Origin of the sequence: Allocatenococcus thiocycli (genome assembly GCF_921292965.1) — a bacterium.
Classification (GTDB): domain Bacteria; phylum Pseudomonadota; class Gammaproteobacteria; order Enterobacterales; family Vibrionaceae; genus Vibrio; species Vibrio natriegens.
This window is the reverse complement of the sequence record NZ_CAKLCK010000045.1, coordinates 1-196,277: the sequence shown is the minus strand read 5'-3', so window position 1 is coordinate 196,277 and position 196,277 is coordinate 1. Positions and strand designations below refer to the sequence as shown.

Here is a 196,277-nt window from a genome sequence, read left to right as displayed (position 1 = left end):
GAAACCAATGCGTATGCGGCAGAGTGCGATTTGTTAAAGCCGTAGCCAGCGAACTTTTCTACCAAGTCGAAGATTTTCATCGCCAACTCGCCGTCGACGCCATTCTTCACCGCGCCTTCCTCGAAGGTAGCACGCTGCTTGGCCATCTCTTCCGGCTTCTTCTTACCCATCGCACGACGAAGCATGTCCGCGCCACCAAGCGTGTAGCCAGACAGTACCTGCGCGATCTGCATTACCTGTTCCTGATACAGGATAATGCCGTAAGTCGGATCGAGAATTTCTTTTAATGACTCGTGTTGCCACTTTTCATCAGGGTAAGAGATCGCTTCCCGACCGTGTTTACGGTCAATAAAGTTATCTACCATGCCTGATTGCAATGGACCCGGACGGAAAAGTGCCACCAGTGCGATAATGTCTTCAAAACAGTCGGGCTGAAGTCGCTTGATAAGCTCTTTCATCCCACGCGATTCCAACTGGAATACGGCGGTGGTTTCTGAGTTTTGTAACAAGCGGAACGACGCCTGATCATCAAGCGGGATAGATTCTATACGAACCGGCGCTTTACCTTCACGTTCTAAACGCGGGTTAATCAACCCAAGCGCCCAGTCAATAATGGTCAGTGTACGAAGACCAAGGAAGTCAAACTTAACCAAACCCGCAGTTTCAACGTCGTTCTTATCAAACTGTGTTACCGGGAAATGACCTTCTGAATCCGCATAAATTGGCGCGAAATCCGTAATCGTGGTTGGTGAAATAACCACACCACCCGCGTGCTTACCTGCGTTTCGCGTACAACCTTCCAAGATGTGGCACATGTCGATGAGTTCTTTAACTTCTTCATCTGCCTCATAGAGCTCAGGAAGTGCTGGCTCGGCTTTGAATGCTTTATCCAGCGTCATACCAGGATCTGGCGGGATAAGCTTCGAGATTCGGTCGACAAAACCAAACGGATGACCAAGCACGCGGCCCACATCACGAATTACCGCTTTGGCAGCCATAGTACCAAAGGTAATGATCTGAGATACCGCATCGCGCCCGTACATTTCTGCTACGTGATCAATCACCTGGTCTCGTTTATCCATACAGAAGTCGACATCGAAATCGGGCATGGATACACGTTCTGGGTTCAAGAAACGTTCGAAGAGAAGATCATATTCTAGTGGGTCAAGGTCTGTGATTTTCAGTGCGTATGCCACCAGAGAGCCCGCACCCGAACCACGCCCTGGACCTACAGGAATATCATTGTCTTTCGACCACTGGATGAACTCCATTACGATCAGGAAGTATCCCGGGAAGCCCATCTGGTTGATAACGTCCAGCTCGATTTGCAAACGTTCATCATATTCAGGACGACGCTTTTTACGTTCTTCTTCATCCGGAAACAGGAACTCCAGACGCTCTTCCAGACCTTCGCGAGACTTCATGACCAAGAATTCAGTCTCTTTCATTCCCTCCGTTGGGAACGCAGGCAGGAAGTACTCACCCAAACGAACGGTGACGTTACAACGCTTGGCTATCTCAACACTGTTTTCCAGTGCTTCAGGAATATCCGCAAACAGCTCACACATTTCCTCCTCACTGCGGAGGTATTGCTGTGGGCTGTAATTTTTTGGTCTGCGAGGATCTTCTAATGTGTAGCCATCATGGATCGCTACGCGAATCTCATGGGCATCAAACAAATCAGAACTAAGGAAGACCACTTCGTTTGTTGCAACAACAGGCAGATCCACTTGCTCTGCCAGTTCAACGGCGAAGTGCAAGTAGGTTTCTTCATCCGGACGGCCAGTACGGAGTAATTCTAGGTAATAACGATCTGGAAAGTGCTGTTTGTAAAATTCTACACAGCTCTGGACTAAGTTACGGTTACCTTTGAGCAACGCTTTGCCGATATCACCATTTTTACCGCCAGAAAGGACGATTAACCCTTCTGACATCTCGGCTAACCAAGACTTATCAATCACTGGCTGATGCTGGATATGACCACGTAAATACGCTTTGGAGATAAGCAGCGTCAGATTTTTGTAACCGATATTATCGGCTGCCAGTACTGTTAGCTGTGTCAGCTCCTCGCCGAACTCGTCAGATTGCATTTTGAAATCTGCACCGATGATCGGTTTTACACCGCAGCCATGTGCTGTGCCGTAAAACTTCACCAAACCACACAGGTTAGTGAAATCGGTCAATGCCATTGCAGGCATGCCAAGCTCGGCGACTTTCTTAACTATCGGTGGAACTTTGCTGATACCATCCACCATCGAAAAATCACTGTGAACTCGAAGGTGAATGAACTTGGGATCTGACATTAACAGGTACCGTGTAACTCTATTTTGTTTGGGATTCTAACCTAAAGGGAGTCGGGTTTATAACACCCATCCAATTAATTTAGCATTCTATGCCGAGTGCTCTCTTTACCGGCTTGAAGCTCTTGCGATGTTCATCAATCACACCATGTTGCTCTATTGCATCAAAGTGCGCTTTAGTTGGATACCCTTTGTGCTTTGCAAAGCCAAATTGAGGGTATTGTTTGTCGAGCTCTTCCATTTCTGTATCACGTACGACTTTAGCAATGATAGACGCAGCGCTAATCTCAGCGACTCGCAGGTCACCTTTGACCACCGCTTGTGCATCCATTGGCAACTCAGGACAACGGTTGCCATCAATAAGCACAAGATCTGGCTGAACATTTAAGCCAGCAATCGCACGTTGCATTGCCACCATGGTCGCTTGAAGAATATTTAACTCATCAATTTCTTGTGGCGAACAACGACCCACCGCCCAAGCGAGCGCTTTTTCTTTGATTTCCGGAAGCAAAGCTAAGCGCTTTTTCTCGCTAAGCTTTTTGGAGTCATTTAACCCTTCGATCGGGTTACTCGGATCTAAAATAACCGCGGCGGTCACGACATCCCCGACTAAAGGGCCACGCCCTACTTCGTCGACACCAGCGATAAGCTGATAGCCTTGTGGCGTTTCAAACGGTGGCAATTCGACCTTTGTTTTTGTCGTCTTGGTTTTGGTAGACTTAGCTTTCGCAACCATGTGGTTCTCTATTTCTTAATCAGTTCTAATACCGCGCTTGCGGCTTGTTGATCAGCATCTTTGCGGATCCAGTGATGCATTTCAGTAAACTTGTCGATCATTTCTCTATTATCGCTTTCCAATAGACGAGAGACTTCTTCGAACAGGTTCTCTGGCGTGCATTCATCCTGTAAATATTCTTTTACCAGTTCGTCATCAGCAAGTATGTTAGGTAATGACACATACTTGGTCTTCAGCAGACGTTTAGCTAAAAACGCCGTTAACGCATTAACACGATAACCAACCACCATAGGACGTTTTAGAAGCATGCACTCCAATGCAACGGTGCCTGATGCCAACATGACCGCATCTGAAGCAGTTATCACGTTACGTGCAGTATCATCCACCAGCGTAAAATTCAGCTCAGGCGCATGCTCTTTCCAAGCTTGCTCAAACTGCTCACGACGTTTTTGGTTGACCAGAGCCACGACAAATCTCAAGTCCGGGTATTTCTGATGCAGCAATTTACAGGTTTCAATAAACGGCTGTGATAGCATTTTTAATTCACTACCACGGCTACCAGGCAGTACGGCTAACCATTTTTTATCTTGCTCTAAACCCAGCAGCTCTCTTGCCGGTGCTTGCTCTGAGCGCAGTGGAATAGCGTCGGCAAGCGTGTGACCAATGAATTCACATGGCACATTAAACTTATCGTAAAACGCTTTTTCGAACGGAAGAAAGGCCAAAACCAGATTCGTCGCAGCTTCAATCTTAAAGATACGCTTTTGACGCCAGGCCCAAACGGAAGGGCTGACATAATGAACCGTTTTAATGCCCGCTTGTTTCAGATCCAACTCAAGTCGTAAGTTGAAATCCGGTGCATCAATACCGATAAAGACGTCTGGTGGATTTTCAGTGAAGTACTTCACTAATTCTGCTTTCACTTTTAGTAAGCGAGGCAAGCGACCTAGGACTTCAACCAAACCCATTACAGCCAACTCTTCCATATCGAAGAGGGATTCACAGCCTTGGACAATCATTTTAGGACCACCAATACCGACAAACTCGGCGTTTGGATACTGCGCTTTCACAGCTTTAATAAAGCCTTCGCCCAGAGTGTCACCAGAAAGTTCTCCGGCAATGATGCCAATACGTAATGGTTTTTCCATATCGTTCCCGCTCTATGTACTATGGATAAGGTAATTCCCTATCCATAAAACACAAAAAGATCGCAGCCCAATTAGGGGCGCGATCTTTTCAATTTATTTGAACATCCGTGAATTAACGAATGATACCACGTTCCGTGGTTTCCAGAATGTCAGAGAAACGCTTCACTGCAGGAAACTCTTGCGCCATTTCAGCCAAAACTGGCTTCACTTCTTCCAGCGTTTTACCTGAACGGTAAATTTCTTTGTACGCCTTTTGAAGAGCACGAATTTCTGGCTTCTCGAAACCGTTACGCTTTAGCCCAACTAAGTTCAAGCCAAATGGCGTAGCGTGGTTACCTTGCGCAAGCACATACGCAGGAACGTCCTGAACAACCGCAGAACAACCTCCAACATAAGCATAAGCGCCGACTGTACAGAATGGGTGAATCGCAGAAAGCGCCATTACGCCAGCGTAGTCATCTACCGTCACGTGGCCACCCAGAATCGAGTTGTTACCGATGTGAGTGTGATTTCCTACAACAACGTCGTGCGCAATATGAGCATTCACACACAGAAGGTTATCGTCGCCGATCACTGTGGTTGCTTTATCTTGAACAGTACCACGATGAACCTGAACCGCTTCGCGAATCACATTTCGGTCACCGATAACCACTGTTGTCTCTTCGCCGCCGTATTTCTTGTCCTGGTTTTCTTCACCAATGACAGCGTGCGGGAAAATACGGTTATCTTTACCAATTTTGGTATGACCTTTGATTACAACGTGAGACATGACTTCTGTGCCATCACCAATTTCTACCGTTGAGGTAATGTAGGTGAATGGCCCGACGGTCACATTAGCGCCAATTTTGGCACCTTCTTCTACCACCGCTGCCGGGTGGATTTTAGCGGTTTCATGAATCATATTAAAACTCTCGACGAGCACACTTCAGCTCAGCTGAACATACTACTTCGCCGTCTACTTTCGCTACACCACGAAATGCAGCAATACCACGGCGCTCTTTCAGAAATTCAACTTCAATCACCAACTGGTCACCTGGAACGACTGGTTTGCGGAATTTCGCGCCATCTACACTAGCAAAGTAGTACAGTTCATTCTCTGTTGGTGCACCAAATGATTTAAATGCCAATAGACCCGTAGCCTGAGCCATCGCTTCAAGAATCAAAACACCTGGGAATACGGGTAGTTGAGGAAAGTGACCTGTGAACTGAGGTTCGTTAACCGACACATTTTTAAGCGCGTGAAGGTATTTCTCTTCTTGGAAGTCAGTCACACGGTCGATCAATAAGAATGGGTAGCGATGAGGTAAAAGCTCTTGAATCTCAGAGATGTTCATCGTTTTCTTTTCAGTAGTCAAAGTCGTATTCCTATATAAATTCTCTATAACCAAGATGGCACGGCAGCGGCAATAGCCGCAAAAAATTAAAATGCCTGCAAAGTGTATACCAGCTTGATGTTATATCAATCGTAGTAAACAGCTGTTCATTCTAGCTTGTTAATACGCTATTTCTGACCACTTACTTACTGTGATTGATATTCAATATACTAATAGCGCGTCATTATAGAAGAAAAAGACTCGCATTTCGCGAGTCTTTGCTCAGAATATGGAACTAAGATTCTTCTTTTGGCTCTAGCAGTTTCTCAACGGCTTTCAAGCGTTTATTCATTTCATCAATACGGTGAACTCGAGTTGCGGTTTTACGCCATTCTTTGTTCGTCTGTAGTGGAATACCCGATGAATAAAGGCCTTTTTCTTCGATACTGCGCATGACCATGCTCATACCGGTGATAGCGACACCATCTGCAATGGTGATGTGGCCATTAAGAACCGACGCGCCGCCGATCTGACAGTACTTACCAATTGTAGTACTGCCCGCCACAATAGTACCACCAGGCATCACGGTACCATATCCGATGTGAACGTTGTGCGCGATTTGAAGCTGGTTATCAAGAATCACGTTGTCTTCAATAACCGTATCTTCTAATGCACCACGATCAATTGTCGTACATGCGCCGATCTCAACACGGTTTCCGATACGCACAGATCCAAGTTGAGGGATTTTAATCCACTCGCCTTTGTCATTCGCATAACCAAAACCGTCAGAGCCGATCACTGTGCCTGATTGAACCAAACAATTATCGCCCAGAGAAACTTCATGATAGATAGTCACATTAGCCCAAAGCTTGGTGTTATTACCCAGCTTGGCATTTTTACCGATAAAGCAACCTGCACCAACAATCACGTTGTCGCCAAGTTCTACACCCGTTTCAATGACAGCGTTTGCCCCAATTGCAACGTTATCACCCATCTTGACGTCAGATGCGATCACGGCACTTGGCGCAATATCTTGTGCAGGTTGTGGGGTTGTGTCCATTGCCTGAACAACGTGCGCAAAAGCAACGTAAGGATCCGCAACAACAAGTGCATTACCTGAACATTTGTCTTTATGCTCTGCTTTTACCATCACAACCGTTGCTTGGCACTCAGATAAGTGCTTTGCATACTTTGGGTTAGACAAAAAGGTCACATCACCTTCTTGTGCTTTATCCATTGGAGCGACACGGCTAACAACAAGCGTGTCATCACCAAATAATTCGCCACCAGTAATTGTTGCCAACTCGGCTAATGTTAATGTCTTCATAACTTCTTATTTTAGAGCTTTAATTACGTCTTCAGAGATGTTGTATTCTGGCTTACCGTATTGAAGTGCAGAGATATCAATAACGAGATCGTAACCTTTGTTCTTCGCAACTTTTGTCACGGCATCTTGAATCGTTTTAAACAGCTTCGCTTTTTCTTCCGCTTCACGACGAGCACTTGCTTTATCTAGTGCTTGCGCTTTAACTTTGTACTCACTGTCTAGTTTTGCGATATCGATACGTAGCTTTTCAATCTCGTCCTGACCTAGAAGCTCGCCATCACGCTGTAGCTTTTCAATCTTCGTTTTTGCTTGAGATTGAATTTTCTTAAGTTCGTCGGCTTTACCTTTAAAGTCTTTCTGCATTTTTTGCAAAACAACTTCACGCTGAGGAAGTGCTTGAAAAACTTGAGCGGTATTCACGTATGCAATTTTTTGTGCCGCTTCTGCCGCGTTTGCAAACATTGATGAGCTAAGTACAAGAAGGCCAATCCCAGCCGCTTTGATCATTTTATTCAAAATATTTTCCTCTTTAGAAGGTTCGACCGATAGTGAAGGTGAAGAATTCTTCATCATCGCCATCATATTTCTTAATTGGTTTCGCTAGTGAGAATACTAGAGGCCCCATTGGAGACATCCATTGCAACGCCGCACCATAAGATGAGCGGTAATTGGTTGGATCTGAGTAGTCGTAATAGTATTTATCACCATACTCCGCACCTGAGTCGCGGTAGTCAAATTCCGTATCCCAGACACTTGCCATATCGAAGAAGATACTGGTACGAATTTGATTACGAACTTCATCCGATGCGAACGGCGTTGGAACAATAAGTTCCAGGCTTGCCAATGCGACGGCGTTACCACCTACAGCATCGTCTGTTGCCGTATCAGCACCATTGTTTGAGCCCGAGTAATCACGGTATACCGCTTTAGGACCAACCGAGTTGGAGCCGAAACCACGTAGCGATGTAAAGCCACCTGCGTAGTAGTTTTCGTAGAATGGGAACAAATTATCGTTACCATTCGTTTCACCGTAGCCATTACCATAACCTAGGCGACCACGGAACAAGAGCGTGAACTCGTGTTTTTCGGTCAAAGGCATGTATTGACGAACATCGTACTGCATTTTGAAGTACTGAACATCAGAGCCAGGTACCGTCATTTTGTAAAACGCGCGTTGGTGATTACCTGCCGTCGGGAAGTAACCACGGTTCAGGTTATTGCGTGTCCAGGAGATATTGATGTCAAAATCGTTAGTGTTCAATGAACCATCTGAATCAATATTGTCCGCTTGCGCACGCAAGAACTGCTCTACCTGTAAGTAAGGTGATAAGTTACCGATCTTGTTGTGCGTGTAGCCAACACCAAACTCAAAGCGGTTTAGCTCATCGAATGGGAAACCCCATGTCAGGCTACCACCGTAACTTTGGTTGGTGTAGTCAACGATACCCGCTTCAGAGGCTTCAAACTCATCGTAGAAGATCTTACCACCCAAACTTACCCCATCGAGGTTCCAGTATGGGTCGCGGTAATCTAAGCTGATGTTCTTTTGGTAATCGTTCATCATGGCATTAATACCAACGCGATTACCACTGCCTAAGAAGTTGTCCTGCTGTAGACCAACCTGGAAGCTGACACCAGATTCAGTACCGTAGCCAACACCAAAGTTGACACTACCTGAGTTCGCTTCTTTCACTGAGTAAACAAGATCTACCTGATCATCACTTCCTGGAACACGAACGGTTTGTACTTCAACATTTTCAAAGTAGCCAAGACGGTTAAGACGAGTTTTACCCGTTTCAATCGACTTAGAATTTAACCAGCTGCCTTCCATCTGACGCATTTCACGACGAAGCACTTCATCTTTTGTCGCGTTGTTACCCGTAAAGCGAATATCACGAACATAAATTCGGTTACCCGGGTCAACGTTTACAACCAATGAAACTTCTTTGTTTTCATCGTCAAATTCAGGAATGGTATTTACCTGCGGATACGCATAACCAGACTCACCTAGAACGCGCTTAACGCCTTCTTCCATCGAAGTGACAAGTGAACCATTGTAAGTTTCGTTGCTTTCAAATGGCACCATGCTTTCGAACGCATCTTGTTCACCTACAAGGTCACCGCGGAATTTTACGTCCTTAACGGTGTAAACCTCTCCCTCTTCCAAGCCAAGAGTAATGTATACCCCTTTCTTGTCAGGAGAGATTGCTACCTGTGTTGAATCAACGTTAAATTTCAGGTAACCACGATCAAGATAGAAAGACTTCAGCGCTTCGATATCACCAGCAAGTACCTGCTTTTGGTATTTTTCATCAGCTAGGAAATTCCACCAAGGCACGTCAACATTCAAGTTGAAACGGGACAATAGTTCTTCGTCAGAAAAGACTTCATTACCAATAAAGTTGATTTGCTGAATTTTTGCCGATACACCTTCGGTGAAGACAAACTTCAGATCGGAACGGTTACGAGGCAATGGAGTAACGACCGCTTTTACTGTCGCGTTATATTTACCCACGCTGTAGTAAAAATCTTCCAAGCCTTTTTCGATATTGCTTAGCGTTGTACGGTCAAGCGCTTCACCTTCACGAATACCTGATGCGTTCAGGTTTTCTTGTAGCTGCTCGTCCTTGATTGCTTTGTTACCTGAAAATGAGATGCTAGCAATGGTCGGACGCTCTTTTACTTGAACAACAAGCACCTCACCATCACGCAGTACTCTCACATCTTCAAAGTTACCAGATGCGTACAGTGCGCGGATAATTTCTGCAACATCGCCTTGGCCAATGGTATCACCGACGCGGACAGGCATTTTCAGCAACGCAGCACCTAGTGCAACACGCTGCAATCCATCGATTTCAATATCTTGAACTACGAAGTTCTCTGCTCCATTTGCAGACACACTGGTCGCCAGTAAACTTGCAAATAGAATTCGCTTAATCGCCATACTTGTTCTAATTATTCCTTGCTACTGCTTTGTCTCTGAACTCTCACAGACGAGTAAAATCATTAAATAGCGCTAACGCCATGAGCGAGAAGATGATCGCACCACCAATTCGGTATCCCATTTCCTGTATTCTTTCTGGAACTGGGCGTCGAATAACCGCTTCAATTGCAAAAAACAACAAGTGACCGCCATCCAACATTGGTAAAGGTACGAGGTTAATAATACCTAGGTTAACACTAATTAGAGCGAGAAAACCTAAAAAATAGACCAGACCATAGTCTGCCGTCGCCCCGGCCCCTTTCGCAATTGAAATAGGGCCACTCAGATTATTCAGGCCAACGTCGCCGACAATCAGTTTTTTAAGCATACTGACAGTCAGCCCGACAACTTGACCCGTTTTATCAATCGCTTTGCCAATTGATTCGAATACACCAAACTGTAAATCGAAGCGATAACTTTCGGGCCATTCTGCGACTTCAGGGGCAATGCCCGCGAAGCCAATGACGTCTTTGTTAGCCAGCTCACGACTGCCCGGGGTCAACGTTAATGTCTGATGATAACCGTCACGTAGAACGGTCAACTCGATTGGTGTGTTTGGGTTAGAGCGAACTGCTTCTACCACATCATCCCAAACGGCCACCGTCTTACCAGCAATCGAAACAATTTCGTCTCCTGGCATTACTCCGGCTAGCTCCGCAGCACCACCTTCTGTAACTTGCTGGATCGTCGTATAAATCTCCGGTGTATACGGTTCAAAACCTAGAGAGTGCATCGCAGACTCTGTTTCCGGATCAAATTGCCAATCACGAAGGTCGAGCGTCTTTGTCACCTCAGAGCCGATTTCATCATTTGCTTCCACGGTAACTGTCATCAAATCATCACCAATATGAGAAATCAATCCCATATTTACTGATTCCCAGTCCGGAGTTTTGATACCAGAGATTGCTTTTAGTTCCATCCCAGATTCAATTCCTGCCTCAGCAACAATCGAATTGGGCGTAACATCACCCACTACAGGCTTAACTGCGGGTACACCAATGAGGAAAACCAGCCAATAAGCAAAGATAGCAAATAAGAAGTTAAAGATGGGGCCAGCAGCCACAATCGAGGTGCGCTTCCAAAGCGGCTTTTGATCAAAAGCTAAGTGCTTTTCATGTTGGGGAACGTCATCAACACGGCTATCCACCATTTTGACATAGCCGCCAAGAGGGATCATAGAGATGCTGTATTCGGTTCCGTCTTTGCCCATCTTTTTCCAGATTGACTTACCAAAACCGATTGAAAACTTTTCAACTTTAACGCCGCAACGACGCGCAACCCAAAAGTGACCAAACTCGTGCACAGCCACAAGAATGCCAAGTGCAACGATAAAAGAAACGAGATTCCACAAAATACCAGTCATTAGCCACGCTCGCGTATCAATTCAAGGGCGATAGTTCTAGCCATTCTATCTAGCTCTAACAAGCTTTCCAAGCTATTCACATTCTCAGCTTTGCAGCTTGCACTGATTTTATTCAACACAGACCCATTGATGCGAGCTATGTCAGTAAAACCAAGGCGATTATTTAGAAATGCATCAACAGCGACTTCATTCGCTGCATTAAGTGCCGTCGTCGCATGTTGACCTTCGTAACACGCATCAATCGCCAGTTTCAAACATGGGTATCGCGCAAAGTCAGGCTGCAAGAAAGTCAGCTCACCCACCTGAGTGAAATCCAGCGGTTTAACCCCTGCATGAACGCGAGACGGGTAAGACATGGTCAGCGCAATTGGCGTTGCCATATCTGGCTCACCCATTTGAGCCAAAACAGAGCCATCGCGATACTGCACCATAGAATGAATCACTGACTGCGGATGAATAATTACTTTTAACTGCTCGCGTGATGCGTTAAATAGCCATTTCGCTTCGATGTACTCTAAGCCTTTGTTCATCATTGTCGCAGAGTCAACCGAGATTTTTGGCCCCATTGACCAATTAGGGTGTGCAATAGCCTGTGCTGGCGTGACTTTTTCTAACTCAGCAATGTCAGTATAACGGAATGGCCCACCAGAGCCTGTCAGTAAAATATGAGAAATTCCATGCTCATCTAGATGACATCGACCTAAACTGGTTTGAACTTGCTCTGGAAGACACTGGAAAATAGCATTGTGCTCGCTATCGACAGGCAGCAACTCTGCACCATACTGCTCAACCGCATCAATGAATAGCTGCCCTGACATGACCAATGCTTCTTTGTTCGCCAGTAATACTCGTTTACCTGCTTTTACCGCGGCCATCGTAGGCAATAAACCAGCAGCACCGACAATCGCCGCCATTACGCTATCGACTTCATCTAATGAAGCAACATGACAAAGAGCGTCAACACCACCAAGTACCTCTGTACCCGGAGCTAAAGAATCGAGTTCAGACTTCAGCGCAGTGGCCGCAGACTTATCCGCCATAACAGCGTATTTAGGCTGCCATATACGACAAAGTGCCACCATCTTTTCAACGTTAGTACCGGCTGCAAGTGCTACGACAGAAAATAGCTCTGGATTCTGTTCGACCACTTTAAGTGTGCTTGCACCTATAGAACCTGTTGCACCAAGAATCGTTAACTTTTGCATGTTGTAAGACCGTTATAAAAACTCAGGAGCGTAAAGCCGCTCCCGATAAATTAGAATACGTAGTAAAGAAGAGCAAAGACGGGAAATGCAGCGGTTAGGCTATCGATGCGATCAAGCACGCCGCCGTGTCCTGGAATTATATTACTGCTGTCTTTAATGCCTGAGACGCGTTTGAACATACTTTCAACCAAGTCGCCAAGCACGGAAATGACAACCGTGATAAGCGTGATGATCACCATATGAACTGAACTCGTGAAATGAATATCAAACCAGTCAGCGAATAACCAACCAACGAGCAGAGCAGCAATGATGCCTCCAATTAAGCCCTCGATGGTCTTATTTGGACTAACATTTGGCGCCATTTTGCGCTTACCCATACTTTTACCAGCAAAGTAAGCTCCGCTGTCTGCAGCCCATACCAAGAAACAAACGAAAAGAACCAGCTTTGCGCCGTGGTATGGATCTACCGTGATATCGGAAGCTCTCAGGATAATGACGCTCCAAAGAAAAGGAATTAACGTCAGGAAGCCAAAAATGTGCCTTAGAACAAGGCTACTCTGCCAAGTTTTAGTGGTTTTTGGGTAGGTGATCGCCATTAAGCTGGCAATAATCCACCATACGAAACCAAGTCCAAGCATAACATAGTGCGGCGTTGATAAGTGATTGAGACTATTTGCCTCAGGTGAGATGTAAAAAAAACTGAGTCCGGTAACAATTGCAGCCGGAATAAGCGCTGCAATTCTAGAACGACTGCCTGTAAACTGGGTCCACTCCCAAAATCCTAACAAGGTTATCGCTGTCAATGCGATGATAAAACCCATCAGGGGTAACTTAAAAATGCCTAAAATAACCAGGGGAGCTAAAATTAGTGCCGTTATTATTCTCTGTTTCAAACTAATTAGTCCTTATTGAGCTGCCATCAATGCCTTTACTTGTTCACCAGTGCAGCCAAAACGGCGCTCTCGGTTAATAAACCAGGTTACTGCTTCGACCAGACTGTCTTCATCGAATTCTGGCCAGTATTCTGGTGTAAAGTACATCTCAGCATATGCCATTTGCCACAACATGAAGTTGCTAATGCGGCACTCACCACTGGTGCGGATAAGAAGATCCACCTCAGGTAAGTCTGCCATGGTCAAATGCTCGGTGATTAATTGCTCATTTATATCCTCTACACGTATTTCACCATTACGTGCTTTTTGTGCTAACGCTTTGGTTGCCTGTGTGATATCCCATTTGCCGCCATAATTGGCTGCAATGTTGATCACCATACCAGTGTTTTCTGCCGTTAGCTTTTCTGCTTCGATAATCTTCTTTTGCAGGCGCTCGCTAAACCGGCTGGTATCACCGATCACTCGCAACTGTAAGTTGTTTTTATGTAATTTTTTTACTTCACTGGACAGAACTGAGATAAACAGCTCCATCAATAGGCCAACTTCTTCCTCGGGACGACGCCAGTTTTCGCTGCTGAAAGCAAATAACGTCATGGATTTTATACCAAGCCGAGAAGCCGCTGCGACCGTCTTACGAACCGCACTTACGCCTTTTTTGTGGCCGAATACACGAGGTTTTCCTTTGGACTTAGCCCAACGACCATTACCGTCCATTATGATGGCAATATGTTTAGGAAGGGAGTCAGAGAAGGCTTGAGAATTTTGCATAAGGAGTTAATTGAGTTCCATCAGTTGGACAGACTAACATAAAAAAACGCTGAGCTGTGAGCACAGCGTTTTCCAACAGTGATGTAAGTGGGAGTATTAAACTTCCATCAACTCTTTTTCTTTTGCAGCAAGAACTTCGTCGATCTTCTTAACTGCTACGTCAGTCAGTTTTTGGATCTCGTCTTGTGCTTTACGATCTTCGTCTTCAGAGATTTCTTTGTCTTTTAGAAGCGCTTTAAGATCGTTGTTTGCGTCACGACGGATGTTACGTACTGCAACACGACCACCTTCAGCTTCACCACGAACGATCTTAACAAGGTCTTTACGACGCTCTTCTGTTAGCGGTGGAAGTGGAACGCGAATGATAGTACCAGCAGACATTGGGTTTAGACCAAGGTCAGACATCATGATCGCTTTTTCAACTTTTTGAGTTAGCTCTTTGTCGAAAACTGTGATTGCTAGAGTACGTGCGTCTTCAGCTACAACGTTCGCAATTTGGTTAAGAGGAGTAGCAGCACCGTAGTACTCAACAGAGATACCAGATAGTAGGCTTGGGTGTGCACGACCAGTACGAACTTTAGAAAGGTTGTTCTTTAGCGCTTCAACGCTTTTGTCCATGCGCTCTTGAGCGTCTTTTTTGATTTCGTTAATCACGGTTTCACCTTAAAAATATCATCTTTCCTGAAGAAAGCTTAAAAGGGTTGAGCAAAGCGATACGCCATCCAACACTTCTTGGATGGCGTCTAGAATTATGCGTCAGAGTTGATCAGCGTGCCTTCTTCTTCACCCATCACCACGCGACGTAGTGCGCCTGGCTTGTTCATGTTAAATACGCGGATAGGCATTTTGTGGTCACGAGCAAGTGTGAACGCAGCCAAATCCATTACTTTAAGCTCTTTATCCAGAACTTCTGCGTAAGATAGCTTATCATACAGCTCTGCGTCTGGGTTTGCTACTGGGTCAGCAGTAAATACACCATCAACTTTTGTCGCTTTTAGAACTACGTCTGCTTCAATTTCGATACCACGTAGACACGCTGCTGAATCCGTTGTAAAGAATGGGTTACCTGTACCTGCAGAGAAGATAACAACGCGGCCTTGACGAAGTTCACGAATCGCATCAGCCCAATTATAGTCGTCACATACGCCTTTAAGAGGAATTGCAGACATTACACGCGCGTTTACGTATGCACGGTGCAGAGCGTCACGCATTGCAAGGCCGTTCATTACTGTAGCAAGCATACCCATGTGGTCGCCCACTACACGGTTCATGCCAGCTTCTGCAAGACCAGCACCACGGAACAGGTTACCGCCACCGATAACTACACCAACCTGAACACCTAGTTCAACAAGTTCTTTAACTTCTTGCGCCATACGATCAAGGATCGCTGGATCAATACCAAAACCGTCTTCACCTTGAAGAGCTTCACCACTCAGTTTTAATAGAATACGTTGATACGCTGGTTTAGGGTTCGTAGTCATGGAGTTTACCTTCCAAAGAGAGTTGTTGATTAACAGTCATGGATAGCCACAAGCTTGCTTATAGCTATTCATCACGGCAAATCGTCTACTGCTCATAAAAAGACCGCAGCCAAGGCTACGGTCTAATTTTTATGCAGTCTCTAAGGATTAACCTTTTTGAGCCGCAGCAACTTCTTCAGCAAAGCTCATTTCTGCTGCTTTCTCGATACCTTCACCTACTTCTAGGCGAACGAATGTAGCAACTGAAGCGCCTTTTTCTTTCAGAATTTCACCTACAGTTTTCTTAGGTTCCATAATGAATGCTTGACCAGTTAGAGAGATTTCGCCAGTGAATTTCTTCATGCGGCCAACAACCATCTTCTCTGCGATCTCAGCAGGCTTGCCTTCGTTCATAGCGATTTCAACTTGAACTTCTTTCTCTTTAGCTACTACGTCAGCTGGTACGTCTTCTGGGTTAACGTACTCTGGCTTAGAAGCTGCAACGTGCATTGCAACGTGCTTAAGAGTTTCTGCGTCGCCTTCACCAGCAACAACAACACCGATTTTCTCACCGTGACGGTAAGAAGCGATTGCAGCACCTTCAACGTACTGTACGCGACGGATGTTGATGTTCTCACCGATTTTAGCTACTAGAGCTACGCGAGTTTCTTCGAATTGAGCTTGTAGTTCTTCAACTGAAGCTTTTGAAGCTAGAGCTGCAGCTGCAACTTCGTCTGCGAATGCAGTGAAGTTACCGTCTTTAGCAACGAAGTCAGTTTGGCAGTTAACTTCAAGAAGAACAGCAACGCCGTTTTCTTCTTTGATGATGATTGCGCCTTCAGCAGCAACGTTACCAGCTTTCTTAGCTGCTTTCGCTGCGCCTGATTTACGCATGTTTTCAATTGCTAGTTCGATGTCTGCGTTTGCTTCTACAAGCGCTTTCTTACATTCCATCATGCCAGCGCCTGTGCGCTCGCGAAGTTCTTTAACTAGAGCAGCAGTTACAGTTGCCATTCTGTATTCCTCGTTTGATTCGAAATAAGGTAAAAAACAGGGGCCTAACATTGTTGGCCCCCATTACTAACTATAACTTAGTTTATGCTACACAAAGGTTTCACATAGACCAAGTGTGGCTAGAGCCGCTATTATTCAGCTTCTACGAAACCGTCTTTTTCAGCAACTACAGCAACGTCTTTGTTACGACCTTCAGTTACTGCTGAAGCAGCAGCGTTTAGGTATAGCTGTACTGCGCGGATCGCGTCGTCGTTACCTGGGATAACGTAGTCAACGCCGTCTGGGTTAGAGTTAGTATCTACCACAGCGTATACTGGAATACCTAGGTTGTTAGCTTCTTTAATTGCAATGTGCTCGTGATCAGCGTCGATTACGAATAGAGCGTCTGGTAGGCCGCCCATATCTTTGATACCACCAAGAGATTTCTCTAGCTTCTCCATTTCACGAGTGCGCATTAGAGCTTCTTTCTTAGTTAGCTTGTCGAAAGTACCGTCTTGAGACTGAGTCTCTAGGTCTTTTAGACGCTTGATAGACTGACGAACAGTTTTGTAGTTAGTTAGCATACCGCCCAACCAACGGTTGTTCACGTAGTACTGGTTGCTTGCGATAGCAGCTTCTTTAACAGCTTCAGATGCAGCGCGCTTAGTACCTACGAAAAGAACTTTACCTTTTTTCTCGCCAACTTTAGCAATTTCAGCTAGAGCGTCGTTGAACATTGGTACAGTTTTTTCTAGGTTGATGATGTGAACGCGGTTACGAGCGCCAAAGATGAATGGCTTCATTTTTGGGTTCCAGTAACGAGTTTGGTGACCGAAGTGAACACCAGCTTTCAGCATATCGCGCATTGATACAGTTGCCATTTTAAAATCCTCTATGGGGTTAGGCCTCCACATCCCCCATAACTCCGACCAAGCTTCTGCTCAGCACCCCGGAATATGTGACGGAATGTGTGTGATTTAAAGATAAAAGTTTGTCGGATGAAACCAGCTTCGTTGCTTTAGCTTTGACTAAGCAAAGAGAACAGACCTCTATTCCGGCGCGCTTTATATCATATTTTAGCTCAAGATGGCTAGTAAAAATTGTTTCTTATACTTTTCACTTTAGGCACGATACCTCCCTACTCAGCCTTAATTCTCTTACTACACTTCAAGTAAGAATGACTCATATTCTTAACTGGCTTGGGTTCATCGCCCGATGTCTGTTAGAATGCGGCCATTCGCACGTTTACGTGCTTACGAATAAGTAGAGAAAGCCAATGTCAATCAAGATTAAAACTGCTGAAGAAATCGAACGCATGCGCATTGCGGGCAAGCTTGCCGCTGACGTTCTAGAGATGATCGAACCGCACATTAAGGTCGGCGTGACGACAGAAGAACTCAACAAAATTTGTCATGAATACGCACTAGAAAAAGGCGCGTACTCGGCACCACTTGATTACCATGGATTCCCTAAATCGATTTGTACGTCTATCAACCACATCGTCTGTCACGGCATTCCAGCCGAGCAAGATGAGGTTGGCAGCAACGGGCAACTTAAACCTGCAGTACTAAAAGATGGCGACATTATTAACGTCGACATTACGGTTATCGTTCCTAACGATGAAAACGCAGACCTGAGCGTTCGCCCTCAAGGTTACCACGGTGACACGTCGAAGATGTTCCTGGTTGGTGAAGTATCGCCTGCTAATAAACGTCTGTGCATGGTAACGCAAGAAGCGCTTTACGTGGGCATGCGTCAGGTTAAGCCAGGTGCTACGGTTGGTGATATCGGTACGGCCATCGAAAAGTACATTAAAGAAAACAATAAGAACAACCCTCGCAACAAGTTCTCTATTGTGAAGGATTTCTGTGGTCACGGCATTGGTGATGAGTTCCATGAAGAGCCACAAGTGGTTCACTACAAGAACAAAGATCGTCGTGTCCTAAAAGAAGGCATGTGTTTCACTATCGAGCCGATGATTAACGCCGGTAAGTTTGGTTGTAGTGTCGATGCACAAGATGACTGGACGGTATACACAGGTGATGGCAAAAACTCAGCGCAATACGAGCACACGATTGTGGTAACGAAAGAAGGTTGTGAAGTCCTGACACTTCGCAGCGACGATACCATTCCTCGCCTGATGAAAAACGCGTAATAATTTCACTCAATCATATCCCCGCCCTCGCGGGGATATTTTTTATCTGCATCAAATTTGTTAGATTGCTAATAGTTTTAGCTTGCACGGATAGCAAATATGTCACTTCAGTCCCCTCTTACGTTTACCGATGAACAAATCAATATCGGGGAACTAAAACAAGAGCTAGAGAGATTTGGCTCAGAACAAAAACAAGAATTTCTTAATCACCATCCAGTTACGAGCTTGGTTCTCGCCCGAGCGGAGTACATGGATTTGCTTCTAAAGCGATTGTGGCAACACTTTGGCTTCAACGATATTTACAATATCTCTTTGGTCGCCGTAGGTGGTTATGGTCGCGGAGAGCTTCATCCATTATCTGACATTGATATCCTGATTCTTTCAAATAAAAAATTACCGACTTCACTAGAAGCAAAAATCAGCGAGTTCATTACGCTTTTATGGGACCTCAAACTGGAAGTGGGTCACTCCGTTCGAACTGTTAGTGACTGTGCGGAAATTGGTCGACATGACCTTACTGTCGCCACCAACCTTCAGGAAGCTAGGCTGCTGTGCGGCAGCGAAGACACCTTCCAGGCGCTAAAAAAAGTCGTGTTATCCGACTCATTTTGGCCAAGTGAAACCTTTTATCGTGCCAAAATACAAGAACAGAGAGAGCGTCACGCTCGTTATCACGACACCACTTACAACCTAGAGCCTGATATCAAGTCAACACCTGGTGGCCTGCGCGATATTCATACGCTTAGCTGGGTTGCTCGCCGACACTTTGGTGCTACCTCTTTGCTCGAGATGAGTCGTTACGGCTTTTTAACCGATGCTGAGTACCGCGAGCTGGTCGAGTGTCAGGATTTCTTGTGGCGTGTTCGTTTCGCTTTGCACTTAGAATTACGCCGCTACGACAACCGTCTGACTTTCGCTCATCAAGCTCAAGTTGCAGAGAGCCTTGGCTACGTTGGCGAGGGCAATCGTGGGGTCGAAATGATGATGAAGGAGTTTTATCGTACCCTTCGTCGTGTTGCAGAGCTGAACAAAATGTTGCTCAAGCTGTTTGACCAAGCGATCATCAATGGTGGCATCACTGAAAATGCTGAAATATTAGATGGCGATTTTCAGCGACGCGGCTCATTGATTGAAGCCCGCAAGCCAGCTTTGTTTCAGGCTCGACCAGAAACCATACTCGATATGTTCTTGCACATCGCGAATGACTCCACTATTGAAGGGGTCAGCCCCCCTACTTTACGTCAGTTGCGAACCGCTCGCCGCCGCTTGAATAAGTTCCTGCATACCATCCCCGCTGCGCGTGAAAAGTTCATCGCGTTGTGCCGCCACCCAAATGCATTGCACAAAGCATTTAGTTTGATGCACCGACTTGGCGTCATGGCCGCTTATCTGCCGCAGTGGAGCCAAATTGTTGGCCAGATGCAGTTTGACCTTTTCCACGCTTATACCGTTGACGAGCACAGCATCCGTTTATTGAAGCACATTCATACGTTTAACGACCCAGCGAATCACGAGAAGCATCCAATTTGTTGCGATATCTACCCTCGCATGCAAAAGAAAGAGCTGCTGATCATTGCAGCAATTTTCCATGACATTGGTAAAGGAAGAGGTGGCGATCACTCGGTGATTGGTGAGGGAGAAGCGTATGATTTCTGTATAGAGCATGGGCTTTCTAAACCAGAAGCGAAACTCGTCAGCTGGCTGGTAAGACACCACTTGCTAATGTCCGTTACCGCTCAACGACGCGACATCTACGATCCGGACGTGATTACTGAATTCGCCAAAAAGGTTCGTGATGAAGAGTCACTGGAATATTTGGTTTGTCTGACAGTCGCGGATATCAGTGCGACCAATCCAGAACTCTGGAACGCCTGGAAACGTACCCTACTTGCGGAGCTATTTTACTCTACACAGCGTGCTCTGCGTCGAGGCCTGGAAAACCCGGTTGATGTGCGTGAACGCATTCGCCACAATCAACAAATGGCATCAGCGATGTTACGCAAGGAAGGGTTCTCAGCGCGTGAGATAGAAGTGTTGTGGCAACGCTTCAAGGCCGATTACTTCCTGCGTCACACCCATACTCAGATTGCGTGGCACTGTGCGCACTTACTGCGTATGGACGATCTAACCAAACCATTAGTGCTGATCAGTAAAAAAGCCACTCGTGGTGGTACTGAAGTTTTCGTTTACAGCAAAGACCAACCAGCGTTATTTGCGACCGTCGTAGCTGAGCTGGACAGACGTAACTTCAACGTGCATGACGCGCAGATCATGACGAGTAAAGACGGACATGTCATCGATACCTTCATTGTTCTAGACCAACACGGTGAAGCAATCGATGAGTCTCGCCATGCGGCGGTGATCAAACACTTAACTCATGTGTTAGAAGACGGCAGGCCAACAAAGATTAAGACCCGTCGCACCCCGCATAAACTCCAACACTTTAATGTCAAAACCAAAGTGGATTTCTTACCAACCAGAGGTAAGAAACACACCTTAATGGAATTTGTTGCGTTAGATACCCCGGGCTTACTAGCCAAAGTCGGGCGTACTTTTGCGGATTTGAATATTAATATTCACGGCGCAAAAATTACGACTATCGGAGAACGAGCGGAAGACTTATTCATTCTCACCAGCGGTACAGGCGGAAGACTCAGTGAAGAGCAACAAAATGCGTTGCGAGAGCAGCTCATTGAGACACTTTCTGAGGCGGTCACCGATTAAGTAAAGGAACTCGAATAACGTGGGCAAGAGTGATAGCGATCTTGCCCACAAGTTGAGCAATTTAACTAATTATCAGCTATCTAGCACGTACATAGGCTGCTAAAGTAAAACTGGTATCATTTCCGTATATAGAGGTAGCCTATGTTTCCACACCTCACTGGTTTGGGCATTCAAGACCCAAAACAGATTGAACGTTATTCCCTTCGTCAAGAGGCACATAAAGATGTGCTGAAAATCTACTTCCAAAAACAAAAAGGCGAGCTCTTCGCCAAAAGTGTCAAATTTAAATACCCACGCCAAATCAAAAATGTACTTGTAGACAGTGGCAGTCATCAATACAAAGAAGTCACCGAAATCAATCGCAACCTTACTTTAGTTATTGACGAACTGAATAAAATCACTAAACCAACCAAAGTGGCTGAAGTCGACGTCAAAGAGAAAATCTTGTCTGATCTTCGCCATTTAGAAAAAGTCGTATCAAGCAAGATCGCAGAGATCGAAGCGGATCTAGAAAAACTCAAGTAACGATTGAAATACATAAAAATAATAAAGGGGTTGGTAAGTTCACCAACCCCTTTTTCTTTCGTTTTTTAAGAATGAACGAGTCCGTTAGCTCTTTGGACTAACAAGCCCTTCATCCCATTCAAATCGAGCAAATAACTGCTGCCATGTCTCATCGATATTCGCTTTCATCACGATCTCTTCATTGGTAAACGGATGAACAAAACGAAGCTCTGATGCATGCAATAACAAACGGTGAGAATCAAATTCAGTTCGATACAGTTTGTTGTGCTTACCATCACCATGAGAAGTGTCACCCACTATCGGATGACGTAAGTGGGCCATATGACGACGAAGCTGGTGCTTACGTCCCGTTTTGGGTTTCATTTCCACTAGACAATAGCGCGTGGTTGGAAACTTCCCGGTAGAGTACGGCACTTCAACTTTTGCCAGAGGTTTATAAGCTGTGACAGCTTCTTGCGCTTCTTTTTCCTGAGAAGCGAACTTGTCCGCAATTTTATCCAATTCGACTTTAAGCGCATAATCTAAAACGCCCTCTTCCTCAATCCAGCCGCGCACGATGGCATGATAGGTTTTTTCCATTTTATGCTCAGCAAACATCGGCATCACTTGAGATGCGATCTCACTGGAAAGTGCGAACACTAGTACTCCAGACGTTGGTCGATCTAAACGGTGCAGAGGAAAAACGTGCTGGCCAATTTGATCACGCAACGTTTGCATGACGAACTGGGTTTCGTGTTTGTCTAACCAACTACGATGTACCAGCATACCGGCAGGCTTGTTCACCGCTACAAAGTATTCATCTTGAAAAACAATCTCCAATTCTACTGGAGAAACGGCTTGTGATGTTTCTTGTTCTGACATTGAGGTTACTTACATAGTTCGTCGATAGTTCGGATGGTGACCAATAGCTCAGCGTATTGCGGCTCTTGTTTCCACACCTCTGAAAAATAGGGTTCAATTGAAAAACCACGTGGCAAAGGCTGGTTACTTTCAACCAAAACGCGCATTCGGGCAATAAATATCCACTGTAACCATTCATGTGGATGAAGGGTATCTATCGCAAACGGCTCTACACTTTGTAATGCTTGTGGCGATGGCATCGTTTGTTGCCAAAGTTGGTGCTTGTGCAGTTGCCCTTCAAGTTGGTGAAGTAATTCCGCCAATTTTGTGCTTGTAGTCATTAACTTTTACATATCGAACCTTGAATTAGCCGAGAATGATACCATCTCTTGTGAAAAGAACGTTAGGACGTCGTATTTAATGGAAAACATTCAGACCCTCACTCAATTGCTGCACAACAGCAACTGTGATTATCAAATCTTCGACCTTGGTCGTCGCATCAAGGCCATTGAGCCACAAGTCTTTGCCGATGTGGAAAAAGGACAGTGCCCGTACCCTTTCCCGATGCAGCGCAAAGCACATCTGGCCATCGCTTACTGGAATGAGCAAAAGCAACCTTGGATTTGGTTTCTTAAGTTCGAGCTCGATGAACGCGGCCTATTGAAGCAGTCTGATATTGGTAACTTCATAAAATACGTGGTTGAAGCGATGGGGACGCGTCTGAGTGACGATATGTCTGAAGATCAGCAACAAAAGCTGTCCAATAACCCATACACCTTCAAGCCTTCTGAAGACAAAATGGCGGTATTCCATAGCTTAATTCGCTCTAGTTTGGATCTGCCAACCAGCCAGTATTACGAACATACACAGCACTATTTCTCTGGTGGTCTTGGCTGGGAAAACTGGCAAACTGTCGGCCTGCAAGGTATTACCGACATGGCTGCTCGCTTAGGCAAAGAACAAAATGCCGTAGCCCTGCGCAAAGCCATTCACCATCTACCAAACGAGCCTTTGTATGCACTGTTAGGGGCACTAGAACACGTAGACCTTCAAGAGCGTCTTGCAGAGCGTATCGCTGAAAAAGCACACAAAGAAATAGAGAGCAACGAACCCGATCTATTCTTGCTGTCTGCACTCATTCGAGCATTAGCAGGAGCACCTACAAACATAGCTCTTCCTGTATTAAAAGCGATTCTGCAAAGCCCTCGTCTCAGCCACCAAGAAGTACTGATTGGTATTGCAGGACGTACTTGGCATTTGCTAGCCGACGCAGAAATCGCAGAACAATTCTTACTACGTCTTGCTCAAACTGGCAATCAAACCCTTTTTAATCAACTGTTTGCTGATTTAGTTATGCTGCCAGAACTGAGAATGGTATTTCTGCCATTGCTGCATTCCAGTCCATCCGAAGAGTTGACGCGTGCGCTCGTCAATTTACAGCAAGCGACAAAGGGTTAATAAAGGATTAGGGATGATAGGAGATCTACTGGCAATATTAGGACTGTGCTTTTTCTGTTTTCTATTTTGGCAACAGCGCCGTCAATCTGAACTGGCAAAAGCAGCAATAACACGGAAATGTGATCAGTTGGATCTCCAATTGGTGAGCATCGCTTTTGGTGCGCATAAACTAAAAACGCCAGGTGGACTCTGGCGTTGGCATACTGTGTATCAATTTGAGTTTTCATCCCTTGGCGATGACTGCTACCAAGGGGAATTGACTATGGTTGGTTTCAGGCCGCAGAGCTTTCACCTACCGCCTCATCGCTTGTAAAGGTCATTTCAAAGTAAGGACCGTATAAGTCCTTACTTTCGCGGGTGACAACAAAACCAAGTTTTTCCAAAACAGCCAATGAAGCGTGATGGCCACTATTAACATTTGCGGTAACTTTGTGCAGGCCTAACTCTCGACAAGCTTTCGGGAAGAAAGCCTTCAGCGCTTCTGTCGCTAACCCTTTCCCCCAGTAAGCTTTATCAAAGATAAATCCTAGCTCTGGCTCAGAGTCGAGCTGAGAAATAAAGATATGCCCCATATAATCACGGCTGGAACTTTCGAGTACAGCCAGACTATAAATATTTCTATCATCCAGTATTTTTTCAAATAGTTGTTTAGCAGACGCTACAGTATGCGGACCGTTCATTTCGGCGCGGTTTTTTGCGCAGCAGTTAAGCATTACAAACTCGAGTTGTAACGACTCATCGTAGGGTAGAAGAAGCATTCTTCTGGTCACTATGGCCACATCATTTCCTTGATTGCAACAAACCAAAAATACCCGCATATCGCGTATTCTAAAGATACGATTCATCACCTGCGGGGCATAAAACTTTGTAGAAAAGCCAAAAGTAAACCAACTGATTGGAATGGGCACTATTCGATAATTGCTTAATTAACAACATGTTGAATTGCAATTTATTATTATATTGTTCTTATCTTATGATAATAATTTTATTAAAGTCACTAAATGCCATGTAGGAATCGTCTGACAATGTTGTCAGTTCTTAACGACTTCCTTATTTTTGGTTGTATCAGCCATTCGAGCGCAATTAATCGCCTCTTCTCACCAATGACGTCAAACTGACCAAATTTAAAGCATTTACTTTAAACAAGAAAAACCCCGACACAAAAGTATCGGGGTCATGATCTTACTCGCAGCAGTCCGGCTACTAAATAATGCTCCATGCATCATCCATAATAGTGACTGAATCCATCAGTCCTGTCCTTCGTCGCCGTCCTAGCGGTGTCCTTATCAATCCTGATAGCCAACATTCCCCGTTAGCGCACTTCACTTGTTCCTTGAGCGGTGTCCATTGCATCGTCCTGATGCTGTCCTGCCTCAATCCTATGAGGGGTCCATTGTCTATCCTTAGTCATCAACATCCTATTGATGATTGTGTCCGTACAATGTCCAGTGCTCCGTGCTTGTTCACTCATCCCAAGTGACCAAAACGTCTTCCTGACGACAACCAATCCGTGTTGCTTTCCTGTTCCGTGTCTGCATCCTGCTGACAAGGTTTAATTTACTCTTTTCTTTTGCAATCACAATCATGCCCACTAACATTTTTTCAGAACTCAATTGTTAAATAAAAGTTAAAATCAAATATATCAATGCATTACAACAAGGTCTTTCTGTTTATCTGCTAAAGAAATCGTTTTCTCTCACACCGCTTGTAAGAGATCTCTCACAAGATGCGATCCAAATTGCCATTCGCTAAATGTAGCCGCTCGACGTATGATGATAACAATATCGTTGTTAAGGATTGAAAATGTTAACCCAAGACGTCACTAAAGAACTGGAAACGGTAATGGAACAGCTCCAACAAGAGGGCAAAGAACCGAGTGTGGCTCTAGTTAAAGCACGCATGAAAACGCCAGTCCCTATGCCTGCACTCATCACTGCGCTTAAGAGCTGGAAGAGCGCTAATCGTGTTCCAAAAATTGAAATCGCCGCACAAAAAACATCGGAAGAAGAACGTCTGACTACGCTTGAAAATACAATCGCACAATTGACGGCACGTATTGAAGCGCTAGAAAACAAACTAGGCGAGAAAAAATCATGAAGCTTTGGGTAGACGCAGATGCTTGCCCAAAGGTCATTCGAGAGACCATTGTTCGCGCAGCAGAACGCACTGGTGTTGAATGCACTTTTGTCGCTAACCACATTGTTCCGGTTCCGAAAAGAGCAAATATTCATTCGCTTCAAGTACCGGCAGGCTTTGATATTGCCGACAACGAAATTGTGAGACGAGTGGAAGCCAATGATTTGGTGATCACCTCCGATATCCCACTCGCCGATGAAGTGATAACCAAGGGCGCACTGGCATTGAGTTCTCGTGGAGAGCTTTACACCAAAGACACCATTAAAGCACGCCTCAACATTCGTGATTTTATGGACACCATGCGTTCTAGTGGTATCCAAACCGGTGGTCCCGCTTCACTGTCACAAACTGAACGCCGAGAATTTGCCAATCACTTAGATAGAATTCTCGCCAAGCGTTAACCAAACGTCCAAAACGAAGAAAGCCTGCGAAGTTCGCAGGCTTTTTTTGGAGCTGTGTGAGGTGCTTTTTATTACGGCGTGTAGTAAGTTGCCGCGCCTGGACCTACTGGTAGACCAAATACGAATACCCATAGGTAGAACAGCACACTCCAACCTACGATAAAGCAGATTGAGTAAGGTAGCATGGTCGCGATTAACGTACCGATACCTAGATTCTTCATGTAGCGAGTTGCAACCGCTAGAATCAAACCAAAGTAACTCATCATTGGTGTGATGATGTTGGTTGTCGAGTCACCGATACGGTAAGCAGCCTGAATAGTTTCAGGTGCGTAACCCACTAGCATAAGCATTGGTACGAAGATTGGCGCTGTTACAGCCCACTGTGCCGATGCAGAACCGATCATCAGGTTGATGAAGCCACACATTAGAATGAATGCGAAGAACAACATTGGACCAGTCAGACCGATGCTTTGCAGGAAGTCTGCACCCGCAACTGCGAATACCTGACCAAAGTTCGTCCATTTAAAGAAAGCAACAAACTGCGCTGCAAAGAATACCAGTACGATGTACATGCCCATAGAAGACATAGATTTAGACATCGCATCGATAACATCGCGGTCAGTTTTCATCGTGCCTACAACTTTACCGTATACAAAGCCAGGGATAGCAAAGAATACAAAGATGAAAGCAACGATACTTTTCAGGAATGGTGAACCAGCAATAGTACCTGCGTCAGAGCGTAGAACGCCGTCTTCTGGAACGATTGTCCAAGCCAATAGTGCTGATACTGCCAGAATTGCAATACCTGCCAGTTTCAGACCTTTCTTTTCTAGGTCTGTCAGGCCACCCATTTTGTCTTTAGACAGATCTTCTGAGGCTTCTTCTTCGTTGTATTTGCCAAGTTTTGGCTCAACGATTTTCTCAGTAACAAATGCACCCATGCCTGCAATAAAGAAAGTAGAGACAAACATGAAGTACCAGTTTACTTCTGGGCCTACTGTGTAGTTTGGATCGATCATTTGAGCTGCAGTTTCAGTGATACCTGAAAGCAGTGGATCGACCGTACCGATAAGTAGGTTTGCAGAGTAACCACCGGATACACCAGCAAATGCAGCAGCAAGACCAGCAAGAGGATGACGACCTAATGAGTGGAAAAGCATTGCAGCCAGTGGAATCAGTACCACGTAGCCAAGCTCTGATGCTGTGTTAGAAATGATACCAGCAAAAACGACCGTTACTGTAACCATGCGCTGAGAAGCGCCCATTACAAGACCACGCATCGCTGCTGAAAGTAGGCCTGAGTATTCTGCAATTGCAACGCCAAGCATTGCTACAAGTACTGTACCTAACGGTGCGAAACCAACAAAGTTTTTCACTAGGTTAGTAACGATAAGTTGTAGACCATCAGCGTTAAGTAAGCTGACAACGTGAATCATACCGTCTGCGGAACGACCACTTGCACCCTCTGGACGAGGGTCCATAACTGAAACTTCGAAGTAACCAGCTATGCCCGACATCACCAAAATGGCTAAACAGAAAATGGCAAATAGTGTAATCGGGTGGGGTAAAAGGTTCCCCAAATATTCGACAGTATCCAAAAAGCGCGTAAACAGCGGCTTTTTAGGCGTGTTTTGTTTAATTGAAGCAGATGAACTCATCTGTTCCCTCCTTGTTTTTATTCCTATGCAAATGTGACAAAGTTGTCAAAAAGCGAGCGAAGGGTACTTGAGTAAAGAGTCAATTCAAAGTCAAAAACGTTACAAAGTGTAACTAATAGACAAACATTTGACCACTTAATATTAAAAATGCAGATATTTCATCCATATAAAACAGATAACTCAACACTATCAATTAAACAAAACCATAATCAACCGAGATAATATATTGCTACTTCTGTACGGCCTTGAATCTAGGGTTCGTTTTACAAATAACGTACAGACGCCCTCTTCGTTTCACTATTTGGCAATCTGGATGACGGCTTTTCGCACTCTTTAATGATTTAACCACTTTCATGTTTTTCTCCTTATTCTTTAGTAAATTGCCCAAAACGACGATTGAAGTTAGCAATACGTCCTTCAGCCTGAACCACACGCTGTTTGCCCGTGTAATACGGATGAGATGCTGACGACACATCCAAAGTCATGTACGGGTACGTTTTACCGTCTTCCCATTCGATGGTTCGGTCAGTTTTAAGGGTTGAACCAACAACAAAATATTTATCTACGCTGGTGTCGTGGAATACCACTGGGCGATATTCAGGGTGGATACCTGGTTTCATCGTGTTTTCCTTTTGAGATTTAATGTTATGTTATAACATTTTAATTAATAACTATTCTCAAAAAGAAATGCAAGAGAAATTTGTGGTACTTTCTGCATTAATAGTTTTTGCGTGAAGATACTTAAAGATGTCCACTATGTATTCCATTGAGCCAATCGGCATCATTGAAACTCCATATAAAGAAAAATTCGCGGTTCCTCGCCAGCCACGTTTGGTTCCCGCCGCAAAAGCAAGAGTAAAACTATTAGGCGACGCAAATAGCCCAGAAGCGGTCAGAGGATTGGAGCAGTTTTCTCATGTGTGGTTGCTGTTTCTCTTCGATCAAAATTTAGAGGCAGGCTGGAAACCGACAGTCAGACCACCACGTCTAGGCGGCAACGAAAGAGTGGGCGTGTTTGCTTCTCGATCGACTTTTCGACCAAATGGCATCGGTATGTCAGCCGTGGAAGTAAAAGGCGTGATCAAGCAAGGTGACCAAATCTACCTGGAGCTAGGCAGTGTTGATTTAGTTGATGGCACACCGATTATCGACATTAAGCCCTATATCCCCTACTCGGATTCAATTCCAGATGCGCAAGGTGGTTATGCGGGAGAAGAACCAGAAAAATTGCCTGTTACTTTTTCTTCGCAAGCTCTCTCATCACAAGCGTTAGCAATGGTGAAAAAGCAATCCAATAGCGATAATGTACTGTCAGTGATCGAACAAGTCTTAGCGCAGGATCCTCGTCCGGCGTACAAGAAAAACAAGCCAGACAGCAAAGAATATGCGGTAAATTTGTTCGATTTAAACGTCAAGTTTACGGTTAAGGACAACTTAATAACGGTTACCGCGATCGAAAGCTTTTGACAAAGCCAATTGGCTGATATTATAGGGGGCTAACAAATTTCCCATTGTGGGACTTCCATACTCTCGTCAGCACTGACATGAGTAATTAACTTAAATAAACGGATAAATTTAATGCGTACCAGTAATTATCTTCTTTCTACTCTGAAGGAGACTCCAAACGACGCAGAAGTAGTGAGCCACCAGCTCATGCTACGTGCAGGTATGATCCGTAAGCTGGCTTCAGGTCTATACACCTGGCTACCTACTGGTCTACGTGTAATGCGTAAAGTCGAAAACATCGTTCGTCAAGAAATCGACAATGCAGGTGCAATCGAAACTTTGATGCCCGTTGTTCAGCCGTTTGAACTTTGGGAAGAGACAGGCCGCAGCGAGAAAATGGGTCCTGAACTGCTTCGCTTTACTGACCGCCATGAACGTCCGTTTGTTCTTAGCCCGACCGCTGAAGAAGTGATCACCAGCTTGGTACGTAACGAAGTAAGCTCATACAAGCAGCTTCCTTTGAACCTGTACCAAATCCAGACTAAATTCCGTGATGAACGACGCCCACGCTTTGGCGTAATGCGTTCTCGTGAATTCTCTATGATGGATGCCTACAGCTTCGACATCGACAAAGAAGGTCTGCAAAAGTCATACGACGCAATGCACGATGCTTACTGTAAAGCCTTTGACCGTATGGGTCTGGATTACCGTCCTGTACTTGCAGATAGCGGTGCAATTGGTGGTAGCGGCTCTCAAGAGTTCCACGTACTGGCTGAAAGTGGTGAAGACCTTATCGCCTTCTCTACTGAGTCAGACTACGCAGCGAACCTTGAAAAAGCAGAAGCTTTGGCACCTGCGGACTCAGCGCCAGCGCCAACTCAAGAAATGACACTGGTAGACACACCAGATGCGAAAACCATCGCACAGCTGGTAGAACAACACGGTCTTGCGATCGAAAAAACCATCAAGACACTATTCGTTAAAGCGTCTGATGAAGTTGATGCACCGATCATTGCCCTACTCGTACGTGGTGACCACGAACTTAACGAGGTAAAAGCAGAAAACCTTCCACAAGTTGCTGCTCCATTAGAAATGGCAACAGAAGAAGAGATTCGTGCTCTTGTTGGCGCAGGTCCAGGTTCACTTGGTCCGGTTGGCCTTAAACTGCCATTCATCGTTGATCGCAGCGTAGCGGTAATGAGTGACTTCGCTGGCGGTGCTAACATCGACGATAAACACTACTTCGGTATTAACTGGGGTCGTGACGTTGAGCTTGGCCAAGTTGAAGATCTACGTAACGTGGTTGAAGGTGACCCAAGCCCATGTGGTAAAGGTACTCTACAGCTTAAACGTGGTATCGAAGTTGGCCACATCTTCCAGCTAGGCAAGAACTACTCTGAGAAGATGAACTGTGGCGTGCTTGGTCCAGACGGTAAAAACGTTATTCTGGAGATGGGCTGTTACGGCATTGGTGTTACTCGCGTAGTTGCTGCTGCTATTGAACAGAACCACGATAAGTACGGTATCATCTGGCCAGACGCGCTTGCGCCGTTCCAGGTAGCAATCGTACCAATGAACATGCACAAGTCAGAAGAAGTGAAAGAAGCGGCTGAGAAGCTGTACGCAGAACTGACCGCTATGGGTGTTGAAGTACTGTTTGATGACCGTAAAGAGCGTCCGGGCGTAATGTTCTCTGATATGGAGCTACTAGGCGTACCGCACACGATCATCATTGGCGATCGTTCAATGAAAGAAGGCAACTTCGAGTACAAGAATCGTCGTAGTGGTGAGAAAATAGCCGTAGCAATGGCTGATATTGTTGAGCACATTAAAGCTCAACTACAATAAGTTCTAAACAAATCTTGTTGTTAGAAAGGGTTGGCTTCGGTCTGCCCTTTTTTATACCTATAGCCCCCCATGAACCACCTTTGATTAATCCATGCTCAATGCGAACAACTAATTGAGGCAAGACAAGTCTCTGCTTTGAGTTTCAAATCGGCTATGTGTATATTTGAGAGCAGTTATCACTTTTAAGGATTATGTAATGCAAGTATACGGCTGTTGTGAACTAGTTCGTGAGCTTTACGCTCAAATCGGCAGTGGCGATCAAGCTTATGTGCCACAAGCAATTTCTTGTGCAGTAAAAGCGTTGAATGACGTTGCTGCAAACGAGTCATTACCGCAAGAAACTCGTGAAGCTGCAGCATTTGCCGCGGCAAACTTACTGATTTCTGATTTTGAGGATAAGTAATGAATCTAGCGAATTTTGAGTCTATGGATCCTGTGATGCTGATGAGCATCGTCAACATGAAGCTACGTGATGACTTTGGCGGCGATTTGGATAAGCTAGTGGCTTTCTTTGATATAGACCGTACAGCGCTGGAAGCAAAGCTGGCAACTGCAGGTTTTGATTTCCTTCCGGAAGCTGGTCAGTTCCGTTAATACGTTAGCTAACCGAAAGAATACAAAAAGGGCTTGATGAACAATCATCAAGCCCTTTTCTTTTATCTCTGAATCAGTCGATTATCCGAATGAAGCCCAGATAACGGTAGCCACAAGCACTGGACAAACAAACTTCACGTAAGCTGGCCATACTTTACCAAACCAGCCTATAGTAAACTCTGGGAAGCCTTGTTCAAGCTCTTTAATCTTCGAGTTACGGCTCCATACCCAGCCACCAAACAGACAGAACAGTAACGCCGCCGTTGGTTGTAAGTACTGAGTCGCCACGGTTGCTACCAAGCCAAACATAGCGCCGAAGTTATAAACAATCACGACACTGAAAAGAGCAATCAAGCCGCCAAGAACCCAGCTGGTTCCGCTGCGTTTGGTATTAAAGCGTTCACTGACCAGCGCTACCGGACACTCAAGCATAGAAATAGATGATGTCAGCGCAGCAATTGTCAGCAATAAGAAGAACACGATTGAGAACAACTGGCCAAGGAGGCCCAAGCTATCAAACATCAATGGTAATACCGTAAATACCAAGGTATCCGAGCTAAGCAACGAGCCATCATCCGCGTAAATCTGAACACCTTTCTGCATCGCTACGAACATCGCAGGCATAACGACCAGACCAGCGATAAATGCTACGGCGGTATCTACTAGAGTCACGTTCATCGCCATTTTAGGCAGGTTCTCTTTTTTGCTTAAGTAAGAACCGTAAATCAGCATCGAACAGCCACCAATGGTCAGTGAGAAGAAACCCTGCCCCATTGCAGCCAAGATAAGCTTTCTGTCCCAAACTTTTTCAAAGTCCGGTACCAGGTAATGCTTAAGGCCTTCCATTGCACCGTTTTGTGTCATGATGTACACAAACAGCAAGCCAAACAGCACAAACAGTGCAGGCATCAAACGCGTTGACCATTTTTCGATACCTTCTTTAACGCCACCCTGTACGATCAAAACGGTGAGAACATAAAAAGTAATCGTACCGAACAGGTTGCGCTCTACACTGAATCCTTTGAACCAAGCAGTCACTTCTACCAAGCCCATGATGTCAGTGATCGCACCAAGTAAAAAGCAGATCAACCAACCGCCAACAATGGAGTAAAACGCTAATACCGCGCTTGGTACACTCAGACCGATCCAACCAACCAGACCACCAAATTTCTTAGCGACAGGGTTATGAGTCAACGCACGCATGCTATCGACTGGGTTTGCCTGACCATGACGACCAATCGCCATTTCAACCACAAGCATCGGGAAAGCGACGATTAGAATCATCACCAAGTAAACTAACAAGAATGCACCACCACCATTGCTGGCAGCCTGCGTTGGAAAGCCCCAAATATTGCCCAGACCCACGGCCGCACCTGCTGCAGCTAAAATGAATCCGAGACGAGAGCCAAAATGCTCACGAGGCTGAGAAGAATTTTGTTGTGTCATACCACTCACACAATACATCAATGAACTAGTTGGCTAGTACATTATAGAAATATCAACTAATCAGCAAGAGCAAGTAGGTTAAATACTCGACAACAAGAACGATCAGAAGAAATTCAGTTTGTAAAATATTACGTACATCCCAAAGTTTGTCGTAGTGAGGCATTTGATGCTCAGAGATCACCTAGCAGAACGTTCAATAAAACGTCAGCTATGTGATGGTTTAAATGCCCATATAGCAAAAGAGCGCACAATGTCGCTCTCTTTGGTTATGTTCAGAGGCTAAATCGTAAAGACTCGGTAATCTTTCAGCTCTGGGATTTTCTTCAGGACGTTATCCTCCTGAGCGGCCATATCATCGAGTGAGTCACACAACTCTTCCGCTTTCTGCTCTATACCTTGCGAGTGCTCATTGATACGTTGTTCAACTTTTGCACTTAACTCCGTCATACTTTCTGACAGCGCCGTCAGATTAAGCCCGTCTTCTTCTTGCATCTTTTTCGACAACGCTTCAAACGCACTTCCCAAAAACTCTTTGTTGAAGATTTCCTGAGCTTTAGCAAAATCGTCCGTCCAGCTTTGAGTCATCGATTCAAAACTTTCAGCAGGCAAAATAAAGTCACCGTCTTTGTAGTAGCGCGATTCTACGTCTTCAAAAAATGTTTTGACCGATGCTTTTACGTTGTCAAAAGCGTCAGGTGCATCCAGACTCGCCGCGACATCATCGATGATGGCATTCGCCAGCTCTAAACCATCACTCGCCAATTGTTTAGCCTGAGGGATGTAAGCGTTCATTTTCTCTCGATAACCTTCAAGCGCGGCTTTCTGGTCAGAATCAAGTTCGACTTGCTCCCCTTTAATAAACAGGTTGTTATCTTCATCGACAACTGCACTATCACCAGTAGTCTGATGAATTTCCAAACTCTGTCCATCCAGGCGAACTTCATTATTGATGTCCACACGACACTGCGCTGAGTAGCCAGAAGCACTCACTACCAGCAATGAAAGTGTAAGCAGTTTCTTCATGTCTTTCTCTTTTATCCAACTTTACTACTGTTAAACATAACACTGGGTTATAGATTTGATGTCAGAAAACCGTCACCACAGCATAACTAATTGTTTTGTCGGCAATTTTAATATTGACATCATCGCCCTCTTCTTTCCCCATGAGTGCTCGACCTAGCGGGGACTTCGCCGTTAAGACAAAAACTTGTTTACCTTGCCACTCAACGGTTAACCCACCTGAGCAAGGGCCGATGAAAAAGCACTTTTCAGTCAAGTCATCGTCTTCCAGTAAGACGACAGCTCCGACGCCAATCGGTGCGTCTGTAAAGTCTTTAACCACTAGCGAACGGTACTGGCGCAATTCTTCTTCACTCTCCTGAACTCGCATTGCCTGACCATGAGCAAGATAGGAAGCCTCCAACGCCAAAGTGTCGTACTTGTGTTCTGGTACCGTTTCTTCATCCGTCGCGGCATCAATAGCTCTCTGAGTAGAAGCGTGTGCAACCTGAAGTTTTTCTTCCAGCTTTTGAATGATTATTTGGACTAACTCTGCTTTGTTCATACTTTTAAGACGCACTTTTAGCACAAAGATTATGGTATTGTGCCCTAGTTTATCATCAAAGGAAGGTTTACCTATTATGCAAAGTATTCCGTTGCAGCAAACACTTCAATCTGTGTTTGGTTTTGACTCATTACGCTCAGGCCAACAACCTGTCATTGAAGCCGTGATGAATGGTAACTCAGCAGCGGCAATCTTTCCGACAGGTTCCGGTAAATCACTTTGTTATCAGCTACCCGCAACTCAGCTGCCAAACCTTACTTTGGTGATCTCTCCCCTACTTGCCCTAATGAAAGACCAACTTAGCTTTTTACAAAGTAGAGGCATTTCGGCAGCATCCATTGATAGTAGCCAAAGTCGGGAAGAGTCTCAGCAAGTCATGGCCGGCGTGAAAAACGGCCAGATAAAAATTCTGATGATTTCAGTGGAGCGACTCAAGAATGAACGCTTCCGTGAGTTTATCCGTCAGATCCCAATATCATTAATGGTGGTAGACGAAGCACACTGTATTTCCGAATGGGGGCATAACTTTCGCCCTGATTACCTGAAATTGCCGCAATATCAGCGAGAACTGAACATTTCCCAATCCTTGCTGCTTACCGCTACAGCAACACCCGCCGTTATTGACGATATGCAGCAGAAATTCAATATCGCCAGTGAACATATTACCGTTACGGGCTTCTATCGTCCCAACTTAGATATTTCAGTGGTGCCATGCCATGAATCAGAAAAACAGACTCAGCTAAATACTATCGTGGCCACCCAGCCTACCTTGCCAACCATTGTCTATGTGACTCAACAACAAACAGCTGAGCAGGTGGCAAAATCGCTAATTCACATAGGCATTAACGCCCATGCTTATCATGCTGGAATGAAGAGTGACGTCCGGGAAAAAATTCAGCAGCAGTTTATGGATAGCCAAATCGACTGTATTGTCGCAACGATTGCCTTTGGTATGGGCGTGGACAAATCGGATATCCGCCGTGTGATTCACTTCGACCTGCCGAAATCAATCGAGAACTACGCACAGGAAATTGGTCGAGCCGGACGTGATGGTCAACGCTCTGAATGTATTTTACTTGGTAATACATCTGGTCTGACGGTACTGGAGAACTTTGTCTATGGTGACACCCCTGAACGTACCTCCATCAGCTATGTATTAGAGCAAGCGCGTGAACACACTCCTCAGTGGGAAGTCGTGCCACTGCGCCTGTCTCGCGACAGCAATATACGCCAGTTACCGCTAAAAACACTCTTGGTGTATCTGGAATTAGAAAAAGTTATCGAGGCCAAATACAGCTACTTTGCTGAATATCGCTTCAAGTTTCTCCAAAATCAGCAATTTATTCTTAATCAGTTTCAAGGGGAACGACGCCAGTTTGTAGAAGCCATTTTCACTTGCTCAACAAAAGCCAAAGTATGGTGTCAGGTAGATTTAGACGCACTCTGGATGCACTATCAATCAGAACGAAGCCGTGTGGTCGCGGCACTGGATTATTTCCATCAAAACGGATGGATTGAACTGGAGAGCAAACAGTTAACCGATGTGTACGCGGTTCTTCCGACTCAACAAAGCTCAGAGACGCTGGAACAACATCTTTACGAGCTGTTTCAATCTAAAGAGCGCAAAGATATCGAGCGTATTCATACGATGTTGGGCTTATTTCAATCATCAGAGTGCTTAAGCTATCAGTTGGCACACTATTTTGCTGATCACAACGCGCCTACAGAGTGCGGTCATTGCTCTGTTTGCCGTGGTCAAGTCGCGGTGTTTCCGGCTCAGTCAAATGAACCACCAGAACATGAACAGGTCGTATCCTGGGTGAAGGAGTTTGTACAATTGTCTCCGACCACCATCAGCAATGAGGCAGTTGCCCGGTTCCTATGTGGGATTAGCACACCGCTTATCAGCCAACTTAAAGCGACAAAAAAATCCGGATATGGCGCGATGGCCAATGTATCCTTCGATAAAGTCATCGAGCTCGTGAATGACGCCCGCGCTTAAAGGAAACAGTTAGTTAATAAAAGCCGCGCTTAGAAGAAGCTGAGCTGGCGAGCTTGCGTTTCCGGCTTGAGCATCACACTCAGGCCTAAAAGGCGGATTTCTCGTCCCTGCTGACGCTTGAGAATATCTTTAAGCAGAGTTTTGAAGTCATTTAACTCAAGCTGTGGATGGATGTGCTCAATCGTCGTGAGCTGAAAATCGGCGAACTTCACTTTTATGCCTTGCTTGATGATCGACTTATCAGGGCTAGCGCGCTCTAATCGTTTCTCAAGCTCAGGATAAAGCTTGCTTTCTATTACCTGCCAACATTCGTCGTAAGTGGAGATATTCTGGCTAAACGTGCGCTCCACACCGACAGACTTTCTCTCTCGTTCAACGACCACTTCTCTGTCATCAATTCCCTGACTCCGTTTCCATAACGACGCACCTTGGCGGCCAAACTGACGCAGCAACTCTCGGTAATCACTGTTTTTAATGTCTTCACAAAGGTAGAAACCCGCTTGATGCAGTTTTTCCAAACTGACTTTGCCCACACCCGGAATTTTCTCCAATGGTAATTTGTCCACGACTTGCTGAACTTTGTCTGGAGTAATCACAAACTGACCGTTGGGCTTGTTCATATCTGACGCGACTTTGGCGAGAAACTTGATTGGTGCGACCCCTGCAGAAGCCGTCAAACTAAGCTCATTCCAGATATCTTTTCGAATGGCTTCAGCGATAAGTGTCGCGGAACCGTGGCATGCTGTGGCATCAGTCACGTCCAAATAGGCTTCATCTAAAGATAGGGGTTCAATAATGGGGGTATAACGTTCAAAAATCGCTCTAATCTGCTGAGAAACCTGTTTGTAAATATGCATACGGCCCGGTACAACCACAAGGTTAGGGCACAGCTGTAACGCCCTTGCAGTCGGCATCGCACTGCGCACGCCATACTTGCGGGCTTCATAATTACAGGTACTAATCACCCCACGCTGTTTCTCATGTCCGCCCACAGCAAGTGCAATGTTTCGGTAGTTTGGGTTATCTCTCATCTCTACGGCAGCGACGGTTAACTCGTAGGTGAAAAATGTAAGTTTGACTGAGTGAGTGAGTGAGTGAGTGAGTGAGTGAGTGAGAACGCTTTTATAACTTAGGTTTAGATACAAGTTTTAACTTACAAAAACCCCTTACAAAAAAATCCGAGAAATTTATGTAAAAAATGGGCATTTCGTTAAAAATTCACTTACAAAAATCACAAAGGGAGGTTTAACTGGTCTGTAGATACTTTGGGCTCAACACCAACATTTAAACCAATCAAACGAACCCTTCTCCCCTGTCTTCTGTTAAATGCTTCTTCACATAACCTAATAAAAAACTGCTTATCAAAAGCATCATGCCTATGTTCAACTGTTGTTTGCTGAAAGTCATTAAACTTAATCTTCACGCCAAGCTTTGAAATAAACTTTCCTTCAAGCGCTTTCTCCAATCTTTTTTCCAATTCTAAAAACAAGGGATCAATTGCTAAAAGGCATTGCTCTAAGTTATCAATATCACTGAAGTAAGTTCTTTCGACCCCTACTGATTTTCTTACCCTCTCAACAACAACAGGTCTATCATCTATTCCGTGACACCTATCCCAGAGAGTGTTACCGAATTTACCAAATTGACTAATCAGAATATTCCTATCGGCCTCTTTGACATCTTTACCTTTAAACAAACCAAGCTTATTAAGTTTTTCTAAAGTAACCCTGCCCACACCATTGATCTGACCTAAGTCCAAATTATCAATAAATGATTGAATTTCATCAGGCGTAACAACGCAAATACCATTTGGTTTATTCACATCTGAAGCGACTTTAGAAACAAACTTTAATGGGGAAACTCCTGCCGAAGCCGTTAAATTCAATTCAGTTTGAATAGATTTACGTATGTCTTCTGCAATTAAAGTTGCTGAACCTTGAAACAGCTTAGAACCTGTAACATCTAAATACGCCTCGTCTAACGATAGTGGCTCTATTACATCCGTATACCGTCTAAATATTTCATGGATTTGCCTAGATACCGCCTTATACTTTTCCATATTTCCAGACACTACCGTTAAGCTTGGGCAAAGTTGTAACGCTTTTGCTGTAGACATAGCCGAACGCACACCAAAAGCTCTCGCCTCATAGCTACAAGTTGCAATAACGCCGCGACCATCTTTCCCTCCAACAGCTAGAGGGATTCCACGTAAAGAGGGGTTGTCCCTTGCTTCTACAGAGACATAGTAACTGTCGAGATCTATATGGATTATCTTTTTCATTAGTGAAAGTTCACTATACCCCTGAAATGTTTAGTAAGGCGATGCCATCACTGACAGATTTAATTGCTCAAAAAACCACCGTCGAACATGTGTATTTATACAGTATACTATCATAGCGTACCCATCACAAAGGAGGATTTGTATGCAAGAAGAATTGCTCTATTTTATCAATGCGAAAGCGAAGATTTTGGGCGTGTCGCCAAGTGCGATAAAGGTGGCTTTAGCCATGAAGTGCTTACTGGATGAAGAAGCTGCCGATGACCCAATTTCATTGATCAGAGACATCGGCATAAACGATATACATTAATGCATAACGTTGGTAGCAGCGTATCTTTGGTCGGAGAGCTGACACCAATCTTATTCTAACAAAAATCAGCTTCATCAAAACTAGTATCGGAAGACAATAAAGTTTGATCGGAAAAGTGCCTTTCAAACACCTCTTAGGCGATTAAAAGGTAAAGTTTGAGCATTTTTGGGGCGCATTGCTAACCGAAACACTGTAGAAGTGCCAATAAAGCTTGATCACAAAGCTTGATCAATCTCTCTAGGAAGCTTTTGGACAATTCTGAGTCAGCGAGATTTCTAATTTAGCTATCCCTGAATAACTTTTCGTATCCCAAATTGAAGAACAGCGCCTCAGTTTGATAGACCTAATCGGAAAGACGTTGGATAGAAGCAACCATCGCCTTTATTAATTAAGGGCTATTTAGGCTTATTAAGGTGTGTGTTGTCCTTTGCCTTTATATATTCTAACTGCCGCTTGAACGCTGAGGCTCGTTTATCAATAAACTGCCGTAGTCGTAATCTAGATATTCCGTAAGCGGGTTTGGTTTCAAGTTATGGTGCAAGTCCAATTTCATTGATTTTAGTTCGACAAACTCTTTGACTTTACCTATGCAAAAGGAATCATTGCTAAAATCCCCAAAAATATAAGTAAATACGTTAAACGTAATACAGTTTTAACTTTTCTATATAGATAAATTGACTTATCCGTTTTGAACTCAATCACCGAATTACCTGATAAAATTTCATTTTGCACTATATATACAATCTGCAACGTTGTAATTTTAAGACCCAGTTCGCCTCTCAGTTTAGAAGATATGAAGTAGGCGTATGTTGACATTGAAAAAACCAAAACAAATAGAATAAAAAAAGCCACCTCTACCACTTTTTCAACTCTCCTTTCATTGATGTAGCCAGAGTCGGTAAAAGCCCATATGAAGCACTAGAGCCAATCAATAGGATGACATTGTTCTGCCAAATATCATTAATGTTAATTTCTTCTATAGATTCCATGCTTTGTATTTAATGAATTATGATTTCAGCTATTGTACAGATTAAGTAGTAAACGGTCAGTGATTGAAGCTACAAATCAATATGTTAAGTGCATGAACGCTAAGAGTACGTTGTGAAATTAGAGATACTTACCTCCTATTGCTTAGAAAAAGTAAGCCAAATTATCCAGCTTGATGAGTTACTAAAAATATTCTAACTCGTCTTGGGGCAATACTGAGTTACAGTCCATAAAGCACCCAATCTCTTCAGATCAAAGAGTTATTGCTATTATCATATACTAAAAACAACGCCAACAAGCCCTATCCATATGTTATTTAAGGAAAATAATGAGTTCAAAAATAACCATGAGAACTTATAACAAGTACTCGAAAGGACATTCTCACAAATATCATCAAATCGTGCTCCCTACCAAAGGGTACATTGATTTAATCTTAGATGGAGAAGTTTGCACTATCGCTTATGGTGACTGCATAATCATTAGATCCGGTTGCTACCATGAATTTAAAGCACGAGAAGATTTCCGATTTCTAGTCATCGATATTTATGAACTTCCCGACTTTCTAAGTCACATTCAAAGTACCGTTATCCGGCTTGATGAGTCAGCCAATACGTTTGTTCGATATGTTGAAAAGCAACTTGAGGTGGATTCTATCGAAGAATTAGAAGAATCTATTTTGTCACTACTATTCGCGATCCTCGCTAAACAAGATCTCGGGAATAAAATCGATTATCGGATCAAAAAAGTCATCCAGTATATCAATCAAGATTTATCCAAGAACTACTCTATTGAAGACTTGTCGGCAGTAGCATGCTTAAGCCACACACAATTCAAAGTGGTTTTTCGAAAAAATATGGGGCAGACGCCTTTCAAGTATCTTACGAAATTACGCATGGAGAATGCTAGAGTATTGCTCAACAATACTGACCTGCCAATATCAATAATTTCAGAGAAAGTGGGCTTCACTTGTCAGTCTTCATTCACCCGTTGCTTCAGTAATCATTTTTCTCAATCACCGAAACATTATCGTGCCAAGCGTTGAACTTTTTCAGCAGGAAAACGACGATAGAAGACAATGGCCAACGCAACAACAAACATCCCGACTATAGTGAGCAGACTGATTTGAGTGCCAAATAGCGCATAATCAAAAAAATATGCCAATAACGGTATCGCATAAAATAACACGCTAACTGATGATGCCCCATCTTGCTTGGTCATGTGCATCAGCAACAACAATGCCCCTACTGAAACCCCCACAGACATCCAAACAAGTGATATCAAAAATTCTGGCGTCCAAATAATACTCCCCCCAACCAGAACGTTGATCCCCATAAGAATGGGGGTAGCTAGTACACTCTGGCACATTGCACTCAATAACACATGACTGACAATACTCGCTTGCAACACCGTACCAAACGTTATAGAAAAAAGAGCAGCAATGCCAAATACCACTCCATATGCCGCTAATTGCGTGAGGTCTTTCGCGCCATAAATCGAAATCACTAACCCGAGAAAACCCAACAGCAAAAGTGCCAACTGACGACGACTGACTTGTTGCTTACATAAAAATGGGGTTAGCAGCGGTTGTAAGCCCAGAATTAGTGTCACCAACCCCGGAGAAATTCCGGTATCAATCGCCAAAAAATAAAATGACAGATAACAAACTTGAAGAAGTGCCCCTACCACCAAAATTCTTCGTAGCTCAGTTTTTGAAGGGCTACGAATCAATGATGGTTTACGGTAAGAGTAAAACCAAAACAACATTATTAAGCAACACATGGAAACCAAAGATCGGGCTGCTAGGAAGCTCCAAACTGATGCGTATTGAAGCCCGAACTTAACCACCACCGCACCACTACTCCAGATAAAAAGAAATAGGAAAGGAGCTAACTTATTCATAATCAAACTCATCAGCTTAAACGTTAAGATTAAAGCTTATCGGGTAGTCTGGATGCGCTTTTAAAGAATCATAAGGAAATGAGACGTGCCCCTCCAATGCTGGTTTCCGAGTGAAAAAAATCAACATATCTCTTGTTGCATCTTTAGCAGGATTGGATGCTTCTACTGCCGTCAAGCTATGTTTTCTCTCATTATCGCAAATCAACAAAGTATCAAGGAAGTTCAAATGTTGTTTCTCATCCAATATAAATGTCGGATCAGCTTCGTGCCATTTTAATGCGTTTTTTTCTTTCATATGATGAATAAAGGTTTTGGCGCTATGGTCTGTCATATTTTTGTGCCCCAATAATGTTGTCATTGTGTGGTCAACACCATCAGTATGTACTCCCTCTAGAGCAGGCTCACCGACCAAGCTTGGAGAAGTAACTGTACGCAGATGGAAAACTGTCGACACCCAATTTGGAGAATCGTAGTTCAAATACTTTCGTGGAGCCGTTGCGACATCATGGCAAACAAGGTGCTTAAATAAGAGTAAAGATTGGAAGATAGAATTATGTTGTAGTCGGTCATTTAAGCCTCGAAAATGTCTAATATCCCCCGAATCATGGCGAACAAAGTCCTCATCAAAAGATAGAACAAATGGTTGAAACTCTGTTCGATAACAACATTGCTTTTCCAAGTTATAGCAAAACCTTCCATTTCTTGAACGTCTAAATGCCAACGTTGGATCATTAAATAGCTGCTCACTAATTACTTTCATTTCCTCCACATGAGCTGGATTTGCCCCAAGCTCTACCAAAATATTTAATAATTGTGTTCCTGGAATAAATACACTCCGATAGTTGATATAACTTTCCTTTATTTTCTGTATAGTTTCTTGAGTCGATTTTTTCATTTACTAGCCGTAACGTCTTATTATTTGTTAGTGAATTAATTAAAGCCCATAACAATCTCTTACATAAAAAAATAAGTTAGAGCAATTTCCAGTCACAATATAAACAATCTATTACTTATAATTTATACTTAAAGGACGGTAATCTTTTGAGAAAAGGCGGAAGTGATAACGCAATATTTAACGTCAAAGACATGAATAACGACTAGAAAATTTAAAGTGAGCCATCTATCTGGGCCTGTTTTAATATTCAATTTAGCTTGGAGATACAGAAAATCAGAACAATTTTTTGCAATGACGGACTTTTTGTTAGCAGGAAGTTAATTAGTATGTTTCGTCCACTTAGATTTTGGTCGCAACTCACTTTGGGGCATTTTTGATTCAGGCTAATTTGTGCAGAAGTAATTTGTGCAATAGGCTGTTGCACAATTTGGCCAGATGGAAGTTATTGCAACAGTCCAACTGCCGAGAAATCCGTATTGCTAGTTAGTGCTATGAGAGCGATCTACACCAAAGTTTTCATCTGGAAGGTCTTGCTCATCATCGAACATTACAATGCTTCGACGATGCTCCTTTAGAGCAGATAACGCAACTTGAAAACAACTTTCACACATATCAAGGTGGTGAGTAATGCCGTCCATTTTTGACCCAAAACCCCAGTTGGCAGTCAGTTCACCAACCTCTTCTAACTGAACGCCATTTGAATCGACCATCACGCTAACACCACAAATATCACAATGTCGATCAACAACGACCTCTATCGTTTTTTGTCCATAAACTTTCATTGTGAACTCCTGTCGCTGATAAGATTAATCATTACTTGGATGTTAGCCAGTACCAAATAACGACCAAGTAGTAGCTGAAAATTATAGCTGTCCTAAAGGCAACTGAACAACAATTACCAAAGTCACTGAATAATCATCGTGACTCAACGAAGTAGCCGCTTATGTAGCCACGTTAAACGTATTAGCAAAAACTAAGTCATATGACAGAGCATCAGGGAACAGGCTCAATTGACGCTGGCACACAATGGGGCAGAAGCAAGTTTGCCAGCCCAGTACTTACTTCTTGCAGACACCGAAAACGAAAGGGCAAAGATGAGTTGACCTAAAAATTAAGCTCCTGAGTGCTAGACTGACAATAAAAATAAACAACTAAATCAGGAGAATACCATGATGATAATATATCAGCGTGATAACGTAATAACTGTTACTGATAATTTACTCGTTTATATCGAAACCCCATTTACTGACCGCACTTTAGATTTAAAAAATAGTGATGTTATAAAAGATCTCAAAGAAACGCTGCATGATTGTAATGAGAGCTTGGATTGGCTCGCCGATTTCTTGAAAGAAAAATACCCTGAATGGTTCATCTAAAACCGAATATAACTATAGAAATAAGGGGAAAAATGCCACCAATGATATCGGCAGCACGCCTCTCGACAAAAATTTGTCAACGCCTTTACTAAATGAGCAATTCATAAATAAATACAAGTATGAAAAGTCGTTTAACTCAGTGTCCAGTTTTGATGGTGCCGCTCAGTTTTTGATAACGTTAAAAAATGAGCATGGCATATCAGGACTAAGAAACGTTAAAGGGTTTCTAGGGCCTACGACATACTCTGGCCATTCTTCAGATAATTTCTGTACAGTTTGATCATCAACGTTGATCGTTCGATGAAGTGTCATTGAATTTTCAGTTATCTGAATCAAACAATCAATTAGCTTACAAACTTTTTCACTACCAATTAGAGCAGGAATGGTCACTCGAATACTACTTGAAAATGTATCTAAGCAGATATGAATTATGTCTGCTTTAAATTGACTTGTTTCCGCTAAAAACTTTGAATATTCAAACTGCTTGTTCTCTCGCAAATGGATAGAAACGTCATAGATATAGCCAGATGTACCGTCAATTACCTCAGATTTTTCAGCCCAGCGCCGCCGAAGATAATTAATAGATACTATATATCTCAGGCCAGTGGGAGCGGTTCCTATTTTCGCCCATTTATTTGGCGCAATTTCTTTAAACGAAAATGGGTCGAGATGAATATACTTTTTAGAAACTGGATCCCTTTCTGGAGGTAATATTGGCTGGGGATTATTATAATCCGTACAAAATTTCCAGAACCCTTTGTCAATATCCCTCATAAGTTGCAGTAGTCGTTCGATATCATCGGAATGCCCAGCTCTGAAATGAGCTACTCTATTCCTTATATGTATAATTTCATCTAGCTTGACTTGCCATATATGCTTCGGAGGTAAATACTCCGAAAATAGATCCCAGTTATTTTGAATTAGTTTAACTAGCTCTGGAAATGTACTGAAGCTTAAAGGATTATCATCGGCTGTTGGTATATGGGTAACAGCTTTATCTGTTTCATAGGTGTTTTTAGTTATCCGGAAATTAAACCAGTTTCTACCTTTCTTAGATTTTAATTCAACATACACCATCTCCCTCAACCATCTCTCAAGTTGCCAAAGACGAGCGTATAAAACAAGTGAACTCTTATTCAATTCAGATATTTTTTCCAATTCTGAAAACATAGTACCTCATTTTAATTGACAGAATAGCCGCCAAATCAGTAGACACGCCTCAATTGGCAATTGGGGAGTCCAAACTAATAGAATAGGCACATATTGATTCATTATGAAAACTAGGTCAAACACAGACTTATGAAGCTGTGATGAACAGTAGATCCAAATGATAAAGGGCAGGTTTGAGTTGCGCTGCCCTACTAGTTGTGTGCCCTACTAGTTGTGTGGCAGCTTACAGGCTCCGTATCCAAAGGTTTAGGTTCAGCATCCGTTCTAGAGCCTCGGTTTGTCATGAAATCACCTGAAACACTTTCAACATCAGCAAAGGACAACCAATTGAAACTGCTGGTAGCGGTGCAAGAAAAACCTACACAGACCTAAAAATTTTTTGATCTTATTCAACTACGTTGATGAAAATGCTGAAATCACTCTCTGCTTAAACGCTCCAAGTCGCAGCTCATCAAACGCCGCTAAAGCCGCGTATTGATTGCTTATACCGCCTGTGCCACTTCCCCAAGATACATTTGTACTTTGGGTGCTTTGCGATTCAAGCAACAACCTCTCATCATTCAAATGATTTCGTTGATATGATAGCTCAGACTCTATTGGTTTCCCCATATGCGCGTACAGACAAGACTCAGGAATATCATCCTCAATTCTCTCTGCAAACTGGATGAGGCTTTGCTCTGCAAACGTAAATAGCCAAGCTTGCTGAGGCGTTGAAGAGTTGATCCGAAGAATACGTCCTAACACCTGCCGGAAGTACAGCTCAGTTTTGACCGAACTCATGTGGCAACATACTTGAAAGCGCGGAATATCAGTCCCTTCGCTGATCATACCAACACTTACAATCCATTGGGCATCACTTTGTCGATAACGTTCTATTTCAGCTAAAGGCTCTTCATGTCGATAGGTAACAATTGAAACGGTTTGGCCGAATTTTTGAGAGAGAATTTCTTTAATTGCTTGCGCGTGTTGAACTGAAGCTGCAACAACTAATCCACCGGCACTAGATGAGTCAAGTCGTATTTGGGCTAACCGTTCACCCCCTAAACCAAGTAGATACTCCATGGCCTCTTGGTTATGTATAACACTCTGGTAAGACACTTTCGTTTGCTTCAGCATCTCTAAGATTGATGAAAAGGATTCCATCTTCTCACTGCTACTAACAGACAAGTGTTCATTATCGATCAATACGATTTTAGGTGCTCTACAAACACCATCATCGATAGCTTGTTTTAGAGTGTATTGATAGTCAACAAGGAGTTGCCCGTCTGGATCGCTGTATTCACCCAATACAATCGGTAAAGAGTCTGAGCGCCACGGTGTTCCTGAAAGCGCGAGTGTAAAAGTAGCAAGCCCTTGTATCTTTGTGAGAACTTGTTGACCCCAGATGTTCGCATTTTCAACCTCAGAACCAGAGCAGTGATGAATCTCATCAAATACGACAAAGACCCTATGGCTTCTCAATGTTTGCCAAAACTCTACATTAAGGAACTGGATAGACTGGTAAGTTAGGGATTGCCCAATTGATCCCATACCACCGTTAAACGTACAACCAAGGATTGAAGAAAATGTTTTTTTAATACCATCAGACACCGTCAAAGATGGCGAGAAACATAATATAAGATCTACCATATCGTTTTGCAGTAGCCTTGATGCGATATTCGCGGCAAGAACTGTTTTACCAGCGCCAGGAGTGGCTTGGCAAAAGAAGTGGGAGTGATTCATTGTGTATTTTTCTAAAGCTTTGTCTGAGCATTCACTTTGCCATTTTCTTAGCATGGCCCACTACCTGTACTCAGAGTATTCAGAACGGTTGTCAAAGCATTTATTTTACCGAGCAATAAAGCAGCCCGTTCCTTAGCTTGCTGATGAATCGGAGCGAGTCTTTTTTCTAGGTTAGGGAATCGAGATACTATCGACTGGTACTCATCCATCTCTCCAAGTACGATTTCAAGTTCGCCTTTATACTCATTACGCTCGTTGAGCAGAATGGAATAATCTTGGTCAGTAGTTTCGTGGTTTATTCCTGATTGATGATTTAACACTCTATAGTCAGATTGTTCTTTAAATTGTTCCGTTTGAAAGTAACGTTTGTTTCGCCCTGTGCCCTCATATCGTAACCAGTTTTTCTGTTCAAAGTTAAAAATTGCTCGATACACCTTTTTTCGAGCTTCAGTAGAGTCAGAACCACTATCTTCGAGTGATAACCACAGATCTCTAGCTTCTAGCACGGTGAACCCATCTAACCCATGTTCAATCAATAACTTGTGCATGATCGCACTGATTCTTCGAGAACGTCTCATTTTCTAAAATCATACTCACCAAAAACTAAGGATTGCTTAGTATACAGAAATTGGTAAAACTAAGAAAATCTTAGTTACCTTGAGATCGTATGTATGAATAGTCAGTGTCGTTCATTAGCCCAATCCCAGAGCGCCTCAAAGAAGCGCGTAAAAAAGCAAAGCTCTCCCAAAAAGCCTTGGGAGTGCGTATAGGTATGGATGAGAGCTCTGCAAGCCCAAGAATGAATCAGTACGAAAAGGGCAAGCATACACCCGATATAGGGACACTTAAGGCATTAGCAGATGAACTGGGTGTGCCTTTGAGCTACTTTTTTTGTGAAGATGAGATTTCTGCTGAACTAGCTATGAACCTGAATAAGCTATCTGAAACGGATAAGCAGAAGGTTCTTGAGATGACAGCTCGATTGATTGATGAATCGAGTGAAGATAGCAGTTCGAAAGCTCGTTAAGCGGTTCCAATGGTAACACCGGCTCTGTTTGCAGATTAAGAGTTATTTGCTGTTTAGGTAATCTAGCAGTAATCACAAATCTAGCAGTGATCGTTCTGGCACGTCTCTGGACAGAAGTTCGTTAGAGTTTCTACTTAATTTAGCAAAATACGGATTAAGTCAGGTATGGGAAAGTTAACCTGATGTTAGCTGTTAGTTATTGAAGAATGAACTCTGTTCGTCTTTTGATGTTCAGGATATCTTCTCACCTAAAAATTCTGATACTTCAGAAGTAATCGTTAGGTTTGTATACGTATAACCATACATTAAAAGTGACGTGGCAAAATGGTCAAGTTAACCAGCTAATTATCAATGTAGCATTTGATAATTAGCTGGTTAAACGCTTCATGCGAAAGCAATTTAGAGTTCAAAAACATTCCGTCATCGTCATACATAACAAGAGAAAAACGGCTAAACTATTTTGTGTACCCTGCAAGCAGCCACTCAGCCAGTATGTTTGATTGCAGATCTTTGTACGAACCCAACTCTATTTTATAGTTATCCATCGTGTTAAAGATTACCTTTAACTCCCAATCATCCATCACTAACTTGCCTTACTGAGTTACACTGCTTACTTAGATGCTTGTAATACTTTTTCGAGCTCTTTATTTTCGATAACGTACAGCCTCTGTCCACGGAAAGGGGTCGTGTATATCGCGTTTTCTTCTAGCGCTTTCGATTCATGACGTTGAATCCAGACAGTATAACCAGGCTCTGTTCTCAAAAATGCATCACGCTCTGCTTGGTTGGATGGTACTAGATGTAGCGGTATCTCCAATTTTCCCGCGTATCCAAAAGTATTGTGGTATTTCCCTATAAATGAGACTTGATTCCCTTCAGATTGCAGTTGATGGATACGTTGACCTGGCTCAGTTACGTCGTAAACATTCTTGAGTACAGGAGACAAACTGGCGAATAGCGCAGATAAACTTAATAGTAGAGCTCCAATGTTCAATGCCAAACGATCGATAGGAAGTGTTTTTTTCCACAAAAGTAAACCGATAAGTAGTAGAGGAAGAATTCCCCAACTTTGATACAAATCAGTAATCTCTGCGCTTCGAAACGCTTTTGAAACCCAAAATTGTGAACCAAAAATTACAATAACAATCAGGCTGAGAATACCAACAACAGCGAACTCTGTTTTGAATTTTCTTAAATCAACTTGCTTAGCAATCCAAACAGCGACAAAAGGAAAAGTGGGGAATAAGTAATGAATCTGTTTACCGCTAAAACAGCTAAAAATTACAAGTATAATCGCGAATAAGGCAAGACATAAGGTATCTCCGCGTTCAGTTACCACCCATGGGTGGCTACGCCAGAAACCACTTAAGAACAACCAGGGAAATAAAAGAGCAGGTAGTAGAAGCACGTACCAATAAAATGGTCTTGCATGAGCAAAAGAATTTTGCATTCGATCAACAGATTGCCCCCAAAATATTGCTCTAGCGTATTCTTCACCTCCGGATATGGCGGCAGGGATTGCCCACATTAAGATAATAGCGACAGAGATAAGAACAGCCCAAAGTACTGCTTTGAAAAAGGCTTTATTAATATTGGACGGCGAAGGGTGCCAAATACGAACTAACATTACAAATGGCAAAAAATGCACAAAAATAACAGGACCTTTAGTAAGCAGCGCAAACCCGATTGCAGTTCCGGTTAACCAAATCCATACTGGTCGGTTCGACTCCGAGTATTTCCACAGACTCAATATTGCCAGCAAATAGAATACCGTGAGTATTAAATCAAACATTATCATGCCCGAATACAAAAACCACCCTAAGAAGCTAAACAAAATGAGTGGGGACAAGACTTGTGCCTGTTTTGAATCGGGGTAAACTTTCCGAGCCAGTAGATTAACGAGAAAAAGATTTAACAAAGAAAAAACTGGCACCACCAAACGCGACACTGTTTCTGAAGTTCCGAATGCAGACCAAACGATGTTAAACAACCAGAACATAAATGGTGGTTTATGGTCATAGGGGCTTCCGTTTATGTGTGGTACTAACCAGTTTTTATCTAGCCACATTTCCCACGCGACAGATATATAACGGGTTTCATCTATAGGTAAGATAGGCCTAAAACTAACATTTACCGCTATAAAGACCAGCGCAGTGATAAATGTTAGCAGCCAATATTGCTTACTAGAGACACTAATAGGGTTAGGGTTAGGGTTATTTGTTAACATAGAATTGTTACTCACATCATAATAAAGATAATAAATCCATTTAATTTCTTATTTGATAGTCTTACTGGGATTAAAGAATTAGCCCATCGTCCCGTGTCTTCGCAGATCCACGCTTTCTAGTTCTGACCTAGCAAGTATCTGAACAAGCTAACCTAGACTTTGTGAAAACGGGTTTCATAATTCCTCTTCCATTTTTAATAGTTCAACACGGCTCTTAATATGATCTCTGTAAAGAAACCCTGTGAGGATAGCGCTCATGACACCAAAGAAAATGCTAAGGTATATCATTGTGTTACTTGAAGACTGAATTCCTGCCCCCACAAGTGCAAAGATAATAATTTGCGGGAGATAACCGAGTATACTTGCAGTAAGAAATGCGAAAAAAGGTACTCGGACACTACCTGATAAGACGTTAGTCACAACGTTGTTCCCAATAGGAAATAGCCGTAACAGCAATATTTTGTAAAACGGCTTACGACTGGCAAAGGAATTGAACTTAATCATTTTGTTCGGGAAGCGTCGATATAACCAGTTTGCGAATATAAACCGAGCGCAGTAATAATTTAGTGCCGCTGCAAAAATACAAGCGAACAATGTTAATGTAACGCCTAAGTTGATACTGAATAAATACCCAAACACCAATGCAATTGCTTGCTTTGGCCCGCTAAAAGATAAAAAGATGACACTGAAAAGGAATACCACCATTTTCCCTGTCGTACCATTTTGTTGGATGTAACCGACAAGCCAGTTCTTATCTGTCAAATGAACCATAACAGGATTATCAAGCTGATTGGCAATCAGTACCCCAACAACAATGAGAAATAAAAGCTTAATCCACTTCATTATTTGCTATTCACACTACTTACAGCTTTGACCATTGGATTTTTAGTACGTCGTTGTAACCAAATGACACCAAGTAAATCTACGATGCCGACCCAAGCCCTATTCCAAGCGTTGTAATTTGAAGTGCCGGCTTCTCTGTCTCTATGTGCCACTTGATGAACCACAATTTCACCATCTAAGGATTTGATCAACGCGGGTAAAAAACGGTGCATATGGTCAAAGAATGGCAATCGAAGATAGGTAGCTTTAGGAATGACTTTTAAGCCACAACCGGAGTCTGGTACGCCATCACCTAACAGAGCATGTCGTATTGTATTGGCGACTTTAGATTGGAAACGAATCCAAGCAGTATCTAAGCGTTTAGCCCTGTAGCCTGCAATACAGAAATGTGTTTTTTTCACTTGAGCGGCGAGCTCTAACATACTTGGCATGTCTGACGGATCATTCTGACCATCGGCATCTGATGTAATGATCCACTCACCTTTCGCATGTTTAACTGCGGTTAAAACAGCGGTACTTTGTCCGCAACTTTTCTCATGACTCACAATCTGCAAGTCGCAACCACACTCTTGTGCAGCATCAAGCGCTTCCTGCACGGTATTATCGGTACTGCCATCATCAGTGATGACAATTTCAAATTGAGGATAAACCTTCAAGCTGTCATGAATTTCTTTAACTAACTTCCCTATATTCCCTTGTTCATTTTTAGCTGGAATAACGACTGATATACTCGGCAACATGAGCTCTAACCTTGTTTAAGCTATCTGTAAATAAAAACCTACAGAAAATCATTTTTCTTATTTGTTATAAAATTCTCGGTACCATGACACAAACTCAGCGATACCTTCTTGTATAGATACCTTTGGCTTGTACCCGGTTACCTGTAAAAGATCTTCAGTATCGGCGTATGTACGGTAGACATCGCCCGGTTGCATCTCTCTGAAGTTCTTTTTCGCCTCAATACCTAGTTGGTTTTCTATCCCCTTTATAAAATCCATAAGATTTATAGGAGAACCATGTCCGATATTGTAAACCGCAAAAGGAGCAGAGCTACTCGCGGGTGAGCCGTCCTCAACCTTCCAATGCTTATTTGGGCTAGGAATGACATCTGCAATCCGTACGATACCCTCAACAATGTCGTTAATATGTGTAAAGTCCCTCCACATATCCCCATTGTTGTTAATATCGATGGTATCTCCTTCTAGTATCTTCTTAGTAAAGAGAAAAGGCGCCATATCGGGACGTCCCCATGAGCCATAAACGGTAAAGAAGCGTAGTCCAGTGGTAGGAATTTGATAGAGATGCGAATAGCAATGCGCCATTAACTCATTAGATTTTTTTGTCGCTGCATAAAGGGAAACAGGATGATCAACGCGATCTGACGTAGAGAACGGGACTTTACTACTTAGCCCATAAACGGAACTGGAAGAAGCATAAACTAAGTGTTGAATTCTATTCTGGCGGCAAGCTTCTAATATATTTAAATAACCGGTCAAATTAGATTCAACGTAACAATGGGGGTTATCTATTGAGTATCGTACACCTGCTTGCGCAGCAAGATGAATAACCCGCTCAAACTTCTCTTTCTTAAACAACGTATCAATTGCTTCTTTACTCGAAATATCAAAAGGATAAAATCGAAATAATGGGTGTGCGGAGAAATGCAATCTTGCATGTTTGAGCGCTACATCGTAGTAATCGTTAAGATTATCCACACCAACCACTTCATGTCCCTGAGCATTGAGCTTTCTAACCGTTGCACTTCCTATAAAACCAGCAGCTCCAGTCACTAAGTACTTCATAATTAATCACTAAAATTTTTCTCATATAATGTGTATTTTTGTTAAAAATGTAAACCTCATTAACATGATTTCATGAAGTTGACAGCGATTAAAAAAGGTTGATTTTTTACCAAAAAATGGGCTTACCACCCAGTTAGATACAAATTTTCATTACAGCTTTCGATAGACTCATTAAGGAGAGTCCGGAAAACCGCTTTTGAAGCACTCCTACTTTAAGCTGACACTTGCTGAGTTTTAATCTGACCACTTTTCTTAAGCGTGTCTTAAGTAATCAGCACTAACATCGGATTGCATATATCTGATTTAATAGGGGATGTCGAAAAGCTAGGGAATAAATAGAGAAGCTACAGAGATAAAATTAAAAAATGGCGCGGAACATTAAAAACTTCAGCGGCTTCGATGGTACGCCAACACAAACCTATGACTGCTCAGCAGTCATATCAATAGTTTATGAGAATAATGAAGACTAAATCAACGCATTGGGATCCCGTAGTAAAAGTGACTCACTGGGCAGTAGCAAGTCTATTTCCGTTGAACTTTTTCTTAACTAAGGCAGGTAGTGACGTCCATCAGTACATTGGTTATAGCTTAGTCGGCATCATTGTTATCCGACTGGCTTGGGGTTGTATAGCACCACCTCCTGCAAGACTTACATCATTTTTGCCTTCTATACCTAACGCAGTTAGCCACCTTAAAGAGGTAATAGAGACAAGCACCGATGATTATCAAGGCCATAACCCGGCAGGAGCTGTTATGATTTGGAGTATGTGGGGAAGTGTTCTTGTCGCCGGTACATCAGGCTTCATGATGGAAACTGATCAATATTGGGGAGAAGATTGGATAAAACTGGTTCATCATGGGGCGGTGAATGTATCCTTTCTTTGTGTCTGCCTCCATATATGCGCCGTTATTATCATGAGCCGCATAACAGGACGGTCATACTTACGGAATATGCTTCCTAAACGCAAAAATACTAAGACTTAAACTCTCGCTCACTGAAACGTTATTAATGCTTCACATCCAATAGTAGGTCGGTTCTTAATAGAAAAACTCCAATGATATCTGCGACATAAATCATCAACGATTAGCAAGCCCAAACCATGTCCATCCTGATTAGGAGACTGACTTAAGCCCGGCCCATTATCCCTAATAGCTAATGAGTCTGTGGATACTTCTAAAGTTACGACGCCTTGAGAAGTCGCTGCAATCGCGTTTCTCAATAAGTTTCCTATCACCATATTCAGCACTGCTGGCGCGGCTTTAACCGATGGTCTCTGATGAAAAATTAGTTCAACGTCGATATTTTTGTCTTTTGCCTGAGCACTATTGAGTTCAATGATGTTCTCAAATTCGTCTTTGCTTACCATTCTTTCAACAGTGTCATCTTCACTGCGTTCATAACGCACAAGCCCTAGTAATGCATCAACCATCGTGGTCATCTGTAATGTAGCTTCATTTATACGGACGACCTGTCTTTTTTGAAAATCGTCAGATACCTTTCGTTCTAAAAGTTTACTTGCGCCTTTCACAATGGTTAACGGTGTTCTTAGTTCATGGCTAGCATAACGGGCGAATGCCTGTTCACGCTTTAACAAATTGTGAATATCATGACGGTATTGATTGAGCTGATCCGCTAAAATCTGAAATTCACTGGCACCACCTGGTGGAATATCAAACACATGGGTGCTATTACCGCTTTGTTCGGTTAATTGCTCTATCAAATGATTAATGGGAGTTATCAGGCGTTGTGTTAAACGATTCAACAGTAGTCCAAAGACAAGCAATAGCCCCGCAATACTAGTGATCACTATTAGACTGGCATACACTATTTCATATTCACCAAATTCAATTTGATTGATATCAGATAGCAATATAACGGGGTTCCTTTCTCCATTGTTTGTGTAGTAACCAAAGTAGAGCATCAATGATTCATTCCCGTAGCCAACTTCACCGACATAAGAGTCTCTGCCTTTGAAGTACTTATGATACTTTAATGGGACCAAGCTGATATCGTTATATGCATGAGTGAGAACATCTATGGATATTTCACCATTTTCTCCATCAATAAACCTCTGTATTGCTTCATTTTTATCTATTTCTATACGGCGTTCCCCGACTTTATCTTCAGACCAGTGTAAGGCTGCAAAAAAAATCATATAGCTGACTAAACCCATCACGAGGGCGACTATCGTAAAAAATATCGCTAGTTGGCTTGTTAAGGTACGAGTGCTGGCAAAGTTAGTTTTTTTCATTCACGTTCTCCAATCGAAAACCAACCTTAGGAACCGTAATCAACATAGATGAAGCGAACGGTTTATCTAACTGGGTTCGCAGTTGATAGATATGACTGCGCAATACGTCATTACTAGGTTCATTGTCTTGCCAAAGCATATTGATGATATCAGTGCGCGTTACAATTTCAGGTGCGCGTTGGCAGAGTAACTCTAGAATTGAATAAGTTGTGGGGTTCAGAAGGAGCCGAACTCCATTACGATAAGCCTGATGTGTTTTTTGATCGATGAGTAAGCTACCAAACTCCAGGGACGAATCTGTAACCGCTCGTCGATAACGTTTTATCAGTGCGCGTAAACGTGCATCTAAAATTTCAAGGTCTACTGGCTTAGTTAAATAATCGTCAGCCCCATAGTTGAAACCATTTAACATATCATTTCGGCTGTCCAATGCGGTTAACATCAGCACGGGAGTTCCGTTCCCAGCCTCTCTAAGCTTCTCACAAACCGTCAAGCCATCCATACGTGGTAGCATAAGATCAAGAATGATGGCGTCAAAACCTGATTCTAACGCAAGTTTTAGAGCTAATTCTCCATTGTCGGCATAATCAAGCTCAACCTCTTCACTCGCAAAGTAGTCAAACAAGATCCCGGCAATTTCCTTGTTATCCTCAACTATTAATATTCTTTTCATATAAAATCTTTCTTTTTCTTATACTTACAATGGTGGGCACATTCATTGGCTTTAGCCGCTTGTTTACTCCAGCTAACATATTGTATTAAATAACCAAACCACTCTTGAACAGGGTAGCCATACAAGAACGAACATCGGGAAGAACGTCTTATTGCTCCTCCCGAAACTATTCTCATAAAATGGTCTGGTCAAAAGATTGAGTTTGTCAGGTTGTACAAGTTACAACCTTATAGAGCCCCTCCCTTTTCAAATAAACAAACAATCACGTTTATTTATCGACATGGGAATACCATCCTTTTTGATAAGCCATACTACCAAAATTAGCATAGGCATGCGCTTCCTTGGTCAGGGCTTGATCAAGCTGAGTCTCGATAAGTTGTTTGCCATCTACCAAGAAAGTTTTTGGTGTTTTATCGGGTTGAAAAATTACCGCCTTGCCATTTTTAATATACGCAAAGTTCTTATCATATTGCAGCATTGCCCTCAATTGAGAATCATCTAATGGCTTAGTGAAGTCGTTACCAAGCATTGGGTGCTCACCGGAAGCGCCTATCAGTGACAGAAGTGTTGGGGCAAGATCAATCTGGCTTGCTAGCCGAGCATCCTCTCTATGCCCCACATCGTTGCCAAAAATAACAGCAGGGATATGGAAGTGCCCAACAGGGACTAAACTCGCGCCAGACACACGGGAATCATGATCAGCAACGACCACGAATATCGTATCTTTCCAGTATTCCGATTGTTTTGCTTTTTCAACAAATTGTCCCAAAGCATAATCAGAATATTTAGCGGCATTATTACGAGTTTGTTTTTGACTGTCGTACTGTGAAATTTTGCCATCTGGATAATCGTACGGAGAGTGATTCGACGAAGTAAATACAAGGCTAAAGAATGGCTTACCTTGTTTATGTAGCTCGGCGAACTCTTTATCCGCTTGATCATATAAATCTTCGTCAGATGCGCCCCAAGAACCGTTAAAATCTATTTTCTCGAAATCACTGCCTTGAACAATATCTTGAAAACCATTACCTAAGAAGAATGTCTTCATATTATCGAAATGCGCTTCACCACCGTAAATGAACTGTGTGTGATATCCCTGCTCACCAAGAAAACTGGCTAAAGTAAAAAAGTTTTGCTGAGATTTACCCAACTTAACAACAGAGCGTGCTGGGGTTGGGGTAAAACCAGTCACAACAGCTTCAATCCCTCTGACAGAACGCGTACCGGTCGCGTATAAGCGGGTAAAGTTCCATCCCTCATCCATGATTTTGTCGAGATTAGGAGTCAGTGGCAATCCTCCCAATTTTCCTACGTATCTCGCCCCCAAGCTCTCTTGCAGCAAAATAACTAAATTCTTCTTACGACTAGGAAAACTAGAGGTATGCATCGTTTTTGTTGGAATAAGAGGATCAGAGAATTCAGCATGTGGATTTTGTAAAGTACTGCGAACTTGAGCAAGCAGAGCATCTTGCTCCAGAGCGCCATAAAATTCAGCACTCGACATTTCATTCTTTGCTTGTTTCCACGCAAATGCGACTGAATAAGCAGAATTTAAGCTGAGATCATTTAACAAGTGATCCGTTGAAAATGCCACTAATGCCGGGTTTATCGGTCGATGCTCTAACGTACCACGAGCACCCAGAATAAGAAGGCAAACAACAGCAAGTTGCATTGCTACTTGCTGTAAGAGCGCCCCTTTGGTTTTTTTAGGCCAAACAATATCGAACACTTTACTCAACAATCTGGCTGCGATGAATAGCCCTGCTACGGTGACTAAAATTTCGATTTTGTAACCCGAAATCAGCATCGAAAAGACTTCTTTTGGATAGACCAGATAATCGATAAACAATCGGTTTGGACGCAAGTCATATTCAATAATGAACGTGGGAGTAATCAGTTCAAAGAACAAAAACAACATGCTGCCACCCACTAAGTAAACTTTTAGAGGTAGGCGAAGGTAGTGATTCGCTTTTAGCAATGTTGCCAGCATTATCAGCAACAATGCTGGTACTAGCAAATAACACACTGCCGAAATATCAATGCGAAAACCACCGAGAAAAATTTGGCCATAGTCAACAGAGGCAAACGCACGCTCACTCTGCCATAACGAAAGCATTAATCGCGAAGCACTCAATAATATTAAATCAATCAAAGCAAAGCACAGCACCGGCAGTAAAGTGCCCATTTTTACTCTTGAATCGTCATTGCTCTGCGTTGAAATTAGCGCAACCACAGAACCGTTCCCCAAATAGCCAGAGAACAAATCATGCTCAATAGTACTAGAGCGGAGCCGATATTCTTAGCTACGCCAGATAACGTGTGATACTCCAATCCTACTCGGTCAACCACAGCCTCAATTGCGGTATTCACCATTTCGGCAAACAGCACTGACACCATGCCCAACATAACTAATAAGGTATGCATAGCCGGTAAATCCAGCCAAAATGCAAAAGCGGATAGCGGTACAAATAGCATTAGTTCTTGTTGGAAGGCAGCTTCGTTTTTACAGAGCCATTTGAAGCCGTTATAGCTATGGACAAAGGTATACATAATACGATGAATACCTTCACGTTTAATGATGATCTCTTGTTGCATGTTTACGGTACTTTATAAAATGGTTATGCATCTAAGCGGCAGCTGTATGTGATATCCAGTTCTGAATCTTGAACCTCTGAGTGAACACCATACACTCCAAGCAAGCTATGAAATAAGTTATCGTGTGATAATGTGTGTTTCTGTGCTTTTTCTTTAAGACATTGAGTACTTAGCCCTTTTTGCTGAGCATACTCTTCTGGCATCCACATTAACCAAGGCACTTGTGTTTGCTCCTTCGGTGCTATCGCATAAGGTGTACCGTGCAAGTACAGCCCACCTTCACCCAGTGATTCACCATGATCAGAGATATAGGTCATCATGACGTTATAGTCGTTCGACACGCTTTTCAGTTCATCAATCACTTGGGATAATACATAGTCGGTATACACCAGTGTATTGTCGTAAACATTAACGATTTGCTTGTCGTTACAGTTTTCAATGTCGCTACGATTACATGCAGGTTGGAACGGCGCTTGAGCATCAGGGTAACGCTGCCAGTAAGTCGGGCCATGGCTACCTATCGTATGCAAAACCAACAACTTGTTACGAGAGCCATCATCGATAAACTGTTTGGCATCTTTAAGCATCGCAACATCAAAACAAGTTGAACCGTTGCAATCGTCATTTTTAAGCGATGCATCGATGGAAATGTAAGTTAGATTTTGAGCGACACCTTTATCGCCTCCGTCATTATCAATCCACATGACATCAACTCCTGCGTGTTGAAGTACATTGAGTACATTGTCCTGAGCAGCTGCGCGGGGTTTGCTGTAAGAATTGCGAGTCATATTGGAGAACATACACGGAACGGACAAAGCTGTGTAAGTGCCACACGATGAGACATCCTGAAAGGCAATTAAGTCCATATCTCTCGTGTACGGATTGGTATTTCGCTCATATCCGTTGTAAGCAAAGTTCATAGCTCGTGCAGTCTCACCTAAGACGACGACCATCAACGTTGGTTTTCCGTTAGGAACTTCAACCACCTTCGCATCTGTACCTAATGTTTGGTAAGCCAGTTTAGTTTCGAAATAGGTTTTCTTAAGGTATTTTGCGCCATTGTAGATGTGCGCAGGGTTAATCATTTTGTTTAAGTAACTATTATTACGGCCTACTGAGGCGTAATCTTTGTAACAAGTCTCCGCAATAAGACCAATACCAACAACAGCGACTAGAACAAGACCAACTCTGGAGAGAAGAGCATATTTCCAATTTTGAAACGGTGTTATACGAACGGCGGCTATGAAGACACAAGGTACGACACCAAAAGCGAATAAATAAAAGACTGTCGTATAATTTAGGTAGAAAAAGGCTTCAGATGAGTTAGTTTCAAACACACTTTCCATCATAGTGGAATCAAACATGGTCTGAAAATTTACCGCCGCGTACAATGCCCCAGCAGAGGTCAGTACCACAAAAAACATAAACGGCTTAAAAATATAAGACCAAGCAAATGCTGAGAAAATAATAATAAATGCACAGCTCAGTAACACCGGCGCGGTATAAGGGAAGACAGGATTGGAAACGTCTGAACTCAGATTAAAAATAGTTTTCAGTACGGGATAATTCATCACAGTACCAAAATATACAGCACACAATATAACGAGTGTTGTCATATGCATCGGAATACGATACGTAGGCAATTTTTTTATTAACATCATCAATGATAAACCTGGTAATATTTCTTATGGGCATAGGAATTTAGTTATTTCAGAACTAGTGAATAAAATGGAATAGACTTTCACAATTCTGAGGTAGGGTTAGTATTGCAATTGATGTGTAAAAAAATTGTCGACAACGGTATTTCTGGTGCACCAGCTTTCTTCTCACTGCCTGATTATATTGAAACTTAAGCCTGCATCGCATCACTGGTATTTTTTGCTATTAGCGACTTCTAATGTCTTGTCAAGATATTAAGTACCTGTGCATTCAGACAAGTTCTAGCCAACTCAATTAATGGGATATTGAAGTTAAAAGATCCCAAGAGTTATGGTTCAATTCAAGAGTCCTGACACTAATCAGTAAAACAAATCTAGTAAGAAGAACCCAACAGGTTTCACTTTCAAGAAGGCCCAAACTATCATCGCTTAGATTAGAAAAACTAGGGCTATACAACGCCAGAAAGAAGCGTTCTCATTCTTTGGCTGACAAACAATGGGGCAGATTCGTGTCAGGCTCCCTTGGTAATCACAAGTGCCCGCCATGAAGTGTTTTCGAACAATATTGTAGATAGCTAATTTGTATTAGTTCCGACTAGATCTGACACTTCAATTTGAAAAGAAGAGAGTTACCCACTTTGATTAAAGGTGCTTAATCACTAATCAAAGACAAAAAGAGGTAACTCTCATGCTTCATACTAGCAATCCAATCATCAAACACAAAGCGGGCCTTCTCAATCTTGCAGAAGAACTCGGTAATGTATCTAGAGCCTGTAAGGTTATGGGGGTATCAAGAGATACTTTCTACCGTTATCAAGAGTTGGTTGAGACGGGGGGTATTGATGCTCTGATTAACCAGAGCCGAAGAGCACCGAACTTAAAGAACCGTGTTGATAGTGAAACTGAGCAAGCCGTTATCAAATACGCCATCGACTTCCCAGCTCATGGACAAGTTAGAACGAGTAATGAATTACGTAAACTGGGGGTATTTATCTCTCCAAGTGGCGTACGCTCAATCTGGCTTCGCAATGACCTAGAGAACTTCAAGAAACGTCTTATCGCACTGGAGAAACAGGTCGCAGAGAGCGGTATTATCCTAACAGACGAGCAAGTTGCTGCCCTTGAGCGCAAAAAGCATGATGACGAAGCTTGTGGTGAGATAGAAACAGCGCACCCAGGTTATCTTGGCTCTCAAGACACGTTTTATGTTGGCAACCTTAAAGGTGTTGGACGCATCTATCAGCAGACGTTCGTTGATACCTACAGCAAAGTTGCCTTCGCTAAGCTCTACACGACAAAAACACCAATCACCGCAGCAGATATGTTGAATGATAAGGTTCTGCCGTTCTTCGAGACTCATGAGCTGCCAATGTTGCGAATCTTGACTGACCGAGGCACTGAATACTGTGGTCGTGTTGAGCAGCACGATTACCAGCTCTACCTAGCCATTAATGATATCGACCACACGAAAACTAAAGCGATGTCACCACAAACAAATGGTATCTGCGAACGCTTCCACAAGACCATATTGAATGAGTTCTACCAAGTGACATTCAGAAAGAAACTGTATGGTTCTATCGAAGAGTTGCAGAAAGATCTGGACGAATGGATGGACTACTACAACAATCACCGTACTCATCAAGGAAAAATGTGCTGTGGCAGAACGCCGATAGAAACATTAGAGGATGGAAAATCAATCTGGGCTAAAAAGAATCTAGCCCAGATATAATCTGACAGGCACCAAGTCGAAAAACGGGTAACTGTCAGATCAGGTCTGAATTAGTACAATTTAGCTAATAGAGCTTCTAATTCTTTTTGTTCATCAATCGTCAATTGCGTAGTGTGCTTGTTATTTAAGGTATCGAGCTTAATCACATCATTAAAAGGCTGGTACGCTCTAACAAAGCCTTCCCAGTTCGCTTTAACTCTAGTACCAATGTATCTTTCAGATTGATTAATGTTCTCTTTTTTAGCATTTCCTACGTAAGAATACAGGCATGGCTCATTACCTTCATGCCCAAACACCTCATTTAATTGCGCAGCAACTTGATAACATTGAGAAGTAATTTCTCGATTAATTTTGGTCGCGCCGCCCGTTTTAGGGACAAGCCACTTAAGCTTGAAGCGAAATGGAACGTGAGCATTATCGAGAATGTCCAAGTTTGGTTCAGACTGTATCGCACTCAATGGAAAACCAAATTCAGATTGTCGGTAGCCTGTCCACGCCACTACAAGGCTAGTCATCGCATGAAGTGGAATATTCAGAATTGCTTTAAAGGTTTGATACGTTTTGAGCTCTGAGTGAGACAATTGTTTATTTGCCCAAGCGCCAATATCAGCAAGAAACTGCTCCCTCCCCAATCTTTGCTTAGAGACAATTGTTTGCATTTTTTCGTACACATCATCTACGGATAATTGGCTTAAAGACTCAGCCTCTAAAAAGGTTTTATCTAAGGAAAGCAAGTAGCCTTTCCATACCTCATCCGATGTCTTATGCCCCTCCAAACCTAAGTATTTTTGCAGCATTAATATTCGAATTAATTCCACTGAATCACTTCGAGAAGATAAGCCTAACTCAATAACTAACGCTTCAATGGATTGGTCTTTTAAAGACGTTACCAACTCAAATCGCTTCGAGTATTCCTTAAAAAGCGCATCTTTCACTTCCACTGCAAGAGCATTTAAATTAATCCCTACCCTGTGGGCAGCACGCTTGTACTCTACACCCCTCAATACCGCTGTAAGCATGACTTCATGAAGGGCTCTAGATGGATTGACATCTAAACTCTTCATCCCATATTTAGTGTCGATACTCTCCAATACCAGCCTACATACGGAGGCATACAGAAAGTCGTTTTGATAAACCGGATTAAGATAGTCAACGTAATACTGCCCCAATTCAAGTCCAAGAAAGTTAAAGCTACCGCCTTTTTTAAATTCAGCAAGCGTGGTGCTGTATTGTGATTGACAGACGTCATCTAAGCTCTTTTCAATTTTCTTTTGTGTTAGAGAGGAATCAATAACACCAACCACACCAAGAGCTTTGAGGTTGTTTCTTATTTTATGGAATGGAACTGGTTGAATTGCCCCTAGATAAGAAGGCGTAGATATGCGGTTCACAAATCCATACTGGTTGACCGTTCTTCCCATGAACGAGGTCCAAAAAGACTCCAATGACGATACAGTAAGGCTTGTTGCACTACTTTCTTTAAGGAAAGCAAAAAGGTGCAGCATCATTTGATAAGCGAAAAGAACATTATGAGCACTCGTAGGGCTGGTAACATTCAGACAAACTAACTTTGCATATTCCCTCGCATTTAAAGGGAGGTCATGACCATCCTTTAAATAGGTTGCTATGGATTCATGGTTAAAAGCAGGTAAATCAAACCATGAGAAATCTAACGTTGTGACGCTACCATTTTGTTTAACTTTAAAGTGCCAAGTGTCAGAATAAATATCGCCTTTATTACTCATGAAAAATGGGTTAGCGGTCAGCTTTAAATTCTGATCATGCCAAAAACTATCAATTGGATTTTTTAATACGGTTAGTGCCATAGCTCCCCTTTATATCGAGTGAAAGACGCTCATTACCACGCCATTTTTTATCATTAAGTCAAACTGCTCCCGACCTTTACGCTGTGAAGCTTTACTCACCTTCGGCAAGGTATCTTCTAGCCATTCCACAGTCGGTATCACGGTTTTAAATAAGTGGTCAGGGCTATGAGAAAGAAGCTTCTTGTAATTCTTTTTGAATTCATGGAGATAATTGTGCATTTTTAAAACTGTAATAGGACTATCTGAAACATAAATAGGCGATAACGCTTCGTTTTCTTTTTGGTCACTCAACGCCATCACGCCCACCTCATTAACACGCCCTTTTTCTTGCCCTGTGACAACTCTAAGCCTTGCATTCATTTCCTCATGTTTGTATGCAATTAAATCTGTGACTGCCATGAATTCACTATTAAATGCTGCGACTTGTTTTTCATTGTCTTGGTCAAAATTCAAGTTAAAAACATTCTGAATTAAATCCAGCATCACCTCACGAGTGATTCGACCAGAACTATTCATCCACTCTTCATTCTCTTGGGTTAAGTAGCTTACTTTCTCGGTTTGGTTTGAGTGAGAGTTTCGATTAATCAGGTAATTCAAGGTATATGAGTCACTAAATGCATGAACCGCACTATTTTTAATAGCTTGAAGACCAAAAATATATCTCTGACAAGGCGATGGCGATTGAGCGACTAATTTTCGCCTCTCCTCTATCGTTATTTTTTTAGGGTTTTCAATTACATTCGCAGGATGGATACCACGGGAAATCAGGCCGCAAATTGCTTGAGGCATTAAATTGGGCATCTGCTTTTTTTCGTGTGCAGCTTCAAGTTTTTCAGACAAATCGCTTATTTGAAGTAGCGCATTAAAGACACCTAAAAATGAGTTAATTTTGTTACTAATCGTCAAGTCTTGCTTAATAAAGAATGGTAAGCCTTCATCTTGTTGTTCAAGCAACTTTAAAAGCGCCTTACCTTCTGGTGCTCGAGCGGATAGAGAACGCGTTGTATGAAACACTTTAGCCCGACCTTTAAAATACTCACATTCAATATTAGTGACTCTCCCGCCAACTTTCATCAATCTAAAGTCAGAGTGCCTTAGTTTAGGTATGTCAGTCGGTTGCACCGTTAAGCTTGCCATTAACCAAGCAAACATTAACCGCTCTACATTAGTCATTGCTTTTGATGAGTCATCCTTTAAGACCCTCTTTATCCATTCGATAGAGAGAAGAGAGCCATCTAGAAATGCAGAAGAATGCAACATTGTGAAATCCACATTAACTTTCACTTTGTCACGTTCTTTATTCAGAAAAAGGCTATCACACTCATCCTGACTCTTTAATGCAGAAGAAATAGTACTGTAGGCAGCTAAACTATTTGCATTAGAAAGAATGAAAGTCTCTAGCGCCGCTTTAAGTGCATTCGTTGGATTATCTTGCTTGTGGTAAGCAGACAGCATCAAATAAATGATATTACCGACTGCTTTACACTTCTCAGACCTACGATCCTTTGACTCAATAGATAACCAATGGCTTAACTGAGGTCCTATATTCTTAATCAGCGTATGTAGTTCATCTTTATAAACTTTCATTTCAAGAATAATAGTGGCTGCGGTTAGGCTTAATGAATGCACCGACAGATTTGGGGAAGCGAGAGCGGAATAAAGCTCACTTCCAATACCAATGTCGTCTCTTCTCAACCAATCTAACGCACCAAAATAACTGGCTATAGATTTTTGAGACTTATTCAGGTTAGGGGTATGTTTTGTTTTGCGAAGCTCAATAAGATACGCATACTCATCACTACTTAACTCTTTTCTTAATGATTCAGACTCGATGGTATAACCCAACACAATCTTTAAGCTGATTAATGGGCTTGACCCCCCATGATTCTCTAACTCATCCATACGGTGGGTTTCGTAAAGTTTTAGTATTTCGTATCGATTTTCAATTTTGTGGGTATTAAGCCATACAATGAATGGCTTGACTGCTGTTGAAAATATTTCTTTTGCCGAAAGCGCAGCGCTTCTATCAAAAAAGGTGTAGTTATAAGCCGCAATCATTGCCTTGTAGATAATCGCTTTATCGGAGTCCTTTGTGTCGGTCATTAATAGAGTATACGCAGCATTCTTTGCAGTCCTAGGGATAGAAATAGACCTAACAGAGAAAGGCAACGCTAGTGATGTAATAGGTTGCTTTTTCTTAAATTCACTAGATAGCGCCTTTTCTATCTCAGCGCTAGAAAATCCCTCGAAATCACCCATGAACCACCTCCTTTAGTAACTGCTCTCTCTGGCCACAAGCATGAATGTACACTTTGGTGGTTTGGTTTGAGTACTTGCTATCTACTTTGTGTCCTAAGCGTTGTCAACGCCAGTTTAAAATTGACCCACTTATCGACGTTATCGCCGAAGTAAAATTGACCCACCCATACAATTAACTTTTGCCTTCAGATAGACTTTCTAGAACCGCTGGTATGGTTCCAGCCGCTTTCTTTCCTCTTAATCGATAGCTTTCACCGCTGATTTGTACAATGTGCGAGTGATGAAGAAGTCTATCGAGTAATGCCGCCGTCAACGTTGTATCATCGGCGAACGCATTTGACCATTGAGAGAACGGCAAATTACTGGTCACGATAATGCTGCCTTGCTCATAACGTTTGGCGATGACGTTAAAGAACAAGTTGGCCTCTTCTCTGCCGAACGGTAAGTAGCCGATTTCATCGACGATAAGTAGCTTAGGTGCGAGTACACTTCGTCTCAAGTAGCTTTCAAGCTTACCCTGAGCTTTTGCTGTAGATAGCTGAAGCATCAAGTCTGCTGCGGTGATGAACCGTGTCTTTAGGCCCTTTTGAACCGCTATTTGGCCAAGGCTCACTGCAAGGTGGCTCTTACCAACGCCACTTGGGCCGAGTAATACCACGTTTTCCTTTCGCTCAATGAAGGCTAACCCTGTTAACTCCTTGAGCTGTTTTCTTGGGGCACCCGTTGCGAACTTGAAGTCATAGTCATCGAACGTTTTTTCCATTGGGAAGCTGGCGAACTTAGTCAGTGTGGCTCTTGTGCGTTCTGCTCGCGCTTCCAGTTCAGCGTTCAGAAGTGACTCTAAGTAATCGGCTAGACTCAGTTCACGACTGTTGGCTGCTTCTGCCAGTCTCGGCCACTCCTGACCGATAGCTTGTAACTTCAGCGTTGCACAGGCAGCCTCGATACGACTCATTTGAAGGTTCATGGTCGTACCTCCAACAACGCATCATACGTCGAGAGTGGGTGCTGGAAGCTCTCAAGTGGCATCACACTATCGCTTATTGTTAGTGGTGTGACTGGGCGTGTCGGCGATGGTAGCGACTGAAGTGTAAAGCGCTCTTCATCTAAGAGAACCTGAGGCTTTGCACCTGTCGTACCATGAGTTCGTTGGTGAGCGACGGTTTCTAGCCATGCGCCGATATGTCCATTAAGAACATCGACGGTGATTTTAAGTCCGTGTTGCTTGAGTGTCGCCGCAAGAGGAGTGACGAAACTATTCTTCAAGTAGGAGTTAAATCGCTCCACTTTTCCTTTGGTCTTTGCGCGATATGGACGACAGGCTCTCGGTTTAAAATTGTACTTCTTGGCTGCGGTGAGCAGTGCAGGGTTCCAGCGGTGCTCACCTTCACCGTATGCATCACGCTCTATCATGATGGCTTTCGCATTATCGAACAGAACTTCTTTGGGGACGCCACCGAAGTATTCAAACGCTTCTTCAAGACCTTCTATCCAGTCTTCTTGGCGCTCTCGTTCACTAAAGCGAACGAACGTCGCTCTGCTATAACCAAGCGTTGCCACGAAGGCTTTAACACGGACTCCGTAATGGGTGATGGTCGTAAAGTCCACTTGCATCTGCTCACCTGGCAATGTCTCGAACCGAACGACAGGGTCGACAGGCGTACTTGGTTTGTACTGTTTGATGTACTCCTTAAGCATCGTTATACCGCCTTCATAACCAAGTGATTTTAACTCACGTAGTAAGACGGTTGCGGGTATCCAATAAGGCTTTGCGGCTTCAATCCGCGTACACAAGTAGTCATGGTAGGGCTGAAGTTTAGTTGGTCGGGATTGACGCTCGGGGTACACGGGTGCTTTGCTTCTATCTCGCAGATAAGTACGAACGGTATTCCTTGAGATCCCCAGCTCCTTTGCGATACGGCGGATGCTGCACCCTTGCTGATGTAAAACGTGTATTTCCACTAGTTGCTCCTGATTGATCATAATCCGCCGCTTTGTCCATGTTACGAACGGATAGTTTGACTCAGGTGGGTCAATTTTAAATCGGCGTTAGTGGGTCATTTTTACATCGGCGCTGACAGCGTCTTGCGGTTTCAATATACACCGCAGATTCCGTGGTAATCGATTCGTATGATTTCTTTGCTTTTTGGCAACCTTCATAAAAAACATCAGTGCCAAATGAGTGTCTTAAGTGGTGGTAACTCAGCGCTTCATCCAACTCTTGATAGCCTGAGTAAGCTTCTGGATTCTCTTGCATTAATTTGCGAACTTTCTTTAAAACCCTAGAAAAAAGCTGAGTGCCGTATTGCTCACCTATGGGCTTACCGAAAGTGTGATTGGTAGAGTTGGATACCAATAACTGATTGCTCTCAGTTCTAGGGCGCTCTTGGTCGTAATAGCGCTTCATTAAATTAAGGTGAGAACGTTCAATATAAAGCTTTCTCTTTGAACCATATTTTGCATGAAAAGAAGCTAGGTGGTATTCGAATTCCTCTTTATCAGGGTTAGCCACCATATCTTTAAAAAGGCTCAATAAGCCTTTTTGAATAGAACCATCAGCCTTAAAGTCTTCCAAGTAAAACCCTTGGTTCTCTCTGGTTCGACAACCAAGCTCTCCACCATTGCGTAGAACAATCTCCTCCACAAGAGTATCGGTATTGGCGTAAAGCAATTCTCTCGTTGCTGGAAGTAGGTATTTTATGATGAGTTTTGATTTGCTATTTGAGCGAACTAATTCTCTATTTTCTGAATATATAAATATTTTTTTATATGGCATATCAAAGAAGTAGGAAAGCCAGTTGTAATAACTCTCTAATGACATTACCGCTCGATTAACTACAACTTCACTAGCTTCCATCGTATGAACTAGATGGTCATTAATGAATGTATTCATATATTCAGCGGGAAGAGCAGTATGGTTATCGAGTGTAAGTAGGGTGTGATCTGATTCTTTGGCATAATCTTCTAACCATTCAAGGAAAACGCCCAATTTCTCACCCCTGACATATTGAGCATCTTCACCAATTTCAACCTCCTTGAATTGGAAGTCATACTGTTCGGTCTCAGGGTTCTTTACTTTCTCATGGACAACAGAAAGCCCATTCAAGGTGGTGTAACGATTATAAAGACAAGGTAACAGAAGTGGCACATCGTTATCATCAAGATAAATCCAATGCTGGTTATGAGTTTTATCATTTATTCTTTGCATACATTTTTACCTTAAAAAAATGCCACCATTAAGTAAATGGTGGCATACAATAAAAACGCTTACAAATTTTATCTCAAATTAACACATCAGAGTTTAAAAACAATCCATATCGACATGAATAATTTTTCTGATTCGCTCTGACATAACCTAGATTACACTGTTTAAAAATACAGTATAGTTAAATTCATGCCTGAAGAAAATGAAAGTTTAACTGGTTTACTAACCACCAAGCCCATCACGTTCGATAAACCATTGACTGAGCGGTTATTGCATCTGTTAGTCCCGCAACATAACGTCCAGTTGATCGACCAACTCTGCCCAATCCGCATCTTGCTCAATAGCCTGCTTCAAGAAAGCTGACTGTGAGCGTGTCCAAAAGCTCGCTTCATATATCGGCGCAGAATCACGTTTATGTCGATGGTTATTCACAAAGTCTTTAATTTCCCTTGGTGAACTACCTAAACCGAGCTGCTCAAACAATTCGGTCATTCCGTGTTGATGCATTTCCATATCTACCTCCTCAAACAGGATCACTAACCAAGAGTATATACCCTGTCAGGCAGACGATAAAAAATAACCCAGCATAAAGCTGGGTTATTAATGTCTGATAATTACTCTTTACAGAGTTATGCGATTCGGTCTTTTTCCCAAGCCGCCAGCTTCTCTGCGCGGGCAGCTTCACGAGCTTCGCGCTTTTTGCGAGCGTCACAAGGCTCCGGACAGTTACATACTTTTTCAATGCCTACAGCACCGAGGCCGCCGCAGCTACCTTTTACGACTTTTTTCTGGATGATATAGCCGATCGACATTGCCGCAATCACAGCGACAAACACGGCAAATGTAATTAGAAATGTACTCATAAAGACATGCTCACTTATGTAATTATTGGCTTACGTATGGCTTGTAGGCATCTGATGCCAGCTCTTTAAAGCCATCTTCGGTCTTAACAATCATTAGCACCGGAATATTGTTTTCTTGTGCTACTTGCATCCCTTTTACTTCGCCCATCACCATCAGGCCAGTCGCTAGACCGTCTGCAGTCATCGACGATTTGTCCAGTACCGTTACTGAGACCACTTTGTGGTTGATCGGTTTCCCTGTTTCTGGATTAATGATGTGTGAGTAACGAATACCATCACGTTCAAAATAGTTACGGTAATCGCCAGAGGTCGCAATAGCCATCTCACCCGGCTCGATGATCTCTTGGATAGCTCGCTCTTCAACAGACGGCTTCTCAATCGCTATACGCCAAGATACACCTTCACGGTTAATACCTTTCACGCGCATCTCACCACCGACTTCCACCATGTAGTTCATGATGCCTTGAGATTGAATGTAATCTGCCACAACATCAACGCCCCACCCTTTCGCGATGGTAGACAAGTCTACGTATAGGTTTGGAATGTCTTTCTTCAGTGTGTTGCCTGCAACTTCTAGGTGTTCGATACCTGTCATTGCGCGACGCGCCGATAGTTCTTCATCACTTGGCACGACTTCAGGGCGAGCTTCCGGGCCAAAGCCCCATAAGTTAACCAGAGGCCCTACGGTCACATCCAGTGCACCCATCGTTAGTTTGTTCAATCGAATCGCTTCTTTTACAACGGTCGCGGTTTGAGGTGATACTTCAAATGCATCAGATTCGGTGTACTGGTTGAAACGACTCAGCTCTGAATCTTTACGGTAAGTCGACATTTGATCGTTCACTTCTTCGAGTAAACGGTCGACTTCTTTTTGTAGTTCAGCCGCAGCTGGAATACCTTCCGCAGCAATGTATTTAATGTTGTAAGTCGTCCCCATTGTAGGGCCAGTTAGATGTACTTGCTCTGCTGGCTGTTCACAACCTGCAAGAACTAAAAGAGAAGCAAAAGCAACAAGCCACTTTTTCACTTGTTTAACTCCTATGGAAAATTGAAATGGATATAGAGAATAAGTTGTGTCGATATAAACCGATTTTCTATATCAATTAAATATTCAGAAAAAACAATGGCTGACCCGTAAGAGTCAGCCACAAATTTCAATTACTTAGATGGATTAACCACCGAAGTCATCTAGAAGGATGTTTTCATCTTCTACACCAAGATCTTTCAGCATGCCGATAACAGCCGCGTTCATCATCGGTGGACCACACATGTAGTATTCACAATCTTCAGGAGCTTCGTGATCCTTCAGGTAGTTTTCGTACAGTACGTTGTGGATGAAACCAGTGTAACCATCCCAGTTATCTTCTGGCATTGGATCAGATAGAGCACAGTGCCATACGAAGTTGTCGTTTTCTGCTTGTAGGCCGTCGAAATCTTCTACGTAGAACATTTCACGCTTAGAACGTGCACCGTACCAGAAAGACATCTTACGCGTAGAGTTTAGACGCTTAAGTTGGTCAAAGATGTGCGAACGCATCGGAGCCATACCAGCACCACCACCAATGAATACCATTTCAGCATCAGTGTCTTTCGCGAAGAACTCACCAAATGGACCAGAAATCGTACACTTGTCACCTGCTTTAAGAGACCAAATGTATGAAGACATGATACCAGGTGGTACGTCAGGATTATTAGGCGGCGGCGTAGCGATACGCACGTTTAGCATAATAATGCCTTCTTCTTCTGGGTAGTTAGCCATTGAGTAAGCGCGGATTGTCTCTTCGTTTACTTTAGACTCGTAACGGAACAGGTTAAATTTGTCCCAATCTTCACGGTACTCATCTGGTACGTCGAAGTCAGCGTATTTCACGTGGTGAGCAGGCGCTTCAATCTGGATGTAACCACCAGCACGGAAAGGTACTGATTCGCCATCTGGAATTTGTAGCTTAAGCTCTTTGATGAATGTCGCTTTGTTATCGTTAGAGATAACTGTACATTCCCACTTCTTAACGCCGAAGATTTCTTCTGGAAGTTCGATGTCCATGTCTGTTTTCATTGCAACTTGACATGCCAGACGCTCACCTTCACGTGCTTCACCTTTAGTAATGTGGTCAAGCTCGGTAGGAAGGATATCACCACCACCAGATTTAATTTTTACGCGACACTGACCACATGAGCCACCGCCACCACAGGCAGAAGAAACGAAAACACCAGCGCCAGCAAGAGCGCCTAGTAGTTTACCGCCTGGTTGTGTAACGATCGCCAGATTAGGGTCGTCGTTCACAGAAATTGTAATGTCACCTGTTGGTACAAGCTTAGACTTAGCGAAAAGAATCACTAGTACTAGAGCCAGTACGATCAGAGTAAACATCACTACACCAAGAATAATGTCCATTGACTATTCCTTAATTGTTGCGGTTTACCCGACTTACAGTTGAACACCAGAGAAAGACATAAAGCCTAACGCCATTAGACCTACAGTGATGAACGTGATACCTAGACCACGTAGACCAGGAGGTACGTCAGAGTACTTCATCTTCTCACGGATACCTGCAAGAGCAACGATTGCTAGCATCCAGCCCACACCAGAACCGAAACCGTAAACAACAGATTCAGCAAAGTTGTAGTCACGTTGTACCATGAAAGATACACCACCGAAGATCGCACAGTTTACTGTGATCAACGGTAGGAAGATGCCTAGCGCGTTGTACAGAGGTGGGAAGAAACGGTCTAGAACCATTTCTAGGATCTGTACAAGTGCAGCGATTACACCGATAAAGGTGATGAAGTTTAGGAAGCTAAGATCGACACCTTCAACTAAAGCGTTTTCTCTCAATACTAGGTTGTAAACAAGGTTGTTTACTGGAACAGCGATAGTAAGTACTACTACAACCGCAACACCTAGACCAAAAGAGGTCTTAACTTTCTTAGATACCGCAAGAAACGTACACATACCTAAGAAGAAAGACAAAGCCATGTTTTCGATGAAAATCGATTTAACTAACAGACTAATGTAATGTTCCATGACGTCCTTACTCCTTCGCTTCTACTTGTTCTGGTTTCAGAATACGGATTGCCCAGATTAGGAAGCCGATTAGGAAGAATGCTGATGGCGCTAGAAGCATCAGGCCGTTTGGCTGATACCAACCACCGTTGCTCACTAGAGGTAGGATTTCCATACCAAATAGTTTGCCCGAGCCGAATAGCTCACGGAAGAAACCAACAGTGATAAGAACGAAACCGTAACCAAGACCGTTACCGATACCATCGATAAGAGATGGGATTGGCGCAGATTTCATTGCGAATGCTTCAGCACGACCCATTACGATACAGTTCGTGATGATAAGACCTACGAATACTGATAGCTGTTTAGAGATATCGTAAAGGTAAGCTTTAAGCACCTGGTCTACCACGATTACTAGCGATGCGATGATAGCCATCTGAACGATGATACGTACGCTGTTAGGAATGTGGTTACGGATTAGAGATACCGAGAAGTTAGACAAAGCAGTTACAAACGTTACTGCCAGCGTCATAACAAACGCAGTTTCTAGTTTAGTTGTTACTGCCAGAGCAGAACATACACCAAGAACCTGTAGCGCGATTGGGTTGTTGTCCAATACTGGCGCTAGAATGCTCTTTTTAACATTTTGTGCACTAGACATTAGTTCAGACCTCCGTCACGAACTTTTGCTAGGAATGGACCAAAGCCCATGTCACCTAACCAGAAGTCAAATGTGTGTTGAACACCGTTACTAGTTAGTGTCGCACCTGACAGGCCGTCAACACCGTGCTCAGAACCTGCTGGCGCACCACCTTTAACAACCTTGATAGCTGGTTTGTGGTTTTCGTCAAACAGTTTCTTGCCTACGAATTGTGCGCGCCAGCTTGGGTTCTCAACTTCACCACCAAGTCCAGGAGTTTCACCCTGCTCGTAGTAAGTGATACCAGATACTGTGTTGCCATCTGTTTCAACAGCAACAAATGCGTACATCATAGACCAAAGACCATTACCGTGAACCGGAATGATAACTTTAGATACTGCGTCGCCGTCTTTCACTAGGTATACAACACCTGTATTAGCACGACGAATGATCTTCGCTTTGTCATCTTCAGCAGATAGCTTGATAGACTCAGCAGGATCTTTTGCAGCTTTACGCTGATCGTAAGTTGCAGCGTTACCTTCTACAAAGTCACCAGTATTAAAGTCAACCAGACGTGGTTCAATGTATTGTGCAAATAGCTCAGGTACTTTTTTACCTGAAGCATCAATGCCCGCAACTTCAACGATCTTAGATTGCTTATCTAGTACAGCGTTAGCTTTTTGCTTATCGCGTAGACCTACTGCTGCTGTTGATACGATGATTGAACAAACAAGGCTCAACCCGACAACAACACCCAGCGTCTTTTTAATGCTGTCGTTATTACTTGCCATAGCGTGCTTGTCTCCGCTTGATGTTCTTCTCAATAACTAAGTGGTCGAACAGAGGTGCAAACAGGTTCGCGAATAGAATCGCCAGCATCATACCTTCTGGGTACGCTGGGTTAACTACACGAATAAGAACACACATTACACCGATTAGAGCGCCGTACCACCATTTACCTTTGTTGGTAAATGAAGCAGATACAGGGTCTGTCGCCATAAAGAACATACCGAATGCAAAACCACCTAGAACTAGGTGCCAGTGCCATGGCATGTTGAACATAGGGTTAGTATCAGAACCGATAACGTTGAACAGCGTTGCTGTCGCGATCATACCGATCATTACACCCGCAATAATGCGCCATGAAGCGATTCGCATGTACACGATCATCGCTGCACCGATCATCAGAGCAAGAGTCGATACTTCACCAATTGAGCCAGGGATGTTACCGATGAAAGCATCCATCCAAGTGATAGGAGCACCAGAAACTGTGTTTACTAGAGCACCGTTACCACCTTGAGCCCATTGGCTAAGAGCAGTCGCACCAGAGAAACCGTCAGCAGCAGTCCATACTACGTCACCCGAGATTTGCGCAGGGTAAGCGAAGAATAGGAATGCACGGCCTGCTAGTGCAGGGTTTAGGAAGTTACGACCTGTACCACCGAAGATCTCTTTCGCAACAACAACACCGAAGGTAATACCTAGTGCAGCTTGCCATAGAGGAAGTGTTGGCGGAACGATAAGTGCGAACAGGATAGAAGTTACAAAGAAACCTTCGTTAACTTCGTGCTTACGCACCATACAGAACAGAACTTCCCAGAAACCACCAACAATAAACACTGTTGCGTAGATTGGTAGGAAGTAAGTCGCACCTAGTAGCATCTTACTGCCAACCCCTGCATCAGCGGAGATGGTTCCACCAAACATTTCGGTTAGCCAGTAATGCCAGTTGCCTGCTACTACTGTCGCTAGTTGGTCACCAGCGTGCATGTGAGTCAGTGCTGCGATAGCTTGGCCACCCGCGTTGTACATACCCCAGAACATTGCTGGGAATACCGCGAACCAAACCATGATCATGATACGTTTTAGGTCAACGCTATCACGAACGTGTGAGCTTCTCTTTGTTACAAGACCCGGAGTATAAAACAGCGTTGCTGCTGCTTCATAAAGGGCAAACCACTTCTCATGTTTACCACCAGGCTCAAAGTGATGCTCGATGTCTTCAATAAATTTTTTAAGAGACATGAAAATTACCCTTCCTTCTCGATCTTATCTAGGCATTCACGAAGTAGCTGACCGTACTCGTACTTACCAGGACAAACAAAGGTACACAATGCTACGTCTTCTTCGTCTAGCTCCAGAGCGCCAAGTGCTGCTGCACTATCTGTATCGCCTGCACATAGATCACGAAGTAGCAGAGTAGGTTCCATATCTAGTGGCATTACGCGTTCGTAGTTGCCAATTGGAACCATTGAACGGTCACTACCATTAGTCGTCGTTGTCATGTTGAACAACTGACCTTTGAATAGGTGACCAAGGAATGAGCGAGTTACAGAGAACTTGTTCTTACCAGGCATTGCCCAGCCGAACAGCTCTTTTTCATAACCTTCACGTAGAACAGACACTTGTAGGTTGTAACGACCTAGGTAAGCGTGAGGACCAGTTGCATGAGTACCTGTTAGTACCGAACCAGAAATCACACGAACTTCACCTGGCATTAACTCGTTGTCTGTCACGTCGTCTAGGCTAGCACCTAGCGTCGTACGAACTAGACGAGGGTTATTCACTACTGGACCAGCCAGAGAGATAACACGGTCAGTGTAAAGTTCACCAGTTAGGAACAACTTACCGAACGCAATAACGTCTTGGTAGTTGATGCTCCACGCCACATTTTCAGCATTTACTGGGTATAGGAAATGCATGTGGGTGCCAGCAAGACCTGCTGGGTGAGGGCCATCGAAGACGTGTTCTTCAATGTTAGACTGTGAAGAGCGTGGCAAGCTAGTGCCAGATTTACATACGTAAACCTTGCCTTCTGTCAGGGCTGAAAGAATGTCTAGACCAGCAACGAATGCTTCTTGTTGCTCGTTAATTATCAACTCAGGATTAGCTGCTAGTGGATTAGTATCCATTGCAGTTACAAAAATCGCCTTAGTTGAAGACTCGATTGCTGGAACCTTGCTAAACGGACGAGTACGTAAAGCGGTCCATAGGCCAGATTCAACCAATTGAGTCTTGATCACTTCACGATCTAGACCAGAAAGTTGAGAGGCTTCGAACTTATCGAATGTCACCTGCTCTTCACCTGCCACTTCAATCACTACTGATTGAAGGACACGTTTAGCGCCACGGTTAACTTCGATCACTTTACCGGCTGCCGGTGCAGTGAATCTCACGCCAGGGTTCTTCTTGTCTTCAAAAAGAACTTGCGCTTTTTTCACTTCATCACCAACGCGGACATGCATGGTTGGACGCATGCCAACGTACTCTTCGCCAAGCAAGGCGACTTTTTTGATGGTCTTACCATCATTAATCACCTGGGATGGAGTTCCTGCGATAGGAAGATCCAAGCCCTTCTTTATTGTAATCATACGCACTTGCACTACTTTTATCGGGAAAAAGATTCTTTTGATTGCGTAACTTTTAGACACGACATTAGTGTCCGGTTTCAGTGTTGTTTTAAACACTAAAATCGCAACATCCTATTAAAAATCTCGTTACAAGAAATACTCGAGATTTCTCAGGTGCAATATTCTAGCATTTTTTAGGAACTTGATGCCATGACCAATCATAAGAATAGAGCGGATATTTAGGTAGAATAAGGTCTAAAAGGTCAAAGAATACTCATAACTTTGACCAATCGCACAAATACAATATTCCACACATACCGTATGGTAAAGCAACATTCACCGGCTGAAACAATCTTTGATTTTCATTCATTTGTTGAAACACTGTTAACGTAATTTCTTTAACCGGGATAGCTCTATTCTTTGGTGTTACGCTTGGTAAAACGAAAAAAAAGATGGTTTCCACCATCTTTCAAAAATCTATTTTTAATGGCGTTAACGACCACCACCGACACACATTGGGCTATCAGGCGCGCCATTTTGCTCGCTCTTCCATTCCTCATCGGTGTAAGTATGAATCGCTAATGCGTGAATGTGATTATCCAACTCATCTGCGAGAATTTGATGAACCTGTCGGTGTCTGCCAATCAGTCTATGTCCAGCAAACGAGTCGCTAACAACGATGACTTTAAAGTGGCTTTCTGAACCTGGCGGTACATTATGCATATAGCTTTCATTGATCACTTTTAAGTAGCTAGGTTGCAGCTCACTATGTAGCTTTTTCTCTATGATTTCTTGGATCATATTCGTTCCTCATCGATTCGAATTTCATAAGTATATACCCAACTCACGGTAACTTGCAGTATCCAGCTCTCGCTGTTGAAGTATAAGTCTAAAAATTAAATCCTAACCTCAATCAACGCAATAGTTTAAAACTCAGAGTTGAGTCATGTCTGAGCCTTTGAATAACGTAAAAGCAAGTAAACTCAAAATTTAACAGCTTTTTGTATCTACACTTGCCATCATTTGCGACAATATTCCCTAGTTTATTGAATCAACCTACGTTTACTTATGAAAACCGAACTGAACCTTCACGGCAGAAGCCTAACGCTTCACCGCTTCCCTAAGCGCTCCAACGAAACACTGCAGGCTTGGGACGCTGGTGATGAGTATTTGATTAATCATGTTGAAGAGCTGGCGCTAAACGACAATCAACATATTGTGGTTATCAATGATAGCTTTGGCGCTTTAGCTTGCTGGTTCTCTGAAAAACATCGTGTGACGTTTATGAGTGACTCTTTTATTTCTCATAAAGGTACTCAAGTAAACCTTGAAGCGAATCAATGTAAAGACGTGACATTTCTTAGCACGATGGATGACATTCCAGCAGATGCTGACTTGGTTTTGCTGCAACTTCCAAAAAGCAATCGTCACCTGACTTGGATACTCAGCCAGCTTAGAAATGCGCTCCCTGAGTCATGCCCGGTTATTGGCGTTAATAAGGTCAAAGAGATCCACACTTCGACGCTCAAACTCTTTGAAAAGCATTTAGGTGAAACGAAAACGTCCCTTGCCTGGAAGAAGCACCGACTGGTTTTCTCCCAAGCCAATGCTCAACCTATTGTCGAAGTAGACCCGATTACAGCGTGGAGTGTGGATGGCGAGAATATTCAGCTCAAAAATCTGCCAAATGTATACTCAGGCGAAAGTTTAGACTTGGGTGCCCGATTTATGTTGCAGCATATTCCTCAAGATGCTTCCATCACTCATATTGTCGACCTTGGATGCGGTAACGGCGTACTCTCAGTGAAAGCGGGGCAGTTAAACCCAAATGCTCGCCTGACTTGTGTTGATGAAAGCTTTATGGCGCTGGAGTCGGCTAAGCAGAATTTACTGGATAACTTAGGTGAAGAGCGCGAAGTACAATGCATCGCGAACAACTGCTTAGATGGTTTTGATCACGATAGCTGCTCACTTATCATGTGCAACCCACCCTTCCATCAGCAGCAAGCCATCACCGACCATATCGCATGGCAAATGTTCTGTGATTCAAAGCAGGTATTGAACAAAGGCGGTCGGTTACTTGTCATAGGAAATCGACACCTTGGCTACGACGCTAAACTCAAGCGTCTGTTTGGTGCCAACAATGTGAATCTTGTCGCGTCTAACAATAGGTTCGTGATTTTACAGGCAACAAAAAATCCTGCTAAATTAAACGCAAAATAAAAAAGCTCCTTACTGAGAAGAATGTTTACAAGGAATAATCAAATGAAAAAATTGGTAATCGCGGCTTCAGTTGCCTTGCTGGCTGCATGTTCAGCCCCACAACAGGTACAACTGAACCTGATGCCTGAAAGCACACTTAGCACCAATCCTATTGTACAAGGCAAAACATACAGCTTAATCAGTAAAGATGTACGTGCCGCTCAATACGTTGCGTTGGTGGATAATGGACGTTCTAACATTCTTCCTATCCACGCGAAGCAGAATTTACGTATTGCTCTAGAGCAAGCGTTGGAGAAACAGTTCTCATCCCAAGGATTCCACTCAGACCTTAACAGTAATAATGTGATTGAACTTAAAGTTCAGGAAGCGCTCGTGAACGTAAAGCATTCGGTCATGGAAAAAGAGATGAGTGCTAAGGTTGTGTTAGAAATCACAGCAGAAAACCCACAAGGCCGATTAGTCAAAACGTATACGGGTAGTGCAAATCGCTCCGGTACGTTCAGCGCTTCAGACTCAGATATCGAACAGACATTAAACGATGTGGTTGATCTAACTCTGAAAGAAATCGCCAACGACCCAGAACTTCGTCAGTACATGCAGGAGCGATTCTAATGATACGCAAAGCAATTCTTTCTCTGGCGCTACTCAGTTGTAGCGTTTGGGCTGGATCTAAGGTCTCGTTTGAAACAACACTGGGCTCATTTACCGTTGAGTTAAATGAAGAGAAAGCACCAATAACGGTGGCGAACTTCCTTAAATATGTTGAGGATGGCAGCTACGAAGGCACCATTTTCCACCGTGTAATACCGGGTTTTATGGCGCAAGGTGGCGGTTTCAACCAAGAGATGCAAATGGTTGATACGTACGAGCCTATCAAAAATGAAGGTAATAACGGCCTAAATAACGACCAGGCGACTATCGCGATGGCTCGTACCAACGCGCCGGACTCGGCGACTCGCCAATTTTACATTAATTTAGTGGATAACGATTTTCTTAACTACGGCGCTCGACCACCGGGTTATGCAGTCTTTGGTCAGGTAACTGAAGGCTTTGATGTCATCCAAAACATGGCAAAACAGCCAACATCTTCATCTGGCCGAATGCGTGATGTACCAGAAACTCAAATCGTCATCACGAAAGCAACATTACTCAAATAGCCATCATAAACCCTTTGAATATTCGAAGGGTTTTCTCTTTCAACGGCGTCATTTTATTGGATTAATCTATGTCTTCATTACCTTCCATCACTTGGTTGGAAACGGTAAAAAGTTACCTCGATAAACGTTTGTTATGGGTCTTTATGCTGGGATGCTCAAGCGGCTTCCCATGGGTATTGATCGGCTCTAACATGTCTGGCTGGCTTAAAGATGCAGGCTTAACGCTTTCTGCGATTGGTTATTTTGGTAGCGTCTTTGCCGTGTATGCGATTAACTTCCTCTGGGCTCCACTGGTAGACCGGCTAAAGCTCCCACTGTTGCACCGTCTTCTTGGGCAGCGACGCAGTTGGATTTTCTTTTGTCAAAGCATCGTGCTTGTCGCCACCATTCTAATTGCAGATGTAGACCCGGCACAAAACCTGGCTTTTGCATCAGTTTTAGCCCTGTGTATTGCGACGGCATCGGCAACACAAGATATCGCCATCGACGCTTTTCGTATTGATACCTTCCCAAAATCTGAAGCCTCTAAACTGCCACAAGCGTCGGCAATGGCAGTCATCGGATGGTGGACTGGCTACTCCCTGCCTGGCTATTTAGCGTTTATTAATGCCGATAGCATCGGCTGGAATGGCGTTTATTACGGAATGGCGTTTATCGTTGTAGTTTTAATGGTGTTTACACTCTTAGTCGGAGAACCTAAAACTCAACGTGAGCAGTTACAGTCTGAAGCAGAACAACGTCACAAAGAAGTGGTAGGTTCTAGAATCGTTGCGTGGTTTACAGTAACCGTCGTTGAGCCTTTCCTGGATTTCTTCAACCGAAATGGGGTGCGCGTTGCGATAACCTTATTGCTCTTCGTATTCTTGTTCAAAATTGGCGAAGCCTTCTTAGGCCGAATGTCGATTGCATTCTATAAAGATATCGGCTTTAGTAACGAACAAATTGGCTACTACTCCAAGCTAATCGGCTGGGGTGCGACAATATTCTTTACCTTAGTAGGCAGTATGTTCAATGTGAGGTTTGGCCTGGTTCGCGGCCTGATGATCGGTGGCATTGCCATGTCCGCAAGTAATCTGATGTTTGCTTGGATTGCTTCAGTCGGTCCTAATGAACACCTGTACTTAGCCACTATCATTGTCGATAACTTTACTACAGCATTCTCAACCGTGGCGTTTGTCTCTTTCTTAACGTTATTAACCGGACAAGCGTTTTCAGCAACACAATACGCATTGCTGGCGTCTTTAGGGAATTTTGGACGAACCACACTGGCCTCGTTCAGTGGCGAGTTAGTAGATTACCTTAATGACTGGAGTACCTTCTTCATTCTTACCGCGGTTATGGTGATACCAAGTTTGATCATGCTGTATTCACTACGCCACTACTTTGATGACCTGCTAGAAAAAGCACGCCATAAACACTAAATCACTGGAAACCAAAGAACCACCGCAAAACGGTGGTTCTTTTAAAAACAGCATTGTGGGAAGCTGCTGACGTTTAAGGGTAAAGCCCCTTACCAAACATATTGAAGATTCTTGCCACACCCTGAGTAAATATCATTGGCTCAGTTAAGACCGTAAGACACAAACAGTCTTCTCCAGCTTTCGTATACGGGCTGTGCTTAACAGACGCATCACGAATCATCAGGTCACCCTCTTCGTACTCACCATCCTCATCGCTAAATCCGCCATGTAAGACCAAGGTTGACTCTATTCCTTTGTGCGTATGTTGAGGAATCTGCACATCTTCACTGATATACATGAGGTTTACTCTGGCATCTTCGCCCAAATCAATTTGGGCACTATATACTTTGCCGCCATAACTTCTCCAAGAGCCGACCAAATCAGAGAAACGGCTCAGAGTTTTGGGCAACTCAAAGCTTTTGCCTGCCACGGACACTTTTGCTGAGTCTCTAATAATGACACTGTCTCGCATGGGAGGGGCCGTAACAATGGCATTAAACATGTCATCAAATTCAGGCACGTAAACACAAGGAACGTCACTGACGACATTCGCTTGCTCTGCTTCTACCCGATTGACGTAGTCTCGGCACTTGGAGCATGTTTCTAAGTGCGTCGCGACCACAAGACCAGAAACCGCATCAATGCTGCCCAAAGCATAAGCTTCTAGCAATTTGTTATCTGGATGATTGTTCATAGTTGCTCCGTATGCATTGAATGTCTTAATTTCTCTACCGCAAGTCTTAGACGAGATTTAACGGTGCCAAGTGGGATATCAAACAGTTCTGCCACTTGCTGATGCGGCAACTCTTCAAGATATACCGCTTGCAAAACGTCTCTTTGATTTTTCGGCAATGTATCTAAAAATTTCACCACCTGCTCTTTCAGCATGTCTTGCTCGGGAGAGTAGTGATCGACGAGATCTGGTGGATAATATTCTGAAGGCCAGATGTCATCCGCATGAATGTGTAGCTCTTTGCCCTTTTGCTTTCGTAATAAGTCAAAGCACAAGTTGCGGATGATGGTGTATATCCAAGTAGATAACGCACTCTTCTTTCCATCGTACAAGTGAGCTTTGTGCCAAACCGTGGCCATGGTTTCTTGTACCATTTCCATTGCGACTTGCTCGTTCCCTACGTGCTTATAAGCGAACTGTTTTAATTTGGGGGCATAAAATTGGAATACAAAAGCAAAGGCGTCTTGATCTCGTGCTTTGACTTTGTCCATATACGCGTTCCATTCATGCCGTCCCAGTTTTTGTCGGCTATCACTCATCATATCGGCCTTATCGTAGGGAGGAGTCTCCCCCTCCCACTCCGTCCTAGTCTGTGATGTCATTAACTAACAGGTTGAAACCACCACTATTGCCATCGTCTATCGCTACGACTTGATAGACCACACCGTTCATCAAATCCACAGGAGCAGAATCTATTGCAACAGTAGTAGGCTCGCCTGCTGCAGTAACAGTGACAAAGTAGGTTCCTTCCTCAACGTAAAGTCCTTTCAGACTCTCTTTGTACGTAAAATCAGAAACGGTTGGATCACTACCATCTATACCAGCGCTGGTAGTGAGGTAAATATCCACGTTCTCAGCAACCGGATTTGCCGCTGCATGAGTGATATTCAATGTCGCACTGGTTGCCACCGCTCTTCTCATGTCCTCGACAATCAAAGGTTCCACAGCGACCGAAGGGCTCACGACGCCAACAGCGTAGATACTGTAATCCATCCCAGCTTCCACAGATAAATCGTCAATACTGAAAATGGGGTCTGTGGTGGTACCATCAACGAAAACATCGATGTCATAAGACTGAGGATCAAGATCCAAATAGCCACGAATTTCTTTGAAGGCTAAATCAGCAAGTGGAGCGAATGGAGCATCATTTACATTCACGTCTACAGCTGGTGCACCATCCACGACATGCCCAACCCGAACTTCAGCTTGGCTGCCCATATCCTGAATTATAGAAGATCCCGAACCATCTAAAACCAACAACTTAACGGGAGAAGAGCTGCTGGAGTCGCCGGTTTTAATGGCAGCGATAGTTAAGTTAGCATTTCCCGCCAATGAAAGCGTTCCAGAATCAAACACGACATCATCCCCAACCGCCAATCTGACTTGATAATCACCAGCCTGGATATTAAGCGTGTCTGTCGCCGCTTTATAAGCAAGATTAGTTAAAGGCATGACTGTCGATAAATCAGCCCCTGGTTCTGTCACGTACACATCTACAGCTGGAACGCCTGAAGCAGCGTGCACAACTTGTACATCCAGAGAGCTTTCATCTGCCATCGACTCCGCGTTGCGTGTCACGATTAGTGGCTCAACAGGATTTGGGTTACCGTCGGCATCACCGACCACAAACACGGTGTACTTGAGGTCTGAATCGAGATCGAGCAACGTTCTTGGCACTACTGTTGCCACCTCACTGCCTGGCAACTGCACATCGACCTGAACTGCGTTACTGCCCTCACGAACCATCATGTACCCTGATCCAACACCATAATCGACGCCAGTTAGCGTAGCTTTGTCGTTAATCCATACATTCGCCAGTGGTGCATCTGCTGATGCATGCACTGCCTGAACATTGGAGAACTCTATTGTATCGCTGTCTGAACCACACGCAGCCAATCCCAGAGATCCCATTAAAACCAGAACCGCTTTACCTGTTAGTTTCATAACCGTGCCTCTTTGTTTTTAGGGGCTTCAAGTGCTTGGTGTAGAAAATGCAAAGCTGGAAGACAATCCTCTGCTCCTGCCAACCTATCGAACAGGTGGCATTCCAACGGCAGTAGCTCAAGCCAACGCTGTGTGACCCAAGATGGGTCGTCATAAAAGCGGTGCTCATAAAGTGACCCAAGCTGAGGGAACTCCTCATAAACGTAAGCCAGCTGTTGACTTAAGTAATCAAAGCTGTACAGCCCTTTCGGAACAGCCCAGTTGTCCATCCACTCAACCTCGGCATGCCTTAAACCATCGGAGTCTGCTCTAACGCGCAGTACCTTAAAGCGTTTTTCACCAACCACTGTGATTCCAAGAAGCCCATCACTTAATGTTTCAAAATCAACAATCCGTACTAACGAACCTATCGAAGAAACGTTTCCAACTTCTTTCGGATCGCCGTCGTTACCTACCAGACAGACGCCAAAACCCATATTTTTCGAACTGCACTCTTTCACCATACGTATGTAACGAGGCTCAAAAATACGCAGATTCATCTTTCCTTCAGGGAGTACAACTGAAGTAAGTGGAAATAACATAACTTCGTTCATCAATAAGTCCTCTTTAGTTCATCGTCTAGTACGAAACTCTGTTCACTCCGATCACTAACGGTTTTTGTTGGTTAATCGACTGGCTTAAAAAGTCACGAAAATCGTCACGCAAACGATCTAAATCACATATTTATTGCAATAAAATGCAATAAATAAAAAGTTCCGTAAATAAAAACGTATTTGTGATATCGATCACTAAAAAGGTTTAGTTTTGCACCTTTTATCACTTTCTTTTGGGATTATTATCGCTATTATTCCCGCCACTTGGAAAACGCAGCTTAGATTGCATATTCTAAAATCTTACAAACATAGAGAGTCCCCTTATGCGTAAATCACTTTTAGCTCTTGGCCTTCTAGCGGCTACTTCAGCTCCAGTTATGGCGGCTGATTATTCTGACGGCGATATCCACAAAAACGATTACAAGTGGATGCAGTTCAACCTGATGGGTGCATTTAACGAACTTCCAGGTTTCCCTGATGGCTCAAACCATGACTACCTAGAAATGGAATTTGGCGGTCGCTCTGGTATTTTCGATCTTTACGGTTACGTTGACGTATTCAACCTAACTTCAGATCCAGGCAGTGATAAAGCTGGCGCAGAAAAAATGTTCATGAAGTTCGCGCCACGTATGTCTCTGGACGCACTAACTGGTAAAGATCTTTCTTTCGGTCCAGTTCAAGAGCTTTACGTTGCATCTCTTATCGAGTGGGGTGGTAACTCTGGTGTAAACAATCAGAAAATCGGTCTAGGTTCTGACGTTATGGTTCCATGGCTTGGCAAAGTAGGTGTAAACCTATACGGAACCTACAGCGGCAACGATAAAGACTGGAACGGTTACCACTTTGCAACCAACTGGTTCAAACCATTCTACTTCTTCGAGAACGGTTCATTCATCTCTTACCAAGGTTACATCGACTGGCAATTTGGTATGAAAGATGAGTACGCAAGCTCTAGCTACGGCGGCGCAATGTTCAACGGCCTATACTGGCACTCAGACCGCTTTGCAGTTGGTTACGGCCTGAAAGGTTTCAAAAACATCTACGGTATCAAAGACGTTAGTGGCGTAGACTCTACTGGTTTTGGTCACTACGTAGCGGTAACTTACAAGTTCTAATAGAACCAATAAGTTTCTTCAGAAATGGCGCCCATTGGCGCCATTTTTTATTTGCTTTCCTTTTTCCCCTCATTATCCTTGCAGCAAACCTTTTCAATGAGAGCGTTTGGTGAATATTGTCATCTTAGGTCCCGGAGCTATCGGCTCACTCTGGGCAATAAAATTAAAGCAAGCAGGACATCATGTGTCTCTTTGGAGCAGAAGTTCAGAAACTCAGCTTTCGTTGCAACTTGATGACTCAGTCGGTGACACTTTCTTAAATAATCACCTGCTTTCTGTAAAAAGTGCTGACTTGATTGTGGTGACCGTCAAGGCGTGGCAAGTCGAAGAAGCCATTTCTCCTCTGCTTGGACATATCCACCCCGACACAATCGTGATGCTGATGCATAACGGCATGGGAACCGCACAACGCGTTTCAGAATCGCTTAAAAACAACCCTATCGTTTTAGCGACCACGACTCACGGAGCCTATAAACCTTGCAAACAAAAAGTGTTGCATACAGGTCATGGCAACACGCAGTTAGGCGGCTTCAATAATTTGGGCGAACAGTGTCAGTTTTTACAAGAAGTAATGCATCACGCCCTACCTGAAGTGGGATGGAACCCAAATATCAATGCAGCATTGTGGACTAAACTCGCTATCAACTGTGCAATTAATCCATTAACCGCTATCCATCAATGCAAAAATGGCGCGCTTGCACAGCAGGCGTTTCAGGATACGCTGAGAAACATTACGCGCGAATTGATTGAGGTAATGAATAAAGAAGGGCTCGATACTGAGTTCGACAATTTGTTGGGAGTTATCATGCAAGTCGTCAATGCTACCGCTGAGAATTACTCTTCGATGAGACAGGATGTTTACCACCAGCGACGCACCGAAATCGACTTTATTACTGGTTATTTATTGCAAACTGCAGAGAAACACCATATCGAGACGCCTGAGAACCTCAGTCTTTACCAACGCATTAAACAGATAGAAAAAAGCTGGACAGAACAATGAGTGTAAAAATCTTAGTACCTATCGCTCCAGGTACCGAAGAAATGGAAGCCGTGACCATTATCGATATGATGGTTCGAGCTGGATATGACGTGACGGTAGCCAGTGCAGCATTCGATGGGGCTTTAACGATGAAAGCTTCTCGTGGCGTCACGCTAACCGCAGATTGCAAACTGGTCGATATCGCCGATGACGAGTTTGATGTCATTGCACTGCCGGGTGGTGTCGGTGGTTCGGAAGTGTTTCGCGACAGCACAGTCATGATAGAAATCCTCAAACAACATATTTACGAAGGAAAACTGGTTGCGGCTATCTGTGCAGCCCCAGCGTTGGTGCTACAACATCATGATCTATTCCCTAACGCCCTAATGACCTGTCACCCAAGTTTCCAGTCACACATTCCTGAAGCAAACTGGCGTAGCAAACGCGTGACTATCGATATTAACCATAATCTGATCACCAGTCAGGGGCCGGGAACTGCGTTAGAATTTGCAATGGAAGTGATCATCAAACTCTCTGGCAAAAAACATGCGTGGACTATCGCCGAACCTATGGTGACTATTCCGACTTTGCACTATCACAAAATTGGTGAAGAGTAATGTTTGACGTCAATGCGGTTCGTAAGCAGTTTCCCGCTTTAAATCAGTCAATTAATGACACGCCTTTGGTCTACCTTGATAGTGCTGCAACCACGCAAAAGCCTCAATGTGTGATTGACGTTATCAGTCATTATTACAGTGCTCAAAATGCTAACGTGCATCGTGGCAGTCACAGCTTAACCGCCAATGCCACCAGCCAGTTCGAAGCGGCTCGTGAAACCGTCACCCGTTTTATCGGCGCGGCCAGCTCAAAAGAAATCATCTGGACTCGTGGAGCGACAGAAGCGCTCAATTTGATCGCTCAGACCTATGCTCGTAGCAACTTACAAGCAGGCGATGAGATATTGATCAGCGAGATGGAGCATCACGCCAACATCGTGCCATGGCAAATTGTTGCTGAGCAGACCGGAGCAAAAGTAGTAAAAGTGCCAATGACTTCCAACTGTCAGTTTGATTTGGAAGCATTTAAGTCGCTGTTGTCTGAACGCTGTAAGATTGTAGCGTGTGCACAAATCACTAATGTCACTGGTTCACGTCAACCTATCGAAGAAATCACCACACTGGCACATCAGTTTGGTGCCGTTGTCGTGGTGGATGGTGCTCAAGGTATCGTGCATGAGCCGTTAAACCTTGCTGAGCTGGATATCGATTTTTATGTATTCTCAGGACATAAGCTCTATGCCCCAGCAGGGATTGGCGTGCTTTATGGCAAGTTAGCCTTACTGGAAGCGATGCCGCCATGGCATGGTGGCGGAAAAATGGTCGAGAAAGTATCGTTTGAAAAAACCACCTTTTCAGCGTTACCCGGAAAATTCGAAGCAGGCACACCAAATGTGGCTGGGGCTATCGCACTCGCAAAAGCCATTGATTGGTATCAGAGTTTTGATCATCAAGAAGTGGAAGCGCACCTGCACACTTTACAAAACAAAGCCTATCAAGCGCTTAGTCAGCTGGATGATATTCACATTCTTAGTTACCAGCCTAATGCATCGGTACTGACATTTGTTATGGACGGCGTTCATCACCAAGACATTGCGACACTACTCGACCAGCAAGGTATTGCAGTACGCGCCGGACACCATTGTGCCCACCCGCTAATGGATGCACTGAAGGTTAAAGGAACAGTGCGTGTCTCGTTTGGAATTTACAACACCTTAGAAGACGTTGAGAGGCTGATCGCCGCGGTAGAAAAAGCCGTCGATATGCTCTAACCAAACCACGAAATCGTAGTAACCGATTTGGTTGCTACGATTCGCTCTCTGTCGTTATCACACAGTTTCTACCATTACGTTTTGCCGCATAGAGTGCTTTGTCAGCCCTTGCATACAATCGTTTTGTCGATTCATAACCGATGATATTCACCACGCCAACACTGACTGTCACAGGAATTTGAACGTTTTCAAACTCAAACTGATTTTTTTCAATATTTGAACGAATTTCCTCGCCGATCTCTGTTGCCGAAGACAATGAAACATCAGGCAGGATAATCGCAAACTCTTCCCCTCCCACTCTCGAGAAGGTTTCATCTTTTGTTAAAAGACTAGAAACTAACTCCGCCAACGTTTCTAAGACGTAGTCACCGGCATCGTGACCTCGCTCATCATTAATAGATTTGAAGAAATCGAGATCAAAAAACAGTAAGGCGGCTTGATAACTTTGAGCTTCGCACTTGGTGATTTCTTCGGACACTTTTTCGAAGAAAACACGGCGATTATAGATGTTTGTTAAAGCGTCGATTTGGCTTTGGTGACGCAGAATAGTTTCAACTTGATGACGGTTAGAAATATTGCGGGTAAGGATAAGCACGACTCTGCGACCTTGGTACGTTATACCAAGAGGACATACTTTCCCCTCATAATAGAGTAATCCGTTTGGCCCTGTGGTGGGATCAATGCCCTGAACGTTGTCGGCGGACATCTTGTATTCTATGGTGATAATACTGTCTTCCGTCAGACAGCGATTAATCTGCTTAATAAACCAGTCTGCTTGTTCTTTTTCAAGCACACTATGCAGAGTTTCACCAATCAAACTACTGCCATCGTGATAAGCGTTTCTATCTATACCACCAAACACATCAATATAAAGACCATCTTCACTCAGTATAAAAGTGGGGTCTGGCATTCCGGATAACACGTCTTGCGCATGTTCCAAGGAGAATCGCATAAAAGAGAGGTTCCTAGTATTTGTACTAACTAACCCAATTGCCTATAAACCTTCTACAACGGGAAAATAAAAACCTCTTTAAGAATATATCTATCATCTAATGCAGACAAATTGTAACTACAAATATTGGGGTAAAACCGGACTGTGCGCCGAGAAATGAGATCAATAACGAACAATAACTGAAGCCAAAACCGCCGACGTAGTGGAATGGTTTTAAGTCCTTCTTCCATCCCCTTTGCCCAAATAAAAAAGCGCCGAGTAACGTTCGCTACCCAGCGCCTTTCAGAACCAACGAAACTGTTATTTAGCGGTGTGTTTGATCTGCTCAACAATCGCTTTCAGGCCGTTACCACGAGATGGACTTAAGTGTGCAATCAAACCGAGCTGCTCAAAATACGCATCAATGTCGAACGCTTGGATCTGCTCAGCAGTTTTTCCGTCAAACGCGGCCATCACCAGTGCGATCAAGCCACGGACAATACGCGCATCAGAATCCGCACAGAAATGCCAAACACCACCCTGCTCCTGACTAACCAACCAAACTAAGCTTTCACAGCCTGACACCGTGACTTGTTCTGATTTCAGCGCTTCGGGCATTTGAGGTAATTTCTTTCCCCACTGGATAACTTGGCGGTAGCGATCTTCCCAGCCTTTAAACTGCTGCATCGTCGCGACAATATCGTCACTTGTTATCTCAGAACCAAATGGTGAAACTGGAAAATCAGTCATAGTGCGTACTTCTCTTTGTTATTACTTCTTATACTTTTGAATCAGCTTTTCTACTATGCGTGAAACCGCAACAAAGCCGAACGTTGCTGTCACAACGGTTGCCGCGCCAAATCCGCTTGCACAGTCCATTCGCTTAGGTCCTTCTGCCGTAGACTTCACGCCACATACCGAACCGTCCGCTTGTGGGTATTTTAGCTGCTCGGTAGAGAATACGCAGTCAATGCCAAATTTACGCGCAGGATTCTTCGGAAAGTTATGATGACGACGTAAGGTGTCTTTAATTTTTTTGGCCAGTGGATCCTGAATCGTCTTGGTCAGATCCGCCACCATAATTTGTGTTGGATCGACCTGACCACCAGCGCCACCCGTCGTGATCACTTTGATCTTGTTACTACGGCAGTAAGCCAATAGAGACGCTTTTGCTTTCACACTGTCGATCGCATCCAACACGTAATCGAACTCTTTGCTCAAGTATTCATGCTGGTTGTCTGGAGTGATGAAATCATCAATCAGATTCACCTTACATTCTGGGTTAATCAACTTAACGCGCTCGGCCATCACTTCAATTTTGCTTTGGCCAACCGTTCCAGACATAGCATGGATTTGACGGTTAATGTTCGTTACACACACATCATCCATATCGATCAACGTCAGCTCACCAATTCCAGTTCTCGCCAGCGCTTCTACCGCCCAGGAACCAACGCCACCGATACCAATCACACACACATGCGCAGCACGAAGAATTTCGACTTCGCTGTTACCATAAAGACGACGAGTGCCGCCAAAACGTTGATTGTAGTTGTCAGATGCCGGAGTATCGAGTTCGCGCATATTGAAATCCAGATGATCGATAGAAAAACAAAGAGTGCGATTTATACGCACTCTTTGAGAAAATGTCTAGACAAGAGGACGTTCCTCTCTCTTATCAATCCACTATTGTATCTTTTCTGGTGATAAAGCCCAAGGCGCTTGAGTTGGCGTGTTCTCTAAGCCAAGTTTCCAAACACGGCCAAAGTGTTTGTAATGACCCGCTTCGATTCCCGCTCTTGCACCGATACCATGATACAGATCTAAGTGGTTACGTTTCACTGCACCACCTGTGTCGAGTACAAGCAGAATGCGTAATTGATGTGCGCCGCTCCACGTTCCATCCGCATTAAGTAATGGTACTTCAGCCAGAACTGGCGTCCCCATTGGCAAGATTGAACGGTCACCCGCTACTGCTGCCATTGGTAACAGTGGAATACCCGCGGCTCCGGTCACTGGCGCTTCTGATTTAGGGGCAAAGAACACGTAAGATGGATTCTGTTCAAGCAGCTCACGAACGGTCGCTTCATCGTTAGCCATCACCCAATCTTTAATCGCTTTCATCGACATTTCTTCACGAGGTACTTCACCGCGCTCAATCAAAATTCGCCCGATACTCACGTAGGCTTTGTTGTTCTTTCCTGCATAGGCAAAGTACTCCAACGTGTCATCGTCTTCGAAATGCACATAGCCACTGCCCTGCACTTCCATCATGAAAGGATCAATTCGGTTTGGGGCATAGCCAAGCACCAGACCTTGACCGTCTAAGGCGCCATCGTAAATCTCGGCACGCGTCGGGCAGTCAGATGAACAATTAGGCTTACCATAAACTGGGTATCTAAAGATGTTATTTGGCTGATGACGCAACTCCATCACCGGAGAGAAATATCCCGTAAACAACACGTTGCCTTTCTTGTCGCCCCCACCTAGTTGCGCCGCTTGAATACCGTAAGCGCTAAGCACACTGGTGTCGCCACTTTGCTGAGCCCACTCACTCAATCTGTGATACAGCGGTTGGTACATCTTCGCCATAGAGGGAGATTTAATCAAAACCTGCTCAACTTGCTTGTTGAACTCGGTAAAGTCGCGAGGCTTGTTCGACTCAACCACGTCCACTTTATTGAGAATTTGAGGAAACTCACCATCGATGTATTGATGGGCAAGATCGTTTTTCTGAGCACAACCAAACAGAAGGCCTAGAGTAACAATAGGAAGAAGTTGTTTTAGCACGTGATTATTCCGTAATAAAAGATAGCAAAAGGATGGCAAACAAAGACAGGCAACGCAATTGAAAAGCCGCGTCAAAGTGTTTCAAAACTAGGTCAACTGTTAAATATGCTGTAATTCCATCCAATTAGTTTCGAATTAACAACATGATAGCAGGGGGACGAATACGCAATTGTCCAGAAAGTGTTTGAATATACGTTATTTGAGCTGTCCAAAATGGAACGGGAATGAATATCACGTTCAGCGCAGGGTGCTGTCGAAACTTCTCTCCAATCGAAAAATTGGCAGATAATGCACGTTAGCATCCAACTTCATTTCCGTGTGTTGCTGGCCAATAAACCTAAACCGGCGAACACTCGAACCAAACTTATAAGACAAAGCATCTCCATCGAAGTCAAAATCGGTCGCAACTGTAGAACCATTAACGGTGACACCTCTTTCGCTTAACTCAAAAACCTCACGAGCGTATGGTGCGACCTCTTGCTCTACCCATTTGCCATAAATAATTGATTTTTCAACAGGCGGGTTGATATAACGAGAAATCCAGTCACTGTACAACATGCCCGCGATAATTGTACCAACCACTGCGATAAGCATCAGAAAGCGCTCTACGCCTTTTCGAAATTGGGATTTATTGGATGAGTCAGATTGGGGCTGAGTAGTAATCGTAGCATTCCTCTCTGGGGCTGAAGATGTGATGACCACTGATAGCGGAAAGATTGAGGCATTTTATCCTTCATCCTATTATTCCCCAAAGGACCACTCTTCATATATTTGTCCTTTATTCCAAAAAATTCACCTTGCCATTGGATGAATAAAAAGACATTATTTAAGCATAAATAAACACAAGGAATGGCTGTAGTGAAAATTCGTAGTACCGCACTCGTTAAAGGGTTCCGCCAATCAACCCCCTATGTAAATGCACACCGTGGCAAAACCATGGTGATAATGCTCGGTGGAGAAGCGGTCGCCCACAACAACTTTGGAAACATTATCAATGACATTGCATTAATGCATAGCCTTGGCATTAAAGTGGTGGTGGTTTATGGCGCTCGTCCGCAAATCAACCAATTATTGGTAAAACAAAACCTTACTACGCCATACCATAAAGACATCCGAATTACTGATGAAGAAGCTTTGTCAGTAGTTATGCAAGCCGCAGGTCAACTACAGCTGGCGATTACTGCACGCCTATCCATGAGCCTGAATAATACACCTATGGCTGGGACAGAGCTAAGCGTTGTATCCGGGAACTATATTATTGCTCAACCACTGGGTGTGGATGATGGTGTCGACTACTGCCACAGCGGACGGATTCGCCGCATCGATACTGACGCGATTAATCGCACTCTGGACCAAGGTTCGATTGTTCTGCTTGGTCCAATTGCCAGCTCCGTCACGGGTGAGTGTTTCAACTTACTTTCTGAAGAGGTCGCCACCCAGCTTGCGATTAAATTAGGTGCGGACAAACTGATCGGTTTCTGTTCAGAACAAGGTGTCATTGATGACAACGGCAATGCGGTCGCTGAGCTACTTCCTATCGAGGCAGAGCATGTTATTAAAACCTTAACGGAAAAAAACTCACCAGATTCAGACTACTACACCGGTACACTACGTTTCTTGAAAGGCTCGATTGCCGCTTGTCGTGCGGGCGTACCACGCAGCCATTTGATCAGTTATAAAGTCGACGGTGCCTTAATTCAGGAACTGTTCTCTTTCGATGGTATTGGTACGCAAGTGGTCATGGCCAGTGCTGAGCAAGTCCGTCAAGCCAACATCGACGACATCGGCGGTATTTTAGACTTAATCCGTCCTCTGGAAGAACAAGGTATATTGGTAAGACGCTCACGCGAGCAATTGGAACAAGAAATTGGCAAATTCACCATCATCGAAAAAGATGGGCTAATCATTGGTTGCGCCGCGTTGTACCCATACGCCGAAGAGCGCAAAGCGGAGATGGCTTGCGTAGCGATTCATCCAGATTACCGCGATGGTAACCGTGGATTGTTATTACTGAATTACATGAAGCACCGCTCAAAGTCAGAAAACATTAATCAGATCTTTGTGCTCACAACCCACAGCCTGCACTGGTTCAGAGAGCAAGGCTTTTACGAAGTGGGCGTGGATTATTTACCGGGAGCAAAGCAAGGTTTATACAACTTCCAGCGCAAATCAAAAATCTTAGCTTTGGATTTATAAAGATTAAAAAGACCGAGTGCATACTCGGTCTTTTAGTTTCTAGTTGGCTAGTCGCTGCACCAATCCACTAGCTCGCGTTGTTTTCACCTTTATTCCTCGTTTAAGCACATTCAGCTCCGCGTAAAGCGCTAAACGTTTCTTCGCTCGGGTGATGCCTGTGTAAATCAGCTCACGGGTTAATATCGGGCTAAAATCTGGCGGCAGAATCATTAAGGTGTAATCAAACTCACTGCCCTGCGATTTATGTATCGTCATGGCGTAGGCAGTTTCGTGCTCTGGCACTCGGCTTGGCAGTACCGACTTAACACTACCATCAGGGAGTTCGAAAAAGACTTTCAAACGCTGCTCTTCTTCGCTGTCATCCCGCATACAAATACCAATATCACCGTTATACAAACCTAAACCGTGATCATTGCGCGTAACCATCACAGGTCTGCCGTGATACCAAATCTCATCCTGCACCTTAATCAGCTTACGCGCTGCAAGTGCTTTCTCTATGCGCTGGTTTAACCCAGCCACACCAAAGTCACCTTCGCGGATCGCACAAAGCAGTCTGCACTGGTTAAATGTGTCTAACACCGCTTTGGCTTTTCGGGTTAACGTTTCAGGTTCTCCAGTATTTGGATCCTGTTCTTGCTGCCCAATACGCTTCAGATAACGACCGTATTCTTGTACTAACGTCTGCATCATCTGATTGTAGTTTTGGCTACTCAGAGCAAAATGTTCGATATCTGAAAAGTCTCGCGCCCAGACATTGTCCACACTAGCTGCAGAACCTAGGTTCACAGCTTTCGCTAATTGACCAATCCCCGAGCGAGCATCAAACCGGTAACTCTTTTGCAGCATACACAAACTATCAGCAATGCTGGATGCACTATTGCTACTGTGGGCCAAGGTGTCAAAACCGGTCAGCTTTGCGATGGCCGAAGCCTGCTCTTTGCCATACCCCAAAGCGTGGAACGAGCAAATATCACCCAACACTGCCCCCGCTTCTACCGAGGCGAGCTGATCTTTATCACCAAGCAGAATCAGTCGTGCATGCTTAGGCAATGCATCGACCACTTTGTACATCATGGGTAAATCGACCATCGACGCTTCATCAATCACTAAGATATCCAGATGCAGCGGATTCTGTTTGTTATGACGGAACTCTGCGCTATTAGGGATCGCGCCCAGCAAACGGTGCAAGGTGCTCGATTCAGTCGGGATTTTGGCTTTTAACTCAGGAGAAACCGGTAACTCTTGCACTGCTTTGCCAATTGACTCGGTTAATCGTGCAGCTGCTTTACCCGTCGGAGCCACCAGCTTGATGGTTAGATTCTTCTCTTGTGCGGCCTGCTCTATCAGCGCGGCAAGCAATTTGGTTACCGTAGTCGTTTTACCGGTTCCCGGTCCACCAGAAATCACCGCAAAGCGACGGGTTAGCGCGACTGCGGCCGCGACTTTTTGCCAGTTTACACAAGCAGAAAGTGGCACGAGGTCATCCAGAGGTTGTAAGTCCTGAACTTTATTGGCGTGGCTTAAAAGTGCATCAATCGCAGGCCAATCCAATGCATCGCTTGCGACCACATCAAGGTGGTCACACACCAATTGCTGACGCAGAACTTGGGTGCTACTCCCAGCTTCAGTGGCTTTGGCAATCGTGTTAAAAAGAAAGTGATATTGACGCGCAAACAGATGGTTAAGCAGCTCAGATAATCGCGTAAATTCTTGTAGCTGCAAACTAACCGCCGCGCCCAGTTGATTGAGCTTTTCCGCCAGTGTCACTTCATAGTACCAGTAACGATGTAAATACAAACGCTCACCATCGAACATTAGCGGCAGCGCTTCTCCCTGTGCGCCAACTAAACTGGAATTTTCCAATAATTGTTGCCAATTAATACCTTGCAGTTGAGTATTGAGCGTTAACGCTGCCTCACCAAACAGCCCCAACTTACTGGCCAAATCAGTCGGCTGACCTTGCGCATCGAAGAGAGGCAAACAGATATGTCCTTTACCAAGCTCACTACTGACGACACCACCGATAAACGCCAGTGCCTGACCGTCTGATTGTGATTCACTCTGCGCATCATCAGTTTGAGCGTAAAGAAAGCGTGCAAATTGGTAGTCGAGCTGACGAATCGCACCTTTGTGTGCCAAACGTTCAAGTGTTCCCAGCAGGCTCTCTTGGTACGATGGAAGATTGTTATTGGTCGTCATTACAGTAGCTCCATCTGCCCAGCCTGAGTCGATCGTGTTTCCAGTGTTTGACCATCAATCAAACGATCCATCTCTTGTAAAAATTCTAACGTTGGTTTGGCGGAAAAAATACCGTGATCGCTTTGCCCATCCATGCCGCGTAAGAACAAGTAATACACGCCACCAAAGTGCTGATCGTATTGATAATTAGCCAGCCGACTACGCAAAAATCGATGCAGTGCTAAAGCATAAATCTGATACTGCAAATCGTAACGGTGGTCCGCCATGGCAGATTTTAGTGCTTCACCATGGTAGTGAGTCACATCGTCGCCAAGGTGGTTCGATTTCCAGTCCAGCACGTAGTACTTGCCTTGATGCTCAAACACCAAGTCGATAAAGCCTTTGAGCATGCCTTGAACCGTTTGGAAACCTAAATCTCCCGCTTTGGCAGACAATGGATCATGTCGTTGAATCACACGGTTCAGCGCCGGCGCGGACAACACTTCAATCGGCAGCAGAAACTCCATCTCCACCAGACGCTGCGATGGTGCCTTTTGATTAAGCAGCAACGACTTTCCGTCTAATGGCGTGGCAAGCACAGTATCAATCAGCTGTTGTAAAATGGGCAGCCACTCTTCATCCAACTGCTCACTTTCCATCAAACCGAGAATGATTTGGGTATTCTCTTCCGTCGTGGCTGGCTGAGTAAACTCAATTTCCTCGAATAAGCTGTGAAGGAACGTCCCCGGACGCGCGCCTCTTGGGAAGGTGAAAATAGAACGCTCAGGCTCAACCAAATCCTCTTCGTCTTGCTCGTCAGAAGAGTCAATATCAAAGCCAGTAATCTCAATGGTGGCGTCGTGTTCAGTCTGATGGGAGCCCTGCTTGACCAAACCAGAATAACTGGTGATACGCCAGTTTCTGTCGATAGGATTTTGTAGTTCTTTCGCAGTGAGATCACACACTTCTTCTTGTGGCGCTACATACATCTCTTCGAGCTGCTGTGGCGGTTCACCTAAAGCGACGCAATCAAGCTTATCTTGCTGCTGTTTTAAACCTTGGTACAAATCGTTGATTCCGCCTTCTTGGCCATTTTGCACCAAGTAGCCGATTGCGCTGTGGTGAACACCAGTTGGTTCTTTGGTTGAGCGTCCATTACGCAAAGGCGAAGCGCCAATAAAGCAAGCATACACGGCGCGCGTTAACGCTACATATATCAGACGCAGGTCTTCGGCTAAACGCTCTTTGTCCGCTTGCATCATTGATGCATCACTGCCCGTAATATCCAGTACAGTGCGGTCAGTGGCCGCATCGTAATATTTGGCTTCGCTGGCTTCTCGGTAACTGAACACAAACGGCAGAAAGACCAGGTCATATTCCAGACCTTTTGATTTGTGGATAGTCACGATCTGCACCAAATTACGCTCAGATTCCAAACGTTGGATTTGGTCATCACTGCCGCCCAAACCATTTTCCGCATCACTGATAGACTGAGCCAACCAGCGCAGCAACCCATGATCACTATCTAATTCGTTGCTGGCTTGCTGAAGGAGTTCACCAATGTGCATTAAATCGGTAAGTACTCGCTCACCATTTTCTCCTTGTGAGCTTGCGCCTTCTTCTAACAATCGTTCGGCAATATGGCGCTTGCTGATCACCGCGCGCAGCATGGGTAATACCCCACGTTGAACCCAAAGTTTGCGATATTCTTTGAACTCATTAACTGCATTTTCCCATACGATTTCATCGTTATTGAGTGCGTCCAAGCTGGCGGCATCCAATGCAAACAGTTCAGAGGCGAGACTCGCACGCAGCGCTCGGTCATTTTCCGGTGTCAGTACCGCTTGCAGAAGACGCTGCAGATCTTGAGCAACCGAGCTGGTAAACACGCTGTCTCGGTTAGACAGATATACGCTGGCAATGCCTTGATCTGCCAACGCCTGTTTAATCATTCGGCCTTCGCTACCAGTACGAACCAGTACTGCGATATCGCCAGCTTGAACGGCTTTCTCTTTTTCACCGTTCACCAGACACGCTTGCCCCTGCTGAGCCTGAGTCAAAATTGTTTGGATTTGGCTCGCGGTTGCCTCCGCCATTCGAGTTAAATATTCGCCTTTTGACAGCGGCTTTTCTTCAGCGTTTTGCAACCAATAAGTCAGTGCTGGTTGCTTTTGACCTCCCATAGTCCAAATGCGTTTTTCGGCATTTGGACTGTAATTTACCGGTAAGAAAGGAATGTCCGAATCATAGATAAATGGGCTGTCTGGTAAGGCAAACACTTGGTTCACTGCCTGCACCATATCCGCACTTGAACGCCAGTTGGTTCCTAGCGTGTAGTGGGCACTTACTTGGTTACGAGCTTTAATATAAGTGAAAATGTCTGCGCCACGGAAACCATAAATCGCCTGTTTCGGGTCACCGATCATAAACAAACCACATTCTGGATTGTTCAGATAGATACGACTAAAAATACTGTATTGCAGCGGGTCGGTATCTTGGAATTCATCAATCATCGCGACCGGATACAAAGTGCGAATTCGCTCAGCTAGTAGCTCGCTTTCATCGGTATCGATAGAAGCAGAAAGTTGAGTCAGTAGGTCATCGAACGAAAGCCATTGCTTCTGATTTTTCGCGCTGGCTAACATCACCCGACAATGCTCTATCGCATGGGCGAGCAGAGGGGCTTTTAAGCTAATAGGATTAGCAAGAAAAGCCTCAATCGCTGCAAAAACGGCGTGCTGCGGCGCACTACCTTTAGGTGTTTTTTCCGACAGGACATTTTGAGCAAACTTCTCCAGCTTGTCAGGATAGTCATAACCTGTGGTTTCTGTTGCTGCCCAAGCATTCACTGCCTCTAACCAGGTCGGCAGAGACTTTTTGGTATAGCTGCGTTTGTTGATGTCTGAATCCGAAATCAGTGCTAAAAAATCATCCTGGCTATCTCGCCATTGTGCTTTCAGCTGATCAATTTTTTTCAGATTCTCAGTATGAACATCGGCCAAACTGCCTTTCATCGCAGGTACAGAAAGGCTTAACGGTGCGCCTGTTAAGTAATTGCTGATGTCAGACAACAGTGCAGATGGAGAACCCCACAACTGACGAATTTCCCCCGCTAAAGTGAATGGCAATGGATAGAAGTTACGTCGCCAATAGTCAGCCACCACCTGAGCTTTAAGGTGGCTTTCGTCCGTCACGAACTCGTTATTAAATCGGCTGCCGGATTCAAAAGCATTTTGTGTCAGCATGCGCTGGCAAAAACCGTGAATGGTGTAGACCGCAGCCTCATCCATTTGGCGCTCTGCCTGAAGAAGAATTTCCGCCGCTTGCTTGCGATCGTCGAACTCATTAAGCAAAGGCTGGATGACTGGATCGGAACTCTGTCCGCGAGCAAAAGCGATACGCGCATCATGGATTCTCGCCCTTATACGATCGCGCAACTCCGCTGTCGCCGCTTCGGTAAAGGTCACAACCAGAATTTGATCAACGGTAAGCGGGACGCGATGTTTGGTCTCTGCACTGCCGTGACCAAGCAAAAGGCGCAGGTATAAACCCGCAATAGTGAAGGTTTTGCCCGTACCCGCGGATGCCTCAATTAACCTCGCACCATGTAAAGGAAACGTCATCGCTTCTAGTGGTGTTGGCTGCGGTTGCCCAGTGGCTTCTAAATCATGGTTAGGTAGCTCTGCACCTGACATTTGATCCATAACGCTGAATCTCTCCGGATTATCAACTGATAGAAGTGTGATCTATCGTTAAAAATTCTATTTATATGTTTACCAAGTTGGATAATTTAGGGCTTTGTGGGATCTTTCTCACGGTTATCCATCTGTTGCACCGTTAGTATGCGCCTCACGAGATAAGCCAAGCCTTTAAGGCGGCAACACTCAAATGAATTAAGCAAAAGTATCATGGTCCCTCTGACCTTGTGGCCGTACAGCGAACGCCCTACAAAAAATAATGATTTTCTGGCGGCCACCCTACTCTCCCTTTACTCTATCCAACTGTCCTTGCTACGCTTTTATATCGTCCGCATCTTGAACCGCTAAACGCGCACCTTGCAGCACCAACGCCGTCAATAAGCGTATTTCTTTCGCCAAATCATCATTCCAAGCTGGCCAAATACGTGCAATATACGCATTGTTTCCTTCGCCTGAACTCATGTAGCCATCGTTGAATGTATCTGCCATTTTCTTCAAAGATTTCTCTTCGTCGTCAGCCCAGTGTCCACGACTAAATCCGGCTTCAACACATGCTAACGCCGTTTGCGGGAAATAAGGCAAAGGCTTAGTCATGCCTTCAAAGAACAGACGAACCAATTCCGTAAGTAATTGCTTGGCATACTGCGCGTCAGCAATTTCCGGGTAGATTAAATGAACCGCACCTTCTTTGCGGTCATAGCCAATAATATGGGTTTTCTTGGTATGGCCAGACGCTGACATGGCAAGATGATCAATCCAAGCGGCCAGATAATCCTGTGAACGAACCCTACCGCTACGGTAGCGAATCAACCCGGATTGGTAACACTGAGTAAGCCAACCTGTCAGGCGAACTTTTTTCTCATCGCCTTCATTGCCTTCGAATAACGAGTCAAAGGTCAGGTCGATTTCTAAATCGTCTTGCGGTACGCCAGATAGAAACGCCAGTTTGTCCACCAGCTCTTCAGCCTGAACTCGGTTGGTTTCAAACTCGATATCGCCAAATGCACCGACCGGTAATTTACCTTGAGCGCGTTGTTGACTCATAAAGTGCTTAAGCACATCTGTTTTCTTCTCTGGCTGTGTCAACGTGGTTTCGAGCAAGGTTTCTAACAGCTCATCACGCATTTGATAGCTTTCCAAACCACCGAGTACAAATGGTTCATCGTCTTCCATCACCGGCAATGGCGGCTCAAATACCACTTTTAAGCGGCGATTAAAAAAGTACTGTACCGGTAAACGCCAGAAACGTTGCAGCTCGACTAAATCGAGCTCTAGTGGGAACGTGGCTCCCAGCAGATAATCGTCCAATGCGCGATTAAAGTCATGACGAACGTAGCCTTGAGATTGGCTACTCTGGGTTAACGCCGCCGGAACCCACTCTTTGGCGTAGCTGGAATGCATCCCCTGAAAGGCACTTGGGCTAAATGGCACCATGGCGTGCGTATTGACCAGCGCTTTCAATAAATTATCGCCAGACTCATCAACCGGTAAACCTTCATCACCGCCTAAACAGTAATTTTGGTGACAGTATTCCATTAACTCAGAAACCAGCACTGACGGTACGCGCTCGGTGTTGTCTTGAATCGAACGACCGACATAACTGATATACAGCGTTTGCTGTGCCGAAAGCATCGCTTCGAGGAATAGATAGCGGTCATCATCTCGTCGTGAACGGTCACCCGGCTTGGTTCTGCCCGTCATCAAGTCAAAACCTTCTGGCGGCATGGAACGCGGATACACGCCGTCGTTCATTCCGAGCAGACATACGGTTCTAAATGGAATCGAACGCATCGGCATCAGGGTACAGAAGTTCACTTGTCCGGCAAGAAAACGCTGGCTGACTCGCGTACCGGACAGTTTATCTTGCAAATATTGGCGTATGATTGCTGGTGACAATACCTCTTCGAATGCGGCATCGGCGAGCTGTTCTTTCAACTGGCTAAGCGTATCGCGAATGGATTTGAGCGCCATTTCGCCTTCCAACTCGACTGAGAAGAAGTCATCCAGCAGTGTAACTAAAGTTTCTCGCCAGCCATCAATCGTCTGAACATGAGAGATTTTGCGGCGATAAGTGCTGACTTGCTGGATAAAGTGCGCTAACTTGCCCGCAAGCTCTGCGCCCATACCTTGCACTTCATTATAGGGAGATAAACTGCCTTGCTCGGTTTCAAACAAACCTGCCGACTCTGGCATCGCATAACCCAGTAACATTCGCTGAATGCCAAACTGCCAGGTGTTTTGACGCGTTTCCGGCAGTTCAAATTCGCGCCCAGTATTGGCATCCAATCCCCAACGAATACCCGAGGCTTCAACCCACTGTTTGGCTTGTAAGAAATCGTCTTCACTGAGCTCAAAACGCTTCAAGATCGCCGGAGTTTCCAGCAGTTCAAGTAATTCCGATGCCAAGCAGCGCGTGTTCGGTAGGTTTACCAACTGCATAAATGCCGCAAGAATCGGGCTCTCCTGATCCGCCGTTCGGTCTGAAATCGAATACGGAATAAAACGCTCACCCGGTGCATTACCAAATACTGCTTGAATCGCGGGACTGTAGGCGTTGATGTCCGCAACCATGGCGATAATATCGCGTGGTTTTAAGCTCGGATCGGCATCGAACATCGCCAGAAGTTGATCATGAAGCACTTCGACTTCACGCATTGGACTGTGGCAAGCGTGTAGACTTAGCGATTTGTCGCCCAGACTAACCACTTGCTTGTGGCCACTATGCTCAATCTGCTGGTCGTCCTGGTGTTCTTCGAGGTTTAAAATATCCGCTTGCAATTGATGGAGCAGACTGTCTCGCTCGACATCAACAAACGCTTCAATCTCATGGGACTCCAACTGAGAAAGCAGATACATGTTATCGCGGCCAAGTTTCCCCATCGAAGCCAATAGACTGTTTCCGACCACATCAGTGTGCAGTTCGTCGAGCACATTGTCTTCTACAGACCCTTTCAACTGCTCGGTTTCGCCTTGTACTTCAGAGCGATCATCCTGCCAAACTACATGCTGACGATGTTTCGCTGCCAAGCGAGCCAGGTACTTACGATCTCGAACCTCGCCCCAGTAATAACGACATGGATTGGTGAACATCAAATGCACGTCGATGTGTTCGCCAATCGCTTTTAGCGCATCCATGTAACGTGGTGGTAAAGAAGAGATACCAAAAACAAACAAACGCTTGGGAAAATGATCTAAGTTGCCGTTAAAATTCTCTAACGTGTCGATAAAGTGTTCATAAAGGTTAGCTCGGTGATAAGGAGACTGCCCCAGAGAAACCGTGTGATCGTACAATGCTTGCCACAAAATTGGCTGCCACGGATGCTCCTCTTCCAGCTCTGGCACACTCTGACCCGCTTCCCAGCTGGCGATCCATTCCGGACGGTATACCAGGTAGCCATCAAATATATCGGCAATTTTTTCTGCCAGCTGATACAGCTTGGAGTTATCACTGTCGTCTTTGAGATATTGCGCTAACGGTGAAAACGTCTCTCGGTTTAGAAGCCCCGGCAAAAGATGCATTAGCTTCCATGTCATTGCTTCTTTGTTAAATGCACTGCGTTTGGGCACATCAGGCAATACCTGGGTGAACATTTCCCAAATGAAGGTCGCTGGGAGCGGAAAATCGATGTTCGCCGCCACACCAAACTCTTTGGCCAGTTCCATTTTTAACCACTGAGACATACCGGGGCTTTGAACCAGAATTTGTTCTTTTTCGAACGGGTTTTCCAGCGGACTGATGCGAATCAGTTCAACAAGAAGTGATTTGAGAACGTCAACTTGGTTGGAGTGATAAACAGTAAACAAATTGGGAACACCGAGTGCCGATTGAAACTGTTAGCTAGCTTAGCACAGCGCTATTTAAACCCGCAGTGTTCTCTTTATTTGGAATAACAAAAGGCTAGATATCGCGCAGTTTGAGCATAAAACACTACTTTTCAATGACGTAATAAGCTCCGATTAAACCCACACATAACGTGACATTCTTCACATCTATTCCAAAATAAAAAACACTGTTTTATAATCGAACCATCTATAATTTATAAATATGAAAAGTATGATTCGCAAACCGTCGTCCAACAGCGCTTGGCTGATTGCTTTTTTTGCTTGCTTTGCAGTGTATCTGTCTTTCACTTGCTATCCGTTCGTGTTGTCTAGCAATCAGAATGAACCGCTAACCTTATTGCAAGGTTATTACTTAGCTTCCACTCAATTTGGGTGGCTAGGTTTGATTGTTCTTCCATTTATGTTGTTGAGTTTATTGCTCTCTTTTCTACCGACTCGTTTGTTCAAAGGCATCGTTATCACTATCTCTATCTGCCTTCTGATCATGTTCAAAGTCGATATCCTCGTTTTTCAACAATATAAATTTCACATCAATGCTCTATTAATCCGCATGTTTTTTGAGGGTGGTAGCGATGTGTTTGATATTTCCTGGATGAGCTGGCTCATTTTCGGCAGTGAAGTCACCGTGCTAGTACTAGGACTTGCATGTACCGTTTGGCTGAGTAATAAGCTCGCAGAAAGCCGAGCAAAGTTCTTGTTGATCAGTGTATGGTTTGCCATGTTGCTTAGCACACAAATAATCCATGCGTACAAAAACTCACTTTACGATGATGAAGTCAGTCAGTATTCGAACAACTGGCCGCTTTACTATCCGCTTACTGCTCGTAAATTTATCTACAAACACAACCTTGTTGATGAAAGTATCGCGTCGAAGAACCGGGTGGAGTTATCCAACGTGGAAAGTAGCTCTCTAAACTATCCGCTTGAGCCTGTTCAAGTGCAAAGTAAAAAGACACTCCCAAACGTTTTATTTATTTTGGTGGATGCTTGGCGCTACAGTGATGCAACCCCTGAAGTCATGCCAAATGTCAGTGAGTTTGCTAAACAAACAGTGAGTTTTACTCAACATATGAGCGGTGGTAACTCGACTCAAGCTGGCATCTTTAGCCTATTTTATAGTTTACCTGCCACCTATTGGGAAAGCTTTTACGCGAGCCAACGCTCCCCACTATTTATGGATACTCTGCAACAAGAAGGCTACCGCATGGGTATTTTTGGCTCTGCACCATTGACCAGCCCACCGCTTTCTCGAACGGTATTCAAAAAAGTACCCGACTTAACCCTGAAACAGACAGGTGAAACGGCAGTAGAACGAGATCAACAGATCACGGACAAGTTCATCGAGTTCCAAAAGCAGGACAGTGAACAGCCATACTTTGGCTTTCTGTTCTATGATTCTGCACACGGCACATTGTTCCCAGAACCTGAGTTCGCTAAATTCAAACCATACTGGGAACGCGTCGATCACATTCTTTTAAACAACGATTTTGATGCTTCGCTTTATCACAACCGCTACAAAAACTCGTTGTATTACATTGATAGTTTGATAGGTGAAGTACTGAAGAGCGTCGACTTAGACAACACTATCGTGGTGCTTTCTTCTGACCATGGCGAAGAGTTTAACGATCATAAGATGAACTACTGGGGCCATACGGGGAACTACAGTGACGTTCAGGTGCATGTTCCTCTTTACGTATCCATACCCAATCATCAACCTGAGAAAATTGATTACCGTACTACGCATTTTGACGTCGTACCAACCATGATGAATATGCTGTTTGATGTTCAGGGTAAAACAAGCGCCTACAGCGTGGGCCACAACTTACTGGATAGCTCTGCCCCTCGTGATTGGTACATTGCGGGCAGCTACTATAACTATGCTTTGGTCGGAAAAGATTTGATGCTGGTGGTAAACCCAGGCGGTCATTCTCAGCAACTGGACAACCAGTTAAACGTCGAAAAAGAACACCATATTCCGGTTAATATTATTCGTCATTTTCTCGACGAGATGTCGCGTTTTTATAAAAAAGGCTGAGTCCATATTCGCTCCCCCTTAAAAGTAAATAAAGCCTCTAGGCGGTAACACCAAGAGGCTTTTTCATATCTTGCTATTTAGGCGTGATGCGCTTGCATTAAGCGAGGCTGAATCAACAAGTTGTTGATGTATTGTAATGCCACATAAGAGACAACAAATGTCGCCACAATCAGTTCAAGACCCGCTAAGCCTCGAACTTGTTGAACATAATTCGATGCTAAACCTTGTGTCTCCATCCAGTTCGCCATTTTAAACAGTGCTGTCGCACCTATCACCATTGGAAAAGTGAACGCTGCATAGCCTGGGCTAAATGGCAATCTGAGTAATTTAAAGAACGCTAGGTAGATGATCGCTGTCATCAATACTGCGATACCAAATAGCATAGCGATGATCACTGGCGATGGCGTCGCAGTTACGGTTAGGTAACCCGCCAAAGACAGGCTCGCTGGCGCAGCCATGATTGCCATTGTTGGTTTCGCTGCATCTGGAATTTCATGGGTAAACATGAAACGGTAAATCATCATCGGCAACATGATCGCGTACGCTACCATGCCAAACATCAACGCGCCTTGAGCCACTGGTGCTAAAACCGGATTACCCGAGAAAGACACATCTGCAACGATGATACCTACAGGTGGTACAAACCAGCTTGGAACCATGTGGTGCAATTCAAACTCTTTTGCTCGATGGTAAACAAAACTCACTAAAAACACGATGTGCAGAACAACCGCGACCAGCCAGAGTGCGTCACCCGCAAGCGGTAACCACTGACCTAATGAGTTAGAAACCACCATCGTTCCCATTGCAAATGTTGGTACAACGCTCCCCACGACCGGGTGCGCAAGGTCCTGCCTTAACAACTGATGATGTAGAATGAATTTAATCGCCAAAATGGTCAGCAATACACTGGCAATGCCTGCACTCACCCACTGTCCATAGCCATGTAATTCAGCGAAGTTTTCCCAACTCCAACCCAAACTCGCAATACCAAGTGCTAACCCCGCCATCGGAGTCGGTGCGTCGATTAGTTTTGCTTTTGTTTTCTGAATCATCACAACCTCTATCAGAGTCAGTCTCGATGTGGCTAATAATACGCTTGCACTTCGTTCCAAACTAACTAATTATTTAGAACATACGTTCAGGTTTACTAAACATAATTCTATGGCAAGTCATATTTCTCTTAAACAGCTCAAGGTATTTACCACCATCACTCAGCACAAAACGCTGACGGCCGCCTCTGAGAGCCTCTTCCTTTCTAAAGCGGCGGTAAGTATGGCGCTGTCTGAACTGGAAAAGCAGATCGGTCATCATCTGTTTGATCGGGTCAATAACCGATTAATTCTCAATCAAGAAGGGCAAAAGTTGCTTCCCTTAGCGGATGAGTTATTAAACCGTGCCAAAGATATTGAGAGCATTTTTGAAGGTGATCACGCCCTAACTGGGCAGTTACGCATTGGAGCGAGTGATACCATCGGCAATCAAGTCGCTCCTTTTCTCTTAAGCGCATTTCGTCAGCACACCAACCACCGTTCTCAAAGCCTGTTTATCTCAAACTCGGCGCAAATATGTGACAAATTAACTGACTACGAGCTGGATATCGCCCTGATCGAAGGCAAAACACTGCACCCCGAGCTTCAGTCGTCACAATTTAGTGAAGATGAGATGTGCGTGATCTGCTCGCCAGATTATCCCGCAGCGCACGAGGGTATGATGAATCTGGCAGAGCTGGAAAATAGCGAATGGATATTGCGCGAGGCAGGTTCTGGGTCACGTGAGTTCTTTTTACGTGTCATCGCACCTCGTCTAGAGCACTGGCACGAGGCATTTCAGCTCAATACCACTGAAGCACTCATCAACTCCGTATCTGCAGGTTTAGGGCTTGGCTGTTTGTCACGTTTATCAGCCGATCCGGCAATTCGCGAAGGCCGCGTAAAGGTTCTTGAAATGCCGCTGGATATGAAACGTCGGTTCTGGCTATTAGTGCACAAAGAAAAATATCAAAGTCCACTGCTAAAAACCTTTATCGAGTTTTGCCAGAGTTGGCAGTCTCCCGTAAATAATAAATAGTTCAATAGCTGGTCAGTTAGCTCTACTCGCTTCGCATTCTTAACTCACCAGGCTTTACTGCTCTAGACTTAGCTGGTTAAAAACTGTATAAAAAGCCAGTATCAATTCACCAAATTAGGGGACTAACCATGGCTGTAATAGTCAAGTACGTGGTAGAACGCAATGGAGAAGAGAAAATGACTTTTACCTCTAAAGCGGAAGCTGACGCATATGACAAAATGCTGGATATGGCGGACGAGCTATTCTCTCTGCTAGGTAAGAGTGAACTTCTTGAAGAGGAAGATAAGCAGGAAGATCTTGCCATGTTCCTTGCGCAAAACAAAGAAGAAGTGCTTTATGCTTTAGGTGCAAAACGTAGACCTGCACCAAAGAAAGCGAAGAAACTTGAAGCTGTTGAAGAAGACAAAAACGAAGACGCCGCATAAGATTGCCAAGCTTTTCAAAAAACGCCGCATATTGTGGCGTTTTTTTATGCCTGTTGACCGCAGATGAAACATGTAAACAAGGCCTCACTTGCTCTAAATTAAAATATTCAATACGCATTTAGTTTAGTAAAAACACCCACCCAAAACTTCTTTCCTAGGCTGAAATCATCCCTTTTAGTTGAGTAACTGCCATCCCAAACTGTGACATCCTGCCCATTAATTGATATGACTCGAAATTCGCACCAGCAGCCCTATTTGACGGTAACTAATTGTTGTTGCTCATGAATTAGCAGTACAAAATATCGACACTTTTCAGAGAGGTGAAATTATGTACAAATTTAGTTCTTTGGTTATTACGTTATTTTTGGTCGGCTGCGGAGGTGGTGGCAGTGGTGGTGATAGCAGCGGTAATATTCGCGTGTTCAGCCCACAGCCGACGGTCGATATTGTCGGTCATACGATGCTGCCATTAACCGCACATATCGAATTTGATTCAAAAGGAGTGACATCACAGCAGATCTATGTGGGTGTTGAGTCAGAAAGTCCTCTGGTGAAAAACGCTGAGATTGTGTTTACTTCAGATACTGGTGGGATACTAAAGATTGATCTAGAGCCTGGCTACAAAGCAGGCAATGGCACGACCCAACATCAGATTTCTATGCTGGCCTGCTTTGATGAGTATTGTAATAAGCACGTTCCTGGCTCACCAATAAAAACCACGATTAACTATAGTGTCGAGCTTAACGAACAAGCGATCCTGTTAGAAAACGAGATGATCCACTACCACGCGGCAACCAACGCTCTCGTGGATAATAATCTCAAGCAGCGCACCATCCGTCTTCGCGGTAACTATGGCGATCAGCTCAAGCTATCACGTTCAGACGGTGAAGTTCGGGTCAACCAGCTATCTCTGACACCAAAATCCTATGATGAATACGCTGCTTTAATTGACTTAAAGTTGCCACATAACCTCGCTGTTGGCGATTATAGTGGCGATTTAGAACTCAATGTATGTTACGACGAGCAGTGTGACTACCCTGTATCAGGTAGCCCACTTCAGGTGCCAATGGACTTTGTGATTGAAGCACCAACACAAGCCGCAAGTCACGCGCTGGCAGTGAGCGAGCGCTTGAAGTTCGGGTATGAGGTATTACAAGCGGCCTACGTTCCAGGCTTAAACCTGTTAGTGATGACTTCAGATTCACCAACTAATCAGTTGCATGTATATGATTTAGCAACGGGAAAGACACACAGCTTTAGCCTTTCTAACCAGCCTGTTTCTCTGACTGTTGATACTCTTGCCAAACAAGGGCGCGTTGTTGTCGCGACGGAATATCAAGCTGAAGTATTTGATTTTAATTCCGCAGATTTAGCGACGCCAACCCGCCAACAGATCTCGACGAGTTATAATTCTCCAAGCATTGCAGTGCGTCGTGATGATCTATTCGCTGCGGGTTCAAACCTAGAAGTGATCGATATTTCCACGAAAAGCAGTGAGATCTCTGAAGGAGTCTATTGGTATTCCCCCGATATTAAACTAGGTAGTAACGGGGACGTATTGTTAGGCTTAGAAGCCAATCTTTCGCCACAAAGTTTTACTGGCGTATTCGTTGAGTCAGGGCAATGGAACTTGCAGAACACCGAAGATGAGTATCATGGAGACCATTCGCATGGAGGGGTATTCTGGTTTGATAAAGCAGGTGAATACTATATCGACGGCAACGGCAACTACTATACGCTAAAAGATGGCACTCACTTAGATCTGAAGTGGGCTGGTCAACTTCCGTTATCTGAATTGAGTGGCACGTACAAACCATCCATCACTGCGTTTATTGATACAGGCAGCGAATATGTTATTGCTGAAGGTGAGCAAAGTCGCCAGCTCCGTGTTATTGACAAAGCGAGCAACACGGTAATTGAGACTTTTTCTGCAACTAATCGTGAAGGCTCATGGGGGACAGGTGAAGAGCATATTCAGTTTGCCTTTGTCGCTGATGGCGGAGAAATCTACATGATTAAATCACTGAATGACTACACGACTAGTTGGGAATATGCACAACCTGAACTGGTCAGGGTTAAGTAATTCCCATCTTCTGGATGGATAATATCCGAGTAACTTGTTAGTTCACAAAGCCAAGTCTTTTTGACTTGGCTTGTTTCATTTCAGAGCCTTGGACTTCTTATTGTTCAAGCGAGATGCTGCGTTTAGGTTACATTTCTCATCAGACAGACATATCTCTTAAAAGACAAAAGGTATCCATCTACGGACTTTCTGTATTTCACCTCTTTAAACTCCCCAACAGTGTCTTTATGATGACTATCAACTTATTTAGATTCTTGTCAGCGAACGACGAGACCAGACTCAACAGACGGAGATCAACTATGGCTTTCTTTTCTCTAGCCTTTGGTACGGCAACTAAAAACCGTGACGGTAAAATCATCGAAGCGTTTTTTCCTAACCCAGTTCTTAACCCAAGCGACGAGCTAGTAAACGCGCTAGCGGCGGTAGCGGGATACGAGCAAGGCAACCAAGCTATCGAGATCTCTGCAGCACAAAGCGCAGAACTTGCAGCAGCTTTCGAAGCAAACGGCGATGCTGCAAACGCATCTTTCGCAACTAAAGCAGCAGAATCTGCACAACCACTTGTTTTGGTTATCCTAGCTTCTGACGAGCAGCCACAATCTGTTGCTGAAGGTTTCCTAAAGCTACAACTTATCTCTAACCGTCTGGTTAAGCCACACGGCACCGTTCTGGATGGCATCTTCGGTCTGCTACACAACATCGCATGGACAAACGAAGGCCCAATCGACCTGCCTGAACTGGCAGATCGTCAAATCGAAGCTCGTCTGGCTGGCCGCACGCTAAGCGTAGATTGTGTCGACAAGTTCCCTAAAATGGTGGACTACGTGGTACCAACTGGTATTCGTATCGCTGACACATCTCGTGTACGTCTTGGCGCACACGTGGGTGAAGGTACAACAGTTATGCACGAAGGTTTCATCAACTTCAACGCAGGTACAACAGGCGTGAGCATGGTTGAAGGCCGTATTTCTGCTGGCGTTCTGGTTGGTAACGGTTCAGACATCGGTGGTGGCGCATCTATCATGGGTACGCTATCAGGTGGCGGTACTGTGGTTGTTTCTATTGGTGAAAACTCACTACTAGGCGCGAACGCGGGTCTTGGCTTCCCACTGGGCGACCGTTGTACTCTTGAGTCAGGCCTGTACGTAACTGCTGGTACTAAAGTTCGTATGCTGGATAAAGAAGGTAACGAAGTAGAAATCGTTAAAGCTCGCGACCTTGCTGGCGTATCTGACCTGCTATTCCGTCGTAACTCTCAAACAGGTCAGGTTGAGTGTCTTGCAAACAAGAGCGCGGTTGAACTGAACAGCGAACTGCACTCAAACAACTAATTTTCTGAATTAGAATAAAAAATCCCCCAGCCGGAATGAAGTGACCCCATAAAGTTGGACATTTCTGTTAAGCGGCTTGCAAGGCCTGATTTCGATACTCTATCGGAGTCAGGCCTTTTAATTTCACTTTAATTCGTTTGGTATTGTAATACTCGATGTATTCGTCAATATGAGCGATCAGGTCATCAGCATCTTCAAAGTGCTGGTTATGGTACATTTCTGTTTTCAGTAAGGCAAAGAAGTTCTCCGCAACTGCATTGTCTAGACAGTTTCCTTTCCGCGACATGCTCTGTGTTAAGCAACTTTCAGATAGCTTTTTCTGATATTTCTTATGCCTATATTGCCACCCTTGATCGCTATGAACGATTGGCTTAGCGCCTTCGCCTAAAGTCGCAACCGCGTCTGTCAACATTTCAGTGACCAGAGGTAGACGCCCATTTTTTGCGACCTTATAAGCCACAACTTCCTGTGTGAACAGATCAACGATTGGTGATAGATAGACTTTCTGCTGTTTAACTTTAAACTCAGTGACATCAGTTACCCACTTCTCATCTGGCTTCGTCGCTTTAAAGTCTCGTTCAAGAACATTGGGGGCCACAGTTCCCACTTCTCCTTTGTAAGAGCGGTACCGTTTGGGTCTGACGGTAGACTTCAAGCCTAGTTGACCCATGAGCCGTTGAACCGTTTTGTGGTTAAGCATAACGCCCTGTCTTCGTAGCTCTAAGTGAATACGACGATACCCATATCTGCCTTTATGCTCATGGTAAATTTGCTCTATTAGACTCTTTTCATCTTGATACTGTTCGGCGTCGTTATTTGGCTTCGCATGATAATAGAAAATACTTCTCGCTAACTTTAAGGCATGCAAAAGGTGTTTTAGTGGATAACAGCTTTTAAGAGCTAGAGCTACGTTCGCTTTTTCTTTGTTCGGCGAGGCTTTTCCTGCTCCAGCTCTTCTAACTTTTTTAGAACGGCATTCTCGGCGCGTAAGTAGGCTAACTCCTCTTTTAGCTCCTCCAGCGTTTTTTCATCATCACTTTTTTGCTGGATAAAAGGGTGCTTACTCATTGGTGATCGTCCTCTACTACGTTCAAGCCCCTGAATGCCATATTGTTTGTACTGTTTAAGCCAAACGGAGAGTGTTCCAGAGGAGGAGAAATTTAATACCGCACTAGTGTGGTTGATAGACCAGCCATTCGTCCACATTTTTTTTAACGCTTGGAGCTTGGTTTGAGCATTTTTAGCGAAATCATGAGGCTTAAATGAATCAGCACCATGAATCTCAAACACTTTTCCCCAGTAACGTATTATGCGTGGTGCAATGGAGTAAGTTTGAGAAAGTTCGTAAGATGAACACTCACCCAGTAAATATTGTTTGGCGACCGCACACTTAAATGCTCGGCTATATTTGGACATAAAGAGACCCCCAATAATTGGTGTCCAACTATTGGGGGTCAGTTCAGAAACGGTTGGGGGATTTTTGTTTCTGTTACTTTGCGATATCCGTTACTTATTCAAGAAACTTACCGCTTTGTCTGGAAAATCTGTAAACAAACCATCGACTTTCACCTGATTGTAGAAGACATCCATCATGCCTTCGAAGCTATCGGTGTAAGCAGGAATACGACCAGGATCGGCACGGAAAGTATAAGGATGCACTTGTAAACCGGCATCTTTTGCTGCTTTCATCAGTGGTTTGATAATGATGTTATCTTGGGTTGATTTATCATCCACCAGCATCGGTTTCCAAGGGCCAATCCCCTCTGCATAACCGGCGACTTTCTTCATACCACCCGCCTCGAACATCCAATCGTAGTCATATGGTGTTGCAGTATCGCCCTGGTAGACCATAGTTTCATTCCAGTCGGTGTAGGCCATCAGCTGAACAAGCTTTAGATCCATCCCCATTTCTGGCATCAAATCACTGTTGATACGTTGAAGTTCGTTGGCGTCAAAACACTGCAGATACACGTTGTCGTCTTGCGAATCATAGCCATACTGTTTCAAAACTTTCAGAACCGCTTTAGAAATGTCTTTTCCTTCATGACGGTGGAACCAAGGTGCTTTGATTTCCGGGTAGATACCGATGTCGTAACCCAAAGTTTTGTTTAGCCCCTGAATTAACTCGATTTCTTCAGCAAACGTAGGGACAGTAAAATCAGATTTCCACATTGGGAATCGAGTTGGATACCCTGCAACCTTATTACCGTTGTCATCGATATTGAACCCTTCTGTCACTCGCAACGATTTTATTTCTGCCAAAGTAAAGTCAATCGCGTAGTAACGGCCATCTTTACGTGCGCGATCGGGAAAACGCTCTGCAACATCGGTAACTCGGTCTAGGTAATGGTCATGCAATACTACCAACTGATCATCTTTGGTCATCACGACATCTTGTTCGATGTAATCTGGTTTCATGGCATAAGCAAGCGCTTTGGCTTCTAACGTATGCTCTGGTAGATAACCGGAGGCGCCTCGGTGAGCAATCACTAGTGGTTTGGCAATCGCTCCGGCCGATAAGCTCAGAGCTAAGAATGTTAGACATACTGACGTTGTTTTCATTGATATTTCCTTGATAAAGCGAAGAGGCAGTATTCCACTGCCTCTTTAAATAAATATTACGCTACTGCTTCCTTTTCGCGCGCTTTCTGATCGTGATGTGCGCGTTCGCCTAAAAATGCATAGGTCAAACACACAATAGAAGTGATACATGAGCCGATTAGGATGATAAAACCGCCATCCCAACCAAAGTGGTCAACCGTGTAACCAAGAATGGCGTTTGCTGCCACGGCACCACCTAAGTAACCGAACAATCCTGTCAGACCCGCCGCTGTACCTGCTGCTTTCTTCGGCGCTAGCTCAAGAGCGTACAAACCAATCAACATGACAGGGCCATAAATCAAGAAGCCAATCGCGATCAGCGCCAGCATGTCTACCGTCGGATTGCCTGCTGGATTGAACCAGTAAACCAAAACCGCAACAGTCACAAGAGCCATAAACAGAATACCCGCAGGAGCACGACGACCTTTGAATATCTTGTCAGAAATCCAACCACACAATAGCGTGCCAGGGATACCCGCCCACTCATACAGGAAGTAAGCCCACGACGATTTATCGACCGAGAAATCCTTCGCTTCTTTTAGGTATACCGGTGCCCAGTCCAACACGCCGTAGCGAATCAAATAAACAAACGCGTTGGCAATCGCAATCGACCACAACAGCTTGTTGTTGAACACATACTTGAAGAAAATTTCCTTCGCCGTCATTTCCTGTTCGTGAGATTTATCGTAATCATCTGGGTAGTCATCTTTGTACTCTTCAATCGAAGGAAGACCACAAGATTGAGGAGTATCTCGAACCGTCATCCAGATAAAGACTGCGACCAACGTGGCAAAAAAAGCAGGAACGTAAAATGCGGTACGCCAGTCGTCGTTAAAAGCCCAAAGACCAAGGATGAATAGTGGCCCGATCAAACCGCCACCCACGTTATGGGCAACGTTCCAAACCGAAACAATCTCACCACGCTCTTTGCGTGACCACCAGTGAACCATGGTTCGCCCACAAGCTGGCCATCCCATACCTTGGAACCAACCGTTTAAAAACAGCAGAATAAACATCGCGGTTACACTGCCCGTCGCCCACGGCATAAAACCAAAGCAGAACATGACAAGCGCAGACATCAACAAACCGCCACTGAGGAAGTAACGAGGGTTAGAACGGTCAGAAACACTGCCCATCAGGAACTTAGACAGTCCATATGCGATAGATACGGCCGCAAGCGCAACCCCGAGATCACCACGGCTAAAGCCCTGTTCAATTAGGTACGGCATCGCCAAACTAAAGTTTTTTCGGACCAGATAATAGCCCGCATAGCCGACAAAAATACCAATGAAAAGTTGCCAACGTAGACGAGAGTAGGTGCTATCAATACTGTCCGGGGATAGACGATCGATGTGCGCCTTAGGTTTGAATATTCCAAACATAGGAACCTCATTATTTATAATGCGATGGTAAGAAACCCAAAAACAAAAACGAAACAAAACAAACATTCGTTCGAAACTCATCGCATTGTATGAAGTTAAAACTCTATTTCTGTGACAAATGTTGCATAAGAATTGAATTGTAGTAAATACAGTTAATTAGAATTCATTAGTTAGAACTTCGTTCAACTTTACGCATATTTCGTTAATGTTGTGGATGTTTGCAAAAGAGCATTCTCTCACCAAATCGCGAAATTAATCCGACGAACACAAAGTGACTAACGTGATAAGCACCTTCCCAATGGCGCAGCATAAATTAGACGCGACTTTAAACAAAACTGGGCTTCTGCGAGCACGCATCCCGGTCCAAAACGGGAATGTCGTTTATTTCCCCCCCTTTAATAGAGCCCGTATAACTCCTTATAAGATCTAACTATTTAGGGTTAATTATTATGCTAAACCAGTGCAACAAATCACCTTTCACGCAGCAGCCTCACAAAACTCCTCTTACCAGTTTCCCATTGCTGTACGCATCGGTAACATGAATGAAGCATCACACCTTAAACTTAAAAAAATGATGAACGGTAAGTTTCTTTTATGATTAAAAGATGCGCTATTTAACAAAATTTAAGAGTTTGATTAACATTTTTATGCTCAAACGCTCAAATTCAACGCTCGTTTGTTTTCGAAAGATTATTTATATGCACAATACTACCGTGCTAGATAAGCAAAATTAACTAAAGGACTCTTACCATGACAACCAACAAACACCCTTCTCTGTTCGGAGAATGTTTGGCCGAATTTATCGGTACAGGATTACTTATATTCTTCGGCGTTGGCTGCGTCGCAGCCCTAGTGTTAACTGGCGCATCTTTTGGACAGTGGGAAATCAGCATAGTGTGGGGCTTAGGTGTGACCATCGCTATTTACTGTACAGCCGGCGTTTCAGGTGCTCACATTAACCCAGCGGTGACCATTGCTCTTGCCATGTTCCATGGCTTCGATAAAGCAAAAGTATTGCCATACATCATCGCTCAATTACTTGGCGCGTTTTGTTCCGCAGCTTTGGTCTACAGCTTGTACGCCAACCTCTTTACTGATTATGAAATCGCACACAATTTCGTTCGTAGTAGCCAAGAGGCCTTAGCAACAGCGGGAATTTTCTCTACCTACCCAAATGCTTCTCTTTCTTTCATGGGAGCTTTTGCTGTCGAATTCGTTATTACTGCGGTATTGATGTTTGCGATTCTTGCGCTGGGTGATGAAAGCAACGGTGCGTCTCGCGGCGCAATGAACCCACTATTGATTGGTATTCTTATTGCTGTTATTGGTGGTTCACTTGGTCCACTAACCGGCTTTGCAATGAACCCCGCTCGTGACTTTGGACCAAAACTGTTCGCCTACTTTGCTGGCTGGGATTATGCGCTGACTGGCGCGAAAGATATCCCTTACTTTATTGTCCCAATTCTCGCCCCAATCGCAGGTGCATGCTTTGGTGGTTGGCTATATCCAAAAGCGATTGCAGCATATCTTCCACAGCAAGGCCACGGCTGTACGATCCCGAATCAGTGTGACACAGAAGAAACAGAACAAGCTCGCGCTTAAAACCGACATAACCCGAACATTTACTAAAATATAAATAACGAAATAAAAGGATTCTTACCATGACTGAGCAAAAATACATTGTTGCCCTAGACCAAGGTACGACAAGCTCTCGCGCAGTAATTCTTGATCACGACGCGAATATCGTCAGCGTCGCTCAGCGCGAATTTACTCAGATTTATCCGCAAGCAGGTTGGGTTGAGCACGATCCAATGGAAATCTGGGCAACACAAAGTTCAACCTTAGTTGAAGCTTTAGCTAAGTCAGGCATCCGCAGCGATCAATTAGCGGCTATTGGCATCACAAACCAACGTGAAACGACAATCGTCTGGAACAAAGAAACAGGCAAACCGGTTTACAACGCTATCGTCTGGCAATGTCGACGCACCGCAGAAATTTGCGAAGACTTAAAACGCCGCGGCTTAGAAGACTACGTACGTGACAACACAGGCTTAGTGCTTGACCCTTACTTCTCTGGTACCAAAGTGAAGTGGATTCTTGATAACGTCGAAGGTGCCCGCGAAGATGCCGAAGCAGGAAAACTGTTATTTGGTACGGTTGATACCTGGCTGGTGTGGAAAATGACACAAGGCCGTGTGCACGTAACGGATTACACCAACGCTTCACGTACGATGCTATTTAATATCAATGACCTATGTTGGGACCAAAAGCTGTTGGATGAGTTGGGTATTCCGGCGTCAATGATGCCTGAAGTAAAGCGTTCATCTGAAATCTATGGCAAAACCAACATTGGTGGTAAAGGTGGTACACGTATTCCTATTGCTGGTATTGCTGGTGACCAACAAGCTGCGCTATACGGCCAGATGTGTGTTGAAGCGGGTCAGGCAAAGAACACCTACGGTACAGGTTGCTTCTTGTTGATGAATACTGGTCAGGAAAAAGTGACGTCTACACACGGCCTGCTGACGACACTGGCATGTGGCCCGAAAGGTGAACCGGCATACGCACTAGAAGGCGCGGTGTTTATGGGCGGTGCGTCTATCCAGTGGTTGCGTGACGAGCTTAAGATTCTTAATGGCGCAGAAGACTCTGAATACTTCGCAACAAAAGTAGACACATCCAATGGTGTGTACGTCGTACCAGCCTTTACTGGCCTTGGCGCACCATACTGGGATGCGTACGCACGAGGAACCATTGTTGGCTTAACTCGAGGCGTTAACTCAAACCATATTATTCGTGCAACTTTGGAAGGCATCGCTTACCAAACCCGTGACGTATTGGATGCAATGCAAGCCGACTCTGGAATCCAGTTGGCTAACCTAAGAGTTGACGGCGGCGCAGTAGCAAACAACTTCTTGATGCAATTCCAGTCTGACGTGCTAAATACGCAAGTACTTCGCCCTGAAGTCACTGAAGTAACCGCTCTGGGTGCAGCTTACCTGGCAGGCTTGGCGGTAGGATATTGGGATAGCCTCGATGAACTGCAAGGTAAAGCGGTAATTGATCGTACATTTGAACCTCATGATGATGAAGAGAAACGTAATCGTCGCTACAAAGGCTGGAAGCGTGCAGTGAAATGTGCTCAAACCTGGTCAGAACTTCACGACGAAGACGATTAATCCTCTAGCAACACGAACAAAGAGCGCCATTCGAGCGCTCTTTTTGCGTCTTATCCCCGATTCCTTGATCGCTTTACTTCTCACAACGCGCAAATTCGAGCACAATATCTCCAAATTACTCAATATATTTCGAATGTTAAGCATTGGGAGCTAGCTACCCGTGCACAATGGAGTCGTAAGTGAAGCAAATACCTAGACACCAGCAGATTGTCGAGTTGGTAAAAAAACAAGGCTATGTCAGCACGGATGAGTTGGTCGAACGATTCAATGTCAGCCCACAAACCATCCGACGCGATCTCAATGAACTCGCCGACGATAACAGAATTCGTCGCTATCACGGTGGCGCCACCATCCCTCTCAGCTCGGAAAATACCTCTTACAACACGCGTAAGGCACTTAACTTCAACGAAAAAGATGTGATTGCAGAAGAGGTGGTCAAACACATACCTGATGGCGCGACGCTCTTTATCGATATCGGAACGACGCCGGAAGCCGTTGCACGTGCACTCAATAAAAACCACAAACAACTTCGAGTGGTCACTAACAACATCAACGTTGCGACCATTCTTTACCCTAACCCAGAAATCAAAGTGATACTGGCTGGCGGCGAAGTTCGTAACCGCGATGGTGGTATTGTCGGTGAAGCCACTCTGGACTTCGTAAAACAATTCCGCCTCGATTTCGGTATTCTCGGAATCAGTGGTATTGATTTCGATGGTTCACTGCTGGACTTCGATTACCATGAAGTACGAGTAAAGCAGGTTATCATCGATAACAGTCGCAGCGTATTTCTGGCCGTAGACCACACTAAGTTTGGCCGTAATGCGATGGTGAAACTGGGTAATATCGCTCAGTTAAACATGATATTTACCAATAAGCAGCCACCTGAAGAAATTCTGTCTATTTTAAAAGAAGCCTCCATCCCTCTTGAAGTTGTCGACGCAAACGGGGCGACAGACGAAGAAAATAAATAATTCGCTCAAACTTGAACCTTTAAATGACCTCTGCCTTACTTAGACAGAGGTTTTTTTGTGCCCAAATCACACAAAACGCTCAAAAACGAAAATAACAGATGACCACAAACGAAACCTAAGATAGGATTAAACCATGTTCTAAAATGCTCGTTCGCTCACCAAAGAGGTCAAATTTATGAGTATACAAAAAAATGCTTCCACAACTGACTCATCCACTCCTTTAGACTTGATCATTATCGGTGGCGGCATTAACGGGGCTGGTATCGCTGCTGATGCTGCAGGCCGTGGATTAAGTGTTGGTTTGTATGAAGCTAACGACTTTGCATCTGCAACCTCTTCAGCAAGCTCCAAACTTATTCATGGTGGATTACGCTACCTTGAACACTACGAGTTTCGTTTAGTTTCGGAAGCGCTCGCAGAACGTGAAGTAATCCTTCGCAAAGCACCTCATGTTGCGTTACCTATGCGTTTCCGTTTACCTCATCGTCCATTTTTACGTCCAGCGTGGATGATCCGCTGTGGTTTGTTCCTTTACGATAACTTAGGTAAACGTACTACGCTCCCAGGCAGCAAGACCGTTAATCTGGCAAAGTCTGGCTTATTAAAACCAGAGATAAAAACAGGTTTCGAATACTCCGACTGCTGGGTAGATGATGCTCGCTTAGTTCTACTTAACGTTCTCGCAGCACGTGAAAACCATGCAGAAGTTCGTAACTACTGCCGGGTAGAAAAAGCGCATCGCGAAAGCGGCATCTGGCATGTCACAATCCACGACACAATGACGGATCAACGTTTTGAACGTAAAGCGAAAGCACTGGTTAACGCTGCGGGACCGTGGGTAAAACAGTTCTTTGATGAAGGACTAGAGCAAGCTTCTCCACGTAATATTCGTTTGATCAAAGGTTCGCACATTGTTGTTCCTCGAATCCACAACGAACCTCAGGCTTATATTCTGCAAAACAAAGATAACCGCATCGTGTTTATGATCCCGTATTTGGATAAGTTCTCGATCGTCGGTACCACAGATGTCGAATACAAAGGCGACCCACGAGAAGTTGCGATCTCTGATGACGAAGTCGATTATCTGATCGACATTGTTAATCAACACTTCGTCCACCAGCTATCGCGCGAAGATGTGGTGTGGACATACAGCGGTGTGCGCCCACTGTGCGATGATGAGTCAGACTCGCCACAGGCGATCACGCGAGACTACACGCTAGAGCTAGATGCAGAATTCGATCAGGCTCCATTACTTTCGGTTTTCGGCGGTAAACTAACGACTTACCGCAAACTGGGGGAAGCGGCGATGAAAAAGCTGGCGCCATTCCTGCCACAAATGGGCGGTAACTGGACAGCAAACCAAGCTCTGCCGGGCGGTAACTTCAGCTGTAGTCGCGAACAACTGGCGAAACAGATCCACGCCAAGTACGCCTGGGCACCAAAAGCGCTTATTCTGCGTTACGTTACTCAGTTTGGAACACAAACGTGGGAGCTAATGAAGGGAGCGACAAGTGAAGCCGATTTAGGCCAAGCCTTCTCTACACAAGCCGGTGGCGTATATCAGCGTGAAATTGACTACTTGATGAACCATGAAATGGCCCTGACTGACGAAGACATTTTATGGCGTCGTACCAAGCTCGGGCTCTACATGAGCGACGAAGAAAAGCTATCTCTTGCAGAATACTTAAAAGAAAAGTTACAACAGAAAGTCGTGAACCTCTCACAAGTGGGCTAATGACTCCAATCCCGTGACCAAGCCTGCTTCGTGCAGGCTTTGTTGTTTTAGCGCTTTCGGAAATTTTTCGTAGACTTTTCGCTAAAAATGCAATCATACTCATTCAATAGACTGCAAGTAATCTCATGATAAGGAAAAGAATATGGGGTTTATGATTGAGCATTGGGATTTTTCAACGCCAATAGCAACTCAAGAAGCAACGACATCACAAGAAATCAAAGCGAAACATTGGTACCACTGCGAAAGACTTCATCCAGATATTCGTGGCTGGCTGGAGCACAATCAAGTGCCTAAAGCGACCGTCGATCATTTACTCGCCGATGAAAGTCGCCCCTCTTTTCACCCTCTGGACGACGAAAACTTCATGTTGATTCTGCGTGGCATCAATATGAATGAGAATGCGTCTCCAGAAGATATGCTTAGTATTCGGATTTTATATTTCCAGGGTGCGTTGATTTCAACACGGAAAATCCCTTCGCGTGCGATTATGGAAATCCGCCAGGCCTTGGCTGAACAGAAGGGACCAAAGAGTTTGGCAAGCCTGCTTAATCAAATCATCGAAGGCTTAAACGGGAAGATTGATCTTTATCTGGATACGATTGAAGAAACTCTTAATCATTTCGACGTGAACGATGAGTCCACCTATAAGCATATCTCCGCTCAAAAGGCGCTTATTTCTATCAAACGCTTTATACGTCCGCAGCAATATGCGATCCGTGATTTGCTTGAATCAAGCTCTGATCTGGTGGTTTCCAGGCCCCACCAGTACCGATTTGCGCACAATAATATTACGCGCATAAACGAAACCATCGACTTTTATCTGGGCGAAGTGGCATTATTCCAGGAAGAGATCAAGCACAATCGCGATGAAAAAACCAATAAAAACAGTTATCTATTTACACTGGTTGCCACTATTTTCTTACCGACCAGTTTCTTAACCGGGCTATTGGGTATTAATATCGGCGGCATGCCTGGCGTGGACTCTGCAACCGCTTTTACTTGGTTCTGCGTAGCATTAATTATTATATTTGCTCTGGAGTGGCTGCTATTAAAACGCTTTGGGTTAACTAACAAAAGCGACGACGAGTAGTTTCGCGAAGAAACAATAAAGAGGAGATGTGCTCTCCTCTTTTTTACGCTGTAGCTTTATCCTGGATGACCGTCGGCACGCGGAGTAACCAGCATAAAACCAAATCGCCATACAAACATGCCAAATGCTAATATCCACAATCCGCCGCTGATATCTATCCACAACATCATTCTGGCAGGGTCGAAAATCACAGCAAAACTGCGAACCACAGCTGCGGCAATAACGGCAGCGAAGGCGATACTCATATTGGGTCCTTTGTAAATCATACGCCCCGTATGCCCCATGGTGACACGCGAAATCATCGCTAATATCAAACCGCCTAAAGCGCCTATCGCGAATAAGTGAATCAGGTTATGAGCCGCAAAGGCATCATCCCAAGCACCACGTAAGATCAAACTCAATGGCAAACACAAATACGCCGCATGCAGCGACCAAACGAGAGGCTCACTTAAGGTTAGCCATGGCTTCCAACGTAAGAAGCGAGCAAGTTGAGCTAAACCGGCAAACACCATTAAAGGTTGGCCAAGTTGAGAAAAAGTTACAGGGAAGAAGCTTAAGATAAACAACATCACCAAAGGAAGGTTTGCCAGCCAATCAAGCCATAACAATGGTTGCGCTTTTTCGAAATTAAAACGGCGGGCAGTAAAGAACGGAATGACCCGTGCACCCATTACTGACAATAACAAGGTAAACCACCACAGCATAGCGTGCCAAACCGCTGAAGAGGAAAATGGTGGCATGCCCTTCACCGTCGCGTAGCTGGCAAAGTTAGCAAAGATCGCCAATAAGAACAGCGGGACAAAAAACAGATTTCGCCACCCTTTAGAGCGGTATACTCGGATCCCTACTTCATAAGCGACAAACAATAAAAATAACGCTTCGATAGTACTCGTTAACCACAAAGGGATTGGCGTCCAGAGTAAAATTCTGGGCGCAAGCCACAAGGCAAAAATAGCCAACAGTGTGTAATGCTTGGTGCCATTTATTCCCGTCCAGTTTTGTACCGCGGTTAACACAAAGCCTGCGACGATCGCCATTGAGAAACCAAATAACATTTCATGCACATGCCACCAAAGAGTAGGAACGCGTAGTGCACTGGGCTGTCCGGTCTGGAATATCCACACCCACAAAGCAATCGCGACGATGGCATAGATAGCGCCAAATAGGAAAAACGGTCGAAACCCTAAACGCAGCCATGCAGGGATTTTTTCTTCCACTTTTTTATCGGTGATATTCAGCATTTTTTGGCCCTCAAGCTTGTTTCTATGCAGGTTGAATGATCGGATCATTCTTGCCAGCCCAGATATTTTCAGCGACAAAATGGATACTACCACAAACATACATTAAAAATACATGTTAATGGGAAGACTATACTTTGGGGGTAAAGTTTGTGCTTCTAAGAAGGGTTAGGTATAAAGAAAGGCGGTTCGCAATTAAGTAAGGGACGTAAACAGATGTACATATTCGGCTATGGCAGCTTGATTAATTCTGCCTCACGAAAGTTGACTGGACAAACAGGCGCAGCAATTCCAGTCATCGCACACGGATTAGTTCGTTATTGGGGCAAAATCGATGACAGCTACACCTTGTCCCCACTGGTCGTTAACGAAGGACAAGGACAGGTCAACGGCGTGTTACTTGAAGTCAATGATGAAGCTTTAGCAGAATTCGATCGTCGCGAACGTGGCTATCACCGTATTCAGCTTAGTCCCGATCAAATTGAAACAGACCAACCATTTAATCCCGATCACGCTATTTGGGTTTATGTGAAAGATGAGCCACTACCACCCTGCTCTAACAGCCCGATAATGCAAAGCTACGTTGATACCGTTTTGGCTGGTTGTCTGGAGGTTTCGCACTCTTTTGCCGAACACTTTGTTAGACATACCGTGGGTTGGCAACACGCGAAAGAGAATGATCGTCATCAACCGAAATACGGAAACCTCGCGGGTGTTCATGACCATCATTATGAGCTGATTGATGCGTTGATCGAAAAAGGAGCCTAAAGGCTCCTTTTTCGTATTCAGTTAGTTTTAGTTTAAAACTTGTAATCTACGCCAACATAAACGCTGTCGAAATCGAAATCGAGTTCGCCACCGCCTTCAACATCAATCGTTACTGAAGAAGCACGGTAACCGCCAGAAACAATAACACCTGAATCAAATTCATAGCCTACTTCAGCGCCGTAGTTAAAACCCACATCACTGCCGTCAGTTTTGCCATTTGCATCCAAAATGTTTGAAGCTACTTGGAAGTCAACACCAATTACACCAAGGCCAGCTAGCGCACCGATGTAAAAACCAGACTCAGAGAATTGGTACTTAGGTTTAGCATTCAAATTAAAAGCGTAACCATCAATAGAAACCTTTACCCAGTCACCCATGGAAGATTCTTTCTTCTCGAAGCTACCGTAGCTAACGTACTCAGCTTCCAAAGCCAGTTTGAAGTTGTCTGAGTATTGCACTTCGCTACCTAAAACGATGCCCAAACCCGTCACCGAATCATCAGAAGAGATCCCTTCAACTTCAAGATCAGAATTAAGAACATCAACACCAACATACCAGTTATCATTTGCTTGAACTGACGCTGACGCAACCACTGCACCTAGAACCAATAGTGGCATTACTTTTTTCATTATAATTTCCTATACCTTTCATACATTTAAACAGTTTTAAAAAGCGCAGGGATTATAATTACAGTGCAGCGCATTCATATTGATAGATAAATAAAATGCGACGCAATACATAAATATGATTGATAAAAATATTACCTATTTAAACGCACTTCCTAAACAAGCGTCGTGCCTTCAACAGTCAGTAACACGCGTTCAGATTGATCATGCATTTCTAAGATAACAATATGTATTCCGACGTCTCACTACTCACCTAGACAAAGTCTGAGTACGAGCTGTTTTCCATGATAAAACACGCTTTAAAACTTTAATAAAAGGTATAACGTTTACACTAACAGTAAACTTAATAAAAACAGGTGGTAAAGATCTCATTTCCAACTGCAAACTCTCTATTGAATTGAACTGATTACACTATGGGTGTTTAATACTTTCAGTCAAATGTTCTCGCCCATAAAGGTCAAATATGGCAACCATCAAAGATGTTGCAAAAGAAGCTGGTGTATCCGTTGCTACCGTCTCTCGCGTAATCAATAAATCGCCAAAAGCGAGCCAAAACTCCATTGATGCAGTAACACAAGCTATGAGTAAATTAGGCTACCGCCCTAATGCCGCGGCTCGAGCATTGGTAAGCCAGAGTACCAATACTATTGGTGTACTGGTAAGTGATGTATCCGATCCTTTTTTTGGTACGTTAGTAAAGTCCGTTGATAACGTTGCACGTGAAAATGGTAAGCACATCCTGATTGGCAATGGTTACCATAATGCAGACGATGAACGCCGCGCTCTAGATTTATTAGCGAACAGCCGATGCGACGCTCTTGTCATTCACGCCAAAGGGCTTTCTGACGAGGAACTCATCGCCTATGCCAAAGAAGTCAAAGGATTGGTATTGATCAATCGTCATATTCCCGAATTAGCCGAACGCTGCATTTCTCTCGATAACCGCAAAGGTGCCTTCTTAGCCACTGAATATTTGATTCGTCACGGACATCGTAAGATCGCCTGTATCGCCTCTTCTCATGACATCGAAGATACCGATGAGCGCTTACAAGGTTATCAAAGTGCACTAAAAGAACATGGTATTGAGCTGTCAAAAAGCTACGTCGAATATGGTGAGCCAAACAGTGATGGGGGCGAAGTAGCAATGACCAACCTGCTGACAAAGTCTCTCGAAATCACAGGAGTTGTGGCCTATAACGATTACATGGCTGCGGGCGCTTTAGCGACACTAGATCAAAACGGCATTGATGTGCCGCAACAAGTCTCTATGGTGGGATTTGATGACGGACTCATTGCTCGCTTTGTCCATCCAGGCTTAACTACCATCCGCTACCCTATTGAAATGATGGCAGAACGCGCTACTCGTTTAGCATTAGCACTTTCTCGTAACGAAAAAGTTGAAGATGAGACGATCATTTTTAGCCCTACGTTAGTTCGCAGAGATTCTGTAGCAAAAGTATAATTTAGCAACAACAGTTGACCGCACCTGATTAAGATCACAACTGCCTTAGTAAGAAAAAAGTGGGCTAACTACCATCCTAGATAAGTAGCTGTTCATCTCGTCTAGGACAATAATGATCAACGACTTAGTTAAGCTGGTAATCGCCCACCCAAAACGCTATCTATAAATTCAAACTAATAAACAGTTTGCTGCTAATAGCAACCCCCAGAGCTCAACACCCCACTGTTGAGCCCCCATTTCTGGTTAATTTGCTCTTCCCAACTACCCAATACTGTGTTTCCAAAGCCAGTTCATCGAGTACCGTTTTTTTAAACGGTGCGCTCTACATGACCATCAGCCCGACACGGGCATAGTTGAAAAAGAACAGGCTAAATTCTAGCAACCAATATCGACCGAAATCCGTGATCAACCTCTAATCATGTAAACGTTTCCATTTATTATTTAATTGATTAAGTTGATCAATTAAACACCGTTGATGAAAAACAAGGGGCTCTATATTGGGGAGAAAAGTCATTAAAGTAGATGGTCAAATGAAATGGAAAAAGAAAACAGTGCAGAAAATTTGTTTCTGCATAACCCACTGTTTAGAATAGCGGTATTACTGCTTTCTCATCGAGATCGCGCGTTGTGTCTACGGGAATGGTACATGGCAAAATTAAAAGACGTTGCAAGCGAGGCTGGTGTATCACTTGCGACGGTATCGCGTGTTTTAAATAATGATCCGACATTAAATGTAAAACAAGAAACCAAACGTCGGATCTTAGAGATTGCAGAAAAACTCGAATATCGCACCAAAAGTTCAAAAGGCTCGGCCGTAAAGAGCACCCAGCGGCATCATGTCTTAGCGCTTTATAATTACCGACAAGAACTCGAAAGTAGTGATCCTTACTACTTGTCGATTCGTCATGGCATTGAAAGCCAATGCGACAAGCTTGGTATTACCCTCACCAACTGCTACAACAATGAGTTGGAAGCCGATACGCAGAAAGTCACAGGTATCCTTCTTGTTGGCGACATAGAGCAAAAGATTATCAATAAGTTACCTAAGCGTTTAGAAAACTTCATTTGTCGCATCGATGTCTCTGAACAAGATAATCCCTATGATTGTGTTAGTGCCGATTTCGAGCGGATAAGTAAACAAGTCGTCGACTTTTATGCCAATCAGGACTATCAGAGAATTGGCTTTATAGGTGGTCAAAGCCACACAGCCTCGACTGATAGCCGAAAGAGTGCATTTGTCGAATACGCAAGCCTAAGAGGTTTAGTTTCAGAGTCAGATATCTATTACGGCGACGGTTCAAGCCAGTCCGGCTATGACTTAGGCACAAAGATGTTGGCTAAAGGAGATATTCCTACTGCCATATTTGTCACCTCAGACACGATTGCAATCGGGGTTTTACGCGCTATCCATGAGTGCGGACTGCACATTCCAAACGACATTGCTATGATCAGTATGAACGACATTCCAACCGCTAGTTTTACCTTCCCTCCACTATCAACGGTACGTATTCACTCTGAGATGATGGGAATTCAAGGAGTTAACTTATTGGTGGAAAGATATCGTGATGAGCGTAAGTTACCTCTTAAAGTTTATGTTCCTAGCGAGCTCATTTTACGTAACACGACTAAAATAGGGTAAACGTTATCACTGAGAAGTGATCGTTTCTGCTACCAACTTTCTCAACCAGATGCCTTTCTCATCATTTTCTCGACTGGTGTGCCATATCATAGAAATCTCAAAATCCGCCACTGACATAGGTGGTTGAATCGTTACTAAATCATCTGAAAAACCTTCAGACAGCGCCATCTTTTCCGGCACAATCGCTATGAGATCTCGCTGTTTAAGTAAGTGACGAATAGTAAGAAAGTTACGTGACGCCACGGTGACCTGGCGGCTCAAACCATACTCTGCGAGCTTTTGGTCTACTTGTGTCTTTAAGCTACCATCAGGACTGACTAATGCTTGCTTGATAGTGGCAAACTCACTGACAGATAACGCTGACTTACCATTCAACATCTTCTTATCACATAAACATACATGCTTCTCGGTATAGAGGTACAGGCTACAATAGTCCTCTTCAGGAGCAGGTATGCTACCAATCACAAGATCTAACTTATCCCGCTCAGTTCGTTGCATGTAATTACTTCGATCAACGTTAATAAAGCTAATTTTCGCGTCATGTGCTTGCCTGTGAATTTCATCATAGATAGCTGGCGCAAAAATGAATTCAGCGTAATCCGTTAAACCAATGCGACACACTCCTGAGTAACTCTGTGGCTGGAATTCAGATTTAGTCAGTAAGTCTTTCGTTATCGAGTCCAGAAGATTATGTACGATTGGAGCGATATTGTGAGCATGTTCTGTTGGTTCCATTTTGTGTCCTTTACGCTCGAATAGAGGATCATCAAAAAGTAACCGCAAACGGGATAAACTATGGCTCATCGCGGATTGGCTTACATAGCTGTGTTCAGCCGCTAAACTCACACTCCGGTAGCGATATAAGTAAGAAAATGTCACCAATAGATTCAGGTCGATATTGCGCCACTGGATTTCGTCTTTCACTTGAGCTTCAATCCCATTTTATTCATAGATTAAATTCAGAATATCAATTTGAGTCATTTTAAACCACTCGATAAATTATCAACATAAAAATTCTATTCAGATAAATAGGCTCAACATGTTGACCATTTTTAAAACTTTCTTCTGGCTAGGTTGGATTAGCTTCGGTGGGCCAGCTGCTCATATTGGCTATTTTCGGAAAACTTTCGTTGAAAAGCTCAAATGGCTGGATGATAACGAGTATGCCCAAATCGTTGCATTGAGCCAGTTCTTACCCGGTCCTGGATCTAGCCAGGTAGGATTTGCATTAGGATATAAGCGTGGTGGCTTAGGAGGGGCATGCGCAGCTTTTATCGGATTTACGCTGCCTTCGGTGCTTATCATGTTGGTATTAGCCATGGTGAGTAGCCAGGTCACCGATACGGCTCTGTTTCAAAACATCGTACACGGATTAAAACTACTGGCCGTTGTTGTGGTAGCGGATGCGACATGGGGAATGTACAAAAACTTTTGCCAAACAAAGTTGACGGCGGGATTGTGTGTCGCAACCGCCATCGCCCTTTTGCTTGTGCCGGGCGTGATGACTCAGATGCTGGTGTTGCTTATCGCGGGCATAATCGGCGTACGCTATTTAAAAACAAACTCTGATGAGCCCAAAGAAACATTTAAACCAAGTATTACGCCTTTGGTGATCTTTGCTGTATTGTTACTTGGCTTACCTCTCGTTGCCCATAAACTACCCATTTTAGGTGTGTTCAATGACTTCTTTCAGGCTGGGAGCCTAGTATTCGGCGGTGGCCATGTGGTGCTTCCCCTACTGGAAAATATCCTTGGAGATCAGCTCAGCCAAGACGCATTTTTAACCGGTTACGCCGCCGCCCAAGCCGTTCCCGGGCCGATGTTCACTTTCGCGACATACATCGGTTATGAGCTATCAGACACGCCGCTCCTTAGCGCATTAGTGGCAACACTTGGTATCTTTCTGCCTGGTTTCTTACTACTACTTGGGGTTTTAAAAAACTGGCAACAACTGGCATCGAAACCCGCAGTTTCCGGTGCAGTAAGTGGGGTAAATGCTTCCGTTGTTGGCTTGCTACTTGCAGCCCTTTACCAGCCGGTATTTACCAGTGCTGTTGTAACTCCGGTAGATATGGCGTTGGTTATTACTGGCTTCTATTTAGTTAACAAACTAAAGGTTTCGATACTGTGGATGATTTTGTTTTTTGTTGGGGCAGGTTTTATCAGTGGCGTAATGTAGACAAATAATTACCTCCAGGCAAACCACGGGCACAAAAAAATGAGTGCCCGATTGGTGTTGCGGACAGGAAAACCGTCTACTCCATTGCTTGAGGTTGCTCTTGCTCGTTAGCGGGAATGTACACATCGGCCCGGCGGTTTTTCGAACGTCCTTGAGAGGTTTCATTAGTTGCGATTGGCTCGGATTCACCAAACGACTTCAGCTCGGTGTTTTCCCGTTTCACGCCATATTTCACCAATTCACTGGCGGTACTTTTCGCACGGTCAAAACCAAGCCCTTGATTGTATGCCTCAGTACCGATCCAATCGGTATGCCCTTCAACTGTCACTCGGTAGTTGCTTAGTGCTAATTGACGGGCAACCCCACTTAATACCTCTCTGGCTAATGGCGTGAGATTAAAGCGGTCAAAAGCAAAGTGAACCCGGGCAATCAAACGACCTTTGTCTCCCACTTCACCGCTAAATTGCGCAATGCCTAAGTTAGAGATATAGGTTAGGCAATCGCTTGGGTTGGTCAAAAGTGAAGAATTCCTCATCAACGCCTGTTTTAGCTCAGGCTCATTACTGCTTTCAGTCACTTGCAAAAAACCGTTTCGGTGAGTGGCAACACCGGTCACTTCTCCGATTTCAATCGAGTGCGAGTATTCATAAAAAGCGGTCGCGCAATATTCTGTCACTTTTGAGCTTACATCGCTGGCATTGGCACTTAACGTTGTAAAACCGACCACCAGCATCCCTGTTATTACTCTTGTTTTGGTCATATTTTTCACCCATATAGTCTCGACACACCACTACCACGAGATCCTTTTTGAATTAACTCTTCGATTTTCTTAATAAAGTCTTCTGTTTCTGTCACATCAATGATGTCTTCATCCGGGTTCAACACACAGTCTTGGAAACCACTTTGCGCGGAAGCACTGAAATCCACCCCTATGACGCCGATATATAAATAGCCCTCAGCGGTTTCAAAATGCTCTCGAGCTTTATCGCACATGCCTTGATCGACAAGATTTGGCAAAATATTTGTAAATGGATATTCCTCACCATCGCTGATCACAATCAGTATTTTAAGGCGCTCGTTATATTGCTGAATATCATCTTCACCGCTGCCAGGGGCGGGGCGTCCACTTTCCATCACCTGAAAACCACGCAACATTCCTTGGTAAGCCGCGGTATAACCGCCTGATCTCATGCTTTGCATCTCTTCGAGTGTGCTTTTATCTGTCGTAAGCGGAATGGTATAAAAGCCATTCTGACCAGTACTGGTTAGCTGCCCACTGTAGAGTCGGTTATCGTTGGAATCAAAATGGAAAGTTAAATCAGAATCAGCAACTTTGTCGTTAAACATATCACTCACGGAGCTGGCATAATCGATATAAACCGGCACTTCCAGATAGTTATTACCTCCATTTCGATCCAACACATCAATGATTCGTCTTGCCTCTCTTCGTTTCGCCCTTTGTTCTTGCCTTCCACTCCCCGGACAGTCTCTCCGCCTTTCGACACAATCCTCTACATCCCTTTCTGAAAATCTTGCCCAATAAGACCAGTCCACTTGCTCGTATGACACTGACGAAATATCCGGATTTACATCATTTTTGTATCTGACCTGGCTGCTTGAATATAATCTGTCTTGTATTTTCTCTTGTACCCTAAGGTTAAAAGGCACAATCGCCACTCGGTTGAGCACCTCGGTTTCACCAGCTCTTGGCACTAAAATACGCTCAGAGATCTGCTGTACTGCCTCTTTTAGCAATGTAATTTTAACTTTGCTATCCCAATCCCAATTCATTGAAGTAGAGAAGTCGCTCACCAAAACCAAATCAATGATTTTGTCACCCAAATTGAACGGGTATTTAGCCGCGACTGCTTGCCCGGCCAGCTTCTCTTGTGCGTTAAATGACGGGATCAAGTTATTGGCAAACCAAGAGTTGTGCGTCGTTACCGCTTGCACCGAATACTGAATTTTCTCAGTATTGTCGTTCGCCTCGGTCGGCTCTTCATAGGTCCTAACGGTTTGAATATCGACATGAGAAATATCACGCACATAATCCTGGATGTATTTCGTCGCTAAGGCATCCGCTTGGTTTGCCTTGTCATCAATGGTAATGGCCAATGCGGCACTTTGCGCTGCGTCCCGTAAACGACTGGTCTCGTGGATATAACGTGTGCCTTCTACGGCAAAAAACGTAATTCCAAGGACAGGGACAAGACTGAGCGCAAACCAAATCGCCGCTACCCCTTTCTGCTTGCGTATAGACGTAGTTCTGAACGGTTGCTTGATAATGGAACTCATGATTACCTCCCCACCACAACAGAACTGGATGTGATTGTCATTGTCGGTTGGCCGGATTCCCCCCAAAGTGTTGCAAACCAAGAGTTTTTCTTTTGGCACAGCGTCACTTGATACAAGGGAAACACGACGCTATTTTCGACAGGAACAAGATCCGATTTATCTTTCAACGCAACGGCTCTGCAGCCTAAATTTGTGTATTGCTGACTTTCGAACATTTGCCAACCTGTTTTGTTGTGCAACGCTTCAATTTTGATTGCCACGCTGCTCTCCGTGGTATTCAGTAATCGGGCAGCCAGTATTTGCATCTGTGACGTATCCGTAGCGTCTATATTTACCCTTTCATCGTAATAACGACTGCGCTCTTTGAGTATATTCACCAGGGCAAAGCTACCACGATCGAGTTGTGCTCTTGCCATTAGCTTATCGCTAAGATCGGTCATAAAATAAAAAATGGTCACAATCGCAATCAACACAAAAAACAGCTCAATGGTGAACGCGCCTTTTTGTCGGGTTGGTAATTTCATTATTATTCCCCCCAACCTTCATGCTCTAAGTTAATCAAAGTGCTTCTGGTGATAGGAACAGGATCACTGGAAAATACATTCAAAACAGGCTGGTAGTTGTACGTTAGGGTTATTTCAGCAATTTGATAGCCTAAATCACCTTCCAGCATTTCTGCATCTGACAAACTGGCGTCCGCAATCAGATCGGCATAAGTTAAGTAATACTTACCCGTAATAGTGAAATTGTCCGCAGGGGTAAACGCAGACCAAAGCGTACCACCCTCATCTAACGCAGCTCGCAAGGTATTGTTATAGCTGCTGTAAGTGCTACTACCCTCGAAGATCTTGGTACTACGCACGGTTTCTCTTAGCGCATACTCAACCACACTGGTGGTATAAATGCGTAGCCCCATTTCAAACAACATGAGTAATGAAATTGCCAGCACCAGTGCGCCCAAAACAAATTCCACTACTGTTATCCCTTTCGATCTTGTTAACGAACGAGATCGAGATGACGACAGCGTTGCTTTTGTTACCTGATATCTGGTAGATAAATGGTTCATATCGTTCACCCTATTTAACGGTGTAACTTTCTCGATATTTGTGCAACTTGAGCATCGGTAAAGGCATCCTCAAGTAACTCCCTCGCCTGAGACACTTCACCGGTTTTGAAAAGGGCGATTGCCAAATTCGCGCGCACCTTTTCGTTATTTGGATTCTCTTGGTAAACCGGTGCTAACAGCACAATCACATCGTCATACTGTTGCTGAGCTAAATGCACGACGGCAAGGTTATTTTTTATCGCCACATCGTTGTAACCTTTGAGACGAGCCTGGTTGAAAGCACGCTCTGCCAACGAAAAATTACCAAGATTACTGTAGGCAATGCCAGACAACACTTGGATCTCTCCTGTATTATGTCCCATGGCAATAGCACGCTGGTACTGCTCTAACGCAAGGCTGTCTTCTCCTTCCTGACTATGGATTTGTCCTCTGAGCTGAACGAGCAACGCGTTTTCGATGCCCTTATCGAGCAAGTACTGCACATAAAATTTAGCCGACTCAACATCCCCTTTTTCCAAATAGACATGCGCCAACTCTTGCATCACCTGTACATCATCCGGATTCTGTTCCAGAAGCAATTTATAGTGACTGATCAGCCCTGAGTGGTTTTCTACCCGCTGCATACTTGTCACCACATTTTCTTCATTGTGTGTGGTAGTGCTGCAACCTATAACTAAAAAGAGTGAGAGGCTCATAACGGCGATTATTTTCATTATCCATTCCCCGATAGCGTCGATAAATCAATTTGCAAAAAGCCCGGTGCAAGAATGAAAATTACGATTGGGAACATGATCAGCAAAATCAAAGGCACACTCATTTTTGCTGATAACTTACCCATTCTCTCTTCTACCTCGAGCAAATGAATACGGCGCATATCTTCTGCTAAATCACTCAACACGCCAGCAACAGAGGTGCCATAATGCAGGTTTTGAATAATAGTGAGCACAAAGCTGTTGATCTCTGGGGCGGGTAAGCGCTGCGAGAGATCGTGTAGGGCTTTTTCAATCCCGAGTACTCTGCCTGATTCTGAAGTTTTGCTAATTTGATAACACAAATCTTTATCGAAGATTTTCAGCTCTTTGGCTAAATAGGCAAAAGATGCCTCGATCGTCATACCGGTTTGTACACATACCGCCATAATATCGAGCACATAAGGCAGGTTTTTCGACACTTTACGCACCAGCCAACGCCGGCGAACTTCCAGCAAAAAATCCGGCAAGATAATAATAGAAACCGCAGCGGCAAGAAGCAGAATTATCTTGTTGTTAAAACTTGTCTGCATAAAGAAAATAAAGATCAGTGCTGCAACAAACAATAAGGCTTTAAATGGGAAGTAATATTTGGCGAGCTGTTTATTGTAATAACCCGCGTTTAATAATTTTTGCTCTAAATCTTTTTTATTTCCTTCACCAAATTTAACGATAAAGGTATCCAGCTTTTGTTTTTCTTGCTTTTTTCTGCTGTGTTTTAAATATTTATTTAATGCCACTTCTCGTTTGCGCGTGTAATAGTAATCGTAAAAGACAAACGTAAGCGCACACACAATCAGTAATACACTCATTGCTACAATCATCGTCTTACCCCTTTTACCAAAAGCCAAACAATAAATAACCCAAGCAACTCACTGCCGACGACGTAATATAAAACGATTCGGCCACGAGCATCATTAAGCACAAAATCGATATGATCAGGATTAATTTGGCTGATAATGATGGCGAACACCACTGGAATGGCTGCCACCACTTTGGCTGAAATTCTTGCCTCTGACGTCATTGCCATTTTTTTCGACTCTAACGTTCTTGCATCGACCAGAATACGAATTAAGCGCGCGAGTACATGCTTTAATTGTCCGCCCCGGTTGAGGTTAGCTCGCACCGTAATAGTGAAAAATACGTATTCAGGGTAAGGGAACGCTTTGCACGAGCGTAGCAGTACCTTTTCTGGGTTTTCCCCTAGTTTGAGTCGCTCGCCCATTTCACGGAATTCTCTGCCGACTTCCCCACCCATGTTGTCACCCACAAAGGAAAAAGCGTGCATCAAACTTTCCCCAGCCGTAACCGCACTCATTAGAATGTTCAATGCATCAGGGAATTTTTTCTCAAAATCTAATCGGCGTCGATTTTGCAGCCAGAAGTAGCCCCAAAGTATAGAGAAAGCAAAGATGGCGAATGAAAAAATGGCAGAGTTAACATTCAGCAGCTGGTAAACGACGTAATAACTGACATAACCAGACAAGCACAAGAATAGAAAAGTAATCAAGTACGCTCTTGGACCAAGCACCTTAATGGCAGGCGATACACTGTTTTTTAACCGCTGCCACAAGTTTTGATCCAGGAGTGCATTGAGGTTAATCGCCGTAATGATATCTTCATCCACTTCCGTTTCCGGGAAATAGTTCTCGATCTTGCTCTTTTTACCGCTCAATAAGAACAAAATAGCGATACAAAATAGTATGAAAGATATCCATAACATCATGTTCATGCTCCTTGAAACGCTTTCATCAGCTCTTCATACAAGCCATAGAAATGGGCTTTTTTCACCAATTCAGAACGTTGCATTAAGCCCTCGGTAAGGAAACGTCCTCGAACGGCTTCGCCATAGCCAACTTCTTCGTATTGGAAGCGGAATATCTCTTCCATCACCACACTTTCGCCTTCAAGACCGACGATTTCTGAAATGCTGGTGATTTTTCGTGACCCGTCACGCAGGCGACTCACCTGAACCACCAACTCGATGGCACTGACAATCGCACGACGAATGGCATCAAGAGGTTGGTTTAAATTCGCCATCATCACCATAGACTCCACACGGGATATCGCGTCACGAGGCGAGTTCGCATGCAAGGTCGACATCGAACCTTCGTGGCCGGTATTCATCGCTTGCAACATCTCGAATGCTTCCGAACCACGACACTCACCAAGAATGATTCGGTCAGGACGCATACGCAGCGCATTGATCACCAAATCCCGCTGAGTCACTAAGCCTGTATGCTCAATGCTCTCAGCACGGGTTTCTAAACGCACCAGATTTGGTTGTTGCAAGCGCAGCTCTGCGGCATCCTCAATGGTGACGATGCGCTCATCTTCACTAATATATTGAGATAACGAGTTCAGTAGCGTGGTTTTACCTGACCCTGTACCGCCAGAAATCAAGATGTTCATCCGGCAACGAGAAGCAATAGACAACAGCCTCGCCATATCCATGGACATAGAGCCAAATTCCACCAGCTCCTCAAGCCCTATGTTTTGTTCACGGAATTTACGAATGGAAATGGAGGTGCCATCCAATGCAATCGGGGGAATTACCACGTTTACCCGGCTACCATCTTCCAGGCGAGCATCTACCGTGGGTGAAAGTTCATCCACACGACGTCCGACCCGTGCGGCAATTTGCTTGGCGATTGTGCGTACTTGGTCTTCGTCAATGAAAGTGATGTCGGATTTTTCTAGCTTGCCGTGCTTTTCATAAAAGACATTATTCGGGCCGTTGACCAGAATATCGGTGATCGCTTTATCATCCACCAAAGGCTGGATCGGCCCCAAACCAAACAGCTCATCTAGCATGCTTTTAACCAGACTAGACTTCATCATACTGGTGATGGGGCGATCAAAGTTGAGCGCTAACACATCCACGGCATTTCGAATTTGTCCCTCGATCTCCGACCGTTCAAGGGACTGTATCGCTTCCACATCCAACGCTTCAAAGATCTGGGCCCGGAAAGCTGAATAAACCTCTTTATTTGAACTCATCTTACCCCCAATCTAGCGAGAAAACCGCTAGTGTGCTGGGCCGGCTGGCCATTGATAAGACGCGTGAGATCATCAATCGTGTGGCTAATACTGCGATCATGTTTGTGCGCACGTTTACCCTCCAGCAGCAGATGCGCCAACGAGCGACAATAGGCCATATTGAGGTTAACCTCTGATCCTAAGTATTTTTTCAGGTCTTTTTGCTCAATCACAAAGGTATTTTCGGGGCGATGATGATTCGCCAATGTGATGATCCGAACCCGTTTACTCATGGAAAGCTGTTTACTTTCCAGGTGTTCAAGCAGAGAGCGGGCATTACGAATGGAAGCAATAGAAGGCTCAAAAACCACCACCACCACATCGTAATTATCAATCAGCATATGTGGGTCAACTTTAAAATCGACACTGCCGGAAAAGTCCTCAATGATGAAGTTGGTATTGCGGCTAAGTAGCTCGCACAATGCCTGGCTGTAGTTAAAAATTTCGGCCTGAGAACGCTCACTGTTAAGGGATAACAAGCGTAAATTTTTGCGGATTTTAGTCAGATAGCTGAGTGCCCCTTCCGTATCGAGCTCATGGACAGGAACCGCATACTCGTCTATCGAGCGTGGTTTATAATCGTTTAACGCCAGCAATACATCAATATTGCTGTTGTTATACTGATGATCTACCAGCACGTTATCGATGTCATTTTCTGCCAGTTTTGAGCCGACCTCTGTGGCTATAAAAGAGGTGCCGATACCACCTTTGCTGCCTACCACTGCCACACGTTTTGCTCTGCGCTGTTTGCTCACCCCGGTGTAGGTTTGCAAGTTGCGATGAACGTTCATGATGAAGTCAGCAAACTCATGTTTATTGATTGGCCAAAATAAATAGTAGAATCCGATATCTTTCAACTGGCGCAAAACGCTGATCGAATCTTCCGTGCCGATCACCACAATACCCTTATGCGTCGGCATTTGGTTGGTTAACCGTTGTGCATCGGCAACGATGTCAGAGGATTCAGAAAGCTCCAGAATCACAATGTTACCGCTCTGTTCAGAAAAGAAGTTTTTCGGCACCGAGTTTTGCTTGATGCAGGTTGGCTCACTCCAACCTTCAAAGCCGAACATTTCCTTTACCAGAGAGACACACTCGGCGCTTTGATACAGCAACACACAACCCGAAGGGCCATGTCCGCCCTCTAAAATGGGTGGTTTGATCTGCTTAAGCGATTTTCCTAAATCAAACATTAGAGCCCCTCCACTATGCGTTCCTTGTGAGAAACTTGCTTCATCCTGGCGACTTCAGAAAAGCAGTTTCGACTTGGGTTAGCCTGTTCGATTTGTGCCGGTTTACACGCCGCTGTCATCAGAGCATGGTAAGTGACCGTCAATTGCAAATCGCTGGCTAAGGTACTGTTTTGTTTAAGGGAGAATGCTTCGGCTCGCTGTGGTAATGCCGGGCGAGCTTTGAGTGTATGCAACGCCACCTGTTTCCCTTTGCTATTGCGATATTCGAGCAAATAGCTGGCACCTGAATCGATTTCATCCACTTTGTCGACAATTTCACCCAATTGCGCGGCGGATTCGGCTGTCGATTTAATCGTCAATTGATACACGTGGGTTTCTGGATAAATCAGGGCCTCGGCGCCCGGGCCATTAAAGTAACGCTCTGCGCAACCGGAGAGTAATACCACACCCAGCAATGTCATTAGTATTCGTCTCATTGGATAAATCCTCCCTGAGATAGCAACTTGATGGTTGGGTCATTGCCTTTATTGCCTTCATCATTGGCATCGGCCACATTAAACCAACGGTGCAGTGTCGAGGTTTTTTTGATGTATGGCATTTGAATGTCTTTGTTCTTCATCGGCTTAACCAAATTTACCGTTGCAACAATAATCAGTTCCGTGTGGCGTCGGTCTGTAGAGGCTTTACGAAATGCCGCCCCCAAGATAGGCACATCCCCCAAGAGTGGCGTTTTCTGCAGCTCTTCTAAGTCGGCGCTACTCATTAAACCACCAAGCACGAAGCTGTCTCCGTCTCCCAGTTCTATCGTGGTCATCGCTCGTCGGGTGGCAAACTGAGGTACTTCTATCCCTGCGGCACGAATGTACCTTTCAACTTCACTCACCTCTGGCATAAGCCGCATACGGATCTTGTCTTCATGCAATACCTTCGCGGTGAGATCGAGCTTGATACCAAACTCTCTGAACGTAATGTTGACGTTGTTATTGGTACTCACCACCACCGGAACTTCGCCCCCAACCAAGAAGCTCGCAGATTCGCCAGAAATGACGGTCAGGTTAGGCTCTGCCAAGATTTGCGCCACGTTTTCATTCCCGAGAGCGGTAATCAGGGTGGTTAAATCCGCGGCATCAAATTGTTGAAACAGGAACTCACCGACATCAGCCCCGACAGAAGACCAATCTACCCCCACCGTTTTCGAGAAGCTTTCCGTTACTTGCGCTACCGAAATCTTAACGTTAACTTGCTGATCCATGGCGACTTCAAGCAGTTCCAAAATACCTTGCCAAGTCATATTGCGGGCAAAGATCATACTTTGCGGCTCTTCTACGTCGTAACCGTCACCCTCAAATTCAAGAATTTGTGTCGCTTCCCACTTTTCGACTTTGTCACGCCCGAGCAAGGTCGCAACCATGCGATAAATGTCATCACGTTGTTGCTCTGATTCCACAATGCCGCTCACTGCTACTTGCTCGCCCACCGATTCAACTTTGATATCCAGGTCCGGATACATCAGCTTGATCTGACGGCGCACCAGTGAGAGATCGACATCGACAATGATTCGCTCAGAAAGCAAAACCTTGTTCGACTTACCGTAAACAATCAACCGTGCTTGCCCGACCCCTTTGGCGAATACCACGACGGTGTTTTCATTCACGACGTTGTAGTCCACAACCTCTGGCGCACTGATAAAAATGGTTGAGATGGCTTCGTCAACGACGATGTGTTGACCATCGCCGACAGTAATATATCGCTCGGCCGCATAGACGGATGCATTACATAGCAACACCAGCAACGCACACATCGCCATTCGACAAGTCGTTTTTATTGTTGGTACCATCACAGCTCTTCTCCTTGTGCAGATTGTCGAGATGCCCCTCTTAACTCAGCAACCCCGCTGTAATTGCCAATGACATCCCGCACTTCTGCAAATACAGGTTCTTGGTAGTGATGAGTTCTGTACACTTCGAGGTACATGGTTTTTTGCGCGATGGATAACTTGGCGATCTCACTTGGCTCGACTTCGACCACGATGACGATTTGGTTGTCGTCGTCACTGGAGACGTTAGATTTGACCGGAGAGTCCACTGGCTCTTTAGAGTTACCCACGCTTAGTACCTTCACGTTGCGTAAGATGTGGCGTGCGCTGACCCCGTTAAACTCAATGTTGCTTCTGCGCTCGTCGGATAAGTTTTCCTGTGGCGACCCCACCGATAACACATCCACATACACACCAGGGCGAATGTAACCTTTGACCAGATTTCGGGTGCTGACCAGCAATGAATAAGGCTCTTTCCCCGCCGTGATCAACAAGTCGATATGCCTTGGGTCGTTCTGCTTGACTTGGTATTCTGCGAATACGATTTCACCTTGAGGCACATCGTTAAACAGCAGAGTAGTCGGTGAAAAATCGAGTTGAATATCGGCGTTTATCCCCTCCTCTAACGCCATGTTGAGCTGCATTTGCTCTCTTTGAACATCTTGAATACCGATGGCGCTGCCACGGGTAAGATCTTGCTTAGCGCGCCATACCTGAACGTGGTGCACCTGAGGTTGATTAGAGTTATTGTCTTGGGTAACGCTTGTCTGCTGTGCGGGTTGAGTGGACATTTGGCTGAACAGCCCAAATCCACCAATCACCAACGCTAACAGAGCCAGCACCACCCCGATACGAGATCGCATACGCCCCTCCCACTGATTAAACGGCTGCGTTCAAAACAAGTGCCAAATAAAAACCACAGCAAATTGCAATTCCGTAAGGGAGACCGATCTGCGCACTGTCATGCTCTTTGTTGCGCCGTGACATCCACCAGAATTTGAGCAGATAGATGATGGCGAGCATTCCCCCAAACACCGTCACCAACACAAGCGCAGGCAGCAGAAAAGTCGTCGGGAGTGCCAAAGAGAAAGCGGCAATGAGTTTTACGTCTCCCCCTCCCATAACGTTAAAAATATGCAGAACCAGCAGCGCAGACCAACAAATGCCAAGTATCCAAAGGCTCGCAAGCGAGTAGTCTGCACTGCCAATGACCATTGCCAACACGGCAATCACCGCTACATGGCTGTTTTTGATGGTGCGATGGCGCAGATCCGATAGCGACACCATCGCACAGAGCACTGCCAGTAGGGTATAAATCACCAACACAGGCTTAGCTGTTGCAATTTTAATTTACGGTTATGATGGTCTGGTACTTAGCTTCGCGGCAATGTCTGAAAAGGCATCTTTCAGCTCTTTAACAAGGGTACCGTCTGCGTTGCTAAAAAACACTGCAGATAACGCCACTGCCATGGCGATAGCGATAAGACCATACTCGATGGCAGTCACGCCACGCTCGTCATTTTTTAGGCTATGCAAGTAGTTACTTATGGTGACATAAAGTTTAGTAATCATGGTGTTACCCTCTTCCTGTTTTATGTTATTGGTTTTCTCTATCAGCATAGAACGAGGAATAACGTCTCAATAATGAAACATATCGGTGCTACCGATGATTACAACTTACTCATACTATAAATAATTCTCATTATTTTCAGGGATTTATAAAAAACCTCTATATTTCAATCAGTTGATCTTGTTTTGAAATTTATCAATAAAAAATAAGATTTTTTTTCTCTGACAAAGTTTTTGATTTTTATCACAATTTAATTCCTACTTTATTCAACTTGCCAAATAGCAATTACGCTAAAAGTAACAAGGATAAAAAACAGTAGGCGCACAATGAAACTGGCATTCGATAATCTGATTTCTTTTCATGCGGTGGTAACTTATGGCTCGTTCAGTGCAGGAGCAAGAAAGCTAGGTAAATCACAATCGACCGTAAGTGGCGCGGTCAAAAGCCTCGAAGAAATGCTAGGCTACGCATTAATTGATCGTGATACTAAACCCATCGCACTGACCGAACGGGGGAAAAAGCTCTACCTGCTTGCCTCGCCTGTTATTAATAAATACAAAGATCTCAACCATGTCGCCGAGTCCTTAATGGATGGTCAGTTGGTGCGTATGTGTATCGGTATTGATCCTTTACTGTTCAGCCCTGCGGTAAAATCGGCGCTGATCGAATTCTGCGATGCCTTTCCGGGCGTAGAATTAACCGTCGTAACCAAACCGAGCCATAAGCTCATCGAATGCATTCACAAGGATGAGATGGATTTGGCCATTGGTAACCCCTATCACCGTAGCACGTTGAATTTTAATATCGACGAACTGTTTCCGGTAGACTGCCACTGGGTTGTGCACCAACAACAGCTTAACATGCCAAAATTGACTGAATCCCGACTGTTGCTGTTAGATGGCTATGAGTACGAACTCGATTTATCCAATGTAGCTAACAATAATATTTGGGTACTCGATGACATTAATCTGGTCGTCGATCTTTGTATTGCGCAAAAAGGCATCGCTTTTGTGCCACAGCATGCTATTACTCATAACCGGCAACAAGAGGTCTTAGCAAAGTTGCCAAGTGAAAGTGGTCTGTTTAGCAAGCATATCTATGCCTCTTTGATTTGGCCAAGTAACGTGGATTACGGAAAGTACCACCAATGGTTTCATGACAAACTCAGAATGAGACGCTTACCGCTATAAGCCAAGAGTATCGGGTCATTCTTAACAGTGAGGGAAGACGGTGATTGAGGATTTGTATTGCAATCTTTTCTCCAAAGCGTATTTCCGACCGATTTTTCATCGACAGCGAGGTTTTCTTGATCGAGGTTTACTGGAGAGACGCTTGCTGGATCTGCAGTGGCAGTTGATGTTTGTACTTGTCATAGGGCTGCTCATCTGTTCTTTCTGTGCTCATGCCAAAACAACCGTAGTCGATCAACATGCGATTAAGCAGCAACAGAGTCAATCTCTCAGCGCAAAAATGCTAAAAAGACCGCAACAACCTTTGACAGCAGCAAAGGCAATACCAAACTCAAAAACCGTCACAGCACCCAAGCCCCGCCTAGCCCTTAATAACGGCACATCTTCAGCGGTGATACAACTAAGAGGCAGCACTAACACTGCCACATCCCGTATTGATACAAGATGGGCATCAAGCCTTCCCGCTGCGGGTTGGACGTTTTTACCGTTAGTCTTGGAGGGCGCAGAAAAATGGCAGCTTGAAAGTGCTCTGTTACTTGCCATTATGCACACGGAAAGTGCATTTGACCCGGATGCCCACTCGCATAAAGGCGCAATTGGGCTAATGCAAATCATGCCGCAGGGTGCTGTTTTAGAGGTAGTGCAAAAGTACTACTCAGGTCGCCAGATAGAAACCGATACTTTATCTTTGCCTGAGGTTAATATAGAGATCGGTAGCGCGTATTTACATATTCTGAGCAATGACTATTTACACGCCGTCAGGTCAGATAAAAACAGACGGCTTTTGATGATTGCGGCATACAACTGTGGTTTGTCTAACCTAATGCGTGCACTTACCTTTACACAATCACTGACAACCTTCACCCATAATGTGAATCAATTAAGCGAAGATGCGCTGTATTTTCAGTTAACGCGAACATTGCCTATCGCAGAAACTCGTCATTACGTTGAAAAAGTCATGCACTTGTATGAACACTACCGCGGTATTGAATATCAATAAATAACCAGCATCTATCTATCATTCATTAACTGCGAGTCATTGCCTGCGACAATTCAGCGTTATTGATTAAGTGAAGCGAGAGACCAATACCCTACCTGTCGATAGTTTTGAGATATTTTTTATAAAGTGGAATGGTTCATATACCCAAATTAACTCACCCATGCTATTGTTAACAAAAAATTAACAATGATAAATCCTGCGATTAACATGGAGTTAGAGAATGAATCAAGCTAACAAGTTAAATGAGCAGACTTGCGCTCTCCCGCCACCTAACGAAATGATTCTAAAATGGGCATCGGAGCGCCCAAATGAAGTCTACTTAAAGCAAATCATTAATCGGGAATTCGTTGAATTCACTTACGCTGAAGTCGCAGACCAAGCTCTAAAGCTGGTGAGCGCATTACGCAAGCTAGGTGTTAATCCAGGTGATAAGGTAGCGTTAATCTCCAAAAATTGCGCAGAGTGGTTTATCTGCGATCTAGCTATGATGCTGGGTGATTACGTTAGTGTGCCCATCTTCCCAACGGCTGGAGCAGACACTATCGAGTACTGCCTCACGCACAGTGAAAGTAAGGTGCTTATCGGCGGTAAGTTGGACGACTCAAAGGCAACTCAGCAAGTAATTAATGAAATGGGCGATCTGATCAGTATCGCACTGCCATATAACTCTGCACCGATGTGCCAGCATCAATATGACGAGCTTATAGCAAATGAAGTGCCAAGTGTAGAACGTCCACAACATTACGACGATAAGCTCATGTCGCTGGTTTATACATCCGGTACTTCAGGCTTACCAAAAGGCGCAATGTTGACCTACGGCGCATTCAGTTGGTCTGTGCAACAGCTGATCAATCATATTGGCATACAACCAAACGACCGATTGTTCTCCTATCTACCACTCGCGCACATTACTGAACGAGTGTATATATTTGGTTCTTCAATTATGGGGGGCGTACCCACTGCGTTTCCAGAGTCACTCGACACATTTATTGAAGATGTAAAGATGCATAGACCAACCTTGTTCATCTCAGTGCCAAGGTTATGGACGTTATTCCAGCAGCGAATTCAGGATAAGTTACCGCAAAAGTCTTTGAACATTCTTCTCAAGATCCCCTTTGTTAATTCGCTGATTAAGAAGAAACTTGCCGTTGGGTTAGGTTTAGACCAAGCCCGAGTATTAGGGTGTGGCTCTGCTCCCGTATCACCAGCTTTGTTAGAGTGGTACCACAGCGTTGGGCTTAATATTACCGAAGCTTGGGGGATGACGGAGTCCTTTGCTTACAGCACGATTAATTATCCTTTTAGAGCCGATAAAATTGGTACTGTCGGCAATGCGGGGCCTGGTATAGAACTGAAAATTGCTGATGACAGTGAAATCATGGTTCGAGGTAAAGGATTATTCTCTGGCTATTATAAAAATGATATCGCGACTCAAGAATCCTTCGATTCAGAAGGCTGGCTGCACACTGGTGACATCGGAGCGATAGATTCTGATGGTTATCTTACTATTCAAGGCCGGAAAAAAGACACGTTTAAAACCGCAAAAGGGAAGTTCGTTTCTCCCGTCCCGATAGAAAAGAAATTGTTCGAATACAGTCGCATAGAAATGATGTGTCTGATTGGTCTTGGCTTACCAGGTCCAATATTGTTGGTCGTGCCGCATGATTTCCCTCACTTCGACAAAGATCGTTATGAACGTTCCACTCGTAAAGTCATTGAGCGAATGAATAAAGAGCTGGCATCTCACGAGCAAATAAAAGGCGTGTTGATGATAAAAGAGCCATGGAATATCGAAAATGGCGTTCTTACCCCAACTCTGAAAATAAAGCGCCACGTACTTGAACAAAAGTACCACGAACTTGGTCATAACTGGCCTAAAGGCCAATTAGTACTCTGGGAAGAAGACTTATAATTAAGCTAGCACTCCTCAATAGCCGTTGGGGAGTGCCACTCAACCTTGCTTCAAACTACGGCCTCCAAAATGGTTTATGGCTTTCTTTTAACACCTCATGCTTTTCCAAACCAATATCATTCCAAAGATGTTCAGGTAACTCTCTTAGATGACGACGAGTCCTATGATTTCTGCTCCATAAGTAGAGTTTAGAAAAAATTAACTGAATCCAATTTTGTTGTGTCGTTAGCAAAGCTCGTTCACAGTTATTCGTGACGTTTTCCATCTCTTCCACCCTTTTATTCTGTTGACCAGTTAATAATCAACGACTACCTTAATAATCTCAAACGATAGAACCTGCCATTGAGTTAAGGAAAACTAATGTGAAAGATCGGATGCCACCTCTACAAGGCTTATACTATTTCTTCATCGCAGCGAAAGAAGGCAGCTTTAAGACCGCTGCCAAAAACTTGTTTGTTACGCCTGCAGCAGTTAGCCAACAAATCCGGCAGTTAGAAGAGTTTTTGGGTACTGACCTGTTTGTTCGCCAACACAGGAAGATACTGCTAACACCTCAGGGAGAGTTGCTATTTGCTCAAGCAGAACTAGGATTTAATCACATACAACAAGGTGTTCGTCTAATTAACCAAGATCCCAACCCAAACCAACTTTCTATCTCAACTCTTCCCTCGTTTGCACACCATTGGCTAGTTCCTAAAATAACGGCCTTTAGACAACGTCATCCTGAGCTATCACTTTTGCTGGAGCCAACGAATGAACTGGTTTCTTTTCAAGACAGTCAAATAGATTTATGCGTTCGTTACGGCTCAGGAAACTATCCTAGTTTAGAATCGCAATGGTTAATGGATGAAGCTTTCTATCCTGCCTGTCATCCGGTTTATCAAAAAGAGCACGGCATTTATAACATCGAAGATTTGAACAAAGCGGAGCTTATCGAAGATCTTTGGCCTGATCTCGACTGGAATATGTGGTTAGAAAGACTAGGACAACATGCTGCCAAACCAGCGCTAAAATACAGCGGCTCCCACCTCGTACTTGAGGCTGCCTTATCATTACAAGGGGTGGCGCTTGTGAAACACAGCTTGGCCTATCAGTATTTTCGAACAGGCAAGTTGGTTCGGATTGGCGACATCGCCATCAAACCTAAATTCGCTTACTATTTATGTGCCCCAAAGGGATACCTACAACGGCCTAAAGCACAGCAGTTTGCAAAGTGGTTAAAAGTAGAGATCGACAGTTTTGAAAAGTCGGTTAATCGAGACTTTAAAACCATCGCGCTATCAGACTGAATCGTTCCAATTGAATGACAAAATTATTTTTTGAGATTAATAAAAAGCCCCGCACTAGGCGGGGCTTTAAAATCATAGAGTTAACTTAAGAATTATTTCTTAGCGTTACGCTCTTTAACGTCAGAGATTACTTGCTCTGCAACGTTGTTTGGACATGGTGCGTAGTGTGAGAACTCCATAGAGAACTGACCACGACCAGAAGTCATTGTACGTAGAGTACCGATGTAACCGAACATTTCTGATAGAGGTACATCACCCTTGATACGTACGCCAGTAGTACCAGCTTGTTGGTCTTTGATCATACCACGACGACGGTTAAGGTCACCGATTACGTCACCAACGTGATCTTCTGGAGTGAACACGTCAACTTTCATGATTGGCTCAAGAAGTTGCGCGCCAGCTTTAGGCATAGACTGACGGAATGCGCCTTTAGCAGCGATTTCGTAAGCGATAGCTGAAGAGTCAACTGCGTGGAAACCACCGTCGAATAGTTCAACTTCTACGTCTAGAGTTGGGAAGCCAGCTAGAACACCAGTTTGCATCATGCCAGCGAAGCCTTTCTCAACTGCAGGCCAGAATTCTTTAGGTACGTTACCACCAACAACTGTTGATTTGAACGCGAAGCCTGAGTTTGGCTCACCTGGTTTGATACGGTAGTCGATTTTCGCGAACTGACCAGAACCACCAGACTGCTTCTTGTGCGTGTAGCTGTCTTCGATTGCTTGAGTGATAGTTTCACGGTAAGCAACCTGAGGAGCACCTACTTCTAGCTCAACGCCGTAAGTACGTTTTAGGATATCAACTTTGATATCTAGGTGAAGTTCACCCATACCACGTAGGATAGTTTCGCCTGATTCTTCATCTGTCTCAACTTGGAAAGATGGATCTTCTGCAACCATTTTACCGATCGCGATACCCATTTTCTCAGAGCCGCCTTTATCTTTAGGCTTAACAGCGATAGAGATTACTGGATCTGGGAAGATCATTGGCTCTAGAGTACATTCGTGCTTAGGATCACATAGAGTGTGACCTGTTTGAACGTTCTTCATACCAACAACAGCGATGATGTCACCAGCTTGTGCTGAATCGATCTCGTTACGCTCGTCTGCGTGCATCTCAACCATACGGCCGATACGCTCTGTTTTACCAGTTGCAGAGTTAAGGATTGTGTCACCTTTCTTCATCTTACCAGAGTAGATACGGATGAATGTTAGGGCACCGAAACGGTCGTCCATGATCTTGAACGCAAGCGCTTTTAGTGGCTCATCTGCAGATACAGTTGCAACTTCACCAGTTGGTTCGCCAGTCTCTGAATCAGTTAGAGGCTGAGGATCTACTTCTGTTGGCGCTGGTAGGTAATCTACTACCGCGTCAAGAATAAGTTGGATACCTTTGTTCTTGTACGCTGAACCACAGTAAGTTGGGAAGAATGCTAGGTCACGTGTACCTTTACGGATACAACGTTGGATGTCTTCTAGAGATGGCTCTTCGCCTTCTTCTAGGTAAGCCATCATTAGATCTTCGTCTTGCTCTAGAGCAGTTTCGATTAGCATTTCACGGTATTCAGCAGCTTTGTCTACCATGTCTGCAGGAATATCTTGAACTTCGTAGTTCTCTGGCTGGCCAGACTCATCCCATACGTAAGCTTTTTGGCTTAGTACGTCTACAACACCTACGAAATCTTCTTCGATACCGATAGGTAGAGTCATTACTAGAGGAGTTGCACCTAGAACGTTTTGTACTTGGTCTACAACTTTGTAGAAGTCTGCGCCCATACGGTCTAGTTTGTTAACGAAGATCAGACGTGATACGTGTGATTCGTCAGCGTAACGCCAGTTAGTTTCTGACTGAGGCTCAACACCACCAGAACCACAGAATACACCGATACCACCGTCAAGTACTTTTAGAGAACGGTAAACTTCGATTGTGAAGTCAACGTGTCCAGGAGTATCGATGATGTTTAGACGGTGATCGTTCCAGAAACAAGTTGTTGCTGCAGACTGGATAGTGATACCACGCTCAGCTTCCTGCTCCATGAAGTCAGTAGTAGTTGAACCGTCGTGAGTGTCACCAATCTTATGGATCTTACCAGTTAGCTTTAGGATACGCTCTGTAGAGGTAGTTTTACCCGCGTCTACGTGAGCAAAAATACCAATGTTTCTGTATTTTGATAAATCAGTCATTGTCTTACTCTGTTAATAAGGTATAAAGTGCGCGCAGAGTATATCATATTCTGTCAATACTGATACCCTTGCGTGCAGATGGAAGAAAAAAATTTTTAACGTAAATTTTCCATCCTCAAAGGATAGCCAAATATAACGATTTGTGTGCTTTATTCGCTCTCTTTGAAAATGGATTTTACATATTTGAAACGCCTAGTTTAGCGCTTTATAACTCATCAAAAGCTTCGATTGCCTCTGATAATTTCTTAACCCCATGAATTTGCATGCCCGGGATGCCACCTTTTGGCATATTAGCAGCTGGTACAATTGCTTTCTTAAAGCCGTGTTTAAACGCTTCATTTAATCGCTCTTGCCCACTCGGTACAGGACGAATTTCCCCCGCTAAGCCAACCTCACCAAAGATAACCACATCTTTGGGTAGAGCCCGATCACGAAAGCTCGATAACAACGCCATGACTAACGCAAGATCTGCACTGGTCTCAGTGACTTTTACACCACCGACGACATTCACAAACACGTCTTGGTCTGCCATTTGTAACCCGCCGTGTTTATGCAGCACAGCCAGTAATAAAGATAGACGGTTTTGTTCGAGGCCTACAGCCACTCGGCGTGGGTTAGCGAGTTGCGAATAATCCACCAGAGCTTGTATCTCAACTAATAGAGGGCGAGTCCCTTCCCAAACGACCATAACTGAAGACCCTGAAGTCTCTTCTTCACCGCGAGAAAGGAAAATCGCCGATGGGTTACTCACTTCTTTGAGGCCCTGCCCTGTCATTGCAAATACGCCAAGTTCGTTCACTGCACCAAAACGGTTTTTGTGACTGCGCAACGTTCGGAATCGGCTATCAGTGCCGCCGTCTAGTAACACTGAACAGTCAATAATATGTTCAAGAACTTTCGGGCCAGCGAGCGTACCATCTTTGGTTACGTGACCAACGATAAATACCGCAACATTGTTTTGCTTCGCGTATCGTGTAAGCGCTGTCGCGGACTCACGGACCTGCGCGACACTACCCGGCGAAGACTGAACATCAGAAACGTGCATCACCTGAATCGAGTCAATCACCATAATACGAGGTTGCTCTTTCTCAGCAATTTGACAGATCTTATCCACGTTGGTTTCAGATAACATCTTCAGGTGATCTTTTGGCAACCCAAGACGAGAAGCACGCATCGCAACCTGTTGCAGCGATTCTTCACCCGTTACGTATAAAGTCGGCATTTGTCCCGACAAAGAGCACATGGTTTGCAAAAGCAACGTTGACTTACCTGCTCCGGGGTTACCACCAATCAATATCGCAGCACCGGGAACGACACCGCCACCAAGCACACGATCAAGCTCTTTAAAGCCACTGGTAAAGCGTGGCACTTCTTGCAGGTTAATTTCTGATAACGTTTGTACCTGAGATTCTGTCGCAGAACCTGCATAACCACTTAAGCGTTCATTGCGGGCGACGGTCGGCGAAGCAGCAATTCGTACTTCCGTAATCGTATTCCATGCACCACACGCATTACATTGCCCCTGCCAACGCGGAAAGTCTGCGCCGCAATCATTACAAACATACGCTCGTTTTGCTTTCGCCATGATGCCTCAATTTTTAACAAATGTGACCAAGCACTGCCAACTGACTTGAGAACTGAATATACTCAAGGTTTACTGCGCTTAGCCGATACAATTCAAATAACGACATACTCTAACAGAAATAATGCTGCAATCTGAAATTCTCTCGCTCGCGGAACGGCTCATCCCAGTCTATGGTTCTGTAGACTTTGATTTTGTCCTTGGCCAATTGACCGAGGACGCGCCACCTTCAGCCAAAATTTTGGTCAAGATAGAATTAAACCGATTAATGGCACCGTGCAAAAAAAGCATTGATTTACGCGGTCGTGTTAACGGGGAATGCAGAAAATACATATTTGATGGCATTCCACACTGGTTAGATGATGTAGCATTCAATGCCTATCACAAAAGCACCAGAAAGTATGGTGGCTATACCGAAGGCGTCTGGGAAACGCTTATTAGCACCCGGAATAATTTTCGAGTAATGGGCAAACAAGCTGTCGAAGAACATCGCTCCTCCCTATCTGAGACTCAAAACCCGTTTAGTGCCGTACCTATCCAATTAGGTTTTGACTTAAAGCGTCAGGAAAAGCGTTTAAAAGTCCAGTCACAAGTAGAAATACATCGTTCAAAAGGCCAACTGCTCCACGGTGTAAGCATTGATCTATCAAGCTCTGGTGCAAAATTCAAAGTGCCCAGCGCCTTTAAATACAACCTTGGTGAAATCATTGAGGTGACTTTTACCGACTTTGCCAGTAAATCTCAATTAGCCGGAATTGAAAAACCTCTGACTTATCGGATTCTGGCTGTTGAAGACTGCTACGAAAATGATGCCATTCGATATCTGAGAACCATTCTCCTAACCGAAACCAATGTGATCGACAGAGTCATTGATGAAGCGCTAAATAGCGATGCGAAACGCACACGTCATGATAATCAGGATAAGATCATTCGGGCTCGTACGCGCGGATATGAGCATTTGGCTCTTAAACACACCAGCAACTTGCCACTGTTCTTTCAAGGAAGCGAACTCAAACTTGCCATGCTAACGCCGAATAATCAAAAGCTATGGCAATACTGGCACGATGAACGTAACCAACAAGTTTTTGGCTCCCTGTTCCATGAAGAAAGAATGACATCGCTGATTACACCGGGAGTAAAAGGCACCACTAACGTTCTCTATTCATTTACTCACGAGCACGATAACAAAACTTATTTCTATTCGATGCTGAGACCGGAAGCAACCAGAGAGCAACGCCAACTATTCTGGCATTTAGGAGCAAAGCGAAAAAGCTGGCGAGTTTTTCGCGTGTCTATCTTCGAACTTTCCGAGCAAGAAAAAGAGGAACTCGCCTCATTTTCATCAGAGCTGGCAGAAACCTCGAATTTACTCACTCATGTGGGGATCTTGCAAGAAATCTCGGACGAAGCTTCAGGACAAGACTATCTGTTAACCGAAAAGCCTCGTTTGCCTTCAAACACCTTAAATGCGTTTCGACATCCGAGGCGAATAACCGGCCAACCCAAAGGGATGTATTTTGATGCGCAATCTCGGCGTAAAGAGCCTCGCTATCGATTTAAAACGCCACTCGCGTTAATGTCGGAGCAGGTAAATAGTTCGGGATACAGTGTTGATATTTCGAAGCGAGGACTCGGAATTCAGCTAGAAACTCCAGCCTCCTTGCGCGCAGGTCAAGAGGTCACCATTAACTTTCGTGAACTGCAATTGTACGATAGCAACTTGCCGCTATCCGACGTGCCTTATCGAGTCGTGCGAGTCAGCCCCGATGGTCATAGAGTTCAATTGGTCATTGGTCAAAGTAGCAAAGCACGTAGAGTGATCGCATTTCTTAATAAAGTCATTGAGCATAATAAGAACAAGTTGCTTCAGCAGGCAGATGTGCTGCCAAGCCATGAGCTACTGGAGAGGTTGCATAGTACTATTCTTTCCAGAAGCCTGAGTTCTCCGGTTTTCATTAGTAAAACATCAACGGGATCATTTAAAACACCGGTTATCGGTGTAAATCTGCCCTTGCCCAAACATGTTGAGATTTTTGCTCAGATTGGTCATGACAATAAGTTTATTCTGGATCCGATCTTTAAAGGTCGTACGAGCACTCTGATCGCAGACCTAATCAAACGTATAGAAGGCGTACAGGAAAAACACGAAGACATTTACATCAGCGCTTCAAAAATCGGTAACAAGGTTACTGGTATAGAGTCCAAGCTGCATCAGGATTTTAGCAGCCTGAAAGAGCGCATTCAGTTTATAAAAAAAGCGCGCATGATGGGCGATTTCTATGTTCTGCGTCTCTCTACCGCGCCTATTTTTGAACCTATGACCTCTCTACTGCAAAGAGACTTGAGTGAGTTAACCCAGTTTAGTGTGCATCAGGCAAGCAAACTAGAAAAAGAGCTTACTGCACTTATCGGTTACAGTGAGTTTGAAGACATCACGGAAGAAGTACTCGTTAGATTAGAGCTAACCGAATAAAAAACACCGCCCTGTTCGGCGGTGTTTCAATATTGAAGCAAGTTAGCTGTCTTTTACCAATAGGCTATGGCTTAGACTTCCAGCTAATTTTCTGTTGTTTAACCAGCGCCCCTGACAGGATACAAAGCACACCACCCAAACCAGAATAACGAATCGCAGATTGAGCCTGTGCCTCGACTTTCGGTTTCGCATGGTACGCTATACCCAAACCAGCAGCAGACATCATCACCAAATCATTCGCGCCGTCACCTACCGCAACCGTATTATGCTGCTCGATTTCGTACTCATCCGCTAATTCAACCAAAATATCGGATTTCACTTGCGCGTTGACGACGTCACCAAGCACTTTACCCGTGAGTTTTCCGTTGATGATTTCCAGCTTGTTCGAGCGAGCGAAATCTAACCCCACCTTATCTTTGATGTAATCAGAGAAGTAGTCGAAGCCACCAGAAGCAATCGCGGTTTTCCAGCCCAACGCTTTCATTGTAGCAATCAGAGCTTCAAAGTCTTGCATGAATGGAAGTTGCGAGCGTACTTGTTCAAGAATAGATTCGTCAGCACCTTTGAGTTTGCCAACTCGTTGACGAAGGCTCTGTTCAAAATCCAGTTCTCCTTGCATCGCACGTTCTGTAACTTCAGCGACTTCTTCGCCAACACCAGCCAACTTCGCAATCTCATCAATGCATTCAATTTGAATGGCTGTCGAGTCCATATCAAACACAATGAGCCCTGTGGTTGATAAATCAGGAACTTCATTGAGTGATGCGTAATCTAAGTTAAGGCTTTTTAAAATCGTTTCGTGTTGAGACGTAAGTTCACCTGACATCAATGCGACTTCGTACTGACCCACCTTCCATGTTTCTAGGACCGGATTGTAAAAACCAGTATAAAAGTCAATGTCTTCAAAATGACGCGGTGAAAGGTAAGTAGAAAAAATAATCCAATTTGCTTTGGCTCTATCCAACTGAGAGGCAAAGCGAGTTTCAGGCAGTCGATTTAAAAGTGTCGTATGTTTTCTTATAGGCAAGCTTTTTGACGCGTCCATGTATATAATCCTTGGTGACTTTGCTAAAACGTTACCTCAACAAACTAAAAAGGCAAGTCTTTGTTTTATTTTAAATGGATGAGTAAAGAGCATGAGTGAATCCTTGTTCTCAGTAAGGAATGCCCTACGAATTCTGGCGCTAATACTACTGTGTGTGATGCTATTTATCACGATAAAAAACAGTGTAGTCATCAGTAAGGGCAACGAAAAAATTCAAGCACATCAGCTTGAGACACTCACCAAGGTTTTGATCTCGCAGGCATCTTTGTCTGCCAGTGAAATGATTGTGAACAATGATCAGGAGCGATTACTGCAGTTGACGAATCAACTCGCACAAGATCGTCTGGTATTTGATGCAACCATTTATGATGCACAAGGCGTGCGCCTGGCCTCCAGTGAAGAAGCATTATCAGTACGAGAAGTTTTGGGATTAGACACCCCACTGGCAACCGCTTCAATTGGTCGACAACAACTGGTTGAGCCTGTCATTGCAGACGGTTCTGTTGTCGGTTTTGTCCGAGTGACGTTCGAAACAGGCCGTGTTACCGCGATTTCTGACCACCACTATCGCAAAAGTGATCGCTACATGTACATGATGGTCTTGATGAGTTTTGTGTGTGGCATGCTGTTCATTATGATTTTACGCAGGCAACCAATTCGCAGAAAGAAGGCAGAAAACCTCCTGCTAACCAAATAACTCACCGGTAATCAGAATTGAATATATAAACAGCCCGCATTGTGCGGGCTGTTTTTTAGGTGCTTAGTTGCGATTACTGGGGCTTACTCTTTATCACCAAGTAATACCGAATCCAGTGCAATCAGCATCATGTCGTTGAACGTGGTTTGACGCTCATCTGAAGTGGTTTGCTCGCCAGTTTTGATGTGGTCAGAAACCGTACAGATGGTTAGTGCTTTAGCACCGTATTCTGCTGCTACACCGTAAATACCAGCCGCTTCCATTTCAACACCCACAATACCGTACTTGTCCATTACATCGAACATTTCTGGATCAGGCGTGTAGAAAAGCTCTGCAGAGAAAAGGTTACCCACTTTCACATCAATGCCACGTGCTTTTGCTGCGTCTTCTGCGGCACGAACCATTTTGTAATCAGCAATGGCAGCGAAGTCATGGCCTTTAAAGCGAATGCGGTTTACTTTTGAATCCGTACACGCGCCCATACCGATCACAACATCACGTACTTTGATGTCTTCATTCACAGCGCCACAGCTGCCAACACGGATGATCTTTTTCACACCGAAGTCTTTGATAAGTTCTGTCGCGTAGATCGAACATGATGGGATGCCCATACCGTGGCCCATTACAGAAATTTTGCGACCTTTGTATGTTCCTGTATAACCGAACATGTTACGAACGTCACACACTTGAACAACGTCTTCAAGGAAAGTTTCTGCGATGTATTTTGCACGTAGCGGGTCACCCGGCATCAGTACTACGTCTGCGAATGCACCCATTTCAGCATTGATATGTGGAGTTGCCATTTTTTTCTCCTTAACCTTTCTCTAGCGCTCCGCGCTTAAGGCGCTGTCAGCCAGAGTCTTCTCATTTCCGACAAGCAGCACTTTCATACTGCAAACATAGAACTAGGAGCATTACGCTCCCAGTTTTTAGTATCCCGATTACAGGAAGTTCTTACCGTATTCCATTGGTGAAGTACCGAAGTAGCTCGCCAACGTTTGGCCGATATCTGCGAACGTTTCGCGGCGACCAAGAGAGCCAGCAGGCACTTTTTGACCGTAAACCAATACTGGGATGTGCTCACGAGTATGGTCTGTACCTGGCCATGTCGGGTCACAACCGTGGTCCGCGGTTAGGATAAGTACGTCGTCTTCATCCATTAGCTCTAGCACTTCGTTGATGCGACCATCAAAGTACTCAAGAGCCGCAGCGTAACCCGCCACATCACGACGGTGGCCATAAGCTGAATCGAAATCTACAAAGTTAGTGAATACGATGGTGTTATCACCTGCTTCTTTGATCTGCTCTAGCGTAGCTTCGAACAGTGCTGGGATACCTGTTGCTTTCACTTTCTTAGTGATACCGCAGTTTGCGTAGATATCGGCAATCTTACCGATAGAAACAACATTGCCTTGTTTCTCTTCTACCAATTTCTGTAGAACAGTAGCTGATGGCGGCTCAACTGATAAGTCACGGCGGTTACCAGTACGTTCAAACTGACCTTTGCCCGGGCCAATGAATGGACGCGCAATAACACGGCCAATGTTGTAATCAGCGAGCTCTTCACGAGCGATTTGGCAAAGATCTAATAGACGATCCAGGCCAAATGTCTCTTCGTGACACGCAATCTGGAATACCGAGTCTGCTGAAGTATAGAAGATAGGTAAACCTGTCTTCATATGCTCTTCACCCAAATCATCCAGAACTTGAGTACCAGAAGCATGGCAGTTACCTAAGTAGCCATCTAAGCCAGCACGCTCGAGAATGCGATTCGTCAACTCTTCAGGAAAGCTGTTAGTTTTGTCACTAAAGTAACCCCAATCAAATAGAACCGGCACACCAGCAATTTCCCAGTGACCAGACGGAGTGTCTTTACCAGAAGACAGCTCAGCCGCGTGACCGTAAGCACCGATGATTTCTGCATCTGCGTCTAGACCAGGAGCAAAGCGACCTGTTGATTCTTTATGTGCCATAGCCAAACCAAGTTTAGATAGGTTTGGAAGACGAAGTGCACCTTGACGTTTGTCGTTATCTGCTAAGCCTTTTTCACACTGGTCCGCAATATGACCTAGAGTGTCTGAACCTACATCACCAAATTCTTTAGCATCAGCCGTTTCACCGATACCGAATGAGTCTAGTACTAAAATAAATGCTCTTTTCATTGCTCGTTCCTTAGGCCCACTCGGCGAATAAGTATGGTTGAGTAGGCCTTATGTAATTACTTAATCAGTTAGGGTCTGGTGACCTAGATATCTTCTGCACGAATCTGACGGTAAACCTCTGGGGTTGGTGTGTATTCACCACCTACTTTGATTGCACTGCGTAGTGCTTTTGCCGCTTCTTCCCACTGCTCTTCACTGCGAGCGTGGATAACAGCCAGAGGCTTATCACTATCAGCGACCTCACCCAAACGGATGAACTCATCAAAACCAACCGCGTAGTCGATTTCATCCGTTGCAACACGGCGACCACCGCCCATCGCAACCACAGCCATACCGATAGCACGTGTGTCCATCGCAGAGACAATGCCTGTTTCCGTCGCATACACTGGCTTGATGATTTCTGCTTTTTCTAGGTAGTTTTCGTAGTTTTCTACGAAGTCTGCTGGGCCGCCTAGACCTGCAACCATCTTGCCGAAGCATTCTGCCGCTTTACCGTTGTCGAGCACTTCCATCAGTTTCGCACGTGCGTCATCTGTATTTTCTGCCAGCTTACCAAGCACCAACATTTCCGCACACGACGCCATTGTGACTTCAAGCAGACGTGGGTTTCGGTATTCACCAGTCAGGAAACGAACCGCTTCACGCACTTCAACCGCATTACCGGCTGAAGACGCTAGAACCTGGTTCATGTCTGTCAGAATTGCTGTTGTTTTTGTGCCAGCGCCATTTGCTACCGCAACGATAGATTTGGCTAGCTCTTCTGATGCTTCATAAGTTGGCATGAATGCGCCCGAGCCGACTTTTACGTCCATCACTAGAGATTCCAAGCCCGCAGCCAATTTCTTAGACAGAATCGATGCCGTAATTAGGGAAATGTTATCAACGGTAGCCGTGATATCTCGGGTTGCGTACACGCGCTTATCTGCCGGAGCGAGATCGCCCGTTTGGCCGATAATGGCAACGCCAGCGTCTTTCGTCACTTGACCAAATACGTCGTTAGTTGGCGTGATGTTGTAGCCTGGGATTGACTCTAATTTATCGAGTGTACCGCCAGTATGACCAAGGCCACGACCAGAGATCATTGGTACGAAACCACCACACGCCGCCACCATTGGGCCAAGCATGAGAGAGGTCACATCACCCACGCCACCTGTAGAGTGCTTATCGACAATAGGGCCGCCAAAGTTCATGTGGCTCCAGTCGATAACCATACCTGAATCGCGCATTGCACAAGTAAGGGCAATACGCTCATCCATGGTCATTTCATTGAAGAAAATAGTCATAGCAAATGCCGCGATCTGACCTTCAGATACTGTGTTATTTGCTACGCCTTGAATAAAGAAGTTGATTTCGTCAGCAGAAAGAACTTCGCCGTCACGTTTTTTACGAATGATTTCTTGCGGTAAATACATTAGTGCCTCCCAAGCTCGATGAAAGCTGTGGTTAAAGTAGGACAGAGGTAAAACAGAGGGCGATGTTCCACCACCCTAAATTTAAAACAGACGTTAAGTTTTTATTCGTCATCCCCTAAATAGTTGGCGTTGCAGCTAGGCGACAAGTAAGTTCAGCCCTATGAGCATAGGTTTTCTATGTGATTAGGGCGGCCGGCGCTCCGGTGAACTTACACAGTCAACAACGCTGCAGCGTCAAATATGACGGGTATGTTAGTACGCTGTTGGATCAGCCGTTTCGTCTGTTACTTCTAATGTATTTAACAGGTTAGTTAGCAGGCTTGACGCACCGAAACGGTAGTGACGAGCATCAACCCAGTTATCACCTAAAATTTCATCTGCCATTGCTAGGTAAGCCGCTGCATCTTCTGCAGTACGCACACCACCAGCAGGTTTGAAACCAACTGTTTCTGCTACACCCATATCACGAATTACTTCTAGCATCATTCGAGCGTATTCTGGTGTTGCGTTCACAGGCACTTTACCTGTTGAAGTTTTAATAAAGTCTGCACCCGCTTCGATACAGATTTGTGAAGCTTTTTTGATTAGCGCTTCTTCCTTTAGTTCACCCGTTTCGATGATTACTTTAAGAAGAATGTCACCACAAGCTTCTTTACATTGCTTAACCAGTTCAAAGCCCACTTTCTCATCGCCCGCCATTAGTGCACGGTATGGGAACACTACGTCAACTTCGTCTGCACCGTAAGCTACCGCTGCTTTAGTTTCAGCAACTGCGATCTCGATGTCGTCGTTTCCGTGTGGGAAGTTAGTCACAGTCGCAATGCGAACCTCTGGTGTGCCTTGCTCACGAAGTGTCTTCTTAGCAATAGGAATAAAGCGAGGGTAAATACAGATTGCAGCCGTGTTGCCTACTGCTGTTTTCGCGTCATGACATAGTGAGATCACTTTTGCATCAGTGTCGTCATCATTCAGCGTAGTTAGATCCATAAGTTTTAGTGCACGTAGTGCTGCTGCTTTTAAATCGCTCATTTCTATCTCCGATCAATATTCAAAAAATTCACTACTCAGCCTTACATCGCAACTCTAACTATAATCAACGAGTTGAGATTGTGTAAAAAATGACTCAGCAGTCTATTTATGAACGGACTTGGTTCCATGAAGACTCGGCATATACAGCGAAAATTTCTTATGCCAATTGCTATCCTTGTCACCGCACAGTACCAATTTGGCCTATGGCACAACAATCTATGATTGCGGTGTCTTTACTATCATATCTCTCCAACAAAATGCCGTTGAGATCTAATATTTCAGGGTAATTCATTTACCCATCGATTAGGTTGTATCCACCTTGTGATGTCTACATTATAGATATTCATCGCAAAACTGTAGCACCAAATAGAGCGCAAACGGTTTGTATCTCAAAATTTCCAGGTTTCTATTCTCTAGTCCGTCAGTTAAGACCCCTTACATTTGACGCACTAAAAGTTTTCAGCCCTGAAAACGAAAAAAGCCCCGCAGCAATTTCTTGCTACAGGGCATGATTTAATATGGCGTCTATATATTAAAAACCAGTTCTAAATTACAGAGCTGCTAGGCTTAAGCAGAAGCCTGCTATTGTCGCTGCCATTAGGTTAGACAACGTACCAGCTAGTACTGCTTTAACACCCATGCGAGCGATATCTGGACGACGGCTTGGCGCTAGACCACCCAGACCACCTAGTAGGATCGCGATAGAAGAAAGGTTCGCGAAGCCACACAGTGCAAATGAGATGATAGCCGTAGTCTTCTCAGACATTACTTCACCAGTTGCTGCGATTACTTGAGCGTTTTCACCGATGTAAGGCGTGAAGTTCAAGTATGCAACGAATTCGTTCACTACAATTTTCTGACCGATGAAAGAACCAGCAGTTACTGCTTCAGCCCATGGAACACCGATTAGGAATGCTAGTGGAGAGAACGCGTAACCCAGGATTAGCTCAAGAGTCAGCTCAGGCATACCGAACCAACCACCGATGCCGCCTAGCATACCGTTAACAAGAGCAATCAGACCTACGAATGCGATTAGCATTGCACCTACGTTTAGTGCTAGTTGTAGACCAGAAGCTGCACCGCCCGCTGCCGCGTCGATTACGTTAACAGGTTTGTCGTCACCGCCGTCCATTGCCTCTTCGATACTTTCATGAGGCTGATCAGTTTCAGGGTGAAGAATTTTAGCGAATAGTAGACCACCAGGTGCTGCCATGAATGATGCTGCAACTAGGTATTCTAGAGGTACACCCATTGATGCGTAGCCCGCTAGTACACCACCAGCAACAGAAGCTAGACCACCACACATTACCGCGAATAGCTCTGATTGAGTCATTTTTGGAACAAATGGGCGAACAACTAGCGGTGCTTCAGTCTGACCTACGAAAATGTTAGCTGCTGCTGACATTGATTCTGCACGAGAAGTACCAAGCGCTTTCTGTAGTGCACCACCAAGAATCTTGATAACCCATTGCATAACGCCAATGTAGTACAGAACTGAGATCAGAGCAGAGAAGAAGATCAGTGTAGGAAGAACACGGAATGCGAAGATGAAACCACCGCCACCGAATACTTCGAACATCTTGTTAGAAACAAGACCACCGAACAGGAATGATGAACCATCGTTACCGTAGTTGATAACGTTAGATACACCACTAGAGAAACCGTTTAGTAGATCACGGCCCCAAGGTACATAAAGAACAAATGCACCTAATGCGAATTGGATAGCGAATGCACCACCCACAGTTCTAAAGTTGATAGCTTTGCGGTTAGATGAGAATGCTAGTGCGATAGCAAGTAGCACAACCATACCAACCAGGCTCATAAACAGGCTCATAGTTTATGACTTCCTTATAAGTTATTTATTGGCGTGTAACAAAATGGAGCTATAAAAGCGGGGCAATTATACTCATGCATCATCAATTAAAGTAATGCCGCCCTCACACTTTCCCATAAGATTCATTATTGATTCACCAATCTTTGTGATAGAACTCACAATAAAAAGGAAAACGTTTTCGAATCTAAACAGTTTCTTTGAATTCTATTCACATATTGAGAAGGCAAAATTGCTATTTTTCCACAGTTGCGACGCAATCGATTGCTTTTCTCCTCTACGCAACTCTACGAGCACATTTAATACATGAATGAGTTTCGCCGGGTGGTTGGGCTGCCCCTGATATCCAAGTATAGGCATATCTGGAGCGTCTGTTTCGATAAGTAGGTTTTCTAGGGCTAATTTTTGAATTGCGTCGCGGGTTTTTTGGGCTCGTGGGTAGGTAATAGTACCCCCTACACCGATGAAAAAACCTAATCTGACCCACTCCATCGCTTGCTGATAGCTACCAGCAAAAGCATGTGCGACACCGCCTTTAGGTAGCTTCGCCGCTTTGACCATTTGAATAAGTCGATTGTGCGCTTTTCGGCTATGTAAAATGACCGGAAGGTCGAAACGTCTGGCGAGCTCAAATTGAGTTTCAAGCACCTTTTCTTGCAACTGAGGATCGACGTCAATAGCAAAATCTAATCCGCACTCGCCTATTGCAACACACTGTGGCGGCTTTTGTTTGAGATAATGCTCCAGCTTAGCAAGGTGCTGCTCAAAGTTCTCTTCAAGAAAATACGGATGGAACCCGAGCGCATAGTATAAGTGTGAGTATTTCTCGGCTAAGGTTTGAATGCGTGACCAGTTTGAAGGTCCGACTGAGGGTATCAGGATTCGTCTCACCCCTTGTTCTTGAGCAAGAGCTAGGTTGTGCTCAAAATCATCCTGAAACACGTCAAAATCAAAATGACAGTGCGTATCAAAGAGCTTCATCTTGTGACTTTCTATTGCTCTCGGCAGATTTCGGTGCTGCGTTTGGCTCCTCACTCTGATGAGCTGGATCTTTTCTATAAGGCACACAGCTGCGTTTTTGATCCGGCGTGAGCCCCATCTCTTTGCACCAATCGTCGTAGCGCTTAATGCCTCTTTTCAACCAATTCATTTTTACTCCGCTATCTCTAATCACTTATTTACTTTAATGGATATCGTCCAATCCACATCATTTCTGCTGATATAAAAACGCCCTTGACTAAGTCTATAGCCAAGGGCGTTTTAAAATCCAGTCGCGGTGTAAGCGAGCTTCAGTTAACGTCGATTAGTGCTCACGAGTCGCACGGAAGTCAACATCCGGGAAGCGCTCTTTCGCTAGGTTCAGGTTAACCATTGTCGGCGCGATGTACGTTAAGTTGTCACCACCATCAAGTGCTAAGTTGCTCTGATTCTTACGTTGGAACTCATCCAGTTTCTTCGCGTCACCACACTCAACCCAACGAGCCGTTGCCACGTTTACGCCTTCGTAGATTGCTTCTACGTTGTATTCAGATTTCAGACGAGCCACAACCACATCAAACTGAAGCACACCAACCGCACCAACGATCAGATCGTTGTTTTGCAGTGGACGGAACACCTGCACTGCCCCCTCTTCAGACAACTGAACCAAACCTTTCAGCAGCTGCTTCTGTTTTAGTGGATCTTTCAGACGAATACGACGGAACAATTCCGGTGCAAAGTTCGGGATACCAGAGAACTTAAGTGATTCACCTTGCGTGAAGGTATCACCAATCTGGATAGTACCGTGGTTATGCAGACCGATAATATCACCAGCGTAAGCGTGTTCTGCACGTGAACGGTCACCAGCCATGAAGGTTACCGCATCAGAGATACTTACTTGTTTACCTAGACGAACGTGGTTCATCTTCATGCCTTGAGTGTAAGTACCCGATACGATACGCATAAAGGCGATACGGTCACGGTGTTTTGGATCCATGTTTGCCTGAATCTTAAACACGAAACCAGAAAACTTCTCTTCTGTCGCTTCAACTTCACGCTCAACCGCTTGACGAGTTTTTGGCGCAGGCGCCCACTCTGTCAAACCATCCAACATGTGGTCAACACCGAAGTTACCTAATGCCGTACCGAAGTAAACTGGTGTTAGCTCACCAGTCAGGAATGATTCCAGTTCGAACTCTGGACAAGCACCCATTACGAGTTCAAGCTCTTCACGTACGCTTTCTGCCAGATCTGCACCGACTTTTTCATCAAGCTCTGGGTTGTCCAAACCTTTGATAATGCGAACTTCCTGAATCTCATGACCATGGCCAGATTCGTAAAGAATCGTCTCGTCACGGTGAATGTGGTACACACCTTTAAACTCTTTACCACAGCCAATCGGCCAGGTAATTGGCGCACACATCATGCCCAGTTCGTTTTCAACTTCGTCCAAAACTTCCATTGGATCGCGAACGTCACGGTCAAGTTTGTTCATGAAGGTGACAATTGGTGTATCACGAAGACGCGTAACTTCCATCAGTTTACGAGTACGATCCTCGACACCTTTCGCTGCATCGATAACCATCAAACAAGAGTCAACCGCGGTTAATGTACGGTAAGTATCTTCAGAGAAGTCTTCGTGCCCCGGAGTATCCAGTAGGTTAACCAGACAATCGTTATAAGGAAACTGCATCACAGAAGTGGTTACAGAGATACCACGTTCCTTTTCCATTTCCATCCAGTCAGATTTAGCATGCTGAGCATTACCACGACCTTTAACGGTACCTGCTTTTTGGATCGCGTTTCCGAATAAAAGTACTTTTTCGGTAATGGTTGTTTTACCCGCATCCGGGTGAGAAATAATAGCGAATGTTCTACGTTTAGAGACTTCGCCTAGAAAAGGTGTATTTGACATGAAACTGGTCTTCTTTGATGTCTGTATGCTTGCCTGAAAAGCAAACGCACATTTTAGATTCAATTTTGCGCGGTATTCTCGCTTATTATTGCTTTAGGGGCAACAGATCGCTTTATGGGCTACTGATTGCTCTAGGGGCAACATCCCGAATGAAGTCTGTGGGTAACTAATGGAAGAAGATATAACTCATGATGATCGCATCTTCTTTACCATTCCCTGTTTTGGCAGGGTAATAGTTATAACGGCGGTCCAATTCATTAAAACCCGCTTGTTCATAAATGTGGATGGCAGCGTGGTTACTTTCTCTCACTTCCAGCCAAGCACTTTCTGCTTTTACTTGCTCACAGTGATATAGAAATGCATCCAGCAATTTTTGACCATGGCCTTTGCCTTGTTGCGAAGGATCGACTGCAATATTCAGCAGTGTTACTTCTCCGACAATGTTCTGAGCATAAAAATAACCAAGGACCGAGTCACCTTCTACCATCACATGGTGACAAGCCCCTCGGCTTGATAAGTCACGAACTAATGACTCAGCCCAAGGGTGAGAATGCGCTTGCTGTTCGATTTGCCAAACCTGTTCCAAATGCGCGTCACACATCGGGATAATTTCAATCGTCATTTTTTAACCTATTTAACGCTTAGCTTGCGATACGCCTTAGATTCGTATCGCATACCATGGCTTTTATCAGCATTACGAATAAGAACAAATTTGCTGCCAAAGTGCTCTTTTTTGCTCGTTGTTCCCATCAATGTCCTGAAGTAATGGTGAAGCGAGTTGCTTGATGTTTGGATCCCCATTCACATCACACCCGGAGAACCATACCCACTCCAACTGATGCTCCCCTAGTAAAGGGAAGCGTTCAGGCTCCAGATGCATGGCTTGATCGAGGGTTAGCTTCATACTCTTAAGTATTTTCTCGAATAGGATTGCTGACTCATTCACAGGACAGATTGGGGAAACCAGTAGAAGCTTGCAAGCACTTGGCAGATCAATCACTGGTGATTGATAGCCCGCTAACCTATCTGGATGAATCAACTCCCAAGTGCTGATTCCCATTTCATGTAAGTACTGTTTCTCGTTAATCGACATTTTTCGTCACCTGTTTGAACCAGGCAATACTATCAAATTATGGTGACGATACCTAACAACCAAAGACATTGGATGTATCGATGAAGGAATAAGGAAAATAAAAAGGAAAGGAAAAGATTTAACTAGAATTCGACGTTAATACGTTTGCAAAGTCATCACTTTGCGATTTACTACAGCGATTGCAAAAGCAGCCGGTTCATAACCACCAGCTGCTCAGGTGCTTATAAGTCGTCGAACTCAGGCGAATAATCAATGCGACCAGAACGTCCTGCACATTGGCCTTCAACAACTTCAGCAATACGGAACGCACCTTGAGGCACTTCCCATGCGCATTCAAACCCCATCTCATCACAAGCTTTAAAGCCCTGACGAGCGTAGTAATCTGGTGAGCCAAGCACGACACATACCGGATAACCAAAATCACGCAAAAAGTCGAAACCTTCTTTGATCAACTCGGCTCCGATACCCTGACGTCGATAGTCTTCGTGTACCGCTAATGGCGCGAGTCCCTGCCATGACAAATCTTCACCATTTAAGGTAACTGGGCTAAATAAAGCATGACCAATAACTTCCCCCTCATCCGTACACGCCACCAATGACAAGGTCAGCTTGCCATTTTCACGTAGTCGCATCACTAAATTAGCTTCTGCGTCAGTTGGAAAAGCGTGTTTCAATAAGCGGTCAATGGTTAGAATGTCCGCAGGGGCTTCAGTTCGAATAAGCATTCGCTACTCCGGGTTGTTGTGCAGGCTCTTGAACCCCTTTTTGGACAAAATCCGCCAATTGATTCAGAGCGACTTGCATGGCTTTTGGTAACTGCTCTAAGTCCACACTGTCCATTAAGTTTTTCACTTCTAAGCCAAGCTCAGTGTCCCCTTCAATAGAAAGGCGACGTTGGAAGAACAACGTGTCAGGGTCTTCTTTACGACCAGCAATTAATACTAGGTCGTTTAGATTACCACTAAAACTCACATCTTCCTGAACTGGTTTTTCAGCAACAAGCAAGTTTTCATCTTGATAGCTGATGTACCATGCTAAATTCAAGTCTTTAATCGCAACTTTTAACCACTTATCTTCCAGAAATTCAAAATCGCCATCTTCCAGCGCCTCTTTGAATATCATTTTCAGACCTTCAAGTAGGGCTTTTTTCTGAACCGTTTGAGGTAATAACTGGACTGGAGAGCGCAAGATATTGGCTGCGTTCTTGACTAGTTGACTGCGAATCTTGTTTAACACGTTCATTATCCGTTACTTTATCATCAGGGCGATCATATTAAGCAATTGTGTGAAACTGATTCCTGTTATGCATCAATAAACAGCTTGTTTTCAGATGACCAAAAATGCTTCGTTTTTTGACCTTACGTGTATTATTGATGAGAACAATGAGATAAACGCTTTAACAACTCTATTTTCAAAGTTATAGTGAACGACCGTATTTTGGTGGCAATTAACAACTCAATTCAAATAAGTCAATGACTTAACGAATGGTGGTCGGTTAACTCGTTGAACGTCACCGTAGCAACTTTTTTCAACTAGCACGTTTAAAACGGGCGAGCAATCTGGCTCATCGGAGATCGGTAACAACCTAATGCCTTCCCAGCAATTACAACATTGGTTTGCCACGCTAACCTCAAATAGCCCTTTCTTTTTCGCCATCCTTGATAAAAAACACAATTATCGAATGGTGAGTGATCGCTATTGTGATATCGCCGGATTGAGTAATGCAGAGATCATCGGACTCAACGATGTCCACGTTTTGGGAGAGCAGTTTTATAAAAAGCTGGCACCTTATTATCAACGCGCTTTCGATGGTACGCATATAGAAGCCGAGATTACTCTGGATGAAACGGATCTAGAAACCAGCCTGCATTTTAGTTTGTCGCCAGTATATGAAGGTAATGAAATCCGGCATGTGGTTTTTCATGCTGTCGATACCTCAGAGAAACAAATTCTTGTCCGCTCCCTAGAAGAGTCAGAGAGCAAGTTTGCCAAACTCACCCAACTTTTGCCCGATGGTTTATTACTTATCGAAGAAGATGTGATTATTTCGGCGAATCCAGCATCGGCAAGGTTGCTCGGGATAAACTCACCGCATGATCTGCTTGGCGAAAAGCTTAGCCGTTTGTTCATTGATGAAAATACTAAAAAAGTCTTCGGCCACCCTTTAAGTACGCTAATTTCAGATAAACCTTTTATTTGCCTAACCAGCGCGCGATGTGGGTTTGAGCGTAAAGTACAGCTTCATGCTGATTCAACGGCCATTCTGGGTAGTACCTCACAAATCATTTTGATTCAGGATGCCGACAATGCACCCAAGAATTTATCGGCATCTTTGGGTGAAGATGCGAATATTGACTCCCTGACCAAGTTGTACAACCGTTTTGGTTTTACTAAACGCCTGGAACAACTGATCAAAAAGCAGACACCACTACTGCTCTTCTATCTGGATATCGATAACTTTAAAAATATCAATGATTCACTGGGCCATCATATTGGTGACAAAGTGATCCAAGAGGTCTCTGCACGCCTGAAGCGATTATTACCAAGTCAGGCAATTCTTGGGCACCTGGGGAGTGATGAATTCGGTATTCTGTTACCGGAGCCTGAAAATGCGCGAATGGCTGAAATTCTGTCGGATCGCATTATCTCTCTGATCAACCAGCCTTTCGATCTACATCACTTTAGTAAACGTCTTGCTTGTTCAATTGGTAGCGTCCGCTATCCAGAAGATGGCCAAGATGCCAGAATTTTACTGCAAAACGCCGATACTGCGATGTACGAGGCGAAAGATCGCGGGCGAAACCGACTGATCAAATTCAACGATCAAATGAATAAAGAAGCGCGTATGCGTTTGTGGCTGGAAATTGAGCTACAAAAAGCACTGCAGCAAAATGGTTTGGAAGTCTGGTATCAACCAAAAGTAAACGCGCGCGATTTTAGTATCAATGGTGCAGAAGCACTGGTGCGCTGGAAACACCCTGTCGAAGGTTATATTAGCCCTGGTGCATTCATTCCTGTCGCCGAACGAGCGGGGTTGATCGAGCACCTTGGACGAGTGGTGATGCGTGATGTTTTCAATACAGTAAAACGCTGGAAGCAGCAAAGTGTATTGCCAGGGCGCGTCGCGATTAACTTATCTCCCGAGCAATTTGGCAACCCACAACTTATCGACTTTATGGAAAAGTTACTGCGCACGACAGAGCTGGATCCAAGCTGTATTACGTTTGAGCTAACAGAAAGCGCCGTGATGAGCGACAGTGAACATACATTGCAAATGCTAAACGCCATCAAAAAACTGGGGTTTGCCCTGTCGATTGATGACTTTGGAACCGGGTACTCGTCTCTCTCTTACCTAGCCCGCTTCCCTATTGATGAACTCAAAATAGACCGCGCTTTTATTAGTGATATTGACACACTGCCTAAGCAAGTAACCGTTATCGAAAACATTATCAACCTGGGTAAATCCTTAGATTTATCCGTGGTCGCGGAAGGGGTCGAAACTCATCAGCAAGCGACGTTGCTTTCTAACCTGCAATGTCACTCGATTCAGGGCTTCCACTTTTACCGCCCGCAACCTAAACACGAAATTGAAGAGCTCTTTGTGCAAAATCGTCGTCACAAGAATTAACTCGTTACTCCCAAAGAGTAAATATTGAGTTTATTGAGCTAAACCTAACTTAGGTCAATTTTGCTATTCATAATCCTTCATAAAATGCGAACACCTTTTTCTCAATGATTATGAGCATATGGAACTCTTGTGTCCTGCGGGCAACCTGCCTGCATTAAAGACTGCTATTGATTGTGGCGCAGATGCCGTGTACATCGGCTTTAAAGACGATACCAATGCACGTCACTTTGCTGGATTAAACTTTCATGGCAAGAAGCTAGAGAAAGCGGTGCAATACGTTCACGACCGCAACAAAAAAATCCACGTAGCGCTCAACACATTTGCCCATCCAAATGGTTTTGAACGCTGGACAAATGCCGTAGACAACGCTGCATCATTGGGCGTTGATGCTCTTATCGTCGCTGACATCGCGGTATTGGAGTATGCGGCGCGAAAATACCCAGAGTTAGAGCTTCATCTCTCAGTACAAGCCTCAGCCACCAATGTGGCAGCCATTGAGTTCTATAAACAGAATTTCAACGTTAAACGTGTCGTACTGCCACGAGTCCTGTCTATTCATCAGGTTAAACAGTTATCGCGTAATATCACAAGCGATTTAGAGCTAGAAGTGTTTGCCTTTGGTAGTTTATGCATCATGTCTGAAGGCCGCTGTTATTTATCGTCGTACATGACGGGTGAATCACCGAATACCGTTGGCGCTTGCTCACCAGCAAAATACGTACGCTGGCAAGAGACCGAGCAAGGGTTAGAATCGCGACTCAACAACATTCTGATTGACCGTTACAGCGAAGGGGAAAACGCGGGTTATCCGACCTTATGTAAAGGCCGCTTTGAAGCGGAAATCGAAGGTGAGAAAAAGCGCTACCACGCACTGGAAGAGCCAACCAGCCTGAATACGCTGTCTATGCTTCCGGAACTGTTTGCAGCCAATGTTGCGTCAGTAAAAATTGAAGGCCGTCAGCGAAGCCCTGCTTACGTAGAACAAGTAACTCGCACTTGGCGAGCTGCGATTGACCGTTATCAGGCAAACCCTGCCGCGTACCAAGTGGAAGAAGCCTGGAATGCAACGTTAGCTAATGTATCAGAAGGCACGCAAACCACATTAGGCGCTTATCACCGCGAATGGCAGTAGAGGTAAAAATGGAAAATTCAATGAAATACGCACTTGGTCCATTACTCTATTTCTGGCCAAAACAAGATATTGAAGCGTTCTATCAACAAGCCAAAGAGAGTACCGCGGACATCATCTATCTAGGTGAAACGGTCTGCTCTAAACGACGAGAAATGAAACCAGCCCATTGGTTTGATATCGCAAAAGAACTCTCCGCTGCGGGTAAACAGGTCGTGCTATCAACCATGGCGTTGCTGGAAGCACCAAGTGAAGTCAACATCATGAAGAAATACATCGATAATGGTGATTTCGCGATTGAGGCCAATGATGTTTCTGCGGTTCAGCTAGCCTCAGAGCACCGAGTGCCGTTTGTTGTTGGCCCGGCGATTAATACCTACAATGCCCATACACTGAACCTATTCCTCAAACAGGGTATGACGCGCTGGTGTATGCCTGTGGAACTGTCGCGTGATTGGTTACGTGATACATTAGCGCAATGTGAGAGTCTTGGTATCCGCAATAAATTTGAAGTAGAAGTGTTCAGCCATGGCTACCTGCCATTAGCCTACTCGGCTCGTTGCTTTACGGCGCGCGCTGAAAACCGTGCAAAAGACGATTGCGAGACCTGCTGCATTAAGTACCCGACAGGCATTCAGGTAAGCAGCCAAGAGGGCCAGGAAGTTTTCAACCTTAATGGTATCCAAACTCAGTCTGGTTACTGCTACAACTTAATCAATGACTTACCTGGCATGCAGGGATTAGTGGATGTGGTACGACTTAGCCCACTTGGTATCAGCACTCTATCGGAATTAGATCAATTCCGTGCCAATGAACAGGGCGAAAAACCTCAGAAACTCGAAGACCGTCAATGCAATGGTTACTGGCACCAACTAGCAGGTCTGGACGTCAAAAATATCTGACTCTAGATATACATAAAGCGAGGTCAATGCCTCGCTTTATTTTGCTTGTTTCTGTCAAGACGATTGCAAGCTAGGTTCAACTGGGCTCTCACTAAGCAACTTCTTCACATCACGCCACAACATACTCATTACGACCAAACTTAACGCAATGTTAGACAATGGGAAGGCAATCCAAATCCCCACCACGCCGAATATTTTAGGCATGATAAACAGAAATGGTAGCTGAACCATAATATTACCAACTGTAATGAACATCGCCTTACTGCCTTTGTTCATCGACTGATAATACGCGGCCGAGACCATTAAGAAACCATCTAAGAACAAGGCAAACATGTGAAAGCGGATACCTATCACTGCACTTTCAATTAACTGCTGATCCGAGCTATTAAAGACCGAAACGACCTCATAAGGGAAAACGTTCAACAAGGTAACAAAAGCAAAGCCTCCCAGCACCGCGGTGCCCATGGCTATCTTTAGCAGCTTACGAATATTTTGCGGATTACGCGCCCCATGGTTATAGCTCACCAGAGGCTGCATGCCATTAGCAATGCCCTCTGCGACTAAGAAATAAACCGTGACGATATAACCGAGAATCGCATACGCACCAATCAATAACGCACTGCCATATTGAGCGAACAACGAATTATGCAGTGCCACCATGATCGAGCCGTAAGCGTACATAAAAAAGCTCGAGCTTCCGATCATCACGACCTTAGGCACAATATCAAGCTGTACTTGCAGATCACCAAAACGTAAGCGCAGCTTGGCTTTGGAACTGAAGAAGTAACCAATACCAAGAACCGTCACGACCATCTGTGCCAGCGCGGTTGCAATGGCAGCACCGGTCAACTCCCACCCCAACCAAGCAATAAAGACATAATCTAGCGAGATGTTTATCGCAGCACCTGTCACCATCAGTATCGTGGCTAAGTTAGGGCTATCATCGTTTCTCAATAAAAATGGCGCAGCGATCGATCCAAGCGTGAATATGCACGACACAATTAATATTTGTAAGTACTGTAGACCTAGCTCGTATACTTGACCTTGCGCCCCTTGCCAACGAATAAAATCGTCCGCAAAGTAGAAAAGAACCGCAGCAACGACTGGCATTAATGCGGCGAGTAATAATAACCCGGTAGATAAAATGCGTTTGGCTCCGTCTTGGTCTTGTTCACCACGCTTGATGGAAACAAGAGCCCCCGTGCCGACGCCAACCATCATGCCGACACCTAAGATTGTCCCAATCACAGGCCATGCCACGTTGATTCCAGCCAGCCCATCAGCACCAACATAGCGGCCAATAAAAATGCCGTCGATCACTTGATACAAACCATTCACCAACATGGCAGCAACGGTTGGAATCGTGTACTTCCAAAACTGTCTATATATCGAGCCTTGCATAACAACCACCAACAGTTAGCAAAGCTAACCAATTAATATTAATAATTATTTTTTTCTGTCTGGACAAAAACATGTATAACAAAACACGAACAGGAAACGTGATGAGTTCTCATCACGAAAGACTAACCAGAGAAAACTCTCGCCTTTACTTACCGGAAAAGAACATTCGTCGAATCACACCAGCATCAAAAAACCGCTCAGTGAGCGGCTTTAGACTAGTTCTCTGATTGTTGCTCGGCTTTCAGCTTAGCCATCCTGTCCTGCTGCAACTGCTCATAAATCTGAGCTAACTCGAGAAATGAGTACCGATGCTCTACGTAATCATAAACGTTGAAGGATATCGCCAATTTATACAGTGATATTGCACTTGCCAAATCGCCTTGCAACTGATGACGCTTCCCTAAGTAAAAGTAAGTCTCCGTGAGTCGCTCAGCAAGACGGTAGTTCTCTCGTGTACCATCCATGATCAATTTCAGCGCTTGCTCATCTGAAACGTCACGCAGCATAATGGCCACTAAGACCCATCCCCACTCTTCACTTCGATCTCGTTGATAGTGCTTCTTCAGGTTCGCTTTCGCTTGCTCCGGATCCTGTTCAGCTTCAATGATGTAAAGCCACAACGCACGAAATGGATCACTTGGCATCTCTTCGTAGTGCTTATTCATGTCTTCCAGAGCGAGTTCAATCCGGCCGCCATAATACAATGCGATGGCACGGTTTCTTTCAGCATACGTGTTATCAGGAGCCAGCTCTAAGGTTGAATCAAAGGCTTCATAAGCGGCATCAAACTCTCCAACCTGAGTAAAGTAAACCCCTAATAGATTGAAGATATCAGGTTGAGCAGGGTTCAATTGTAAAGATTGGTTGAAATCCAAACGAGCAAGGTCACGTAAGCCAACACTGTCATAGTAATTGCCGCGCTCATAGTGCATTTTTGCACGAACTTCATCACTCAGATCAGGGCGCTGAAGCAGCTGAGATAAACGCGCAATTTGCACCTCTTGCTGCACGCTAGGTTGCAGAGGTACCGCCATTGGTGGGTAAACCCACTGCATGGCCGATTGCTGAGAAGTATTTGCACAACCGGTCAGCGCGATAGCAACACATAAACTTGCGGTTTGAAACCATTTCACTAATTGATACTCCTAATTTGGACTGCTCCGAGTCTGTTTCTCTTATGCCTTATCTTTATATGCAATAGTAGAATAAATTGCCTCACCTGAGGGTAAACGCCTCGAAACAAAACAAAAAAAGGGGAGCAAAATTGCTCCCCTTTTATAGCATGCTTTCAGGCCCTTAAGCTAATAAAAGACCGAAAGTCGAGTATTAGATTACTCGTCTTTAGCAGCAGGTGCTTCAGCCGCTGCTTCTTCAGCTGGCTTTTCTACTGCTTCTTTCATGCTTAGACGTACACGTCCCTGACGGTCGATTTCAAGAACTTTAACTTGAACTTCCTGACCTTCAGTTAGGTAGTCTGACACTTTCTCAACACGTTTTTCTGCAATTTGAGAAATATGCACTAGACCATCTTTACCTGGAAGTACTGTTACGAATGCACCAAAGTCCGCCAGACGTGCCACTTTACCAGTGTAGATACGGCCAACTTCAACTTCAGCAGTGATCTCTTCAATGCGACGGATTGCTTCTTTCGCTGCTGCGCCTTCAGTCGCTGCAATTTTGATCGTACCGTCGTCTTCGATTTCGATAGTTGTACCTGTCTCTTCAGTTAGAGCACGGATAACTGCGCCACCTTTACCGATAACGTCTTTGATCTTCTCAGCGCTAATCTTCATTGTATGAATACGCGGAGCGAACTCAGAGATATCATCACGAGCACCAGAAATCGCTTCATCCATTACAGATAGGATGTGCTTACGTGCACCTTGTGCTTGGTTAAGCGCAATTTGCATGATTTCTTTAGTGATACCTTCGATCTTGATGTCCATTTGAAGTGCAGTAACACCAGTGTTAGTACCTGCTACTTTAAAGTCCATGTCACCTAGGTGGTCTTCGTCACCAAGGATGTCAGAAAGAACAACGAAATCGTCGCCTTCTTTAACAAGCCCCATTGCGATACCCGCAACAGAAGACTTGATTGGCACACCAGCATCCATAAGAGCCAGAGAAGTACCACATACAGAAGCCATTGAAGATGAACCGTTAGATTCAGTGATTTCTGATACAACGCGAACTGTGTATGGGAACTCGTCAACAGATGGCATTACTGCTGCGATACCACGCTTAGCTAGTTTTCCGTGGCCGATTTCACGACGCTTTGGAGAACCTACAAAACCAGTTTCACCTACACAGTATGGAGGGAAGTTGTAGTGTAGTAGGAAGTGATCTTTACGCTCACCTGTCAGCTCATCAATGATTTGCGCGTCACGCTGCGTACCAAGAGTTGCTGTAACGATCGCCTGAGTTTCACCACGAGTGAATAGAGCAGAACCGTGAGTACGTGGAAGAATACCAGTACGTACGTCTAGCGCACGAACCATGTCTTTCTCACGACCATCGATACGTGGGTTACCCGCGATGATGCTACGACGTACAACTGTCTTCTCTAGGTCATGGAAGATAGTGTGGATTTCTTTCGTGTCCGCTTCTGGATCTTCAGCTAGTAGCACTTCGTTAACTTCTGCTGCGATCGCGTGGATACGGTCGTAACGAGCCATCTTCTCAGTGATTTGGTAAGCTTCAACAAGCTTAGCTTCTGCTAGTTCAGCAATCTTGTTCTTAAGTACTGTGTTCTCTTCTGGAGCAACCCAATCCCAAGCTGGAGTTGCAACTTCAGCTTTAAATTCGTTGATTGCGTTGATCACAACTTGTTGTTGATCGTGACCGTAAACAACCGCTGCTAGCATTTCTTCTTCAGTTAGGTTGTCAGCTTCTGACTCAACCATCAGTACTGCAGACTCTGTACCCGCAACAACAAGATCCAAACGAGATGCATCTAGTTCAGTTTGGCTTGGGTTAAGAACAAGTTGACCGTCGATGTGACCAACACGTGCTGCACCGATAGGACCATTAAATGGAATACCAGAGATAGCTAGTGCCGCAGAAGTACCAATCATTGTTGGGATATCTGGTTGAACGTCAGGGTTTACAGAAACAACCGTAGCAATAACTTGTACTTCGTTTTTGAATGCATCCGGGAATAGCGGACGGATTGGACGGTCGATTAGACGAGCTGTTAGCGTTTCGCCTTCAGATGGACGACCTTCACGCTTGAAGAAACCACCAGGGATTTTACCTGCAGCGTAAGTACGCTCTTGGTAGTTTACTGTTAGAGGGAAGAAGTCTTGACCAGCAACTGCTTCTTTCTTACCTACAACTGAAACGAATACTGCTGTATCGTCCATTGTAACCATAACTGCTGCTGTAGCTTGACGTGCGATAACGCCAGTTTCTAGAGTAACCGTGTGGTTACCGTACTGGAACGTTTTAACAACTGGTTTTTCGAACATTGTTATTCCTTGTTTCTAAACGCGCTGACAATCAGCCGCTTAGGTGTGTTAATAAACACTCAAGGCATTACGAATCGCGACTAGTGAAAAGAAACTCAAACAAATTTCTTTTTAATAGCCGCGACCTTTTGGTCGACGAGGTTGACTGTAATGCAAAGAGTTTAGTGAAAAATCTGATGTACTGTTCTAAACAGTGACCATTCACTTATCTAGAACCGCATCAAAAGATTAAGCCGCCAGTATTATAACGGCTTAAGGATGATTTGGCTAAATTTAGGCAACAAAAAAGGGGCATAAAGCCCCTTTTTCGACAAACTGCTAAGCAGTCGCTGATTAGCGACGTAGGCCTAGACGCTTGATTAGGTCTTGGTAGCGAGCTAGGTTTTTACCTTTTAGGTAATCTAGAAGCTTACGACGACGAGAAACCATACGTAGAAGACCACGACGGCTGTGGTGATCGCCTTTGTGCGCTTTGAAGTGACCTTGTAGGTGGTTGATAGAAGCTGTAAGTAGAGCTACTTGAACTTCTGGTGAACCAGTGTCGCCTTCAGATTGTGCGTATTCTGCTACGATTGCTGCTTTAGTTTCTGCATTCAGAGACATAATTCTCTCCTAATAAGAGTAAGTTAATATTTGTGCCAGCCAATCTCTGATTCAGCCGACACGAGAAGCGCGAATTATAGGGAAGTTTCTGCATTCACGCAATAAAAAATACCGACGCTAAGGCCGGTATTTTTCAAGTAGTGCGAAATTACTCTTCGTCACGAAAAACCACCAAACGTTTTGGTGCGATTTTTCCGTCGTTGTTCATCTCGCCAACGCCGATGAATAAGCGCTCTTCTCCCATGGTAAGGCGAAGAGAACCTTCGGTAGGAGCACCACTTACTTGAACCGGTTGACCATGTTGAACCATGTCCGCAAGCTCTGGTATCAGGTTCACTTCTGGTAGATCTTCTACCGCTGTATCCATTGGCATAAGCAGCGGATCCAAAAGCTCACGTGGCGCGACCTCTTGGCGGTGTGCTTGCTCCAGTAACTCATTAAGTTGCTCAAGCGTAACCATCTTCTCATATGGGTACTTAGCAACACCAGTACGGCGAAGCATAGTGACATGAGCGCCACAGCCTAACATTTCACCAAGGTCATCGACGATGGTTCGAATGTATGTACCTTTTGAACAGTGTACTTCCATCTCGACTTCATCACCTTCAAAACGATGAAGGATGATTTCGTAGACCGTGATTTTACGAGATTCGCGCGGAACTTCGATACCTTTACGCGCATACTCGTACAACGGCTTACCTTGGTATTTCAACGCTGAAAACATTGAAGGTACTTGATCCGATTCACCACGGAATTTGTCAATGCACGCTTCTAGCTTCTCAAGATCCACATCGACCGGACGAGTTTCTACGACTTCACCATCAGAATCTGATGTGTTGGTACGTTCACCCAGTTTCGCGATCACTCGGTAGCGTTTGTCTGAATCCAATAGGAACTGAGAAAACTTTGTTGCCTCTCCCAAACAAATCGGCAACATGCCCGTCGCTAGAGGATCCAATGCACCCGTATGACCCGCTTTTTCAGCAAAGTAAATGCGCTTCACTTTTTGCAACGCATCATTAGATGAGATACCTGTCGGTTTATCTAACAGGATAACGCCATTGATTGGACGACCTTTACGACGACGAGCCATTATTCTTCGTCCTCACGACCAGAATCTTTTTGCTTTTGCTTATCTGCACTAACCACTTCAGACACAAGGTTAGACATGCGCATACCTTCAACAAGAGTGTTGTCGTAGTGGAAGCGAATTTCTGGAGTAAGGCGCAGACGAATACGCTTACCTAGCATCATGCGAATATGCACTTCATGCTCACGGAGCGCTGCTAGACATGATTCTGGAGTTTGCTCGCCTACACATAGGAAAGTAACGAAGACTTTGGCATAAGCAAGGTCACGAGATACTTCAACATCTGAAATAGTAACCATACCCAAACGTGAATCACGAACTTCACGCTGCAGGATCATGGCAAGTTCTTTTTGCAGCTGCTGTGAAACGCGCTGCGTGCGGCTAAATTCTTTTGACATATCTTTTCTCTTATATAGAAAGAATGGGGGGTTGGTCTAAGCCAGCCCCCCATGGTGTATTCAACAACCAATTACTACTTATCTATCAAAGACAATATGAGTAATCTTAGTCAATTAGTCTAGAGTACGTTTGATTTCAACGATTTCGAATACTTCGATTTGGTCGCCAACGCGAACATCGTTGTAGTTCTTAACGCCGATACCACACTCGTAGCCATTCTTAACTTCTTGAACGTCATCTTTAAAGCGACGTAGTGACTCTAGTTCACCTTCGTAGATAACAACGTTATCACGTAGAACACGGATAGGGTTATTACGCTTAATCAGACCTTCAGTAACCATACAGCCAGCGATTGCGCCCAGTTTCGGTGACTTAAATACGTCACGTACTTCAGCAAGACCAATGATCTCTTGCTTGAATTCTGGAGCAAGCATACCGCCCATTGCCTGTTTCACTTCGTCAATCAATTGGTAAATGATTGAGTAGTAACGTAGGTCAACAGCTGCAGCTTCAACCGCACGACGAGCAGATGCATCAGCACGTACGTTAAAGCCTAGAATGATTGCATTTGAAGCTTCTGCTAGTACTACGTCAGTCTCAGTAATACCACCAACACCTGAACCAACGATGTTCACTTTAACTTCGTCAGTTGACAGTTTAAGTAGTGAGTCTGCGATAGCTTCAACAGAACCTTGTACGTCTGCTTTCAGAACTACGTTCAATTCAGCAACTTCACCAGCAGTCATGTTAGAGAACATGTTCTCTAGTTTAGATTTCTGCTGACGAGCAAGTTTCACTTCACGGAACTTACCAGCACGGTAGTTTGCAACTTCACGCGCTTTACGCTCGTCACGTACTACTGTTGCTTCGTCACCTGATGCAGGCACACCAGAAAGACCTAGGATCTCAACTGGGATAGACGGGCCAGCTTCTGTGATTTCTTGACCTAGTTCGTCACGCATTGCACGAACACGACCGTATTCCTGACCACAAAGAACGATATCGCCTTTGTTTAGCGTACCAGACTGAACAAGTACTGTTGCTACTGGACCACGACCTTTATCTAGACGTGATTCAACAACTACGCCAGATGCCATGCCTTCTTTTACTGCTGTAAGTTCTAGAACTTCAGATTGTAGAAGGATTGCTTCTAGTAGACCGTCGATGTTTGTACCCTGTTTTGCAGAGATGTGAACGAACATGTTCTCACCGCCCCACTCTTCAGGGATTACGTCGTATTGAGCTAGCTCATTCTTAACGTTGTCTGGGTTAGCATCTTCTTTATCGATCTTGTTCACTGCAACAATCAAAGGTACGCCTGCCGCTTTCGCGTGCTGGATAGCTTCTACTGTCTGTGGCATGACGCCATCATCTGCTGCAACAACAAGTACAACGATATCTGTCGCTTGAGCACCACGAGCACGCATTGCAGTAAACGCCGCGTGTCCAGGAGTATCAAGGAACGTGATCATGCCGTTTTCAGTTTCAACGTGGTATGCACCGATGTGCTGAGTAATACCACCCGCTTCGCCTGAAGCAACGTGTGTACGACGGATGTAGTCCAGTGTTGATGTTTTACCGTGGTCTACGTGACCCATGATAGTTACAACTGGAGCACGAGGAACCGCTTCTGCATTCGTGTCACGGTCAGATAGAACCGCTTCTTCTAGCTCGTTTTCTTTACGAAGAACAACTTTGTGACCCATTTCTTCAGCCACAAGCTGAGCTGTTTCTTGATCGATAACTTGGTTGATAGTCGCCATTGCGCCCATCTTCATCATCACTTTGATAACTTCTGTTGCTTTCACAGACATCTTGTTAGCAAGTTCTGATAGGACGATAGTTTCACCAATCACAACATCTTGTTTAGCAACTGTTGCTGACTTATCAAAGCCATGCTGCATTGATGTTGGCTTAGCTAGCTTGCCTTTACGACCGCCTTTACCGCCACGTTGGGTACGACCACCATTGCGAGCTTGATCATCCTTTTGAGAAGGTTTTTTCTTCTTCTTACGACGACCAGCTTCTTCTTTGCGATCTGCTTCATCTTCCGCTTCACGTGCGTATCGTGAAGTCGTTACATGGTAATCTGTATCTTCCATATCACCCTTTTTCTCTTCTGCAGCAGACCAACGCTCTTTATTCTTTTCAGCCAATTCGCGAGCTTCTTCAAGCTTGCGCTGACTTTCCTCTTCAGCCTTACGCTTAGCTTCTTCTTCCTGACGACGTTTAAGCTCGTCGGCCTCTTTTCGCGCTGCTTCTTGCTTAATTTTCTCTTCAGCATCACGTTTCGCTTTTTCTTCAGCTTCACGTTGTGCATTCGTATCAACGTCTCGTTTCGCTTTTTCTTCAGCTTCACGTTTCGCTTTTTCTTCAGCGTCACGTTTTGCAGCTTCTTCAGCTTCACGTTTTGCAGCTTCTTCAGCTTCACGCTTTGCGGCTTCTTCAGCTGCGCGTTTTGCTGCTTCTTCTGCTTCACGTTTTGCCGCTTCTTCAGCGTCACGTTTCGCTTCATCTTCAATTGTGCTGCGCTTCACGTATGTACGTTTCTTGCGCACCTCAACCTGAACATTCTTACTCTTACCACCACCCGCGTTCACACTAAGTGTACTACGAGTTTTACGCTGTAGCGTAAGGCGAGTAGGCTCTGAATCACCAGACTTATCACCGTGTTCTTTTTTCAGATGAGAGAGAAGCTGCTGCTTCTCTTCATCAGTAACATTGTCAGAGCTCGCCTTTTTAATGCCAGCGTCAGCAAGTTGTTCAATCAAGCGGTCGACTGGCGTACCAATCTCATCACTCAGTGCTTTAACTGTTAATTGTGTCATGCCGCTTCCTCCTTGCTGAATTATGCTTCTTCGCCGAACCAACAGATGTTACGTGCGGCCATAATTAGCTCACCTGCACGCTCTTCGGTCAGGCCTTCAATACCTTCTAAATCGTCAATGCCTTGGTCAGCAAGATCTTCAAGTGTTGCTACACCTTTTGCTGCCAATTTGAATGCCATTTCACGCTCAAGACCTTCAAGTCCTAGTAGATCTTCTGCCGGCTCCAGACCTTCAAAAGACTCTTCTTGCGCTAATGCGATTGTTGTTAGTGCATCTTTCGCACGACCACGTAGCTCTTCGATTAGCTCTTCATTCAGGCCATCGACTTCAAGTAGCTCGTTTACTGGTACGTAAGCAACTTCTTCTAATGTTGAGAAACCTTCTTCAACAAGTAGCTGTGCGAAGTCCTCTTCGATATCAAGGTACTTCATGAAGTTTTCGATAGACGCTTGTGATTCTTCAGCGTGTTTCTTCTGAAGATCAGCTACTGTCATTACGTTCAGTTCCCAACCAGTTAGCTGAGACGCAAGGCGAACGTTTTGGCCATTACGACCGATAGCTTGTGCTAGGTTATCTGCTTCAACCGCGATATCCATTGCGTGCGCATCTTCATCAACGATGATAGATGCAACATCAGCTGGAGCCATTGCATTGATTACGAACTGAGCTGGGTTATCATCCCAAAGTACGATATCGATACGCTCACCGCCAAGCTCGCCAGAAACCGCTTGTACACGTGCACCACGCATACCAACACACGCACCAACAGGGTCAATACGCTTGTCGTTAGTTTTCACTGCGATCTTCGCACGAGAACCTGGATCACGCGCCGCGCCTTTAAGCTCGATGATGTCTTCAGCGATTTCAGGAACTTCAACACGGAATAGCTCTGCTAGCATTTCAGGCTTAGAGCGAGTGATGAACAGCTGGAAACCACGCGCTTCTGGAGCAACCTTGTACAGAAGACCACGAACACGGTCACCTGGACGGAAGTTTTCACGAGGAAGTTGGTCATCACGTAGGATTACCGCTTCTGCGTTGTTACCTAGGTCAAGTACGATAGTGTCACGGTTTACTTTCTTAACAACACCAGTGATTAGGTCACCTTCGTTATCAATGAACTGCTCAACGATTTGTGCACGCTCAGCTTCACGAACTTTTTGTACGATAACTTGCTTAGCAGTTTGAGTCGTAATACGGTCAAACGTTACTGATTGGATCTCGTCTTCTACGTAATCGCCTAGCTCAACTGACTCATCGTCATATTGTGCAGCTTCTAGAGAGATCTCTTTGGTTGGGTTTTCAACATTGTCTACCACCAACCAGCGACGGTAAGTCACGAATTCACCCGTTTTACGGTCAATAGCAACACGTACGTCGATTTCGATTTCGTATTTTTTCTTTGTAGAAGTTGCTAGAGCAATCTCAAGAGCTTCAAAGATACGCTCACGAGGTACCGCTTTTTCGTTCGATACCGCTTCTGCTACCGCTAAAATTTCTTTACTCATTGTATTTAGCCTCTAAGCTTAAACTTTTTTAGGGAACTAAAATTTAGGGATCAGGTTAGCTTTTGAAATATTACTTAAAGCAAACTCTTCTTGCTGGCCTTCAACAGTAACTGTCACTGTTTCGCCATCAACGCCATGGATAATACCTTTCCACTTGCGACGGTTTGCTACAGCCATTTTCAAAACGATGCTGACCTCGTGACCAATAAATTGCTCGTAATGTGCTGCTTTGAAAAGCGGTCTTTCTAAACCTGGAGAAGACACTTCTAGGCTGTAAGCAACCGAAATTGGATCTTCAACGTCTAATACCGCACTTACTTGGTGGCTAACTTCTGCACAGTCGTCCACGTTAATGCCATTTTCATGGTCAATATAGATGCGTAGCGTTGAGTGCGCGCCTGCTCGAATGAATTCTAATCCAACCAACTCATAGCCCGACGCCTCAACAGGAGCTTCAAGCATTTCAGTAAGTTGTCTTTCTAAACCAGTCATTTAAACCACTCCAGAAACAAAAAAAGGGCTCAGAGCCCAATCAAAAAACCAAGCAACAATCTGAGATATTTAAAAAACTCAGATAACAAAAAACCCCGATAGTCGGGGTTTTATGCTGCTGGACCCTGATACGTTAAGAATAGATAAGAAAGCTATTCTTAACTCGTAGTGTGGTTAGTACTACGCAAACTTGCCAAATCTCGATTTCTTATTCAAAGAAAGAGATTGGTTGCGGGGGCCGGATTTGAACCGACGACCTTCGGGTTATGAGCCCGACGAGCTACCAAGCTGCTCCACCCCGCGTCCGACTTGCTGAGCATTATACTCGCAAACAAGTGATTTACAAGTTTGTAAATACATGGTGCCGAGAGAGGGACTCGAACCCTCACACCAAAGGCACTAGCACCTCATGCTAGCGTGTCTACCAATTTCACCATCTCGGCATCAAAACCTTGCAGCTTATTGAGGAATCTCATCACCAGCAGGTGCTGGAACTTCACTCGCTGCGTCCTTAACTTGTTCAACAACTGGTTGACCTAACGTTGGGTCTACCCATTGAGACTCAGTCTTGTGCGTAGACATACGACCAAGTAGCAAGCTAATGACAAAAAATACAGTTGCTAAAATAGCAGTTGTTCGGGTTAAGAAATTACCTGAGCCGCTAGCACCAAACACTGTGTTTGAAGCACCAGCACCGAACGAGGCTCCCATATCTGCGCCTTTACCTTGTTGAATCAACACAAGGCCAATCACACCAAGCGCCGCCAACAGGTAAATCACAAGTAGAACTGTAAACATTTTTTCCACCTATGTTCCAAATTGTTGAGCCAGCGCCGCCCAAAAATAATCAATCTTATTAAATGAACAAGGCTAGCGACCTCCTAACGGGAGGCGGTGCAATACTAGCGAAAGCCATTAACGCTGACAAGGGAAAATTAGTAAAAAAACAACGTCCGTGAGCCGAACGCTCAAAAAAAGGGCAAAAAATACCCTTTTCTTTCACTCAATAAGTTAAAGCAATGATTAGAAACTTGCTTTTACCGCTTCAGCAATCTTCAATGCTGAGCTCTGCACAAGTTCCGCATCTTCGCCTTCGACCATGACGCGAATGAGTGGCTCTGTACCCGACTTACGCAGTAGCACTCGACCTTTATCGCCTAATTCAGCTTCTACTTCAGCAACAGAGTCCAATACGGCTTTTGCTTCTAGTGGATTGATATCGCCAGAGAAACGAACATTTTCCAGAACTTGCGGGTATAGCTTCATTCCTTGAGAAAGATCGTATAACGACATATCGCTACCAATAATTGAAGCAAGTACCTGTAAGGCAGCAACAATTGCATCACCGGTTGTGACTTTATCAAGCAGGATAATATGGCCAGAGTTCTCAGCACCAATCTTCCAACCTTTCGCAAGTAACTGCTCCATAACGTAGCGGTCGCCTACCGCAGCACGCACAAACGGAATACCTAACTGCTTCAGGCCGTTTTCCATACCCAGGTTAGTCATCAGCGTACCAACAACACCACCTTTTAGCTCACCACGGCGTAGTGCATCTCTGGCGATGATGTAAGCAATTTGGTCACCGTCTATTTTATTACCTAAATGGTCAACCATGATCAGACGATCACCATCGCCATCAAACGCTAACCCTAAGTGCGCTTGCTCTTCTACCACACGCTTTTGCAACGCACGTACATCCGTCGCGCCAACTTCATCATTGATATTCGTGCCATTAGGCTCAACGCCCATCGCAATAATTTCTGCGCCCAGCTCTTTAAATACATTAGGAGCGATGTGGTAAGTCGCGCCATGTGCACAGTCAACCACAATTTTAAGGCTTGAGAGAGTCAGCGCAGAAGGGAACGTACTTTTGCAAAACTCAATGTATCGACCCGCCGCATCGTTTAGACGCGTTGCTTTACCCAGCTCAGCCGACTCAACACATTCAATCTCTTTATCCAGTTCCGCTTCGATCGCAAGTTCAATATCGTCCGGCAATTTGGTGCCTTCAGAAGAGAAAAACTTGATGCCGTTATCGTAGTAAGGGTTATGAGATGCCGAGATCACAATCCCTGCTTCTGCTCTGAATGTTTGGGTTAAATAAGCAACGGCTGGCGTTGGCATTGGACCAGTAAACGTCGCTTTAAGACCTGCGGCCGCTAAACCCGCTTCTAGAGCAGATTCCAACATGTAGCCAGATATGCGAGTATCTTTACCGATAATCACTTTTTTTGTGCCTTGTTTCGCTAGTACGCGACCAGCCGCCCAGCCAAGTTTCAGTACGAAATCGGGAGTGATTGGATATTGTCCAACTTTGCCACGCACACCATCTGTACCAAAGTAACGTCTTTTATCAGACATAAACTTTCCTTTGTTATTTTTTAAATATTGTTCTTCGTCATCTCAACAACTTTCATCGCTTCAAGCGTTTCTTCAAAGTCGTGTACTCGAATGATCTGTGCACCTTTCATCGCTGCAATTGTGGCACAAACGACGCTGGCGTTTGCGCATTCTGCCGCAGGCTTATCCAACAATTTGAAAATCATCGACTTACGAGATAGGCCAGCTAATATAGGTAAACCAAATTTATGAAACTTCTCAAGATGAGCCAGCATATGATAATTGTGTTCTATGGTTTTGCCAAAGCCAAAACCAGGATCAAGAATGATATTTTCACGAGCAATACCTGCCGCTTCGCATACTGCCATTCGCTCAGCTAAAAACTGCTCCACTTCCTGCATGAGATCATCATATTGCGGGTTCTGCTGCATGGTCTTTGGTTGACCTTTCATATGCATGATGCAAACCGGTATGTTTGCTTGAGCAGCGACTTCCAAAGCGCCGGGCTCGGTCAGAGAGCGAATGTCATTGATCAGATCCGCTCCGGCTTCAACGGACTGGCGAATCACTTCGGCTTTGCTGGTATCGACTGAAATCCACACATCTGGGTAGTGAGCTCTGATCGCTCTGACGACGGGAATGACTCTTTCCAGTTCATCTTCCAAAGTGACTTCAGGTGCTCCCGGTCGGGTCGATTCACCGCCAACATCAATAATGCTGACGCCTGCTTTTATCATTTTCTCAACGCGTGCAAGCGCTAAATCTAGAGAATTGAACTTGCCCCCATCAGAGAAGGAATCTGGCGTGACGTTGAGAATGGCCATTACGTGTGGACGAGAAAGGTCCAGAGATTTGTTTTTTACTTTAATAATCATAATAAATACAAAAACCCCGAGCGAACTCGGGGTTTATCAATATCAACAATAGTTATTCAGAATCTTTCTTTTCTGGTGCGTCAGCTGAAGCCGCTTCTTGGGAAGTAGACTGCTCTGCATCATTATCTGCATCAGCCTTTTTCTCTTCCTCTTTTGCTGCAGGCGCAGCTTGCGGTTTATCATCAACCTGAGTTTTGTTTGAAGGGTTATCCCCCCAACCTGCAGGTTCACGGATCTCAGCCTTACGTTCCATTAGGTCGTCGATTTGGTGCGCGTCAATGGTTTCATACTTCATTAGCGCGTCTTTCATCGCATGCATGATATCCATGTTTTCTTGCAAAATCTTTTTCGCTCGGTCGTAGTTGCGATCGATAATTTGGCGAACTTCGTCATCGATTAGCTTAGCAGTGTCATCAGACATGTGTTTTGTCTGAGTTACGCTACGGCCTAGGAACACTTCACCTTCATCTTCTGCATACAGTAGAGGACCAAGTTTTTCCGAGAAGCCCCATTGCGTTACCATTTTACGAGCAATCTCTGTTGCACGTTCGATGTCGTTAGAAGCACCTGTTGATACTTTATCCGCACCGTAAATCAACTCTTCCGCAAGACGGCCGCCGTACAAGCTAGAAATCATCGATTCTAGATGCTGGCGAGACATACTTACACGGTCTTGCTCTGGCAGGTACATTGTCACACCTAGTGCACGACCACGAGGAATAATCGATACCTTATAAACCGGATCATGCTCAGGAACTAAACGACCAACAATCGCGTGACCTGCTTCGTGGTAGGCTGTTGACGCTTTTGTCTCTTCCGACATAACCATTGAGCGACGTTCTGCACCCATCATGATTTTGTCTTTCGCCAGCTCAAACTCAACCATAGATACGTTGCGTTTGTTGCCACGAGCAGCAAATAGCGCCGCTTCGTTAACTAGGTTTGCTAAGTCAGCACCTGAGAAGCCTGGTGTACCACGTGCAATTAGAGAAGGCTCTACATCACCCGCTAGAGGTACTTTACGCATGTGAACTTTAAGAATCTGCTCACGACCACGTACGTCTGGTAGACCTACGACTACTTGACGGTCAAAACGACCAGGACGTAGCAATGCAGGGTCAAGAACGTCTGGACGGTTAGTAGCAGCGATAACGATAATACCTTCGTTGCCTTCAAAGCCATCCATTTCAACCAGCATTTGGTTCAGTGTCTGTTCACGTTCATCGTGACCACCACCTACACCAGCACCACGCTGACGGCCTACCGCATCAATCTCATCAATGAAGATAATACAAGGCGCTGCTTTCTTCGCTTGTTCGAACATGTCACGCACACGAGATGCACCAACACCAACAAACATTTCTACGAAATCGGAACCTGAAATTGTAAAGAATGGTACTTTGGCTTCACCAGCAATCGCTTTAGCAAGCAACGTTTTACCAGTACCTGGAGGACCAACCATCAAAACACCAGTTGGGATCTTACCACCCAGCTTCTGGAAACGGCTTGGATCACGCAGGTAATCAACCAGTTCTTTTACGTCTTCTTTCGCTTCATCACAGCCTGCAACATCTGCAAACGTGGTTTTGATCTGTTCTTCGCTCATCATTCGAGCTTTGCTCTTACCGAAAGACATGGCGCCTTTGCCGCCGCCACCTTGCATTTGACGCATGAAGAAAATCCATACACCAATCAGTAAGATCATTGGGAACCAAGAAATAAAGATAGTGCCGAGCAAGCTTTGCTCTTCAGGAGGCGTACCTTGCACTTTCACGTTTTGGTTAATTAGATCATCAAGAAGCTTTTGGTCATACACTGGCATGTAAGTGACCATTTTGGCACCACCGCCACGACGAACGAAGCTAATCTCACCGTCTTTAAAAGTTGCTTCTTGAATCTGGCCTTGGCCAACTTCCTGTACAAACGTGGTATAATCCACGGTTCTGCCATTACTTTCTCCAGGGCCAAAGCTCTGGAATACCGACATCAATACGACAGCGATAACAAGCCACAGAATTAAATTTTTTGCCATGTCACTCAAGGTGTAAGCCTCTCGATAACTAATTGTAATTAAAGGTAGGGTACTACAGTTCATTAACTGTAGCCATAGTGTTAACACGCTCTTAGTAGAGCAAAATGGTTAACCTTTGTAACCAGTGGCTACTACAAAGACCTCTCGAGAGCGAGCTCGCGATGAGTCTGGTTTTCTGACTTTTACGACTTTAAACATGTCTCGGACTTCTTTCACGTACTGATCGAAGCCTTCACCCTGGAAAACTTTAACAACAAAGCTACCATTAGGCGCTAGAACTTGTCGACACATATCTAAGGCCAATTCAACTAAATACATAGCTCTAGGTTGATCGACCGAGTTATTGCCAGCAATGTTAGGTGCCATATCAGACATTACTACATCTACCATCGATGGCTGGATTCTTTCTAACAAAGCGTCTAATACCGCATCATCACGAAAGTCACCTTGTAAAAAGCTTACACCAGCAATCGGATCCATTGGTAACAAATCACACGCAATAATTTGTCCACTATCTCCTACTATTTTAGCAGCATACTGGGACCAACCACCTGGAGCTGCACCCAAATCGACCACAGTCATACCTGGTTTTAACAGCTTATCTTTGGTTTGTATTTCATCAATTTTGAAATAAGCACGTGAACGGTAACCTTTTTTACGAGCTTCGTTCGCGTATTTATCATCAAAGTGTTCTTTCAACCAACGACCAGAACTCGCCGAATGTTTTTGTTTACTCATTTTAATCCTAACAAGGCACAAATAGGAGCTATTGTTTTAATAGGCGCAACCTATTACTCAATAAATTATAGTCTTCAGCAATAGATGGCGTTAAAATAGCTTTTTTCAACCCTTATTTTAAAGAAAATTGGCCGCGTAATGAACCTAAGCACCAAACAAAAGCAGCACCTAAAAGGCCTGGCTCACAGTTTAAAACCTGTTGTGCTAATGGGCGCAAATGGACTTACAGAAGCCGTGCTAGCAGAAATTGAAATCGCTCTAAACCATCACGAACTGATCAAAGTAAAAGTTGCTTCAGAAGATCGTGAGACAAAACAGCTAATCATCGACGCTATCGTACGTGAGACGGGCGCAGAAAAAGTTCAGACTATCGGTAAAGTACTTGTACTGTACCGCCAATCTGAAGAGCGTAAAATCGAAATCCCTCGTAAGTAATCACTACTTACGTTGCTGAAGAAAAGGTCGCCAATGGCGACCTTTTTATGTTTATAGACAGAGTGATGCTTTGTAATTACAGATACTCAACTCGGTCAATTTCAAAATCTTTTGCGCCACCCGGGGTTTCGATAACCACCTCGTCACCTTCCATTTTGCCAATCAAGCCACGAGCAATTGGGGAGCTAACAGAAATACGACCCGCTTTGATGTCAGCTTCATCATCGCCAACAATTTGGTAGGTTTTTTCTTCGTCAGTATCGACATCAATCAAAGTCACAGTTGTGCCAAAAATCACTTTACCTGTGTTTTCCATCTTAGTGACATCAATAACCTGTGCGACAGACAGCTTGTATTCGATATCGCGGATCTGCGCTTCACAAATCCCCTGCTCTTCACGAGCAGCGTGGTATTCAGCATTCTCTTTTAAATCGCCTAGCTCACGAGCTTCTGCAATCGCTGCTGAGATTTGAGGACGTAACTTAAGTAGACGATCTAATTCTTCACGTAGCATCTGTTCGCCACGTAGTGTCATTGGAACTTTTTCCATTATATAACCTCATGCCCAAGTCTATTTTGGACAAAAAAACCCTACCCTGTCTGTTGACTGGGTAGTGCGTTTGAAGATGTGTTTTATCTAGTTTAAACAAACTCAGGGGCGAAATCACCCTAATTCGATATCGAGTGTCGCTATGCAACCCGCGCATAATGATGCTCGTCACTGTTTAGTTTAATTATTATTGCAATTTATTGAAAAACAACACAGTTCATTAAAGAAAAAACCTCAAAAAACATAAAATCTAATCAACTCTCAATAATCAGATAAAAACAAAAATCACTTAAATATCATAAATATAAATTAACAATCAAACCAATCGAACAGTGTTCACTATCCAAATTTATATCATTTTACTAACTCACCATGAAACTTTAGCGGTAAAACGTGTCCAGCAAGTTGTTCGATCAAAGACTTACCAGCGCGATGTCTTCGTTTACTAGGTACTTCTTTGAGACCAATAGCTTCTGAGAGAGAACCTCTCCCCCATACAACAATGAATTATGGACAGCTAACTAGGACAAATAAGATGAAAAAGACTCTAATTGCTCTTTCTGTATCTGCAGCAGCAATGGCAACTGGCGTAAACGCAGCGGAACTTTACAACCAAGATGGCACTTCTCTAGAAATGGGTGGCCGCGCTGAAGCACGTCTATCTATGAAAGACGGCGACGCTCAAGACAACTCTCGCATCCGTCTAAACTTCCTTGGCAAACAGCAAGTAAGTGACAACCTATACGGCGTTGGCTTCTGGGAAGGTGAGTTTACTACTGCTGACTTTGACGAAAATGGCAAAGACATCAGCGGCGAAGACTCTCTAGACACTCGTCTTGCATACGCTGGTCTAGGCGGCGCTTGGGGTGAGTTCTCTTACGGTAAAAACGAAGGTGCGCTAGGCGTTATCACAGATTTCACAGATATCATGGCTTACCACGGTAACTCAGCAGCTGACAAACTAGCAGTGGCTGACCGTGCAGACAACATGATGTCTTACAAAGGTCAATTCGAGAACCTAAGCGTTAAAGCAAGCTACCGTTTCGCGGACCGTGTAGAAAACGCTAACGGTGACTTCTCAGACAACGACCAAGACGGTTACTCTCTATCTGCAATCTACGCAGTAGCAAACACTGGCCTTGAGCTAGGTGCGGGTTACGCAGATCAAGACGAAGCTAACGAGTACATGCTAGCAGCATCTTACACTATGGGCGATCTATACTTCGCTGGTGTATTCACTGACGGTGAGAAGATGACTGACGATTTTGCAGGTACGGTTGACTACACAGGTTACGAACTAGCAGGTGCTTACACTGTTGGTCAAACTGTGTTCACAACATCGTACAACAACGCAGAGACAAACGACGAAACTTCTGCAGACAACATCGCTATTGACGCGTCTTACTACTTCAAGCCTAACTTCCGTGGTTACGTTTCATACAACTTTAACCTAATCGACTCTGGCGACAAGTTTGGTTCTACTGGTACTAAAACAACAGCAACTAAGATCGATGCAGAAGACGAGCTAGCTCTAGGTCTACGTTACGACTTCTAATTCCAGTCTTAGACTTGAATCCTCAATGCCCGCATCTTGCGGGCATTTTTTATCGTCAGTTAACAAACCGTGCCCTTCATTTCCTTATTATTGTCTCATTAATAATTGATGAGAAAACCATTTCTCCTTCACCTAGCATCTTGGGGGAACTTGGATATACTCAACTACATAACTCACGTCAGAAAGTGTCTCTATGCGTTTACGTTGGTCCCTATTTTTCCTTTCACTGCTATGTCCGTTAGCCACACAAGCATACCCACATCAAGAGGTGCTACCTGAAGGCGCACGGATTAGTCTGGTTGCTGAAAAACTCACTGATAATGCAGAGCTTTCTGGTATTCACCCTACCGAGCAGCTATTTCCACCAGCCAGCACGCTCAAGATAGTGACCGCTTTAGCAGCCAAGTTGGAACTGGGTGATAGCTTTAGATTTCGTACTAAACTAGAAGCCTCTAAATCAGATGCAGTGATCACCTTTGTTGGCGATCCAACGTTACAAACCAAAGATTTAAAAGACCTTCTAACCCTCGCGAAAAAGAATGGCTTAAAACGTATTGAAGGTGACTTGTGGCTCGATAACAGCGTGTTTACTGGTTATAACCGCGCCGTCGGATGGCCATGGGATATTCTTGGTGTGTGTTATAGCGCTCCAGCGTCCGCCATCACACTGAATAAAAATTGTGTACAAGCATCCATTTATACACAAAAAGATGGTGGAACTCGGGTGTTTGTTCCCGAACATCAACCAATCCATGTAAAAAGCTCTGTAGAAACGGTAACAAGGGCCGTTCAGAAAAGTCGTCACTGTGATTTAGACCTTCTGCCCAACCCTGACAATCGTTATGAGTTAAATGGCTGTCTCGTCGCAAGAGAAAAGCCGTTACCTCTAAAGTTCGCGGTCCAAGACCCTGAAATGTATACCAGCAAAAAGATCGCAACGCTGCTTGCTCAACTCAATATTGAACTTAAAGGCAGAATAAAGGTAGGTTCCGCCCCTAAGAAACAACGTAAACTATTCGCACTGCATCAGTCTCAGCCATTGTCTGTTTTACTGGATCAGATGCTAAAACGCTCAGACAACCTGATCGCCGATACGCTGACTAAAACTCTTGGCGCGAAGTTTTTTGTTCAACCCGGCAGTTTTGTCAATGGAACTGAAGCCATAAAACAAATCATCTTCGCGAATACAGGGGTCGACATTCGACAAGCACGTTTGGAAGATGGGTCTGGGCTTTCGAGAAACAATCGAATATCCGCAACCAAAATGGCAGAGATACTGCGCTACATCTGGAAGAATGAGAAACAGCTCAACCTTATTGCAATTATGCCAAAGTCAGGGGAATCGGGTACGCTTCAGTATCGACAAAGCATGCGTAATGCACCTATTAAAGGACAACTGATCGCCAAAAGTGGTTCGTTATATGGGACTTACAATATGGCGGGATATGGGCTAGATAAAAACGGCAAGCCGAATACTATCTTTGTTCAGTTTGTCTCTGATTACTTCCCAGAAAAAAGGGACGGAAGCAAGCCTGCTGTCGCCCCTATTACTAGCTTTGAAAAGTTATTTTATAGCGATGTTGTGAACTTTAGTCAGGCGATGCCTAAGAAGTAGTTCACTACCGTGAAGTAAATCCACATCCCTGATATATCGACGATTGAAGCAAGCACGGGGCTCACCAACACGGCTGGGTCCAAATTGCATGCTCGCGCTATGATAGGCAGTAGACCACCAAGCGTGGTCGAAATTGTTACTTGGATAAACAGAGCCACAGCGATCGCTAATGCTATGTCTACCAAATCAAATCCGCCATTAGGTTGTCCGCCACTAAACAGCAGAATTCGGCCGACCATCACAATAGCGATGGCTAGAGCGAGACATAACGCGACTCGGCTTTCTTTCCAAAGTACCGCTAACCACTGGCGTTTTTTCAGCTCTCCTGTTGCGAGAGCCCGAATAACCAAGGTTGCAGCCTGTGTACCAGTATTGCCGCCAGCAGCAGCAATAACAGGCATATAGACGGCAAGTAAAACCAGTTGGCTCAACGTATCTTCATATTGAGCGATGATCAATCCCGATACGATACCGAGTAAAGCAAGAGCAATTATCCAGCCAATACGTTGCTTCACATGCTCAAATACGCCAGCAGACAAATAACCATCTGGCGTATCCACTTCAGAAATATGCAAACCCAATTGGTGCGCATAATGACGAGCACGCTTGTCATGCCCCGCTTGCTCTAACTGAGCAATAAGGCTGTTCACATAAGCAACGGAACAGTGTTGTAAAATCCCCACCGCCTCGTCAATAGGCATGATAGAGAGTAACTGCAGTTGCTTATCTCGCTCGTACTGCAAAAACGCATTGCGAGCCGCACCAATTTCGACTGCAGAGAAGTTTGGTGTTGTTTCAATAAAAGTGTTGTTC

Annotated in this window: 174 protein-coding genes, 2 tRNA genes and 3 pseudogenes; 53 read left to right on the top strand and 126 right to left on the bottom strand. The window is 44.4% G+C overall.

Annotated features, from left to right (window positions below):
- From dnaE to rpsB, 16 genes are all read right to left on the bottom strand, one after another.
- Nucleotides 1-2,303, bottom strand: a 2,303-nt coding sequence (gene dnaE, locus L9Q40_RS19335) for a DNA polymerase III subunit alpha (protein ID WP_498794249.1), incomplete at its 3' end; no start/stop codon positions are given.
- Between the two features lie 79 nt (nt 2,304-2,382).
- Nucleotides 2,383-3,036: a ribonuclease HII gene (gene rnhB / locus L9Q40_RS19330; protein ID WP_020335137.1), complete on the bottom strand. Its 654-nt coding sequence runs from the start codon at nt 3,034-3,036 to the stop codon at nt 2,383-2,385.
- Between the two features lie 8 nt (nt 3,037-3,044).
- Nucleotides 3,045-4,184: a lipid-A-disaccharide synthase gene (gene lpxB / locus L9Q40_RS19325; protein WP_498794248.1), complete on the bottom strand. Its 1,140-nt coding sequence runs from the start codon at nt 4,182-4,184 to the stop codon at nt 3,045-3,047.
- 112 nt (nt 4,185-4,296) lie between these two features.
- Nucleotides 4,297-5,085, bottom strand: coding sequence for an acyl-ACP--UDP-N-acetylglucosamine O-acyltransferase (gene lpxA, locus L9Q40_RS19320; protein WP_020335139.1), 789 nt, complete (start codon nt 5,083-5,085; stop codon nt 4,297-4,299).
- 1 nt (nt 5,086) lies between these two features.
- On the bottom strand, nt 5,087-5,539 hold the full coding sequence (gene fabZ / locus L9Q40_RS19315; RefSeq protein WP_014232754.1) for a 3-hydroxyacyl-ACP dehydratase FabZ: 453 nt from the start codon (nt 5,537-5,539) through the stop codon (nt 5,087-5,089).
- Nucleotides 5,540-5,792: 253 nt separating this feature from the next.
- On the bottom strand, nt 5,793-6,824 hold the full coding sequence (gene lpxD / locus L9Q40_RS19310) for a UDP-3-O-(3-hydroxymyristoyl)glucosamine N-acyltransferase (RefSeq protein WP_498794247.1): 1,032 nt from the start codon (nt 6,822-6,824) through the stop codon (nt 5,793-5,795).
- Nucleotides 6,825-6,830: 6 nt separating this feature from the next.
- A complete protein-coding gene (locus tag L9Q40_RS19305; protein ID WP_014232756.1) occupies nt 6,831-7,340 on the bottom strand; it encodes an OmpH family outer membrane protein in 510 nt (169 codons plus the stop codon).
- Nucleotides 7,341-7,353: 13 nt separating this feature from the next.
- Nucleotides 7,354-9,768, bottom strand: coding sequence for an outer membrane protein assembly factor BamA (gene bamA, locus L9Q40_RS19300; protein ID WP_243974400.1), 2,415 nt, complete (start codon nt 9,766-9,768; stop codon nt 7,354-7,356).
- 43 nt (nt 9,769-9,811) lie between these two features.
- Nucleotides 9,812-11,170, bottom strand: coding sequence for a sigma E protease regulator RseP (rseP, locus tag L9Q40_RS19295; protein WP_498794246.1), 1,359 nt, complete (start codon nt 11,168-11,170; stop codon nt 9,812-9,814).
- Complete coding sequence (gene ispC, locus L9Q40_RS19290) at nt 11,170-12,375, bottom strand: 1-deoxy-D-xylulose-5-phosphate reductoisomerase (RefSeq protein WP_498794245.1); 1,206 nt, start codon at nt 12,373-12,375, stop codon at nt 11,170-11,172. The genes rseP and ispC overlap by 1 nt, the downstream gene beginning before the upstream one ends.
- A gap of 50 nt (nt 12,376-12,425) precedes the next feature.
- Nucleotides 12,426-13,268 carry a phosphatidate cytidylyltransferase gene (locus tag L9Q40_RS19285; protein WP_041170259.1) on the bottom strand — a complete coding sequence of 281 codons (843 nt, stop codon included), beginning with the start codon at nt 13,266-13,268 and terminating at the stop codon, nt 12,426-12,428.
- A gap of 12 nt (nt 13,269-13,280) precedes the next feature.
- Nucleotides 13,281-14,036 (bottom strand): undecaprenyl pyrophosphate synthase, encoded by a 756-nt coding sequence (gene uppS, locus L9Q40_RS19280; RefSeq protein ID WP_014232761.1) that lies wholly within the window; start codon nt 14,034-14,036, stop codon nt 13,281-13,283.
- Between the two features lie 96 nt (nt 14,037-14,132).
- A complete protein-coding gene (frr, locus tag L9Q40_RS19275; protein ID WP_014232762.1) occupies nt 14,133-14,690 on the bottom strand; it encodes a ribosome recycling factor in 558 nt (185 codons plus the stop codon).
- Between the two features lie 95 nt (nt 14,691-14,785).
- Complete coding sequence (gene pyrH / locus L9Q40_RS19270) at nt 14,786-15,517, bottom strand: UMP kinase (protein ID WP_005494271.1); 732 nt, start codon at nt 15,515-15,517, stop codon at nt 14,786-14,788.
- Between the two features lie 147 nt (nt 15,518-15,664).
- Entirely contained in the window at nt 15,665-16,510 is an 846-nt protein-coding gene (gene tsf, locus L9Q40_RS19265) for a translation elongation factor Ts (protein WP_329350547.1), read from the bottom strand.
- Between the two features lie 131 nt (nt 16,511-16,641).
- Entirely contained in the window at nt 16,642-17,370 is a 729-nt protein-coding gene (gene rpsB / locus L9Q40_RS19260) for a 30S ribosomal protein S2 (RefSeq protein ID WP_014232764.1), read from the bottom strand.
- Between the two features lie 395 nt (nt 17,371-17,765).
- On the opposite strand from rpsB, the gene map reads away from it, so the two are divergent.
- From map to L9Q40_RS19245, 3 genes are all read left to right on the top strand, one after another.
- Nucleotides 17,766-18,644, top strand: a complete 879-nt coding sequence (map, locus tag L9Q40_RS19255) for a type I methionyl aminopeptidase (RefSeq protein ID WP_014232765.1) — start codon at nt 17,766-17,768, stop codon at nt 18,642-18,644.
- A 99-nt stretch (nt 18,645-18,743) separates the two neighbouring features.
- The gene (gene glnD / locus L9Q40_RS19250) at nt 18,744-21,368 is read left to right on the top strand and encodes a bifunctional uridylyltransferase/uridylyl-removing protein GlnD (protein ID WP_498794244.1); all 2,625 of its coding nucleotides are present in this window, start codon (nt 18,744-18,746) and stop codon (nt 21,366-21,368) included.
- A gap of 141 nt (nt 21,369-21,509) precedes the next feature.
- Entirely contained in the window at nt 21,510-21,893 is a 384-nt protein-coding gene (locus L9Q40_RS19245) for a DUF3461 family protein (protein ID WP_014232767.1), read from the top strand.
- 84 nt (nt 21,894-21,977) lie between these two features.
- Here L9Q40_RS19245 and truC read toward each other — a convergent pair whose 3' ends face one another.
- Nucleotides 21,978-22,754, bottom strand: coding sequence for a tRNA pseudouridine(65) synthase TruC (gene truC, locus L9Q40_RS19240; RefSeq protein WP_498794243.1), 777 nt, complete (start codon nt 22,752-22,754; stop codon nt 21,978-21,980).
- 5 nt (nt 22,755-22,759) lie between these two features.
- Nucleotides 22,760-23,074 carry a YqcC family protein gene (locus L9Q40_RS19235; protein WP_020335152.1) on the bottom strand — a complete coding sequence of 105 codons (315 nt, stop codon included), beginning with the start codon at nt 23,072-23,074 and terminating at the stop codon, nt 22,760-22,762.
- Nucleotides 23,075-23,153: 79 nt separating this feature from the next.
- Here L9Q40_RS19235 and L9Q40_RS19230 point away from each other — a divergent pair, with 79 nt between their 5' ends.
- Nucleotides 23,154-24,191 (top strand): DUF3549 family protein, encoded by a 1,038-nt coding sequence (locus L9Q40_RS19230; RefSeq protein WP_372377223.1) that lies wholly within the window; start codon nt 23,154-23,156, stop codon nt 24,189-24,191.
- 13 nt (nt 24,192-24,204) lie between these two features.
- The gene (locus tag L9Q40_RS19225) at nt 24,205-24,504 is read left to right on the top strand and encodes a DUF3301 domain-containing protein (RefSeq protein WP_498794242.1); all 300 of its coding nucleotides are present in this window, start codon (nt 24,205-24,207) and stop codon (nt 24,502-24,504) included.
- Here L9Q40_RS19225 and L9Q40_RS19220 read toward each other — a convergent pair.
- Nucleotides 24,464-24,949: a GNAT family N-acetyltransferase gene (locus L9Q40_RS19220; protein ID WP_020335154.1), complete on the bottom strand. Its 486-nt coding sequence runs from the start codon at nt 24,947-24,949 to the stop codon at nt 24,464-24,466. The two genes, L9Q40_RS19225 and L9Q40_RS19220, sit on opposite strands and share 41 nt — an antisense overlap.
- Before the next feature lie 1,045 nt (nt 24,950-25,994).
- On the opposite strand from L9Q40_RS19220, the gene L9Q40_RS19215 reads away from it, so the two are divergent.
- Both L9Q40_RS19215 and L9Q40_RS19210 read left to right on the top strand, forming a co-directional pair.
- A complete protein-coding gene (locus L9Q40_RS19215; protein WP_498794241.1) occupies nt 25,995-26,288 on the top strand; it encodes a hypothetical protein in 294 nt (97 codons plus the stop codon).
- Complete coding sequence (locus tag L9Q40_RS19210; RefSeq protein WP_014232775.1) at nt 26,285-26,728, top strand: YaiI/YqxD family protein; 444 nt, start codon at nt 26,285-26,287, stop codon at nt 26,726-26,728. Before L9Q40_RS19215 ends, L9Q40_RS19210 begins: the two co-directional genes overlap by 4 nt.
- A 71-nt stretch (nt 26,729-26,799) precedes the next feature.
- On the opposite strand, the gene L9Q40_RS19205 is transcribed toward L9Q40_RS19210, so the two are convergent.
- The 3 genes from L9Q40_RS19205 to L9Q40_RS19195 form a co-directional block, all read right to left on the bottom strand.
- Nucleotides 26,800-28,386: an AbgT family transporter gene (locus L9Q40_RS19205; protein WP_014232776.1), complete on the bottom strand. Its 1,587-nt coding sequence runs from the start codon at nt 28,384-28,386 to the stop codon at nt 26,800-26,802.
- A 229-nt stretch (nt 28,387-28,615) separates the two neighbouring features.
- Nucleotides 28,616-28,741: a type B 50S ribosomal protein L36 gene (gene ykgO, locus L9Q40_RS19200; RefSeq protein ID WP_005380299.1), complete on the bottom strand. Its 126-nt coding sequence runs from the start codon at nt 28,739-28,741 to the stop codon at nt 28,616-28,618.
- A gap of 10 nt (nt 28,742-28,751) precedes the next feature.
- Complete coding sequence (locus L9Q40_RS19195; protein ID WP_020335158.1) at nt 28,752-29,006, bottom strand: type B 50S ribosomal protein L31; 255 nt, start codon at nt 29,004-29,006, stop codon at nt 28,752-28,754.
- Between the two features lie 136 nt (nt 29,007-29,142).
- Between L9Q40_RS19195 and tsaA the strand changes: the two genes are divergently transcribed.
- The 4 genes from tsaA to L9Q40_RS19175 all read left to right on the top strand — a co-directional run bounded on the left by tsaA (nt 29,143) and on the right by L9Q40_RS19175 (nt 32,274).
- A complete protein-coding gene (gene tsaA, locus L9Q40_RS19190; protein ID WP_498794254.1) occupies nt 29,143-29,853 on the top strand; it encodes a tRNA (N6-threonylcarbamoyladenosine(37)-N6)-methyltransferase TrmO in 711 nt (236 codons plus the stop codon).
- Between the two features lie 111 nt (nt 29,854-29,964).
- Entirely contained in the window at nt 29,965-31,680 is a 1,716-nt protein-coding gene (locus L9Q40_RS19185; RefSeq protein ID WP_329350418.1) for a proline--tRNA ligase, read from the top strand.
- A gap of 196 nt (nt 31,681-31,876) precedes the next feature.
- Nucleotides 31,877-32,083, top strand: a complete 207-nt coding sequence (locus L9Q40_RS19180; RefSeq protein WP_014232780.1) for a YaeP family protein — start codon at nt 31,877-31,879, stop codon at nt 32,081-32,083.
- Nucleotides 32,083-32,274 carry a DUF4250 domain-containing protein gene (locus L9Q40_RS19175; RefSeq protein ID WP_015297152.1) on the top strand — a complete coding sequence of 64 codons (192 nt, stop codon included), beginning with the start codon at nt 32,083-32,085 and terminating at the stop codon, nt 32,272-32,274. Before L9Q40_RS19180 ends, L9Q40_RS19175 begins: the two co-directional genes overlap by 1 nt.
- 81 nt (nt 32,275-32,355) lie before the next feature.
- On the opposite strand, the gene L9Q40_RS19170 is transcribed toward L9Q40_RS19175, so the two are convergent.
- From L9Q40_RS19170 to L9Q40_RS19160, 3 genes are all read right to left on the bottom strand, one after another.
- Nucleotides 32,356-33,720 (bottom strand): sodium-dependent transporter, encoded by a 1,365-nt coding sequence (locus L9Q40_RS19170; RefSeq protein ID WP_263837316.1) that lies wholly within the window; start codon nt 33,718-33,720, stop codon nt 32,356-32,358.
- A gap of 279 nt (nt 33,721-33,999) precedes the next feature.
- On the bottom strand, nt 34,000-34,743 hold the full coding sequence (locus L9Q40_RS19165; protein ID WP_498794240.1) for a YggN family protein: 744 nt from the start codon (nt 34,741-34,743) through the stop codon (nt 34,000-34,002).
- A 61-nt stretch (nt 34,744-34,804) separates the two neighbouring features.
- The gene (locus L9Q40_RS19160; RefSeq protein ID WP_440878167.1) at nt 34,805-35,284 is read right to left on the bottom strand and encodes a GreA/GreB family elongation factor; all 480 of its coding nucleotides are present in this window, start codon (nt 35,282-35,284) and stop codon (nt 34,805-34,807) included.
- A 76-nt stretch (nt 35,285-35,360) separates the two neighbouring features.
- Here L9Q40_RS19160 and L9Q40_RS19155 point away from each other — a divergent pair, with 76 nt between their 5' ends.
- Entirely contained in the window at nt 35,361-37,286 is a 1,926-nt protein-coding gene (locus tag L9Q40_RS19155) for a RecQ family ATP-dependent DNA helicase (RefSeq protein ID WP_498794239.1), read from the top strand.
- A gap of 29 nt (nt 37,287-37,315) precedes the next feature.
- Here L9Q40_RS19155 and dinB (L9Q40_RS19150) read toward each other — a convergent pair.
- Nucleotides 37,316-38,329, bottom strand: a pseudogene (gene dinB, locus L9Q40_RS19150) (DNA polymerase IV); the annotation flags it as partial.
- Between the two features lie 188 nt (nt 38,330-38,517).
- Nucleotides 38,518-39,567 carry a DNA polymerase IV gene (gene dinB / locus L9Q40_RS19145; RefSeq protein WP_343362997.1) on the bottom strand — a complete coding sequence of 350 codons (1,050 nt, stop codon included), beginning with the start codon at nt 39,565-39,567 and terminating at the stop codon, nt 38,518-38,520.
- Nucleotides 39,568-39,709: 142 nt separating this feature from the next.
- Here dinB (L9Q40_RS19145) and L9Q40_RS19140 point away from each other — a divergent pair, with 142 nt between their 5' ends.
- Nucleotides 39,710-39,874: a hypothetical protein gene (locus L9Q40_RS19140; protein ID WP_276396570.1), complete on the top strand. Its 165-nt coding sequence runs from the start codon at nt 39,710-39,712 to the stop codon at nt 39,872-39,874.
- 869 nt (nt 39,875-40,743) lie between these two features.
- Here the strand turns inward: L9Q40_RS19140 and L9Q40_RS19135 are convergent.
- A pseudogene (locus L9Q40_RS19135) lies at nt 40,744-40,863 on the bottom strand (SIR2 family protein); the annotation flags it as partial.
- Nucleotides 40,864-41,189: 326 nt separating this feature from the next.
- Here L9Q40_RS19135 and L9Q40_RS19130 point away from each other — a divergent pair.
- Nucleotides 41,190-41,903 (top strand): AraC family transcriptional regulator, encoded by a 714-nt coding sequence (locus L9Q40_RS19130; RefSeq protein WP_161609312.1) that lies wholly within the window; start codon nt 41,190-41,192, stop codon nt 41,901-41,903.
- On the opposite strand, the gene L9Q40_RS19125 is transcribed toward L9Q40_RS19130, so the two are convergent.
- The 3 genes from L9Q40_RS19125 to L9Q40_RS19115 form a co-directional block, all read right to left on the bottom strand.
- Nucleotides 41,885-42,760, bottom strand: a complete 876-nt coding sequence (locus tag L9Q40_RS19125) for a DMT family transporter (RefSeq protein ID WP_498794238.1) — start codon at nt 42,758-42,760, stop codon at nt 41,885-41,887. The two genes, L9Q40_RS19130 and L9Q40_RS19125, sit on opposite strands and share 19 nt — an antisense overlap.
- A 16-nt stretch (nt 42,761-42,776) precedes the next feature.
- Nucleotides 42,777-43,655 carry a 2OG-Fe dioxygenase family protein gene (locus L9Q40_RS19120; RefSeq protein WP_025621643.1) on the bottom strand — a complete coding sequence of 293 codons (879 nt, stop codon included), beginning with the start codon at nt 43,653-43,655 and terminating at the stop codon, nt 42,777-42,779.
- Between the two features lie 479 nt (nt 43,656-44,134).
- The gene (locus L9Q40_RS19115; protein WP_062854507.1) at nt 44,135-44,437 is read right to left on the bottom strand and encodes a hypothetical protein; all 303 of its coding nucleotides are present in this window, start codon (nt 44,435-44,437) and stop codon (nt 44,135-44,137) included.
- Nucleotides 44,438-44,824: 387 nt separating this feature from the next.
- On the opposite strand from L9Q40_RS19115, the gene L9Q40_RS19110 reads away from it, so the two are divergent.
- The gene (locus L9Q40_RS19110; protein ID WP_062854498.1) at nt 44,825-45,031 is read left to right on the top strand and encodes a hypothetical protein; all 207 of its coding nucleotides are present in this window, start codon (nt 44,825-44,827) and stop codon (nt 45,029-45,031) included.
- A gap of 162 nt (nt 45,032-45,193) precedes the next feature.
- On the opposite strand, the gene L9Q40_RS19105 is transcribed toward L9Q40_RS19110, so the two are convergent.
- From L9Q40_RS19105 to L9Q40_RS19095, 3 genes are all read right to left on the bottom strand, one after another.
- Complete coding sequence (locus L9Q40_RS19105) at nt 45,194-46,201, bottom strand: Swt1 family HEPN domain-containing protein (protein ID WP_498794237.1); 1,008 nt, start codon at nt 46,199-46,201, stop codon at nt 45,194-45,196.
- A 393-nt stretch (nt 46,202-46,594) separates the two neighbouring features.
- Entirely contained in the window at nt 46,595-47,977 is a 1,383-nt protein-coding gene (locus L9Q40_RS19100; RefSeq protein ID WP_498794236.1) for a DEAD/DEAH box helicase, read from the bottom strand.
- Nucleotides 47,971-48,501, bottom strand: coding sequence for a VspR family transcription factor (locus L9Q40_RS19095; protein WP_062854501.1), 531 nt, complete (start codon nt 48,499-48,501; stop codon nt 47,971-47,973). Before L9Q40_RS19095 ends, L9Q40_RS19100 begins: the two co-directional genes overlap by 7 nt.
- Before the next feature lie 104 nt (nt 48,502-48,605).
- On the opposite strand from L9Q40_RS19095, the gene L9Q40_RS19090 reads away from it, so the two are divergent.
- A complete protein-coding gene (locus L9Q40_RS19090) occupies nt 48,606-48,950 on the top strand; it encodes a helix-turn-helix domain-containing protein (RefSeq protein WP_062854502.1) in 345 nt (114 codons plus the stop codon).
- 610 nt (nt 48,951-49,560) lie between these two features.
- Here L9Q40_RS19090 and L9Q40_RS19085 read toward each other — a convergent pair.
- From L9Q40_RS19085 to L9Q40_RS19070, 4 genes are all read right to left on the bottom strand, one after another.
- A complete protein-coding gene (locus tag L9Q40_RS19085) occupies nt 49,561-51,177 on the bottom strand; it encodes an ArnT family glycosyltransferase (protein WP_498794235.1) in 1,617 nt (538 codons plus the stop codon).
- Nucleotides 51,178-51,351: 174 nt separating this feature from the next.
- Nucleotides 51,352-52,020: a TVP38/TMEM64 family protein gene (locus L9Q40_RS19080; protein WP_188740965.1), complete on the bottom strand. Its 669-nt coding sequence runs from the start codon at nt 52,018-52,020 to the stop codon at nt 51,352-51,354.
- Nucleotides 52,020-52,760 (bottom strand): glycosyltransferase family 2 protein, encoded by a 741-nt coding sequence (locus tag L9Q40_RS19075; protein WP_498794234.1) that lies wholly within the window; start codon nt 52,758-52,760, stop codon nt 52,020-52,022. Before L9Q40_RS19075 ends, L9Q40_RS19080 begins: the two co-directional genes overlap by 1 nt.
- A gap of 57 nt (nt 52,761-52,817) precedes the next feature.
- On the bottom strand, nt 52,818-53,822 hold the full coding sequence (locus L9Q40_RS19070) for an SDR family NAD(P)-dependent oxidoreductase (RefSeq protein ID WP_498794233.1): 1,005 nt from the start codon (nt 53,820-53,822) through the stop codon (nt 52,818-52,820).
- A 459-nt stretch (nt 53,823-54,281) separates the two neighbouring features.
- Between L9Q40_RS19070 and L9Q40_RS19065 the strand changes: the two genes are divergently transcribed.
- The gene (locus L9Q40_RS19065; protein ID WP_353613395.1) at nt 54,282-54,806 is read left to right on the top strand and encodes a cytochrome b/b6 domain-containing protein; all 525 of its coding nucleotides are present in this window, start codon (nt 54,282-54,284) and stop codon (nt 54,804-54,806) included.
- Between the two features lie 8 nt (nt 54,807-54,814).
- On the opposite strand, the gene L9Q40_RS19060 is transcribed toward L9Q40_RS19065, so the two are convergent.
- From L9Q40_RS19060 to L9Q40_RS19040, 5 genes are all read right to left on the bottom strand, one after another.
- Entirely contained in the window at nt 54,815-56,074 is a 1,260-nt protein-coding gene (locus L9Q40_RS19060; RefSeq protein ID WP_353613396.1) for a sensor histidine kinase, read from the bottom strand.
- Nucleotides 56,061-56,747, bottom strand: coding sequence for a response regulator transcription factor (locus L9Q40_RS19055; protein WP_353613397.1), 687 nt, complete (start codon nt 56,745-56,747; stop codon nt 56,061-56,063). Before L9Q40_RS19055 ends, L9Q40_RS19060 begins: the two co-directional genes overlap by 14 nt.
- A 268-nt stretch (nt 56,748-57,015) precedes the next feature.
- Complete coding sequence (locus tag L9Q40_RS19050; protein WP_498794232.1) at nt 57,016-58,932, bottom strand: LTA synthase family protein; 1,917 nt, start codon at nt 58,930-58,932, stop codon at nt 57,016-57,018.
- Between the two features lie 35 nt (nt 58,933-58,967).
- Nucleotides 58,968-59,342, bottom strand: a complete 375-nt coding sequence (locus tag L9Q40_RS19045) for a diacylglycerol kinase (RefSeq protein WP_353613399.1) — start codon at nt 59,340-59,342, stop codon at nt 58,968-58,970.
- 23 nt (nt 59,343-59,365) lie between these two features.
- Nucleotides 59,366-60,958, bottom strand: a complete 1,593-nt coding sequence (locus L9Q40_RS19040) for a phosphoethanolamine transferase (RefSeq protein WP_498794253.1) — start codon at nt 60,956-60,958, stop codon at nt 59,366-59,368.
- Nucleotides 60,959-61,688: 730 nt separating this feature from the next.
- Between L9Q40_RS19040 and L9Q40_RS19035 the strand changes: the two genes are divergently transcribed.
- Nucleotides 61,689-62,729, top strand: a complete 1,041-nt coding sequence (locus L9Q40_RS19035) for an IS481-like element ISVvu4 family transposase (RefSeq protein WP_498792724.1) — start codon at nt 61,689-61,691, stop codon at nt 62,727-62,729.
- A gap of 50 nt (nt 62,730-62,779) precedes the next feature.
- On the opposite strand, the gene L9Q40_RS19030 is transcribed toward L9Q40_RS19035, so the two are convergent.
- The 15 genes from L9Q40_RS19030 to bolA form a co-directional block, all read right to left on the bottom strand.
- On the bottom strand, nt 62,780-64,555 hold the full coding sequence (locus L9Q40_RS19030; protein ID WP_498794231.1) for a hypothetical protein: 1,776 nt from the start codon (nt 64,553-64,555) through the stop codon (nt 62,780-62,782).
- 9 nt (nt 64,556-64,564) lie between these two features.
- Entirely contained in the window at nt 64,565-66,814 is a 2,250-nt protein-coding gene (locus L9Q40_RS19025) for a hypothetical protein (protein ID WP_498794230.1), read from the bottom strand.
- A 172-nt stretch (nt 66,815-66,986) separates the two neighbouring features.
- Nucleotides 66,987-67,781 carry an IS21-like element helper ATPase IstB gene (gene istB, locus L9Q40_RS19020; RefSeq protein ID WP_050935648.1) on the bottom strand — a complete coding sequence of 265 codons (795 nt, stop codon included), beginning with the start codon at nt 67,779-67,781 and terminating at the stop codon, nt 66,987-66,989.
- Nucleotides 67,778-68,797, bottom strand: a complete 1,020-nt coding sequence (istA, locus tag L9Q40_RS19015) for an IS21 family transposase (protein ID WP_050935650.1) — start codon at nt 68,795-68,797, stop codon at nt 67,778-67,780. The genes istB and istA overlap by 4 nt, the downstream gene beginning before the upstream one ends.
- Before the next feature lie 55 nt (nt 68,798-68,852).
- Nucleotides 68,853-70,022, bottom strand: coding sequence for a site-specific integrase (locus L9Q40_RS19010; RefSeq protein ID WP_498794229.1), 1,170 nt, complete (start codon nt 70,020-70,022; stop codon nt 68,853-68,855).
- A gap of 276 nt (nt 70,023-70,298) precedes the next feature.
- Nucleotides 70,299-70,532, bottom strand: coding sequence for a DUF2789 domain-containing protein (locus L9Q40_RS19005; RefSeq protein ID WP_014232786.1), 234 nt, complete (start codon nt 70,530-70,532; stop codon nt 70,299-70,301).
- A gap of 116 nt (nt 70,533-70,648) precedes the next feature.
- The gene (gene nqrM / locus L9Q40_RS19000) at nt 70,649-70,882 is read right to left on the bottom strand and encodes a (Na+)-NQR maturation NqrM (protein WP_014232787.1); all 234 of its coding nucleotides are present in this window, start codon (nt 70,880-70,882) and stop codon (nt 70,649-70,651) included.
- Between the two features lie 22 nt (nt 70,883-70,904).
- Nucleotides 70,905-71,909, bottom strand: a complete 1,005-nt coding sequence (locus L9Q40_RS18995) for an FAD:protein FMN transferase (protein ID WP_498794228.1) — start codon at nt 71,907-71,909, stop codon at nt 70,905-70,907.
- 144 nt (nt 71,910-72,053) lie between these two features.
- Nucleotides 72,054-73,277 (bottom strand): NADH:ubiquinone reductase (Na(+)-transporting) subunit F, encoded by a 1,224-nt coding sequence (nqrF, locus tag L9Q40_RS18990; protein WP_014232789.1) that lies wholly within the window; start codon nt 73,275-73,277, stop codon nt 72,054-72,056.
- Between the two features lie 33 nt (nt 73,278-73,310).
- Nucleotides 73,311-73,907, bottom strand: coding sequence for an NADH:ubiquinone reductase (Na(+)-transporting) subunit E (gene nqrE, locus L9Q40_RS18985; protein WP_014232790.1), 597 nt, complete (start codon nt 73,905-73,907; stop codon nt 73,311-73,313).
- Nucleotides 73,908-73,914: 7 nt separating this feature from the next.
- A complete protein-coding gene (locus tag L9Q40_RS18980; protein ID WP_014232791.1) occupies nt 73,915-74,547 on the bottom strand; it encodes an NADH:ubiquinone reductase (Na(+)-transporting) subunit D in 633 nt (210 codons plus the stop codon).
- Complete coding sequence (locus tag L9Q40_RS18975) at nt 74,547-75,317, bottom strand: Na(+)-translocating NADH-quinone reductase subunit C (protein WP_020335166.1); 771 nt, start codon at nt 75,315-75,317, stop codon at nt 74,547-74,549. The genes L9Q40_RS18980 and L9Q40_RS18975 overlap by 1 nt, the downstream gene beginning before the upstream one ends.
- Complete coding sequence (locus L9Q40_RS18970) at nt 75,307-76,551, bottom strand: NADH:ubiquinone reductase (Na(+)-transporting) subunit B (RefSeq protein ID WP_014232793.1); 1,245 nt, start codon at nt 76,549-76,551, stop codon at nt 75,307-75,309. Before L9Q40_RS18970 ends, L9Q40_RS18975 begins: the two co-directional genes overlap by 11 nt.
- 5 nt (nt 76,552-76,556) lie before the next feature.
- Entirely contained in the window at nt 76,557-77,897 is a 1,341-nt protein-coding gene (locus L9Q40_RS18965) for a Na(+)-translocating NADH-quinone reductase subunit A (protein WP_498794227.1), read from the bottom strand.
- 471 nt (nt 77,898-78,368) lie between these two features.
- Nucleotides 78,369-78,677, bottom strand: coding sequence for a transcriptional regulator BolA (gene bolA / locus L9Q40_RS18960; protein ID WP_014232795.1), 309 nt, complete (start codon nt 78,675-78,677; stop codon nt 78,369-78,371).
- Between the two features lie 267 nt (nt 78,678-78,944).
- Here bolA and L9Q40_RS18955 point away from each other — a divergent pair, with 267 nt between their 5' ends.
- From L9Q40_RS18955 to L9Q40_RS18940, 4 genes are all read left to right on the top strand, one after another.
- Complete coding sequence (locus L9Q40_RS18955) at nt 78,945-80,099, top strand: methyltransferase (protein WP_498794226.1); 1,155 nt, start codon at nt 78,945-78,947, stop codon at nt 80,097-80,099.
- 42 nt (nt 80,100-80,141) lie between these two features.
- The gene (locus L9Q40_RS18950; RefSeq protein WP_498794225.1) at nt 80,142-80,711 is read left to right on the top strand and encodes a YajG family lipoprotein; all 570 of its coding nucleotides are present in this window, start codon (nt 80,142-80,144) and stop codon (nt 80,709-80,711) included.
- Nucleotides 80,711-81,256: a peptidylprolyl isomerase gene (locus tag L9Q40_RS18945; protein WP_498794224.1), complete on the top strand. Its 546-nt coding sequence runs from the start codon at nt 80,711-80,713 to the stop codon at nt 81,254-81,256. Before L9Q40_RS18950 ends, L9Q40_RS18945 begins: the two co-directional genes overlap by 1 nt.
- Before the next feature lie 68 nt (nt 81,257-81,324).
- Nucleotides 81,325-82,677 carry an AmpG family muropeptide MFS transporter gene (locus tag L9Q40_RS18940; RefSeq protein ID WP_065302790.1) on the top strand — a complete coding sequence of 451 codons (1,353 nt, stop codon included), beginning with the start codon at nt 81,325-81,327 and terminating at the stop codon, nt 82,675-82,677.
- Nucleotides 82,678-82,750: 73 nt separating this feature from the next.
- Here L9Q40_RS18940 and L9Q40_RS18935 read toward each other — a convergent pair whose 3' ends face one another.
- The 4 genes from L9Q40_RS18935 to L9Q40_RS18920 are packed head-to-tail and all read right to left on the bottom strand — an operon-like array spanning nt 82,751 to nt 85,986.
- Nucleotides 82,751-83,410, bottom strand: a complete 660-nt coding sequence (locus tag L9Q40_RS18935) for a ChrR family anti-sigma-E factor (protein WP_420659096.1) — start codon at nt 83,408-83,410, stop codon at nt 82,751-82,753.
- Complete coding sequence (locus tag L9Q40_RS18930; RefSeq protein WP_014232801.1) at nt 83,407-83,991, bottom strand: RNA polymerase sigma factor; 585 nt, start codon at nt 83,989-83,991, stop codon at nt 83,407-83,409. The genes L9Q40_RS18935 and L9Q40_RS18930 overlap by 4 nt, the downstream gene beginning before the upstream one ends.
- 43 nt (nt 83,992-84,034) lie before the next feature.
- Nucleotides 84,035-85,393, bottom strand: coding sequence for a DUF4397 domain-containing protein (locus L9Q40_RS18925; protein WP_498794223.1), 1,359 nt, complete (start codon nt 85,391-85,393; stop codon nt 84,035-84,037).
- Entirely contained in the window at nt 85,390-85,986 is a 597-nt protein-coding gene (locus L9Q40_RS18920; RefSeq protein WP_020334301.1) for an LON peptidase substrate-binding domain-containing protein, read from the bottom strand. Before L9Q40_RS18920 ends, L9Q40_RS18925 begins: the two co-directional genes overlap by 4 nt.
- A 323-nt stretch (nt 85,987-86,309) precedes the next feature.
- Here L9Q40_RS18920 and L9Q40_RS18915 point away from each other — a divergent pair, with 323 nt between their 5' ends.
- From L9Q40_RS18915 to csdA, 4 genes are all read left to right on the top strand, one after another.
- Nucleotides 86,310-87,101, top strand: coding sequence for a nucleoside-specific channel-forming Tsx family protein (locus tag L9Q40_RS18915; protein WP_014232804.1), 792 nt, complete (start codon nt 86,310-86,312; stop codon nt 87,099-87,101).
- Nucleotides 87,102-87,210: 109 nt separating this feature from the next.
- Entirely contained in the window at nt 87,211-88,101 is an 891-nt protein-coding gene (panE, locus tag L9Q40_RS18910; RefSeq protein WP_498794222.1) for a 2-dehydropantoate 2-reductase, read from the top strand.
- Nucleotides 88,098-88,697 (top strand): DJ-1 family glyoxalase III, encoded by a 600-nt coding sequence (locus tag L9Q40_RS18905; protein WP_014232806.1) that lies wholly within the window; start codon nt 88,098-88,100, stop codon nt 88,695-88,697. The genes panE and L9Q40_RS18905 overlap by 4 nt, the downstream gene beginning before the upstream one ends.
- Nucleotides 88,697-89,908, top strand: coding sequence for a cysteine desulfurase CsdA (csdA, locus tag L9Q40_RS18900; protein WP_498794221.1), 1,212 nt, complete (start codon nt 88,697-88,699; stop codon nt 89,906-89,908). Before L9Q40_RS18905 ends, csdA begins: the two co-directional genes overlap by 1 nt.
- A 34-nt stretch (nt 89,909-89,942) precedes the next feature.
- On the opposite strand, the gene L9Q40_RS18895 is transcribed toward csdA, so the two are convergent.
- The 5 genes from L9Q40_RS18895 to L9Q40_RS18875 all read right to left on the bottom strand — a co-directional run bounded on the left by L9Q40_RS18895 (nt 89,943) and on the right by L9Q40_RS18875 (nt 94,220).
- Complete coding sequence (locus L9Q40_RS18895) at nt 89,943-90,860, bottom strand: sensor domain-containing diguanylate cyclase (RefSeq protein ID WP_498794220.1); 918 nt, start codon at nt 90,858-90,860, stop codon at nt 89,943-89,945.
- Between the two features lie 300 nt (nt 90,861-91,160).
- Complete coding sequence (gene csdE, locus L9Q40_RS18890) at nt 91,161-91,589, bottom strand: cysteine desulfurase sulfur acceptor subunit CsdE (protein WP_268669052.1); 429 nt, start codon at nt 91,587-91,589, stop codon at nt 91,161-91,163.
- Between the two features lie 21 nt (nt 91,590-91,610).
- Nucleotides 91,611-92,420: a tRNA cyclic N6-threonylcarbamoyladenosine(37) synthase TcdA gene (gene tcdA, locus L9Q40_RS18885; protein ID WP_014232810.1), complete on the bottom strand. Its 810-nt coding sequence runs from the start codon at nt 92,418-92,420 to the stop codon at nt 91,611-91,613.
- A gap of 102 nt (nt 92,421-92,522) precedes the next feature.
- A complete protein-coding gene (mltA, locus tag L9Q40_RS18880) occupies nt 92,523-93,626 on the bottom strand; it encodes a murein transglycosylase A (protein WP_020334308.1) in 1,104 nt (367 codons plus the stop codon).
- A gap of 237 nt (nt 93,627-93,863) precedes the next feature.
- Nucleotides 93,864-94,220 (bottom strand): DUF2850 domain-containing protein, encoded by a 357-nt coding sequence (locus L9Q40_RS18875; protein ID WP_020334309.1) that lies wholly within the window; start codon nt 94,218-94,220, stop codon nt 93,864-93,866.
- Nucleotides 94,221-94,484: 264 nt separating this feature from the next.
- On the opposite strand from L9Q40_RS18875, the gene argA reads away from it, so the two are divergent.
- Entirely contained in the window at nt 94,485-95,822 is a 1,338-nt protein-coding gene (gene argA, locus L9Q40_RS18870; RefSeq protein WP_498794219.1) for an amino-acid N-acetyltransferase, read from the top strand.
- Between the two features lie 39 nt (nt 95,823-95,861).
- Here argA and recD read toward each other — a convergent pair whose 3' ends face one another.
- From recD to recC, 3 genes are all read right to left on the bottom strand, one after another.
- Nucleotides 95,862-98,021: an exodeoxyribonuclease V subunit alpha gene (recD, locus tag L9Q40_RS18865; protein WP_498794218.1), complete on the bottom strand. Its 2,160-nt coding sequence runs from the start codon at nt 98,019-98,021 to the stop codon at nt 95,862-95,864.
- Nucleotides 98,021-101,695, bottom strand: coding sequence for an exodeoxyribonuclease V subunit beta (gene recB / locus L9Q40_RS18860; protein ID WP_498794252.1), 3,675 nt, complete (start codon nt 101,693-101,695; stop codon nt 98,021-98,023). Before recB ends, recD begins: the two co-directional genes overlap by 1 nt.
- A gap of 315 nt (nt 101,696-102,010) precedes the next feature.
- Nucleotides 102,011-105,502, bottom strand: coding sequence for an exodeoxyribonuclease V subunit gamma (recC, locus tag L9Q40_RS18855; protein ID WP_498794217.1), 3,492 nt, complete (start codon nt 105,500-105,502; stop codon nt 102,011-102,013).
- Nucleotides 105,503-105,752: 250 nt separating this feature from the next.
- On the opposite strand from recC, the gene L9Q40_RS18850 reads away from it, so the two are divergent.
- A complete protein-coding gene (locus L9Q40_RS18850) occupies nt 105,753-107,576 on the top strand; it encodes a DUF3413 domain-containing protein (protein WP_498794216.1) in 1,824 nt (607 codons plus the stop codon).
- Nucleotides 107,577-107,653: 77 nt separating this feature from the next.
- Here L9Q40_RS18850 and L9Q40_RS18845 read toward each other — a convergent pair whose 3' ends face one another.
- The gene (locus L9Q40_RS18845) at nt 107,654-108,628 is read right to left on the bottom strand and encodes a TDT family transporter (RefSeq protein ID WP_498794215.1); all 975 of its coding nucleotides are present in this window, start codon (nt 108,626-108,628) and stop codon (nt 107,654-107,656) included.
- Between the two features lie 109 nt (nt 108,629-108,737).
- Between L9Q40_RS18845 and L9Q40_RS18840 the strand changes: the two genes are divergently transcribed.
- The 4 genes from L9Q40_RS18840 (at nt 108,738) to dapD (ending at nt 113,482) form a co-directional block, all read left to right on the top strand.
- Nucleotides 108,738-109,643, top strand: coding sequence for a LysR substrate-binding domain-containing protein (locus L9Q40_RS18840; RefSeq protein ID WP_498794214.1), 906 nt, complete (start codon nt 108,738-108,740; stop codon nt 109,641-109,643).
- A 128-nt stretch (nt 109,644-109,771) separates the two neighbouring features.
- On the top strand, nt 109,772-110,068 hold the full coding sequence (locus L9Q40_RS18835) for a YebG family protein (RefSeq protein ID WP_014232820.1): 297 nt from the start codon (nt 109,772-109,774) through the stop codon (nt 110,066-110,068).
- Between the two features lie 328 nt (nt 110,069-110,396).
- Nucleotides 110,397-112,151 (top strand): YncE family protein, encoded by a 1,755-nt coding sequence (locus L9Q40_RS18830; protein WP_498794213.1) that lies wholly within the window; start codon nt 110,397-110,399, stop codon nt 112,149-112,151.
- A gap of 299 nt (nt 112,152-112,450) precedes the next feature.
- On the top strand, nt 112,451-113,482 hold the full coding sequence (gene dapD / locus L9Q40_RS18825) for a 2,3,4,5-tetrahydropyridine-2,6-dicarboxylate N-succinyltransferase (protein ID WP_498794212.1): 1,032 nt from the start codon (nt 112,451-112,453) through the stop codon (nt 113,480-113,482).
- 67 nt (nt 113,483-113,549) lie between these two features.
- On the opposite strand, the pseudogene L9Q40_RS18820 reads toward dapD, so the two are convergent.
- The 4 genes and pseudogenes from L9Q40_RS18820 to glpT form a co-directional block, all read right to left on the bottom strand.
- A pseudogene (locus tag L9Q40_RS18820) lies at nt 113,550-114,392 on the bottom strand (IS3 family transposase); the annotation flags it as partial.
- Nucleotides 114,389-114,898, bottom strand: a complete 510-nt coding sequence (locus L9Q40_RS18815) for a helix-turn-helix domain-containing protein (protein WP_498791700.1) — start codon at nt 114,896-114,898, stop codon at nt 114,389-114,391. The gene L9Q40_RS18815 and the pseudogene L9Q40_RS18820, both read right to left, overlap by 4 nt.
- A gap of 90 nt (nt 114,899-114,988) precedes the next feature.
- Nucleotides 114,989-116,044 carry a glycerophosphodiester phosphodiesterase gene (gene glpQ, locus L9Q40_RS18810; RefSeq protein WP_498794211.1) on the bottom strand — a complete coding sequence of 352 codons (1,056 nt, stop codon included), beginning with the start codon at nt 116,042-116,044 and terminating at the stop codon, nt 114,989-114,991.
- A gap of 56 nt (nt 116,045-116,100) precedes the next feature.
- Nucleotides 116,101-117,465 carry a glycerol-3-phosphate transporter gene (gene glpT / locus L9Q40_RS18805; RefSeq protein ID WP_020334317.1) on the bottom strand — a complete coding sequence of 455 codons (1,365 nt, stop codon included), beginning with the start codon at nt 117,463-117,465 and terminating at the stop codon, nt 116,101-116,103.
- 750 nt (nt 117,466-118,215) lie between these two features.
- Between glpT and L9Q40_RS18800 the strand changes: the two genes are divergently transcribed.
- From L9Q40_RS18800 to L9Q40_RS18780, 5 genes are all read left to right on the top strand, one after another.
- Nucleotides 118,216-119,067, top strand: a complete 852-nt coding sequence (locus L9Q40_RS18800; RefSeq protein WP_065297295.1) for an MIP/aquaporin family protein — start codon at nt 118,216-118,218, stop codon at nt 119,065-119,067.
- Nucleotides 119,068-119,126: 59 nt separating this feature from the next.
- The gene (gene glpK / locus L9Q40_RS18795) at nt 119,127-120,644 is read left to right on the top strand and encodes a glycerol kinase GlpK (protein ID WP_014232826.1); all 1,518 of its coding nucleotides are present in this window, start codon (nt 119,127-119,129) and stop codon (nt 120,642-120,644) included.
- 179 nt (nt 120,645-120,823) lie between these two features.
- The gene (locus L9Q40_RS18790) at nt 120,824-121,618 is read left to right on the top strand and encodes a DeoR/GlpR family transcriptional regulator (protein ID WP_014232827.1); all 795 of its coding nucleotides are present in this window, start codon (nt 120,824-120,826) and stop codon (nt 121,616-121,618) included.
- A 175-nt stretch (nt 121,619-121,793) separates the two neighbouring features.
- Nucleotides 121,794-123,353, top strand: a complete 1,560-nt coding sequence (gene glpD, locus L9Q40_RS18785; RefSeq protein WP_422831162.1) for a glycerol-3-phosphate dehydrogenase — start codon at nt 121,794-121,796, stop codon at nt 123,351-123,353.
- Nucleotides 123,354-123,495: 142 nt separating this feature from the next.
- Complete coding sequence (locus L9Q40_RS18780; RefSeq protein ID WP_014232829.1) at nt 123,496-124,443, top strand: CorA family divalent cation transporter; 948 nt, start codon at nt 123,496-123,498, stop codon at nt 124,441-124,443.
- Between the two features lie 56 nt (nt 124,444-124,499).
- Here the strand turns inward: L9Q40_RS18780 and L9Q40_RS18775 are convergent, their stop codons facing one another.
- Nucleotides 124,500-125,684 carry an NnrS family protein gene (locus tag L9Q40_RS18775; protein WP_498794210.1) on the bottom strand — a complete coding sequence of 395 codons (1,185 nt, stop codon included), beginning with the start codon at nt 125,682-125,684 and terminating at the stop codon, nt 124,500-124,502.
- Nucleotides 125,685-125,897: 213 nt separating this feature from the next.
- Here L9Q40_RS18775 and L9Q40_RS18770 point away from each other — a divergent pair, with 213 nt between their 5' ends.
- Nucleotides 125,898-126,449 carry a gamma-glutamylcyclotransferase family protein gene (locus tag L9Q40_RS18770; RefSeq protein WP_065300131.1) on the top strand — a complete coding sequence of 184 codons (552 nt, stop codon included), beginning with the start codon at nt 125,898-125,900 and terminating at the stop codon, nt 126,447-126,449.
- Between the two features lie 32 nt (nt 126,450-126,481).
- Here the strand turns inward: L9Q40_RS18770 and L9Q40_RS18765 are convergent, their stop codons facing one another.
- Nucleotides 126,482-127,078, bottom strand: coding sequence for an outer membrane beta-barrel protein (locus tag L9Q40_RS18765; protein ID WP_498794209.1), 597 nt, complete (start codon nt 127,076-127,078; stop codon nt 126,482-126,484).
- A gap of 460 nt (nt 127,079-127,538) precedes the next feature.
- On the opposite strand from L9Q40_RS18765, the gene L9Q40_RS18760 reads away from it, so the two are divergent.
- Nucleotides 127,539-128,537: a substrate-binding domain-containing protein gene (locus L9Q40_RS18760; RefSeq protein WP_268669058.1), complete on the top strand. Its 999-nt coding sequence runs from the start codon at nt 127,539-127,541 to the stop codon at nt 128,535-128,537.
- A gap of 646 nt (nt 128,538-129,183) precedes the next feature.
- Nucleotides 129,184-130,176 carry a transcriptional regulator EbgR gene (gene ebgR / locus L9Q40_RS18755; protein ID WP_498794208.1) on the top strand — a complete coding sequence of 331 codons (993 nt, stop codon included), beginning with the start codon at nt 129,184-129,186 and terminating at the stop codon, nt 130,174-130,176.
- A gap of 6 nt (nt 130,177-130,182) precedes the next feature.
- On the opposite strand, the gene L9Q40_RS18750 is transcribed toward ebgR, so the two are convergent.
- On the bottom strand, nt 130,183-131,100 hold the full coding sequence (locus L9Q40_RS18750; protein ID WP_498794207.1) for a LysR family transcriptional regulator: 918 nt from the start codon (nt 131,098-131,100) through the stop codon (nt 130,183-130,185).
- Nucleotides 131,101-131,215: 115 nt separating this feature from the next.
- On the opposite strand from L9Q40_RS18750, the gene chrA reads away from it, so the two are divergent.
- Nucleotides 131,216-132,355 (top strand): chromate efflux transporter, encoded by a 1,140-nt coding sequence (gene chrA / locus L9Q40_RS18745; protein WP_498794206.1) that lies wholly within the window; start codon nt 131,216-131,218, stop codon nt 132,353-132,355.
- 76 nt (nt 132,356-132,431) lie between these two features.
- Here the strand turns inward: chrA and L9Q40_RS18740 are convergent, their stop codons facing one another.
- From L9Q40_RS18740 to L9Q40_RS18675, 14 genes are all read right to left on the bottom strand, one after another.
- Nucleotides 132,432-133,115 (bottom strand): OmpA family protein, encoded by a 684-nt coding sequence (locus L9Q40_RS18740; protein ID WP_498794205.1) that lies wholly within the window; start codon nt 133,113-133,115, stop codon nt 132,432-132,434.
- 5 nt (nt 133,116-133,120) lie between these two features.
- Entirely contained in the window at nt 133,121-134,650 is a 1,530-nt protein-coding gene (locus L9Q40_RS18735; protein ID WP_498794204.1) for a TadE/TadG family type IV pilus assembly protein, read from the bottom strand.
- 2 nt (nt 134,651-134,652) lie between these two features.
- Entirely contained in the window at nt 134,653-135,174 is a 522-nt protein-coding gene (tadF, locus tag L9Q40_RS18730; protein ID WP_498794203.1) for a tight adherence pilus pseudopilin TadF, read from the bottom strand.
- 2 nt (nt 135,175-135,176) lie between these two features.
- The gene (locus L9Q40_RS18725) at nt 135,177-135,623 is read right to left on the bottom strand and encodes a pilus assembly protein (protein ID WP_498794202.1); all 447 of its coding nucleotides are present in this window, start codon (nt 135,621-135,623) and stop codon (nt 135,177-135,179) included.
- Between the two features lie 107 nt (nt 135,624-135,730).
- Nucleotides 135,731-136,339 (bottom strand): tetratricopeptide repeat protein, encoded by a 609-nt coding sequence (locus tag L9Q40_RS18720; RefSeq protein ID WP_498794201.1) that lies wholly within the window; start codon nt 136,337-136,339, stop codon nt 135,731-135,733.
- Nucleotides 136,340-136,428: 89 nt separating this feature from the next.
- Complete coding sequence (locus tag L9Q40_RS18715) at nt 136,429-137,289, bottom strand: type II secretion system F family protein (protein WP_498794200.1); 861 nt, start codon at nt 137,287-137,289, stop codon at nt 136,429-136,431.
- Complete coding sequence (locus tag L9Q40_RS18710; protein ID WP_498794251.1) at nt 137,286-138,188, bottom strand: type II secretion system F family protein; 903 nt, start codon at nt 138,186-138,188, stop codon at nt 137,286-137,288. The genes L9Q40_RS18715 and L9Q40_RS18710 overlap by 4 nt, the downstream gene beginning before the upstream one ends.
- Before the next feature lie 5 nt (nt 138,189-138,193).
- Entirely contained in the window at nt 138,194-139,465 is a 1,272-nt protein-coding gene (locus tag L9Q40_RS18705) for a TadA family conjugal transfer-associated ATPase (protein WP_498794199.1), read from the bottom strand.
- Nucleotides 139,462-140,697 (bottom strand): CpaE/TadZ family protein, encoded by a 1,236-nt coding sequence (locus L9Q40_RS18700; protein ID WP_498794198.1) that lies wholly within the window; start codon nt 140,695-140,697, stop codon nt 139,462-139,464. The genes L9Q40_RS18705 and L9Q40_RS18700 overlap by 4 nt, the downstream gene beginning before the upstream one ends.
- Nucleotides 140,697-141,173: a hypothetical protein gene (locus L9Q40_RS18695; RefSeq protein ID WP_498794197.1), complete on the bottom strand. Its 477-nt coding sequence runs from the start codon at nt 141,171-141,173 to the stop codon at nt 140,697-140,699. Before L9Q40_RS18695 ends, L9Q40_RS18700 begins: the two co-directional genes overlap by 1 nt.
- Nucleotides 141,170-142,504 (bottom strand): type II and III secretion system protein family protein, encoded by a 1,335-nt coding sequence (locus L9Q40_RS18690; RefSeq protein WP_498794250.1) that lies wholly within the window; start codon nt 142,502-142,504, stop codon nt 141,170-141,172. Before L9Q40_RS18690 ends, L9Q40_RS18695 begins: the two co-directional genes overlap by 4 nt.
- Before the next feature lie 29 nt (nt 142,505-142,533).
- Nucleotides 142,534-143,376: a Flp pilus assembly protein CpaB gene (gene cpaB, locus L9Q40_RS18685; RefSeq protein ID WP_498794196.1), complete on the bottom strand. Its 843-nt coding sequence runs from the start codon at nt 143,374-143,376 to the stop codon at nt 142,534-142,536.
- Nucleotides 143,377-143,392: 16 nt separating this feature from the next.
- On the bottom strand, nt 143,393-143,839 hold the full coding sequence (locus tag L9Q40_RS18680) for an A24 family peptidase (RefSeq protein ID WP_498794195.1): 447 nt from the start codon (nt 143,837-143,839) through the stop codon (nt 143,393-143,395).
- 30 nt (nt 143,840-143,869) lie between these two features.
- Nucleotides 143,870-144,085 (bottom strand): Flp family type IVb pilin, encoded by a 216-nt coding sequence (locus tag L9Q40_RS18675; protein WP_498794194.1) that lies wholly within the window; start codon nt 144,083-144,085, stop codon nt 143,870-143,872.
- A 324-nt stretch (nt 144,086-144,409) separates the two neighbouring features.
- Between L9Q40_RS18675 and L9Q40_RS18670 the strand changes: the two genes are divergently transcribed.
- From L9Q40_RS18670 to L9Q40_RS18660, 3 genes are all read left to right on the top strand, one after another.
- Nucleotides 144,410-145,273 carry a LysR family transcriptional regulator gene (locus tag L9Q40_RS18670; protein WP_498794193.1) on the top strand — a complete coding sequence of 288 codons (864 nt, stop codon included), beginning with the start codon at nt 144,410-144,412 and terminating at the stop codon, nt 145,271-145,273.
- A gap of 142 nt (nt 145,274-145,415) precedes the next feature.
- Nucleotides 145,416-146,273 carry a transglycosylase SLT domain-containing protein gene (locus L9Q40_RS18665; protein WP_498794192.1) on the top strand — a complete coding sequence of 286 codons (858 nt, stop codon included), beginning with the start codon at nt 145,416-145,418 and terminating at the stop codon, nt 146,271-146,273.
- A gap of 220 nt (nt 146,274-146,493) precedes the next feature.
- The gene (locus tag L9Q40_RS18660; RefSeq protein ID WP_498794191.1) at nt 146,494-148,185 is read left to right on the top strand and encodes an AMP-binding protein; all 1,692 of its coding nucleotides are present in this window, start codon (nt 146,494-146,496) and stop codon (nt 148,183-148,185) included.
- Between the two features lie 55 nt (nt 148,186-148,240).
- Here the strand turns inward: L9Q40_RS18660 and L9Q40_RS18655 are convergent, their stop codons facing one another.
- Nucleotides 148,241-148,450: a DUF1127 domain-containing protein gene (locus L9Q40_RS18655; RefSeq protein ID WP_498794190.1), complete on the bottom strand. Its 210-nt coding sequence runs from the start codon at nt 148,448-148,450 to the stop codon at nt 148,241-148,243.
- Nucleotides 148,451-148,547: 97 nt separating this feature from the next.
- Here L9Q40_RS18655 and L9Q40_RS18650 point away from each other — a divergent pair, with 97 nt between their 5' ends.
- Nucleotides 148,548-149,474: a LysR substrate-binding domain-containing protein gene (locus tag L9Q40_RS18650; protein WP_498794189.1), complete on the top strand. Its 927-nt coding sequence runs from the start codon at nt 148,548-148,550 to the stop codon at nt 149,472-149,474.
- 92 nt (nt 149,475-149,566) lie between these two features.
- On the opposite strand, the gene fusA is transcribed toward L9Q40_RS18650, so the two are convergent.
- On the bottom strand, nt 149,567-151,657 hold the full coding sequence (gene fusA / locus L9Q40_RS18645; protein ID WP_014232859.1) for an elongation factor G: 2,091 nt from the start codon (nt 151,655-151,657) through the stop codon (nt 149,567-149,569).
- A 205-nt stretch (nt 151,658-151,862) separates the two neighbouring features.
- Entirely contained in the window at nt 151,863-153,242 is a 1,380-nt protein-coding gene (gene radA / locus L9Q40_RS18640; protein ID WP_014232860.1) for a DNA repair protein RadA, read from the bottom strand.
- A 121-nt stretch (nt 153,243-153,363) separates the two neighbouring features.
- On the opposite strand from radA, the gene L9Q40_RS18635 reads away from it, so the two are divergent.
- Complete coding sequence (locus tag L9Q40_RS18635; protein WP_498794188.1) at nt 153,364-155,712, top strand: PilZ domain-containing protein; 2,349 nt, start codon at nt 153,364-153,366, stop codon at nt 155,710-155,712.
- A 64-nt stretch (nt 155,713-155,776) separates the two neighbouring features.
- On the opposite strand, the gene serB is transcribed toward L9Q40_RS18635, so the two are convergent.
- Nucleotides 155,777-156,757: a phosphoserine phosphatase gene (gene serB / locus L9Q40_RS18630; protein WP_014232862.1), complete on the bottom strand. Its 981-nt coding sequence runs from the start codon at nt 156,755-156,757 to the stop codon at nt 155,777-155,779.
- Nucleotides 156,758-156,848: 91 nt separating this feature from the next.
- Here serB and L9Q40_RS18625 point away from each other — a divergent pair, with 91 nt between their 5' ends.
- Nucleotides 156,849-157,454 (top strand): YtjB family periplasmic protein, encoded by a 606-nt coding sequence (locus L9Q40_RS18625; RefSeq protein WP_014232863.1) that lies wholly within the window; start codon nt 156,849-156,851, stop codon nt 157,452-157,454.
- 83 nt (nt 157,455-157,537) lie between these two features.
- Here the strand turns inward: L9Q40_RS18625 and deoD are convergent, their stop codons facing one another.
- The 12 genes from deoD to ubiT form a co-directional block, all read right to left on the bottom strand.
- Nucleotides 157,538-158,257: a purine-nucleoside phosphorylase gene (gene deoD / locus L9Q40_RS18620; protein ID WP_014232864.1), complete on the bottom strand. Its 720-nt coding sequence runs from the start codon at nt 158,255-158,257 to the stop codon at nt 157,538-157,540.
- Nucleotides 158,258-158,395: 138 nt separating this feature from the next.
- Nucleotides 158,396-159,616, bottom strand: a complete 1,221-nt coding sequence (locus L9Q40_RS18615; protein ID WP_065297323.1) for a phosphopentomutase — start codon at nt 159,614-159,616, stop codon at nt 158,396-158,398.
- An 83-nt stretch (nt 159,617-159,699) separates the two neighbouring features.
- Entirely contained in the window at nt 159,700-161,028 is a 1,329-nt protein-coding gene (deoA, locus tag L9Q40_RS18610) for a thymidine phosphorylase (RefSeq protein WP_014232866.1), read from the bottom strand.
- Nucleotides 161,029-161,280: 252 nt separating this feature from the next.
- Nucleotides 161,281-162,057: a deoxyribose-phosphate aldolase gene (gene deoC / locus L9Q40_RS18605; RefSeq protein WP_014232867.1), complete on the bottom strand. Its 777-nt coding sequence runs from the start codon at nt 162,055-162,057 to the stop codon at nt 161,281-161,283.
- Nucleotides 162,058-162,607: 550 nt separating this feature from the next.
- Nucleotides 162,608-163,891 carry a NupC/NupG family nucleoside CNT transporter gene (locus tag L9Q40_RS18600; protein WP_014232868.1) on the bottom strand — a complete coding sequence of 428 codons (1,284 nt, stop codon included), beginning with the start codon at nt 163,889-163,891 and terminating at the stop codon, nt 162,608-162,610.
- 204 nt (nt 163,892-164,095) lie between these two features.
- Nucleotides 164,096-164,869, bottom strand: a complete 774-nt coding sequence (locus tag L9Q40_RS18595; RefSeq protein ID WP_498794187.1) for a TatD family hydrolase — start codon at nt 164,867-164,869, stop codon at nt 164,096-164,098.
- Nucleotides 164,856-165,038 (bottom strand): DUF5363 family protein, encoded by a 183-nt coding sequence (locus L9Q40_RS18590; protein ID WP_014232870.1) that lies wholly within the window; start codon nt 165,036-165,038, stop codon nt 164,856-164,858. Before L9Q40_RS18590 ends, L9Q40_RS18595 begins: the two co-directional genes overlap by 14 nt.
- Before the next feature lie 153 nt (nt 165,039-165,191).
- Nucleotides 165,192-166,781: a peptide chain release factor 3 gene (gene prfC, locus L9Q40_RS18585; RefSeq protein ID WP_065297327.1), complete on the bottom strand. Its 1,590-nt coding sequence runs from the start codon at nt 166,779-166,781 to the stop codon at nt 165,192-165,194.
- A 166-nt stretch (nt 166,782-166,947) separates the two neighbouring features.
- Complete coding sequence (rimI, locus tag L9Q40_RS18580) at nt 166,948-167,403, bottom strand: ribosomal protein S18-alanine N-acetyltransferase (RefSeq protein ID WP_498794186.1); 456 nt, start codon at nt 167,401-167,403, stop codon at nt 166,948-166,950.
- Between the two features lie 72 nt (nt 167,404-167,475).
- A complete protein-coding gene (locus L9Q40_RS18575; protein ID WP_498794185.1) occupies nt 167,476-167,874 on the bottom strand; it encodes a DNA polymerase III subunit psi in 399 nt (132 codons plus the stop codon).
- Nucleotides 167,875-168,095: 221 nt separating this feature from the next.
- Nucleotides 168,096-168,599, bottom strand: a complete 504-nt coding sequence (locus L9Q40_RS18570; RefSeq protein ID WP_065297330.1) for a GNAT family N-acetyltransferase — start codon at nt 168,597-168,599, stop codon at nt 168,096-168,098.
- On the bottom strand, nt 168,583-169,110 hold the full coding sequence (gene ubiT, locus L9Q40_RS18565; RefSeq protein ID WP_014232875.1) for a ubiquinone anaerobic biosynthesis accessory factor UbiT: 528 nt from the start codon (nt 169,108-169,110) through the stop codon (nt 168,583-168,585). The genes L9Q40_RS18570 and ubiT overlap by 17 nt, the downstream gene beginning before the upstream one ends.
- A 352-nt stretch (nt 169,111-169,462) precedes the next feature.
- Here ubiT and L9Q40_RS18560 point away from each other — a divergent pair, with 352 nt between their 5' ends.
- The 3 genes from L9Q40_RS18560 (at nt 169,463) to L9Q40_RS18550 (ending at nt 173,533) form a co-directional block, all read left to right on the top strand.
- Nucleotides 169,463-171,502, top strand: coding sequence for a sensor domain-containing protein (locus L9Q40_RS18560; RefSeq protein ID WP_498794184.1), 2,040 nt, complete (start codon nt 169,463-169,465; stop codon nt 171,500-171,502).
- A 118-nt stretch (nt 171,503-171,620) separates the two neighbouring features.
- Nucleotides 171,621-172,634: a ubiquinone anaerobic biosynthesis protein UbiU gene (ubiU, locus tag L9Q40_RS18555; RefSeq protein ID WP_498794183.1), complete on the top strand. Its 1,014-nt coding sequence runs from the start codon at nt 171,621-171,623 to the stop codon at nt 172,632-172,634.
- A gap of 20 nt (nt 172,635-172,654) precedes the next feature.
- The gene (locus L9Q40_RS18550; protein ID WP_498794182.1) at nt 172,655-173,533 is read left to right on the top strand and encodes a U32 family peptidase; all 879 of its coding nucleotides are present in this window, start codon (nt 172,655-172,657) and stop codon (nt 173,531-173,533) included.
- Nucleotides 173,534-173,587: 54 nt separating this feature from the next.
- Here L9Q40_RS18550 and L9Q40_RS18545 read toward each other — a convergent pair whose 3' ends face one another.
- From L9Q40_RS18545 to rlmE, 16 genes are all read right to left on the bottom strand, one after another.
- Nucleotides 173,588-174,934, bottom strand: coding sequence for an MATE family efflux transporter (locus L9Q40_RS18545; protein WP_498794181.1), 1,347 nt, complete (start codon nt 174,932-174,934; stop codon nt 173,588-173,590).
- Between the two features lie 215 nt (nt 174,935-175,149).
- Nucleotides 175,150-176,067, bottom strand: a complete 918-nt coding sequence (gene nlpI / locus L9Q40_RS18540; RefSeq protein ID WP_498794180.1) for a lipoprotein NlpI — start codon at nt 176,065-176,067, stop codon at nt 175,150-175,152.
- Nucleotides 176,068-176,265: 198 nt separating this feature from the next.
- Nucleotides 176,266-178,401 carry a polyribonucleotide nucleotidyltransferase gene (gene pnp / locus L9Q40_RS18535; protein ID WP_014232881.1) on the bottom strand — a complete coding sequence of 712 codons (2,136 nt, stop codon included), beginning with the start codon at nt 178,399-178,401 and terminating at the stop codon, nt 176,266-176,268.
- A gap of 333 nt (nt 178,402-178,734) precedes the next feature.
- Complete coding sequence (gene rpsO / locus L9Q40_RS18530) at nt 178,735-179,004, bottom strand: 30S ribosomal protein S15 (protein WP_014232882.1); 270 nt, start codon at nt 179,002-179,004, stop codon at nt 178,735-178,737.
- A gap of 148 nt (nt 179,005-179,152) precedes the next feature.
- Nucleotides 179,153-180,097, bottom strand: a complete 945-nt coding sequence (truB, locus tag L9Q40_RS18525) for a tRNA pseudouridine(55) synthase TruB (RefSeq protein WP_014232883.1) — start codon at nt 180,095-180,097, stop codon at nt 179,153-179,155.
- Complete coding sequence (gene rbfA, locus L9Q40_RS18520; protein ID WP_014232884.1) at nt 180,097-180,492, bottom strand: 30S ribosome-binding factor RbfA; 396 nt, start codon at nt 180,490-180,492, stop codon at nt 180,097-180,099. Before rbfA ends, truB begins: the two co-directional genes overlap by 1 nt.
- A 114-nt stretch (nt 180,493-180,606) precedes the next feature.
- Complete coding sequence (gene infB, locus L9Q40_RS18515) at nt 180,607-183,321, bottom strand: translation initiation factor IF-2 (RefSeq protein WP_014232885.1); 2,715 nt, start codon at nt 183,319-183,321, stop codon at nt 180,607-180,609.
- A gap of 20 nt (nt 183,322-183,341) precedes the next feature.
- A complete protein-coding gene (gene nusA / locus L9Q40_RS18510; protein WP_020333905.1) occupies nt 183,342-184,829 on the bottom strand; it encodes a transcription termination factor NusA in 1,488 nt (495 codons plus the stop codon).
- A 36-nt stretch (nt 184,830-184,865) separates the two neighbouring features.
- Nucleotides 184,866-185,321 carry a ribosome maturation factor RimP gene (gene rimP, locus L9Q40_RS18505; protein ID WP_005456065.1) on the bottom strand — a complete coding sequence of 152 codons (456 nt, stop codon included), beginning with the start codon at nt 185,319-185,321 and terminating at the stop codon, nt 184,866-184,868.
- 226 nt (nt 185,322-185,547) lie between these two features.
- A tRNA-Met gene (locus L9Q40_RS18500) sits at nt 185,548-185,624 on the bottom strand.
- A gap of 56 nt (nt 185,625-185,680) precedes the next feature.
- Nucleotides 185,681-185,764: transfer RNA gene (locus L9Q40_RS18495), tRNA-Leu, on the bottom strand.
- 16 nt (nt 185,765-185,780) lie between these two features.
- The gene (gene secG, locus L9Q40_RS18490) at nt 185,781-186,119 is read right to left on the bottom strand and encodes a preprotein translocase subunit SecG (RefSeq protein WP_014232888.1); all 339 of its coding nucleotides are present in this window, start codon (nt 186,117-186,119) and stop codon (nt 185,781-185,783) included.
- A gap of 225 nt (nt 186,120-186,344) precedes the next feature.
- Entirely contained in the window at nt 186,345-187,685 is a 1,341-nt protein-coding gene (gene glmM / locus L9Q40_RS18485; RefSeq protein WP_498794179.1) for a phosphoglucosamine mutase, read from the bottom strand.
- Between the two features lie 20 nt (nt 187,686-187,705).
- Nucleotides 187,706-188,539: a dihydropteroate synthase gene (folP, locus tag L9Q40_RS18480; protein WP_498794178.1), complete on the bottom strand. Its 834-nt coding sequence runs from the start codon at nt 188,537-188,539 to the stop codon at nt 187,706-187,708.
- 52 nt (nt 188,540-188,591) lie between these two features.
- Nucleotides 188,592-190,571, bottom strand: coding sequence for an ATP-dependent zinc metalloprotease FtsH (gene ftsH, locus L9Q40_RS18475; protein ID WP_498794177.1), 1,980 nt, complete (start codon nt 190,569-190,571; stop codon nt 188,592-188,594).
- Between the two features lie 108 nt (nt 190,572-190,679).
- On the bottom strand, nt 190,680-191,309 hold the full coding sequence (gene rlmE / locus L9Q40_RS18470; RefSeq protein WP_014232893.1) for a 23S rRNA (uridine(2552)-2'-O)-methyltransferase RlmE: 630 nt from the start codon (nt 191,307-191,309) through the stop codon (nt 190,680-190,682).
- Nucleotides 191,310-191,447: 138 nt separating this feature from the next.
- Here rlmE and yhbY point away from each other — a divergent pair, with 138 nt between their 5' ends.
- Nucleotides 191,448-191,744 carry a ribosome assembly RNA-binding protein YhbY gene (gene yhbY, locus L9Q40_RS18465; RefSeq protein WP_005380066.1) on the top strand — a complete coding sequence of 99 codons (297 nt, stop codon included), beginning with the start codon at nt 191,448-191,450 and terminating at the stop codon, nt 191,742-191,744.
- A gap of 76 nt (nt 191,745-191,820) precedes the next feature.
- Here yhbY and greA read toward each other — a convergent pair whose 3' ends face one another.
- Complete coding sequence (gene greA, locus L9Q40_RS18460) at nt 191,821-192,294, bottom strand: transcription elongation factor GreA (RefSeq protein WP_014232894.1); 474 nt, start codon at nt 192,292-192,294, stop codon at nt 191,821-191,823.
- Nucleotides 192,295-192,829: 535 nt separating this feature from the next.
- Between greA and L9Q40_RS18455 the strand changes: the two genes are divergently transcribed.
- Nucleotides 192,830-193,849 (top strand): porin, encoded by a 1,020-nt coding sequence (locus tag L9Q40_RS18455; RefSeq protein WP_020333911.1) that lies wholly within the window; start codon nt 192,830-192,832, stop codon nt 193,847-193,849.
- A gap of 193 nt (nt 193,850-194,042) precedes the next feature.
- The gene (gene dacB / locus L9Q40_RS18450; protein WP_014232896.1) at nt 194,043-195,464 is read left to right on the top strand and encodes a serine-type D-Ala-D-Ala carboxypeptidase; all 1,422 of its coding nucleotides are present in this window, start codon (nt 194,043-194,045) and stop codon (nt 195,462-195,464) included.
- Here dacB and L9Q40_RS18445 read toward each other — a convergent pair.
- A partial coding sequence (locus L9Q40_RS18445) for a magnesium transporter (RefSeq protein ID WP_498794175.1) occupies nt 195,443-196,277 on the bottom strand: 835 nt, incomplete at its 5' end. The genes dacB and L9Q40_RS18445 overlap by 22 nt on opposite strands.

Bases quoted from the DNA above. Each gene is read 5' to 3' on its own strand.
- rnhB (WP_020335137.1), bottom strand. From the start codon at position 3,036: ATGGTTGCGAAAGCTAAGTCTACCAAAACCAAGACGACAAAAACAAAG.
- lpxB (WP_498794248.1), bottom strand. From the start codon at position 4,184: ATGGAAAAACCATTACGTATTGGCATCATTGCCGGAGAACTTTCTGGT.
- lpxA (WP_020335139.1), bottom strand. From the start codon at position 5,085: ATGATTCATGAAACCGCTAAAATCCACCCGGCAGCGGTGGTAGAAGAA.
- lpxD (WP_498794247.1), bottom strand. From the start codon at position 6,824: ATGAAGACATTAACATTAGCCGAGTTGGCAACAATTACTGGTGGCGAA.
- bamA (WP_243974400.1), bottom strand. From the start codon at position 9,768: ATGGCGATTAAGCGAATTCTATTTGCAAGTTTACTGGCGACCAGTGTG.
- rseP (WP_498794246.1), bottom strand. From the start codon at position 11,170: ATGACTGGTATTTTGTGGAATCTCGTTTCTTTTATCGTTGCACTTGGC.
- ispC (WP_498794245.1), bottom strand. From the start codon at position 12,375: ATGCAAAAGTTAACGATTCTTGGTGCAACAGGTTCTATAGGTGCAAGC.
- uppS (WP_014232761.1), bottom strand. From the start codon at position 14,036: ATGCAAAATTCTCAAGCCTTCTCTGACTCCCTTCCTAAACATATTGCC.
- pyrH (WP_005494271.1), bottom strand. From the start codon at position 15,517: ATGACTACGAACCCTAAACCAGCGTATCAACGTATTCTATTAAAACTG.
- tsf (WP_329350547.1), bottom strand. From the start codon at position 16,510: ATGGCAACTGTAACTGCTGCTCTAGTTAAAGAACTTCGCGAGCGCACA.
- rpsB (WP_014232764.1), bottom strand. From the start codon at position 17,370: ATGGCAACTGTATCAATGCGCGATATGCTGAAAGCTGGTGTTCACTTC.
- map (WP_014232765.1), top strand. From the start codon at position 17,766: ATGTCAATCAAGATTAAAACTGCTGAAGAAATCGAACGCATGCGCATT.
- glnD (WP_498794244.1), top strand. From the start codon at position 18,744: ATGTCACTTCAGTCCCCTCTTACGTTTACCGATGAACAAATCAATATC.
- L9Q40_RS19245 (WP_014232767.1), top strand. From the start codon at position 21,510: ATGTTTCCACACCTCACTGGTTTGGGCATTCAAGACCCAAAACAGATT.
- truC (WP_498794243.1), bottom strand. From the start codon at position 22,754: ATGTCAGAACAAGAAACATCACAAGCCGTTTCTCCAGTAGAATTGGAG.
- L9Q40_RS19235 (WP_020335152.1), bottom strand. From the start codon at position 23,074: ATGACTACAAGCACAAAATTGGCGGAATTACTTCACCAACTTGAAGGG.
- L9Q40_RS19230 (WP_372377223.1), top strand. From the start codon at position 23,154: ATGGAAAACATTCAGACCCTCACTCAATTGCTGCACAACAGCAACTGT.
- L9Q40_RS19225 (WP_498794242.1), top strand. From the start codon at position 24,205: ATGATAGGAGATCTACTGGCAATATTAGGACTGTGCTTTTTCTGTTTT.
- L9Q40_RS19220 (WP_020335154.1), bottom strand. From the start codon at position 24,949: ATGCTTCTTCTACCCTACGATGAGTCGTTACAACTCGAGTTTGTAATG.
- L9Q40_RS19215 (WP_498794241.1), top strand. From the start codon at position 25,995: ATGTTAACCCAAGACGTCACTAAAGAACTGGAAACGGTAATGGAACAG.
- L9Q40_RS19210 (WP_014232775.1), top strand. From the start codon at position 26,285: ATGAAGCTTTGGGTAGACGCAGATGCTTGCCCAAAGGTCATTCGAGAG.
- L9Q40_RS19205 (WP_014232776.1), bottom strand. From the start codon at position 28,386: ATGAGTTCATCTGCTTCAATTAAACAAAACACGCCTAAAAAGCCGCTG.
- ykgO (WP_005380299.1), bottom strand. From the start codon at position 28,741: ATGAAAGTGGTTAAATCATTAAAGAGTGCGAAAAGCCGTCATCCAGAT.
- L9Q40_RS19195 (WP_020335158.1), bottom strand. From the start codon at position 29,006: ATGAAACCAGGTATCCACCCTGAATATCGCCCAGTGGTATTCCACGAC.
- tsaA (WP_498794254.1), top strand. From the start codon at position 29,143: ATGTATTCCATTGAGCCAATCGGCATCATTGAAACTCCATATAAAGAA.
- L9Q40_RS19185 (WP_329350418.1), top strand. From the start codon at position 29,965: ATGCGTACCAGTAATTATCTTCTTTCTACTCTGAAGGAGACTCCAAAC.
- L9Q40_RS19180 (WP_014232780.1), top strand. From the start codon at position 31,877: ATGCAAGTATACGGCTGTTGTGAACTAGTTCGTGAGCTTTACGCTCAA.
- L9Q40_RS19175 (WP_015297152.1), top strand. From the start codon at position 32,083: ATGAATCTAGCGAATTTTGAGTCTATGGATCCTGTGATGCTGATGAGC.
- L9Q40_RS19170 (WP_263837316.1), bottom strand. From the start codon at position 33,720: ATGACACAACAAAATTCTTCTCAGCCTCGTGAGCATTTTGGCTCTCGT.
- L9Q40_RS19165 (WP_498794240.1), bottom strand. From the start codon at position 34,743: ATGAAGAAACTGCTTACACTTTCATTGCTGGTAGTGAGTGCTTCTGGC.
- L9Q40_RS19160 (WP_440878167.1), bottom strand. From the start codon at position 35,284: ATGAACAAAGCAGAGTTAGTCCAAATAATCATTCAAAAGCTGGAAGAA.
- L9Q40_RS19155 (WP_498794239.1), top strand. From the start codon at position 35,361: ATGCAAAGTATTCCGTTGCAGCAAACACTTCAATCTGTGTTTGGTTTT.
- dinB (WP_343362997.1), bottom strand. From the start codon at position 39,567: ATGAAAAAGATAATCCATATAGATCTCGACAGTTACTATGTCTCTGTA.
- L9Q40_RS19140 (WP_276396570.1), top strand. From the start codon at position 39,710: ATGCAAGAAGAATTGCTCTATTTTATCAATGCGAAAGCGAAGATTTTG.
- L9Q40_RS19130 (WP_161609312.1), top strand. From the start codon at position 41,190: ATGAGTTCAAAAATAACCATGAGAACTTATAACAAGTACTCGAAAGGA.
- L9Q40_RS19125 (WP_498794238.1), bottom strand. From the start codon at position 42,760: ATGAATAAGTTAGCTCCTTTCCTATTTCTTTTTATCTGGAGTAGTGGT.
- L9Q40_RS19120 (WP_025621643.1), bottom strand. From the start codon at position 43,655: ATGAAAAAATCGACTCAAGAAACTATACAGAAAATAAAGGAAAGTTAT.
- L9Q40_RS19115 (WP_062854507.1), bottom strand. From the start codon at position 44,437: ATGAAAGTTTATGGACAAAAAACGATAGAGGTCGTTGTTGATCGACAT.
- L9Q40_RS19110 (WP_062854498.1), top strand. From the start codon at position 44,825: ATGATGATAATATATCAGCGTGATAACGTAATAACTGTTACTGATAAT.
- L9Q40_RS19105 (WP_498794237.1), bottom strand. From the start codon at position 46,201: ATGTTTTCAGAATTGGAAAAAATATCTGAATTGAATAAGAGTTCACTT.
- L9Q40_RS19100 (WP_498794236.1), bottom strand. From the start codon at position 47,977: ATGCTAAGAAAATGGCAAAGTGAATGCTCAGACAAAGCTTTAGAAAAA.
- L9Q40_RS19095 (WP_062854501.1), bottom strand. From the start codon at position 48,501: ATGAGACGTTCTCGAAGAATCAGTGCGATCATGCACAAGTTATTGATT.
- L9Q40_RS19085 (WP_498794235.1), bottom strand. From the start codon at position 51,177: ATGTTAACAAATAACCCTAACCCTAACCCTATTAGTGTCTCTAGTAAG.
- L9Q40_RS19080 (WP_188740965.1), bottom strand. From the start codon at position 52,020: ATGAAGTGGATTAAGCTTTTATTTCTCATTGTTGTTGGGGTACTGATT.
- L9Q40_RS19075 (WP_498794234.1), bottom strand. From the start codon at position 52,760: ATGTTGCCGAGTATATCAGTCGTTATTCCAGCTAAAAATGAACAAGGG.
- L9Q40_RS19070 (WP_498794233.1), bottom strand. From the start codon at position 53,822: ATGAAGTACTTAGTGACTGGAGCTGCTGGTTTTATAGGAAGTGCAACG.
- L9Q40_RS19065 (WP_353613395.1), top strand. From the start codon at position 54,282: ATGAAGACTAAATCAACGCATTGGGATCCCGTAGTAAAAGTGACTCAC.
- L9Q40_RS19060 (WP_353613396.1), bottom strand. From the start codon at position 56,074: ATGAAAAAAACTAACTTTGCCAGCACTCGTACCTTAACAAGCCAACTA.
- L9Q40_RS19055 (WP_353613397.1), bottom strand. From the start codon at position 56,747: ATGAAAAGAATATTAATAGTTGAGGATAACAAGGAAATTGCCGGGATC.
- L9Q40_RS19050 (WP_498794232.1), bottom strand. From the start codon at position 58,932: ATGGGCACTTTACTGCCGGTGCTGTGCTTTGCTTTGATTGATTTAATA.
- L9Q40_RS19045 (WP_353613399.1), bottom strand. From the start codon at position 59,342: ATGCAACAAGAGATCATCATTAAACGTGAAGGTATTCATCGTATTATG.
- L9Q40_RS19040 (WP_498794253.1), bottom strand. From the start codon at position 60,958: ATGACAACACTCGTTATATTGTGTGCTGTATATTTTGGTACTGTGATG.
- L9Q40_RS19035 (WP_498792724.1), top strand. From the start codon at position 61,689: ATGCTTCATACTAGCAATCCAATCATCAAACACAAAGCGGGCCTTCTC.
- L9Q40_RS19030 (WP_498794231.1), bottom strand. From the start codon at position 64,555: ATGGCACTAACCGTATTAAAAAATCCAATTGATAGTTTTTGGCATGAT.
- L9Q40_RS19025 (WP_498794230.1), bottom strand. From the start codon at position 66,814: ATGGGTGATTTCGAGGGATTTTCTAGCGCTGAGATAGAAAAGGCGCTA.
- istB (WP_050935648.1), bottom strand. From the start codon at position 67,781: ATGAACCTTCAAATGAGTCGTATCGAGGCTGCCTGTGCAACGCTGAAG.
- istA (WP_050935650.1), bottom strand. From the start codon at position 68,797: ATGATCAATCAGGAGCAACTAGTGGAAATACACGTTTTACATCAGCAA.
- L9Q40_RS19010 (WP_498794229.1), bottom strand. From the start codon at position 70,022: ATGCAAAGAATAAATGATAAAACTCATAACCAGCATTGGATTTATCTT.
- L9Q40_RS19005 (WP_014232786.1), bottom strand. From the start codon at position 70,532: ATGGAAATGCATCAACACGGAATGACCGAATTGTTTGAGCAGCTCGGT.
- nqrM (WP_014232787.1), bottom strand. From the start codon at position 70,882: ATGAGTACATTTCTAATTACATTTGCCGTGTTTGTCGCTGTGATTGCG.
- nqrF (WP_014232789.1), bottom strand. From the start codon at position 73,277: ATGGACATTATTCTTGGTGTAGTGATGTTTACTCTGATCGTACTGGCT.
- nqrE (WP_014232790.1), bottom strand. From the start codon at position 73,907: ATGGAACATTACATTAGTCTGTTAGTTAAATCGATTTTCATCGAAAAC.
- L9Q40_RS18980 (WP_014232791.1), bottom strand. From the start codon at position 74,547: ATGTCTAGTGCACAAAATGTTAAAAAGAGCATTCTAGCGCCAGTATTG.
- L9Q40_RS18975 (WP_020335166.1), bottom strand. From the start codon at position 75,317: ATGGCAAGTAATAACGACAGCATTAAAAAGACGCTGGGTGTTGTTGTC.
- L9Q40_RS18970 (WP_014232793.1), bottom strand. From the start codon at position 76,551: ATGTCTCTTAAAAAATTTATTGAAGACATCGAGCATCACTTTGAGCCT.
- L9Q40_RS18965 (WP_498794227.1), bottom strand. From the start codon at position 77,897: ATGATTACAATAAAGAAGGGCTTGGATCTTCCTATCGCAGGAACTCCA.
- bolA (WP_014232795.1), bottom strand. From the start codon at position 78,677: ATGATCCAAGAAATCATAGAGAAAAAGCTACATAGTGAGCTGCAACCT.
- L9Q40_RS18955 (WP_498794226.1), top strand. From the start codon at position 78,945: ATGAAAACCGAACTGAACCTTCACGGCAGAAGCCTAACGCTTCACCGC.
- L9Q40_RS18950 (WP_498794225.1), top strand. From the start codon at position 80,142: ATGAAAAAATTGGTAATCGCGGCTTCAGTTGCCTTGCTGGCTGCATGT.
- L9Q40_RS18945 (WP_498794224.1), top strand. From the start codon at position 80,711: ATGATACGCAAAGCAATTCTTTCTCTGGCGCTACTCAGTTGTAGCGTT.
- L9Q40_RS18940 (WP_065302790.1), top strand. From the start codon at position 81,325: ATGTCTTCATTACCTTCCATCACTTGGTTGGAAACGGTAAAAAGTTAC.
- L9Q40_RS18935 (WP_420659096.1), bottom strand. From the start codon at position 83,410: ATGAACAATCATCCAGATAACAAATTGCTAGAAGCTTATGCTTTGGGC.
- L9Q40_RS18930 (WP_014232801.1), bottom strand. From the start codon at position 83,991: ATGATGAGTGATAGCCGACAAAAACTGGGACGGCATGAATGGAACGCG.
- L9Q40_RS18925 (WP_498794223.1), bottom strand. From the start codon at position 85,393: ATGAAACTAACAGGTAAAGCGGTTCTGGTTTTAATGGGATCTCTGGGA.
- L9Q40_RS18920 (WP_020334301.1), bottom strand. From the start codon at position 85,986: ATGAACGAAGTTATGTTATTTCCACTTACTTCAGTTGTACTCCCTGAA.
- L9Q40_RS18915 (WP_014232804.1), top strand. From the start codon at position 86,310: ATGCGTAAATCACTTTTAGCTCTTGGCCTTCTAGCGGCTACTTCAGCT.
- L9Q40_RS18905 (WP_014232806.1), top strand. From the start codon at position 88,098: ATGAGTGTAAAAATCTTAGTACCTATCGCTCCAGGTACCGAAGAAATG.
- csdA (WP_498794221.1), top strand. From the start codon at position 88,697: ATGTTTGACGTCAATGCGGTTCGTAAGCAGTTTCCCGCTTTAAATCAG.
- L9Q40_RS18895 (WP_498794220.1), bottom strand. From the start codon at position 90,860: ATGCGATTCTCCTTGGAACATGCGCAAGACGTGTTATCCGGAATGCCA.
- csdE (WP_268669052.1), bottom strand. From the start codon at position 91,589: ATGACTGATTTTCCAGTTTCACCATTTGGTTCTGAGATAACAAGTGAC.
- tcdA (WP_014232810.1), bottom strand. From the start codon at position 92,420: ATGCGCGAACTCGATACTCCGGCATCTGACAACTACAATCAACGTTTT.
- L9Q40_RS18875 (WP_020334309.1), bottom strand. From the start codon at position 94,220: ATGCTTATCGCAGTGGTTGGTACAATTATCGCGGGCATGTTGTACAGT.
- recD (WP_498794218.1), bottom strand. From the start codon at position 98,021: ATGACGACCAATAACAATCTTCCATCGTACCAAGAGAGCCTGCTGGGA.
- recB (WP_498794252.1), bottom strand. From the start codon at position 101,695: ATGTCAGGTGCAGAGCTACCTAACCATGATTTAGAAGCCACTGGGCAA.
- L9Q40_RS18850 (WP_498794216.1), top strand. From the start codon at position 105,753: ATGATTCGCAAACCGTCGTCCAACAGCGCTTGGCTGATTGCTTTTTTT.
- L9Q40_RS18845 (WP_498794215.1), bottom strand. From the start codon at position 108,628: ATGATTCAGAAAACAAAAGCAAAACTAATCGACGCACCGACTCCGATG.
- L9Q40_RS18840 (WP_498794214.1), top strand. From the start codon at position 108,738: ATGGCAAGTCATATTTCTCTTAAACAGCTCAAGGTATTTACCACCATC.
- L9Q40_RS18835 (WP_014232820.1), top strand. From the start codon at position 109,772: ATGGCTGTAATAGTCAAGTACGTGGTAGAACGCAATGGAGAAGAGAAA.
- L9Q40_RS18830 (WP_498794213.1), top strand. From the start codon at position 110,397: ATGTACAAATTTAGTTCTTTGGTTATTACGTTATTTTTGGTCGGCTGC.
- dapD (WP_498794212.1), top strand. From the start codon at position 112,451: ATGGCTTTCTTTTCTCTAGCCTTTGGTACGGCAACTAAAAACCGTGAC.
- L9Q40_RS18815 (WP_498791700.1), bottom strand. From the start codon at position 114,898: ATGTCCAAATATAGCCGAGCATTTAAGTGTGCGGTCGCCAAACAATAT.
- glpQ (WP_498794211.1), bottom strand. From the start codon at position 116,044: ATGAAAACAACGTCAGTATGTCTAACATTCTTAGCTCTGAGCTTATCG.
- glpT (WP_020334317.1), bottom strand. From the start codon at position 117,465: ATGTTTGGAATATTCAAACCTAAGGCGCACATCGATCGTCTATCCCCG.
- L9Q40_RS18800 (WP_065297295.1), top strand. From the start codon at position 118,216: ATGACAACCAACAAACACCCTTCTCTGTTCGGAGAATGTTTGGCCGAA.
- glpK (WP_014232826.1), top strand. From the start codon at position 119,127: ATGACTGAGCAAAAATACATTGTTGCCCTAGACCAAGGTACGACAAGC.
- glpD (WP_422831162.1), top strand. From the start codon at position 121,794: ATGAGTATACAAAAAAATGCTTCCACAACTGACTCATCCACTCCTTTA.
- L9Q40_RS18780 (WP_014232829.1), top strand. From the start codon at position 123,496: ATGGGGTTTATGATTGAGCATTGGGATTTTTCAACGCCAATAGCAACT.
- L9Q40_RS18775 (WP_498794210.1), bottom strand. From the start codon at position 125,684: ATGCTGAATATCACCGATAAAAAAGTGGAAGAAAAAATCCCTGCATGG.
- L9Q40_RS18770 (WP_065300131.1), top strand. From the start codon at position 125,898: ATGTACATATTCGGCTATGGCAGCTTGATTAATTCTGCCTCACGAAAG.
- L9Q40_RS18765 (WP_498794209.1), bottom strand. From the start codon at position 127,078: ATGAAAAAAGTAATGCCACTATTGGTTCTAGGTGCAGTGGTTGCGTCA.
- L9Q40_RS18760 (WP_268669058.1), top strand. From the start codon at position 127,539: ATGGCAACCATCAAAGATGTTGCAAAAGAAGCTGGTGTATCCGTTGCT.
- ebgR (WP_498794208.1), top strand. From the start codon at position 129,184: ATGGCAAAATTAAAAGACGTTGCAAGCGAGGCTGGTGTATCACTTGCG.
- chrA (WP_498794206.1), top strand. From the start codon at position 131,216: ATGTTGACCATTTTTAAAACTTTCTTCTGGCTAGGTTGGATTAGCTTC.
- L9Q40_RS18740 (WP_498794205.1), bottom strand. From the start codon at position 133,115: ATGACCAAAACAAGAGTAATAACAGGGATGCTGGTGGTCGGTTTTACA.
- L9Q40_RS18735 (WP_498794204.1), bottom strand. From the start codon at position 134,650: ATGAGTTCCATTATCAAGCAACCGTTCAGAACTACGTCTATACGCAAG.
- tadF (WP_498794203.1), bottom strand. From the start codon at position 135,174: ATGAAATTACCAACCCGACAAAAAGGCGCGTTCACCATTGAGCTGTTT.
- L9Q40_RS18720 (WP_498794201.1), bottom strand. From the start codon at position 136,339: ATGCAGCGGGTAGAAAACCACTCAGGGCTGATCAGTCACTATAAATTG.
- L9Q40_RS18715 (WP_498794200.1), bottom strand. From the start codon at position 137,289: ATGATTGTAGCAATGAGTGTATTACTGATTGTGTGTGCGCTTACGTTT.
- L9Q40_RS18710 (WP_498794251.1), bottom strand. From the start codon at position 138,188: ATGTTATGGATATCTTTCATACTATTTTGTATCGCTATTTTGTTCTTA.
- L9Q40_RS18705 (WP_498794199.1), bottom strand. From the start codon at position 139,465: ATGAGTTCAAATAAAGAGGTTTATTCAGCTTTCCGGGCCCAGATCTTT.
- L9Q40_RS18700 (WP_498794198.1), bottom strand. From the start codon at position 140,697: ATGTTTGATTTAGGAAAATCGCTTAAGCAGATCAAACCACCCATTTTA.
- L9Q40_RS18695 (WP_498794197.1), bottom strand. From the start codon at position 141,173: ATGAGACGAATACTAATGACATTGCTGGGTGTGGTATTACTCTCCGGT.
- L9Q40_RS18690 (WP_498794250.1), bottom strand. From the start codon at position 142,504: ATGGCGATGTGTGCGTTGCTGGTGTTGCTATGTAATGCATCCGTCTAT.
- cpaB (WP_498794196.1), bottom strand. From the start codon at position 143,376: ATGCGATCTCGTATCGGGGTGGTGCTGGCTCTGTTAGCGTTGGTGATT.
- L9Q40_RS18675 (WP_498794194.1), bottom strand. From the start codon at position 144,085: ATGATTACTAAACTTTATGTCACCATAAGTAACTACTTGCATAGCCTA.
- L9Q40_RS18670 (WP_498794193.1), top strand. From the start codon at position 144,410: ATGAAACTGGCATTCGATAATCTGATTTCTTTTCATGCGGTGGTAACT.
- L9Q40_RS18660 (WP_498794191.1), top strand. From the start codon at position 146,494: ATGAATCAAGCTAACAAGTTAAATGAGCAGACTTGCGCTCTCCCGCCA.
- L9Q40_RS18655 (WP_498794190.1), bottom strand. From the start codon at position 148,450: ATGGAAAACGTCACGAATAACTGTGAACGAGCTTTGCTAACGACACAA.
- fusA (WP_014232859.1), bottom strand. From the start codon at position 151,657: ATGACTGATTTATCAAAATACAGAAACATTGGTATTTTTGCTCACGTA.
- radA (WP_014232860.1), bottom strand. From the start codon at position 153,242: ATGGCGAAAGCAAAACGAGCGTATGTTTGTAATGATTGCGGCGCAGAC.
- L9Q40_RS18635 (WP_498794188.1), top strand. From the start codon at position 153,364: ATGCTGCAATCTGAAATTCTCTCGCTCGCGGAACGGCTCATCCCAGTC.
- serB (WP_014232862.1), bottom strand. From the start codon at position 156,757: ATGGACGCGTCAAAAAGCTTGCCTATAAGAAAACATACGACACTTTTA.
- L9Q40_RS18625 (WP_014232863.1), top strand. From the start codon at position 156,849: ATGAGTGAATCCTTGTTCTCAGTAAGGAATGCCCTACGAATTCTGGCG.
- deoD (WP_014232864.1), bottom strand. From the start codon at position 158,257: ATGGCAACTCCACATATCAATGCTGAAATGGGTGCATTCGCAGACGTA.
- L9Q40_RS18615 (WP_065297323.1), bottom strand. From the start codon at position 159,616: ATGAAAAGAGCATTTATTTTAGTACTAGACTCATTCGGTATCGGTGAA.
- deoA (WP_014232866.1), bottom strand. From the start codon at position 161,028: ATGTATTTACCGCAAGAAATCATTCGTAAAAAACGTGACGGCGAAGTT.
- deoC (WP_014232867.1), bottom strand. From the start codon at position 162,057: ATGAGCGATTTAAAAGCAGCAGCACTACGTGCACTAAAACTTATGGAT.
- L9Q40_RS18600 (WP_014232868.1), bottom strand. From the start codon at position 163,891: ATGAGCCTGTTTATGAGCCTGGTTGGTATGGTTGTGCTACTTGCTATC.
- L9Q40_RS18595 (WP_498794187.1), bottom strand. From the start codon at position 164,869: ATGAAGCTCTTTGATACGCACTGTCATTTTGATTTTGACGTGTTTCAG.
- L9Q40_RS18590 (WP_014232870.1), bottom strand. From the start codon at position 165,038: ATGAATTGGTTGAAAAGAGGCATTAAGCGCTACGACGATTGGTGCAAA.
- prfC (WP_065297327.1), bottom strand. From the start codon at position 166,781: ATGTCAAATACACCTTTTCTAGGCGAAGTCTCTAAACGTAGAACATTC.
- rimI (WP_498794186.1), bottom strand. From the start codon at position 167,403: ATGACGATTGAAATTATCCCGATGTGTGACGCGCATTTGGAACAGGTT.
- L9Q40_RS18575 (WP_498794185.1), bottom strand. From the start codon at position 167,874: ATGTCGATTAACGAGAAACAGTACTTACATGAAATGGGAATCAGCACT.
- L9Q40_RS18570 (WP_065297330.1), bottom strand. From the start codon at position 168,599: ATGCTTATTCGAACTGAAGCCCCTGCGGACATTCTAACCATTGACCGC.
- L9Q40_RS18560 (WP_498794184.1), top strand. From the start codon at position 169,463: ATGCCTTCCCAGCAATTACAACATTGGTTTGCCACGCTAACCTCAAAT.
- ubiU (WP_498794183.1), top strand. From the start codon at position 171,621: ATGGAACTCTTGTGTCCTGCGGGCAACCTGCCTGCATTAAAGACTGCT.
- L9Q40_RS18550 (WP_498794182.1), top strand. From the start codon at position 172,655: ATGAAATACGCACTTGGTCCATTACTCTATTTCTGGCCAAAACAAGAT.
- L9Q40_RS18545 (WP_498794181.1), bottom strand. From the start codon at position 174,934: ATGCAAGGCTCGATATATAGACAGTTTTGGAAGTACACGATTCCAACC.
- pnp (WP_014232881.1), bottom strand. From the start codon at position 178,401: ATGTTCGAAAAACCAGTTGTTAAAACGTTCCAGTACGGTAACCACACG.
- rpsO (WP_014232882.1), bottom strand. From the start codon at position 179,004: ATGTCTCTGAATGCAGAAACTAAAGCAGCAATCGTAGCAGAATACGCA.
- truB (WP_014232883.1), bottom strand. From the start codon at position 180,097: ATGGCTCGTCGTCGTAAAGGTCGTCCAATCAATGGCGTTATCCTGTTA.
- rbfA (WP_014232884.1), bottom strand. From the start codon at position 180,492: ATGTCAAAAGAATTTAGCCGCACGCAGCGCGTTTCACAGCAGCTGCAA.
- infB (WP_014232885.1), bottom strand. From the start codon at position 183,321: ATGACACAATTAACAGTTAAAGCACTGAGTGATGAGATTGGTACGCCA.
- nusA (WP_020333905.1), bottom strand. From the start codon at position 184,829: ATGAGTAAAGAAATTTTAGCGGTAGCAGAAGCGGTATCGAACGAAAAA.
- rimP (WP_005456065.1), bottom strand. From the start codon at position 185,321: ATGACTGGTTTAGAAAGACAACTTACTGAAATGCTTGAAGCTCCTGTT.
- secG (WP_014232888.1), bottom strand. From the start codon at position 186,119: ATGTTTACAGTTCTACTTGTGATTTACCTGTTGGCGGCGCTTGGTGTG.
- glmM (WP_498794179.1), bottom strand. From the start codon at position 187,685: ATGTCTGATAAAAGACGTTACTTTGGTACAGATGGTGTGCGTGGCAAA.
- folP (WP_498794178.1), bottom strand. From the start codon at position 188,539: ATGATTATTAAAGTAAAAAACAAATCTCTGGACCTTTCTCGTCCACAC.
- ftsH (WP_498794177.1), bottom strand. From the start codon at position 190,571: ATGGCAAAAAATTTAATTCTGTGGCTTGTTATCGCTGTCGTATTGATG.
- rlmE (WP_014232893.1), bottom strand. From the start codon at position 191,309: ATGAGTAAACAAAAACATTCGGCGAGTTCTGGTCGTTGGTTGAAAGAA.
- yhbY (WP_005380066.1), top strand. From the start codon at position 191,448: ATGAACCTAAGCACCAAACAAAAGCAGCACCTAAAAGGCCTGGCTCAC.
- greA (WP_014232894.1), bottom strand. From the start codon at position 192,294: ATGGAAAAAGTTCCAATGACACTACGTGGCGAACAGATGCTACGTGAA.
- L9Q40_RS18455 (WP_020333911.1), top strand. From the start codon at position 192,830: ATGAAAAAGACTCTAATTGCTCTTTCTGTATCTGCAGCAGCAATGGCA.
- dacB (WP_014232896.1), top strand. From the start codon at position 194,043: ATGCGTTTACGTTGGTCCCTATTTTTCCTTTCACTGCTATGTCCGTTA.